Below are 167,066 nucleotides of genomic sequence, written 5' to 3'. Positions count from 1 at the left end.
GCTGTCTGCAGAGAAAGCATTCAACTGAGCGGTGTCCAGGCCTGCCAGCTGCTTGTTGCTAAGAGCATGAACCTGATCTGTCGTCAGCGCGGTCAGTGTATCGGATGCAACGGCTTGCAGCTGTTTCGAGGTGAGAGCAGCAATCTGGTTGGTTCCCAGCAGTGCAAACTGGTCCTTGTTGATGTTTTTGATCTGTTCAGTACCGAGCGAAGCCACCTGTGCCGAGCTGAAGGCGCGAATTGTGGCCGTGTCGAGCCCGTTGAGCGCTTCGCTCGTCAGGCCGGTCAATGCTTTCGTGCTGATGGCAGCAATTTCATCCGAAGTGAATTTCTTAAGATCTTCTGCATCGAAAGTTCCGACCTGCGCTGCGGTCAACGCACGGGTCTGCGCAGAAGAAAGTGCTCCAAGGCTGTCGGCAGACAATGCCGTAAATTGGTCGCTATCCAATTTTGCAATTTGACCGGTGGAAAGGCCGCTGATCTGGTTCGAGGTGATTGCCGTGAGCTGATCGACGCTGAGGCCAACAATGGCGTTGACGGTTATTGCGCCAATATCGTCGCTTTCAAATGCGCCGAATGCTTCTGGGGTAAACGCCTTAATCTGGGTTGAGCTAAGGGCGCCGATTTGCTTGCTGGTAAGAGCTGCAACATCGTCTGTCTTCAGGCTGGCGATGGTGGTGGTCGAAAGATTGGTAATCTGCTTGATGGAAAGCGAAGAGATAATAGAAGTCATGGACACGTGCCCCCGTTGATAACTGGCCAAAGCGCCACACACCCAACCAATTCCACGCGGCGCAGCCTCAGGGCCGCATCCGATACCCCGGATGCGCTCTTGCGCGAATTGGCAAAGTGTCTCCCCCGATCGACGTAACGTCGAACGACTGAGTGTCCGTTCTGGACAATAGCAAGATTAAGCAGAACATGGCTCGTGTGAGCCGGCGCATCGGAAGGGCATCATGCGTACAGAACTCTGATCTCGTTCTGATCCCTACGCCATTTGGACATTAGAGCTTCGTTTTTCAACTTGGCTTTCAGTAAACGTGTCGCACCAGAATACGGAGCGCCCACGCGGACTTCACATGACCGCCGTCAATATCGTCTACGATACGTAAAAAATTGGTTAACGCGTGTGGCCAGATCATGTGTTGTCAAAGTTAACCCTGAGTCTAAAACCGTTGCAAGTTCTTAAAGTGGATAAGTATCTGCCCCGATATGAAGGAAGTTCGAATCACTCTCTTCGACTATTAGTATGAGAAATTTCCTTTATTTGAAATCAAAATAAAAAACAGCGCCAATCGTAAAGGTGGTGACTTTTTTTGGCTTTTGCACGTTTTCGTCTGGATTCCTGAAATAAAAATCATCTGGGATTGTGAGTAATGGAAGTGTCTGTCGTGCATGTCGCGTATTGGTATATACAGGTAGAGTATATTTCACAAATATGACATATAAGCTACCTGAAAGATAAGTAACTGCCGGACGCTCGGAAATAAAAGTATCGGCGCGAAGTTAAGGCGCAAATAGACGATCAGCGCATGTAGAATGCACTGCAATTTTTAGGTGTAGATCTCGATATTGCTATAATAGTGGCCAGATCAACTCTGTGACTGGCTCTGAGATTGTTCCACTGTGACGGATACTGTCAGGCTTTCACCTGAAAGACCGACGCGCATGCCGGAGACGGGGGCGCAATCACGGTAGCTGAGGCCGCTGGCGATGCGGACGTAGCGTTCATCCGGGCAGAGCTTGTTGGCGGCATCGAAACCAACCCAGCCGAGGCCGGGAACATGGGCTTCGGCCCATGCGTGCGTGGCAATTTGTTCGGCGACGTCTTCCATCATCAGATAGCCGGAGACATAGCGGGCGGGCAGGCCCATGTGGCGGGCGGCAGAGATGAAGATGTGGGTGTGGTCCTGACAGACGCCTTTCCTGGCTTCCAGCGCCTGTTCCGCCGTGGTTTCCGTGCCGGTCGATCCGGTCTCATATTCCACTTCGAGATGGACGAGGGCCATCAACTCGTGCAGCCGTTCTAGCGGTGTGTCACCGGTTGCCTGCCGTGCCAGTTCGCGAATAAGCTTGCCTGGCTTGGTCAGCGGCGTTTCGCGCATGAAAAGCCAGAGCGGTGCGTTGCCGATGTGAGGGCCGAAGACGCCGGCCTTGTCGATGGTTTCGACTTCGCCGCGCGCGATGACCTTCACGGCGCTGCGCGGTCCTTCGGTTTCCACCAGTTCCACACGGTTGCCGAAGTGGTCGTCATAGCGCACTTCCAGCGTCGCGCCATCGACAGTGACGTCCCAGTTCATCACCGTCTGCGTCGGCCCGGTCGCAGGTGTCAGCCGCAAGCGTTGCAGGGAATAGGGAACCGGCTCATCGTAGAGATACTCGGTCGTGTGGTTGATCTTCAAACGCATTCCATGTCCCCGTCTTAACTCCGCTTACTGATAGAAGCGGTAGCCATCCGTGATTTCTTGTCCCAGCTGCGCGTTCCTGTTGACGAAAAGCTCGAGGAACTCGTGCAGGCCCTGGTCCATCACTCGGTTTATCGTGGTTTTCTGCAACGTCGCCTGAATGGCTTCCGCCGTATCATGCGCCTTGTGTCGCTCGTCGTAGTCCTCGGCCAGATAACCGAGATTGCTGACGATCTTTTCGTAACAATAGGCAAGAGAACGCGGCATTCTTCCGTTCAAGATCAAGAAGTCTGCAATATTCGCCGGCTTGTACTCCGCATCATAGACCCAGCCATAAGAACGGTGTGCCGAAACGGAGCGCAGAATGGATTCCCACTGCGCATTGTCCAGCGATGATCCCACCTGCGCGGCGGCTGGCAGAAGCACGTAATATTTCACATCCAGAATACGCGCGGTATTGTCCGCACGCTCGATAAACGTACCGATGCGCGAGAAGTTGTAGAGATCGTTACGCAGCATGGATCCATGAAACGCGCCGCGCACCAGCCCGGCTCTGTGTTTAATGACATCGATGACTTGCGGTAATTCTGCGGCTTTTACTTTGCGGCCAAGAAGATTCTTCAGTTCAATCCAGAATTCGTTCGTCGCTTCCCATGTTTCACGCGTCAGTGCGGTGCGGACCATGCGGGCATTGTTTCTACCGAATTCGATACAGGACATTACGCTGGAGGGGTTGGCCTTGTCGCGCAGCATGTAGTCGATAGCGTCGGCAGAGGTCACCTTCTCATGGGTCTGGAGGAACTCCTCCCGCGCGCCTGCACTTTGCAGCACGCCGTCCCAGTCTTCGTCGGCACTGCCGCTGCGGGTGAGTGAGACGCGCATGCCCGCATCCACCAGTCGGGCAATGTTTTCCGCACGTTCGATGTAGCGGAACATCCAGTAGAGTCCGTTCGCCGTTCTTCCCAGCATGGCTTAGTCCTCCAGTACCCAAGTGTCCTTGGTGCCGCCGCCCTGGCTGGAATTCACCACCAGTGAACCCTGCTTGAGCGCAACGCGCGTCAGCCCGCCGGGAATGATCTTTACCTTGTCCGAGACCAGAACATAGGGGCGAAGATCGACGTGGCGCGGCGCGATGCCGTTTTTCACCATGATAGGCACTGTGGAAAGCGAAAGCGTAGGCTGTGCAATATAGTTCGAGGGTCGCGAACGAAGCTTGTCCGCAAACAGAGCGCGCTCTTTCTTGGAGGCAGTCGGGCCGACCAGCATTCCGTAACCGCCAGAGCCGTGAACCTCCTTCACGACCAGATCGGCCAGATTGTCCAGAACATATTTCAGACTGTCCGGCTCGGAGCAGCGCCATGTCGGCACGTTTTCGAGAAGCGGTTTGCGGCCCGTATAGAATTCAACGATTTCAGGCATGTAGGAATAGATGGCCTTGTCGTCGGAAATACCCGTGCCCGGTGCATTGGCGATGGTAATGTTGCCAGCGCGGTAGACATCCATGATGCCGGGAACACCGAGTGCCGAGTCTGGCCGGAAGGTGAGGGGATCGAGGAAGTCGTCATCCACGCGGCGATACAGCACATCGATGGCTTCATAACCGCGCGTCGTGCGCATCTTGACCTTGCCGTCCATGACGCGCAGGTCCGAGCCTTCGACGAGCTCAACACCCATCATGTCGGCCAGATAGGAATGCTCATAATAGGCAGAATTGAAAATGCCAGGTGTCAGAACCGCGACGCGCGGCTTGCCCTTGCAGCCCGGAGGTGCCAGCGACGCTAGTGATTGACGCAGTTGATAAGGGTAATCTTCGACCCGCTGCACCTTGTTCTCATGGAACAGTTCCGGGAACATCTGCATCATGGTTTCGCGGTTTTCCAGCATGTAGCTGACACCGGAAGGTGTGCGGGCATTGTCCTCCAGCACATAGAACTGGTCTTCGCCTGTTCGAACGATATCCGTGCCGACGATGTGCGTATAGACGCCGCCCGGCGGCTTGAAGCCGATCATCTCCGGCAGGAAGGCCTCGTTGCGCTCGATCAGTTCGCGCGGAATGCGCCCGGCGCGGATGATTTCCTGCTTGTGGTAGATATCGTCCAGAAACGCGTTGAGTGCCAGCACGCGCTGTTCGATGCCTTGGGCCAGCTTGCGCCATTCACGACCGGATATGATGCGGGGAATGATATCGAAGGGGATCAGCTTTTCGGCGCTGTCGGCATGGCCATAAACGGCGAATGTAATACCGGTCTTTCGGAAGATATTTTCAGCGTCCCGAGATTTCTGGATCAGATGCGATCTGTCCTGACGGCTGTACCACTCATTATAGTTTTCGTATGGGCTTCGCGGCGATGAGTCCGCATTTATCATTTCGTCAAATGCCAACTTTAGGTTCCCCATTTTTGCCCATTTGAATACAACGCTGATCGCAATGCAAGAAGCATGCGCAGTCTCAATCCAGATTTTTTGGTCCCTTCGCCCCCGCTAAACATACATAAAATAAGCAGTTTCAGCTCCGGCAGCACGAAAATGCGGCAGAGGTGGAAAGGTTTCATCTCCGGCCCTGATCGGCTGGCGGATTTCCATAGGTTGCAAGAAAGAGTTTGCTTAAATTTTCGCCAAACTGTCAATGCTCGTTTGGAAAGCCTTGGCCGCCGCAATCGCAATACTTCGTTAATTGTGGCCGCGCGCGGTTAGAGGTTTGTTAACCATAAAATTCTACTCCTTGTTAACAGAGAGATTCATCGACCGGGGGTAATATGTCTATTTCGCGCCGTGGTGTCCTGTTCGGATTGCCGCTTCTTCTTGCTGGTTGCGCCAGCACTAATTTCGCCCAGCAACGACATAACTACGCAGCCATTCCGGATGAGAAGTTTCCGCTGAAGGCCATGCCGCTCGACAAGATTGATCCGGAACTCCGTCGCCAGCAGGTGGCATACACGACAACGCATCCAGCGGGCACTGTCATTGTCGATACGCCTGCTCGCCGTCTCTATTACATCCTGGGCAATGGTCAGGCCATGCGTTACGGCGTCGGCGTCGGTCGTCAGGGTCTGGCGTTGCGCGGCGATGCCTATGTTGGCCGCAAGGCCGAATGGCCAAGCTGGACGCCAACGCCAAATATGATTCGTCGCGAGCCACACAAGAACCTGAAATATGCCGGTGGCATGCCGGGAGGCCCGAACAATCCGCTGGGCGCTCGCGCCATGTATCTCTATCGCAACGGCAACGACACCATGTTCCGTCTGCACGGCACCAACCAGCCGCAGTCCATCGGTCATGCCATGTCCAGCGGCTGCATTCGCATGCTGAACCACGACATTGTCGATCTTTATGAACGCGTGCCGGTCGGTGCCCGCGTGGTGGTTCTGCAGGCATAATGATCTTAGAAACGCCTTGATCCGGCGCTTTGAGAGCCGGATCGCAACCTTGCCACGGTGCCAACATGTGTCGTTTCCTCGCCTATACTGGCTCTCCCGTCTGGCTCGACAGTCTTCTGATCGAGCCGGAAAGTTCGCTGATCAGCCAGTCGCTGGCGGCGAGGGAGGCAAAGACGGTGGTCAATGGCGATGGATGCGGCATTGGCTGGTATGGCGAGCGGGGCGAGCCCGGCATTTATCGCGGCATCCTGCCCGCATGGTCTGACCGCAATCTGACATCGCTTTGCCATCAGTTGCGGTCGGGGATGTTTCTGGCTCACGTGCGTTCCGCCACCACCGGCGGCGTATCCATGGCCAATTGCCATCCGTTCGGCTTTGGCAAGCACCTTTTCATGCACAATGGCCAGATTGGCGGTTATGAAAAGGTCAAGCGCGCCATCGAGGCCCATATTCCCGATGAAGTCTATTGTTCGCGCGCCGGCAATGGCGATAGCGAGGCGATCTTTCTGATTGCTGCCGGTTTCGGTCTCGACCGCGATCCTGTCGGTGCCCTAAAGAAAACCTTGCAGATGTGTCTGGACGTCGTGGAACGCTCCGGTGTCGATGAGCCCGTTCGTTTCAGTGCCATCCATGCCGATGGCGACACCTTGCACGCCTTCCGCTGGTCCAGCGATGCCCGCCCGCCGACACTTTATTGGCGCAACATGGGTGAGGGGATTGCCATTGCATCCGAACCTTTTGGCACGGGTGGAGAGAAGTGGGATATCATTCCGGCCAATACGGTCGCTACCGTAAAAGGCGTCGACATCACCTTTGAGCCATTCAATCCCGTAACGCAGCCTGCCGTGCTGATGACGGCCTGACGCTTCGATCATATCCAGCCAGACAACCACTGGTTTCTCGCGCTGTGGCCTGCTGCAAGCAGGCTCTACAGGCACCTTTTTGTTACCCCATATTTCGGGTATCGGACCTGCAAGCGCGCGAGTTGTTTTTGCCTCGGAAACGTGTAACCCAATATCGAATAGATGTATTTTTCAGTCGGGTTTTGGCAGCGATAGCGCGAACCTGCTTATGAGGATAAGACACATGGCATTTTTTGATAAACTGTCGCGATATCAGCCCCAGTTTCTGGCTGTTCTGCGAATCGTCGCTGCGCTGCTGTTCATCGAACACGGTACGCAGAAGCTGTTCGGCTTCCCCGCAGCGCAGATGGAAGGTTCGCTTCCACCGCTGTTGCTGGTTGCTGCACTGCTTGAACTGATTGGCGGCGTGCTCATTCTCATCGGTCTCTTCACACGCCCGGTCGCCTTCCTTCTGTCTGGACAGATGGCGGTTGCCTATTTCATGGCGCATGCACCGAAGAGCGTCTTCCCAGCGCTGAACGGTGGCGATGCCGCCATCCTGTTCTGCTTCATCTTCCTGTATCTGGTTGCTGCTGGCCCCGGTGCATTCTCGGTCGACAATAGCCGCCGTTAATCACTGCCGTATCTGATACGACAACATTTCGAAACGCCGCGTGGACATTCCATGCGGCGTTTTCAGTTGGACTTCAGCTCGCCGTGTTTTGCCGTCTGACGCATCAGCCATTTGTCGATTTTTGCCTGAAGCAGTTCCGGGCTGATGGGCTTTGACAGATAATCATCCATGCCCACGGCAAGGCAGAGATCGCGGTCGCTCTCCTGCGCATGAGCGGTCACGCCGATGATCGGAACGCGCGCGACGTTCATGGCATTGTCTTCCTCAGCGCGAATGGCCTGCGTGGCCTGATGCCCGTTCATGACAGGCATGGAGACATCCATCAAAATGATCGCCGGATTATCCGTGCGCCACGCCTGAACCGCCTGTTTTCCATTGTCCACGATCCGGAAGGTGAGGCCGGTCTGCTGGAGAATCTGGGTGAAAACGATCTGGTTGACGTCGTTGTCCTCGGCAATCAGCACATCCAGAGACGAAACGCGGCTTGCGGCAACCGGGGTGCTGACTTTCGCCACGGGCTTTTGGCTCTGTTCAGGACTGACCTGTCTCGGCGCGCTGGCCGCCTGTTGCTGTTGCCATCCGCGTTTTGCCCTTGATGTACGCACCACATCCGTCAGCGTCTTGCGAAGCAGACGTGCGCGCACAGGCTTCATCAAGTGGGCGTCGAAGTTGATGTCCGCCGACCCGCCCCGGTCATTGACCGCATCCATCGAGGTCAGGAAAATGATCGGCGTGGCACTGAGGCGCGGGTTGCCCCGCAACTGCCGTGCCACCTGCATACCGTCCATATCAGGCATGTGGTAATCAAGAATGACCGCATCGATGTCAAAGCCGATCTTCGCGGCTTCTTCCAGAACGGCAATGCCCGCCGGGCCGCTATCTGCGGCATAGCTGTCCACGCCCCAGCTTGTCAGCTGTTCGGTCAGTATCTGCCGGTTCACGGCATTGTCGTCGATGACGAGGACGCTCACTTTTCTGGTATCGATGGGGGAAACCGTCTGCTCGGAGCGGGTCCCAACAATGCGCAGAGGCAGGCTGACCGTGAACGCTGAGCCTTGACCGAGTGTGCTTTCCACATCCACCTTGCCGCCGAAAAGCCCGGCCAGCCCCACCGTAATCGCAAGGCCAAGGCCTGTGCCTTCGTGCCTGCGCGTGGAGGAGGTGTCTGCCTGACTGAATTTTTCGAAAATGCGGTCCAGCTGGTGCGGCGCGATGCCTATGCCGGTGTCTTCCACCCGCAATGTCAGAATGACTTCGCTGTCCTCTATGGCCTCGGCTGAAAGCTCAATGAGGACATGCCCCATTTCGGTAAACTTGATGGCGTTACCGATGAGGTTGGTTGCGATCTGCCGGAAACGACCGGCATCGCCGCTGACCAGATTGCGCAAGGTCGGATCGACGCGGACGATGAGTTCGATGTTCTTTTCCAGCGCCTGCGACGACAGAAGGGAGGCCACGTCTTCCACTGCTTCTACCGCATCGAAAGGCGTGGAGCGCAATGCCATCTGTCCAGCATCGATCTTGGAGAAATCCAGAATATCGTTGATGATCGTCAGCAGCGCATTGCCGGATTTGACGATGACGTCGGTAAATGTCCGCTGCCGCGTATCCAGACTGGATTTTGCTAGCAGTTCCGCCATGCCGAGAACACCATTCATTGGCGTTCTGATTTCGTGGCTCATATTGGCCAGAAACTCGGATTTTGCCCGGTCTGCGGCTTCCGCCCGCGCCAGCAGGCCTTCAAGCTCAGCCTCGCGCTGCTTCATTTCGGTAATATCGGTGACGATGACGAGCCAGTAATTGCCGGCACCGATCGTGGATTCCACATTGAGCCAGCGTTTGCCGTCCACATGGATCAGCCATGAGAACGGCTTGGCGGCGGCAACATTGTCCAGCCATTGCGTGCGGGTCGATATCGTCTGCTCTTCGGTTCCGAAATCGCCGCGGTCTGCACAATAGGCAAAGAATGGCAGCCAGCTGACACCTGCGACCAGCAATTGCGGCGGCACATCGAACATACGCGACAAGGCGTCATTGGACATGATGATCTTGCCGTCCTGCACCAGTGCGAGCCCCTGCGCCATGACGCGCGTCGCATCCTGCATATATTCGCCAACGCGCTGCAATTCCTGCCGGGCGGCGCTGATTTCCTCGTCGCGCACGCGCACCGCGGTGCTATCGGAGAAGGTGATGAGGATCTTGCCGCCAGCAATGCGGCGTTCTGACAGGATGATGAATCGGCCCGACTTGCTGGAAATCTCACGCGATGTGTTGCCATCGATCCGGTTTAGCCGCTCGACGCGATCGAGATAGGCCTCCTCGAGCGTCATGCCGCCAAATTCGTACTTGCCGCATTCGTAGCCCAGTTGCAGATAGGTGCGGTAGGACTTTCCGACGAGGTCGATCTTCTCGGTTACTTCCCACAGGTCGTAAAAGCGGCTGTTGGCATATTCAATCGTCAGATCCGGTCCCAGCAGCATCACGCCTACTGGCATGGATTGCAGGAGGGATTCGACTTCGGCGTGGAGTTTCTCCGCCTCATTGCGGGCTGCCAGCAGTTCCTGCTGTCCCTGCATCAACGTGGTCGTATCGGTAACAGAGCCGACCAGATAGGGTTCCTCAGCAGGGGTGACGATGCGGCCAATCCTGATGATGGTGGGCACGGTGGTGCCGTTGTTGAGGACGATCTCCTGCGTCTTTTGCAGCTCTTCGCCCGTTTCCAGAATGTGGACATTTTCCTGCCGGAAGCCTTCGCCTTCGTGCAGGAAGATTTCCTCTTCCGTCAGTCCGTAATATTTCTCCCGAGGCTCGCCCCACAATGTCTCATAAGAAGCGTTTGCGTAGGTGAGGCGGCGTTTGCTATCCAGCATGAAGACGGCAACCGGCAGGCGTTCCAGCGCTTCGCGGAACAGCCAGTTCTCGCGTGTGTGCTTCTCCACCAGCATTTCTTGCGTCTTGGCATCGGTCACGTCGATGCGAAGCGCAACGAGCAGGCCGTTTTCAAGTCGCTTGTTGATGAAGCGGATCCAGCGACCGTCGCTCATTTCCTGCATGAATTCGGAATAGGGCGTGCGGGTGGCCTGCAGCCTCTGCTCCACCCAATCCAGCCTGTTGGCAGCGCCTTCCTCTTGCAGCAGGCCCGATTTGACGTAGCGATCATGGAATGCCGTGACGATGGCGTTGAGTTCAAGCCCCGGCTTCCAGTCGAGGTTTAGTTCGCGATACAGATTTTCCAAACGGGCGTTGGAGTAGATCAGCCTGTCGTCCGGATCGTAAACCGCCACGCCGACATCCAGAAGATCGAGAAGGCTGCTGCCGATCAGCGGTTCATTCTGGGCGATGGCGCGTTCCATGTCGAAAGACGGCATCGTCTCGAATATTTCAAACAGAAACAGATCGCCGTTTTCCGATTCAAAACGTTCGCATTTGACGGCATGTGTCTGGCTGGCGTGCTGATCGGTGCTTGCAGTGACTTCTTCCGTTGCAAAGACGAGGCAGCGACGCTCCTTGTCTTCGCGCCCCACATCCTTGGCATTGCCGAAGAGTTCCTGCGTGGTTTTCTGGTAGAAATCTGCTGCGGGGCGACCGTTGAAGCGGGCATAGGCGGAGTTGACGCAGACATATCGCAACTGACTGTCTTTAATGCAGGCGGGCAGAGTAAGCGTTAATACGCCCTCACATGCTTTTTCAAGCAATCCGCCCCCACTAATCAAATCATTCTCCGTAGCCGTCCGTGACACCAATAGAATCAGCGCTCAACTGCGAGCGAACATGTCAGAGAATCTATTGTAGATTGATGAAGTTGGCTATCTGTCCCGCGCTATTATTAGAAGTTGTTAACTGTAGTTTTTCATCGATCGTTAAGATTTTCGCGATGCGTGGCATGTCGCTATAGCCGAATTGCCGCAGGGTCGGCGGCATGCTTTTTGAAACATTCGCTTGACTTTCCTTGATAAAAAGACCACATCCCACTCCAAGCTTTCACCCTCGGCAGCCGCGTGAGCTGCAGCGTCAACGAAAAAGACCCGACGCATGAAGGAAAAGCGCAGGATACAGGAGACGGCGTATTCGCCGCACTGAAGCGCAGAAAGTCATTCCAACCCACAAGTTCCCAATTCACGCGGGGTTCTTGACGCCAAGACAACCGGACAGCAGGGCTGATCCGGGTTCGAGCGTTTTGGCGCCCCGAAAGGTATACTATTGACCAGTTTTAGCGAACTCGGCCTCTCCGAAAAAATCGTGGCCGGCGTCACCCAGCTTGGTTACACCACGCCGACCCCTATTCAGGAAAAAGCGATCCCGCTTCTTCTGGAAGGCCGCGATATCATCGGTCTCGCACAGACCGGCACCGGCAAAACCGCCGCATTCGGCCTGCCGATCATCGAAATGCTTCTGAAGCAGCCCGACCGTCCGGCAAACCGCACCACCCGCACACTTATCCTTGCGCCAACGCGCGAGCTGGTAAACCAGATCGGCGAAAGCCTTCGTGGTTTTGTGCGCAAGACGCATCTCAAGATCAATCAGGTCGTTGGTGGCGCGTCCATCAACAAGCAGCAGCTTCAGCTGGAAAAAGGCACCGATATTCTGGTTGCCACGCCTGGCCGTCTGCTCGATCTGATTTCACGCAACGCGATTTCGCTGTCCAAGGTCACCTATCTGGTTCTCGATGAAGCAGACCAGATGCTGGATCTCGGCTTTATTCACGACCTGCGCAAGATTTCCAAAATGGTGCCTGCTGGTCGCCAGACGCTGCTGTTTTCGGCCACCATGCCGAAGGCAATTTCTGATCTCGCAGGCAGCTATCTGACCAACCCGGTCACCGTTCAGGTTACGCCTCCGGGCAAGGCCGCCGACAAGGTTGAGCAATATGTTCACTTCGTTGCTGGCAAGAACGACAAGACCGAGCTTCTCAAGAAGTCGCTCAACGACAACCCGGATGGCCGCGCAATCGTGTTCCTGCGCACCAAGCATGGCGCTGAAAAGCTGTCCAAGTATCTGGAGCATATCGGCTTCAAGGTTGCGTCGATCCACGGCAACAAGAGCCAGGGTCAGCGCGAGCGCGCTCTCAAGGGCTTTAAGGACGGCGAAGTCAAGGTTCTGGTGGCAACCGACGTTGCTGCCCGCGGCATCGACATTCCTGCCGTAACCCACGTCTTCAACTACGATCTGCCGGAAGTGGCCGACGCTTACGTGCACCGCATCGGTCGTACGGCGCGTGCGGGTCGTGATGGCATCGCCATCGCCTTCTGCGCACCGGACGAAACCCGTCTGCTGCACGACATCGAAAAGCTGATGAAGATCGAAATTCCGGTCCTCTCCGGCGAACGTCCTGAAGGTCTGGCAAGCCCATCGCGCGGCAACAACAACCGTGGCGGCAATGGTGGCAATCGCGGTAGCGCGAACGGCCCGCGTCGTCAGGGTGGCGAGCGTGCCCATGGCGACCGTCCGGCACGTGGCCCCCGTGAAGGTGGGCATCGCGAAGGTGGTCATCGTGATGGTGGACGTCGCAATGGCGATTTCCGTGGCCAGCGCGCTGGCGAATTCGCACCGGTTGAGCGCGACAACGATCTTGAAGTCACGTCCGACTTCAAGCGCCCGAAGGCAGATGCTGCACCGGGCAAGCCAGCTGGCAACCGCAATCATCGCGGCGGTCAGGGTCGTCCGGCTCGCAAGGCAGGCTCCTTTTCTCCTGCCGGTCAGGGTCGTCCTGCTGGCAAAGCCGGTGGTGGTCGCAAGCGCGGCTGATTTAGCCCAACTTTAATAGTGAGCGCCCGGATGAAAATCCGGGCGTTTTTCGTTTTGACTTAGAGAGCAGGTTTCTTACCGCAGAGCATTTCGCGCTTTCCGGCAAAACCCGGTCTGCGCTCTACGGTAAAGCCCGCGGCACCCAGATTGCGCCGCACGAAACCGGCCGCCGCAAATGTGCCGAAGGTTCCACCAGGAGCAGTCTTCTCAAACACCGCTGACATAATCTCCAGCGACCACATCTCGGGGTTCTTGGCTGGCGCAAAGCCATCGAGATACCAGGCGTCGAATATGTCAGTGCTTTGGCCGATCCCTCGCATGGCATCACCGCAAAAGACGGTCAGTCGCGTCTGCTCGTCCAGAGTGATGTCGATCCAGCCTTCCGGGTCTGACGGCCATTGTGCGACGAAGGCTTTGCGCTCGGCATCCAGTTGCGGCCAGTGGGACAGTGCACGGTCCAGCTCTTGGGCGGTCATCGGGTAAAGCTCGAAGGACACGAAATGCAGCTGCGCATCGGCGGGCCTTGAGAGCTTCCACTGCCGCCATGTCTCGCACAGGTTCAGCGCCGTGCCGAAGCCAAGCTCCCCAATGCGGAACGTTCCCTGGGCAGTTTCCCAGCGCTCCGGCAAGCCGTTGCCGGCGAGCGAAACGTGACTACATTCCTGTCGGCCATCGGTTTGGCAATAAAAATGGTCGCCAAAGGCCAGCGAATAGGGCATATCGCCCTCTCGCCAATCCAGCATGTTTGAACCGGCTCGTTGCGGCCCACTGTTATCGAGGTGTGTCATGGTCAAAGCCGATAGTCTTCCCGATCAGACAGGTCAATCATCTTTGCCATGCAGCGTGTCGTTGTTAATCATCGGCGGCGGTATCATGGGCCTTTGGGCTGCAGTGAAGGCGGAGCGCCTGGGCATCGACACGCTGCTGGTGGATGCGGGCAAAGTCGGTAGCGGCGCCAGCGGCGGGCTTATGGGCGCGCTGATGTCGCATATGCCGGATCGCTGGTCGGATAAAAAGCAGTTTCAGTTCGATGCCCTGCTGAGCCTCGAAGCCGAAATTGCAGCCGTGGAAGCCGAAACCGGCCTTTCGGCGGGTTATAGACGCTGTGGCCGTATCATTCCCCTGCCAAAGCCGCATTTGCGGACCATTGCGGAGCGCCATCAAAGCGACGCACTGTCCAACTGGAGCAGGAACGGTCATCAATTCCATTGGCATGTGCTGGATGCGCCACCCGTCGATGGCTGGGTGGATGCCGCAGCGGGCGAGGCGGGTTTCGTTTATGACACCTTTGCCGCCAAGGTCTCTCCGCGGGCTTTCGTGGCGACGCTGGAAGATTATTTGCGACGGTCCAGACATGTGCGCCTCATCGAGAACTGCGGCGTTACGGCTTTGGACCCCAATGGCACGGCCACTTTGGCCAATGGCAAGAGCATCCACTTCGGGCATGCCATGGTCTCTGCGGGACATGATTCTTTCCCACTGCTTGGAGACGCGTTTAAGTTGTCTTCAGGCGTAAGGTTGGGTCAGCCGGTGAAAGGGCAGGCGGCATTGCTGCAAGCCCATGTCGATCCGTCGATGCCGGTAGTGTTCTTGAATGGTCTCTACGTCGTGCCGCATGAGGACGGTACCGTTGCCATTGGCAGCACCAGCGAAGAGGAATTCGACGATGCCTTCACGACGGATGAGCGGCTGGAAACCTTGATTGCGCAGGCAAGGCAGATCGTGCCGTCGCTTGAAGATGCCGAGGTGATCGAGCGCTGGGCCGGGCTGCGCCCCAAGGCAATCGGTCGCGACCCGATGGTGGGCGCGCATCCAGAGCACCCGCGCGTCATTGCACATACGGGCGGTTTCAAGGTCAGTTTTGGCCTCGCGCATCGTCTGGCCGATGCCGCCTTGGATGCGGTGCTGGGCAAGCCCATGCAGGTGCCCACCAGTTTTACGTTTGAAGATCACATTCGTGTTTTCAACCAAAAGATTTGATTCGACAGCGTTTACGCGTCGTTAATCTGTCATGCAAATCACCTAACAGCTTGGCTTATGCATTATGGCTGATGAAATCCGTTCGAGGACGGCGAGGTGACGACGCATGCGGTATGCCATTCATTTTACGCCTTCCCCGAACGATCCGCTGACGCATGTCGCTGCGGCCTGGCTGGGTCGTGACGTCTATTCCGGCCAGAGCGTGGAGCCGCCTGCGGTGACCAGCCTCGGCATGCAGGAAATTTCCTACCACACCGCGCTGCCGCGCCGGTATGGTTTCCACGGCGCGATCAAGGCTCCGTTCCGCTTAATGGATGATGTCAGTGAGGCGGCACTGCTGCGTGCCCTGATGCATTTTGCAGGCACGCATCAGCCTTTCACTTTGCCACCGCTGGAAATCGCCAAACTCGGCAATGTCTACGGTCTGGTGCCGTCCTGGCAATCGGAAACGCTGAATTTTCTGGCCGCAAGTGTGGTGCAGGAGTTTGATCGTTACCGCGCGCCCCTGTCCGATGCGGATATCGACCGTGCCGACCCGGATCGTCTTTCGGCCACGCAACTGACCAATCTGCACCGGTGGGGCCACCCATATGTCATGGACGAGTTCCGTTTTCAGATGATGCTGACGGGCGGTGTGATGCCAGCAGATTGTCCGCGTGTGGAGCGGGCGGTGCGTGGCGTGTTCGAGCCTTTGCTGGAGCGTCAGGTCGATTTCTCCAACCTCGCGCTTTTCGTGGAAGATGAGCCGGGCGCTCCGTTCCGCGTCCATTCGCTGCACCCGATGGGGCGCGTCTCTGCCCGCAAGATTGCATAAGTATCGCCAAGAAAATGCTCTCGACTTTCCGGTCTGCGATGCTACCGTTCACGAAATTTGCGTGAAGGTGATTTGATGATTTCCGCTGACTATCCCCGCAACCTGATCGGTTACGGTCGCAATACCCCTGATCCGAAATGGCCTGGCGATGCCAGAATTGCGGTGCAATTCGTCATTAATTACGAAGAGGGCGGCGAAAGCAGCATTCTCGATAGCGACAAAGCGTCCGAGTCGCTGCTGTCGGAAATCGTCGGCGCGCAGCCCTGGCCGGGGCAGCGCAATCTCAATATGGAATCGATTTACGAATATGGCTCGCGAGCCGGTTTCTGGCGGCTGTGGCGCATGTTCACCGACCTTGGCGTGACAACGACTGTCTATGGCGTCACCGCCGCCATGGCCCGCAACCCGGACGCGGTGGCGGCGATGAAGGAAGCCGGTTGGGAAATCGCCAGCCACGGCTATCGCTGGCTGGAGTATAAGGATTTTTCAGAGGAAGAAGAGCGCAAGCATGTGCTGGAAGCCGTGCGCCTGCACACGGAACTCACCGGCGAGCGCCCCTACGGCATGTATCAGGGCAAGCCTTCTGACAATACATTGCGGCTCATCATGGAGGAAGGTGGTTTCCTCTATTCTTCGGATTCTTATGCCGATGATCTGCCGTATTGGGTGAAAGGCTTGAAAAACGATCCGTTCCTGATCATTCCCTACACGCTCGAAACCAACGACATGCGCTTTGCCACGCCGCAGGGCTTCAATTCCGGCGACCAGTTCTTCACCTATCTGAAAGACGCCTTCGACGTGCTGTATCAGGAAGGTGCCGAAGGTTCTGCCAAGATGATGAGCGTCGGCCTCCACTGCCGCCTCGTCGGGCGTCCCGGTCGCGCGGCGGCACTTCGCCGTTTCATCGAATACGTGCTCGGCCACGAAAAGGTCTGGATACCGCAACGCATTGAGATCGCTCGCCATTGGCATGAGCATCACAAGCCGGAGACGCTGTGATGGTGGACAGGTCGGATTTCATCAGCCGTTTTGGCGGGGTGTTCGAGCATTCCCCTTTTATTGCGGAACGTGCCTATGATGCTGGCGACGTGACTGAACCGTTGACGGCAGGCAATGTCCATGCGGCGCTCTGCACCCAGTTTCGCGCCGCCTCGCATGAGGAAAGGCTGGGCGTGCTGCGCGCTCACCCTGATCTTGCGGGCAAGCTTGCCATTGCCGGAGGCCTGACCGAAGACAGCCGCAAGGAGCAGGCAGGAGCAGGGCTAGACCGTCTTTCGCCGGAAGAGCATGCGCGGTTTACGCAACTCAATGCCGCCTATGTCGAGAAGAACGGCTTTCCCTTCATCATTGCCGTCAAAGGCCTGACCAAGGACGATATTCTGCGCGCCTTCGAGACCCGCATCGATAACAATGCGGAAGACGAATTCACTACTGCAACGGCGCAGGTGGAAAAGATTGCCGGGCTGCGACTATCCGCCTTGCTGCCGGAAAGCTGATGAAACGCATGCGCCAGCAATCTGCTTTCCACATCACGGGCAGCACTCTATATTGTGGTTCAGGAGACAAGCCATGAGACCATCAGAGGTGCTGGAAAAGAACAGGGAAGCGATCCGCGAAGCAACAAAACGCTTCAACGCGGCCAATCCCCGTGTGTTCGGCTCCGTGGCGCGCGGCGAGGATCGGCCCGATAGCGATCTGGATATTTTGGTCGATGCGCTGCCGGGCTCTACGCTTCTCAGCCTAGGCGGACTGCAAGACGCGCTTGAGCAGATGATGCTGGGCACAAGAATTCACCTTCTCACACCCGGTGATTTTCCTGAACGTGTAAAGGTGAGAGTCTTGTCAGAGGCTAAGCCAATATGAGTTTAGATCGCCGTCTGGATCACCTCGCGGACATGAAGCGAGCGGGCAATGCTGCTGTTGATTTCGTCGCAGGTATGCAGAAAGATGACTTTCTTTCAGATTTAAAAACCCAGCATGCAATTGGAATGTGCCTTATTGTCATCGGCGAAGCGACTGTTCGCTTGATGGAGTCCTATCCCGACTTTGTCACTGACCACCCTGATTTCCCATGGAATTCAATTCGAGGGCTCCGCAATCGTGTGGCGCACGGATACTTTGGGCTGGATCTCGAAATTATCTGGGAAACAACGCAAATTACTATCCCGGAACTTTTAGAGAGCCTGAATGCTCTTAAAAACTGGCGTGCCCAAGGTGAATGAATTTTGACTGAATTTCTTGAAATCCTGTCTTTGACCCAACAGGCATTCGCGCCCTTTGGCGATGTTCTCGAGGCAGATCCTGCCAGCATGCGGATCATCAATGGCGGCAATACCGAGCGGTATCATGCGCTTGGCTCACCGGATGTGACGGGTGAAGGCGCGCGTGTCGTGATGAACCTGTTTCGGGGCAGGGCGCGACAGTTCCCTTACACTGTTGATATGATGGAGCGCCACCCGCTGGGGAGCCAGAGCTTTACGCCGCTTTCCGGCAAGCCGTTTCTCGTCGTTGTATCAGAGGATGAGCAGGGCAGGCCGGGGAAGCCGAAGGTATTTCTGTCCCGCGCCGATCAGGGTGTGAATTATCACCGCAATGTCTGGCACCATCCCCTGATGGCCATCGGCTCCACCAGTGATTTTCTGGTTGTGGATCGGGATGGGCCGGGCAACAATCTGGAAGAGTTCTTCTTCGATCAGCCGTATTTCATTTCGGAGCCCACGCCATGACCGGTCTTACCACCCATGTTCTCGATGCAGCTCATGGCACGCCTGCGCAGGGATTGAAGATCGATCTTTACCGGCTTGAGGGCGACAGCCGTGAGAAGCTCAAGACGGTGGAAACCAACAGCGATGGTCGTGTCGATGGCGGGCCGTTGCTGATCGGCACGGATTTTCGGGCGGGGCAGTATGAGCTTGTGTTCCATGCGGGCGATTATCTGAGAACCAAAGGTCTGGTTCTGCCGGAACCTGCCTTTCTTGACATCATACCCATTCGTTTCGGCATAGCCGACGAGAGCGGACACTACCACGTTCCCCTGCTTCTCTCGCCCTATAGCTATTCTACTTACCGCGGAAGCTGACCCCGATGATCTTTGCTGCCATTGCCGATATCCATGGAAATTACGCGGCACTGGACGCCGTGCTCAAGGATATCGAGAGGCTGGGTATTCCTGATATCGTCAATCTCGGTGATTGTTTCAGCGGTCCGCTAGAGGCCGGTCGCACGGCTGATGTTCTGGTGGGGCGCAACATCCCCACCGTTCGCGGCAATCATGACCGCGCCCTGATCGACCGTCCGTTCGAAGTCATGGGTGATTGGGAAAAACCAGCACATATGCAGCTGTCCTCCGACCATTTCGATTGGTTGCAGAATCTGCCCTTCGATCTGGTGTTCAAGGATGTGGCCTATTGTTGCCACGGATCGCCCAAGGACGACCTGGAATATTGGCTGGAGAAGCTGTCTCCAGAAAGCGTTCTGCATCAACGACCTTTGGCGGAAATCGAGGCGCTCGCTGATGGTATTGAGCAACCGCTCAGGCTGTGCGGCCACACGCATATTGCCCGCACAGTCCAACTGTCGGACGGTCGATTGATCGTCAATCCCGGCAGTGTCGGTTGCCCGGGCTGGAAGGATGACGAACCTTTCTACCATAAGGTCGAAGCCGGTCATCCGCTTGCCAGCTACGCGGTTCTGGAAGAAACGCCACAGGGCTGGCAGGTCTATTTCCGGCAGGTGCGTTATGACAGCAGCGCAATGGGAGAACTCGCCCGTGCCAATGGCATGCCGGGTCTCGGCAAGGCCATCGCAACCGGTTGGCTGGGCTGATCCCGGCTTATCCTTCGCTCGACATGACCACGCAGGAATAGGACTGTGCCTTCAAATCCTTGCAGGCGGAGAGGGCGGCTGCCTGGCTGTCGAAACCGGTGAATCGCGCGCGGTAGAGCGTTGCGGCGCCGCTTCGAACCGCTTCGGTGTAGGGCGCGATGCTGGCGTAGCTGGATGAGATGGCGGGGCGCGCGTTTTTCAAAAGCGAAAGTGCTGCTGTCTGGCTGTCCGCTGCGGCGATCTGCACTTCCCATGCGCTGCGTTCGGAATTGGTGGCGGGAACAGCCGAGGTCTTGATCATATCCGGCATGACGTTGTGGGCGGAAGCGATCTGCATGGCGACGGGGTCTTTGCGCTCGGCAAACATGGGCAAAGGCACGCTGGCGGGGGCGACATCGAATGTGCGGCTGGTGCTGGCGCTGGCAATCAGCTGCTGGCTGCCGCGGCCTCTGGATGCCTTGGGCAGTGTCCTGTCCAGCAGAGCGACCATCTGATTGTCGCGACTGCGGGAGGTCTTGCCGCCCAGTACGACACCGACGACGCTGCGGCCATTGTGGTTGACGGCGCTGACGAGGTTGAAGCCGGAGGCGTTGGTGTAACCGGTCTTGATGCCATCCACGCCCTGATAGCGGCTGAGAAGCCTGTTGTGGCCGCTGATCGTCTTGCCACGGAACTTGAAGGACCTAGTAGCAAAGAGTTTGTATTCCTTGGGATAATCCCGTTGAAGGGCTAGGCCGAGCTTGGCCATGTCACGGGCCGTGGTGACCTGCGCCTTGTTAGGCAGGCCGGAGGCGTTGCGGAAAACGGTGCTCGTCATGCCCAACTGGCGGGCCTTGCGGGTCATCATCTGCGCAAACCCGGCCTGCGAGCCACCCAAATGATCGCCCATGCCCTCGGCCATGTCATTGGCGGATTTGACGATCATGCCATAGACGGCTTCGCGAACCGTGAAGGTGGTACCCGCTCTGACCCAAAGCTTGGAAGGAATGACCGCCGCACCACGCTTGGACATGGTGATGCGCTGGTTCCAGCTCAGGCGACCGTCATGTAGGGCTTCGAAAACGAGATAAAGCGTCATCATTTTTGTCAGCGAAGCCGGGTAGTTTTTCGTGTCGGCATTCTCGGAATCCAGCACTTTCCCCGTGTTGGCATCCATCACGAAATGCGCATAACCCGCCTGCGCCGGAGACGCGTGCAGGGAAAGGACCGCACAGAGGAAGGCCAAAGCAAATACCCACGCTCCGGCCATGCCCCGTCTGATCGTTCCCAACATGTTTTACCCCTTATCCGTCCATTTGCCGCTGCCAAGATGACTGAAACTTTCCGGCAACAAAACCATTCAAACTTTAAAGGCCGCTTTCATCCTTAATTAAGTATGAAAATCGACCCCCATTGGTGGCGGGTTATTTTCTTGAAAAGAAACCGACCGTCCGGTATGTATCTGATCATGGATATGTTGACCGAACGTAAAAAGCAGCCTGATGTCGTGCGCCGGAATTTGATGGATTGCACTGCCAGACTTGCGGCAGAGCAGGGGTTTTCGGCTGTCTCTGTTCAGGCCGTTGCCTCCGCTGCCGGTGTGACGAAGGGTGGGCTGTTTCACCATTTCGCGTCCAAGCAGGCTTTGCTTGAAGCCGTGCTTGGCGACCTTTTGGCCAAGCTGGATGAGGATATCGATGCCCTGATCTCACAGGATTGTGAGGACTATGGATGCTTCACGCGGGCCTATGTAAACGCATTTTTTGACGATCGGGGCCGTGAATCCTACGCGCAGTGGTCAGCCATATCAGTTGCGCTCATCAGCGAACCATCGTTGCGGCAGCTATGGGAAAGCTGGTTCAGCGTTCGCCTGACCCGCCACAAAAAGACGGATGATCACCTTAATCTCGAGCTTGTCCGGCTCGCAATCGACGGTCTCTGGCTTGCGGATCTGGTCAGCGAAAAGGGCCATGCCGGCGGCAACAGATCGGCACTTCACAAGCAGCTTCTCAAAGCTGCGCAAAAGGAACATGACACATGAACGGCGTCACCTTGACCTATGCGGCACTTGTCGCAGCCATTGTCTGCGAAGTCATCGGCACGTCATTCTTGCAGCAATCCCAACAATTTACCCGGTGGTTACCGACGCTTCTGATGGCCGTCTTTTACGGTGCGGCCTTTTATCTGCTGTCGATTACCCTGCGCACCATCCCCGTCGGCGTGGCCTACGCGATCTGGAGCGGACTTGGCATCGTGCTGATTTCAGCAGTGGGTTATATCTTCTTCCGCCAGACGCTGGACCTCGCCGCGATGATCGGCCTTGGGCTGATTATCGCGGGCGTCGTGGTCGTGAACCTGTTTTCGAAGACCGTGGGGCACTAGAGCGTTTCCATTTAACAAGGAAGCGCTCTAGAGGCCGCTTGGCCCTCAGCGCACCAGAATGCTGCGATCCACCTCGGTCAGCAAACGCTTGCCGCACAAGGCCATGGTGATGTCCATTTCCTTGCGGATGATTTCCAGCGCGGTGGTCACGCCCTGCTTGCCGCCCGCGCCGAGACCGTAGAGGAAAGGGCGGCCGATATAGGTGCCTTTGGCGCCGAGCGCGATGGCTTTCAGCACGTCCTGACCGGAACGAATACCGCCATCCAGGTGGATTTCGATCTTGTCGCCAACAGCATCGACAATCTTCGGCAGGATTTCGATGGAAGACAGCGCGCCGTCCAACTGGCGTCCACCATGGTTTGAAACGATGATGGCGTCCGCACCGGTACCGGCGGCGGCGATGGCATCTTCCTCATCCAGAATACCCTTGAGGATCAGCTTGCCGCCCCAGCGTTCCTTGATCCATTCCACGTCTTTCCATGAGAGGCGCGGATCAAACTGTTCCGCCGTCCATGAGGAAAGCGACGACAGGTCGGAGACGTTCTTGGCGTGGCCGACGATGTTGCCGAAGCTGCGGCGCTTCGTGCGCAACATATCGAGGCACCATTGCGGGCGCGTCGCCATCTGCCAGATATGCTTGGGCGTGAATTTCGGCGGGGCAGAAAGCCCATTGCGCAGATCCTTATGCCGTTGACCGAGAATCTGAAGGTCCAGCGTCAGCACCAGCGCCGAGCATTTCGCCGCTTTGGCGCGGTCGATCAGATTGTTGACGAAGTCACGGTCCTTCATCACGTAAAGCTGAAACCAGAAGGGGCGGGAAGTGACGGAGGCGACATCTTCAATGGAGCAAATGCTCATGGTCGATAGCGTAAAGGGAACGCCGAATTCTTCCGCTGCCTTGGCCGCCAGCATCTCGCCATCCGCATGCTGCATGCCGGTAAGACCGGTGGGGGAGAGCGCAACAGGCATCGACACCTTCTCACCGATCATCTCCGTCGCCAGCGAACGATTGGTCATATCCACCAGCACACGCTGCCGCAGCTTGATCTTGGCAAAATCATCCTCGTTGGCGCGATAGGTGCTTTCGGTCCATGCGCCACTGTCGGCGTAGTCGAAAAACATCTTCGGAACGCGGCGTTTCGCCTGTTTCTTGAGATCAGCAATGGTAAGCGTTTTGGCCATGAATTGATCTTTCACATCTGAATGTTCATCGCCAATATCATGATTTAGAAGCCGAGTGTTATTCAAAATTTCGGTCAACCCGGCCTTATTTTAGAAAAATCTTCGAGCAAGGCCGAGACAAAAAAAGACTGCGGGCGACAGAGCCACCCGCAGTCTTTGAACTTTACGATCTTAAGATCGATCAGAACTCTTCCCAGCTATCTTGTGCAACCGCTGCGGCGGAACCACCACCGAAGGCACCGGCGATCTTACGGCCCAGTGCACGAGCCGGAGATGGTGCCGGTCTGGATGCGGCAGAGGCCGAGCGGACGGGTGCGGACGCTGGGGCAGAGCGGCTTGCGCCTGCGCCATTGCCAAGATTGAAGCGCGATAGCAGCTGGTTGAGAGATGCCGCTTCCTTGGCAAGGCTGTGGCTGGCTGCTGTCGATTGCTCGACCATGGCGGCATTCTGCTGCGTGCCCTGATCCATCGTGTTGACGGCGGTGTTGATTTCCTGAAGGCCAACCGACTGCTCACGGGAGGATTCCACGATGGCATTGATGTGGCGGTTGATTTCCTGAACTTCCGTGACGATCACTTCCAGTGCACGACCGGTTTCACCGACCAGATTGACGCCCGAGCGCACATGTTCGCCGGAGGTGGTGATCAGCGCCTTGATTTCCTTTGCAGCCTTTGCCGAACGCTGTGCCAGTTCACGCACTTCCTGTGCGACAACCGCAAAGCCCTTACCGGCTTCACCGGCGCGGGCGGCTTCAACGCCTGCATTCAGGGCCAGAAGATTGGTCTGGAAGGCGATTTCATCGATGACGGAGATGATGTTGGTGATTTCGCCGGACGAGCGTTCGATCTCGTTCATGGCGGTCACGGCCTGACGCACGACTGCGCCTGACTTTTCTGCGCCATCACGGGCCTTGGCAACCAGATGGCCGACTTCTTCAGCGCGGTTGCTGCTGTCCTTCACCGTGGTGGTGATTTCTTCCAGAGCGGCGGCTGTTTCTTCAACAGATGCAGCCTGCTGCTCCGTGCGCTTGGACAGATCGTCAGCGGCGGAGCGGATTTCGTTGGCACCGGCATCGATACCACGGGCATTCTGGCCGACGGCATGCAGCGCGTCATTCAGATTGGCGACCGAGCCGTTGAAGTTGTTGCGCAGCGTATCGAGATGAGCAACGAAAGGCGTTTCGATGCGATAGGCGACGTCACCATCTGCAAGACGGTCGAGACCCTTGGCAAGCTGATCGACAGCGAACTGCGTGTCGGCAGCGTCTTTTGCCTTCTGGGCCTCACGCTCGACGCGTTCCTGTTCGGAAAGGCTGCGATTGGCGTCAGCTTCTTTTTCCATCCGAATTTTTTCAAGAGCATTGTCGCGGAAGACGGAAACGGCCTTTGCCATCTGGCCGACTTCGTCCTTACGATCCTGACCTTCAACAGGTGCAGCCGTCTGACCCTGGGCCAGCGAAATCATGCGTTCGCGCAAGGATGCGATAGGCGTCGTAATGCCCTTGGCAGCAACGATGAGAGAGGCGATGATGCCGAGGGCGAATGTGATGCCGACGACCATCAAGGAAGTGAAAATGGTGGAGTTCGTCTGGTCTGTCAGCTCGTCGCTTCTTGCCGCTACCGCTTTCAGTATCTGATCCAGAAACGTTGCATTATCTGTCGTCAAAGGCAGGATCAAAGTGTCTGCTTTTGCCAGAGCCGCTCTTGCAGGCTCGTCCTTGTCTGCCTGTCCCAACTGCACGGCCTGGTCGGTCAGTGCCACAACGTCCTTGCTTCTCTCGATGATTTTATCAATCGCAGCACTTTCGCGCGGAAGAAGTTCCTTCGTGTGCTGAAGGCGTTGGAAGAGCTTGCTTTTGCTATCGTTGTAAAAATCCACAGCCGTTTTCATGGCTGCATCTTCCTGGCGATATGTCAGGATTTGATAGGCCGCATAGGCTGTGGCCACGACATTTCGGTTGACACGCGACATCTCCACGCTTGCACCTGCGTCATTGGAGATGAAATCTGAGTAGCTCGTATCCGCTTCCTTGTACCGGTTTGATACGAAGGCTGTGGCACTCAAGCCCACCACGCAAAGGGGGAGGATTAAGGTAAGAATTTTCGTGCGAATGCTCGCATTTTTAAGAAATGACATATTTCCTCGCGGTTCGATTTTGAAGTCGCGAACACGAAGCAGGGAGCATGGCGACTGGGAACCAGTCGAGCGAAAAGACTCTGCTGCAGGGGATTCGGCGTAGATGTGAAGAATGACAGATGGTGCGCGCCATCATGGCAACCTGATCTATGCTCTGTCGCCTATATGCTTAGTTAGTTATAGTTTAAATATAATTAAATTTCATTTTCCGGGTTTTTTTGAAATAGTTTTCGCTATGTCGGCAACTTATAGTATGTTTTTCTTAGGTTCGCCGGCAATATAGGTTTCAACCACAGTGCGATCATCGCCCATGGTCAGCATAAGAAACAGCTCTTCCGTCAAGCTGTTCACTACTTCCATTTTGAGTGCCATTGCCGGTGTGGATGCTGCATTTAGCACAGTAATATCCGCATCCGTACCCGCATCCAGCGTGCCGATGCGGTCAACCATGGATAGAGCTTCGGCATTGCCGCGGGTCATCAGGTGCCAGCTTTCCAGCGGGTTTAAACGTTCTCCCAGCAGTTGCTGAATTTTGTAGGCTTCGTCCATGGTGCGCAGCATGGAGTAGCTCGATCCGCCGCCGATGTCGGTCGCCACGGCGATACGAACAGGCTTTTCACGCCGTTGTAGCTTTTTCATCGGGAACAGGCCGGAGCCGATGAAGAGGTTGGACGTGGGGCAGTGTACGGCCACTGCGCCGGTTTCCGAGAGAACATCGGCCTCACGATCCGACAGGTGGATGGCGTGGCCGAGCAGGGTCTTTTTGCCCATCAGGCCGTAACGGACATAGATATCCGTGTAATCGATGGCATCAGGATAGAGTTCGCAGGTGTATTTGATCTCGTCCAGATTTTCGGAGAGATGCGTCTGGATGAAGAGATCGGGAAATTCCTGCGCCAGAGCCTGCGCTGCTTCCATCTGCTTCGGTGTCGAGGTGATGGCGAAGCGGGGTGTAATGGCGGCGTGGTTGCGGCCTTTGCCGTGCCAGTCTGCAATGACTTGGCGGGTTTCATCGTAACCGAGTTCGGGCGTGTCCAGCAGGCCTTGCGGCGCGTTGCGGTCCATCATGACCTTGCCGCCCACCATCAGCATATTGCGCTTCATGGCTTCGGCAAAGAAAGCGTCGGCGGATGTTTTGTGCACGGAGCAATAGGCCGCAGCCGTCGTGGTGCCATGGCGGATCAGTTCGTCATAGAAATGGGTGGCGATGCGCTGGGCATGCGCGCTTTCCACGAAGCGGCATTCCTCCGGGAACGTATAGGTGTTCAACCATTCCAGCAGGTTCGCGGCGTAGGAGCCTATGACCTGCATCTGCGGGAAATGCATATGCAAATCGATCAGGCCCGGTACGATGAGGTGAGGGCGGTGATCCGTTTCCTCGACATCTTCGGGTGCTTGGGCACGGATATCCGCGTAGTCGCCGATGGCGCTGATCTTGCCGTTTTCCAGCAGCAGACCGCCGTCTTCGATATAGAGGTAACTGGCCGTATCATCGATGGAGTGCGGCGCGCGATTGAAGCTTAGAAGTCGTCCGCGCAGCAGAAGCATGCTCATTCCGTTTTTCCTTGGGACACGGCGCTCTCATACCATGCGGTCAGCACCTTGCGTTCTTGCGGCGTGATCGCCGTGATATTGCCGGGGGGCATCGCATGGCTGCGGCCTGCCTGTAAATAGATTTCCCGCGCATGGAAGGCAATTTGCGCATCCGTTTCCAGTTTGACCGATTTCGGCGTGAAGGGAACACCCTCCCAGACTGGCTCTACCGCATGGCACATGGAACAGCGGCTCTGCACCACGTCCCGCGCCGAGGCGAAATGCACGTCTGCTGCGAAAAGCTGCTGGGTGGGCGAAAGTTTGGCTGCTTTTTGTTCCTGCTCGCCGGTCAGCACTTTCGGCACGGTGGAAAGCCACATGATGACGATGAAGATCAGCGCTGTGACCAGCCACGTCCATGTGGGTCTGCCCTTGCGGGCGTGGGTGGTGTTGAACCAGTGGCGTATGGTGACGCCCATCAGGAATACGAGGGCTGCGATGAGCCAGTTGAACTGCGTCGCGAAGGCCAGCGGGTAATGGTTCGACAGCATGAAGAAGATGACGGGCAGCGTCAGGTAGTTGTTGTGCAGTGAGCGCTGCTTGGCGATGCGGCCATATTTCGGGTCCGGCGTGCGACCTGCGATAAGGTCTGCGACGACGATCTTCTGATTGGGGATGATGATCATGAAGACATTGGCCGACATGATGGTGGCGGTAAACGCGCCCAGATGCAGGAAGGCGGCGCGACCGGTGAAGATTTGCGTATAGCCCCATGCCATCGCCACCAGTGCAATGTAGAGCACGGCCATCAGGCCCCAGGTGTTGTTGCCGATGGGTGATTTGCACAGCAAATCGTAAAACACCCAGCCGATGGCGAGTGACGCCAGCGACAGACAGATGGCTTGAAACTGCGTCAGTTCCAGTACGGAATGATCGATGAGAAACAGATCCGCGCCGCCATAATAGACGACACACAGCATGGCGAAGCCGGAGAGCCAAGTGGCATAGCTTTCCCATTTGAACCATGTCAGATGGTCCGGCATCGAAGCTGGCGCGACCAGATATTTCTGCACATGGTAGAAACCGCCGCCATGCACCTGCCACTCTTCGCCATAAACACCCGGCGGCATGTTCGGGCGCTTCACCAGCCCTAGATCGAGCGCGATGAAATAGAAGGACGAGCCAATCCAGGCAATGGCGGTGATGACGTGCACCCAGCGGACGGCAAAGGCCATCCATTCCCACGCAATGGCATATTCGTACATTATGTTCCCCTGACGTTGCACCGCACTGTGCGAGAAATTCGACCGTCAGAAAAGAGGGAACCTGCGAAACCGACAGATTTGTTGAGGGTAAACAGTGGCCTTCACGTCTCCGTCGGAAACTCCTCCTCCATCCATTCACTGAAAGCTTTGATCTTTGCGACATTGCGGCGGCCCTCCTGATAGACGATCCAGTAGTCATGCCCGTCGTTGCAGACCAAGTCGAAGGGTTGAAGCAGGCGACCGGAGGCGATGTCTTCAGCGAAGTGCACGGGATTGACGATGGCGACGCCATGACCCGCAATCGCTGCCTGCGCTTCCAGATTCTGGATGCCGAAATCGCTACCGGTTCGGCTGTCGAGATCGGTTTCCGTCACGCCCGCTTCCGCAAACCAGTGTTTCCACCAGCGGTCATTGGGGCTGACAATGGGCAGTTTTAGAATATCGGCCGGATGCTTCAAACCGCCGATGGTCGCGGCCAGCTTCGGGCTGACGACGGGTGCGAAATCCAGTCGCATGATGCGCCGACCAATGACGCCCGGCCAGTTGCCTTTGCCCCAGCGAATGCCGATATCGACATTGGTATGGGCGAAATCCACGATCTCGTTGGACAGACACAGTTGCAACGAGATTTTGGGGTGGCGTGCCTGAAACACGCCCAGGCGTTTGGCCAGCCATTGATGGGCAAACGTCGTGGTACATGAGATGATGAGAACATCTGCCGTCCTGTTGCGCGCCTCTTCCAATGCCGTTGCCAGAATGCCAAAGGCTTGCGTCGCGCGGCCTGCAAGTAATTCACCCGTCTGGGTCAGCGCCACCTGCCGTGGCTTGCGCAGGAACAGCGGTGCGCCAACGAAGTCTTCCAGCAATTTGATCTGGTAGCTCACTGCCGTCTGCGTCATGCCAAGCTCTTCGCCCGCCTTTGTGAAACTGAGGTGACGGGCGGCACTTTCCAGCACGCGCATGGCATTCAAGGGAACGTTGCGGGATAGCTTCATGGATAAGTTCTCTTTATCCATTTGATCAGAAGTTTCATTGGTTTTTCCATGAAAACAGGAGCATTCCTTCTCCATAGCATCAAAAGAACTTTGGAGAAATGATATGCGTACAGCCGCTTTCAGCGTCTGGCCACGGCTATTTGCGCGCGCCTGGATTTTGGACTGGTTTTCCCGGAAATCGGTCCAACTGAGTCCGTCTCAGGAAGACGAAATGCAAGACCACATCAAGCGTGATCTTGGCCTGCTGGATGGTCGCGATCAGATCGGGCCGGGGCGAGAGCGGCAAAGCGATGAATTGCGTGAAGCACTTCGGATGCTACCAAGGTCGCTATGACGACGGGACGTTTGTCTTTGACGACATTGCCGCCGATGGGCAGCACCAGTCGCTCCAGCGCGGACGCTGGCACGCCTTCGCGCTCCAGCCAATGCGCGAAGGTGGCGCGTTTGGTTTTGGAGCCGATCATACCGACATAGGCCAGATCGTCGCGGGCGAGCGCTTCCCTGGCGATCAGGAAATCCAGCGCGTGATCGTGGGTGACTACGATGACCGTGCCACCGACTGGAACGGCTTTCAACATTGCTTCGGGCATGGCGGTGAGGTGGGATGACACGGTTTCAGGTAGGCCCGCCAGTTCCTCACGCCGCGTTTCGATGACGGTGATGGAGAGGGGGAGGAGGGCCAATGCCTGCGCCAGAGCCTTGCCCACATGACCAGCGCCGAAAATGAAGACGGCGGGTTGGGATTGGTGCTCTTGCGCCAGTCGCTGCTTCAGCCCTTCGGCGATTGCGGGCGTGACCTTGGTGAATGTCAGCAATGTGCGCCCGCCGCAGCATTGGCCGATTTCCGGGCCGAGTGGGATGTCCATGGTGTCGATGACTGTCTTGCACGCCAGCATGGCGCGGGCGTGGTCGATGGCCATATATTCAAACTGCCCGCCGCCGATGGTTTGCCAGATGTCGGTGTTTGACACGAGCATGAAAGTTCCGGCTTCGCGCGGGGCGGAGCCTTTGACGGAGCTGATTTCGATGAGGATGGAGGGCATTGATTCGTCGAGAAAAGCGGAGATGGGGGTGTCAGGCATGGGCGTTGGCCTCGGAGCCCGCGAGCCCCCTCTGGCCTGCCGGCCTTCTCCCCCACAAGGGGGGAGAAGATATGCCGCGCTGTCTCCATCCCTCAAGCGCTTGGTGATTGAGAGGAAGACCTCGCCCCACGGTTTCTCCCCCCTTGTGGGGGAGATGGCCGGCAGGCCAGAGGGGGTTTTGCCGCAAACTCAAGGCTTGCCTCATCACCTCACACCTTCCTCAACCGCTCCACCGCCATCAACACCCTCTCAGGCGTCGCTGGCGCGTCCAGCCTTGGGCAGACCTTGTAATCCGCAACGCTGGCCACGGCCATCGATAGCGCTTCCAGGACCGAAATCGCCAGCATGAACGGCGGCTCACCTACGGCCTTGGAGCGGCCAATGGTGGGCTCGGCATTTTCAGCCCATTCCGCCAGCTTCACGTCAAAGATTTTCGGGCGGTCGGAGGCCAGCGGGATTTTGTAGGTTGAGGGGGCGTGGGTGCGAAGGCGGCCCTTCGCATCCCACCACAATTCTTCTGTCGTCAGCCAGCCCATGCCCTGAATGAAGCCGCCTTCGACCTGGCCGATATCGATGGCCGGGTTCAACGATTTGCCGACATCGTGGAGAATGTCGGTGCGCTCCATCATATATTCGCCGGTCAGTGTATCGATGGAGACCTCCGAGACGGATGCGCCATAGGCGAAGTAATAGAACGGCGTACCTTTGCCTGCGGCCCGGTCCCAGTGGATTTTCGGCGTCTTGTAAAAGCCTGCGGCGGAAAGCTGGACGCGGGCGAAATAGGCCTGTTTGATGAAGTCGTTAAAGCCGATTTCTTCCGTTCCCACGCGAATGCGGTTTGGTAGAAACGTGACTTCGTCCTCGCCTACATTCCATTTTTCCATCGCGAATTTGACCAGCCGCTCCTTGATCTGGCGGGCAGCATCATAGGCGGCCATGCCGTTCAAGTCCGTGCCGGAAGAGGCAGCGGTGGCGGATGTGTTGGGCACCTTGCCCGTGGTGGTCGCGGTGATCTTGACGCGGTCGATATCCACCTGAAACGCATCGGCGATGACCTGCGCGACCTTGGTGTAAAGGCCCTGGCCCATCTCCGTGCCGCCATGGTTGAGGTGAATGGAGCCATCATTATAGACATGCACCAGCGCGCCGGCCTGATTGAAGGCGGTCATGGTGAAGGAGATGCCGAACTTCACCGGCGTCAGCGCAATACCTTTGCGGATGATAGGGCTGGTACTGTTGAACTCGATGATCGCCTGTCGCCGCGCCTGATAGTCGCTGGAGGTTTCCAGTTCTTCGACGATGCGGGCGATGATGTTTTCTTCGACTTCCTGATGGTAGGGGGTGGTCGTGCGGCCCGAGCCCTCCTGGCCGTAAAAGTTCAGCTTGCGGATTTCCAGCGGGTCTTTGCCCACCGCATAGGCGATTTCCTCGATAAAGCGTTCCGCCCCCAGCATGCCCTGCGGGCCGCCGAAGCCACGGAAGGCAGTGTTGGAAACCGTGTGCGTTTTCAAGGGCTTCGATTGCAGTTTTACATGCGGATAGAAATAGCTGGAATCCGCATGGAACAGCGCGCGGTCGGTGACTGGGCCTGAAAGGTCTGAGGAGAAACCGCAGCGGGCGGCATAGGTGGCGTCCACCGCGTGAATGCGGCCTTCGTCATCGAAACCCACCTCATAATCGACGCGGAAATCGTGGCGCTTGCCGGTGGCGGTCATGTCCTCATCGCGGTCGGGGCGGATTTTGACGGCGCGTTTCAGCTTCTTGGCGGCGATGGCGCAAAGCGCCGCAAACTGGTTGCCCTGCGTTTCCTTGCCGCCGAAGCCACCACCCATGCGCCGCACCTGCACGGTGACGGCATTAGATGGCACCTGCAGAATGTGACTGACGATATGCTGGATTTCGCTGGGGTGCTGGGTGGAACTCCACACCGTCACGTCATCGTCTTCGCCCGGCACCGCCATGGCGATGTGGCCTTCGAGATAGAAATGTTCCTGCCCGCCAATGCGCATCGTGCCGGTCAGGCGGCGCGGGGCGACGTCCATTTCCAGCTCGGCTTCGCCACGCTGAAGCGTCATGCCGGGGGTGACGAGCGGTTCGCCGTTTTCCGTGGCGCCGTCGATATCGCTCCAATGCGGCAGGTCGTTGTAGGTGATCTTCGCCTTGCGCGCTGCCTTGCGGGCAATGTCGCGGGTTTCGGCAAACACGGCAAAGATCGGCTGACCGTGAAACTCCACCAGCTTTTCCGCCAGCAGCGGCTCGTCGTGACGACCGCCGGATGAGACATCGTTTTCGCCGGGCACATCTTTGCCCGTCATCACCCAGAGAACGCCGGACGTTGCCTCGACCTCAGACAAGTCCATAGCGATGATTTCGGCGTGGGCGCGATCCGCCATGCCGATGGCACCGTGGATCATACCCGCCGGTTCGGGAATATCATCGATATATTCGGCACTTCCGGTGACATGCTTGTGCGCTGAATCATGCCGCAACGATGCGTGCATCTTGCCATCGACAGCGGTTTTGGTGCGCTCGAATGTGTTGGTGTCCATGGCTCAGGCCTCCCTTTCTGTTTGAAAGGTAGAACAAACCTCTCCCTCATTCCTGTGCTCGTCACAGGAATCCAGCCACGGCGCGTCTGCGCCGTGAATGACTCTTTCTCGCCCAAAGACTTGGGCGAACTGGATTCCTGTGACAAGCACAGGAATGAGGGGGAGAGCGGATTGGCCGTTTTTCATCATCACGCCATCTCCTCGAACCGCTGCAATTCCTGGCGCTCGCCGGATGTCTCAAGAAAGAACCGTGTCAGCAGGTTCTTCGCCGTCAGTATCCGGTACTCCGCCGTCGCGCGCCAGTCCGTCAGCGGCTGGAAATCCTCATCGATTGCATCGCGGGCCGCTTCGATGGTTTCCATGGTCCATGGCTGGCCCATCAGAACCTGTTCCAGCTTTGCAGCACGCTTCGGCGTTGCCGCCATGCCGCCGAAGGCGATGCAGATATCCTCCACATTGCCTGCCCCATCCAGCTTCAAATGATAGGCGGCGCAGAGTGCGGAGATGTCCTCATCGCGGCGTTTGGAAATCTTGTAGACCGCGTAATGCACATCGTCAGCCGGGATCGGCACGAAAATCTTCTCCACAAACTCGCCGGAGAAACGGTCTTGTTTGCCATAGTCGATGAAGTATTTTTCGAGCGGCATGGTGCGGCTGCCGGATGCGGAGCGAAGGGTCAGCGTTGCGCCGAGTGCGATTAGAGAGGGTGGCGTATCGCCGATGGGAGAGCCGTTGGCGATGTTGCCGCCGATGGTGCCCATATTTCGCACCTGCTGGCCGCCGATTCGGTCGATCAGGCGGGCGAAGGGCGGAATGTGCTTTGCGAGAACGGTGAAGGCGTGGCTGTAAGTTACGCCAGCGCCTATCGAAATTCCGTTGTTTTCGACGGAGATGGATTGCAGCTCGCTCAGGTGATTGATGAAGATGACCGGGTTCAGCGCCCGCATCTGCTTTGTCACCCACAGGCCGACATCGGTGGAGCCAGCAACGATGGTCGCCTTTGGCTCGGCAGCGTAGGCGGCTGCGAATTCCGGCAGGTTGCCCGGAATGATCGAGCGACAGTCATCCTTGGTGACGGTAATCGTCTCGTTGAGCGGGATGGCCCAGAGGCGGGACATGATGCTGGCGCGGTCGCGCTCTATCGGGTCAAACAGGGTGCTGGGCTTGGCAGCCGTCACGCTTTCAGCCGCGCGGATGATCGGCTCGTAACCGGTGCAGCGACAGAGATTGCCCTGCAGGGCTTTTTCGATATCGGCGCGCGATGGCTTGTTGCTCGTCAGCCAGAGGCCATAAAGCGACATGACAAAGCCGGGCGTGCAGAAGCCGCATTGCGAGCCGTGATAATCCACCATCGCCTGTTGAACCGGATGCAGCACGCCATCCTTGCCAGCCAGATGCTCGATGGTGACGATGTGGGTGCCGTGCAGTGAGCCCATGAAGCGGATGCAAGCATTGACGGTTTCATAGCGCAGCGAGCCATCCATCAGCCGCCCGACCAGTACGGTGCAGGCGCCGCAGTCGCCTTCGGCGCAGCCTTCCTTGGTGCCGGTCAATCGTTTTTGCAGCCTTAGATAATCGAGCAGCGTTTCCGTTGGGCCGAAATCCCTAAGAGAAACGGTCTCGTTATTGAGGATGAAGCTGATTGCGTCTTTCATGCCGTGCCTTCGTATGCGTTTTGATTATTGGGCGGTCCAGCCACCATCGATGGAAATATGCGTGCCGGTGATCTGCTTGGCCGCATCACTGGCCAGGAAGATCGCGGTTGCCGCGATGTCCTCGACCTTTACGAATTCCTTCGTTGCTTGCAGCCGCAGGAGAACATCGTTCTTCACCTCGTCCTCGCTGATGCCGCGTGCCTTGGCCGTATCGGGTATCTGTTTTTCCACCAGAGAGGTCAGCACATAGCCGGGGCAGATGGCGTTGACGGTAATTCCGGTTTCGGCAAGCTCCAGCGCTGCGGATTTCGTCAGGCCGATAATACCATGTTTTGCCGCCACATAGGCAGATTTAAACGGCGAGGCGACCAGCCCGTGGGCCGAGGCGATGTTGATGATGCGACCTTTTCCCGCCGCCTTCATCAGCGGAATGACAGCTCGCATGGTGTGGAAAGAACTGGTCAGATTGATGGCGATGATCTGGTCCCATTTCTCCGGCGGAAACTCCTCCACCGGGGCGACATGCTGCACACCGGCATTGTTGACCAGAATATCCACCGCACCCATTTTCTCGTGGGTGGTTTTGACCAGATCGGCAATCTCATCCGGCTTGGTCATATCCGCCGGGTGGTAGAGAACACGCGTGCCGCTTTCGGCCTCCATCAAAAGGCGTGTGTCCTCGATTTCGTGCTCGTCGCCGAAACCGTTCAGCATGACGTTGCAGCCATCATTCGCGAATGCCTGCGCGATGGCCAGACCAATACCGCTGGTAGAGCCGGTTACTATAACAGTCCGATGCATGCGTCCCCCTTTTTACCCAACGTTGCAACGCTTTACATCAGGTTATGCTTAAACCGGGGGAACTGGCAATCGGATTTCACAACAGCGCGCACTTGCCGTGGCTTGACTTTACGGGCTGCTCATATTGTGTTGCGCGACATTGAATTCCGGGAGGCATGAATGGGCGGCTATATTCTCGCCATCGACCAAGGCACGACATCGACGCGTGCCATTGTTTTCGATGGCTCCATGCAGGTGGCAGGAACGGGACAAAAGGAGTTCCGCCAGATTTTTCCAGACTCAGGCTGGGTGGAGCATGACCCTGAAGAAATCTGGGAAAGCGTCATCTGGTCCATCAAGCAGGCCTTGGAAAAAGCCAAGCTGAAAGCCTCCGACATCTCGGCCATCGGCATTACCAACCAGCGCGAAACCACGCTGTTGTGGGAACGCGACACCGGCAAGCCGCTGCACAATGCCATTGTCTGGCAGGACCGGCGCACCGCCAAGCTGTGCGAAAAGCTGAAAAAAGACGGTCACGAAAAAGCCTTCGTCAAGAAAACCGGCCTTCTGCTCGACCCGTATTTTTCCGGCACCAAGCTGTCCTGGCTTCTCTCCAAGATCAAGGGTGCACGCAAGCGTGCCGAAAAGGGTGAACTTTGCTTCGGCACGGTCGATACGTTCCTGATCTGGCGGCTGACGGGCGGCAAGTCATTTGTAACTGACGCCACGAATGCGTCTCGCACGCTGATGTTCAACATCGAAAAGAATGTCTGGGACAAGCAGCTTCTCGAAATTCTCGACGTGCCAGCGTCGGTTCTTCCCGAGGTGCTGGATTGCGCTGCCGAATTCGGCGTTGCGGATGAAGAACTGTTCGGCGCGCCGATCCCCATTCTCGGCGTCGCGGGAGATCAGCACGCTGCCGTCATCGGGCAAGCCTGTTTCGAACCCGGCATGCTGAAGTCCACCTACGGCACCGGCTGCTTTGCGCTTCTCAACACCGGCGAAGACATGGTTCGTTCCAAAAACCGGCTGTTGACGACCATTGCCTACCGGCTGGATGGCAAGACGATCTATGCGCTCGAAGGCTCCATCTTCGTCGCGGGTGCTGCCGTGCAGTGGCTGCGCGACGGGCTGAAGGTCATCGGTTCGGCATCGGAAACCGGCGCGCTGGCCGAAAAGGCAGATCCTACGCAGGATGTTTATCTGGTACCGGCTTTCGTTGGCCTCGGCGCGCCCTTTTGGGACGCGGATGCACGCGGGGCGATGTTCGGGCTGACGCGCGGCACAGGTCCGGCGGAGTTTGCGCGCGCGGCACTCGAAGCCGTCTGCTACCAGACGGGCGACCTGCTGGACGCCATGCACAAGGACTGGAAAAACGCCAATGGCGACACGGTTCTGCGTGTGGATGGCGGCATGGTGGCGTCTGACTGGACGATGCAGCGCCTGTCCGACCTCATTGATGCGCCGGTGGACCGCCCGGTCATTCTGGAAACCACGGCTCTGGGCGCGGCATGGCTTGCGGGCAGTAAGGCGGGCGTGTGGCCGGATATGAAGGCGTTTTCGCAGGCATGGTCGCGCGACCAGCGCTTCGAGCCGCAGATGGACGATGAAACCCGCGAACGCAAGATCAAGGGTTGGAAGAACGCTGTGCAGCGAACGCTGAGCAAAGTCTGATATCCGCACCACCAAGGCTGCGTGTCGGTCCCGGCGCGCAGCGGTGCAACACCATTTCTTAATGAGTTAAGTCGTAAATTCGGCAATTGAATAAAATCGACAGGAGTGTCGTTTCGGTCCCGATTGAGGCTCACCCGGTGTGAGGATGGTCGGCTGGTATTCGCGAAATCGCGTTCAGGCAACGCTGAAGACAAAAGGCTGGTAACCAGGCGATGTTGGGTAGATTTGCTGCGCTGGTGACGGATCGTCTTTCTCATTTTCCGCTAATGCACAGACGTGATGTCACACCGTCGCGCACCACTTTCAGCGCTGTCTAGATGTCGAGAGCAGCCGAAAACAGCCCCGTCTATGATCAGCCCGCTTATAGCGGCTTGATAGGGCTTGCCGATGTCGCAGCAGCCCTGTGGCGCAGAAAACTGCTGATTTTCCTCGTCACCTTGCTCTGCGCTGGCTTGCCTTACGCATCTTCATTTCTCATGCCCAACTACTACTTCATCTACACGCAGATTCTGCTCGACCCGGATGGTCAGCGCATTTTCGCCACCGATCTGCAAAAGCCGGAGCAGCAGCGCTCTGTCGACTGGTATGTGGTCAGCCAACAGGGCGTCATCGCCTCCGATCTCGTGCTGGGACAGGTGGTGGAGAGTGAAAAGCTTTACGATGACCCGGATTTCGGTGCGGCCTCGCCTTATTATCCCGACAAAGCGCGCAAAACCCAGCTAGCGGTCGAAAAGCTGCGTGATGCCGTTAAGCTCAAGCGTATCGGCGACAGCTACATCATCGAAGTCAAGGTCACCGATACGCAGCCGGAACGGGCCATGCGCATCGCCAACCGGATACCCGATATCTACTTTAGAGAGCGCCAGCAAAGCTCCGCGGATGTCTTTCGACGCACGGGCAACAGTCTGGCCGAGCAGTTGCAGAGCCTCAAGGCCGCCGTCGAAGCCGCCGACCGCGCGGTCAATGATTATCGTACGAAACACAACATTGCTTTGATCGATGGACAGTCCGATATTGCCGGGCAGGTCACCGAACTCAACAATCAGATATCCGATCTGGCAGGCCAGATTGCCGAGCAGCAGGCCATTGCAGCCGAGCTGGATAAGGCGCGGAAAAACCCTGATTATCGGCCATCCATACCGGATACCAGTCTCAGCCAGGCAATCGTCCAGCTACGGACCCGCTATGAGCAGAGCAGGGCGGAGCTGAACGTGCTGGCGGCCTCTGTCGGCAGGCGCCATCCAGATTACCAGCAGGCGCAGGAACGCAGCCGCGCCATTGCTGAAATCCTCGATGGCGAGCTGCGCAACCACGCCAATGCCGCCGTGCAGAATGTTCGCACACTGAGAAACCAGAATACCTTGCTGAGCGCGCAGCTGGACAAGCTGAAGGGACAGCTGAACGAGAATGACACCACGATGGTGACGTTGCGCGAGCTGGAGCGAACGCTTGCCTCCAACCGTGCCGTCTACGAAGAGTTCCTATTGAGAACCCGCCAGCTTTCCGAGCAGGCCGGTTCGGCGCAGGAGCAGCCGCGCGTGATCGACGCCGCCGCTTATCCCCTGCGCAGAGCGGGCCCGCCTCACAACACCATCGCTTTCGTGGGTGGTCTCTCCGGCTTCATACTGATGATGGCTGGCGTGCTTTTGAGAGCCGATCTCCTTTCTGTATCGGCAAGAAAGGGTCTGGCGGCATGAGCAATATCGCGCAATCATCGCCGCATTACGCCCCGCCGCTGGTGGCCGCAAAGGCTGGTTTCAACGGTGCGGTGCCTTGGGCCGCCTTCGTTTTGATCCTGACGCTGCCCTTCATGCAGCTGTTTACGGTCAATTTCGTATTCCCTCTGAAAATCTTCGAAATCGCCATCATCGTCTGGGGTTTGACCGCTGTTCTCATGTTGCGCATCCACGTCTTCGACGTGCCGGTGCTGATTTTCGGAATTTTGCTGACATTTTATTGCGTGATCGCGCTCACCATCAATCTCAGAATTCTGGACAATGTCGGCAACTTCTCGCATCTGGCGCGCTGGTCGCCCGAGATCGACGGGCTGACGAAAGCCGCCTATCTGCTGATCTGTGTGCTGGGCCTGAACCTCGTGGCCTATGCCGCCTATTTCAAGCCGAAGCTTGCTGTCGATCTATGGATTATTGGGGCGCTTCTTGCCGCCAGTGTGCATTTCGCACTGTTCCTGATGACGTTGGCTGGAATGTCTCTGCCAAATCTACCCGGCATGCCCGACAACCCGCAAATGATCGACCTCGCGGGCATGCGCCTTTATCGCGCTGCGACCTTTCTGGAAGGCAATTATGCAGGTCCGTTTTTCATTCTGTCCTTTCTGCTGGCGTGCTACAGGCACTACAGATTGCGGGCCTGCCTGCTGCTGACGGCGGCGCTCTTGACCTTCTCGACCACGGCATTGCTGGGTCTGGCGGTGGCCGGTCTGTACTGGATGCTGACCAGCAAAAATGCCATGTCGAAGATCAAGGTCCTGTTGTTGGCCTTACCGCTACTGCTCGTCGGGGCACCGTTGCTCGACACCTTCGTTCTGGACAAGATTTCCGACGATAGCGAAAACTCTTCCATCAGTGACCGCACCGCGACCGCGCTGGAAGCCTTGGGCATGTTTCAGAACAATGTCGTCATCGGGGTGGGTATCTCGCAATATGGTTTTGGTGTGCCGGGTCGCACGCGCTGGGATTTCACCCGCAACGATTTTGCGGTGGAAAAGGACAAGGGAATTCCCAACAATGTCTATGCCGAGACATTGTCGGAACTGGGCCTCATGGGATTGCTGTTTCTCGGTGCCTTCCTCCTCGCCATTTTCCGCATTATCTGGCGCTGCCCACATCCGCTTTTGCGAGCTGGCGCCTACGCCGTCTTTCTGTTCTGGATATCGTCGCCGACGATTACGCTGATGTATTATTGGGCCTATCTTGGTCTTGTCTGCGGCATTGCGCGATACGAAATGCGTTTGGCCTCGCGCCAGCCAGTCGGCGGTCCACGCTCGGCGGTTGTGGTCAAATAAACCGACTTCAAACGCCAAAAGTGCGTTGTTTTCCGGCTCTTATCGAACATGCTTAAATATTGTATGGTGTCCGCGCTTCATGGGGAGAGGGACAGCCGATGCCGAAGATCGCAGAGCATGAATTGTCGCTAAGCCGCATTATAAACGCCCCGCCGGAAAAGGTTTTCCGGGTCTGGGCCGATCCTGAATTGCTGATCCAGTGGTGGGCGCCGCTGCCCTACCAGACCTCGCAGGCCGTCATAGATCTGCGGCCCGGCGGAGCCTTCAACACCACCATGCATGCGCCGACGGGCGAGATCTACGAGAACCTCGGCGTGTTTCTGGATGTCGTCAACAACAGGCGTCTGGTGTTTACCGATGCGTTTCGCGAAGGCTGGGTCCCGGGCGACCGGCCATTCATGACCGGCTATGTGACCTTCGAGGATGCCGGAAACGGTGCAACCAAATATGTAGCCCGCGCCCTGCACTGGACTGCCGACGACAAGCAGACCCATGAGGACATGGGTTTTGAAGAAGGGTGGAATGCGGCGGCGGAGCAGATGGATGCGTTGCTGCAACGGCTTTGATCCTGCGTGGTCACGAGCCGGATGCTGGATGACAGCCCTCATGTCATCCCATCTATTTTCTAGAAGCGTTTCTTCCAGATTTTGGGTTTGCCACGGCCCTGTTGCATCCCTATCTCTCAACTAACACCATTGAGGGCTTGGCATGGAACTTGGTCTATACACATTTGCGGATGTCGATCCGAACGCACCAAATGGCAAGGGGCCGGAAGGCGCGCGTCGGCTGAAAGACCTGCTGGAAGAAATCGAGCTAGCCGATCAGGTGGGGCTGGATGTGTTCGGCCTTGGCGAGCACCATCGCCCAGATTACGCGGTATCGTCACCCTCCACCGTTCTGGCCGCCGCTGCCGTGAAAACCAAAAACATCCGGTTGACGAGCGCGGTTTCCGTACTGAGTTCGGATGACCCCATCCGTGTGTTCCAGCAGTTTGCGACGGTCGATCTTTTGTCCAATGGTCGTGCGGAAATCATGGCCGGGCGCGGCTCCTTCATCGAATCCTATCCGCTGTTTGGCTATAATCTCGAAGATTACGATGAGCTTTTCAGCGAGAAGCTGGACCTGCTGCTGGCGCTTCGCGAGAAAGAAATCGTCACGTGGTCGGGCACCAAACATCCACCGATCAATGGTCGCGGCGTTTACCCTCGCCCCTTGCAGGAGCATATGCCGGTCTGGATTGCTGTTGGCGGCACGCCGCAATCCGTCGCGCGCGCCGGTGCCATGGGCCTGCCCGTTGCGCTGGCCATCATCGGTGGTGAATATCGCCGTTTTGCGCCGCTGTTTGATCTCTATCGCGAGGCCGCGCGCCGTGCAGGGCAGGATGTGACGAAGCAGAAAACCAGCATCAATGTTCACGGCTTCATTGCCGATACGACGGACAAGGCTGCCGACCAGTTCTACGGTCCGCAGGCGGACGTCATGAACCGCATCGGCCGCGAGCGCGGCTGGGGTCCCACCAACCGCGCTCATTATGATGTGGCGCGCAGTGCCGAAGGTAATCTCTTCCTTGGCGAGCCGGAACTGGTGGCGGAAAAGATCATCAAGGCGCATGGCGTTTTCAGGAATGATCGCTTCTTGTTGCAGATGGCCATCGGCCTGATGCCGCATGAGCAGATCATGCGCGGCATCGAGCTTTACGGCACCAAAGTCGCGCCGATCGTCAGAAAAGAATTGACTGGCAATGCCGATAGGGCGAAAGCCACGGCCTGAACGAACAGGCGGCACTCCTCGCTCTGTGGTGCCGCGAGCATGGAACGACAATGGTTATCTCCACCGAAGAAGAACTCGCAAAGCTCAAGGATATCGGTCGCATCTGCGCATTGGCGATGCAGACCATGGGCGATGCGCTGGAACCGGGCATCACCACGCTGGAACTGGACGGCATTGGCCGAAAGGTGCTGGAAGACAATGGCGCGCAATCTGCGCCGGAATTCTGCTATCAGTTTCCGGGCGCAACCTGCATCAGCGTCAATGAAGAGGTCGCCCACGGCATTCCCGGCCCCCGCATCATCAAGGCGGGCGATCTCGTCAATATCGACGTGTCGGCGGTCAAGGATGGGTTCTTTGGCGACACCGGCTCGTCTTTCGCCGTTCCGCCCGTCAAAAAAGAGATCGAGCGCCTGTGCCGCGATGGCAAGCGCGCAATGTGGACTGGCCTTCAGCAGATCAAGTCCGGTCGTCCGCTGGCCGATATCGGTAATGCCATCGGCGCATTTGCCAAGAAGAACCGCTATACGCTGATCACCAACCTCGCCAGCCACGGCATAGGCCGTTCCTTGCACGAGGAGCCGACCGAGCTTGCCACATGGCCGGATAAGGACGAAACCCGCATCATGACCGAAGGCATGGTGTTTACCGTCGAGCCGTTCCTCTCCATGGGTGCCTATTGGGCGGAAGATGGTGACGATGATCCGTGGACGCTGTTCAGCGACCCCAGCGCGCCGACCGTGCAGTTCGAACATACGGTGGTGGCAACCAAGAACGGCCCCCTAATCCTTACACTTGCCGATTGATCGATCAGGCCCAGTTATCGCTGCGATCAAAATTAGTCGATTGTCGCGCCTGCGGCAGACTGGAATAAGCAGATCATGAACTCCAGTCAACACATGTCTGCCAGCCATGCCCTTGCGCTTGGCCTTGGTGGTGCGCTTGCCATGGCATCTGCCATGGGCTTCGGGCGTTTTTCCTTTACGCCGATCCTGCCCGGCATGATGGCGGATGTGCCGTTGACGGCGGGGCAGGCGGGCATCATCGCAGCGGGAAACTTCGCCGGTTATCTGGCCGGTGCCATTCTGGCAGCCTATTCCTGGGGCGCGGGGCGGGAGCGTCTGATTGCGCTGTCCGGCCTTTTCTCTACGGCTATCCTGCTGTTTGCCATGGCGGCGTTCAGTTCTGTCGAGGCCTTCACGGTCATTCGTTTCCTCTCAGGTGTCGTCAGTGCACTGACGATGATCTTCACCTCGCAGATCATCATCGGTCATGCGGCAAAGGCGGGAAAAGACCATGTGCAATCCCTGCATTTCGGTGGCGTCGGTGCCGGTATCGCTCTTTCCTCTCTTCTGGTGTTTTTGATCGGGGTCGTCTTCGAGGCTGGCAGCGCATCGTGGCGGGAAGAGTGGATCGCAGGCGGCGTCTTTACCCTGCTGTCCTTCGTCTTCGTCTGGCGGGTGCTGCCCGATGGACCGCCACGCACCGCTGAAACAAAAGCCGAGCCGCCCATTCGTTGGCACATGAAGCTGGCGTTGGTGACACTCGCTTACGGCTTGTTCGGTTTCGGCTATGTCATTACCGCGACGTTTATCGTGACCATTGCCCGCATGGCTGCGGCGGGCGCGGTTGTCGAGTTTCTCGCGTGGTTCGTCACAGGCTGCGCCGCCGCCGTTTCGCTCTTCGTCTGGAAGCCCGTTTTGCGCAGCATCGGCCTGAAACGTGCCTTTGTGTTTGCGCTTGCCATCGAAGCAATCGGCGTACTGGCCTCGGTCACATTGCCGCCTGTGATCGGCGTTCTCGTCGGCGGCCTGCTTCTGGGCCTTACCTTCATGGTCATCACCGCTTACGGGCTCCAGCTGGGGCGGGAGTTTTCCGCCGAAAGCCCGCGCCGCGCCTTCGCCTTCATGACCGCCGCTTTCGGTACAGGGCAGATCATCGGGCCGCTTGTGGCTGGCTGGGTGGCGCAGGCAACCGGCAACTTTACCGCACCGACGCTTCTTGCGGTCATGGTTCTCATCTGCAGTATTGTGCTGATGCTGCCGGTGCTACGACGCCCGCATTGACGAAATATCTGAGGGTTAAGCGAGTGCGCTGTCTTACATCTTGGTAAGTTAGCGTTTGTCTCATTGCTGCGCACAAATTTCTGGCCTAGTTTCCCATAAAACTGCTTTGCCAATAATGGCTGACCTCCCAACTCGCGAGAGTTCGAAACGTGTTTCATTCCTTCTTCCCAAAACCCAAACTGTTTTTCACGTCGGCCGTAATCTGGACATTGCTCATGATAGGCCTGTGGTACTCCGGCGCACGAGACTGGGGGAATTCCATAGGATTGCCAGCGTTGCCGCAGGGAGAGCAGCCTGTCATTGGGGTGTCCGTTTTCTGGTCACCGCCATTCTTGTGGTTTTATATATACTACACTGTTGCCGTTGCCTTGTTTTCAGCTTTCTGGTTCGTATACAGCCCGCACAGATGGAAGAACTGGTCTATTCTGGGTTCTGCGCTGATCGTCTTTGCAACCTACTTTTCCGTTCAGGTCAGTGTGGCCATGAATGCTTGGTACGGTCCTTATTACGACCTTGTTCAACAGGCTTTGGCTAAGACTGCCCCGGTTACAGCAGAACAACTCTATATGGGACTTGTCGGGGTAACGGGCATTCTGTTCTTCGCCATTACCGTCGGCGTGCTGAACCTCTTTTTCGTCAGCCACTATATCTTCCGCTGGCGTACAGCGATGAACGAATTTTACATGGCCAACTGGGATCGCTTGCGCCACATCGAAGGTGCCTCCCAGCGTGTTCAGGAAGATACTATGCGGTTTTCCAGTACGGTCGAAGGCTTGGGCGTCGGTTTGGTGCGGGCCATCATGACGCTCATCGCGTTCTTGCCCGTCCTGTTCACCTTCTCTGAAACCATTACCGAACTTCCGATCGTTGGTGAAATCCCCCACGCTCTGGTGTGGGCGGCCATTGTCTGGTCGCTGTTCGGTACCGGCTTTCTTGCCCTTGTCGGCATCAAGCTTCCGGGCTTGGAGTTCCGTAACCAGCGCGTCGAGGCGGCCTATCGAAAAGAACTGGTTTACGGCGAAGACCATGAGGAACGCGCCCGGCCTGTAACGGTAGCTGAGCTTTTTTCAAACGTCCGGAAGAACTACTTCCGTCTTTACTTCCACTATATGTACTTCAACGTCGCACGTATTTTCTATCTTCAGGCGGACAATCTCTACAGCCTCATCGTGCTGATCCCTTCCATTGCGGCCGGTAAGGTCACACTCGGTGTCTTCACGCAGATCGGCAACGTCTTCGATCAGGTGCGCGGGTCGTTCCAGTACCTCATCAACTCATGGACGACCATCGTTGAGCTGCTCTCGATCTACAAACGTTTGAAAGCCTTCGAAGCCGCTATCGATGACAAGCCGCTGCCGGAGATCGACCAGCGCTATCTTAAGCGCGAAGCCGAAAGCGGCGAGATGGCTGCCAACAAGCCGACGTGACACAAAAAAGGGTGGCCAAGTGCCACCCTTTTTCTTTTGAGATTGGATGAGGCCATTACCCTTCGGACTTCTGCACCCGACGCGCCTCTATCATCGGCATAGCCTGCGCATACGTCACGCAAGCCACATCCTCTTTCTTGCAGACTTCACGCAGCAGTCGCTCAAATGCGTTCCAATAAGCACCACCGTTCATTTTGACGAAGTGGAAGCCGAGCTGGAGGGGAACGCGTTCGCCGTCATATTGCTTGTCGAAGGCGGCGCGGAAAGCTTGGTAAGCGCGCTCTTCGAATTCGGCTGATTTTTCCCTGTTTTCGATGGCCATGGAATGGCGCACGAAGAGGTTATAATCCATCGCGATGATGGCTTTGTTGTTGGGGCCTTCGGGAATGAGCGGCAGGCCGAAATGCTCGATGCCGTCTCTCTTGATGGGCCAGGCCGGGCCCTTGGTTATGCTGGTCGCATCATAGACGAAGCCGTGTTTCTTCTGCGCCGCGGTCAGCGCATCGCCCTGAGAAAGATAGGGTGCGCGAAAGCCGTTGATGCCCTTGACCATGTCGCGCCAGCCCTGCGGTTCCTCATCCTTCTTGCCGATCATCTGCCAGGCATTTTCCAGCGTGCTGGTGAAGGTGGTGAATTCGGCGTCCCATTGCTCCGCCGTCCAGCTGCCGCCATCAAAATGACCGCAGGTGTGGTTGGCGATTTCGTTGCCTTCCTGCTTGGCAGCCCAGATGTTGCGAAGGCGCGCTTCCACTTCCTCGATGGACTGGCCGAAGCCGACATTGGAGCGACCAGCCTTCTGGCCCGGACCCTGATAGCTTTTGGCGCTGGTCTTGCGATCCATAACCAAAGTGCAGGCAAGGAAATAGGTGAAATGCGCGCCCACTTCCTTGGCGGTGGCACGGCTGCGCTCCCACAACGAGTTGTCGCCCGCACCGTCGAAGGAGACCATCACCAATTGTTTTGGCTTTTCGGCTGTCTGCGCAAAAGCAGGCAGGGCAACGGAAAGGGATAAACTCAAAACAGCAAAAGAACGAAGCATTATTGACCACATATGTTTGGAAGGCAGGGCTCTTTTGAAGCGGCAATAAGGCGAAGCTTTGATTTGTCTGGCAATTTTGGTTCATTGGCCATAATTCAGTAGCATCTCATTTCCGCATTCGCACAAGGGGCCATCCATGCTGCTGCTTTTGATCTGTCTTCTGCTGTTCTTCGTGACCCATTCGCTTCGGTTCATCGCGCCGGGTTTCCGCGCCGGTATGATTTCGCGGCTGGGTGAAGGGCCTTTCAAGGGCGTCTATTCGGTGGTCAGCATCATCGTCATCCTGCTTGTGGCCTATGCCTTTGGTCAGGCGCGGCAGGTCACGGGCATGCTGTATTATCCGCCCATCTGGATGAGCCATATTGCGGTGACCTTGATGCTGTTTGCCATGATCTGTCTTGTGGCAAGCTGCTTGCCCGCTGGACACATCGTTGCAAAAACCAAACATCCTTTGATCCTTGCCCTGAAAATCTGGGCGTTTTCGCATCTTCTGGCCAATGGAGAGACGTCTTCGGTCATTCTATTCGCCTCGTTTCTCGCATGGGGCGTTGTCATGCGCATTCTGCTGAAGCGGCGGGCGCGGGCAGGCGAGGTGGTGACGCGTCCCTTCGTCTCGGCGCGTTACGATATCATTTCCGTCGTGCTGGGCGTCGTGTTGTGGGCCGCTTTCATCTGGAAGCTGCACGAATGGTTGATCGGTGTTCAGCCTATCGCAATGTAAGAAAGTGACTTTTCCCCTTACATATAAGGGAAAATAGGCTAGAAGGCCGACCAATGATCGTGGTTGGCCTTTTTGCTGGTCGCGACAAAGGGCTTTGGCGTGTCCGCAGACCGAACGAGTAGCAATAGTTCGGTGCGGGTATATGGAGAATTCGATGGCGAACGAGAATGATACCTTCATCCGCGAAGTAAACGAGCAGATCCGCTCGGAGCAGATGAGCAATTTCTGGGGACGGTACGGCATTGTCGTCATCGGAGCCGCTGTGCTGATCGTGCTGAGTGCTGCGGGTGCCGGTATCTATGAATACTGGAACACCACCCGCGCTTCCGCTTCCGGCGACCAGTTTGCGAGCGCGCTGAAGCTCGCGCAGGAAGGCAAGAACGATGAAGCGCTGAAGGCGTTTTCCGATCTGGAAACGGCGGGTCATGGCTCTTATCCGGTTCTGGCCAAGTTCCGCTCTGCCACGCTTCTGGCGCAGAAGGGTGACGCCGCTGGCGCCATTGCTGCCTTCACCGCCATCGGTAACGACACCAGCGCGCCGCAGGTCTTCCGCGATACTGCCAAAGTCCGCGCTGCATGGCTGCTGGTGGATAACGGCACTTACGAGCAGGTGTCCGCGCAGGCAGAAGTGCTGACAGGCGAAGGTCAGGCCATGCGCAATTCTGCGCGCGAGGCTCTTGGTCTTTCCGCTTACAAGGCAGGTGATTTCGTCAAGGCCAAGCAGTGGTTCGAGCAGATCACCGCTGATGTGCAGGCACCGCGCAACGTCACCAGCCGCGCACAGATCATGCTCGATAATATTGCCGCATCCGGCAAGGCAGCATAAGAGTCTGAGGCTCTGAGTTCGCGCCATAGTTCAGGTTAGGGTTTTCCATGAGTTTCACCGTCGCCATAGTCGGGCGTCCCAATGTCGGCAAGTCCACGCTGTTCAACCGTCTGGTTGGCAAGAAGCTGGCGCTTGTGGACGATACGCCGGGCGTGACCCGCGACCGCCGCCCCGGCGACGCGAAGCTGGTGGATTTGCGCTTTACCATCATCGACACAGCCGGTCTGGAGCAATCCGGGCCGGACACGCTTCAAGGCCGCATGTGGGCGCAGACGGAGGAGGCCATCGAAGAGGCCGATCTGACCCTGTTCGTGGTGGATGCCAAATTCGGCCTTACGCCTGCTGACCAGACGCTGGGCGAAATGCTGCGCCGTCGTGGCAAGCCTGTGGTGCTGGTGGCCAACAAATCGGAAGCGCGTGGCTCCGATGGCGGCTTTTACGATGCCTATACGCTGGGCCTCGGTGAACCGTGCCCGATTTCTGCCGAGCACGGCCAGGGCATGATCGACCTTCGCGATGCCATCGTTGCCGCCATTGGCGAAGATGTGGCGTTTCCGCCAGAAGACGATTTCGACGAGGCTGAAACCGATGTCGTGCTGCGCCACGGCGACCTCGATGGCGAGGAAGACGAGGACGAAGAAGAGCCGGTTTACGATGAGACCAAGCCGCTGCGCGTTGCGATCATCGGTCGCCCGAATGCTGGCAAATCCACGCTCATCAACCGCTATCTCGGCGAAGAACGCCTGCTGACCGGCCCGGAAGCAGGCATTACCCGAGACAGTATCTCGGTCGAATGGGACTGGCGTGGCCGCACCATCAAGATGTTCGATACGGCAGGCATGCGGCGCAAGGCCCGCGTGACGGAGAAGCTGGAAAAGCTCTCGGTCGCGGATTCGCTGCGCTCCATCCGCTTTGCCGAAACCGTGGTCATCGTGTTCGATTCGACCATTCCGTTCGAAAAGCAGGATTTGCAGCTGGTCGATCTCGTCATTCGTGAAGGCCGCGCCGCAGTGCTGGCCTTCAACAAGTGGGATCTGGTCGAAGACCCGCAGGCGTTTCTGGCCGATCTGCGTGAAAAGACCGAGCGGCTGTTGCCACAGGCGCGCGGTATTCGCGCCGTGCCCATGTCTGGCCACACAGGCTACGGCCTCGACCGGTTGATGCAGAATATCATCGATACGGACAAGATCTGGAACCGCCGCATTTCCACCGCCAAGCTCAACAAATGGCTGGATGCGCAGGTCACCCAGCATCCGCCACCGGCTGTCTCCGGTCGTCGTTTGCGCCTGAAATACATGACGCAGGTCAAGGCCCGCCCACCTGCCTTCATGATTTCCTGCACGCGTCCGGAAGCTATTCCGGAATCCTACACGCGCTATCTGGTCAACAATCTGCGCAAGGATTTCGACATGCCGGGCGTTCCGATCCGCGTGCATTATCGTGGCTCGGATAATCCGTTTGAGCACAAGGCCAAGAAGAAGCGGTGATTTTGGCCGTTTCTAAGTGACTTGTCGCCACACTCAACGTCATCCTCGGGCTTGACCCGAGGATCTAACCACATTGGGTGTTGGGGTTCGTTAGATGCTCGGGCCACGCCCGAGAGGGATTGCTCTCAATGGTAACATGGTCGCACCGACCCATTTTTTCGACAGATGTCGCATTGAACCGTTACATTCTCAGGTAAAACACTATGCTGATCAAGCAGACCGATTATCATCGCATCTACCGCGTCATCAACAGCCTGCTGATCAACGAGAATGCCGACCCTACTACGGCCAGCATGTATTTCAGCACATTCGGTGCGTTCATTCTGGAGCATCATTACAAGGTGAAGGCGAAGCCCAAGGGTGGGCTTGCGGCCTATAATCTCGATGGCAAACGCATTCTGTTTGCGGATCATCGCGACGATGGGCACGTCACCGGTGCGGGTGAGAATTTTCACTGCTGGGTGGAGGCGGATGGATGGGCCATCGACTTCATGGCGCCTGCCTTTTCGCAGGCCGCGGCTGAACTTGCCGTTCCCGCAAAGATGTTTCAGCGACCGCTGTCATCGATGGCGCCGTCCATCAACGATTTGAACCAATCCGGTGATTTCTTTTATAAATCCGAGCCGGAAGCGACCGCCCGCCGCTTTGCCGATTGGCGCAAGCAGGCCATGATCGGCGATCTGGCCTCGATTGCGGCTGGCTGGTTCCGCAAGTCGCCGAAGCAGATGCAGAGTTCGATTTCCGTTTCGGATCAGTCGAAAGAATCCAGAATCATTCCGCTGTCTGGCAATGCCCTGACAGGCGCGTGGTGATGTGACGGTGATGAAAAAGGACGGCCAGCGTAATCTCGCGGCAGCCGCCTGACGTCAATCAGCAGCCCGACCCCGCTCTATAGATAGCGGCAGTCGCATCCCGACGCGTCTTGTGACAGCCTTGCCCGCTTTCGTCCACAGGCCTATCTCCAAAAAGCATTGAAATTCGCGATATTTCCATCACCCGTTCTCCGAGGATGGGCAAATTCCGGCAATCCACTGCTGGCCGCGGACGTGACATTGTCCAGAAACTGGCGTGATGCCTTTTCCCAGGAATAGGTGCGGGACAGCGCAAGAGCGGCATCCGGTGAGCAATGCAGCGCATTGAGGCAGGCCGTTTGCAGGTCGGAGTTCAGCTGCCCTGCATTGGGATGCGCGCCCAGAATGTCGAGAGGGCCGGTCACGGGAAAAGCCGCAACGGGAACGCCGCTTGCCAGCGCTTCGAGGATAGTGTTGCCGAAGGTGTCGGTCTTGGACGGGAACACGAAGACATCGGCCTGCGCATAGGCGGCGGCCAGTTCCTCGCCGGTTTTGACGCCGGTGAAGAGAACGTCGGGGTATTTTTCCTGAAGCTCGGCGCGGGCAGGGCCATCGCCGACCACGACTTTCGAGCCCGGCAGATCGAGGTCGAGAAATTCCGGCAGGTTCTTTTCGACGGAAACGCGACCGACCGTCATGAAAATCGGGCGCGGCAGGTCGAAGGGTTCCGCCAGTTTCTCGCGTGGGTGAAACAGGCCGGCATCGATGCCACGGCTCCAGCGTCTGAGGTTCTTGACGCCGCGTGCATCGAGCTCCGTCTCAAGGCTCGGCGTTGCCACCATGCAGGCGCTGCCGCCATTGTGGAACCAGCGCACGAAGGCATAGAGCCAGCTCTCGGGAATGGGAAAGCGCGCCGCCACATATTCCGGAAAACGGGTGTGATAGCTGGTGGAAAAGCGCATGCCGTGCTTGATACACCAGCGCCGTGCCATGAAGCCGAGTGGGCCTTCCGTGGCAATATGCACATAGGATGGTTGGCTTTTTTCGATGGCGCGCGACACGCGGCGATAACCGGCAACGGAGAGGCGGATTTCCGGGTAGGTCGGGCAGGGGACAGAGTGGAAGTTCTGCGGCGTGACCATGCAAACTTCGACGCCCATGCGCTCCAGTTCTGCATTGGTGTTTTCGATGGACCGCACGACACCGTTGACCTGCGGATGCCATGCATCTGTGACGATGGTTATTCTGGTCATGCCGTGCCGACCCCCGCGCTTGCGAATCCCGGTTGTTGCCGGGCCTTCGCGTGTATGCGACAGGCGTGTTACAGCTTCATGTCAGCGACGGTTTCAGCTCTTGGGCAAAAGCTCCGGCTTTATCAACGCGCCATGGTGGCCGATGACGGTAGCGGCAGCCTTGGCTGCGAAAATGGCGGCGTCCTGCGGCGTGCTGCCCGTGACGAGTCTGGAGAGGAATGCACCGTTGAAACTGTCGCCTGCGCTGGTCGTATCGACTACCGACACGGCCTGAACGGCGGGCGCATGGCTGCGCTGGCCTTCGAAATCCAGCGTCGCACCCTTCGCGCCGTCTTTCACGACGACATTGGCAACGCCCAGCCCGCGGTAGCGCGCAATGGTGGCCTCGACATCCGCATCGCCGAAATTACCGGCCTCGTCATCGAAGCTTGGCATGACCAGCGTTGCCGCGCGCGCACCATCTGAAATTGTGTTCAGCATGGTCTGCTTGTCAGCCCACAGGCGCGGGCGGATGTTGGGATCGAACACGACCTGTTTTCCAGACGCTTTCGCGCGGCGCAGTTCGGACAGAAATGTATTGACCGCATGAGGCGTCGCCAGAATGGCGAGGGTGATGCCGGAGAAATAGATAAGGTCCGCGGCCTCTATCGTGCCGCGCAGATGATCTGCATCAGTGGCAAGCTGGCGGGCGGCGGATGTGCTGCGCCAGTAGCTGAATGTGCGCTCGCCGTCCTTGAGGTTGATGAGATAAAGGCCGGGTGTGCCGCCCTTGATGCGCGCTACATTGGCGGTTTCGATGCCCGATTCACCGATGAAGGCCAGCATTTCGGCGGAGAGCGGATCGTCTCCCAGTGCGGTGAAGTAGTCCACCGTCCACTCGGCGGGCAGGCAGGCGCGGGCGTACCATGCGGTGTTCAGCGTATCTCCGGCAAAGCCTTTGCGCAGCAGGCCATCTCCCGCCTGCGAGAGTTCCACCATGCATTCGCCGATAGAAAGAAACCGTCCGCCCACTGCAATTGCCTCCCGAAAATTGACGTTCCGGCATTACGATGCTTGGCGCGTGCTGGCAAGTGCAAGTCATCATATGAGTGTCGCGGTTACGAAATGGAACGTGATTGCCGTTTACGAATTGAGATGGGCTTTATATGCTCTGCACAAAATCACTGGAGATTGCCCATGTCGGACCCCAACGCCTCCACCCCGAACGTCGTAGAACATGGAGACTGGTGGAGGGGGGCGGTAATCTATCAGGTCTATCCTCGCTCGTTTCAGGATACGACGGGCGATGGTTATGGCGATCTGCCCGGCATCACGAAACGCTTGCCCTATATTTCCTCGCTTGGCGTCGATGGCATCTGGCTTTCGCCATTCTTCACCTCGCCCATGGCGGATATGGGTTATGATGTGTCCGATTATTGCAATGTCGATCCGCTGTTCGGCACGCTGGCGGATTTCGATGCGGTGATTGCCGAGGCCCACCGGCTGGGGCTGAAGATCATCATCGATCAGGTTATCTCGCACACGTCAGACCAGCATCCCTGGTTCAAGGATAGCCGCGCCAGCCGCACCAATTCCAAGGCAGACTGGTATGTCTGGGCAGACCCGAAGCCGGACGGTACCGCACCGACCAACTGGCTCTCCGTCTTCGGCGGGCCTGCCTGGGAATGGGATGGCGTGCGCAAGCAATATTACATGCACAATTTCCTCGCCTCGCAGCCGGATTTGAACTTCCACAACACCGAGGTTCAGGATGCGCTGCTGGAAACGGTGCGCTTCTGGCTCGACCGTGGCGTCGATGGTTTCCGCCTCGATACGGTGAACTATTATTTCCATGACAAGCTGCTGCGCGATAACCCGCCGCATGAGCCAGACAGCGACGACGCGGGTCTGGATGCGCCTGACGTCAATCCCTACGGTATGCAGAGCCACATTCACGACAAGACGCAGGTGGAAAACATTGCCTTCCTCCAGCGTTTTCGCGGGCTGCTGGATGAATATCAGGGCCGCATGACGGTGGGCGAGGTGGGCGATGGAGCCCGCTCGCTAAAAACCGTCGCCGCCTATACGGCAGATGGTGACAAGCTCAACATGTGCTATACCTTCGACCTTCTGGGCGGGGATTTTTCCGCAGGCCATATTCGCGGTGCGGTGGCCGGGTTTCAGAAAGCCGTTACGGATGGCTGGGTCTGCTGGGCCTTTTCCAACCATGATGTGGTGCGTCATCTCAGCCGCTTTGCCGAAAACAGTGAAGAACAGACGCGCGTCGCCAAGCTTGCTTTCAGCGTGCTGGCCACGCTTCGCGGCTCCATCTGCCTTTATCAGGGCGAGGAACTGGCGCTGACGGAGGCTGAATTGGCCTTTGAGGATTTGCGCGATCCATACGGCATCCGCTTCTGGCCTGCCTTCAAGGGCCGCGATGGATGCCGCACGCCGATGGTGTGGGAAACCGGCAACTCCAATGCAGGATTCACCACCGCCGAAAAGCCCTGGCTGCCGGTGCCTTACGCCCACGCCATGCTGGCGGCAGACGGGCAGGAGCGCAAGCCGGACTCGGTGCTGAACCATTACAAGGCCGTGCTGGCCTTCCGCCGCAACCACGCAGCCCTGCGTGATGGCGACATGGTGTTTCTGGACACCCAGCAGGATTTGCTGGCCTTCACCCGCCACAAGGGCACCGAAACCCTGCTCTTCGTCTTCAATCTGACGCGAGAACCGGTGGATTTTCTGATCCCCAAGGATTTGAAGGTCAATGAAGTGCTGAGCATGCCGGGCTTCGCACCGCTGTTCGATGCCGGTACGGTAAAGCTGGATGCGCTGGATGTGTTCTGCGGGAAGCTTGCGTGAGCAAGCCCTGCGTTACAAAATCCCCTTCGTCATCTCAGGGTCTAGGCTCAGAATGAATTGCCAGAGCAGGGTTTTGTCGAACTGGTCTTCGCGGCACATCATCCAGCTCAGCGCCTGTTGTGACGACCAGCCCTTTTTGTAGGGTCGGGTGGAGGTCAGGGCGTCGAAGACGTCGCAGATGGTGCTCATCCGCACTTCGACGCTGATTTGCTCAGCGCCCAGCCTGTCGGGATATCCCTTGCCGTCCAGCCTTTCGTGGTGGGACCGACAGATATCGAGAACCAGTTTGGGCATGCTCAAATGCGTAGACAGCAACTCGTAACCCCGTTCGGGGTGCTGTTCGATGAGCTTGCGCTCTGCGGCATTCAACGGTCCCTGCTTTTGCAGAACCTGCTTTGGAATGGTCAGCTTGCCGATATCGTGCAGGATACCTGCCATGCAGAGGTGCTCGATGGTTTCGTCATCCATGTGCATGGACCGACCGAAGTGGAGCAAAAGGGCGGCAACGGCAAGGGAATGGACGAAGGTCGCGCTATCACGAAAGCGCAGACGCGACATGCCGATGTAAAGGGAAGGGTTTTCCTCCATCGTGCGCGCCACATCGCTGACCAGCGGCGTAAAGGCTTCCATCGTAATGGTTCGGCCCAGGCAGACATCTTCGATCAGCGAGCGGGCTTCCGCAGCGTGGCCGTGGATTTTCCGGGCCGTTTCGAATTTATCCTGCTTGGTTGCCGTGGTGATGTTGCGACAGCCGGACGGATGATAGGAGCTGGAAATATCACGGCCAAGCGCGGTATTGATGAAGACAGCGCTGATATTGCTGTTGAGGATGATGTCGATTTCCTGGCCGGACCTGACCGTAAAACGCCTGCCGAGTTTTGGATTGTCCTGCCAGGCGCCTTCGAGTGCCTCGACAAACATGCCAACCTTCAATTGCGACTTATCAATCCTCGTTACGACCACAAGATGCTCCGGCAGTGATACTGCGTCTCCCAGAACTAGTTGTTTAACGTAACTGTCTTAATTTAATATGAGTATGTTTTTATATTTGGAATGTCACTTAGAATGACGCCTGGGTCGAGCTGATCAGCGCAAAACGGTCCACATCCACCATGCCCATGTCTGAAATCTTCAGATGCGGGATGACCGGCAGCGGCAGGAAGGCCACCTGCAGGAAGGGTTCTTCCAGCGTGGTCCCGAGCGCATAGGCCGCCTTGCGTAGATCATGCAGCGTATCGCGCACGGTCTCATAGGGCTCAAGGCTCATCAGGCCTGCCACGGGCAGGGCGATTTCACCCGTCACCTTGCCGTCTTCCACGACCACGAACCCGCCTTTGATTTCGCCGAGCCGGTTTGCGGCCTGAGCCATGTCGTCTTCACTGACACCCACGACGCAGATATTGTGGCTATCATGCCCGACTGTGGAGGCAATCGCGCCCTTCTTCAGACCAAAGCCCTGCACGAAGCCGTTGGCGTGGTTGCCGTTCTTGCCGTGACGCTCGATGACGGCGACCTTGATGATGTCGTTGTCCAGATCGACGCTCGTCTGGTTGCCATCCGAGGGAAGTGTGTAACGCCGATGTTCGGTGATGATCTTGCCGGGCATGACACCGATGACAGGCGTTTCGCCTTCGGTAACGGGAACGCCGAAATGCGACGCCTGAACGGGACGCGCCTTGACGCTGTAGAGACCAACGGGTGCAACGGGTTTGCGGGTGGCGAACAGATCGTCTGTGACCCTGCGCCCGCCGGAAAACACCATGCTCGCCTTGCAGTTCTGCAAAGTGTCGATCACGACAAGATCGGCCCGCCAGCCGGGGGCGACGAGTCCGCGATCCCGCAGCCCGAAGGCTTTGGCAGCCGAAATGGAGGCGGCGCGGTAGATGGCCAGCGGCTCCACGCCATTGGCGATGGCCGTGCGGATCATGTAATCAAGGTGCCCCTGTTCGGCGATGTCTAGCGGGTTGCGGTCATCGGTACAGAGCGCAAGATAGGGCGACAGGCGCTCGGTGATGATCGGCATCAGCGAATGCAGGTCTTTGGACACAGAGCCTTCGCGCACCAGAATGTGCATGCCCTTGCGGATTTTCTCCAGCGCTTCCCTGGCGGTCGTGCATTCATGCTCGGTGCGAATACCGGCGGAGAGATAACCATTCAGCGCCGTGCCGGACAGCAACGGTGCGTGGCCATCGATATGCTGGCCCTGAAACGCTTCGAGCTTGGCCATGCAGATCGGGTCTTTGTGGATAACGCCAGGGAAATTCATGAACTCGGCAAGGCCGATGACCTTGGGATGATTGCGAAACGGCAGCAGCTTTTCGATGGGCAGATCGGCACCTGACGTTTCCAGATGCGTGGCTGGTACGCAGGAGGACAACTGCACGCGAATGTCCATGATGGTTTCCAGCGAGGAATCCAGAAAGAACTGAATACCTTCCGTGCCGAGCACGTTGGCAATCTCATGCGGATCGCAGATCGCCGTTGTTACGCCATAGGGTAGAACGCAGCGGTCGAACTCATGCGGCGTGACAAGCGAGGATTCGATGTGCAGATGCGTATCGATGAAACCGGGAACGACGATCTTGCCGGTGATGTCGATGACCTCGACGCCCTCATAATCCTCGCAAGTGCCGATGATGGTATCGCCGCAGATCGCGATGTCGGATGCGACAAGTTCGCCTGTAACGAGGTCGAAAAAGCGACCGCCCTTCAGCACGATGTCGGCCTTCTCGCGGCCCGTTCCCTGGTCGATCCTGCGCTCGAGTGCCGATACCATGCTTCACCTCATTGCGATTCTGCCGTTGCGGCAGAGTAAGCCAGACCAGCGGAGGGCTTGTCCAGCTTGTAAAAATAAAACCGGGCGCGAAGGTCGCACCCGGTCATCTCAATTCTATCCGTGGTGGATTACTCGGCAGAAACGATCTTGCCGTCTTCCCACTTGTAAAGTGCGAATGCCTGCGATGTCAGATCGCCTGTTTCGCCGTAGGTCAGCTTGCCAATGGCAGTTGCAACCGGCTCGCCGGACTTGAGGGCCTTTGCAACGGCTTCGGAGTCTTCTGCGCTGCCAGCCTTTTCGATACCGGCTTTCAGCACTTCAACGGCTGCATAGGCGTTCAGCGTGAAGGCTTCTGCGGGAATGTTGGCGGCCTTCAGCGCGTCTGCTGCGGCTTTGGAGTCGGCGCTCTTGGTGGCGTCGGCAGCGTTGGTGAAGATGGTACCCGCTGCTGCATTGCCGCCGATGCTCCAGAATTCAGAGTTGGACAGGCCGTCGCCGCCGATAACCGTTGCCTTGGCACCGGCGTCTTTCAACTGGCGAACCAGCAGACCGGCTTCAGGGTGGTAGCCGCCGAAATAAACAACGTCGACATTTTCTGACTTCAGACGGGTCGTCAGCGCGCTCAGATCTTTTTCACCCGGCGTCAGGGCATCGTAGAACACTTCGGTCACGCCGCCATCGTTGAGCGTCTTCTTGAAGGAATCCGCCAGGCCTTTGCCATAGGCACCCTTGTCGTGAATGACAGCGATGCGGCGGTCCTTGAGCTGCGCCAGAACCAGCTTGGCAGCCACTTCGGCCTGCTGGTCGTCACGACCGCAGGTGCGCAGCACGTTCCACAGTTCGCGGTTCGTGAGGTCAGGCGCGGTCGCCGTTGGGGTGACCATCAGGATGCCGTTTTCGGCGAAAACGTCAGACGCAGGAATTGCAACGCCCGAGGTGACGGGGCCGACCACGAAACGAATGCCTTCGGCAACCAGCTGGTTGGCGGCGGAAACGCCCTGCTTGGGCTCGCCACCATCATCAGCAAGCTTCAAAACGACCTGCTCGCCCAGAATGCCGCCATTCTTGTTGATGACGTCAACGGCGGTCTGTGCGCCGTTCTTGACCTGATCGCCATAGGCGGCAACCGGACCTGTCAGCGGCGCGATGAGGCCGATGACGATCTCTGCATGGGCCAGCGGTGCGAAAGCAACGGAAGCGGCGAGCGTCAGGCCCGATAAAATCTTGAATTTCATTGCAGTCTCTCCTTGGGTTGGGTCGTCCCCGGTATTTCGGCGGGAGGCCGGGCGCTCGATGCGGCGCAGATCAACCGTTCCTCCGGACGACGAGGTGTCGTTTCATATTTGATTTCCGACATCCTGTTCCCGTCATACCCGCCAGACGCGATTCCGCAAGCCATGTTTGATCCAAAACGGGTGGAATGGCGTAAATCCTCTGTGAGGGCGGGCGCAAAGGCCTCAACTCACCGTCAATCCATATGGCATCTGGCTTTTCGTCGTGTTGAGGAGGATAGTGCCGTCATGACATCGACTGACGACGAATTTCTGAAAGAACTGCCGGTCTTCCTGCATTTTGAGGATGTTGCGGACCCGACGCTCTATCGTGCCCTGCCGGATGGCTGGGCGCTGGCCCTGGCTGACATCATCGATTCCACCGGTGCCATCGATGCTGGGCGATACAAGGCCGTCAACATGGCCGGGGCCGGTGTCATTTCCGGCATTCTCAACGCGTTGGGTCGCCATGATCTGCCCTTCATCTTTGGCGGCGATGGTGCAGCCGTTGCCATTCCACCGTCGCAGGTCGAGGCGGCGCGGGAGGCTTTGTCGAAGGTACAAAGCTGGGTGGCCGACGACATTGGTCTGAAGCTGCGGGCAGCCATCGTGCCGCTTTCCGCCATTCGCGAAAATGGGCTGGATGTGAGCGTGGCGCGGTTTCAAGCCAGCGACGACGTGTCTTACGCCATGTTTTCCGGTGGTGGCAACCACTGGGCCGATGAGCAGATGAAGCAGGGGCTCTATCTGGTCGAAGCCGCTGGTCGCGGCGAGCGCCCCGATCTGACCGGGCTGTCCTGCCGCTGGAACCCGATCGAGACGACCCACGGCAAAGTGGTTTCGATCATCGCCTTGCCCGGCCCGGCGGGCGATGCGCTGGCCTTTCGCGAGATCGTCTCGGAGATCGTGGCACTTGCCAGTGAGGACGGGCGCGGCGGGCATCCGATTCCCGTCGATGGGCCACCGCTTGGCTTCATCCGCGAGGGGCTGGTGCTCGAAGCGCGCGCGCTTTCCGCCTACCGTGACAGAATTTCGCAATTGCGGAAGGCTGCGTGGGTGCTGTTTCAGACCGCGCTGATTGCGGTGCTCTACGGCTTGCGCAAGCCGGTCGGGCGGTTCGATCCGGTGCAATACAAACGCTCGGTCGCCAGCAATACGGACTTCCGCAAATTCGATGACGGGCTGAAAATGACCATTGATGTTGACCCTGAGCGTCTGAAACGGATCAAATCCCGGCTGGAAGGCGCTGCCCGCGAAGGCATCTGCTATTACGGCCTGCATGAGCAGGATACGGCGCTGGTCACCTGCATCGTACCGTCACCGCTGTCCAAGGATCATATGCACTTCGTTGATGGCGGGGAGGGCGGTTACGCGAGGGCTGCCACCAATCTCAAGGCGCAGATGCTACCCGCCGCATGACGGCAGCAAAAAGCGCCACGCGTTCGATGGAACTCATGGCGCTCAACAGATTTCAACGGGCGTCGGAAGCTTTAATGAAACTTCCGATCTTTGATGTCATACGGCTGCTTAAGCAGCGGTCTTTTCGGCATTGGCGGTTGCGGGAGCGCAGTAAATCGCTTCCAGCGTCGCCAGGATTTTTTTGACCGATTCCGAGGTGCTGGAATAGTAGATTGTCTGCGCGTCGCGGCGTGTCTTGACCAGTCGCTGTGCACGCAGTTTGGACAGGTGCTGGGAGAGAGCGGACTGGCTGAGGCCGACCTGCGTTGCGAGAACGCCAACTGGCACTTCACCTTCAACGAGACTGCAAAGGATCATCAACCGCTTTGGGTTTGCCATTGCGGAAAGAAGCCCTGCGGCTGCGTTGGACTGTTCTGAAAGAGATTCTTTATTCATATTCTCACTTCTCCTGAGTGAAGCCCGCCCCGGACTGTCTCAATCGCAAAACTAAATGTTATATGGCCTAAGTGTATCAATTCGGTAAGATCGTTGTATATACCTAAATCTAAGGTACAGCCTACTCTTTATTAGCAATGTATGAAATTCGTGTGTTTCCGTGTGTGTGTGCACAAAAATAGTCGAATGTTCTTTCTTTAGAGTTCGTCGCGAATTTCCGTAAACGAATATTCCCGGTTGTGTGGAAATGAAGGTAATTCATTTTCTTTTTGCTAAAATGATTATGTCCGTGAATTATTTTCACTTTTTCCGTCCAAGCTCCTAAATTTCGCACTTCGGCAATTAGCAAGTTGGAATGCAGTCTGACAGATTCTGTCGACCTCGAGCGCTCGCGGACAATTTTTCGTTGTGGTCGATTGCTGTTTTTGGACCGCGGCCGAGTCTAGCGGATTAATCTGCGGCGCTGCCGGGCAACGCCGCAGATGAGACTTATCGTCTTCTGTGCCGCGTCAGTCCGCGAACGATATCGTCCGCAGACACGGTGCCTACAACCGCACCATTATCGACAATGCCGATGGCGCCGGGCTGCTTTGCCATGGCGTCGAGAATATCGACCAGCGGGGCGGTTGGTCGTGCTGTGCCGGATACGGAAAGACCGGCATTCTGCGCGGTTACGCCCGGCTGCATTACGTCGGCCGCCGTCAGCATGGAAATCGGGTTCATGTTTTGCACGAAGTCCGCGACATACTGGTTGGACGGGGCTTTGACGATTTCCTGCGGTGTGCCGCACTGGATGATGTGGCCGCCATCCATCATGGCAATGCGGTTGCCGATGCGGAAGGCCTCGTCCAGATCATGGCTGACGAACAGGATGGTCTTCTTTAACCGGCTTTGGAACTCCAGCAACTCATCCTGAAGGCGGCTGCGGATCAGTGGGTCCAGTGCTGAGAAGGGCTCGTCCATCAACAGGATGGGTGCGCCGGTTGCAAAGGCGCGGGCCAGACCCACACGCTGCTGCATGCCGCCGGAGAGTTCGCCCACCTTGCGGGTGGCCCAATCCGACAGATTGACGAGTTCCAGCTGTTCCGCCACGCGCTTCTTGCGCTCGGCTTCCCGCATGCCGGACAGTTCCAGACCGAAGCCGACATTGTCGGCCACATTGCGCCATGGCAGCAGGCCGAACTGCTGGAAGACCATGGATACCGTGTGGGTGCGCAAATCCCGCAGCGCCTTGGTTGATGTCTTGTACGGGTCTATATAGCCCGATGACGTCTTGACGCTGACATTGCCGCGCACAACGGGTGCCAGACGGTTGACCGCGCGCAGAAGCGTGGATTTGCCCGAGCCGGACAGGCCCATCAGAACGAGGATTTCGCCTTCTTTCACCGTCAGCGAAGCATTGGCCACACCCAGCACAAGGCCGGTCTGCTTGTTGATCTCGGCTCTGGTTCTGCCCGCATCCAGCAGCGGCAGGGCCTGAGAGGGGTTATCGCCGAAGATGATATCGACATTTTCAAATATGATCGCGTCACTCATGCCTCATCCTCCGAACCGGGCAGGCGGAACAGACGGTCGAGTATGATCGCCACAATCACGATGCACAGCCCAGCCTCGAAGCCCATGGCGATATTGACGGTGTTGAGCGCACGCACAACAGGCACGCCAAGGCCGTTGGCACCGACCAGTGCGGAAATGACGACCATCGACAGCGACAGCATGATGGTCTGGGTCAACCCCGCCATGATCTGCGGTGTGGCGAAAGGAAGTTCCACCTTACGCAGCACCTGACCGGGTGTTGCACCAAAGGCAACGGCGGCTTCCACCAGCGCAGGCGGGGTGGAGATAATGCCCAGCCGCGTCAGGCGGATCGGCGCGGGTAGGGCGAAGATGACCGTTGCAATCAGCCCCGGCACCATGCCAAGCCCGAAAAGCACAAGCGCTGGAATGAGATAGACGAATGTCGGGATGGTCTGCATGAGGTCGAGCGCGGGGCGCATGAAGGCATAGACCCATTTGCGCCGTGCCGCCAGAATGCCGAGCGGAACGCCGACGATCATGCAAACGGCACTGGCGGCAATGACCAGCGCCAGCGTTTCGGTGGTCGCTTTCCAGTATCCCAGATTGATGATGAGCAGCAATCCGAGTGCTGTAAACAGCGGCATGCCAATGGAGCGACGCATCCATGCGGAAAGCGCAGTCAGGATGGCAACGATGATAAGCGGATGGGGTGCCTGTAGAACATAGAGAAAAGCGTCGATGACGCTTTCGAAAATGAAGGATAACCAATCAAAGAAAAAAGAAAGATTTCCGGTCAACCAATCGACTGCCTCCTTGGCATATCGACCGATCGGCAAACGATTTTGAGAAGCGCTGAGCCATTCCACGGTAAGAGCAAACCTTTCGTGAACGGTGTCGTGATCGTCTTCCGACCGCGTTTGGGCCGGAAGACGGGTTCAATGCACTGAGATGCGACGGCTAGAGACCGATATTCTTCTTGGCAGCGGCGAGAGCGTCTTCGCTGCCGTCCTTGGTCTTCACGCCTGCAAGCCATGGCTCGATGACGGAAGGGTTGGCCTTCAGCCAATCCGTTGCCGCAGCTTCGCCTTCCATGCCGTCATTGAGGATTTTACCCATGATTTCGTTTTCCATGGGCAGGGTGAATTGTAGGTTTTTCAGGAAGGTGCCGACATTGGCGCATTCCTGCAAATAACCGGCGCGGACATTGGTGTAGATCGTCGCGCCGCCAAGGTTCGGGCCGAAAACGTCATCGCCGCCGGTCAAATAGGTCAGCTTGAAGTTGGAGTTCATCGGGTGGGGTTCCCAGCCGAGGAAGACGATGGGATCGCCGGATTTTTCGGCGCGGGCCACCTGTGCCAGCATGCCTTGTTCGGAAGATTCGACCACTTCGAAGCTCTTGAGGCCGAACGTGTCCTTGTCCACCATGCCCAGAATGAGGCGGTTGCCGTCATTGCCGGGCTCGATGCCATAAATCTTGCCGCCCAGCTTATCGCTGTGGGCTGCGATGTCCTTGAAATCCTTGATGCCGAGTTCGGCACCCTTGCTGTTGGTGGCCAGCGTATATTTCGCGCCCGTCAGGTTCTCGCGCACCGTTTCCACGGATTTATCGTCGCGGTAGGCTTTGATATCGCCTTCCATGGTCGGCATCCAGTTGCCGAGGAAAACGTCGATATCCTTGTTTTTCAGGGAGGTGTAGGTGACCGGAACGGAGAGAATTTTGACGTCCGTCTGGTAGCCGAGGCTTTTGAGAATGACGGAAGCGGTTGCCGTGGTGGCTGTGATATCGGTCCAGCCGACATCCGAGAAGCGGACCGTTCCGCAGCTGGCGGGTTCTGCGGCAGAAGCGGCAGTGGTGAAGAGTGCCATTGCAGAAACTGCTGCGGCGAGGGCCAGACAGCGGTGATTTTTTGCAAGCATTGCTTACTCCCTGTTTTTTTAAGTTCCCTAACCATTATCAATATCTTCGCCGCACAATCAACTCATGTGCATTTGCGTGGATTGCGGTGCAGTTTGCGACACTATGCAGAAAATTGTGCAGTGCACTTAAAATGCGCCGGTCGTGAAAGCTGTGGTTTTTGCCATCCCGCTCTTGCCCTTGGCACGGTCAAGCCTGCAAAAGGCCTGCAACACACGACCCGGAGGACATGATGGCCAAGCTCTATTTCAATTATTCGACAATGAATGCTGGCAAATCCACCATGCTGCTGCAGGCGTCCTATAACTATCAGGAACGCGGCATGCGCACCCTGATTTTTACTGCGGCCTTCGATAATCGTGCCGGTGTCGGCAAGGTGGCCTCGCGCATCGGCCTGTCCTCGGATGCACTGGTGTTTGACGACACCACAGACATTTTCTCCGAAGTACAGCGGCTGCACGGCGAAGAGCCGGTCGCCTGCGTCTTTATCGATGAGGCCAACTTCCTGTCGGAGCATCACGTCTGGCAACTGGCCAGCATTGCCGACACGCTTGGTATTCCCGTCATGACCTATGGCCTGCGCACCGATTTTCAGGGCAAGCTGTTTCCCGCGTCCAAGGAGCTTCTGGCCATTGCCGATGAGTTGCGGGAAATCCGCACCATCTGCCACTGCGGACGCAAGGCCTCCATGGTGGCGCGTTTCGATCATGACGGAAAGGTCGTTACGGAAGGCGCGCAAATCGATGTCGGCGGCAATGAGAAATACGTCTCCTACTGCCGTCGCCATTGGATGGAAACCATCAAAGGGCAATAAGGGGAAACGACTGCTCTTGCAGCTATCTGCGACAGCTTGGCACATTTGATTTTGGTCAAAGAAGCCAGCGGCATGACGCTGTAGGACCTGATGCGGAAAGACCGCCATTGCGGTTTCGCTCAGGAGTAAGTCTCATGATGAACAATAACGTCCTTCGCCTTTTGACCGGCGCTGCGGTGGCCGGCTTCTTCACCTTCCCGGCGCTGGCCGCAGACATCGAAATCAAGATGCTGAACAAGGGCTCGGACGGGCAGGCCATGGTGTTTGAGCCTGCCGCGGTCAAAGCCAATGTGGGCGATGTCATCACCTTCGTTCCGGTGGATAAGGGCCATGATGCCGCTGCCGTCAAAGGCCTCATTCCCGATGGCGTGGAAGAATACAAAGGCAAGATGAATGAGCCTTTGAAGGTGACGGTGGAAAAAGAAGGCGCCTATGTCTTCAAATGCACCCCGCATGTTGGCATGGGCATGGTGGCGCTGGTCGTGGTGGGTGAGGCGCCGGCCAATCTAGAAGCGGTGAAAACCGGCAAGCTGGCGAAAAAGGCGCGCGACAAGCTGGACGCCGAGATCGCCAAGCTCAATCTTTAAACGCGCCTGTTTTTCCACTCCCGCATTGAGAAAAGGCTGCGCATATTTATATGAGCGGCCTTTTTGCCGATCAGCGATTCGGGAGACGATCCTTCATGGCACGATTGCCATCTTTTGACAGTCAAATCGAAACGGCGAAAGCCGATGCGCGAAAGGTGCAGGAGCTGTCGGCGCAGCTTGCCGCATCCATTGCCGTGCTGCCCGATACCGCGTCCGAAGCGACTTTTGAGATGGAAACCGCGCAACTGGCAGAGCTTCGCAGCGCCAAGACCGCGCTTGAGGCTGAGCTTTTGACATTGATCAAAGGCTTTGCAGCACGAACCGACGCCGCCTATGCGGATTTCGATAGGGTGGATGACGTCACGCGCCGCGAGAAGATCACCGCATTTTTCACAAGGCGCGCTGCAGGCTCATTCAAAGCCGTGCGCTTGAAGAAGCTGGCAATCGCGGAGCGGCTGAAAGTCATTCTGCTGGAGGCCGCCGCCGTTCACGCCGTACTTCAGACGCGTAAGGACGATGCCGCCCCTTTGGTGTCCGCCTGCGAGCCGAAGCTGGAGGCCAGCATGGAAGCGCGCCGTAAGGTCGTCTCACTCATGGATGACGCCCGTCAGCGTGACAAGGCACTCGCTGCTTCGCTTGCCACCTTGCAGCGGAAAATCACCGATGCGAGCGATGAGACCCGACTGAGCCAGTTGAAGGCGGATGAGGCAGAAGCGACGACGCAACGCGATGTCGTGTTGGCGGAGCGCAAAAAGCTGGGGCAGCAACATGACATTCTCGACCGTCAGGCCGTTCTCTTTGGCGATCTCATCGACCTGCTGAATGACGAGATTTCGCTCCACACCCTGCTACTCAATGCGCTGAACATCGAGGCTGAACGCTGCCTTCAGCTTTATGATGCGGTTTTCGGCGCGCTGGAGCCGCTTCTGGCTGAGGCCGAGCCGCGTCGAGCGATTGTTGACGGTGAAGAAACTCCATTGCCTCTGAGCGCATTCCGGGAATTGCTGCTGCTGCATGCGCAGGGTGCCGTGACCATGCAGGACATCGAAAAACGCAAGAAACGTGTCGATGAGGCCCTTCTGCGGCGCGGCGGGCGACCTGCTGCAAATGGTGCCTGACGAAACCCTTGCGGGAAAAACATCACGCCCTCCGTTGTATCGTGCAACACGGCACCATATGTGAGTGACAGCCGATCCCGCAGTTCGGATCGCAATATTGGTCGCACTGGAGCGTCGCTTGTCGTTAGGATACGCAATAGTCGCTCCGGCTTGGTGAAGTCAGGCATTGTGCTTTTTGAAAATCTTTGAGGATTTTCAGGCCGATGCGCTCAGGAGAGTTGAACGATGCTCGATCCGGTAATCGCGTTTTTCAAGCGCATTTTCGCAGCGCTTGGAAGAGGTGCCTCTCTCGTGATCGCATGGCTGTTCTGGCCCTTCCGCGCCGCCCACGGCTGGTATGGAAACCGCAACGGCGTGATCAAGATACCGATTGCTGCCGCACTCGTCCTCCTCGTCGGGCTTTATGGCTATTTCGTTTGGCAAACGCAGGTCTGGACGAATTTCAATCCTGACTACGTCAACACTTACAAATTCTCGGAGCGCACATTGGGCGCGGGCCAGGAACTGCCGGCCCAGACACCGGCAGCGACCTCCACGCAGGCCACGCCCGCCGTTGTCGCTGCCAAAAGCTGCCAGAGCTCAGCCATCGTCGATGTTGCCGCTGGCCTGATCGATTTCAATGTCGACCAGAACGCCTGGATATCGTCCATGCTGCTTTACCGGCTTGGGCTGTTCGGAATGGATTGGGACAACACGCCGTTTCTGGATAACAAGGCGTCCTTCCAGCGTGGCGTCAATCAGGCCGTGCGTCGTACCTCCGTCGAACTGGTCGATTCGCTCGGTCGCGTTCGCGGCACATCCGGCGTCGATAACAACCTGCAAAGCGCCCGTGGCAATCTGCAGTTCGATGAATATTCCTGGTATTTCGGCCTGAACCCGTTTGGCCCCAAAACGCCGAGCCCCAGCTATTATCGCTCAGCGGCGGAAAGCCTGCGCAAGTTCAACACCAGCCTGTCGCAGTGCAACTCCGTCTTTGACGGGCGCGCCGACAACCTCATTCAGTTTGTCGATCGTATCGCCAACGACATCGGCGGCACCTCTGCCATTCTTCGCGAGCGTTCGGAAAACTACAATGGCGGCTGGTTCGATACGCGTGCCGACGACCGTTTCTGGTTCGCCTACGGCCAGCTCTATGGCTATTACGGCATTCTCTCTGCTGCCGGTGCCGATTTCTCACAGGTCATTCGCGAGCGTAACCTGACCAGCCTGTGGAACGACACGCTGTTACAGACGCGTGCAGCGCTGCGCATTCAGCCCTTCGTCATCTCCAATGGTGATGAGAGCGGATGGATCATGCCATCGCATCTGGCGACAATGGGCTTTTATGTGCTGAGAGTGCGCTCGAACCTTGTCGAGCTGCGATCCGTGCTGGATCGGTAATCTTGCTTCGGCTGGCGCTTCGTGGAGCGAAGCGTCAGCTGATCAGCTTTAGACGAATGGACTTGGCAACCAGCTGCGTGCGGTTGACGCAGTCCAGCTTGCGGATCGCATTGTTCAGATAGGCGTTGATCGTGTGGTCTGACAGAGACAGGATCTGGCCGATCTCTGCGGATGTCTTGCCCTGGGAGGTCCAGCGTATGACTTCGAGTTCGCGCTTTGTCAGCGCCCGCGGGGTAACCATCTCGGCCCGGCGCATGCGCTCATAAACATCGAAAGCGTGCAGGGCGATCATGCCGAGTTCGTTGAGGATAACCTGGGATGGATGATCGCAATGACCATCGAACCGCATCACATGTCGGTCGCCATTCAGCGAATTCGTGGGAATGAGCAGCCCGTTGTGAATGCCGAACTGTTTCAGCACGGTGACGATAGAGTCCATGCCGGTCTGTTCCGCATCGAGTTCTTTCAAAGACCACCGTTGCGGCATCAGCGAATGTTCGAACTTCGGCAGAAGGGGACAATGTCGCATCAGGCGCATCTGATCGAATTCGCGAATGAAACGGATCGGCAGTGTCGTTTCCACCAGCGTGGATGACAAAAGGTCTTCCTCTGGCCGAGGAAGTCGCATCAGACTGACATGCGCGTAGCCGAACTCCTTCGCAACACCCTGCAAGACGTGCAGCCACCGAGGACGGCTTTCCGCTGCCGAAATGTCCTTACTCAGTAGCGACTGCCGTTCGAGTGTGATCATGAGCGTTTTCGTTCGAGAAACGTTGATATGTTAACGGTAACAAATATACGAATTGTCTTGAAAATCCACTTTTAATTTCAGGCGTGGTTCCCGTTTTATAACTTTGGCTTTAACTGTTTTAATTCAAATGCTTGTGAAGGTAACCCGTCACCGCGACTTTTGGACAGTTTTTTACTTGGGCATGCGCGGCAGGCAATTTTGCCGATACCGCGATGGAATCAGCCTTAGATATCGGAGGTATCCGCCGCAGCCTTTGGCTTTGCCATCAGCTTCTCCAGAAAGCCCAGCATGACGGCAGAAACGACGAAGGCCAGATGGATAATGGTGAACCACATCAGCTGACTATCGCTGTACTGGCTGGCATTAAGGAAGATTTGCAGCAGGTGAATGGACGAGATGGCGACAATGGAGGACGCCACCTTGATCTTCAGGCTGCCGGAATCGAGCTTGCCCAAAAACGAAACCTTGTCCTCTCCCTCATCGAACCGGCTGACGAAATTCTCGTAACCGGAAATCATAACCATAACGATCAAACTCGCCACCAGCGCGGCATCGATCAGCGCCAACATGGCCAAAATCATCTCGGCATCTGTATAAACGAAGACGTTTTCGGCGATTTTCAAGAATTTGAACCCGAAGGACAATGCATAAACCGCCAGTGCCGCAACAAGACCAAGATAAAACACCACCAGAAGCCAGCGGCTGGACAGGATGATTCTCTCTACGAGCAACTCAAGGGATTTCATGGCGTTTTCCGGATCAATGTGGCCGCGATTTTTTAACGTTTCGGGGTTGATCTAGTCGGTGGAGCCTGACGCTTCAAGTGTTTGGCCCGACCTTTCCCTGCGAATTAATAGATTAGAAAAATATGATTTTCGGCAGCCCGTAACTCGCGCGAGAGCGGTCGTTCTATGTGACGATCAATATGTTGCTGCAATGCAGCATTTTGGCTGAATTCGGCTTGTCACATTTCCGCAACATATCGGGTGACTGCAAAATATGAATGATAGAATCATGTTTTATTAGTTGACACAGAAACTCATGTTTCCTAATTCTCGGCTCACGGTGGGACCGTAAAAATTCAGGGCAGTTATCGAGCCATATCGCGACGGCAACGCAAGTTGCCGCCCGCTTTCGTGCGCTCGAATTCAGGGGGTAATGATGACTATTGGGCGTTCCAAATCCGCTTTGCTTGTCTGCACGGCAATGACGCTTCTTGCCGCGAATTCAGTGACATACGCGCAGGACGCAAACCAGTCTGGTGATGGCGCTAACGGTACTACGGTGTTGGAGCGGATCGTCGTTAAGGGCAAGCGTATCAAGGCAGGTGGTGCAGTCTCCGATACTCCGCTTGCAACCCAAACAACAGCCGAAGAAATTCGGAAAAAGGAAATTTCCAACCTCGGCGACCTCGGAAATACGACAGAACCGGGCGTGGATTATGTCGATCCGAAGCCAGGCAAGGCTGGCGGGCTATTCGTTCGTGGCTTGGGCGGTTCTCGTGTCGTCACCTTGGTGGATGACATTCCCGTGCCATTCTTTGAGAACTTTGCCCGGGCGGGCCAAGCGACATCAACAATGAGCAGTGGCGCGTCGAGCTTTGATTTCTCCGCGCTTTCGACTGTCGATGTCGTTCGCGGTGCCGATTCTAGCCGTCTTGGCTCAGGTGCGTTGGCTGGCGCTCTGGTCCTCAGGACTTTGGAGCCGGAGGATTTGATTGGCGAAGGTCGTGATTGGGGTGGCGTTGCCAAACTGACCTATGACAGCGAAGACAAAAGCGTCGGCGGTGCGGTTGCTGTCTCACGCAAGATCGAAAACACCTCTGTGTTGTTTCAGGGTGCTTACAAGCGCGGACATGAGACAGACAACAAGGGATCGGCTGACGTCCTGGGCGTCAATCGCACAACACCTAATCCGGGTGACTATGACCAGAACAACCTGATGTTCAAAATCCGTCAGGACCTTGAAGGTGGTCATCGCATCGGCATCACCGCTGAACGGTTCCAGCTGAACAGCGATACCGATCTCAAGACGTTGCATGGAACATACTTGCCGGGCGCCTATTCCGGCTACGACGATACATTGCGCGAAAGAGTGTCGCTCGATTACCAATTCGAAGCACCATCTGCGGACACGCTCATCGATTCAGCCCGCTTAACGGCTTATTGGCAGGCCTTGTCGAAGGAATCCGGTTCTGGCGGCTTGCAGCTGTCCAACGCACCTATCGCCCGTGACGACTCGATGCGGGAAAGCACTTTCGGTCTAACGGGTGGGCTCGTATCGACATTCGAGACATCCAACCTCAATCATACAGTGCGTATCGGTGGTGACGTCTCCACCTTTGACTTCAAGGAATGGTTCATGTCCGTCACGGGTGCATCCTCCGCTGCATCGTCTGCCGATATTCCAGAGGTCGATGGTCGTCGCTTGGGACTTTATGCAGAGGATGAAATCGCATTCGGTGCCACGGGCTTCCGCCTCACACCCGGCATTCGCTTCGACTATTTCGACTATGAACCTTCTGGAGACCTTACAACGCATTCATCCTATGCGACGTTGGGTCTTCCTTCTGATCGAGATGGTTCCCGTTTCTCACCAAAGCTGATGGCCAGCTATGATTTGACGCCGGAAGTTCAGCTCTTCGCTCAGTGGTCAATGGCCTATCGCGCGCCAACGGTGAACGAACTTTACCTAAGCTTCCCAAGTATTTCGCGCGGATACGCGGTCGTCGGTAACCCTGATCTGGAAGCAGAGACCAGCAACGGCTTCGAAATCGGTGCAAACTACGACAACGTCGACCTGACTGGCCGAATTGCGGTGTTTCATAACAAATACAAGAACTTTATCGAGCAGTATCAGACGACCACCAGTCTGTTCCCAACACCTCCAACTCCGGGCGTTCCCGGCTCGGGAAGCCCATTTGGAAGCTTGTTCACGTACCGCAACCGGGCCAATGTCGAGATATCAGGTGTCGAAGCCAAGGTCCGCAAGGAATTTGCTAATGGTTTCTTTGCGCACGGTTCGCTTGCTTATGCTTACGGTAAAGACACGGACAACAATGAGCTGATCCGCACCGTGGCGCCATTCAAGTCTATTGTTGGTTTCGGCTACGCCGCCGAGGCTTGGGGCACGGAGCTGACCGGCATCTTTTCTTCCGGAATGCGTGATGACCATAAGTCTACAACTTTCGATGCACCTGGCTATGGCATCGCAAATCTGACGGCATGGTGGGAGCCTGAACAGACCAAGGGCCTGCGTATTCAAGCGGGTGTCTACAACATCTTTGATCGTAAATACTGGAACGCCGTAGGTGTCCGCGATGTAAATCCGACATCTGTTTCAACCGCAAACCAACCCGTTGATTTCTACTCAGAGCCCGGCCGTAGCTTTAAGATCTCTTTGACGCAGAGGTTCTGATTGTCAAATCGACCAACACAAAAGGCGGGGCTCACGCTCCGCCTTTTGCATTTACCGACAATACAAATACCCACCCTTCCTCTCCAGCACATCCAGATGCAGATGGTCCTGGTGGGTGGCGTCGCTGCCGGGGGAGAGGACGGTGCGGAAGAAGAAGCAGGCGGCGGTGGTGATGGTGCGTTGGAAGGCGCCTTCCATGGTGCCGTCTTCGGTGCGCGGCTTCATGACCAGTGGTTCGCCCCTGTCGAAGGTGAGTGTGGCGATATCGACTGCGCTGCCTTTGGCGTGTTCGGAAATCTTGCCGGTTTCGGCGCTGTTGCGGTTGCGGCAGACATAGGTTGAGGCGTTGCCGAAGGCGGTGACGTTTTTGTCGGGCAGGGCGATTTTGGCGGTCGGCACGACCACATTTTTTGCCCAGTGCGCCAACGCTAGAGCCGCTTCACAGCGCATCGTACCCTCGGGTTCCAGCTTGATGCCGGGAATGACGGTGGTGAGCTCGAGAGGTGAGGCGATGCCGCAGCCTTCTTCCTCGCCGGGGATTGGCGGTAGTTCCTTGAACTCAGCGCCCAGTTCCTTCAGCTCTGTAAGGCAGGCTTTCAGTTCTTCCGGGTTTTCCGCCTTTACGGGCTCCCGTGGCGGCTCCTCGGGTTTCTGTTCTTCTTCTTTCTTCGGCTCATCCGGCTTCTTGGCCGGTTCCGGTTTTTCCTCCGGCTTGGGCACGGTGTTTTCAGCGGGGGGGTGGGCCGGTTTCTCGTCCTTTTTCTTTTCCTCAGGCGCAGGTGTGGGCGCGGCATCCTCCTGCTGCGGTTTGGGTTGTGGAACGGGGACATCCTGTGGTGGTTGGGCAGCGGCGATCAGCAGCGCGCTGGCTGCGAGGATGATAAGACGTTGAAGCATGTGACCGGTCGCTCCCCTGTTGCGGCAGAGCCAGAACGTCTCAGCCCGCTTTCGGTTCAAACCTCCATGCAAATCCGCTTGCCATCGCACGCCGTTGGAGCTAACAATTTGCGCCATGAACAACATGGCTAAGAACATTGTTATCTGGTGGTGGGGCAGCTTTACGCGGCCTTGAGCACCCATGTCCTTAGACTAAGTCCAAGCCGCCCGAAATCTCAGGCGGCTTTTTTGTTATTATGCCGCCTGTCATCGGGCAGAATGTTATCAGGCAGAAACGGGAAGTGCGAAGAAATGGTAACGATCATTCAGGATGACGGGGCGGAAATTTACGAGACCAAGGGCGGCATCAAAGTGTCGCGCCAGCGCCGTGCCGCCGATTATGCCAGCGCCATCGACAGCTATGTCGAAGGGTTGGATGAGCGCCGTGGCGCGGTCTTTTCGTCTAATTACGAATATCCCGGTCGCTACACCCGGTGGGACACGGCCATCATCGATCCACCGCTCGGCATTTCCTGTTTTGGCCGCACCATGTGGATCGAAGCCTACAATGGCCGTGGCGAAGTGCTGCTGGATTTCATCACCGAAAAGCTGAAAGCCACGCCGGATCTGACGCTGGGCGAAAGCACGGCCCGCCGTCTGGACCTCATCGTCAACGAGCCAGATCGCGTCTTTACCGAGGAAGAACGCTCGAAAATCCCGACGGTGTTTACGGCACTGCGCGCCATCGTTGATCTGTTCTATTCCAGCGCCGATGCGGCCATCGGTCTGTTCGGTGCTTTCGGATATGATCTGGCCTTCCAGTTCGATGCCATCAAGCTGTCGCTTCAGCGTCCGGAAGATCAGCGCGATATGGTTCTCTTTCTGCCGGATGAAATTCTGGTGGTGGACCATTACTCCGCAAAAGCGTGGATCGACCGCTACGATTTCGAAAAGGACGGCGTAACCACCCATGGCAAGGCGGAAGAGATTGCGCCGGAACCCTTCAAGACGACCGATACCATTCCGCCGCGCGGTGATCATCACCCCGGCGAATATTCGGAGCTGGTGACCAAGGCCAAGGAAAGCTTCCGCCGTGGCGATTTGTTCGAAGTCGTGCCCGGCCAGAAATTCATGGAGCGTTGCGACAGCAATCCATCGGCCATTTCGCGCCGCCTAAAGGCCATCAACCCGTCGCCCTATTCCTTCTTCATCAATCTTGGCCATCAGGAATATCTGGTCGGCGCATCGCCGGAAATGTTTGTGCGCGTCTCCGGTCGCCGCATCGAGACCTGCCCGATATCAGGCACCATCAAGCGTGGCGATGACCCGATTGCCGATAGCGAACAGATTCTCAAGCTACTGAATTCCAAGAAGGACGAGTCCGAACTGACCATGTGTTCGGATGTGGACCGCAACGACAAGAGCCGCGTTTGCGAACCCGGCTCGGTCAAGGTCATCGGCCGCCGCCAGATCGAAATGTATTCGCGCCTCATTCACACGGTGGACCATATCGAAGGCCGTCTGCGTGACGATATGGATGCGTTTGATGGCTTCCTGTCCCACGCATGGGCTGTGACGGTAACAGGTGCGCCGAAGCTGTGGGCCATGCGCTTCATCGAAGGCCATGAGAAGAGCCCGCGTGCATGGTATGGCGGCGCCATCGGCATGGTTGGCTTCAACGGCGATATGAATACGGGTCTGACACTGCGCACTATCCGGATCAAGGATGGCATTGCCGAGGTGCGGGCAGGGGCAACCTTGCTCAATGATTCCAACCCGCAGGAAGAAGAAGCCGAAACCGAATTGAAGGCATCCGCCATGATTTCCGCCATTCGCGATGCAAAGTCCCAAAACTCCGCCGCTACCAAGCGTGATGCGGCGAAGGTGGGGGCCGGCGTCAAAATCCTGCTGGTGGACCACGAAGATAGCTTCGTGCACACGCTGGCCAACTACTTCCGTCAGACCGGGGCGACCGTGTCCACCGTGCGTTCGCCGGTTGCCGCCGAGATATTCGACCGCTTCCAGCCGGACCTCGTCGTTCTGTCTCCCGGCCCCGGCAACCCCAGTGACTTCGATTGCAAGGCAACGATCAAGGCCGCCCGGTCGCGCGATCTGCCGATCTTCGGCGTCTGCCTCGGCCTTCAGGCACTGGCGGAAGCCTATGGTGGCGAGCTTCGCCAGCTTGCCATTCCCATGCACGGCAAACCATCGCGCATCCGCGTGCTGGAACCCGGCCTCGTCTTCTCCGGTCTCGGCAAGGAAGTCACGGTCGGTCGTTACCACTCCATCTTCGCCGATCCGGCCACGCTTCCCCGCGAATTCATCATCACGGCGGAAAGCGAAGACGGCACGATCATGGGTATCGAGCACAGCAAGGAACCTGTCGCCGCCGTGCAATTCCACCCGGAATCGATCATGACGCTGGGTGGCGATGCCGGTATGCGGATGATCGAAAATGTGGTCACGCATCTGGTGCGCAAGGCAAAGGTCAAGGCCGCCTGAGCGGATAAGCACGACCGGCGGCGTTATGAAACGCCGCCGCCTCCCTTCAGCCGCGCGGGTGATGCAGAGTGAAGTTCTTCAAACATCTATGCATTCTGCTGGCGCTGGTCTTAGTCTGCGTCGCTGCGGGTACCTTGCTGCCAAGACCGATCTTCGGCGAAAAATCCGGCGTCGCTGACACCACGCCTCATAGCGTTCTCATCCTCAGCAACCCCATCCACACCGATATCGCCCTGCCTGTCGATGCAGAGCTTTTGGCGCGGTTTGGCTTTCTGCGCGAAGGCAGTCTGGAAATCGATAATCCCGGTGTCCGTTATCTTATTTTCGGCTGGGGTGGACGCGCGTTTTACACGCAGACACCGACATGGGCCGATCTGAAGCCGCTTCCGCTGTTCAAGGGCGTCACGCTCGACCAGTCGGTCATGCATGTCGCGCTTGCCGGGGATATTCCGCTTGTGGATGCGGGTGTCACCGCGCTCAACCTCTCCGACGCGGATCATGAAAAACTGCTGGCGTTCATTCTCGGCAGCTTTGCCCAGCCACAGGGCAAACCAGTCCCGCTGCTCGGCCAGTCCTATGGCAGGGATGATGCGTTTTTCGAAGGCGTCGGATATTTCAATGCGCTTCTTGGCTGCAACACATGGACGGCTGCGGCCCTGCGACATGCGGGCCTGCGCACTGGGTGGTGGACGCCATTGCCACCGCTTTTGACAGCGTCGTTGCGTCTGCATAACGATATGCCAAATCCCTGATCTGCTTGCGTGGTCCGGGAATTGACAAAGCCATTCAAGCGGCTGCAAGTATCTGATGGGTTTGACAATGGTATTTTAGGGCTTGGCTCCGATGATCGATTTCCATCAGCTTCTACTGGTTTACGTCGCCTACATTATCGCGGTGGCTAGCCCCGGTCCCAGCAACATGACCATCATGGGTATAGCCATGCGCCAGGGCAGGGCGCCTGCCATCATTCTCGCGCTCGGTGTCATGACAGGCTCGCTCTGCTGGGCTGCTGTCGCGGCGACGGGCTTGTCTGCCGTGCTTGCGACATTTGCCAACGCCCTTTTCATTATCAAGATCGCCGGCGGTCTCTACCTGCTCTATCTGGCCTACAAATCCGCTCGCTCGGCCTTTGCCAAGGCACCGCAGGCGCAAGCCGGCGACGTCGTAAATAGCAGGCCGGATTACCCAAAGCTGTATCGCCGTGGTCTGCTGCTTCACCTCACCAATCCCAAGGCCGTTCTCGGCTGGCTCGCCATCATGTCGCTCGGGCTCAAGCCCGGTGCGGGCCCTGCCACTCTCGCAGCCATTATCGGCGGCTGCGCCATGCTGGGTCTCATCATCTTCTGCGGCTACGCGCTGCTGTTTTCCACCGCACCAGCCATCCGTATCTATCAAAAGGCCAAGCGGTCTATCGAAGTAACGCTTGCGATGTTCTTCGGCTTTGCGGGTATCAAGCTGCTGTTGAGCAGGGTCTAACTTAATAGTCCACGGGAACTAAATATGTCGAACCAGCCCCACTTCACCCGCGTGTGTCCCATCCTGCGTATCTTCGATGAGGCCAAGGCGCGAGAGTTCTATGTCGAGTTCCTCGGCTTCTCTGTGGATTGGGAGCATCGGTTTGGTGAGAACTTTCCGCTCTACATGCAGGTATCACGTGCCGGACTGGTCATTCATCTCAGCGGGCATCATGGCGATGCGACGCCCGGTTCGAACACTTTCGTCAATACAGCGAATGTTGAATCCTTTCAGCGTGAACTTGCAGTCAAGGACTACACATTCATGAAGCCGGGCGTCGAAAAACTGCCTTGGGGGCTTCAGATGGAGGTCACAGATCCATTTGGAAACCGCATCCGTTTCTGCGAGCAGAACGGGGCGGAAAACCCTTGACCTCACGCCCACTTTAAATCATAGAAGCCGCACATATGAACCGCCCGCACGGAACCTCCGTGCGGGCGGTTCATGCGTTTTGGGGTCCATTTCTGCAATTCATTCTCAACCGCACGGGGCAGGTCATGAACAGTCAGGGTAACGCTCTCGTCAGAAAGCTCGCTTTCTGGGGCATCCCTTTTTCCATCACGGTGCTGGGGCTCAAGTTGCTGGCTTGGTGGGTCACGGGCTCGGTCGCGCTGCTGTCCGATGGTCTGGAATCCACCGTCAATGTTGTCGCAGCCTTCATTGCCTATTTCGTCATTCGTTATGCGCAAAAGCCTGCCGATGACGATCACCAGTTCGGCCACCATAAGGCGGAATATCTCTCTGCCGTGGTGGAGGGCGTGCTGATCGTCGTTGCCGCGTTGCTGATCGTCAAGGAAGCGTGGGGTGGCCTTATGGCGCCGCATCTGCCGGAAGCGCCAGCGCTTGGTCTTGCCATCAATGCGTTCGCGGGCATTCTCAACGGTATCTGGGCGACGGTGCTGATCCGCGTCGGAAAGAAGCAGTCGTCGCCAGCACTTTTGGCGGATGGGCAACACATCATGTCGGATGTTGTCACATCGGGCGGCGTTTTGATCGGCCTCGTGCTGGCAATTGTCACCGGTTATGCGATCCTCGACCCCATTCTCGCCATCGTCGTTGCTATCAACATCCTGTTTCAGGGCTCGAAAGTCATCATGCACTCGCTCGGAGGCCTTATGGACCGTGCCGTGGAGCCGGAAGAGGACGAGGCGATCAGACAAGCGATTGCGGAGAATTCCGCCGGAATTCTTGGCGTGCATGATCTGAAGACCCGCAGGGCAGGGGCGGTCGCCTTTATCGATTTCCATGTGGTTGTTCCCGCAGCTTTGTCCGTGGGGGCGGCACATGATATTTGCGACCGGCTGGAAGATGCCATAAGAGAGGCCATACCCGGTGCCGTGCTTGCCATTCATGTGGAGCCTGAAAGTGAACAGGCGCATGGCGTTCGGGTCGAGTTTCAAGAAACAGGAGTTTGAACCATGTCAGTCACGGATGTTTCCGGCCTGTCGCAACTGGGCGCGCAAGTCGCAGCCCCCGAAAGCCCGGAAAAGGCTGTTCTGGAAAAAGTGCCGAACGGCAATGCCGGTACGGATTATGTCGTGCGCTTCACCGCACCGGAATTCACGTCGCTATGCCCCATGACCGGCCAGCCGGATTTCGCCCATATCGTTATCGACTATATTCCCGGTGAGTTTCTGGTGGAATCCAAGTCGCTGAAGCTGTTCCTGCATGCCTTCCGCAACCACGGTGCGTTTCACGAGGATTGCTCGGTCTATATCGCCAAGCGTCTGGTCGATTTGCTCCAGCCAAAATGGCTCCGCATCGGTGCATACTGGTATCCGCGCGGCGGCATTCCCATCGATGTATTCTGGCAGACTGGCGCACCACCCGAGGGTGTATGGTTGCCGGAACAGGGCGTCGCGACCTATCGTGGCCGCGGCTGACCCCCATCACACATCAATTCAGGCGACGCTGTCGCCATCGCCTGAATCGAAATCCGCATCGTCATTGCTGTCGTCATAATCTGCCTGCTGCAGATTGTCGTTGTTGTCGGTGGCATCCTGCTGCGGCTTGTCGTCATCGCCATAGTAATTGTTGATGACAGTCTCCTCTACAGGCGCGTTAGCGCCGCCCGCACCGCCAAACGGGGAACCCCAGCCAGTCGAAGCGACGTGGTTGGAGAAAATGCCGCTTAGCGAATTGGCCAGCAACATGCCGCCCGCCACACCCGCCGCAGCCCCAAGTGCGCCTTGCAAAAAGCCGCCGCTACCGCTTGGGCGTCCGAACGCCGATGGTTGCTGGTTGTTCCAAGGTCCACTGGCTTGCGGCGCATCGGGTGCGCGGCCCCATGGCCCCTGTGTTTGGCCCGATGTATCATTGCGATAGGTTGGAGCGGGGGCGGGAGCTGGTGCCTGCTGCTGGCTGCCGCCGAAAATCGAGCTCAGGAAGCCGCCTTGCTGCGCCTGTTGCGGGGCGGTGTTACCGCTTTCGAGCTGGTGAATGCGTTCTTCCAGCTGGCGGATATGCGCCGCTGCCGCTTCCAGCCCCTTTTCCTGCACGATAACGGCTTGAGCGAGGTAATAGGGTGAGGCGGGCTGATCACGCACGGCCTGGGTGATGAGCGTTTCCGCTTCCGCATCGCGCGGCGTGGAGGATGCGGATTTGACCCTGTCGAACAGGGATTTGAGCAGTTGGGTTTCTTCTGGTGACATCGGTAGCCTCCTTGGCGTGTCGAGAAACGCACACCAAGGAGTTAGGGTTCAATTCCGGCTTTTGAAAGCCGGAATTTTCTTACATTTTTGTAAGGTTAAAAGCCTGTCTTTAACCGCCGAAAACCAGCGAAAGACCGGCCAGCGCCGTCAGCCCGCCGACGACGCGGGCAGCGAAAGTTCCCAGCTTTGCAATACCCAGTCCCAGCGCAATACCAGCGACATGCAGAAGCGCCGTTGCAATCACGAAGCCGACGCCGAACTGAAGCGCGCCCGCGCTGCCCAACTCGCCACCATGGGCATGGCCATGAAACAGTGCGAAGACGCCAACGATGGCGGCAGCGACGCTCACCGGAACGCGCGTTGCCATGGCCACCAGCAAGCCGAGTGCGATGACGGAGGCCAGAATGGCCGGTTCCACGAAGGGCAGCTCGATGCCGCCAAGCGCCAGCAGGAAGCCAACGGCCATCGTGGCGACGAAAGCAGCGGGAACGATGAACAGCGCGTTCTTATTATCCTTCGACGCTGCAATCTGCGCGGCCCAGATGCCGACCGCGACCATAACGAGGATGTGGTCTGCGCCGAACAGCGGATGCGAAAAACCCGCCATGAAGGAGCCGTGTTCTTCCGGGTTCAGGTGGGCAAAGGCAGGCAGTGCGGTGAGGCCAAGCGTTGCTGCGGCGAGTGAAAGTCTTTTGAACATCGTTCCCTCTCGAAATTTTTACATGTGCGGCTCAGGAGCGCTTGGGTCGCCCGCTGGGCCGCGCAGTTATCGATATCGTAGTCATGAAGAGCCTGTCCATGCGTCATTTGCCGGTGCCCTGTTTATTAAGCAGTTCCGTGCCTTGCCTTTTTCACTCATTGTTTTACGAAACAAATCACACTATGTCCGGTAGGTAATGAATTACGTTGGAGACCGCCAAATGAACGAAGACGAAGACGACAAGAGCAAGGAACTGCCGATCGGCAAGGAAACGGAAGCGAATCTTTTCAAGTCGCGTTCGATCTTCATCTATGGCGGCATCACGCAGGAACTGGCGCAGAAGGTTTGCACGCAGCTCGTGGCACTTGCCGCTGCCAGCGATGAAGACATTCGCGTCTACGTCAATTCGCCCGGCGGTCACGTCGAATCCGGCGACAGCATCCATGACATGATCAAGTTCATCAAGCCGAAGGTATGGATCATCGGCACGGGCTGGGTCGCTTCCGCTGGCGCGCTGATCTACGTATCTGTGCCTAGGGAACGTCGTATCTGCCTGCCAAACACCCGCTTCCTGTTGCATCAACCATCCGGCGGCACCCGCGGCATGGCGTCCGACATCGAAATCCAGGCACGCGAAATCATCAAGATGAACAAGCGCCTGATCAAGATCTTCTCGGTTGCCACTGGCCAGTCGGAAGAAAAGATCGCCAAGGACATCGACCGCGATTACTGGTTGGGTGCCGAAGAAGCTGTGGCCTATGGCCTTGCTTCGCGCGTCATCACATCGCAAGCCGAAATCTAAGCGAATATAGCTCATTGGAAAAACCGCGCCGGCGAAGGTCAGCGCGGTTTTTTGATTTTACTGCGTGCCGACGTGCATCTTCTTCGTTGCCGCTTCAACAACAGGGCCGCCAATATGCGTGTCATGCGCGCCCATTGCAGGCTTTGGTGAAACTGGCACCTTGCCGAACCACTCAGCCAGCGACATCCGGCCTCTCTTGGGTGGCGGCTGGCGGATGAATTCCGCAATCTCCGCCCGCCAGACGCGGAAGCTGAAACGGAAGCTCCAGCGCATATGTTTGCGCAGTTCCCGGTCACGATGAAACAGGATGCGCAACAGCGCGCGTGGCCGACAGTGCACCGCAACTTCCAGCAACTTTACCATGGCAAAGATCATGCCCGGTGACAGGTGGCGGGATGACAGCAACTGGTGTCGGTAGTCCCATTTGCTGCGGTCCGTCTCGATAACGCGACGCTCACCATTTTCTGCCGTCCAGTCGGACCAGCTGTGCGGGGTCAGATACATGGCGTTCAGCAAATCCGGGTCGTAGAGGCTGATCTGACGCAGCGCTCTGATGTAATCGACAAGCCGCTCTTCCTCGAAGCCGACGATATGCCCAAGCATGGACAAAATACCATGTTGGCGTAGCAACGTGACCGCTTGCTGGTCTTCACGGGTGGTAGATCCTTTGCGGATGGCCGCAAGCGTGGTCGGGTCGGTCGTCTCGATGCCCATTAGCACGCAGATCATGCCAGCCTTTTTCATCAAGGGCAGCAGATCGGCATCCCGCACGATATCGGTTGCGCGGATCGTCGCAAACAGCCGAACGGGCACGTTTTCTTCGACCAGCGCTTCCAGGAACTCTCGCCACAAGCGCTTGGAGGAGGTGGGGTTTTCGTCGGCCAGATCAACGAAACAAACGCCGTGGGTGCGATGCAGCCAGGCAATTTCGGCAGCGACCGCCGAGGGTGAGCGATATCGCCAGCGGCTCCAGAACTGATACTGGCCGCAATAATTGCACCGGTGCGGACAGCCACGCGAAAACTGAACGATGGCTGCGCGACCAAGGCCGAAGCATTGATAGAGGTCCCAGTCTTCGATCAACTCCCAGCCGATCCGCCATTCGTTCAGGTCCTTGATTGTGGCGGCGGTTCTGGTTTCAACAGCGGCGCCATCAATGCGGTGGAAAATACCCGGGACGGTGCTGAGTGACTGGCCTTGCACCAAGGCCTGTGCCAGCACCAGTGCGGTGGCTTCGCCTTCACCCTTGATGATGATGTCCACCGATGGCTCATCCGCCATGATGGCGGCGGCGTGATAGGTTGGGTAAACGCCGCCATAGACAGTGAGCGCCCGGGGGCAGACACGTTTGGCGGCATTGAGAACCAGAATACAGGCGGGGTGGGCAGGGGTGGAACCGGCATGGCCTGTCATCACCATGTCCGGTTTGAAGGCTGCAATGGCTGCCTCGATCTCATCAGCCTTCATGTGGTGGCGTTCCGCATCGATCAGGCGGCACTCATGACCAGCATCGATCAACGGACCGGCAACACAGAGAAGACCGAAGGGTATCTGGTGGCCAACGCCGCGGGATGTGAGCGAGATATAGGGTGGATTGACGAAGAGTATACGCACGAAGTCTCCTTTTCACCGCCAGCCTGATGGGGCCAAGGTGCCGCGATGGCTTCTGCAACCTAATTCAATTTTTTCTATCTAGCGTTTATGTCTTGGTGGTCAGTGAGCGTCAAACGAAAAACCGCATTGGCGGAGACCAATGCGGTTTTGGTGGTGGTGGCTAGGATCATTCGCCTCAAGGTATGAGGCGGTTCTTTCGTAGCGTCTCGAATAACGCAAAGAACGCGTCATCCGTCGGCTGGTACTCCTTGAAACCCAGACGGCGGCTTTTGCTCATGTCGGTGACGACTTCGATGGGGCGACCCAGATCTGCATCGGTGTGCCATGGGGAGGCGAGGCGGGTAAGGTCTGGCTCGGCCAGATTTTCGCGCGCTGCGATCTTGCTCCAGATATCAGCATCATCTTCCATCTGCTGTTCAAGCGGAATGACGGTTCCGTCGAAGGGTGCGGCCTCAATGCCGAACCAGTCCGCGATGCGGCTCCACATCCAGCTCCAGCGGAAGACATCGCCATTGACGACGTTGAAGGCTTCGTTCTTTGCATCCGGCGCTTCCGCTGCCCAGAGCAATTGCTTGGCCAAGAGATTGGCATCCGTCATGTCTGTCAAACCGTTCCACTGCGCGGCAGAGCCGGGGAAGCGGAAGGGGCGACCTGTCTCGCGGCAGATGGTGGCGTAGACCGCCAGCGTCGTGCCCATGTTCATGGCATTGCCGACAGCCTGACCGATGACGGTGTGCGGGCGGTGGACGCTCCACGAGAAGCCATCCCGCTTGGCGGCGGCAAAAACTTCGTCTTCCTGCGCGTAATAGAAGTTCTCGATATCGAGACGGCCTTGCTCTTCGCGGAACGGCGTCTGCGGCAGCTTGCCCTTGCCATAGGCCTCGAAGGGGCCGAGGTAGTGCTTGAGGCCGGTGACCAGCGCCACATGGCGGGTGGATTTGCCAAGGCTGAGGCCATCCAGCAGATTGCGGACCATGGCGGAATTGACGCGGATGTTTTCCGCCTCGCTGTCCTGTCGCGCCCATGTGGTGATGAACACGGCGTCGGGGCGAACATCCGTCAGCGCCTTTGCCGTTTCAGCCGCATTCTGCAAATCGGCGGCGACAGGAATGATGCTTTCCTGCTGGCCCGGTTTGCGGGAGAGGCCATAGACCTGCCAACCTTTTTCCAACAAAAGATTTGCCGTCGCGCTGCCGACGATCCCGCTTGCGCCCACCACCAATGCCGTTTTAACCATGCTCAAACTCCATTTTGTAAGAGCTATAATTAGGCATCCTGCGCGCCATCGTGTAGACGGCACGGATTGGGGACATGGATACCAAAGGGTGACCACGATGAAACCGGGAAGCAATGAGGCCGAATGGCGTGAGGACTGTGCGCCAAGACGGGTGCTCGAATTGTTCTCGACCAAATGGACGAGCATGATCCTGCATGCGCTGCATAAGCTGCATGATGGCGCCGCCCGCACCGGCGTGCTGGAACGCAGCCTGCCGGGCATTTCCAAGAAAATGCTGACGCAAACCTTGAAGGAAATGGAGCGGACAGGGCTGATAACACGCCACGTGCATGCGACCAGACCGCCCGCTGTGGAATACAGGCTGACGCCGCTGGGAGAACGATTCATCGAACCGGTCGAAATGCTTTATGCCTGGGGCAGGGATAATGCCGATGCGCTGGATGCTCTTGGGGAGCGCTCTACGTCGCGGCGTTAAGCTTTGGCTGCTAGCCAAAGCGTATGGCGCGCGCCGCCGCGCTTGCCATTGGCGCGGACACTGACCTCGTCTGTCGCAAAACCGGCCTGCCGCAAACGACGGGTGAAGGCGGCATCCGGGCCTGAAGACCAGACTGCGAGGACGCCTTTCGGGCGCAAGGCTGCTCTGGCGGCTTCGAGACCTTCTCGATCATAAAGACTGTCATTGGAAGGCCGCGACAGGCCGTCCGGGCCATTATCGACATCCAGCAGAATGGCGTCATAGGCCGCTTTCTTCGAGCGGATGAGCGCACCGACATCGCCGACATGAATATCGACGCGGACATCGTCCAGCGTTCCCTTGTGCAGATCAGCCATTGGTCCGCGTGCCCATTCCACCACCGCTGGCACCAGTTCCGCCACCGTGACACGGGCATCCGAAGGCAGGGCGCCGAGAGCTGCGCGCAGAGTGAAACCCATGCCAAGTCCACCGATGAGCAGGCTCTGGTTTGCGCGGCCCGCAATGCGTTCGCAGGAGAGCGTCGCCAAGGCTTCTTCCGAGCCACTCAAGCGACTGTTCATCAACTCGTTTGAACCCAGCATGATGGAAAATTCCTGGCCGCGCTGCTTTAGGCGCAGTTCGGTGCCATCACCGGGAATGGCCGCACGGTCCAGTTCTATCCAAGGAAGCATCTGTTATCTCGCTGTTTTGATGCTGCGGGTTTACACGGGCGGGATGGCGAGAACAACAGGGCAGGGTGCGGACCGTGCACAAGTCAGGCGCGAGTACCTTCGCCGAAGAAAGCAACCTTGCCAGCGAGAGTGTTTTTTGATCTGGAGTGATGATTGCTATTTCTCTTTTCCAGAGCCCAGCCATGCTAAAAGAATTCTCCCTCCAAAGCCTGTTCATGGGCCTGCTGACGGCCTTCGTCGGCTTTGCCAGCTCCTTTGCCGTGGTGCTGCAAGGCTTGAAGGGCGTAGGTGCGACAGATTTCGAGGCGGCATCCGGGCTGATGGCACTGTCCGTTTCCGTCGGCCTTTGCGCCATCCTTCTCTCCGCCATGACGCGGCTCCCCATCAGTATTGCATGGTCTACGCCGGGTGGCGCGCTTTTGGCCGCGACAGGGGTGATCGAGGGTGGTTTTCCAGCAGCGGTGGGCGCGTTCATCATCTGCGCGGTGCTGATTATCATCGCAGGCCTGTTCAAACCGCTCGGGCGTGCGGTTGCCTCCATTCCCACGCCGCTGGCCAACGCCATGTTATCAGGCGTCATCATCGGCCTGTGTTTCGCACCCATCAAAGCCATAGGCTTCAACCCGTTGCTCGGCCTGCCGATCATTCTGGCATGGATCGTCGTTGGCGCGTTCAAGCGCTTGTTTGCCGTGCCCGCAGCGCTTGCCGCCTTTGTGCTGGTAATGATCTTCGGTGTCGATATTCCCGCAGGGGCTCTGGATAGCGTCGCGCAGTCGCTTGTTCCGCCGATGGAATTCGTCATGCCGGTGTTCAACCTGCAAGCGCTGATTTCCATCGCGCTGCCTCTGTTCATCGTCACCATGGCCTCGCAGAATATTCCCGGTATCGCCGTTCTCAAGGTCAATAATTACGATCCGCAGCCCGGGCAGTTGTTTGCCACGACCGGTCTGTTCTCGCTGCTCGCCGCGCCCTTCGGCGGCCATGCCGTCAACCTCGCCGCCATTACTGCCGCCATGTGCGCAGGCGAAGATGCCCATCCAGACCCCAAGCGCCGTTACTGGGCAGTCATCGTCAGTGGCGTAGGTTATGTGATTTTCGGACTCCTAGCCGGCGCGGTCACGGCCTTCGTGGCGCTCGCACCGCCTATTCTGATTCAGGCCGTTGCAGGTCTAGCTCTCGTCGGAGCGTTCTCCGGCTCAGCGGTCGCCGCCTTCAAAGACCCCGAAACCCGCGAAGCCGCCGCCATAACCTTCCTCATCACCGCATCGGGTCTGTCGTTTGGCGGTATTTCCGGAGCGTTCTGGGGGCTGGTTGGCGGAGGGCTGATGATGGCTTTGCAGCGTGTGGTCGCCAGCCGTATAAGCTCATGATTGGATAGAGGAGAAACAATGTAGTGAAATCTCCCAACAATGACGACAAATCACCTAGTGATGTGCCATCTCTTATTAGAGGCGCAGAATGGATCGGCGTCTTGAAGGCTTTCTGGACTATAATGTTTTCAACTTTTAGAAATAATGGCAAGAGCAAGAAAATTGACAACGAGTGAACGTCTTGGCTTGCAACGAAAAATTTCGCCGCTTATAAGATTCGCTATGACCATTCGCACCGCAACCATTTTTGGTATGACCGCGCAGATTTCTGCGAAGGCTTGCCCATGCGGCGCACTCTCGCTTCTTAGCCTCGACCTTACACGCGGTTGCCGGGTCCAGTGAGGAGCGCCCGGCGGCCGAAAGCCCGCTGGTGCCAATGCTCCTCAACTCGAAATCTCACTTTATACTGGATTTAAGGCCCGTCTGGGCGCGCATTAGCACGGGGCTTTTTCAGCCGCGATGCGTGGAAGGAGCAAGATTATGGACGCCAAGACCTCTCAGATTTCCAAGGGCATGCCGGACGCGAACGTGAAGTATCGCCCATACCCTGTCATCGACATCAAGGACCGCACCTGGCCATCGAAAACCATCGACAAGGCACCGATCTGGTGTTCGGTCGATTTGCGTGATGGCAACCAGTCTCTGGTCAACCCCATGGGGCATGACCGCAAGGCGCGCATGTTCAAGCTGTTGCTGGAAATGGGCTTCAAGGAAATAGAAATCGGTTTTCCTTCGGCTTCACAGACGGATTTCGACTTCGCACGTTGGTGTGTGGAGCAGGGCGGCGTGCCGGAAGACGTTTCCTTGCAGGTGCTGGTTCAGTGCCGTCCAGAACTGATCACGCGTACTTTCGAATCGCTGGAAGGCGCGAAGAACCCGATCATCCATTTCTACAATTCCACCTCTGAATTGCAGCGTCGCGTCGTGTTCGGCAAGGATGTGCCGGGCATCAAGCAGATTGCGGTCGATGCGGCCAAGATGATCACCGATATGGCGGCCAAGGCCGGTGGCGGTTATCGCTTCGAATATTCGCCGGAAAGCTTTACCGGCACGGAGCTGGAAGTGGCGCTGGAAATCTGCAACGCCGTGGTCGAGGTCGTGAAGCCGACGGCGGACAATAAGCTGATCCTCAACCTGCCTTCCACCGTTGAGATGGCAACGCCGAACATCTATGCCGACCAGATCGAATGGATGTGCCGCAACATCGACAACCGCGAAAACGTTATCATTTCGCTGCATCCGCACAATGACCGTGGCACCGGCATTGCGGCCACGGAGTTGGGCCTGATGGCGGGCGCGGACCGCGTGGAGGGCACGCTGTTCGGCAATGGCGAGCGCACGGGCAACGTCGATGTGGTGACGCTGGCGTTGAACATGTACACGCAGGGCGTCGATCCCGAACTCAACTGCCGCGATATTGAGCGCATCAAGTCGGTCTATGAATATTCCAACGAGATGACGATCCCCGAGCGCCACCCTTATGTGGGTGAACTGGTCTACACGGCCTTTTCCGGTTCACATCAGGATGCGATCAACAAGGGCATGAAGGCGATTAAGGTCGCTAACCATCCGGTGTGGGAAGTGCCTTATCTGCCCATCGACCCGAAGGATGTCGGTCGTTCCTACGAGGCGATCATTCGCATCAACTCGCAGTCCGGCAAGGGCGGCATCGCCTATATTCTCCAGCAGGATTACGGCTTGAACCTGCCGCGCAACTTGCAAGTCGAATTCCGCGAAGAAATCCAGCGCATTACCGATGAAGAAGGCGTGGAACTGCCCGCCAAGCGCATCCACGACCGCTTCATCGAGCAATATGTGACGCAGCCGAATGCCCGCATCAAATTCGTTGATCACCACACCTATCCGGCTGGTGACTTCAGGGGTGTGAGGGTGGTTGCGGCAGAAATTACCGACAAGGGCGAGATCAAGCGCATCGAAGGCAAGGGCACCGGCCCCATCGATGGCTTCATCAACGCGCTGTCCACCTATCTCGGCATCGATCTGTCGGTGAATGATTATTCCGAACACTCGCTGCAACACGGCTCCAACGCCTCGGCCATCGCCTATGTCGAGATGGAGCATCCCGGCGGAAAGCTGTTTGGTGCGGGTATCAATACCAACATCGTGGCTGCTTCGCTGGAAGCTATCGTGTCTGCAGCCAACCGGGTTTTGGACGAGCGGGCGGCGAAGTAACAATTGGATTGAAGCAGGGTGAGGATGGGGCAGAGTATGCTCCATCCTCACCTGGAATCATCTTGCTTATTCTCTTGATATCTGGAGCGTTTCCTTTGCAGTCGGGAATGGGAGTCGTCGCCGATTTGTCGGCAGGTGCCGCGTCGGGCTGGATCAATCTCGCTTCCGGCATGGAGGGTTGCGAGCGGATCGAGGCGTTTTTCTCAGGGCCAGCATACCAGCCGCACCGGCATGATACCTATGCCATCGGTCGCACCATTTCCGGTGTGCAGCGCTTCCATTATCGCGGCCAATCCAGCGTCGGTGTCCCCGGCACCGCCATCGTTCTGCATCCCGATGAATTGCATGACGGGCAGGCTGGCACGGAAGATGGCTTCCATTACAGGATGATCTATCTCAGCCCGCTGCTTGTTCAAAAAGCGCTGGGATATGGTCATGAACTGCCCTTCATTCCAGAGGGAGTTTCGAGCGACCCGCGGTTGCTCTCGGCAATCGACCGTATGATTGGCCGTATGTGCGAACCGATGGAAACCTTGCAATATGACGATGCGGTGTTCGACATTGCCGAAGCGCTGAAAGCTGCCGCCGCCAAAACGCGATGGCGCAAAATTTCAATGCCTGATTACCGGGCGGTCGATACGGCACGCGATTATCTTCGACATTCAGAAGGGAAGGTGACTTCACTCCAGCATCTGGAGGCGCTCACCGGTCGCGATCGTTGGAAGCTGTCTCGTGATTTCAGGATGGTATTTGGCACCAGCCCATACCGCTATTTGACGCTTCGCCGTCTAGACCACGCCAAGGCACTGATGGTTAAGGGGCAATCTCTCGTTCAAGTCGCGTTGGATGCTGGATTTGCCGATCAGGCGCACCTGACCCGGCATTTCCGCGACACATTCGGTATGACGCCCGCCCAATGGCGCAGAACGACGCTGAGGCAAAGCTAAGCTGCACGATCGTTCAATATTCCCGACGCGAAAACACTTAGATTGCTCCTATTCGACAATGGAGCATCAGACGATGGAAAAACAATATCAGCCAATCAATTTTTCAGACAAACTTTCAAAAATAACAGATTTCTGGCAGCCGCGTGTCATGGCCGAAATGAATGATTATCAGTTCAAGATCGTTCGCATCGAAGGGGATTTCATCTGGCACGATCACCCCGAAACGGATGAGACCTTCATTATCCAGAACGGCCAGCTACGTATCGATTTTCGCGATGGTTCGGTATTGATAGGGCAAGGCGAAATGTTCGTCGTTCCCAAGGGCGTGGAGCATAAACCCTCTGCGGAACGTGAGGTTCATCTCCTGTTGATAGAGCCACGCGGCGTTCTCAATACCGGCCGTGAAGGCGGGGATCGCACCGCACAGAACGACCTCTGGATTTAGGGTGATCTGCGGGCGATCGAAGCTTCACTCTTCCTCGCCTTGTTCCACAGGATTGCTGAAGCCGAGCGGGCGGCCGTTATTGTAAAAAACCCGCACGTCTTCCAGCTCAACGCCGGTGCCTTTTTCATTGAGGCTGAAGCGTTCGCAAGTCACGTTCCATGTGCCGGGGCCGCCGTCTATGTGGAACAAATTATACCCGGCGCGGGGCTTCTTGCCGCCGGGACCCTGGCTTGTCGAAGCGATACCGACCACTGGCGTGTGGTCACGCCCGCGATGGGTGTTCAACCAGTAGACGGTATTGAGGTGGGTATGGCCGTGGAGCACGAGTTCTGCGCCGCCCGTGCCGATGGCTGCGGCGAAGCGGCGAATGCCGATCATGCGTTTGTGGGTGGCAGCGGCACCCCTGATGGGGGGGTGGTGGATCATGACTACGCGAAACAACCCCTGTTCGCCCGCTTTCTTCAACAGCTCTGCCGTGGCGCGGGCCTGTCTGCGCCCGAAATAACCGGTTGCGGAAAAGGGCGGGGTTGCGATGGATGTGGAACAACCAATCATGGCCACCGGCCCGCGCACCCGCATATAGGGGAAAATCTTGCGGTCTTCGTCCCAGTTTTCCGGGTCGCCATCACCACGCACGAAGGGATACCAGGCGGCCATGGCCTTGTCATGCGCGCCGGGAACATAGGCATCGTGATTGCCGGGAACGACCGAAACCTTCAGCGGATCGCCAATTTCCTCCAGCCAGTCGGCGGCGGCACGAATCTCGATGCCTGTCGCAAGATTGACGAGATCGCCGGTGATGGCAACATGGTCGGGCGCTTTGCTTTCCATGTCGTCCACCACCTTTTCCAGCGTATCGCTGAAAAGATGCTTGCGGCGGTTGAGGCGCCAGTTCACAAAGCCAAGAATGCGCTTGGAGGCAAGTTCACGAAAGGTCAGCTTTGGCAGCGGGCCAAGGTGGATATCGGAAATATGGGCGAGTTTGAACATGCATCCAGCCATAACGTATGAAATCTTGAGCGTCCAACCCAAAACCCCTGTTTTTCAATGAGATAAAGGAGAGTTGAGCGTTGGGTGAAAACCATGTCAGCGGGCAACGGTTCCGGGATTTATTTCGGAATGTTGCAAAGCGCGTTCTCCATGTCTTTTTCTTTGTCCGCCGGGGGATGACGCTGGGCGTGCGTGCCGCCTGTTTTGATGCGCAGGGGCGGGTGTTTCTGGTGCGGCACACCTATGTTGCAGGCTGGCATATGCCGGGCGGCGGGGTAGAGCGCGGCGAGACCGGCTTGCAGGCCCTGCACAAGGAAATCCGCGAGGAGGGCAACCTTGTCGCCACGTCTACGCCACAGCTTCTCCATGTCTATTTCAACAACCGCACCAGTGACCGCGACCATGTGCTGTTCTACCGGCTTGACGTAACGCAGACCGCGACGAAGGTGCCCGACCGCGAAATCAGCGAAAGCGGCTTCTTTCCGCTGGATGCTCTGCCCGAGAGGACGACGGGTGCCACCCGCCGCCGCCTCGCAGAACTGGCGGGCGAAACGCCGCCGGATGATTACTGGTAGGCCTTAGCCCAGCCTTTCGCGGTCATGCGCCCTGTCCAGCTCAAGCTCCGGGCCGATGGGCACGATGCCGGTGGGGTTGATGGTCTTGTGGCTGCGGTAATAATGGTCCTTGATGTGGCGCATATCGACCGTCTCGGGAATGCCTGATGTTTGGTACAGATCGCGCAGATAGCCGGTCAGGTTCGGATAGTCATGAATGCGCCGAATGTTGCATTTGAAATGGCCGACATACACAGGGTCGAACCTGACAAGCGTAGTGAACAGCCGCCAGTCCGCCTCCGTCTGTTGGGCGCCCAACAGAAAGCGTTTGTCTTCAAGACGTGCTTCCAGCAGGTCCAAAGTTTCGAAAACCTTGGTAGCGGCTTCCGCATAGGCTTCCTGCGTGGTGGCAAAGCCGGCCTTGTAGACGCCGTTATTGACGGTGTCGTAGATGAGATCATTGAGCTCATCGATCTCGGCACGCAGCGGCTCTGGGTAATAATCATCCTGCGATCCCGTCAGCGCATTAAAGGCGCTGTTGAACATGCGGATGATCTCTGCGGATTCATTCGAGACGATGGTGTTCTGCTGCTTGTCCCACAGCACAGGCACGGTCACGCGGCCGGAATAGGTTGGATCTGCCTTGGTATAGACCTGCCACATTGCCGAGGAGCCGAAGAGATGGTCTTCCGTGGCACCTGGGGTACGCTCATCCGCCGGTTTGAACTCCCAGCCATTTTCCAGCATCAGCGGATCGACCACCGAAACGGAAATAAGGTCTTCCAACTTCTTCAGCTTGCGGAAGATCAGCGTGCGATGCGCCCAGGGACAGGCCAATGAAACATAGAGATGGTAGCGGTCTCTCTCGGCCTTGAAACCAGCCTTGCCAGAGGGACCGGCTTGCCCATCTGCGGTGATCCAGTTGCGGAACTGCGAGGCGCTGCGTTTGAAATGGCCTTTGGTTTCCTTGGTGTCGTACCAGACGTCTTTCCAGACACCCTCAACCAGCATACCCATCGCGCGTTCTCCTTCATGTTGCTGCGCACACTGTAAGCCATGGCTTTGCGGGAAGTGAACCCAAAAGGCAGTGAACAGTGCGTTCGTATCACACTCACATTATTGAATGGCCAAGCTCTGGATTTGTTCTGGACGGGTCGGAATTTTCCTGATATCCGCGTTTATCACAATTCTGAGGGAATTCTGCTTTATGACCGCAACACGGATGCTCCGACGACGCTGACGCTTCGAACGCCTTAACCGGCGCAGCCGTCACATCGCCCTATCCGTATTTAACGTTCCGGTCTCTCCATGTCCAAGCACGAACTGGTCTACCTCACCGAAGACGCGTCTCATGACGCCGTTATCGAACTCATCAATGCAGAAGCTTTCGGCCCCGGTCGGCACACCCGCGCCGCCGCCCGCATCCGCGAGCAGGGACCGCACGACCGTTCGATTTCCTATATCTGTGCCGACGACGGCGAGACGATTGCTTCCGTTCGCATGACACCGGTTCTGGCGGGCGACGTGAAGGGCCACATGCTCGGCCCTCTGGCCGTGCGGCCATCGCATAAGAACATGGGCATCGGCCGTGAACTGGTCCGCATCGCCATCGCCGCCGCCAAACGCAAGGGCTCCGAAGCCGTCATTCTGATCGGTGACCCGCCATATTACATGCCGCTGGGTTTCGAGAAGGTGGCCTATGCGGCGCTGGATTTCCCCGGTCCTGTCGATATGAACCGCGTGCTTGTCGTGCCGCTGGCGGCTGATACGCATGAGCGGCTGAAGGGCAAGATCGGCTGGCGGCAGTGTGAGGCTCCTACATGTCTGAGTGCGGTTGAATACGGCGTCTACGACGAGCCACTCAAAGCAAGCGCGTAGAAATTTCGCCTCTGATTTGACTGTTGGCGTTCCGGCGGTACTTGCGCTATAATCTTTCCAGTTCTTTGGAAGGTTTATCTATGTTGCTCGCCATCGGAGAAAGTCTTAGCGCAAGCGAAGCCTCGTCAGTGACGGGTGTTCCGCTTAAGCACGTCAACAGAATTATCGACGCTGGATTGTTGCGCAATTATGCGAAATCCAAGGGACGAACGCGTTCCATATCTATGGCTGGTCTTATAGGGTTGCGGTTGGCCTATCTCACAGCTTCAACGCTTACACCGGCGGCGCGGCAACGCATCATCGCTAAAGCCTTGTCTGACAAAAACCAAGCGATCGTGGAAGATGCACCGCTTCAGGTCGATATTCGCCCAATTCTGGCAGATGTCGAAGCAGGTCTAAACAGGCTGGAACGTGCGAGGGACGCCGTGTCGATCCAATTTGATGTTATGGGTGGCCAGCCTGTGTTCGTGGGCACGCGCATACCCATTTACGACGTCACGGAAATGTTGACGAGCGGTGACACGCGTGAGGCAATCATTGCGGCGTTTCCCCAACTCTCGCTCGAGAAATTGAACGCAGCTGCGGATTATGCTCTCGCCTACCCAAAACGCGGACGCCCCGTTGCCAAGCCGGAGTGGCGGAATGGTGAGGCTAAAACTGTTCGAACCCTCAAGCTCGACATACCCCCGGTCAAATCGTGAAGTTTCTGATCGATGAATGTCTGAGCCCTGAACTGGTGAAGATTGCTCATGGTTCGGGTTTTCATCAATCGACGTGTGTTTTATGGCTCGGTATGTCCGGTGCCAAAGACCACGTCGTTGGACGGATTGCTGTTGATCAGGGATATATTCTCGTCACGCATAATACGGTAGATTTTCTGCCGCTTTACAATCGAGAAGATATTCACGTCGGGCTCGTTGCGTTCAATACCTCTGCTGGAATTATGAGCCTCGAACTGCAAAAGGCACTGATGTCACTTGTTATCGAGGAATTGAATGGAAGCGAACTCTGGAATCAGGTTCTGGTGATATCCGTGAACCAAGATTTCAATGTCTCGATCTCGCGTTACGATCTGCCAAGGCGGTAGATTTTTGCGTTTTATTTAAGTGACTTCTTCAAATATGTCAGCGACTCTGCACCGCTGAAATTCTCGATCTGGCCGAAGATTTCATATCCACATTTCTGGTAGAGCGCCAGCGCATCCGGGTTCATCGTATCGATGTATGCGCCGATGCAGCCGCGTTTGCGGGCTTCCTCTTCCGCCATGGAAAGCAGCTTGGGGCCGAGGCCTTGGCCGCGCAGAGTTTCGGGGATGAAGAGCAGCCGCGTGTAGAGCCAGCCGCGCGCAGTGTGGCCGCAGAGGCCGCCGGTGACGGTGCCCTCGTCATCACGCAGGGAGATAACGAGTTCCTGCCAGTCGCTGGGGCCGAAGCGGTTGATGTTGTAGTCTTTGAGAGCCGACAGAATGGCTGCTTCGCTGTCCTTGTCGCCTTCCTGGCTGATGGTAATGCGCTGCTCCATTACCGTCCTTCACGCCACCAGAGCGCAGAAAATGCCATCAGCAGGGCGGCGAGACCCGCGAAGCCTGCGAAGAGCGGTAGGGTGTTGACGCCCTTCAATACGGTTTCATCCGTCAGGCGAATGAGCATGCGGTCATTATCGGCCACGCGCACATCGCCGCGCACGGGAAGGATATCCGGCAGCACGACTCTGCCATTGTCGTTGACGACGCGGTGAATGCTGCCCTTCGTGGCATCGACAATCGGCTTCAAAGCCTCTGTGGTGGAGATCATCGCCTTGAATTCGGGGGCATCGACGGCACCGACATGGACCAGCGTGGTGAAATCGCCATTGGTAATTTCGTAAAGGCCGGTTTCATCCATGCGGCGTTCGATCTTGTAAAGACCGGGCTCGGTTTGCGTAAAGGCCATCGTCTCGGTCTTGCCGGTGGGGAATTTCACCGTGGCATTGCCGGGATTGTCGCCGATGGTCTGGCGGGTGATTTCCAGCGTGCGGCCATTAGCGCGGGCGGTCAGCGCCTCTTCTTCAAGCTCGGGCTCTTTCATCAGCCAATGGGCGATGCGGCGGTATAGGCCGACATGCGGGCCGCCGCCTTCAAAGCCGCGTGCCCAGAGCCAACCCTGATCGGACAGCAGCATGGCGACGCGACCTTCGCCCTGGCGGTTCAGCACCAGCAGCGGGTCCTGACCATCGCCCAGCATCACGGTCTGGCCCTGCGGTTGTTCCACACCGACCGTGCGGAACCAGCGGCCCCACTGCGGCGGCTCTTCGCCGGAGCCTTCCAGACCGCGTGTGACCGGGTGCTTCTTGCCCGCTTCCGACAGGCGAGGGTAGAAGGCCGACTGATGCATTTCGCCGGTGGGCTGCGCTGGCAGCACCGAGGCAAGCGGCGTCATGGCGATGGAATCCTGCCCTGCATGTTCGGGACCGGCAGCGATCAGAAGCGCGCCACCCTTTTCGACATATTGGGCGATGTAATCATAATAGAGGATCGGTAGCACGCCGCGATGCTGGTAGCGGTCGAAGATGATGAGGTCGAAATCCTCGATCTTCTCGACAAACAGTTCACGCGTCGGGAAAGCAATCAACGATAACTCGTTGATCGGTGTACCGTCCTGCTTTTCCGGCGGGCGCAGAATGGTGAAGTGGACGAGATCGACCGAGGTGTCGGATTTCAGCAGGTTGCGCCAGGCGCGCTCACCGGCATGTGGCTCGCCTGAGACAAGAAGTACACGCAGGTTCTGGCGGATGCCTTCGATGACGTGGACGGCGCGGTTGTTGCTGGTGGTGACTTCACCGGGAAGCTCGGCCACCGAAAATTCCATGACATTGTTGCCGCCGCGCGGAACCTTGAAGCTGAAGGGCAGGGGCTGGCCGGGCGTGGCTTCGAGCGTGGCGATCTCTTCGCCATTCATCTTCACCGTGACTTCCGCTTGACCACCTTGGGCGCGACCGTCATCGAAGACGCGGAGCGTCAGCTCCTGCTGCTCGTTGACGATGCCGAAGCGCGGCGCGCGCACCACTTCAATGCGCCGGTCGAATTCTTCCGCCCGCCCGGTGATCAGGCCATGGATTGGGGCCTTGAAGCCAAGCGTCTGTTCGATGTTCGGCGTAACATTAGGGATGTCATGGATCTGGCCATCACTGAGGAAAATCGCACTGCCAACGCGTGACGGAGATACATCAGACACAGCTGCGACCAGCGAAGAGAAGAGATTAGTGGCTGGAGCATCGCTGTTGGGGTCGTTCTGGACTTCCACGATGCGTGGTTCGATGCGCGGGAAGCGGGCGAGGCGTTCACGAAGGGTGGCCAGTGCCTGATCCGTCTGTTCCGGGCGCTGCTGCACATCCTGGCTCTGCGAGCGGTCAACGATAACAGGGACGATGGTGGAAAGCGGATCGCGCTCCTCATTGGTCAGAAGCGGGTTGGAAATGGCCAGCAGAAGTGCTGCCAGCGCCAAACCACGCAGCCATGCACCGCGCACGCCGCGCCACAGGCCGATGATGGCCAGTACGAAGGCGGCGGTGGCGAGAATGCCGATCACGATCCACGGCAGGAAGGGCGCAAAGGTCAGTGTCATGTCATTGCCCCAACCGCTGGAGGATATCGGGCACATGCACTTGATCGGCCTTGTAGTTGCCGGTGAGCATATACATCATGATGTTGACGCCGGTGCGGAAGGCATGTTCGCGCTGCACCTCATCCGGCGGCACGGTTGGCAGCACGGGTGCGCCATTGGCATCGATGGCCCAGGCGCCCGCGAAGTCGTTGCCGGTGATCAGGATGGGCGACACGCCATCGCCGGAGGACGAGATGCCCGAGGTGGTCTTTGCAGCATCCTGCCGCGATTCAACCCAGAGCGGGCTGCCATTGTAGCGACCGGGAAAGTTGTTTAGCAAATAGAAGGAGCGCGTGATGACGTGGTCCTTCGGCACGGGCTCCAGCGGCGGAATATCGACATTGGCGAGGATTTCCTGAAGGCGCTGACCGTTGGGGCTGGTGTTGCCGCCACCATCCAGCGAGGAAAACTGGTCGCGCGTATCGAACAGCACCGTACCGCCCGCGCGCATATAGGCATCGATGCGGGAGATGGCGGCTGTCGACGGCATGGGGGCGGTGGCGGAAATCGGCCAGTAGATGATGGGGTAGAAAGACAACTCATCCTTGGAGATATCCAACGCCACCGGTTGGCCGGGTTCCAGCGTTGTGCGCCATGTCAGAAATTCTGAAAGTCCCTGCAAACCCTGTTCGGAAATACGGTCAACATCGTCTTCGCCGGTGCGGACATAGGCCAGATGGGTCGTGTCCAGTCGCTCGAAAATGGCCTCGTCGCCCGGTTTCGGGTCGTCGGCGCGCGCGGCATCAGGCGAGAAGACCGTGAGACCCGCCGCGAATGCCAGCAGGATGGCGGCGGCGGATGAGCGGGCGCGGGGCAGGCGCGAGAAGACGCCGTGCATGAAGAGAACGATGAGCGTATCGGCAAAGAGCATCAAAAGAGCCGCAATGAAGAGGGCTGGGCGCAACGATTTGGCAGCTTCGCCAACCAGACCTTCACGGGTGGTCGCCGTTCCAGCGAGGGAGGCGTCGATGGGGCGCAACGTCGCGTCCGGCGGCAGCAGGTTGAGTGCGACGAAACCGGATTCCGTGCCGTAAAGGCCGGGCGGATTATCGAAGCTGGCGCGGGGCTGCTGGCCGGGCTTGACCTCCAGCGGGCGCGCGGTGCCGATTTCTGGCGATAGCGAACCGGTGGCGGTGAGCAGACGGTAGGGCGGCAGCGCTGCGGCGGGCGCATTGGCAGAAGCCGAGGAACCGCCGACCTGCGACAGCTGAACGATACGGCGCAGCATTTCCACAAAGTGGCCCGAGATCGGCAAATCCGACCAACTGGCTTCGGCGCTCACATGGAAGAGAACGATGCGGCCCGCATCCACATTGCGGGTGGTGACCAGCGGTGTGCCATCGGCAAGGCTTGCCCATGTGCGCTCGGCCAGATCAGGCGTCGGCTCGGCCAGAACCTGCCGTTTGATGTGGATGCCATCTGCCTTCGGCATGCCAGCGAAAGGGCCAAAATTCGGGAAATCGGCCAACGGTTGAGGCTCCGCCCATGACAGCGCACCGCCCAGCGCGCGCTCGCCCTGACGCAGGGTCACAGGCACAAGCGGGTCATCGGCAGGCGCAGCGGCAAGGCGTGGCCCGGCGAAACGGATGAGCGTGCCGCCGCGCGACAGCCAGCGCTCGATAGGCGCATAGGTCTCCTGCGGCAGACGCCCGATATCGGCCATGACGATGACGGACGGGTTGGATTGCAGCAGTTCGGGGATGGCGACGGCGAGGTCTGCTTGACGCTGCGGCACCAGATCGACGTAGGGCTGAAGCGCACGGCTGATATAGAACAGCGGCTGCAGCAGCGGCTGGAAATCATTGCCGGTTTCGCCTGCCAGCAGCGCCACGCGACGACGGCGGAAACCGTCATCCAGTAGATGAACGGAGCCTGCGGTGGACAGCCGGTCTATGGACAGGCGGGCAAAGTCGTTGCGAAGTTCGAAAGGCGCGCTCAACACGGCGGTGGTTTCGGCAGCACCCGGCGCGAATGTGGCGCTATCGCTGGCCAGCACGCGTCCCTGGCTGTCCTGTGCATTGATGGTGAGATTGGCGGGGCCGCCGGTCTCCAGCCGCGACAGTTTCACCGTCATGGTTTCGGCACCGTTTTCAGCGCCGGTAATGGCGGCAATGGCCTGTCCATCGCCTTCCACCACACGAAACTCGGCAGCCTGCATGGTGGCGAGGTTGCTCAGCGCGGCGCGGTCATCCGGTGTGGCAACACCGTCGGTAATATAGGCGAGCGTGCCGGGTGCTGCGCCGTTCATGGCTTCGATGACGGCTTCTGCGGTGCGCACGCGGTCCGGCACCAGAGGCTGCGGCTTGGCGGCGGCGAGCTTTTCCAGCGCTGCCGCCGTCGTGCCGGGCTCTGCATCGTGGTCGCGGTCTGCGGTGAAGGCGATCGCCACAGGGCGTTCAGCCCGCTCGGCATCACCAATGAGGGCCTCGGCGGTGCGCACGCGGCGGTCCCAATCCGGTGCTGCGGCCCAGCCATTGTCCACGATCAGCACCAGCGGGCCGCTGCCTGCCAGCGTGTTGTTGCGCGGGTTGATGACGGGATCGGCCAGCGCGAAAATAACGGCGGCGGCCAGCAGCATGCGCAGCAGCGTCAGCCACCAAGGGCTTTTGGAGGGCGTTTCTTCGCGCTTCAGTACCGTTGCCAGAATGCGAAGTGGCGGAAACACTTCCGCTTTCGGGCGCGGCGGTGTCAGCCGCAGCAGCCACCAGATGGCGGGCAGCGCCAGAAGGCCGAACAGAATAAAGGGGCTGGTGAAAACGAAGGGCAGGGCGCTCATGTCCTGCCTCCGTTCTTGCCACCCACCGGCGCGCCGGAGAGATACATATGCATGGTAACCAGCGCTTCGGATGCCAGATAGTCGGTGCGATGGAAGACGAAATTCCAGCCCAGACGACGCAGCGATGAGGACATGGCATCCCGCCGTGCCAGATAGGCGCGGGTGTAATCATCGCGAATGGTTTCGGCGCGGCCAGACGTCAGCTTTTCACCGGTCTCCGGGTCGGAAAACTCGGTGCGACCACTGTAAGGAAAGACCTCTTCGGCGGGGTCTGCAATTTCCACCACATGGCCACGCAGGCCGCGGCGGGCCAGCGGAGACAGACGCTCCATCACGGTCGTCGCGTCATCCAAGAAATCGCCGATCAGCACGATATCGCTGGAGCCACGGATCATCGACGTATCCGGCAGGCCGGTGGTAGCAGGCGCGTGCATGATGGCGGTGGCCAGTCGCTCGGCGGCGTTGCGGGCGGACACGGGTTCCATGATGCCGGGGCAGCCGATGCGTTCGCCGGAGCGGGCGAGAATTTCCGCCAGCGCCAGCATCAGCACCAGCGCACGGCTTTCCTTGGAAACGGAACCGAGCGTGGATTTGAACATCATCGAGGGCGAGAGATCGGCCCAGAGCCAGATGGTGTGGGCGGCTTCCCATTCCCGGTCGCGGACGTAGGTATGATCATCGCGGGCAGAGCGGCGCCAGTCGATGCGCGACAGGCTTTCGCCATCCGCGTAGGGGCGGAACTGCCAGAAATTTTCGCCGATGCCGCGTTTGCGGCGGCCATGCCAGCCTGCTGTCACGGTGTTGGCAATGCGCTTTGCCTCGACCATGCAATCTGGCACCAGAGCGGCACGCTGGCGCGCACGTGCAAGCACGTCACTGCCGGGCGTCTGCTCTACGATCTGGCCGATGGATGCCACATGCACTCCTTAAAATCCGACCCCTGAACGGTCAGTTCCTGGCCTGCTCCACAAGGCCCGCAATAACGTCGCGAACCGACATGCCTTCCGCACGCGCTGCAAATGTCAGCGCCATGCGGTGTTCCAGAACAGGCTCTGCCAGCGCGTAGATATCGTCCAGCGATGGTGCGAGACGGCCTTCGTATAGTGCGCGCGCACGGGCCGTCAGCATCAGAGACTGGCCGGCACGCGGTCCTGGTCCCCATGCAACGTTCTTGTCGGTCAGTTTGTTGCCATGGCCGGGGCGGGCGGAGCGTACCAGCGCCAGAATGGCATCCACCACCTTGTCGCTGACCGGCATCTGGCGAATAAGCGTCTGGATTTCAACGAGGCGGTCGCCTTCGATCATGCGGCGGGCCTCGCCTGATGCCGTACCTGTCGTGTCGAGCAGGATTTGACGTTCTGCAGCAAGGTCGGGGTAATCGACATCGACCTGAAGCAGGAAGCGGTCGAGCTGTGCTTCCGGCAGCGGATAGGTGCCTTCCTGCTCCAGCGGGTTCTGGGTGGCCAGAACGTGGAAGGGCTTCGGTAGGTCGAAACGCTGGCCAGCGACGGTAATGTGATATTCCTGCATGGCCTGCAAAAGGGCGGACTGGGTACGTGGGGAAGCACGGTTGATTTCATCCGCCATCAGCAGCTGGCCGAAAATCGGTCCCTTGATGAAGCGGAACGAGCGGCGACCGCTTTCATCCTGATCCATGACTTCGGAGCCGAGAATATCGGATGGCATCAGGTCCGGCGTAAACTGGATGCGGTTGGCATCGAGCCCGAGGACTGTGCCGAGCGTGGTGACGAGCTTTGTCTTGGCAAGACCGGGAACACCGATCAGCAGCGCATGGCCGCCGGACAGAATGGCGAGAAGCGTGTTCTGCACCACCTTTTCCTGCCCGAAGATGACCTTGGAAACTTCCGCCCTGACAGCCGCGATATCCGACAGCGCCTTTTCGGCAGCGGCAATGATCGCCTTTTCGTCGAGGGTTTCGCTGGTATTCATCATGCCCATATCGCTCTCCTCAAACTAAAGACGCGCATCGTCTCGTTACCGGTCATCACTCGCATACAGGACGCATTTGGCGCTGCCTATAGCTTATTGCCATCTGGCCCGCTGACAAGCATCCTTTGAATGACTATCTCGTTACCCATGTCAGAGACTTCAATAGGTGACAAAGCAGGGCTCGAATATGGCGGTTGAGACGATAAATTCGGCGAAAGATGCAGCAGGGCTTGCCGCGATGATTTCCCACGCAGCCGAGCAGACGGGCGATAAAAGCCGTGGGCCGGCCCCCGTCGAGCGCTGGAACCCGCCCTTTTGCGGCGATCTGGATATGGAAATCCGAGCCGATGGCACATGGTTCTACATGGGCACGCCCATCGGCCGCGCCCCGCTTGTGCGGCTGTTTTCCACCGTTTTGCGAAGGGATGAGGACGGCAAGACCTACCTCGTAACACCTGTGGAAAAAGTCGGCATCCGCGTGGTGGACGCGCCTTTCATTGCTGTGGAGATGAATGTGGGCGAAAAAGACGACGCACCGCTTCTGACCTTCCGCACGAATGTGGGTGATGTGGTGGAAGTCGGTGCAGAGCATCCGCTGCGTTTCGAAATCAGGGGAGAAAACAAGGAGTTGAAGCCCTATCTTCTGGTGCGCGGACGGCTTGAGGCCCTTGTCTCGCGGGCGGTGATGTATGATCTGGTGGAACTGGGTGAAGTGATAGAAATCGATGGAAAAGACATGTTTGCTGTGCGCTCTGGCGGCGAGATTTTTCCTGTGATGCCTGCCGATGAACTGGATGCGCTTTCCCGATGACTTCTGATGTAATGACGTTTTCCGCCGTCGATTTCCGGCGTCGCGTGCTTTCGGATGGCGAGGGCGTGGCCGAGCGGGAGGACGCTGATCATGGCGACCATGTTCTCAACCCCGGTGTGCGGCTGACGGGCGAGGGCGTTCGCCTGAAAGATGCCGCCGTGCTGGTGCCGGTTGTGGATTATGGCGATGAGGCGCGGGTCATTTTCACACAGCGCACGTCGACACTTCGCAAGCATTCCGGCCAGATTTCCTTTCCCGGCGGCGGTATCGACAAGGAAGATCGCTCGCCTGAGGATGCGGCTCTTCGTGAGACGGAAGAGGAAATCGGCCTATCCCGTTCTTATGTCGAGACGGTGGGGCGCTTGCCGGATTATATTTCCGGCACGGGCTTCCGTATCAAATCGGTGCTGTCAGTGGTCAAACCCGGCTTCGATCTTACCCTCAACCCGACTGAAGTGGACGAGGTCTTCGAGGTGCCGCTGTCATTTCTGATGAACCCGAAAAATCACAAGCGCGGTAGCCGCATCTTTCAGGGGAAGGAGCGGTTTTTCTACGAAATGCCCTATGGCGAGCGTTACATTTGGGGCATTACGGCGGGCATCATGCGCAGCATTTACGAAAGGTTCTATTCATGAGCAACATTGCCGGACAGGACTGGTTTTCAAAACCTAGTCTTCAGCGGATTTTGGCGCTTTTGAATGCCGATGGCGGTGAAGGCCGCATCGTGGGCGGTGCCGTACGCAACGCGCTGATGGGTATGCCCGTGGGCGATATCGACATGGCAACCACGCTGCCGCCGCAGGATGTGGTTGAGCGCGCCAAGGATGCTGGTATCAAGGCCGTACCAACGGGCATCGAACACGGCACGGTAACGCTGGTGCTGGATGGTGAAGGCTTCGAGGTCACCACGCTGCGTCGCGACGTGGAAACCGACGGCCGCCATGCGCAAGTGGCTTTCGGCACTGACTGGACAGAAGATGCGCAGCGGCGTGACCTGACCATCAACGCTCTCTACGCCGATGCTTCTGGCGATGTGATCGACTTGATCGGCGGCCTGCCGGATATCGAGAAGCGCAATGTCCGTTTCATCGGTGATGCAGACCAGCGCATATCAGAGGACTACCTTCGCATTCTGCGCTTCTTCCGCTTTTTCGCCTATTACGGTTCGGGTCGGCCCGATGCCGATGGGCTGCGCGCGAGTGCACGCGCCAAGGACAAGATTTCGACGCTCTCGGCAGAGCGCGTCTGGAGCGAAATGAAGAAGCTGCTGGCCGCAGACGATCCCTCACGAGCGCTTTTATGGATGCGCCAGTCCGGCGTCCTCACGCAGGTTCTGCCGGAAACGGAGAAGTGGGGCATCGATGCTATCCATGGTCTGGTGGCGGCAGAGCAGGCACTGGGCTGGAAGCCGGATGCGTTGGTGCGGCTTGCCGCCATTGTGCCGACGGATGCGGAGCGGGTGGATGCGATGACGTCCCGGCTGCGTATGTCGAACGCGGAAGGCAAACGCCTGAAGCAATGGGCAACTTCACCTAACGTCGATCCAACGATGACTGATGCGGCTTTTGACCGTCTGCTGTATCGGCAGGGTGTGGAAGGCGTTGTCTTGCGGCTGAAGCTGGCGCTTGCGGCGGCTCGGGCCGACGTCTCTGCAGGCGAGGCGGCGATGCAGAAGATTGCGCGCTTCTCGACCTTGCTGGAGCGCGCTCAGAAATTCCAGCGCCCTAGCTTTCCGCTGACCGGTGCCGACGTGCTGGCAGCCGGTGTTGCACCTGGTCCGAGGGTGGGTGTGATTTTAAGCGAGCTTGAGGAGAAGTGGATCGAGTTCAACTTCTCACTCGACCGGGCAGCTTTGACCGCCCGGCTGGAAAAGGCCCTCAACAATCAGGCCTGAATGGTGCTTTCATCGCGAATGCGGGTCTTGATGTTCTCGACCATGTTTTCGCGGATGACGGTTTCGCCGTGTTCCTGACGAAGATGATCCACCGTGCGGCGCACGACTTCTGCGTCCTCGTCAGCACGTGTGTGCCATTCACAACCCGGCACCAGGGTTCCACATTCAAACAGTCTCATCATATGCCTCCCTCTGTGAAATGCCGGGGCAGACCTTTCGATTGAAAGGCTTTGCCCCTGCTCACCAACAAACGGGTAGGAGAGATAGAAGGTTCCGTTTCAGACCTTTTCAGGCATTGCCCAGCAATGGAAAACGGAAGATGTGGCGGCAGCTGGTACATTCGTCAGCTCCACCCGGTCGTCATTGGCGGCAGCTTCATTGGCAAGCTTACGCTTGACCTGCTCGACGTAAAAGGAATGGGGCAATTCGCGATCTCCCGTCGCGCGCATTTCCGCTGCCAGACGATCGATCAATTCAGGTGTGGGTATGGCGCGGGATGGATCATTACCAACCGCAGATATGGGCATGCTGTTCGAAGTAATCATGACGATAGCTCCTCCAGTCATCAACGGAATGGAGCCTATCACCAGAGATGTCTTTTCATAAGAGCTAATTTTCTAAAATCTGCTCCGAAAAGACTAACAAAGATCAAACTTTTCGTGATTTTTTAGAGCCCGTGCTTCAACTCGAAAAATTGAAGCGAGGCCAGCCGCCCAAATCTTACGGCCAGCGCACCACCGGCGGAAGTGATGACAGAATCGAATCCACATTGCCGCCCGTCTTCAAGCCGAAAATCGTGCCGCGGTCATAGAGCAGGTTGAACTCCACGTAGCGTCCGCGGCGGATCAGCTGTTCGTCGCGATCCTCTTCCGTCCAGGGCTGGTTGAAGTTGCTGCGCACGATCTTCGGATAGACCAGATTGAAGGCGCGCCCGACATCCTGCACGAAGGCGAAATTGGCGTTCCAGTCGCCTTTTTCCTCATCCGGGTGCAGCCAGTCGAAAAAGATGCCGCCGATGCCGCGCGATTCATTGCGGTGCTTAAGATGAAAATATTCGTCGCACCATTGCTTGTAGCGCGGATAATCGGCCACCGCGTGGCGATTGCAGGTAATTTCAAAGACGCGGTGGAAGATGAGGCTGTCATTGTCATCCTGCGTGCGGCGTCGGTCGAGAACCGGCGTCAGGTCCGCCCCGCCGCCAAACCAGTGGCTGGAGGTGACGACCATGCGCGTGTTCATATGCACGGCAGGAACATTGGGGTTCACAGGGTGGGCAATCAGCGAAATGCCGGATGCCCAGAAGCGCGGGTCTTCTTCCGCGCCGGGAATCTGGCCGCGAAATTCCGGCGAAAATTCGCCATGGACGGTGGATGTGTGGACGCCGACCTTTTCGAAGACGCGGCCTTCCATCATCGACATCTTGCCGCCACCGCCTTCGCCGCCGTCACGCTGCCAGTCCTTTTGTATGAAACGGCCGGGCGGCTGGTCGGAAAGCGGACCCTGCAACTCGTCTTCGATGGCTTCGAAGGCGCTGACGATAGTGTCGCGCAGGCTTTCGAACCATGCCTTGGCCAGCGCCTTCTTGTCCTCGATGTCGTCGGGCAAGCCTTTCGGCAAATCTGGCCGTTCCATATCCGATGTCCTTCAAGTCGAATCGTTGCGTCCCGCCCGGTTTATCAGCCACGCGGCAGAGACACAAAACTGAATTGCGCCGGGGTGGCGATGTTGACACAAAGGTGTTGCGGCACGATAGTCGGGTATTACCTTTTTATACCTGAGGATCTCTCATGCCTGGACCCCATCCCGTTGCGGTAAAGCTCGACCCGGATGTCCACGCCCGGATGCGAAAGCTGGCCGAAACACAGCATCGTTCCACCCATTATCTGATGCGCGAAGCAATCGCTCAATATGTCGAGCGGGAAGAAAAGCGTGAGTCGTTCCGGCAAGAGGCTTTGGCCGCATGGTCTGCCTATCAGGAAAATGGCCTGCATATAAAGCAAGGTGAGGCGGATGACTGGCTTGCTGAGCTTGAAGCCGGGAAGGATGTGGAACCGCCTGAATGCCACAACTGATATGGACGCCGGAGGCGCTGCGTGCCGTTCAGCGCTGCTATCGTTTTCTTGCGCCCAAGAACCCGGATGCGGCATCCCGCGCCCTTAAAACCATCCGGGAGCAGACGCGGATTTTGGCGGCTCACCCCGCCATAGGGCGACCTGCCGATAAAATGTCACCGGAATTTCGAGAGTTACTGATCCCGTTCGGTGAAAGCGGCTATGTCGCTCTCTACCGTTTCGATGGGGATATGGTCGTGGTCCTGACCGTGCGGCATCAGAGTGAGGCAGGATATTCCTAAGCGAAGGATGAGCCCGTCAAATCCGTTTGTCCGCCGCGCGCAGGCGACTTTCTCCCAGCACGCCGCCCTGATCGAGAATGGGGTGGGCGACGGAAACGATGTGGGCGTTGATGCGCTTGAGGTCGCGCAGCATATCAAGATGCAAAGAGCTGGTTTGCAGGCTCTGCATCAGGCCATCGCGCAGGCGCTCCAGATGTCGGCCTGACGACTGTTTTTCCAGCCGTCTGATATCGATCTTGATTTCCATCAGGCGGCGGGCGAGGTCGAAATCGCCGGTGACGAAAATGCTCTGGGCGGCGCGCAGATTTTCGATGGTCATATCGAACAGCGTCTTCAGCTCGTCATAGCCTTCATCGGAGAATTTGAAGCCGTTGGAAATCTTCTTGCGGATTTGTTCGGCCAGTCCCTTCTCAACGATATCGCCGATATGCTCAAGATTGATGGCGTAATCGATGATGGTGATGGATCGGCGAGCATCATGCTCATCCAGTCCCTTGCGGCCCAGCTGGGAGAGATAAATCTTCACATCCTGCTGGCGCGTATCGACCTTCTTTTCGAGCGCGATGATTTCGGCAAGCGGAGCGAGATCATTGTGCTTGAAGGCGTTTTCGGCGCGGATCAGCATGCGCTCGATGGTATCGCCAACGACAAGAACTTCGCGTGTCGCATTGGCCAGCGCCACGACCGGCGTGTCGAGCGCATCGGCATCGAGAAAATGCGGGCCTTCGTCTGGTTGCGGATCATCAGGCACGATCTTTGCCATCATGTCCGAAATCAGGGCAGAGAAGGGCCATGCGATGGTGGCGAGAGCCAGATTGAAGATGAGATGCGCATCCACCGGCAGCATGGCCTGCGACAACGGAAGCATCTGGAGCAACTCTGTTCCGTAACCGACAAGCGGCAGGGCAATAGCGCAGCCCACCGTCCTCACCACGAGATTGCCGATAGTGATGCGGCGAGCCGATGCAGGTGATGAGAGAGTTGCAACCACCGGCGGGATCGCGCCGCCGAGATTGGCGCCCAGAATCAGCACGATGATGAGACCGGTGGACAGAATGTCGGCTGATGCCAGCGACAGGATGAGGACTACGACAGCCAAGCTGGAAGATGAGATGAAGGCCAACGCTGCCGAAAGAAGCAGGGCGACGGGCCATGCGTCATCCAGCAAGCCGATAAACGCGCCGAGTGCCGGAGAATCGCGCATTGGCTCCGTCGCGGCGCTGAGCAGATGCAGAGACAGCAGCATAAGGCCGACACCGACCAATGCCGTGCCGCTGCCCTGACGCGCGCTGGAGGTGCCTTTGCGCACAATCAGGCCGGTAAGGATGAGCAGGGGAGACAGCCACGCGACGCCGGTTGCAAAAATCCAGGCGGTGACGGCAGTGCCGATATTGGCGCCGAGCAGCACGACCTGCGCCATCCTAGGGCGGATGAGATCACGCTCTGCGAAGGAAGCGACGGTCAATGCCGTCGCAGTCGAACTTTGCAGGGCGATGGTGGCGAGAAAGCCTGATAGCAGTGAGCGCGGGCCGCTCTTGGTGCCGGTGGCCAGCACTGTTCTGAGTTTGACGCCGAAGGCGCGCGTGACGCCATCCTTCACCTGTGCGAGGCCGAACAGCAGCAGCGCCACAGCGCCCAGCAGATTGACGATAATGATGGTGGATTGCATGCTTGATCGCCCTCCTTCCGTCAGTATTTTTATTGTGTTCCCATTGCCTTGCCCGAAACCGTTTCGCTTTCGGACGACATGCTGCGCGGAAAGTTTTCGGGGGCAAGAATCTTTAGTTGGCTAATAAATATAGGCCTGAAATACCGCGTCGTACAGGGCTGATTACGACATTTTGAAGCGCAATGGCGATGGCCGGCTTTACGCCCACGCCGTCTGGCGCAAGGCCTCTCCGGCAACCATCGCCGCCGACATGGCGACATTGATGGAGCGTTGGCCCTCCATCATCGGAATGATCAGCCGCTCATCGGCCTTGTCATGCACATGGTCAGGCACCCCAGCGCTTTCGCGCCCGAAAAGCAGAATGTCATCGGCACGGTAGGCGACATCCACATAGGGCAGGGCGGCCTTGGTGGAGGCAAGAATCAGCCTGCGTCCGGTGGAGGCGCGCCATTCCTCGAACCGCTCCCAGTTAACGTGGCGGGTGAGCGAGGCGGTGGTGAGATAATCCATTCCGGCCCGTTTCAGATTGCGGTCGGAAATGTCGAACCCAGCCGGTTCGATGATGTCAACGCCGATGCCGAGGCAGGCGGCGAGGCGCAGAATGGTGCCGGTATTGCCGGGAATATCCGGTTGGTAGAGAGCGATCCTGATATCGGGCATGGCATGGTCTTTCGCGTGGCACTGCGCCGGGACTTATCACGACGGAGAATGTGGAAACAAGCAAGCTGCACAACCGGGGCTGTTGTCACGCAGACACACTCGCGTGTTACGGCCTGTTTTGCGAGGTTTGAGGCGGTTTGGTGCTGGTCAATGCATATTTTTTGAGCTACAAGGGCGCATCTTTCAACACCAGCCACGGAGGTTCAGATGAATAAGCTCGTTCTATATCGCCTCCCGGCCATTGTAGTGCCTTTACAGGCCTAGGTGTTTCTCGCGGTTCACCCGCAATTTCCTTGTTTTAGATTCGTCATGTGGCTGTTGTGGCCATATTCCATTTTCTTCCCGTGCTGGCTTTGGGAGCTTTTTTTGCCCCGCGCCGTTTTTTCGGGATATGTCTGTCCGGAGCTAGGCCATGTTCGGCTGGTTTGAAAAACGTCTCGATCCATTTCCCGCATCCACGCCCGTCGTGCCGCCAGCCAAGCTGCTGCCGTTCATGTGGCATTATATCCGGCCTGCGGCACCCTGGTTGCTGCTGCTGGGCCTGATGTCCATGGGCATCGCGGTTGCCGAAGTGATGCTCTATCAGTTCCTTGGCAATATCGTGGACTGGCTGTCGTCTGCCAACCGGGAAACCTTCCTGCAGGACGAGGGCTGGCGTCTTGTCGTCATGGCCTCCATCGTGCTGGTTGCCCTGCCGTTGATGGGCTCCATCCACACCATGACCATGCACCAGACGTTGGCTGGAAACTTCGGCATGATTGCCCGCTGGCACATGCACCGCTTCCTGCTGCGCCATTCCATGACGTTTTTCGCCAACGAGTTCGCAGGCCGCGTCTCCACCAAGGTCATGCAGACCGCGTTGTCCATCCGCGAAGTGGCGCTGAAGGTCATCGACGTTTTCGTCTACGCCATCAGTTTCGTCGGCTCCATGCTGTTCATGGTGGCTGCGGCGGACTGGCGCTTGGCCCTGCCACTCGTCTTCTGGCTGGTGGTTTATATCGCGATCCTGACCTATTTCGTGCCCAAGCTCGGTCGTCTGGCCAGTGAGCAGGCAGATGCGCGCTCGCTGATGACGGGCCGGATCGTGGACAGCTACACCAACATCGCTACCATCAAGCTGTTTTCCCATGCGGGCCGCGAAGAAGTCTATGCGCGCGAAGGCATGAATGTGTTTCTGAACACCGTTCACCGGCAGATGCGCCGCATCTCGGCCTTCAACATCGCCATCGATATCAACAATGCGCTGGTGATGTTCTCGACCACATCACTCGGTCTGTATTTCTGGATGATGGGGTCGGTCTCGGTTGGTTCCGTGGCGGTGGCTATTGGCCTGTCCATGCGCGTCAATGGCATGTCGCAGTGGATCATGTGGGAAGTCACGTCGCTGTTTGAAAACATCGGCACGGTCTATGACGGTATGAACATGATGTCCAAACCGCACGACATCGTGGATGCCGCCAACGCACCTGCACTTTCCGCGCATAAGGGCGAAATCCGTTTCGACGACATTCGCTTCCACTATGGCAAGAACAAGGGTGTGATCGAAGGCCTGTCGCTGGATATCAAGCCGGGCGAAAAGGTCGGTCTGGTCGGTCGCTCGGGCGCGGGCAAGACGACGTTGATGAACCTCTTGCTGCGTTTCTACGATCTGGAGTCCGGCAAGATTCTCATCGACGGACAGGACATTTCCAACGTGTCGCAGGATAGCCTGCGCTCGCTGATCGGCGTTGTTACGCAGGATACCTCGCTGCTGCACCGGACCATTCGCGAAAACATCGCCTATGGCCATCCCGGCGCATCCGACGAAGAGATCATCGCGGCGGCAAAACGTGCCAATGCCTGGGACTTCATCGAAACACTTGTCGATATGCACGGCCGCCAGGGTCTGGATGCGCAAGTGGGCGAACGCGGCGTGAAGCTTTCCGGCGGCCAGCGCCAGCGTATCGCGATTGCGCGCGTGTTCCTGAAGGACGCGCCGATCCTAATCCTCGATGAGGCGACCTCGGCGCTCGACTCCGAAGTGGAAGCGGCCATTCAGGAAAACCTGTTTGCGCTGATGGAAGGTAAAACCGTCATCGCGATTGCTCACCGTCTCTCCACCCTGACGGAAATGGACCGCCTGATCATTCTCGACATGGGCAAGATCGTCGAGGCTGGCACGCATCAGGAGTTGGTGGAGGAGGGCGGTATCTATGCCGACCTGTGGCTGCGCCAGTCAGGTGGGTTCATTGCGGATGAGGAGCAGGGTATGAAGGCGGCGGGAGAGTAGGCTTCGGCCTCTCGGTAGATGTTTTTTTGTCATGCTCGGGCTTGTCCCGAGCATCTGCTACGTCGCAATTTTGGATACGTGAGTGGATCCTCGGGACAAGCCCGAGGATGACGAAAGAGTATGTCGCGGCGTCAGCGATCCATTTGAGCGAGCGACGGTTTCAGGCGCATTATCCCACCTCATTACCAAAATATAATCTCACTCCCGCTTTGCCCATGCCCCGATTCCGCCTATATCAAAACCATGGTCATCACCCGTATTTTTCGCTTTTTCGAGAACTGGATCAAGCCCTTCGCCCGCAAGGACGATCTGCGTCCGCCGGAAGATACTTTTGCTTTCATCTGGTTCTATCTTAGGCAGGCCAAGACGCCGTTTTTTGCCATGCTCATTCTGGGTGGCCTGACAGCGGCCATTGAGGCGGCGTTGTTCTGGTTTGTCGGGCGGTTGGTTGATATTCTGTCCACCGTCAAACCGGGCGAGGGCTGGGCGGGGCTGATTGCCGGGCACGGTTATGAACTGATCGGCATGCTGTTCCTCATCGCGGTCGTGCGCTTTCTCGTGACCATGGTCACGGCGCTGGTCGATCAGCAGATCATTACGCCCGGCTTTTACAATCTCGTGCGCTGGCAATCCTATATGCATGTGGCGCGGCAATCGTTGACCTTTTTCCAGAACGATTTTTCCGGTCGCATCGTCACCAAGGTCTGGTCGGGCGGGCAGGCGGCGGGTGATCTGGTGACGTCGCTGATGGAAAGCGTGTGGTTTGTCGGCATCTATTCTGTCTCGATGCTGCTTTTGATCGGTGGGCTGGACTGGCGTCTGGCCATGGTCGTACTTGTCTGGGTCGGCATATTCTCCATGTTGGCGCGTTATTTCGTGCCGCGCATCCGCAAACATTCGCGCGAAACGGCGGAAGCCGCCTCCATGTTGTCGGGCCGTATGGTGGATGCCTACAGCAACATTCAGACGCTGAGACTGTTTGGGCGTGACGACGCCAATGACCGTTACATGCGCCAGGGCTTCGATATTTTCCAGAACACCACCATGATGTTCACACGCTTCATTACCGGCGTGCGCGCGTCCATGGCGCTCCTGTCTGGCATCATGATCACCTCGATGGCGGCGCTCTGCATCGATCTCTGGCTCTCTGGCAAGATCAGCTCCGGCGCGGTGGCCTTTACGCTGGCCTTGGTGCTGCGGCTGAATTTTCTGCTGGGCCGCCTGATGACGCAGTTCAACGGCATCATGCGCAATTTCGGCACGGTGCAGAACGCAGCCGAGCTGATTTCGCAGCCCGTCGGTCTTGTCGATGTTCCGAATGCGCCGGATTTAGTCGTGGCCAAACCAAGCATTCGCTACGAGAATGTCAGCTTCCATTATGGCCGCAGCAAAGGCGTCATCGACAGTCTCAGCCTCGATATCGCGCCGGGAGAAAAGGTCGGTATCGTAGGCCGGTCGGGGGCCGGCAAGTCCACGCTCGTCAATCTGCTGCTGCGTTTCTACGATGTCGAGCAGGGCCGTATTCTGATCGATGGGCAGGATATCGCCCGGGTCAGTCAGGAAACCTTGCGCGCCCATATCGGCATGGTGACGCAGGATACCTCGCTGCTGCACCGGTCCATTCGCGATAACATCATGTTCGGGCGGATGGATGCCAGCGAAGAGCAGTTGCTCGCCGCCATACGCCGCGCCAAGGCGGATGATTTCATCGAACGTCTTGAAGACCAGCGTGGGCGCAAAGGCTTGGAAGCCCATGTGGGCGAGCGTGGCGTCAAGCTTTCCGGCGGTCAGCGCCAGCGCATCGCCATTGCCCGTGTCATGCTGAAGGATGCACCGATATTGGTGCTGGATGAAGCGACCTCGGCTCTCGATTCCGAGGTGGAAGCGGCCATCCAGAGCAATCTGGATGAGTTGATGCACGGCAAGACCGTTCTGGCCATCGCGCATCGCCTGTCCACCATCGCCGCGCTGGACCGGCTTATCATCATGGATGCAGGGCGCATCGTGGAGCAGGGCACCCACACGCAGCTTGTGAATAGCGGCGGGCTTTATTCCGAACTCTGGGCGCGTCAATCGGGCGGTTTTCTCGATGCCGACGAGACGGTTCCTACGGTTTAAGACCCAGCAATAGCGAAATCCGCCACCAGTCCGTAATGGTTGGAGCCGTGATTGTCCGGCAGGCGCTCCAGTTTCATCAGGGTTGCCGGTTTGCGGGCGAAGATGTGGTCGATGGCGATGCCGAACGGCCCGGCGTCGATGGGCCATGTGGCCGGTTCCCACTGCGCCTTCTTCAGATCCGTCGCCAGCAGGAATTCCCTCATGTCAGGCGCAATGCTGGCAGAATTGAAATCACCACCGAGAATGAGCGGGCCTGTGACCGAGGAGATCGCGGAGCGGATGCGGCTCAGCTCGTTGCGGTGATAGTCATCGAAATAGGGTTTTGCCAGATGCGCTGCCGCCAACGTGAGCTTGATGCCATCAATGTCGATCATCGCCATGGCGAAGCGCTCGCGGCTGACATAGCTCAAACTGCCGTTGCGGGCGTTCTCCAACGGGCGTTTGGAAAGAATCAGCAGGTCGCAGTTTTGCGTGCCCACGCCGCAGCCGATGCGGTAGGGGTAGGTCTGGCTTAAACGGGGCAGGGCGGTCGCTACTGCGTCGGCCTCCATCACATAGGCCACGTCGGCATTGGATGCCAAAATCGTATCGGCAATTGATTCGGCGTTGCCCGGGTTCTCCCTCAGTACGTTGAAGGACAAAAGCCGGAAAGATTTTGCGCCTGCGGGCGCATAGGCGTCCGTCACGAACTCCTGGTGCATATACAGCGCATGCGCGCCCAGCATGAAAGCCCAGGCCAGAAGCACGATGAAGATGCGGGATCGAAGGACCAGAAGGCATAAAAGCGCGCCAAATGCCGCGAGAACGGCAATATGCAGCTGAAAGCTGTTGACGAAGGCCAGCAGCCAGAAATCACCGACATATCGGATACTTATAAGAAGAAGCGCAAGTGCGAGCGCAAAGGACCCGCCACAGGTGAGCCTAGCTTTCAAAATCAAAACCCCGCTGATCGGCTCTCCCTGATTCTGATTAGCATGCGCGATTTGGGTGCACAATGTTGCAGGATGGACAGCAGAGCCGGAAAAGGCGGAGAAAAATAGCCCGGCAAGTCAGAATTACGGCAGCTTTGTGTGCTTTCCTCTTGCCAAGGTCCGCCATATTTTGCGATCAAGCAGAATAGGCGCGATTTATCGTCGCGCACTGACCAGGGCAAGGGGGATCGAGTTTGTCCTGGATCAAAACATAGCTGGAGGACTCATGCGACTTTCAACAAAATTAGCGCAGAGGATGGTGTAGCGGTGAGCGAGCACGTAAATGACCATGACGCCTCGGGTGAACCGACCCGTCGCGATTTTCTTTATCTTGTGACTGGTATGGCGGGTGCTGTCGGCGCTGCTGCCGTGGCCTGGCCCTTCATCGACCAGATGCGTCCCGATGCGTCCACCCTGGCGCTTGCATCCATTGAAGTGAATGTCGCCAGCGTCGAGCCGGGCATGTCCCTGACTGTCAAATGGCGCGGCAAGCCGATCTTCATTCGTAACCGCACGCAAAAAGAGATCGACGAAGCCAACGCTGTTGCGCTGACCGATCTGAAAGATCCCGTCGCGCGCAACGCCAACCTCGATGCCGCCGCACAGGCGACCGATGTTGATCGTTCCGCAGGGCAGGGCAAGGAAAACTGGATCGTCATGATCGGTTCCTGCACGCATCTTGGTTGTGTTCCGCTGGGTCAAGCCGGCGATTTCGGCGGGTGGTTCTGTCCCTGCCATGGCTCGCACTACGATACGGCGGGCCGCATTCGCAAAGGCCCGGCGCCGGAAAACCTGCATATTCCGACCTTCGCATTCACATCCGATACCGTGATCAAGATCGGATAAGGGGACATTTGAAATGAGTGGTCATTCCAGTTACCAGCCCTCGACCGGTATCGAAAGATGGGTCGACTCCCGCCTGCCGCTGCCGCGCATGGTCTATGACAGTTTCATAGCCTATCCGGTGCCGCGCAACCTGAACTATGCCTACACCTTCGGCGCCATGCTCGCCGTCATGCTGATCGTGCAGATCCTGACCGGCGTCGTGCTGGCCATGCATTATGCCGCTGAAACGACGGTTGCCTTCAACTCCGTTGAAAAGATCATGCGCGATGTGAACCACGGCTGGCTGCTGCGCTACATGCATGCCAACGGTGCGTCCTTCTTCTTCATCGCCGTCTACCTGCACATTGCCCGTGGTCTCTATTACGGCTCCTACAAGGCACCGCGTGAAATCCTCTGGATTCTCGGCTGCGTCATCTTCCTTCTGATGATGGCTACCGGTTTCATGGGTTACGTTTTGCCCTGGGGTCAGATGTCCTTCTGGGGTGCGACGGTTATTACCGGCTTCTTCACCGCCTTTCCGGGCGTGGGTGAGTGGATCCAGCAGTTCCTGCTCGGTGGCTTTGCCGTTGATCAGCCAACGCTGAACCGCTTCTTTGCGCTGCATTACCTTCTGCCCTTCATGATCGCAGGGGTCGTTATTCTGCACATCTGGGCGCTGCACGTAACAGGCCAGACCAACCCGACCGGGGTTGAAGTCAAGACGAAGACGGACACGGTTCCGTTTACGCCTTACGCAACGTTGAAGGATGCGCTCGGCGTTTCCGTCTTCCTGCTCGGCTATGCCTGGTTCGTCTTCTACATGCCGAACTTCCTCGGCCACCCAGACAACTACATCATGGCGGACCCGCTGAAGACACCGGCGCATATCGTGCCGGAATGGTACTTCCTGCCATTCTACGCCATGCTGCGTGCCATCACCTTCAACATCGGCCCAATCGACTCCAAGCTGGGCGGCGTTCTGGTGATGTTCGGTGCCATTGTTGTGCTGTTCTTCCTGCCATGGCTGGACACATCCAAGGTTCGCTCGGCTGTCTATCGTCCCTGGTACAAGCTGTTCTTCTGGATCTTCGTGGTCGACTGCATCATGCTCGGCTGGCTGGGTTCGCGTCAGCCTTCGGACCTCTACACGCAGATGGCTCTGTTCGGCACGATCTACTACTTCGGCTTTTTCATTATCATCATGCCACTTCTCGGCCTGTTTGAAACGCCAAGGCGTATTCCGAATTCGATCACCGAGGCCGTTCTGGAAAAGAACGGCAAGACCGCTGCCGCCCCCGCGGCTGCCGTCAAGATATAAGTGCGAGAGAAGGACGCTTACAATGAAAAAGCTTGTAACGAGCATCGCGCTTATCGCTGCCATGAGTGGTTTTTCTTCTGCGGGTTTCGCCGCAGAAGAGGGGCATGACCTCAAGGAACTGACCGAACATGCAATTGCGGGCGGGCACTTCCCCATCCTCAAGCCGCATGAAGAAAAATGGTCCTTTGCAGGGCCCTTCGGAAAATACGACAAGGGCCAGCTTCAGCGTGGATTGAAAGTCTACAAGGAAGTCTGTTCCGCCTGCCACTCGATGAGCCTCGTATCGTTCCGTACGCTGGAAGATCTGGGTTACTCGGAAGATCAGGTCAAAGCCTTCGCTGCCGAATATGAAGTGCAGGATGGTCCGAATGCGGATGGCGAGATGTACACCCGCAAGGCTGTGCCCTCAGACCATTTCCCATCGCCCTACCCGAACCATGAAGCAGCGGCTGCCTCCAACGGCGGTGCGGCACCACCTGATATGTCGCTGCTGGCGAAAGCCCGTGGCGTCGAACGCGGCTTCCCGACATTCCTCGTCGACATGATCCCGATCGTCGGTGGATATCAGGAAGGCGGGCCGGATTACATCCACGCGCTGCTCAACGGTTATCAGGACGCACCCGAGGGCGTTGAAGTTGCCGAAGGTACACACTTCAACCCATACTTCGCCAGCGCCTCCGCCCTCAAAATGGCCCCGCCCATCAGCGCCGATCAGGTGACCTATGATGACGGTGCGCCACAGACCGTGGAGCAATATTCCCATGACATCGCGGCCTTCCTCATGTGGGCGGCAGAACCGCACATGGAAGAACGCAAGCGCACTGGCTTCATGGTCATCGTGTTTCTTTTGATCTTCACGGCACTGATCTATCTGACGAAGAAGTCCGTATATTCCAGAAAAGAACACTGAACTTTGAGACGAAACTAAAGGCGGCCGAAAGGCCGCCTTTTTGCTTTATAGAAGAATTTTCGCCAGTTCGCGCTCACAGGCCATTTGATCGAGTGAGCCGAGTGTTCCCAGCCTCCTCAGAATGAGTTCATTGGGAATGGTTGCGAAGCGCCATCTCACGAGGCATGTCTGGGGCAAGCCTGCTGCATCGAGATCGCCAAGAACAACGTCACTCGGCCACGATGATGCTTTCGCCGTCGTAATCATGGCCACAAGGGTGGAAGCGTTCTCTCTGTTAAAATTTTGACCTGATATCACCACCGTCGGGCGACGCTTGATGACGGGAACATCGGCGAAGGGAAAGGGCACGACAATCGTCGTATAGCGCTCACAGATCACGAAATGCTTCCTCGTCTTCCTTGCTCTCCCACTCTGGGAAAAGGCTGGAAATGTTGACGAGGTAATCGTCTTCAAGCTTGACCTCACGCAGCGGAATACGTTCTCCTTTGCGCTTTCGGTACCAGTTGCTCCATACCGTCTTCATCTGCCCTTCCGGGCGAATTGCTTCGGTAGGACGACCATCACGACCCGTTTTCATCCGCACCCACCCACCGACGACGCCATCGGCTTCGAGATTGATATGCTCGTTGTCGCTCAGCCCACGAAGGCGGTCTCGAAGCTTGTCGCCGTCTATGTGCTTGAACCAGATAGCGACATCTGTGATCTGAACCTGAAATGCCATCGTTCTTCTCCTGCAGGCAGCCAAATTCTACAGGGGGTGTAGGGGGGGTGTCAATCATGGAGGCCGCGGGCGTTTTCGTTCTCTTTAAATGGTCTTTTCTGTTTGTCCGGACGAGCCAAGTTGATAGTGTGCGGCGAAATTATTCTGTCACTTTCTAAATCGGAAATTCCATGACCGTTATCGCTTCGGAGCTTGCTGCCGCCATTCGTTCCATTCCCGACTATCCGAAGCCGGGGATTATCTTTCGTGATATCACCACGCTGCTGGGCAATCCGCGTGCCTTTCGCCGGGCGGTGGATGAGTTGGTGCAGCCCTATGCTGGTACGAAAATCGACAAGATTGCTGGCATGGAAGCGCGTGGCTTTATTCTAGGCGGCGCTGTCGCGCACCAGCTTTCCGCCGGTTTCGTGCCAATCCGCAAGAAGGGCAAGCTGCCGCACACCACTGTGCGCGTGGCTTACAGCCTGGAATACGGTGTCGATGAGATGGAAATGCATGTGGACGCCGTGCAGCCAGGCGAGAAGGTCATTCTGGTGGATGATTTGATCGCAACCGGTGGAACCGCGGAAGGTGCGGTGAAACTGCTGCGCCAGATGGGGGCAGACATCGTCTCAGCCTGCTTCGTCATCGATCTCCCGGATTTGGGCGGGCGCAAGAAGCTGGAGGATCTGGGTGTGGAAGTGCGCACGCTGGTCGAGTTTTCCGGGCACTGATTGTTGCATCTGGCAGGGGTCTTTTCATTGCAAAAGCTCATGGAATTCAAAACATGGCTGTTTCGATTTTTGAAATATGCCTGGTTGCGTCCAAGAGCCTGGAGCGATGACACCATCAACGGCCGCAATGTCGTGGTCGTTGGCTCAGCCCCTGTCTCGTCCAAGCCCTTTGATTTTGATGAAAGCTACCTCGTCATATCCGTGAATGCCTCGCAGATCGTTGCGAAGGGTTGGGGCGTTGAAAAGCCCGACATCACGCTGATGATGTTTCACCAGATCGAGGGGAAGTACAAGAACGCACAGGAAGTGCGCCGCGTGCTGAATGGCGAGAGCACCGGCAGCCTTTATCTGCTGCTTTGGCGGCACGATCTTGCGCGGCTGAAAGCGGGGCTGACCCGTATCAATTACGGCTATGATAGATTGTCGATCGTCGATCGCTTCAGCCGTGTCGCACTCGTCCGCGCCATGACCGGCAAGTTGAATTTCGAGGTCAGCCCGGAATCGAAATATTCAAACGGTGTCATCGCGGTCATGCTTGCGCTGCAAAGCGGAGCGAAGCGCGTCGTCATCGCTGGTATCAACCCAGCCTCGACCGGACATATCTATAATGCCGAAAACCTGCACCGCAAACATAGCGGCCCCGATCTGGAGGCGCTGAAACACATGCAGCAGGCGGGGCTACCCGTCTATACGGCGGATGCCGCAGTGGCAGACGCTACCGGGTTGCCTTTGTGGAAGCCAGAGATTGCGGGCAGTTGATCTGCCCGTTACTCAAACTCCAGCACATTGCTCTCAAATCGCACCACCATCTCGCCGTGTTGATTGACGCCTTCGTTGAGCGTGGTGTTCATCAGCATGCCAGGGCGTGAGGCCAGCGGTCGGGATGCGGTCAGCGTGGTGAAATAGGTGACGTCGTCGCCGGCATAGACCGGGCGCAGCCATTTGAGATTGCGGATACCGGGCGAGGGGCCGAGTTTGGGTGGCTCTATGCCTTCGGATATCAGGCGTTTTGCCTCGGTGGTCCAATAGCTCAGAAAACACTTCATCCATGAGGCGCTGGTTTGCCAGCCGGAGGCGCAGAGGCCTTCGAAGACCGAGTTCTTCGCCGCTTCCGCATCCAGATGAAAGGGTTGCGGATCGAATTTTTCCGCGTAGCGAATGATGGATTCTGCGGAAAAATGCACGGTGCCGAGTTCGAGCCGGACGTTACTTGGATAAAGCTCGATGAACTTCATGCGCTCGCTCCTGCCGTTGCGGTGGCCAGCATGGCGTTTAGCTCGACCACGCAGACGAGGTCGCCGCGCTGGTTTTGCAATTCATGGCGCAGCTTGACCACGCCCATGCCGGGCCGCGTTTTCGATACGCGCTGCTCGATAACCGTCGTTGTGCCGCTTAGTGTATCGCCGGCGAGAACCGGCTTCTTCCACTCCACGACATCCACACCCAGCCCCGCCTGAGAGGGCGAGCCACTGATATAGCTGTCCACCGTCATACGCATCAGCATGCCGCATGTGTGCCAGCCGGAGGCGGCGAGGCCGCCGAGAATGCTGGCCTTGCCTGCTTCTTCGGAAAGATGCATCGGCTGGGGGTCGAATTCGGAGGCAAATCCGATGATTTCTTCCGCCGTCACCAGTTTCGGCCCCAGCGGGAACTGACGCCCGGGCGTGAAATCCTCAAAAGCATATGTCACCGGCGAACTCCTCCTCCGCAGTTTTATAAGCAAAACCTACCGTAACTTTGCCTTTTACGTAAAGGTAAAATTATTGATGACCCGCGCAAAAATCGTGATGAAAACAAAAGGCCCGCGACAAGGTGCGGGCCGGTTTTGTCGCTGGGCTGGCTTAGAGCATTCCCATCCAAAGAGGAAACGCTTCAGGTGTTGAAGCGGAAGTGAATGACGTCGCCGTCATGCACGACATATTCCTTGCCTTCGTCACGGCCCTTGCCCGCTTCCTTGGCGCCGACTTCACCCTTGAAGGTGACGTAGTCGTCATAGGCGATGGTGAAGGCGCGGATGAAGCCGCGTTCAAAATCCGTGTGGATCACGCCGGCAGCGCCCGGAGCCTTTGTGCCGCGCACGATGGTCCATGCGCGCGTTTCCTTAGGGCCAACGGTGAAGTAGGTGATGAGGTCGAGCAGGTGGTAACCGGCGCGGATCAGGCGGTCGAGACCGGCTTCTTCAAGACCGAGAGCCGACAGGAATTCCTTGGATTCTTCCTCAGGAAGCTGCGCGACTTCGGATTCGATGGCGGCGGAGATGATGACGCATTCCGCGCCCTGCGTCTTTGCCATTTCGGCAACGGCCTTGGTGTGCTCATTGCCATCGACAGCGTCGGCTTCCGCCACGTTGCAGACGTAAAGAACCGGATGCGAGGTCAGAAGGTTGAGGCCCTTCAGCACTTCGATCTCGTCAGCAGCCAGCGTCTTCAGCAGCAGGCGGGCAGGCTTGCCCTCGTTCAGCAGCTTGATCACCGCTTCCATGACGGGAAGCTGCGCCAGCGAATCCTTGTCCTTGGACGAGGCGCGCTTGCGGGTCTGCTCAACGCGACGCTCAAGGCTTTCGAGGTCGGCCAGCATCAGTTCCGTTTCAATCGTATCGGCATCGCCGACCGGGTTGATGCGACCTTCGACATGGGTGATGTCATCATCTTCAAAGCAGCGAAGGACGTGCACGACGGCATCGACTTCGCGAATGTTGGCGAGGAACTTGTTGCCCAGACCTTCACCCTTGGAGGCTCCGCGTACCAGACCGGCGATATCCACGAAGGAGATGCGGGTGGGGATGATTTCCTTGGAACCGGCAATATCGGCCAGCCCTTTCATGCGCGGGTCGGGCACGGCCACTTCGCCGGTGTTGGGCTCAATGGTGCAGAAGGGATAGTTTGCCGCCTGCGCCGCTGCCGTTTTCGTCAGCGCGTTGAAAAGTGTGGACTTGCCGACATTGGGCAGACCGACGATACCGCATTTGAAGCCCATGGCTCGAACCTGTCTCTATCTCAAAAATTCCGTTGCCAGCCTTTTGCGGAATGGGCAGGGCAAGGTCAAGCCTTGTTGCCGGAAACGACAAGGATTCCCGCAAAAGACATGGCTCATATGGCCGGTTGGTCCCAGCCGAACCAGCCGGAGATTAGCGCCCAGCCGCCATAGATGATGGCGCCGCTGGTGAGAACGGAGAGTACGGCAAGTCCAAGCCCGGTCAGCACTGCCATATCATCCTTCTGAGCCAGCCCAAGCGCGATGGCCAGAACGGCGAGGCCCGGAAGCATGTTGCCGAAGGGAATAGGCAGCGCGATCAAAACCGCCATCAGGAAAATAACGATGCCAATGCTGATGGGGCCGAGATGTTCCGCCAGAACATGGCCGCGTGGCCGCAACAAGCCCTCCAGCTTCGCCAGCCGCGGCGCAGCCTTCTCAGCCGTAATTTCGATCAGTGAACGAGAGACGGATAGGCGACCGAGAAAACCCGGTAGCATCAGCTTCCGGGAACCAAACATGATCTGGAGCGACAAAATGGCCAGTGCCGTTCCAAAGATCATGCCTGCAGGAATGCCGGGCGTGGGAATGATTGCGGGGATGGCAAACACCAACAGAACGAAGGCAATCGCCTTATCGCCCAGCTTTTCCAGCAGGCCCGCCAGCGTCACCTTTTCAGGCAAGTCTTCGGCCAGCCGCTTCAGCGCCGCTGCCATGGTGTGATGCTGCGCGGTTTCATCCATGTGCAAGGGTTTTCTGCTGCTCGGATGCGGATCGGGAAGGGGCGTCGGATGTTTTCATCAGCGTGAAATGGGGATGCGGCGCAAAGTTTCAAGCCGCATCGAGACTGCTGGCGGAATTGTCAGTCCTTCTTGCCGAACATGCGTTTCAGCATTTCCGCCATCGGGCCGGTTTCCGGCAACTTTTTGGGCTGAGCGGAATTGCGGGCTTGGTGGATGTGCGACTTCGCTGCCGGTTTGGCGGGCTTTGCCTCTTTTTCTATTTCGCTTTTCACGCCAACGGCTAGCGCCAGCTTGTTCATCAGCTGCGAGTCTTCGCCTTTGACCAGCATGTCGGCATTGTCAGCGATGGCATCGAGCAGCGGCTCCAGCCAGACCTTGTCGGACTTGGCGAAATCGCCCAGCACATGGCCGTGTACACGTTCCTTGTCGCCGGGGTGACCAATGCCGAGCCGCAGGCGGCGATAGTCCTTGCCGCAATGGGCGTCGATGGATTTGAGGCCGTTATGTCCGCCATGGCCGCCGCCTATCTTGATGCGGGCGCGGCCGGGCGCGAGATCGAGTTCATCGTGAATGGCGATGACATCGCTGGTTTTCACCTGGTAGAAGCGCATGGCCTCACCGACGGATTCGCCGGACAGGTTCATGAAGGTCAAAGGCTTCATCAGAAGCACCTTTTCGCCCGCGATCTCGCCCTCGGAAATCTCGGCCTTAAACTTTTTCGACCACGGCGAAAAGGAGGGCAGGCGTTGCAGGGCATCCACCGCCATGAAGCCGATATTGTGCCGGTTAGCGGCATATTGCGTGCCGGGATTGCCAAGGCCTGCAATGATGATCATGGACGTGTCCGCTTGGGTTCGATTTGACAATTGTCCTTCACCACCGAAAAAACCGGCGGGTGTCAACGTTTTTGTCACCGGCAAGGCAGCTATTGGTGGATGACGAGGCCGTATTTTTCATAGATGCGCCGCTGGGTACCATCCTTGATCAAGTCGTCCAGTGCAGCTTGCATCTTCCCGATCAGGCTGTCGGGAACGGAAAGATTGCAGGCCATGCCGAGGTTCTGCCACGCCAGAACCATCACTTCCACGAATTGACCCGGCACCAGGTTTTTCAAAACGCTTTCCGACATCGGCATCATGTCTATGCGTCCAGCCGCCAGTTTTGAAAGCGTCTTGTCGAAATCGGCGCTCAGATCAACGCGCGGAAATCCCTTCGACTTCAAAAGCGCTTCCGTATAGTCGTTTCGCTGCGTTCCAATCGTATAGGCTTTGGCATCATCAATGTTTTTGATGTCCAGATGCCGCTCCTTCAGCGCAACGAGGATGTTGCGGTCGGTGTGGACGGGCGAGACCCATTTGAAGAGATTTTCACGCTGCGGTGTGCGGGCGGCGGCAACGACGCAATGCATCGGCTCGGTTTCCGCCAATGCTATGGCGCGCGCCCAAGGCAGGATGGTGGCGTCGTAGTCCACGCCCGTGCGTTCGAATATGATTTTTAGCTGGTCCATATAGACGCCAGTCGGCTGCCCATCGGCGCCACGGGAATTATAGGGCGGGTATTCCTCGGTAGAAATGGTCAGATGTTCGGCGGAGGCCGGTAGAGCGATGGAAAAGACCATCCATGTCAAAATGTTTCGCCACATTGACTTCATCCTCCCCGATGCAGTTATGTCCCAACCTTCGCAACGATCTGACTGTTCTGCTGCTCGAAAGCGGCGATGTAGGCGCTGATCGGCTGCGGTCTGGCGAAGAGATAGCCCTGGCCGCAATCGACGCCGATCTCTTTGAGCATGGATTCCTGCTCGCGGGACTCAATGCCTTCGGCAATCACCACGCAGTTCATCTTGTGAGAGATCGCGCTGATCCCCTCCACCAGCATGCGGCTTCTCTGGCTGATTTCCGTGATGTTATCACCGATCGAGCGCGTAAAGGACTGGTCGATCTTGACGATATCGACCGGGAAACGGTTGAGATAGCTGAGCGACGAATAGCCGGTGCCGAAATCATCCAGTGCAATGCGGCAACCCAGATGCCGGATGGCGTCGAGGACGGCGCGAATTTGCGGGTCGTCGTGCATCAGCACGGCCTCGGTTATCTCGATCACCAGTCGGCTGGGCACGATGTCGTGGCGGTATAGGAGCCCGGCAATCCGGGTCGGCAGGCCAGGTTCGAACTGCATGGCGGAGAAATTCACCGCGACATAGGCGTTTTCCAGTCCCGGCAGCTTGGAGAGGGTGGCCAGATTCTGGACAGAACGTTCCAGAATAGTGTTGCCGATGCGGCCAATCGTGCCGTTTTCTTCCGCAACCGCGATAATGGCGGCGGGCGGGAGAATGCCTTTGCGCGGGTGGTTGAGGCGCATCAGGGCCTCGAAACCAACCGTCTCGCCGCTGGCCAATTTCTTGATCGGCTGGAAATGGGCTTCCAGCCAGTTTCCATCCAGAGCCTGCTCGATATCCTGTTCGATCTCCGCACGCTCGCGCGCCTCGTTCATGATGGCGGGGTCGAACATCTGCGCGCCGTTCTTGCCAGCGCGCTTCCTGCTATACATCGCCATATCGGAGTTTTGCAGAAGTTCGGCAGCCGTCTTGGCGTGGGTCGGGTAGAGCGCCAGACCGATACTTGCGCTGAGGCGTACGCTGTGGCCGAAAGCGTTGAACGGTGTATCGAAGATCGCGCAAATTTCGTCGCAAATGCGGGTTGCCCGCTGTTGTGTCATCGGGCCGGTGAGCAATACTGCGAATTCATCACCGCCAAGGCGCGATGCGCTGTCCTGCGGCGACAGCAAAGTCTCCAACCGCTCGACGAAGGCCTTGAGAACGGCGTCACCGGCGGCGTGACCGAGATTGTCGTTGATGATCTTGAAGCGGTCCAGATCGATGAAAAGGCATGCCAGTTCCGTGCGGTTGTCGTCTGCTTCCAGAATTTTCTCGTCCAGAATGGCTTCGAAACCCTGGCGATTGAACAGGCCGGTCAGATGGTCGGAGATGGCTTGCAGACGGTTGAGCTGTTCGGAGCGGCGAAGCTCCGTCACATCGGTCATGACGCTCAGACCTTCGGAGCGGCGCTGGCCATCACCGACGCTCAAGGCCTTTTCCGCAATCAGAACGTCCATCAGACGGCCATCACCGCATTGAAAACGGATTGTCAGTTCCGAGCTTCCGGCCATGCCATGCGTGGTGGATTCATTGTGTCTGCGCAGCACGAAGCGGGCGCGGTCCTCAGCATAAATGAGATCGGCGAAACCGAGCCCCAGAACTTCGGCGCGCTGATAACCCGTGGCTTCTACCCAGTAATCGCTGACGGCGGCGATACGGTCTGTCGGATCGAGCGAGAAGAGCATGGCTGGCGTGCGGTTATAGATTTCCGTGGTGCGTTGATGCGCTTTCTTGATTTCCTGCTCTTCGTTATCCAGCTGGATTTGCATCTCGTTGAAGCTCTGCGCCAGACGGCCCATCTCGTCTTTCGAGCGCCAGTCTACATGGTGGCGAGAGCCCAGCCGTCGTGTCGCCTCGATGGCCGCAGTCAGCCGCAGCAGAGGCTTCATGATCATCAGGCGATTGCCGATGATGGCGGCGGCGAAGATGGTCAGAATAGCCAGAACGAAAATCGAAATGAAGGCCAGTTCGAGATTGCTGAGCGAGGTGAAGAGGCCGACATTCTGGAAGAACACTGTAATGGTGCCAACCTTCGTCTCGCCATCGAGGTTCTTGTAGGTGATGTCACGGGTGATGGATGACGTGTCGTCGGAGGCACTAGCACCTGCCGTCTGAGTCACATCCAGATGGCCGAACGTATCGCGCACCTTGACCATATAGACGGCGGGGTCTGCAACCAGCGTGCCGGTGATCTGGTTGATGCTCTCGTCGTCCAGATCCCAAAGCGGGCGACCGAGCGCCTGCGAGTTGGCGACGAGCAGAATTTCAAGGCGGTCTCGCTGGTTGGCAACGGATTCATGGTGGGAGAGCATCAGGAGAATGGTGAAGAGCGGTGCGACCAACGCGAAAAGTGCGCCGGAAACGATCGCAACGAAGCGACTTTCTACGGAATGGGTCATATGCCTTTACTACCGCCCCTTGCCCTTCAAACCCTTGCCGCGCAATCTCAGTCTGCGCGATAAAAAGTCTCGTTCTCAAATACTTACGAGATTTAGATTTTCGGTGGGATCATGCGTAACCCCGAACGTGCTAATGTGTGATTTATAAACCTAAAGTTTTGATTGAACGTTTCCGGAAATGCTTAATCGTTGCTGAAGAATTTCATTGGCGAACAATACAATTTCTCAACATTGTAATAAGGCATAAAAAAATGCCCCGCATCTTGCGATGCGAGGCATTGAATAAAAAGAAGAATACAGCGCCGTAGCGCCGGTATTATTCTTCGGAAGCGTCTTCTGCCGGAGCTTCTGCTTCGTCAACAACCGCGACCGTTGGTGGCACGATGGTTGCAATTGTGAAGTCGCGGTCAGTGATGACTGGCGATACGTTCTTTGGCAGCTTCACATTCGAGATGTGGATGCTGTCGCCGATCTTGACGCCGTCGAGGTCAACGGTGATCGCTTCAGGAATGTCGTTTGCAGGAACGTGAGCTTCGACAGTGTGACGAACGATGTTGAGAACGCCACCCTTCTTGATCTCGGACTTGTCTTCATTGATGAAGTGGACCGGGATTTCGACCGTAACCTGCGAATTGCCGGATACGCGCAGGAAGTCTACGTGTACCATGAAATCGCGGACTGGATCGCGCTGGTAGTCCTTTGGCAGAACCTTGTACTTCTTGCCATCGACGTCGATCGTCGCGACAGTGGTCATGAAACCGCCAGCCTGGACGCGCTTGGTGACTTCGTTGGTCGAAATCGCGATAGAAATTGGGGCTTGCTTGTCACCATAGATGACAGCAGGAATCAAACCGTTGCGACGAAGTTCACGAGAGGACCCCTTACCAACTCGTTCGCGCGCCTCGGCCTTGAGCTCATACGATTCTTTGCTCATGGCATAATCCTTTTAGGTTGTCTGGAGAGTTCATTCCGGCGTACCGGAGCAAACTGGAGAAGGCGTTTGACAGCCGTCTCGCCCGCGTTGCCTCCAAGGGTGTCTACACGGATGCGGGCGCTATAGTATAAAGAGGGGGCAAAGGCAAGCCTTCGTCATCCGCATGACACAAAGCTCTCCCGCTCATCTCCTACTTTAACTGCGTGGAGGCGGCACCATTTTGAGGAGAGCATTTTAATCTTTGCTTATCTATATCGATAAACGCAGTAAAAACCCATCATCATTATGCTCTGCAACAATTCAACAGATTCGTGATGTTAATGTATCAAATTCTGACCTGCCTCGCTGTAGACCACGACGTTCGCTATACATTAGCCGCAGTCACCATCTGCGTTCTGGGCAGCTTCCTGACCATGCGCCTGTTTTCCCGTGCGCGGCAGTCAACTTCCATCCAGCGCGTCAACTGGCTGTTTCTGGCGGGCATGATTGGTGGCACCACCATCTGGACCACGCATTTCGTGGCGATGCTGGGATATCAGGCACCCGGCAATGTTGGCTTCCTGCCAGCCTTCACCGGTCTGTCCTTCATCATTGCCGTCATCGCGACCATGGCCGGACTGGCCATTTCCACTTATGGCGGCCAAACGGCGCTGGCGGAGGGCGGCGGTCTGGTCGTCGGTCTTGGCATTGCCAGCATGCATTACACCGGCATGGCAGCCTATGCTGTTCAGGGCTCACTGGTCTGGGATCAATATTACGTCGTTGCGTCCATGGTCTTTGGCGCTGTTTTTGGCATGCTGGCCACAAACCGCATCGTACGGCCGGTCAACTGGTTCTGCAAATATAGCGGCATGACCTTTCTGGTGCTGGCCATTGCTTCCACGCATTACACTGCAATGGCCGCCTTTTCGGTCGCCTTCGATCCGTCCTTCGTGATTGCCCCGTCCTTGATGTCGCCAGCTCTTATGGGTGGTAGCGCAATCATCATCACTTTCGTGCTTCTGGCCTTCGGCTTCTCCACCTATGTCATTGATTCTGAAACCAGTTTGCAGGCCGTTGCGCGCTATCGCCATTTGTCGCTGCATGATGCCCTGACCGGCATTCCCAACCGTGCCGCGTTTCAGGAGCATTTACAGGCTTTATTGAAGCGCAGCGCTGACCCTACGGCGCGCATTGCGCTTCTCTCTTTCGATCTCGACCGTTTCAAGGAAATCAACGACGTCCACGGCCACGGGGCAGGGGATGCGGTTCTGCGCTCTCTGGCAGACCGCATGAGTTCCGTTCTACAGCCGGGCGAATTCGTGGCGCGCGTGGGTGGCGATGAATTTGTGGCGGTGCTGCACCGTTATTATTCGCGTGCGGATGGCCTGGCATTCGCCAACCGTCTTCTGGCCGAAGTTTTGAAGCCCATCGAGTGGAAAGAAACGGTTCTGTCGGTCGGCGCCAGCATCGGCATTGCCATCGGCAACTCGCACACGAAGAATGTCGATACGCTGATCTCTCAGGCGGATGTGGCCATGTACCGCGCCAAGAGCGACGTGACCGGCACGATCTGCTTTTACGACAAGTCCATGGATGAAGCCTCGCGCGCTCGCAACGCCCTTGCGGTCAGCATGCGCTCCGGGCTGAGCAATGGTGCATTCGAGCTTTATTTCCAGCAGCAGAACGATACCAGCAGCGGCGCAATCGTAGGCTTCGAGGTGTTGCTGCGCTGGAACCACCCGGAACGTGGCATGATTTCGCCTGTCGAATTTATTCCGATTGCAGAACAGACCGGCTTTATCATCGAAATGGGTGAATGGGTGCTGCGCGAGGCATGCTTGCACGCCGTGCGCTGGAGAAACCCGCTGAGCGTTGCCGTCAACGTCGCGCCCTTGCAGCTGTCTGATTCCGATTTCGTACAGAAGGTGCAGCGCATTCTTAAGGAAAGCGGTCTGGAACCCAGCCGGTTGGAACTGGAAATCACCGAAAGCGGCATCATCGCCGACCACCGCCATGCGCTGGTGACGATCCGCCGGCTGAAGTCGCTCGGCGTGCGCATCGCCATGGATGACTACGGCACGGGCTACTCGTCGCTATCGACTTTGCAGAGCTTCCCCTTTGACAAGATCAAGATCGACCGGGGCTTCGTGGAAGGCCTGGGAACCAGCATCCAGTCTCAGGCCATCGTCCGCTCTACGCTCATCCTTGCCAACAGTCTCGACATTCCGGTTTTGGCGGAAGGCGTGGAAACGCAGGCACATATGGAGTTTCTGCGCCGCGAAGGCTGCCAGCATGTGCAGGGATATTATTTCGGTCGTCCGGGGCCAGCGGCCACCATCGATGCTATCGTGAATTTTGTGCCTGACATCGACAAAATCGTCGAAAAAGCGGGCCTTCCACTGGCAAGCTGAGCGAGATCCGCACGCATAACGCTTTTTTTCATTGAAAGAGCGGCACTTCCGGCGCACCATCCCGAAAAAATCGGGAGGAGTATATGTCCATCGGCACGGCACATGCGGAGCATGTGTATCAAAGCGCCAGTCAGCCCTCGGCTGCGGCCAGCTCGCCTATCATTGCGTCCTGGCGGCGCTGCATGACGATGCACCATCTGGCACCGGAAAAAAGCAGCAAGCCGATCTTTCTGGCCGATGCCGAATTTCGGCGTGCGCGGGAAATCTCTGCCGGGCTGATTGCGGAAAGCGCTGATGAGTTGGACCGGATTTTCACAGCAGTTGGCAAGGCCGGGTGCTGCCTGCTTTTGACGGACGCCGATGGCGTGGCGTTGGAACGGCGCGGTGCTGCGACCGACGATCAGGATTTCCGCCAGCTTGGCCTGTGGTCCGGTGCGGTGTGGAGCGAGGCGAGCGTGGGCACCAACGGCATCGGCACGGCTCTCGCCGATGAGCGTTCCGTTACCATCTACCGCGACCAGCACTTCTTCTCATCCAATATCAGCCTGTGCTGCACCACCGCTCCCATTCGTGATCATAGGGGCCAAGTGACGGGGGCGCTGGACATCTCCACCTGCCGCGATGACGTCAACGAGTTTACCTTCTCCATGCTGACGCAGGCGGTACGCGATGCCGCGCAGCGCATCGAGGGCAATCTTTTCCGGCGGGCTTTCCCCGGCGCACGCATTCTCATGCTGCCATCCGGCAACGCGACCGCCCTTTCACTTTTAGCAGTGGATCAGGACGATATCATCTTAGGAGCGACACGCGCGGCAAGGCTTGCGTTGCGGCTGGATGATGCGAATCTGGCTGCTGGCATTCCTGCATCGGACGCGCTGAGGGAAGATCGCCATGACCGGGGTGCCGAGCTTGCCGAGGCAGAACGGGCAGCCCTTCGCCGCGTTCTTTCCCGTGCCAATGGCAATATCACCCAGGCCGCCTCCCTGCTCGGCATCAGCCGCGCGACTCTGCATCGCAAGATGAAGAAGCTTGCGGTTCACTGATCGCGTTTATGGTGCATTGATGGATTGCGCTGTCGCAGAAGTGAAACACTGTGCAGTGCGGAATATCCCCTCGACCCTATGAAACGCGCAATTCTGCGCCCACCTTCCTCTCACGCGGTCAGATAAGGGCCGCCTGTCATCAGGGAGGATGAACTCATGAACATTCAGGTCCAGCACAAGGCCGGTGAAACGCCGTTCAAGCTGAAATATGGAAACTACATTGGCGGCCAGTGGGTGGAGCCGAAGTCTGGTCGCTATATGGACAACCTGTCTCCGGTGACGGGTCACAAGATTTGCGAAGTGCCGCGTTCCGACGCCAGCGACATTGAATTCGCTCTGGATGCCGCCCACAAGGCGCGCGCCGCATGGGGCCGCACAAGTGCGACAGAACGCTCCAACATTCTGCTCAAAATCGCCCAGCGTATCGAAGACAATCTCGAGCTGATCGCACGCGCTGAGACATGGGACAATGGCAAGCCGCTACGCGAAACCACCAATGCCGATATCCCGCTCGCCATCGATCACTTCCGCTATTTTGCCGGTTGCATTCGTGCGCAGGAAGGCTCGATTGCCCAGATCGACAATGACACGGTCGCCTATCACTTCCATGAGCCGCTGGGCGTCGTCGGCCAGATCATTCCCTGGAACTTCCCTATCCTTATGGCGACATGGAAGCTGGCTCCGGCGCTGGCCGCAGGCAACTGCGTGGTGCTGAAGCCTGCGGAACAGACGCCCGCATCCATTCTTCTGGTCATGGAGCTGATCGAAGATCTGCTGCCGCCCGGCGTGGTCAACATCGTCAATGGTCTGGGCACCGAAGCGGGCAAGCCGCTGGCGCAGAGCAACCGCATCGCCAAGATCGCCTTTACCGGCTCCACATCGGTCGGCAAGGAAATCATGCGTTATGCTGCCGATAACGTCACCAACATCACGCTGGAACTGGGCGGCAAGTCGCCGAACATCTTCTTTGCCGACGTGATGAACGAGGATGACGCTTTCCTCGACAAGGCGCTCGAAGGCTTTGCGATGTTCGCGCTCAATCAGGGCGAAGTCTGCACATGCCCATCCCGCGCGCTGGTGCATGAATCCATCTATGACCGCTTCATGGAAAAAGCCATCAAGCGCGTTGAGGCCATCAGCCAGGACGATCCACTGAACGCCGGAACCATGATCGGCGCTCAGGCCTCACAGGAACAGTTCGACAAGATCATGAGCTATCTTGAAATCGGCAAAAAGGAAGGCGCGAAAGTGCTGACCGGCGGCGACAAGAAATCGCTCTCCGGCAATCTGAAGGACGGTTTCTACATCCAGCCGACGGTGTTCGAAGGCAACAACAAGATGCGGGTGTTCCAGGAGGAAATCTTCGGCCCCGTTGTCTCCGTTACCACCTTCAAGACAGTGGAAGAGGCAATCGAAATCGCCAATGACACAGTCTACGGCCTCGGTGCCGGTGTGTGGAGCCGCGATACCAACACGGCTTACCGGGCAGGGCGCGGCATCGAAGCCGGTCGCGTTTGGACCAATTGCTATCATGCCTATCCAGCCGGTGCCGCTTTCGGCGGTTACAAGCAGTCGGGTATCGGTCGCGAGACCCACAAGATGATGCTCGACCACTATCAGCAGACGAAGAACCTGCTGGTCTCCTACAGCCCCAACAAGCTTGGCTTCTTCTAAGGGCTGTCACTTTTCTCCCCGGAGCCGGCGGTACCTGCCGCCGGTCTACTCCCGGAGGTTCTCATGAGCTTCCGGGAGGCCCTGAAAATCCCTCACAGTGGATCACGCGATCCGACTTAAAACTGTAACCTGTTTGGCGCATATCGTTACCGTTCATCAAGCGGTGGGGCGATATGCGCCACTTTATTTATAGTATTTTACGCGACCAGCGGGGGCAGGTTGCCTTCATGACATATTGCGAAGCCGAATTTTCAAAAGCGAAGAGCCACGACCTGCCAACTCATTGCGATGCGGGTCGTTCTCTCCTCCATCTTACCATCGAGGCAGGGCGCGTTATGGCCCGTCGTTCAATCGCGCGGATCGTTTCGCGGGCGCAGCGCAATATTGGCTTTGGGCTAAAGCAACCCTTCAGCGCTTGCTGGTTAAACGCATAGGAATTCCGACAATGCAACCTGATCTCCTTCACATGCGCATAACCGTCTGGCTGATGATCGTCACATTGTGCGCCGTCATCTTCTTTGCTGTGTTCCCGTTCGTAGACCTCTACGTCGCCGAATTTTTCTTCAAGAACGGCCATGGTGCCTGGATCGGGGTGGAGAAACCTTTTCCAATGTGGCGGAACATCTTGCGCCATGCCACCGGAACGATCGTCGTCATCACCTTCCTTGTTTTCGTTGGCAATCTGATACTGGCTTCAGAACAGAAAACAGGGTGGCGTGTCTGGGCGTTTCTCTGGTCGCCCATGTTTCTGTGCGCCGGAATTTTGGTGAACATGACGCTGAAGACGCATCTGGGACGGGCGCGGCCCAATGGCGTCATGGAGTTCGGCGGTTCCCAGACATTCACGCCGCCCTTCCAATGGTCGGATCAATGCGTTTCGAATTGTTCCTTTTCCTCCGGCGAGGCCGCGATGATGGCGTGTTTCGTGTTGCCGCTCTGCGTGTTGATCTGGCCGCAGCTTTCACGTCTCCGAAAGATCATCTGCGCCAGCACCGCAAGCTTTCTCATCGTCAACATGGGTCTGTTGAGAATGGCGGCGGGCCGTCACTTCCTAAGCGACGTCGTGATGTCCGTTCTTTTTGCAGCGCTGACGACGCTGTTTCTCTATCGCCTGCTCGGCATCGGTCAGCATCGGGAGGTCTTCACGCTCTCAGCGGTCTGTCACGACTGTCACAGGCTTTTGCGGGATGCTTTTATGTGGGGACGCAAGGCAACGGTGCGCGGCCGTAAAGCTGTGGCGGTTGCCAGAGGTCTCATTGCGAATGATAACGGTCGCCGCTCCACCGAAAATAGCGTGGGCACATCGAATTCGAGCGGTACCGTGTAAACGGTACCGCCCCAAATTCATAAGACCTGCGTCAGTGCCGGTTGCCTTAGTCGAACAGGCCTGAAACCGACTGTTCCATCGATGTACGGTTGATTGCTTCGCCGAGCAGGGTGGCCGTGGTGATGACGCGGATGTTGTGCGCGGATTGCACGGCTGTTGTTGGCTGAATGCTGTCGGTGATGACGAGTTCGCGCAGCTTGGATGAGGCCACGCGGGCGACGGCTCCACCGGAGAGAACACCGTGGGTGATATAGGCGGTGACGCTGGTTGCGCCGTTTTTGAGCAATGCTTCAGCCGCATTGCAGAGCGTGCCTCCGGAATCGACGATGTCGTCGATCAGCAGGCAGTCCTTGCCGGTCACGTCACCGATGACGTTCATGACTTCGGATTCACCGGGACGGTCGCGACGTTTGTCGACGATGGCCAGCAGACAGTCCAGACGCTTGGCGAGCGAACGGGCGCGCACCACGCCGCCAACGTCAGGCGAAACGACCATGACATTTTTGGTGTCGTAATGTTCCTTCACGTCGCGCGCCAGAATGGGCGCTGCAAAGAGGTTGTCGGTTGGAATATCGAAAAAGCCTTGAATCTGGCCCGCATGCAGGTCGAGCGTCAGAACGCGATCGGCACCGGCTTCGGTGATGAGATTGGCGACGAGCTTTGCGGAAATCGGTGTGCGGGGGCCGGCCTTACGGTCCTGGCGGGCGTAGCCGAAATAGGGAAGAACCGCTGTGATGCGCTTTGCCGATGAGCGACGCATGGCGTCGATCATGATCAGCAGTTCCATCAGGTGGTCGTTTGCCGGGAAAGACGTGGACTGAACGACGAAAACGTCTTCGCCGCGCACGTTTTCAGAAATTTCGACGAATATTTCCTGGTCCGCAAACCGCTTTACAGTGGCATTTCCAAGAGGGACATTCAGATACTTGCAGATCGCTTCGGCCAGATGCCGGTTCGAATTGCCTGCGAAAACCTTCATTGTTGCCGCCTGTTTCCATGCCATCGCTTGAGACCCGACAGAGAACATTCCCTGGGGTCTGTGCGTCGTTCAACGGGGAGGAATACCCGACCCAAAGGGTGTCGGACACGCCGTTTTGCCATGGGCGCCTTAATAGCGGTGTTGCCCGTGAATGCAAGAGGTCAGAGGGAGTTACCCGTGATTTTCGTGAAAACTTTGTGACTTGGCCACTGCTAAAAAAGTTTCCCACTATTTAAAGTTGATTATCCATGTCCGGCCTGTCGCCATGACTGATAATCGTTCAGAGTCTTCGCGGCGATTTTCTGCATAGTGGTATCAGTGACCGCCGCCCATGGATCGCTACCACGGGCAGGCACGGTTTCTTGCCCCTGAAGACGATGCAGCCGCGCGCCATTGGCGTCCAGAACATCCCACACATAGACCACGGTCACGTTACCGCCATCGGCAAAGGCGGAAAGATAGCCCTTCAGAATGTTCTCAGCCGATGTGTCCGTGGAGGGCCGGATGGTCAGGCCTTTCGCCCGCGCTTCCGCACCCAGCTGGCGCGATAAAGGCGTCACGGCCTGAACGGGTGCACCGATGATGGGTAGAAACCGGATGGTGCCAGCGGCGGAAGCAGAGGGCAGGGATGCCGTCTGGGTCTGATGCTGTGCAGGCGCTGTCTGCTGCGGGGCGACAGGCTGGCCGTATTGTGCGCCGCTTGTCAGTGCTTGCGCCTGAGCCTGCCGGGTGTTTTGCGGTGCGTAGGCCGGGACCTGCGAGGACACGCCTGATGGAGACCGATCAGCTGCTGCGGCCATCTGGTCAAGATCGCCCTGATTGACCGGCGTCGATTGCGTGTTGCCATGGCCGACATCGACCAGCGGCGTCAGCGTATCCGTCGTGTTGCAGGCCGATAGGGTGAGGGCAAGGCTTGGGATTGCAATAACCAACCCTAGCCGCCGCATGCCAGATGTCCCTTCATGATGTCTCCCGCCGAACCGTCATTTTGGCGCAATGTACGGTTCGACTTCGCTGGGAGTCAAATCGAGATTAAACCGTCAGCAAATCCAGGCTGTGGCGCGAGAGCGATTCCGGGGCGCCTTCGGTGGTCAGATAGGTCTGGCCCAGCGTCATGGCGATGCCTGAGTCACTGTCCATGATGATCATGTGGACGAAGAGCGTCATATTCGGCAGGATTTCCTGCGTATTGCTCGCATAGAACATCTGATGCTCCATCCAGGACGGCGAGAAGCGCGCGCCGAGCGAATAACCGCAGGCATTGAGACGGTGACGCGTCAGGCCGCGCTCATCCATGATGCGGGCGTGAACGTCGAAGACGTCTCCAAACGTGTTGCCGGGGCGAAGAACCTCTTCGATGGCGCGGATGTTTTCTGCACAGGCATTATAAAGTTCTTTCTGTCGAAACTCCGGCTCGCCAATGACGATGGTCCGCATCATGGCGGCATGATAGTGCGCGCTGACGCCAGCCCATTCAAGCGTGAGCTGATCCTTTGCATCCAGCTTGCGGCGACCGGCCTTGTAACGGCAGAGCAGCGCATCCGGGCCGGAGCCGATTATGAATTCATTGGCGGGATAGTCACCGCCGCCTGCAAAGACAGCGCCCTGCATGGCAGCGAGGATGTTCGCCTCATCGGCACCGGGTGCCACGATCTTCAGCGCTGCATCCAATGCGTCATCCGCCAGTTCACCCGCACGCTTGGCATAGGCCACTTCGGCAGGGCTTTTGACGAGGCGCAGCGTGCTGACGAGGCTGGATGCGTCGATGATCTGGCCGAAGCTAGCCAATTGGTTGTCGAGAAGACGAGCGACGCGCCCGGTCATGCCATGAGTGTCGAATTCGATACCGATGCGGCAGCCCAGCAGGTCCATCTCGCTCAAAAGGTTCTTGAGATCGAGGGTCGGGTCGGCATTCAGTCGGTCCACCCAGATGACGATGTCTTCGATGATGGAGGTCTGGCGGGCCTGACGCAGATCGGCAGAGCGCGTCAGAAGCGTCATGGTGCCATCGGCCTTAACGATCAGCGTCTGGAAAAAGCAGTAGCCGAACGTGTCATAGCCCGTCAGCCAGTACATGCTCTCCTGCGCAAACAGCAGCATGGCATCCAGCTTTTCTTCCGCCATCTTGTCCATCAGGCGGATGCGGCGTGCCTCGAATTCGGCAGTGTCGAAGTGCAAGGCCATATTAGTTCTCCAGAATTGCTATTGCTGAAATCTGCCGCCCGTAATCCGGTTCCGAACGATGTGTCGTCCGACGGAAAGAATAAAAGCGGTCATCATCGGGATAGGTGCAGAGCCCGAGGTTTTCTGCCTGCACGCCAGCGGCGATCAGGCGGTCCACGGTCAGTTGCTTGAGGTCGAAAAAGGCATGACCCGCATTCGGCGATGGCGAGAAATAATCCGCATGGGCGGGGTTCATGTCTTTGAGGCTTTCCACGCGCTCCGGCCCGACCTCGTAATTTTCCTGGCAGATGGACGGGCCGAGCGCTGCGACGATCCGCTCGCGCTTTGCACCGAGTGCGATCATGGCTTCGATGGTGTTTTCCAGAACGCCGGAGACTGCACCCTTCCAGCCTGCATGGGCAGCACCCACCACGCCCGCCTGCGCATCCGCAAACAGGATTGGCCCGCAATCGGCGCTCAGCACGCCGATGACGACGCCCGGCGTTGCCGTCACCATGGCATCGGCCTGCGGGCGGTCGCCTTCATAGGTGCCATCCACCACGACGACGTCGGGTGAATGGACTTGATGGACGGTTGCGAGTTTTTCCAACGGCAAATCAAACCATTGCGCCACGCGTTTTCTGTTTTCGAGAACCGCGTCGCGCTCATCCTGAGAGCCCAGACCAACATTGAGCCCACGATAAATGCCTTCCGAGACACCGCCATGACGCGTGAAGAAACCGTGGCGGATATGTTTGCCGGTGGCGGAGGCGAGTAGCGGGCTTTGAAGGGGAAGCGGCAGAGTTTCGTCCTGCATTACGGTGTCAATCCTTGGCGATGTCGCTGATTTGAAACAAATATTCGCGAGCGAGTGTTTCCGGTGAAGCGCATCACATGGGATGCAGGCGGCAGTTTGTTACTGCTTCGAATTGGCGCGATGTTGGCCTAAGGCCGGTGTCGCTGTCAATCCAGTGCGCGGAACGGCAGCAGATGCACGGGCGCGCTGGAGACGGCCAGCACCTTGAAAAGCTCGCCCATCTTGCCCACGCCTTCACCCGCCAGCCGGTTGACGGCTTCGGCAATCTCCAGCGTCTGGTCCGGCGTTGCGTTCGCGGCCAGTGCTTGTGCGCGTTCCCTCAAGCCCAAGCCATACAAAAAGTCGCCCTGCGGCAGGCAGCCGTTGATGTGAATGCCGTTGCTTTCAGCGGTTTTGACGAGGCTTTCGAAATCCACATGGCTGGTCAAATCCGCTTCGCCGGGATGCGCCAGAACCGGGTCGAACTCGTGCATGCGCAGCGCCTGCAACGTATCGCCGAAGCCGGAAACGATGTGGCCATAATCGATGATGAGAGCCGTACCTCCCTGAATTTTCAGTTTCTGCGCAATCGCCGCCATCACGGCTTCGCGGGCAGGGGAATATTCGAAGATCGCACCGATTGGTTGACGCTCGGGGAAAGGCGGCAGAAGGTCGGGATCGACGCTGGCTAGGCCCGTAGTGAAGACGAGTTCGTCCTCCGCATCCAGCGCCACGACGCGTTCGCGAAAACCCTGTGGTGTCTTGACGAACTGGCGGATGGGAATGGCGTCGAAGAGTTCATTGGCAGCAATCAGCAGGAAGCCGGGCGGAACATCCTCGAAGCTTTCATGCCAGGAAATTTTGGTCCCATGGCTGGCAAGCGTCTTTTGCTGTGTCTCGGTCAGTCGCGGGCTGGTTTCCACCAGATGTACGCTCATAGTCTCGTAGAGCGGCGGGGCGATGCGCTGGATCACCCGCAACATATCCGCCATCATCGTGCCGCGACCGGGGCCGATCTCCACCAGACGGGCATTGGCGAGTGTACCGTGGCGCTGCCACGCGTGAACGATGAAGACGCCAAGCATTTCACCGAACAGCTGGCTGACTTCCGGCGCGGTCACGAAGTCGCCCGTGCGGCCAAAGGGCTGACGGGTCTTGTAATAGCCGTGCTCCGGGTCTGCCAGGCACAGCGAGAAGAAGTCGGTCACGCTCATCGGGCCGTTGAGACGGATCAGCGATTTGATGCGGCGTGCGAGCGGTGTCGGCATGATGTGTTATCCGGTTGTCTCTGTTGCCACTGCGCGGCGCGCGCGTAGAACGGCCCAAACGCCGAGAAGGAACATGGGCGTCGAGAGTACCATGCCCATGGTCAGCCAATTTCCTGCAAGATAGCCGATCTGCGCATCCGGCTCGCGGAAGAACTCCACGAAGATTCTGGAAAGCGCATAGCCGCACACAAAAACGCCCGTCACGGTGCCGGGACTTTTCAGCGCCTTGTACCCATAGATAAGAATGGCAAGCACGATCAGCAATACGATGCCTTCGAGACCTGCCTCATAAAGCTGGCTGGGATGGCGCGCAAAAGGACCGCCCGTCGGGAAAACCACCGCCCAAGGCACATCTGTCAAGCGGCCCCACAATTCACCATTGATGAAATTGGCGATGCGGCCGAAGAACAGGCCGAGCGGGGCAACGGCGGCGATGATGTCGAACATGCTCCAGACCGGAATGCCGTTGCGGCGGGCAAACAGGATCATCGCCAGCGTCGTGCCGATCAGTCCGCCATGGAACGACATGCCGCCATTCCAGATCTGCAAGGCGCGGATCGGGTTTTCGACCACGGCACCCATATCGTAAAACAGGATATAGCCAATGCGCCCGCCCAGCACGATGCCTGCGGCTGCCCAGACGATGAAATCATCGAGATGCACGGGTGTTACGGGCGATTTCTCATGTGGCCATAAGCGGTCGGCAAGGCTCAACGTGCGGGCATAATACCAGCCCAGCATGATGCCGAAGACATAGGCGATGCCGTACCAATGGATGGGCAGCGGGCCCAGGTTGAATGCCACCGGATCGATGTTCGGGAACGGCATGATCGAAAACTGGGCGAGGGGTCCAAACAAATCGCGTATTCCATTGTCATTGCGTTGAGGGCAAGGAACTTCAGAGGGCTCACTTCAAGAAACGGATATCTCAATCATTCTTTTCCCGGAGCGGGAAAATGGCGACTGAAAAGGGTGCGGTCAAGGCGATTCTTCGGCACCATCGTGACAGCGTTAAACTGAGTGGCTGTGAGGGGTGGTTCCTTATTTTGCTTGCAACGTCGCAAGCGAGTGCCTACCTGAAAGATATGGACCGGAAGGGCGAGCGGCCTTTCCAGATACTGACGAGGACATCGCCCCATGAGTACGACAGGAACCAACCGTATTTTCGATGAATTCGCAAAGCTGATGACGGATGCGGCGGGCGCAGCCCAAGGCATGCGCAAGGAAGTGGAGCAGGCATTTCACGCGCAGGCGGAGCGGTGGCTGAACAGCCTCGATCTGGTCAAGCGCGAGGAATTCGAAGCCGTGCGCGAAATGGCCATTCAGGCCCGCGATGAAAACGATGCGCTGCGTGCGCGCCTCGATGCGCTGGAAGCAAAGCTCTCCGCGACCGCTTCGTAAAGCGCAAACAACCCCTTTGATTCTGATGCCGGGCCTTCCCCAAGGTCCGGCATTTTTCATTTCTGTGTCATTTCGAAGCAGTTTGCGCCGCAGTGGGGATTCGGCAGGGGTAAGCAAGCGATTTCATTCAGTTTTTTTTAACGTCTGTGGAAACACGCGAAAAACGCAATTGGCAGAGTCAGTTATGACTCACAACTGAGGTTTTGTACGAGGAGATATACACAGTTCTGATTGCAAAATCCCCAAGCTGGGGGTGGCGCGCGGACTCGCTCGTTATACACTGATTTTAAATGATGATTCGTAACGAACTCGGTAAGCTCCAGACAGGTTAACTGCGTTATTCTGGCGGCGTCGGGCATCATCCCAAACTGTTGTAACCCGGCATTTGTGTGTGCGTTTTTGTGCCTTTTGCGTGCGAGACAAAGCATTCATTTCCGGCTGAGAAGGTGCCGTATGAGCCTAATGGAATTTGAAGTCGAGCGTCACTCCAACCCGGTCGATATGATCGAGTTCGTTGCCGCGTCCAACGACTGGTCGTTCGAACGCTCCGGCGAAGATGAAATTGCCATGACGGTCGAAGGCCGTTGGGCGGATTATCATGTTTCGTTTTCATGGATGGAACAGTTCGAGGCGCTGCATCTTGCCTGCGCTTTCGATATCAAGATTGCCGATCACAGGGTCAACGAAGTCATCCGTCTGCTGGCGCAGGTCAATGGCCAGACACTGATGGGTCACTTCGATCTGTGGCGTCAGGAAGACGTCATCATCTTCCGCCAGTCTCTGTTGCTGGCGGGCGGTGCAGAACCAACGAACCAGCAGGTCGAGGTTCTTCTGTCCAGTGCGCTCGAAGCCTGCGAGCAGTATTTCCAGGCATTCCAGTTCGTCGTCTGGTCCGGTATGGAAGCCAAGGCTGCCATGGAAGCCGCCTTGTTCGAAACGGTTGGAGAAGCCTAAAGTCATGGTATCGCTCGCATCGGGTCCACTCGTTCTCATCGGCGCCGGCAATATGGGCGGCGCTCTGCTTTCGGGCTGGTTGAAAAAGGGTGTCACGGGATCTTCGATCATCGTTGTCGATCCCGGCCCCTCCGATGCGATGATGGGCCTGATCCGCGAATCCGGTGCGACGCATCTGACGCAAGCGCCGACGGATAAGACAGCCGGCATCCTGTTTCTGGCCATCAAGCCACAAATGATGGATGCCGTGCTGCCGCCGTTAAAGCCCATAGTTGGGCCGCGGACCGTGGTCGTTTCGATTGCGGCGGGCAAAACGCTCTCCGGCATCGAGGCCCTTCTCGGCAAATCCGCTGCCATTCGTGCCATGCCGAATACGCCCGCCATGGTTGGGCGCGGCGTGACGGGTGCTTATGCGAACGAAGCCGTCACCGAGCAGCAGCGCTTGCTGGTGGAAACCCTCTTGAAAGTCAGCGGCCCGGTGGAATGGGTGGCAACGGAAGCGGATATCGATGCCGTGACCGCCGTTTCCGGCAGCGGTCCGGCTTACGTGTTTTATCTCGTGGAGTGCATGGCGGAGGCAGGCCGTAAAGCCGGTCTGCCGGCGGACCTCGCCATGCGTCTTGCTCGGGAAACCGTCGCGGGGGCTGGTGAATTGCTTCACCAGTCCCCCGAAGAGGCCTCGCGCCTCCGCAAGAACGTGACCTCGCCCGGCGGCACCACCGCAGCGGCGTTATCCGTTCTGATGGCAGACGAGGGCATGCAGCCGCTGTTCGACAAGGCGATAGCCGCCGCGAAAAAGCGTGCGGAAGAACTGGCTGTCTAAGAAGAGTGCCGACCCGTGAGGGTGTGGCCGTCCGATGCTGTGCGTAAGGAGACTGGATGATGAGCGAAGAAATCAGCTACGCCGATTTCGAAAAGGTCGATATTCGTGTCGGCACCATCATCGAGGCCGAACCTTTTCCAGAAGCGCGAAAGCCCGCATTCAAGATCAAGATCGATTTTGGCCCCGAGATCGGTATCAAAAAATCCTCCGCCCAGATCACCGTGCATTATACGCTGGAAACGCTGGTCGGACGGCAGGTGCTTGCTGTCGTCAACTTTCCGCCCCGCCAGATCGGTCCGTTCCGCTCAGAAGTCCTAACGCTCGGCTTTGCCGACAAGGACGGTGCCATCGTTCTCGCCTCCGTTGAACAGGCCGTTCCCAACGGCGAGAAGATGTGCTGACGCGAATTGTCTAAGCGCACTGCCGCCCGTTATGCCGGGATTTTCACGACCACACGCAAGCCGCCCAACGGGCTGTCATCCAGCGTCACATCGCCGCCGTGGCTTCGGGCAATATCGCGGACAATGGAGAGACCTAGCCCGGTGCCGGAGGCGTTGAGGTTGCGTGCTTCGTCCAGACGGTAGAACGGTTTGAACACGTCTTCGCGCGATTGCTCGGGTATGCCCGGGCCATCGTCATCGAATGTCAGCATGATCGAGCGTGGCGCCTGATGTGCTTCCACATTGAGTGTGTTGGCATAGCGATGGGCATTGGCGGCCAGATTGCCGATCAGGCGTGCGAAAGCGTTGGGCCGTACCGAAAGCTCAGTGACGCCGTTCAGCTTGTAACTGAAGCTTTTGCCGCACATTTGGAAATCGCTGGAGAAGCGGTCGAACAGCGGGGTGAGTTCCAGCGTTCCGACGCTTTCTTCGGCATCATCACGCGCAAAGGCGAGATAGGCCTCCAGCATGGACTGCATGTCGTCCACGTCCTTGTCCAGCCCTTCCAGATCCGGATTGTCGCCCGCTAGCGCCAGTTGAAGCTTGAAGCGGGTGAGGATGGTGCGAAGATCGTGGCTGACACCGTTCAGCATGGCAGTGCGCTGTTCCATCTGCCGCTCTATGCGTTCCCGCATCAGAATGAAGGCGAGACCGGCACGGCGGACCTCATCGGCTCCTCGCGGCGAATAGGCGGTTATCTTCTGGCCGCGCCCGAAGCTTTCCGCCGCCTTCGCCAGCGCCAGAATGGGTCTGATCTGACCGCGCAAAAAGAGAATGGATATCCCAAGCAGCACCAGCGACGCGCCGCCCATCCAGACCAGGAAGATATGGGTGTTGGAGGCATAGGCCTGGCTGCGACGGGTGAAAACGCGTAGCGTCTTGTCGGCCAGTTGGATGCGGATTTCCACCAGCGCGCCATTGCCGAACGTATCCAGCCAGAATGGCTTGCCGATCTGCTGCTGAATCTGGTCGGACAAAATGGTGTCGAGGATGGAGAACAACGGCTGGGCGCGGGGCTCCGGCAACGGCGTTTTCGGCTCTATATAGATGCTGAGGTCAAGACGCTCGCGGGCGATGCGGATGACGCGCTGATAATCGTCCTCTTCCGGGTCGGTTTCCAGCAATTGGATGACGGCTGCGATATCGCGGGTCACGGCTGCGGAAAGCCGCTCCGTTACCATCTGCCAGTGGCGTTCCATGAAGACGGCGGCAACGACGACCTGCAGCAGCACCATCGGCAGAATGATGATGAGCAGCGAGCGCGTGTAGAGGCCAGTCGGCAGCCAGTGGCGAAGCCAGCGCATGGAAAAGCGCCAGGCGCGGGCAGGCCCGCTGTTTCTTGCGGCGTTGAGGAAATCAAGGCTAGCCATTTTTCCGCCTATTCCAATCCGCGTGCGCTGCGCGCACGCTTTAGTCGACGCTCAGACGGTATCCGATGCCACGCACGGTCTGCAAGTAAACCGGATTTGCCGGGTCGTCTTCGATCTTGCGACGCAGCCGGTTGATCTGCACGTCGATGGTCCGTTCACCCACATCGGCGTCCGCATCCACCAGTTCGTGGCGCGGAATGGTTTCACCGGCGCGCAGGGCAAAGAGCAGCATGATATCCTGCTCGCGGTCCGTCAGGCGAATGACCTCCGCACCGCGCCGCAACTCCTTGCGCGGAACCGAGAAATTATACGGCCCGAAAATGATCTGTTCGATCTTCGGCGTATCAGGCGATGCGTTGCGTCGCAGTATGTTGTTGATGCGCAGCACCAGTTCCCGCGGGTCGAAAGGCTTGGGCAGATAATCATCCGCACCTGCCTCCAGTCCTGCAATGCGGGCGTCCGCTTCCGAGCGGGCGGTGAGAAGGATGACCGGTACGGATTTGTTTTCATTCAGCGAACGCGTCAGCGACAGGCCGTTTTCGCCAGGCATCATCACATCGAGAATGAGGAGGTCGAAACGGATGCCCAGCATCTTGCGGCGCGCTTCTGCCGCATCGGCAGCGGCAGTGATGCGATAACCCTTGTCGCCGAGAAAGCGTTGGAGCAGATCGCGGATACGCGCGTCATCATCAACGATCAGCAGGTGAGGGGCGTCGTCTTCCGCCAGTGGCTGTTTCGGTGCACCGCTTGGCATGGTCACTCCTTCCCCTCAATCGAGGGCGTGTCCGTTTTTTGGCCGTCCGTGATCGGGTCACGCATGCGGGCCAGAAATTCCCGCACGCAGGCGCGGGCTTCCGGCTGCATGGCCTCCAGCGCCCGGTCGATACGTCGCGATTGCGGATCGCTCAGCGCCAGCGCCAGTTCACGGCCTGTCAATGTCGGGTAGAGCCTGCGCTGGCGGCGATCTTCCGGCCCGGCCATCTGGCGAATATAGCCGTCATCGATCAGCTGCTTCAACACCCGCGCAAGGCTCTGCTTGGTGATCTGCAACGTGTCCAGCAGATCGGCGACCGTCATGCCCGGTTGACGGCAGACGAAATAGACCACGCGGTGGTGTGCCCGGCCATAATCTAACTTGGAGAGAATGACGTCAGGGTCTGACACGAAATCCCGATAGGCGAAGAAGAATGCCTCGATCGTATCGAAGTCGATCTTGCCATCATCGACATGCGGAAGCGCTGGGGTTTGTTTGACGGCGGCCTTTTTCATCGACTGGGCAGGCACTGTCGTTCCTTCTTATCGTTATCAACCGCCACCGCGCCGCCTTGTATTGAACCGGCTACAAACGGTGGATCTCCTCGTTTTTCGAACGTCTTGGCGTCAAAACCGGACCCGGTCTTGAGCGACGCTGTGCAGACTATCCGAAAATCCGCGATGCCGGGAGGATGCCCGCAATCATTTTCTGTTGCGTTCGATAATATGCCGCTGGTTGAACATCAACGATATTATGCGGTTTTCATGGTCGTAAACGCAAAAAGAGCGCGGACTGGCCGCGCTCTTCTCATGTCGATTCTATCTGTCTGGTTTATTCGTAAACGTAGACGATGCGGCGTGTGCTTGGTTCTACCAGAACGCGGCGGTCGTTAACGCGCACATAGCTGTATTCATAGTCAGGGATCGTCACCAGTTCCGCGCTTTCGGGAAGGGTCTCACCGATGGCGACATCACCTTCGACGCGAACGACTTGTGCCGGGTGCTTGTCGATATAGGTGATAACGTTTTCTGGTGGGTTCACCTCACCGACACGGCCAAGGTTCGGGTCGCCTGGGTTAGGCTCAGCCTGAACACTAGACGTCTTTTCATAAGTGACGACGGGTACGTTGATGTCCGCGCGGCGTTCATGCAGAATTACTGGCGCACCTTCATACATGACATTCAGGTAATCGGCATTTGCCCAGCCACGAAGGCCGTTCACCTCAATGCGGCACCATGCGCTCCCGTCCAGACATCCATCCAGAACCGCGTCACTGCCGCGTGTTGCCAGACCGACTTCCGGGTAATCTTCGCCTGGACCCGACCGCACGGAGATATCGGAGGCCGTGGTGGCAACCATTGCCGCATTCGCATATCCAGCAAGCAGCGTAAGTGCGCCACCAGCGATCATAAGTTTCAGCTTCTTGTTCATTGTCTCGCTCCTTTGAAGACTGGTCCAAGAACGCACGAGTTACAGGTCTGTTCCCGTTTTCGTGATTGCTAAAGTTTAAGCCGCACTGTTCCAGCAGCCAAAGCTCTGGCCTTTCAACGACTTTAAGGCGGTCGATAATCCTTGGAGTTTTATTGTGCGGCCCGATCTGCCGGTCTATAGAAAGGCCCTGTTTTTGTGAAAAGGAGAGACCATGGGCAAGTTACAGGCAGGCATCATTCCAGTGACGCCATTTCAGCAGAACTGCACCATTCTCTTCGATGAAGACACCGAGGAAGGCGTGATTGTCGATCCCGGCGGGGATGTGGATGTTATTGTCCAGACCGTTACCGAAAACGGCATTACGCTGAAGGAAATCTGGCTGACACACGGGCATCTCGACCATGCGGGCGGCGCCAAGGAGCTGAAGGAAAAACTTTCACTGCCGATCATCGGCCCGCATGAGGATGACAAGCCGCTGCTAGAGCGCATTGAAACGCAGGCGCAGAAATACGGCATTACCGGCCTGCAAAACGTGCTGCCGGATCGCTGGTTGAACGATGGCGACACGGTCTCCTTCGGCGAGCACCGCTTCGAAGTCTACCATTGCCCCGGCCATGCGCCTGGCCATGTCATCTATTACAACCGCGAGCAGGCTTTCGCCCATGTCGGCGACGTGCTGTTTTCCGGCTCCATCGGTCGCACCGATCTTCCCGGCGGCAACCATGCACAGCTTCTAGCCTCCATCCGTGACAAGGTTCTGCCACTGGGTGATGAGATCGGCTTCATTTGCGGCCATGGTCCCGGCGGCCGCATCGGCGAAGAGCGCCGGACCAACCCGTATTTGCAGGGAATTTATGCGGACCAGACTGGCGCAGCGGCGGGTGAGCAGGCCAAGCCTGCAGAATAGGGCGGCTTTGGCGAAGTTCAGCCGTGTCGGTGAACTGAGACGGCTGTTTTGTTAGGTCCACAAACCAAAAAAACCCGGCATTCCTGCCGGGCTTCAACTAGAAGAGAAAGTCGTTAGGGTTCAGCCATCAATCTGAAGATTGACTGCCTTCGGCCCTTTGCCGCGACGATCCGGTTCAGTGTCGAAGCTCACTTTCTGGTTTTCTGAGAGTGCGGACAGGCCGGAGGCCTGTACGGCAGAGATGTGAACAAAAATATCGGCGCCACCATTGTCTGGCTTGATGAAGCCGAAGCCCTTGTCGGTATTGAAGAATTTAACGGTGCCAGTCTCGGCCATGCATCAGGTCCTTTTCGCTCTGCCCGTGTTCAGCTCCAGGCAGCATTACAGTTTTGCCCGTGAGGGCGTACGGCAGGCAGTTTTTGATAATTGAGAAAATGGACCTTCGCGTGGAAAGCTTTTGACGTTCTGATCAACGTTATTTTGTCCCCGCTGCCCGGAGTTTTATATCCCCGGAGCACTTGTTTTATAGGCCTTCCCATGCTCGCAACTTGCCCGAACCGCAACAGATTGCTGTGTTTATTTAAAATTGGCAAGCGAAAGTTTTTAGACATGCAGAAAGCCCGCCAGCCGCTGTAAATGCGGCTTACGTCAGGACTGGCAGAATTTTTCGTCTGTTTTCGCAGTTGTGAAACGAAAACATCGCTGGCGATGAAATTTCGCGCTCATTTTCGCGCGAAAAGAGTAAATTTTCACTCAATATAGAAAAGCGCAGAAATGCTTATGTGTCTGCCATCATACGGCTATTTCGTCGTTTCGATAGCTCCGGGATCAGCTCGACCAGCAAAATCGCGGCAAAAATGATCGCGCAACCGACATATCCGGCAGTCGGAATTGTTTCATGTAGAAAGATCGCAGCAAAAAGAGCCCCGAATAAGGCTTCCGACGACAGGAAGATCGCCGCCTGCGGCGCAGTGGTGTAACGCTGCCCGATAACCTGCAACACGAATGCCAGCCCCGATGACACCAGCCCGACATAGAGAATCTCGGTGATCGAGGAGGCGATAGCGGTGTAATTGATCGGTTCTACGAAAACGCCGATCAGCATGCTGAGCCCGGCGCAAACCGCAAACTGCGTGCAGGAGAGCGTCAGCGGCCTGTTGCTTTGCATGACGAAGCGGCCGGCAAGCGTGATCTGGATGGCCCAGAAAACGGCGCAAGTGATGCTCAGCATATCGCCCGTCGTCAGGCGGGAAATCGCTCCGCCCGAGAGAAGGAAGATACCGGTCAGCATCATCAGCGCGCCGGGCCAGACAATCCAGTGCGGATTGCGACGATAAATGATGACTGCGATGACAGGGACGAAGATGACGTAGAGCGCAGTTAGAAAGCTGGAATTGGTGACACTCGTCGTCAGCAGGCCCACCTGCTGTGTGGTTGCGCCCAGAAACAGCGCAAGGCCGACAAGAACGAAAGCCTTCATTTCTCCGCCGCTAGGGGCGGCCTTCATCTTGCGGCTTTCCATCATGGCGAAGGGCAGCACGGCCAGCGCGGCAATGGCAAAGCGAAGACCGACGAACCAGAAGGGGCCAATCGTATCCATCGCCGTCGACTGCGCAACAAAGCCACCGCCCCAGATCGCGGCGGCGAGCAGAAGAACAAGATTGGCCTGTATGCGCGTCATGAATCACCAAATGCAAAGACCGCGCAGAACGCAGCTTCTTGAACGTCGATGTACTGGATTTGGCAATGTGCCTGAATGGACGCTGCTCTAACAGCAAAGCACAAACCCGGCAAGGAGGAGTTCCGTTCGAATCTCCGCGATCTCAACGGAGGCAATATCTCGCTAAGCGCTATTGAATGAAGTATTATTATTCTAAAAAATTAGAATATACTTTTTTCTTCAATAAATCCCGAGAAATATGCAATTTTTTGAATGGTTTTATTAAGATGTTGTTTAGCGACGCAATCCAAGATTTTATCCATATTTATTGCACGTATTTGGATTTTCTAAATGACAAGCATTCTTACCAATTTATCGGCGACAGCAGCCCTTTCTACACTGCGAAACATCAACGCCGACCTTGAGAAAACACAGTCTAACGTTTCGACGGGTTACCGCGTCCAAAAGGCGTCCGACGGTGCAGCTTACTGGTCGGTTGCCACGACGATGCGCTCCGACGACAGGGCGCTTTCAGCGGTCGAGGATGCAATCGGGGTTGGAGCGGCGAAAACAGACACGGCTTATGCTGGAATGGAGACCGCTATCGAACTCGTCTCCGAGTTTAAGGCTAAACTTGTGCTGGCGACTGAACCAAACGCAGACAAACTGAAGATTAACGACGAACTGTCACAGCTCAAGGATCAGCTTCGCGCAGTTGCCAGTGGCTCCAGCTTCAATGGAGAGAACTGGCTTTATTACAACGAAGACGATGATCCCATGGCGATAGGCAATCCACAGGTCGTGGGTTCCTTCGTGCGGGGCGCGGATAATTCTGTTTCGGTGCAGACCATGACGCTTGATCTGGTCACCTATCCGGAATCATGGCCGTTCTCTGGAGCGCTGATCGATAATTCACTGCTGACCCACGGCGAATTCGGCATCTTGACCACGGATGGTTATGCCTACGATCTGGGTCTTTCAACGGGTTATATGCTGATCCAGGGCAGTGGAAACGGCACCACCTATATGGGCCCTCAAGTTCTGCCACAGGTTGAGATCGCTCTGTCTGAAACAACAACTCAAAATGAAATTGCTGACATGGTCTCGGTCGTTGATTACGTGCACCGTGATATGGTGAACAGCGCGGCGAAAATCGGCAGCTTCAGCATGCGCATCGGCCTTCAGGAGGATTTCGTCAGCACATTGCGGGACTCGGTGCAGAGTGGCGTAAGCCGTCTGGTAGACGCGGATATGGAAGAGGAATCGAGTCGACTGAGCGCTCTGCAGTCTCAGCGACAGCTTGGTGTTCAAGCGCTTTCAATTGCAAATACCAGTGCTGAGACCCTGCTTAGCCTCTTCCGTTAAAGCGGCGTCCTTGGACGCACCATATAAGTCACTTTGGACGCAACAAGCTTAGTCGATGCGATGTCTTGTCGTGCTTTCACGGATGCTGTTCAGCGTCAGGATGACGCCGCCGATGGCCATGGTGACGAAGCCTGCGACCACGAGGCCGATGACGAAGATGCGGTCTGACGCTTTCGAGATGGGGGCGGATGCGATGGCTGAGGTGTGGATCTGATCCACCATATCAACCGCAGCGGGGGAGGCGACCTGCGCGGCGTGGGCGGAGGTGGTCAGCCCTGCGGCCATGGTGATGACGACGGCCAGTGCGGCCACTGCCATCCACAGCGAAAAAAGCATTCTTTGCGTTCTCAGCCGGTCTGCCGAATTCCGATCATTGAGAAACATTGTTCCGGTCCCTTGTGCACATTTTTGCGCGTCTACTTCGCTCGCATGTCGGCATTGCAACGCACCGCTGAAATTTGCGCGACATGCTTTAAAATTGGCTTCGAAGTGGACGGCTTGTGGACCGAATTCGGACAGTCCGGCGTATTTATTGTGGCGATATCAAGGCAGCGGTTAACAGCTGTTAAACAGTCGTCAAATTCCGCGTTTTCCAAAGGTTCGCACGGGCTTTGGGCCGCGCGGTTCAGGTCCCGCATTAGGGCGTGGAGGGTGGGGCGGGGGCGCGCTGAAAAGGGCGGGGCGGGTGGTGCCCAGCAGCTCGGGAAAGCGCTCGTTGAAGGTGGTGGGCGCCAGCTCCGGTCGTGCCAGCGCATAGCCCTGCATCAGGGAGACACCGAGGTCGAGGCAGAGTTCGATCTCGCGCTCATCCTCCAGCGCTTCGAATATTGGCTCGATGCCTTCGCTGGCGAATTGCTGGACGATGACGCGCAACAGGGCGGCACCGGCGGAATTGCGCATGAAATGGCGTGCCCATGCGGCTTCGAACTTGACGTAATCAGGCTTGATCAGCTTCACGCGCTCTATATCGGAATCGCCCGCGCCATAATCGGCAATGGCGACGCGAAAGCCCATGGCACGCATATGCTCGGCAAAGTCGGCGACGAGGCGTGTTTCGGAGCCCTGATTGTCTGCGACTTCGCAGACGATGCGATCCGGTGACATGCCTGCCTCATGTGCAGACAGGCGCATGCGCTCCACCTCCTGCCGCATCTTGGCCGGTGTGCGAAACAGACCGGGGTGGAAGTTAACGAAGATGCGGGCGCGGGAGCGTTCCAGCGCGCCGGTATTGAGAATGTGGATGGTGCGCAAAATGCTGTCGATGGCCTCGATATCATCGGGATGCACCTGCGCGAAGAGCTGCGCCGGCGGCACTAGGTCCGCGCCCTGATAGGGTCGTACGAGACCTTCGAAGGAATCGATATCGAAACGCCCATCCGACACGCGTCGGAAAATCGGCTGAAGTGCGGATTTGAGGGTGAAGGGCGCATAGGTCGTGGACCAGGAACCGTCGGTTTCGCGCGCAAGATTTGAGAAAATGCTTTTCGGTGCCACGGCGTCTTATCCGGAAAATCATTTCAACCGTGCAATCATAGCATGGAAAGAGTTACGCGCCAGTTAAGCAAAAGTTAAAATAGCCTGAAGCCCCGCCGTTTCCCGCCTATCGGTGCTCAAAAGGGGATAGTTTGGCGGTAATTGCTGCGGGGGTAACGTTTTGCCGGCTTTTGCTCTTGAAACAGCGGGCGTCTTTCGACATACCACTTGCCGCAGAGGGCGACCGTCGCAAACTTCTGCCGATGTCAACTTCAATAGGACCGATAAAAATGGCCTTCCTTGCCGACATTCTCTCCCGCGTAAAGCCGTCCGCCACCATCGCCGTTTCCCAGAAAGCCCGTGAATTGCAGGCTCAGGGTCGCGATGTGATTGGCCTTGGCGCAGGCGAGCCGGATTTCGATACTCCTGACAATATCAAGGAAGCAGCCATTGCCGCGATTAACGCCGGCAAAACGAAATACACGCCCATTTCCGGCATTCCCGAACTTCGCAAGGCGATTGCTGAAAAGCTCAAGCGCGAAAACGGTCTGGACTACAAGCCGGAGCAGACGATTGTCGGCACCGGTGGAAAGCAGATTCTTTTCAACGCCTTCATGGCGACGCTTAACCCCGGCGATGAAGTGGTTATTCCAACACCTTACTGGGTCAGCTACCCGGAAATGGTGTCGATCTGCGGCGGCACACCGGTGTTCGTCCACACCACGCTGGAAGGCAATTTCAAGCTGACGGCAGAAGCGCTGGAAAAGGCGATCACGCCGAAGACCAAGTGGTTCCTGTTTAACTCGCCGTCCAACCCATCGGGCGCTGCTTACAGCCATGATGAGTTGAAGGCGCTGACGGACGTTCTGGTCAAGCATCCGCATGTCTGGGTTCTGACCGACGACATGTATGAGCACCTGACCTATGGCGACTTCAAGTTCGTGACGCCTGTGGAAGTGGAGCCTTCGCTCTACGACCGCACGCTGACCATGAACGGCGTTTCCAAGGCCTATGCCATGACCGGCTGGCGTATCGGCTACGCAGCTGGCCCGCTCTCGCTCATCAAGGCCATGGACATGATCCAGGGTCAGCAGACCTCCGGCGCGACATCCATCGCGCAGTGGGCAGCTGTGGAGGCGCTGAACGGCACACAGGACTTCATTCCTGAAAACAAGAAAATCTTTGAAGGCCGTCGTGATCTCGTCGTGTCTATGCTGAACCAGGCCAAGGGCATCAATTGCCCGACGCCGGAAGGCGCCTTCTATGTTTATCCATCCTGCGCAGGCTTGATCGGCAAGACCGCACCTTCGGGCAAGGTCATTGAAACCGATGAGGACTTCGTGACCGAGCTTCTGGAAACGGAAGGCGTGGCCGTCGTCCATGGTTCGGCCTTCGGCCTCGGCCCCAATTTCCGCATCTCCTACGCGACGTCGGAAAAACTGCTGGAAGAAGCGTGCAATCGTATTCAGCGTTTCTGCGCCAATTGCCGCTAAGCATCGAATGTTCTGTGAAAAAGCCCGGCAGCGATGCCGGGCTTTTTTTGTTTCATAGCCCCAGAAACAGCAGCATGACGAATGTCGCGAACAGGATGAAATGCGTCATGCCCTCGATGGCATTCGTTTCACCATCATTCAGGTTGATCGCTGCTGCGAAGAGTGTGATGAAGACCATCACCGTCTGCACCGGTGTCATGGCCATGATGAAGGGCTGGCCGGTGTAGAGCGCGATGGCTTCCATGACCGGGACAGTGAGAATGACGGTGGAGAGCGACGCGCCCATGGCGATGTTGACCACCGACTGCATGCGGTTGCGCAGAGCCGAGCGCATGGCGGTCATGATTTCAGGTGCGGCGGAGATGGTGGCGACAACGACGGCCATCAGCGCAACGGGCGCGCCGCTGCCTTCCAGCCCGTGGCTGAGAAATGCCGACATGAATTCTGCCAGCGCGCCAATGATGACGACGCCGATGAGAATGATAGCGATGGAATAGGATGCCGGGCCTTCATCCTCTTCTTCCGCCGCTTCGGCCTGCTGCTCGGCGGCGCTCTTCTTGCGCTCCGTGCGCGGGTAGCGGTAGCTGAAAAAGTAGCTGTGCGGCCCAACCTGCATTTTCAGAAACAGGGCATAGAGAGCAATCATGGCGCCGATGGTGAAAATGGAATAATAGTGCCATTTAGCTTCCGGAATGAATTCCGGCACGATCATGGATATGCCCATGGCGGTCAGGATCATCACCACATAAGTGCGGGCAGAATCGTCATTATAGGGCTGTTCGCCATGGCGAAGCCCGCCCAGCAGGGCGGCGATGCCGAGAATGCCGTTGATGTCGATCATCACGGCGGAGTAGATGGTGTCACGTACAAGGGTTGGCGAGGTGGATTCCTGCATGATGATTGCGAGGATAAGCACTTCCACGGCAACGGCGGAAAGTGTGAGGATCATCGTGCCGTAGGGATCGCCGACCTTGGCCGCCAGAATTTCCGCGTGATGCGCCACCCGCATAGACACCAGAATGATCACGCCGATCAGCGCTGCCGCAACCACGAAGGACAGCACCTTGCCCTGTTCCATGACAGCATGTTCGGCAAGATAGGCCGCAACGGCGCAGGGCACCGCGGCAAGCAACATGCGCTCCTGTTTCAGCGTGGTCGCAATTGACATATTCGCCCTTCCGTCATCGTGAGCTTTGTATTGACTGAGGTTGCGACAACATGCGGGATTTGCACATTGGGCATTTTGGTAGGATAGTAGCGTCCAAGGACATGGCGACAATGCCGCAATCTAGTCCTTCAAATGCGCGTTTGCGGCAAAGGTTGCCACGCTCCTTCACTCTATAGGAGGAAGTGTGCATGACCAAAGTGGTGTATGAGATTGTGGAGCATGATGGCGGCTGGGCCTACCGTATGAACGGCGCCTATTCCGAAGCATTCCCCACCCATTCCGACGCCGTCCAGGCCGCTCGAATCGCCGCTGCGGAACAACAGGTTGGCGACGAAGACACGGAAATCAACTACCAGGATGAAGCAGGCCGCTGGCATGAGGAACACAGCCAGGGCGGTGACAGGCCGGAGGCTGAGGTGTTGGATCAATCCGATTTTTCTCGTGGCGCAGGCCTTCCTAAATAACTTTAGATTGAACGCCCGATATTTGAAGTATAGATGACGCATCGTAAAGTGCGAGGCGTGCATGCAGATTTCTGGTTTTCAAAAGGCATTCAGGTCGATTGCCGACGTTTATATCGTAACAATCATAGACAATAATTTTGCAGAACTCGCCGGAGTCATGCTGCGAAGTTTGGTTATGAATGGTGAAGTAGAAGAAGCAAAAATTGCAGTTATTTGCGATGGCGTAACTGAGAAATCTAAAAAAAAAATTGCCTCCTGTGTATCTCCATCCGAGGTTAAATTTATAGATTTAACAGCGGACATTATTGCGAAAATTGACAATTTTCCAACGAATAGTAATTGGAGTAGGACTATCTATGCTCGACTTCTGTTGCCAGAGTTGTTGGATGTAGCGAGCGGTCGTATATTATATCTCGACGCTGATATCGTCGTTTTGAACAGCCTTTTGCCTCTATTTACCATCGATATGCAAGATTTTCCTTTGGCTGCAAGGGGAGGCTTGGAGCCAAAGGTTTCTACGCGTCTAAATTTAGCTGCTGATACGCGTACGTTGAATTCCGGTGTGTTGCTTGTAGATGTAGAAATGTGGAGAATAAAAGATTTATCCCATAAGTGCATGGCGGTTATTAAGGAGCGCTCTAATTTACTGAGATTTTTTGATCAAGATGCCTTGAACATAGCTACAGAGGGAAACTTCCTGCTACTTGATACTAAATGGAATGATTACGGTAAGGGTGATTTGACGGGAGTGGCAATTCTCCATTTTATTCACGCCAAACCCAATTCAGTCCGATGCCGCCATCCTGCCCAAAGTGTTTATTTACACTATCGCCAGCTTACGCCTTGGGCAAACAAGCCCTTACAATCTATTTGGCATAAGCGATTTAGGCGGGTCAAACACTCGGTTCTAAGTAAGCTTAAGCTTTTTAGAAGTTAAGCAGTAAGCTGTGTATTAAGAGTCTCCGCACGGCTCCGTCGCTTTCAAAAACCCTTTCAACCCATCAACCAGTGCGTTGAAGACGGCGCGGCAGCGGGGCGAGGTTCGCAGGTTTTCGTGCATGGCGACCCATGTATGCAGCGGTATTTCTAGTTCCGGCAAAAGATGGGTGAGGGTCGCGTCGCGGCTGGCGAGGCCGACTTGGCATAGGCCGACACCTGCACCGGCCCGTATCATGGACAGCTGTGCGAGGTTGCTGTCGGCGCGGATGGCGAAGGGGATGTTTTCGGCGTCGGGAATGCTGGGATTGTCTTTTCGCATCCGCTGCAAGATGGCCCTTATGAAGGGGGTCTTTCGGTCAAAGCCGATGAGGCGGTGGTTGATGAGGTCGTCTTTGGACAGTGGAGTGCCCATTTTCTGGAGGTAGTCGCTGTTGGCATAAAAGCCCACGCGGAAATTACCGATGTAGCGCATGACGATGGCGTCCTGAACCGGCTCGGTCATGCGGATGGCGATATCGGCTTCCCGGCGCAACAAATCCTCCAGCGTATCGGAAAGCGACAACTCGATTTCCAGATTTGGATGCAGTTCCTGAAGCGAGGCGATGATTGGCGGAAGGATTTCCACGCCGATGACGTCGGACGCGCTGATGCGCACGGCTCCTTCGATCTTGCCAACTTCACCCGAAGCCGCGCGCATGAGGGCAGAGGCGGTGGCGGCAAGGTTTTCTGCATAGGGTTTCAGGGCAATTGCTGCATCCGTCGGCACCAGTCCGTGGGGCGAGCGGATGAAGAGCTGAAACCCCATGCTTTCCTCCAGCGCGCCAATATGGCGGCCTACCGTCGGCTGGGTAATGCCAAGTTCGCGGGCGGCGGCGGAGAGCGATCCGTCTCGCAGCACGTTGAGAAAGGTGCGATAATAATCCCAGCTGATCTCACGCTCTCTGATCATTGATTTCCGTATAGCTGCTCAACAGTTTTAGACAATTTCGTATAGCTTATATCGTGCCCATACTCCAGCCATCAATTCAGATTGGAGTTTTAGCAGTGACCAGCAATAGAGAGACGATCAACCCATTGGCACTGGTTCTCGGCGCGCGCGGCGGCATTGGCGGACATGTCATGGATATGCTGCTGCGCCGGGGCTGGCGTGTGCGTGCACTGGTGCGGGGAAATATGCCGACCTCAGCCAATCCCTCGCAGGAGTGGGTGCGCGGTGATGTGATGAACGCAGCTGATGTGGCGAAGGCAGCAGAGGGCGCTTCTCTCATCGTGCACGCGGTTAATCCGGCAGGTTACAAAAACTGGGAGACACTGGTTCTTCCTATGCTGGATAGCACCATTGCCGCTGCAAAGGCGGTGGGAGCCCGGATTTTTCTGCCGGGAACAGTCTATAATTTCGGGCCGGATGCGTTTACCGCTCCAACCGAGGACAGTCCGCAACATGCCGTAACCCGCAAGGGCGGCATCCGCGTGGAGATGGAGCGCCGTCTGCGTGCCGCCGCGACACCGGAAACGCCGGTGCTGATCGTTCGCGCCGGTGACTTCTTTGGGCCGGATGCGAACAACAACTGGTTCAGCCAGGGCCTTGTCACACCGGGCAAAAAGATCACCAAGGTTTCCAACCCCGGATCGCCGGGCATCGGCCATCAATGGGCCTATTTGCCTGACGTTGCTGAAACCATGGGTCAGTTGCTGGATCGTGCTGACGAACTTGAAACGTTCGCCACCTATCACATGGACGGATTTTGGGATGCCGATGGAAGCGGCATGTCGTCTGCGATAGAGCGGGTTGTCGGGCATAAGATTTCGGTCACGCAGACGCCATGGTGGCTGTTGAAGCTGGCTTCGCCCTTCGTGCCGATGTTTCGGGAAGTCATGGAAATGCGCTATCTTTGGAAGACGCCGATCAGGATGAGCAATAAAAAACTCACCCGCTTTCTGGGCGCAGAACCCCAAACACCCATCGATGAGGCCGTGCGTGCCACGCTCATTTCGCTGAAATGCCTGGAGCCGGAAGCGACCCGGGAAATTCCGAGAGCCGTATCGCACGTGTGATCACGATAAGAAAAGCCGCGCACCCGGAGGGGTGCGCGGCCTTTTTGTCTTTATGCCAGAGCAGGATAGTCCGTGTAACCTTCAGCGCCGCCACCATAGAAGGTTGGCTGGTTCGGTTCGTTCAGCGTGGCATTCTCCTTCAGACGACGGACAAGGTCCGGGTTGGAGATGAAGGCCTTACCGAAGGCGATGGCATCGGCCTTGCCGCTTTCGGTCGCGGCAATTGCGCTGTCACGGTCGTAACCGTTGTTGGCGATCCACAGGCCCTTGCCACCGGCATTGGTGTAGGCGGCCTTGAGAGCATCGTAATCGAACGGTTTGTCGCCCTGCTTGAAATCACGCGGGCCGCCCGTAGCGCCTTCGATGACGTGGATGAAGGCAAGGCCCCGGCTGCCGAGTTCGCGCACGACATATTCGAACAAAGGCTGTGGGTCTGCTTCGAAAATATCGTTGGCAGGCGTAACCGGGGAAAGACGAATGCCGGTGCGGCCTGCGCCGATTTCCTTCGTCACGGTATCAACGATTTCCAGCAGGAAGCGGGCGCGGTTTTCGATGGAGCCGCCGTAATCATCCGTGCGCTTGTTGGTGCCTGATTTCAGGAACTGGTCAATCAGATAGCCATTGGCCGCATGAATTTCCACGCCGTCGAAACCGGCATCGATGGCAGCGCGAGCGCCAGTGCGGTAATCTTCCAGAACGACCGGGATTTCGCCCAAGCCCAGTTCGCGCGGCTCGGATGTTTCGGCAAAACCGCCGGTGCCATCGTCATTGATGATGTAGGTCTTGGAATTGGCTTTGATGGGCGATGGCGCAACCGGCTGGCCGCCATGCGGCTGAAGCGAGGTGTGCGAGATACGGCCAACATGCCAGATCTGTGCGACGATCTTGCCGCCTGCCTTGTGAACGCCTTCCGTCACGGCCTTCCAGCCATCAATGGCTTCCTGCTTGTAAAGGCCGGGAACATCCGCATAACCCTGTCCCTGCTGGGAAACCGGCGTGCCCTCGGTCACGATGAGGCCGGCACTTGCGCGCTGTTCGTAATAGGTGGCGTTGAGGTTATTGGGAATGGCGCCTGGCGAACGGTTGCGGGTCAGCGGTGCCATGACAATGCGGTTTGCCAGCGAAATTTCGCCTGCCTGAGCGGGTTCGAACAGTTTGGTCATGAGATGGCTTTCTCTTCTGGTTGATAGAGAGCGCCTGAGGCGCGCTTAAAGCTTCTGGTTCAGATAGGTGAGGAACGCGGCAATATTCTCCTCGTCACGCTCGTAAAAATTCCATTGCCCGACCTTTCGCGATCTCACCAGGCCCGCGGTCTGCAAGGCGGCGAGGTGGGAGGAGACGGTGGATTGCGAAAGACCGCTGATCTCGAACTGATGCGCACAGACACCCATGGAAAACGGGTGTGCCTGGTTGAAATGCTGCTCCGGCTGTTTCAGCCATTCCAGAAATTTCAAGCGCACGGGATGAGCAATGGCCTTCAGGGCGTCTTCGTGGTTCATGTCGCTTCCGTATATCTATCCATACCGATATTTATATCGGCAATCATCGATATCAAGGGCAAGGCGCGGATTTATTCGACCGGGCTTAAAGCAAAAAAAAGGCCGCTAGATTTCTCCGCGGCCTGACAGTTTTGAAGGTCAAACCTCCAGAGGGGAACAGCTGTCTGATGCGCTAGGCATCGGTGACAACCAGTTTCAATATGGAAATGTCAGCGGCTGAGAACAAGGGTGTTTCGTTTAATTAACTTGCGGTAGCGGGAAAATTATTGCGGGTAAAAAAAGAGGGCCACCGGATTGCTCCAGGGCCCTTATAAGTGTGAAGGTCAAAAAACCTCCAGAGGGGAACAGCTGACGCGGCGGAACTGGGAGGAAAAGCCGCCGTGTGCATCAGCTGTGTGCGATATGATGCTTTCTTGGGCAGCATTCAACTCTTTTTTGTGCAGGCCAGCCCTGCGTGTGGCGCATCACTGCTATTCACTGTCATATTTATTTCGCAAATCTGCGGCGATGATGATTCTGGGTGAAGCGCGGAATATGCTTCTAACCTATTGTTAAGTCGGTATATTTTTAAGTTTTCTCGGCGCGGGTTGTTGTCGTTTGCTGTGCCAAAGATTCGGACTTCGGTTGTCATAACAGCCGAGATGCGATGTGCTATTACGCTGCCCTAGCAACGTGTCGAAGGTGGTGCTGTGACAATAGAAATCAGACTTGCTCAACAGTCCGATGTGCCGGCGCTATTTCACGTTAGAACGTCTGTCCGCGAGAACCACATTTCCGTCGAGCGACTTGCCCAGATGGGGATCACAGAGGCCTCCATCGGCCAGATGATCGCGCGCTCGCCGTGTGCATGGGTAGCCCTGATGGGCGGCGAGGTGGTCGCGTTTTCAATGATAGATATTGCGGACGCTTCGCTTTTTGCAGCCTTTGTGCTTCCTGCATACGAAGGCAAGGGCATTGGAAGAAAGCTCGTTCTTGCTGCCGAAGAAGAACTCTTCCAGCACCATTCGGAAATATGGTTGGAGACGGATGAGGAGAGTCGCGCAGCCGGTTTTTATCGGCATCTCGGCTGGGGCAATCAGCTCGAGGCAAAGGGAAGGCAAATCCGGTTGACGAAAATGCGACCTTGATGCCTCACGGATAACAACTACGAACGGCAAGAAGCCGCGTGAATGCAGCAACTTGCCATGTCGCAACACCAATCAGAAATTCCAGTTACGCGCCTTGGCCACAATGAAGTCTCTGAACACTTTCAGCTTGGCGGCATTCTTCAATTCATCCGGATAACAGAAGTAGGTATCGAATGAGGGAATATCTGCGGGCAGCGAAAGCTGGATGAGGCCGGGGTCGCGACCGACAATATAGTCCGGCAGGCAGGCGATACCGATTCCCAAAAGGCAGGCACGCTTGATTGAGGTCTGGCTATTGATCTGCAAATGCGCCAGCCGCGTGTTGTCCGACGAGCGTCCGGCATTTTCCAGCCAGTTTACGTCCAGGAGATAGTTTGGGGCAGGCTCGCCAAAGGAAATGACCTTGTGGTTATCCAGATCCTCGATCGACTGCGGCTCTCCATATCGGTTGATATAGGAAGGGGCGGCATAGACGTGCATGTGCACCGTGAACAGCTTGCGCTGAATAAGGTCCGATTGCTGCGGCTGGCGCAGGCGGATGGCGCAATCCGCGTGGCGCATGTTCACATCAAGCTCTTCATTGTCGAGAATGAGCTGAATGGCCATTTCCGGATAAAGCTGAAGGAACTCCTGAACCTTGTCCGTCAGCCAGCCTTGGCCAAGGCCAACGGTGGTGGTGACGCGCAGCTTGCCGCTCGGCTTTTCCGTCGTTTCCGTCAGTTGCATTTTGACGGTTTCGAGCTTCAGCAGCACATCATGCGCGGTGCGATACAGCAACTCGCCCTGTTCCGTCAGGATCAGGCCGCGCGCGTGGCGGTGAAAAAGCTTGACGCCGACATCCTGTTCCAGCGCGCTGACCTGGCGGCTGATGGCCGACTGGGACAAATGAAGCTTGTCTGCTGCATGGGTGAACGAGCCAGCTTCGGCGGCCGCATGAAATATGCGCAGTTTGTCCCAGTCCAATGGCATAGGCATGCGGTGTTTAGCCTTTCTTATTCAGCGGCAACGGCAAGCGGCGCTTGCGCTGCGAGAAAACGTTCCGCCTCGAGCGCGGCCATACAGCCCATGCCCGCCGCGGTAATGGCCTGGCGGTAGTTATCGTCTGTCACATCGCCTGCTGCAAAGATGCCCTCTACGTTGGTCGCAGTCGAATCCGGTGCCGTCCACATGTAGCCATTCGGCTTCAGCTTCAGCTTGTCCTTGAACAGTTCCACCGCTGGCGCATGACCAATGGCCACGAACACGCCGTGGATCGGCATCTCGGTGATTTCACCTGTCTTCGTGTTGCGAATCTTCGCGCCGGTGACGGAAGGCGGCATTGGCGGCTTGGCAGGCGTGCCGGTGATTTCCGCGATCTCGCTGTTCCAGAGAATGTTCACATTCTCCTTCGCGAAAATGCGCTCCTGAAGGATTTTTTCCGAACGGAAGCTTTCGCGGCGATGCACAACCGTGACCGACTTGGCAATGTTGGAGAGATAAAGCGCCTCTTCCACGGCGGAGTTGCCGCCGCCGACTACGATGACATCGCGGTTGCGATAGAAGAAGCCATCGCAAGTGGCGCAGGCGGACACGCCGAAGCCCTGAAAATGCTGCTCGCTCTCGATGCCCAGCCACTTGGCTTTCGCACCGGTGGCGATGATCAGCGTATCAGCCGTCCACACAGCACCGGAATCCGTCTTGACGGTAAAGGGGCGGGTTGTGGTTTCGACTTCGGTCACCAGATCATTGACGAGTTCGGCGCCGACATGTGTCGCCTGCTTCATCATCTGGTCCATCAGCCATGGTCCCTGAATGGGATCGGCATAGCCGGGATAGTTTTCCACATCGGTGGTGATCATCAACTGACCGCCCTGTTCCATGCCGGCAATCAGAACCGGCTCGAGCATTGCGCGCGCTGCATAAATCGCGGCGGTGTAGCCTGCTGGGCCGGAGCCGATGATCAAAACCTTTGCGTGGCGGGCGGACATGGGACGTTCCTTTCAAAACAAGGGTGTCAGATATTGCAGCCACTATATCAGCGCAATCACGATACACCCCTTCGATGCCCGGTATTTAAGAGTGTCCAGTGCCGTTATTCAAGGGCAGCCTTGCGTTACCAACAGGGCAGAAGGGCATCTACACGTAATTTTGTGTCGCTGTCGCGTAGGATTATTGCGAATCCCGTCGTGTAGAGTAGAAGGAAGCATTCAAGCTCAATCAAGGAAGAGCATAGTGGCCAGCGTCGAACTCGATGCCATCGATCTGAAAATACTGCGCGAATTGCAACGCGACGGGCGAATGACCAATGTCGATCTCGCCGACCGCGTCGGTATCTCCGCGCCACCCTGCCTGCGACGCGTGCGCAAGCTGGAAGAAGCCGGCATCATCGAAGGCTATCACGCCATGCTGAATGCCCCCAAACTCGGCTTCGACCTAGTGGCCTTTTGCATGGTGGGCCTAAAGCGCCAGTCCGAAACCAACCTAAAAGCCTTCGCCGCCGCCACAGACCGCTGGCCGCTGGTGCGCCAAGCCTGGATGGTCTCCGGCGACAGCGACTTCCTGCTCCACTGCGTGGCCGAAAACCTGACCCAGTTCCAGGACTTCGTTATCGAAGTGCTGACCGCTGACGAGCATGTGGATACGGTGCGCACCATGCTGACGATCCGGCAGGTCAAGCGGGCAGGGCTGGTTGGGGTGTGAGTGTCTTCGCCCCTTATTCCCAATCGACTGGCGTTATGAAGCCCAAATCAACGAGTTGTTTTGAGCCCTTGAATTTGATCGAGACGTGTTCATCGTAAAAGTCGAGAGAGCCGCTTTTTTGAATTTCTTCGAGTAATTTTACGTAGTGAGATGATTCGCCGTAATGCTGTTTGTTTTGAACAGCTTCGGAGATTTTCTCTTTGTAGTTCACAAAAAATTTCAGATGCAGAAGTGCACCCCAGATTTTGGGAAAATTGCGACCATAGGGTAGCGGACGATGGATGCTACTGCCGAAGAAACATTCTTCGTCCCAATATATCAGAGGGTATTTCACCAATTCATTTCGCTCGTTGAACTTCCGTCCACGGGGGCCACCTTTAATGCTGATGCCCCGCTTGTCCAAGGCCATCTCATAACCGTCTCGATCAAAATGGTCCGAAAATTTCCATGGTAGAACGTTCGCGCCGCTCTCTTCTGTCAAAGGTGTGCGATACATATCCAGCATCGGCGCAGCAAGACGCTTGTCACCTGCCGCTTCCAGAACAGCGATCAAATCACGGACTGTGTGAGATTCACTGTCCGAGAAAAAAAGAAACTCATCGGAGTCAAGGTTAAGATACCACCGATTTTTACCATATATATCAAACAGTTGCTCTCGCCACTGTCGCCCCCGTCGCGCTTCGGCAAAACGAACCGGCGATGTCCAAAGGTCGACATCTGGATTGCTCGTCAAGAATTCGCGGGTTCCGTCTGTCGATACGTCATCAACGAATATAAAACGTGTCACTCCGAGTCTGCGATAGTGCGCCAGAAAGCTCGATAAAATGTTGATTTCATTATGACTAACCACCACGAGTGGTACGTCTTCTTTTGTCAGTGCCGAAACCGGTGTTTGGGCTGTTAGTTCGATCCGCTTTTGATCGCGTCTTTCCCGCCGTGAAACACGCACGCTTTCCATCCATGTCATTAAGCGATGTGAAAATGTGCGGTTGTATTGCTTTTGCCCAACGTCACTTGGGAACTTTGCGAGAAGCTTTTTTGAGATCATGAGATGAGGTCTCTATTATATCATCAACGTGCGGCGCTTCGTACAGTCACTACAGCTGAAAATGAATAGCTTGGAATGACATTTGTTCTTGAACAATGGTTTCACTGAAAATCAACGGTGATCCTCTCCATCCTCTTCCTGTTTAGGAGATAGGATAACTGGGGAAGCGAATGGTCGTAAAAATAGAATATTTTCTTCAATAAAGGACGTTTCAATTCTCGGAATATTTTATGAATAAGCCCCTTTTGGTCGCTCTTTACATGCCTTTCTTTCACAATAATGGTGCTCTCAAAATCATCTTTTTTGTTTTCATAAAATTGCTTTTGTATGCAAATCGCAGGCACCATTTGGTAAACCACGTGTTTCTGCATGGGCTCTGCTCTTGGATCGAACAAAAAAATATCGACTTGGCAGTATAGTTTTTTTGATATCGAGAGAAGATATCCTGCGTAATCTCGTGAGATGATGTACCCACAAGTACCATTATGTTGGCCCATTAAAACCCGCAGGTCGTGCTCATTGTCGATTTTCTGTTGTTCGCGCCCTGTTAAAATCGGAAACATTTCCGTTTCGATTTTGATGATATTGGTGTCTTCCGGAATCCAACTTATGTCATCGAGAATTTTTTTCGCCTTTGGCGAGAGGATGACGTCATCTTCAAATATTGCCACATAATCGTCCGTGCCATCGATGATCAATTGCCAGCATTTTCTATGGCTGAGAAAGCAAGCGATGGCAGGATAAGTAAGTTTTTTGAATTTGACGGACCGTTTGGTAAGCTCATCCAAATTGACCTCTTTAAGGTCATGCCAATCAACAGCACTCACACGCTCGAACGCGAGGTCATTTTTTTCAAACTCCCGCACCACATGTGGGAGACGATCGACAGAACGATCAAGGTTCACAACCAAACACTTCATAGCACTATACGATCTGTTTCTTATTCAAGGGGTGGGTAACCGAAATGACTGCCCATGGCAGCTATCTGAGTGTCATTCTGTGAGTCAACCACATTTATCTTGTATAGGGTTGACGACTGCGAGCCGCGCCATGCAATCAGCAAATCCCTGGTTCCGAGATTGTAAATCTCCGTCTCTGCTAGGCGCGCCATCCAATATAACCATACGTCGTCGGCATGGGGTGCTAGTCGGAGAAAGTCATCAATGTTGCTCGTTTTATCGCTCAAACTGCGTGGAGGGTAGAGCGCACCCGCACCAGATGTAGGAAAGTAAGATTTTGAGTTGCCCGCTAACGGCGAATTTTTTGGCCAGTGTTCATAGGTCTTCCACTTCATCTCTTCCGATTGCTGTATCTTATGAACTCGGTGGCAAATGATGTGTCCCGGATGTTGGTGCTGGGCGTTGACCATCTGTTCAAGCCAGTCGCGGCGATAATACAAATCATCATCCGCAGTAACGATAAAGGCGTCTGGGTAGTCGGTCAGGGCAGGTATGATCTTCTTGTAGGACCTGAGATCCCGTGTGGGTTTTATTTGAAAATCCTGCGACTGCAATTCAAGCACGGATCGAGGCAGCAACGCCATGTCTGCTTCTGCTATCCATAAAACGACGGTATCGGATTTTACTGACTGAGTGAGAAGAGATTTTAGCGTGAGGTGCAGTTTCTCGAAACGCGGTGGGTATGACGTCAAAGAAATAAGTAGTTGGTTGGGTAGATTATGTTGTTTCAGATGCGTGGGGAAGATTTTGCGGTGTAGCCATCTTGCCCTTGTTATCAAAGGCGCGCAGACAGAGTGCAATTGGCGACCAATTCTAGATATTTCTCGCTGTAAGCTACTCATATTCCTAACATGCCTAGTTCCTGATTTCGCAATTGGCCCATGCCGTCCAGGCCTTGATCTAGCTGCTCCGCGTCCGCGAGATCGTTCTAACTAGCTTCGGTCTCGTTGATCAAGTGGTGTGGAAAACAAGTGAGCGCTTGGCCTGTTTCAGAGGGATTACATTATCAGTGATTTGTCTGGAATCTCTTTTACCCGGTTTATTTTCCCTTTAAAGAACTCACAGTCAGTGGCTTCAACTTAGTAGGAAAGAAAACTTAGTGATTATAACACGCATCCTCGGTGGCCTCGGAAATCAGATGTTTCAATACGCTGTGGCTCGGTCGCTATCGCTAGCGAGTGGCCAGCCGTTGAAGCTCGACCTTACGCATATGCGCGAATATAAATTGCATTCCTTTCAGCTCGATCAATTTAGAATCGCGGATGAGGTCGCTTCGGATAAAGAGATCCCGTTTAAAAAAGGGAAAGGCGCATTAGGAAAGATAATAACATCAATAAAAAACAGAAATAAAGCGTCTCCGATTGTAGAAAAAAATCTTTTATTTGATCCAAATATACTGGAGATAAAAAATGCCGTACACCTTTCAGGCTATTGGCAGACAGAAAAATATTTTTCCAGATATTCCGATATCATCCGTCAAGATTTCGCTTTGAAGCTACCTTTCACTGCTGAAAGGCAGATCACGTTAGCAAACATCCGCGAAGCAAAGCATCCAGTCTCCGTCCATGTACGGAGAGGTGACTATGTCACTGACGCTACGGCCAATGCGGTTCACGGAACCTGTGCACCCGAATGGTATGAAGCCGTGATGCCAAAGATGGCGGCGATGGTCGACGGAGCAACGTTCTTTATTTTTTCTGACGACCCAGCATGGGCCCGGCTTAATTTGCCGGTCTTAGGAGAAATGGTTTTCGTAGAGCCACAAGCAGATGGGCGGGATGGAGAGGATATGCATCTAATGGCAGCCTGCCATTCGCATATCATTGCCAACAGCACATTCAGTTGGTGGGGTGCGTGGCTTAATCCTCGTGAAGATAAACATGTTATCGCGCCAGCGCAGTGGTTTCGTTCCGATAAACGTGATGATAGAGACTTGGTGCCAGAAGGTTGGCACAGGATCGCCTAGTGCTAATGCGTGAAAGAGGATAAATTTAATGCGCCAGTCTCTTGAGAACCCTCGTAAGAATTTACTTTCGAGAACATATTCAAAAGTCAAGAAGACGGTGCGTTTATATTATAAGGCTTGGATTTTAGACGACGTTTTTCCTCTCGAAGTCAAACGCTGGTTCCGCGACAAAGGCGATGAAACGCTTCGGCTGGATTATGATTTAAACGCCAATTCTATAGTGTTTGATGTGGGCGGCTATG

The 167,066-nt window shown here is 57.1% G+C and carries 159 protein-coding genes and 1 pseudogene; 80 read left to right on the top strand and 80 right to left on the bottom strand.

Annotated elements, in window-relative coordinates; genetic code table 11:
• From AC27VJ_RS20405 to AC27VJ_RS20390, 4 genes and pseudogenes are all read right to left on the bottom strand, one after another.
• Nucleotides 1–732, bottom strand: a pseudogene (locus tag AC27VJ_RS20405) (beta strand repeat-containing protein); the annotation flags it as partial.
• Between the two features lie 859 nt (nt 733–1,591).
• Nucleotides 1,592–2,407 carry a transglutaminase family protein gene (locus AC27VJ_RS20400; protein WP_488685532.1) on the bottom strand — a complete coding sequence of 272 codons (816 nt, stop codon included), beginning with the start codon at nt 2,405–2,407 and terminating at the stop codon, nt 1,592–1,594.
• Between the two features lie 24 nt (nt 2,408–2,431).
• On the bottom strand, nt 2,432–3,373 hold the full coding sequence (locus AC27VJ_RS20395; RefSeq protein WP_113088432.1) for an alpha-E domain-containing protein: 942 nt from the start codon (nt 3,371–3,373) through the stop codon (nt 2,432–2,434).
• Nucleotides 3,374–3,376: 3 nt separating this feature from the next.
• Nucleotides 3,377–4,786, bottom strand: a complete 1,410-nt coding sequence (locus AC27VJ_RS20390; protein ID WP_488685531.1) for a circularly permuted type 2 ATP-grasp protein — start codon at nt 4,784–4,786, stop codon at nt 3,377–3,379.
• 374 nt (nt 4,787–5,160) lie between these two features.
• On the opposite strand from AC27VJ_RS20390, the gene AC27VJ_RS20385 reads away from it, so the two are divergent.
• The 3 genes from AC27VJ_RS20385 (at nt 5,161) to AC27VJ_RS20375 (ending at nt 7,257) form a co-directional block, all read left to right on the top strand.
• Nucleotides 5,161–5,781, top strand: coding sequence for a L,D-transpeptidase (locus tag AC27VJ_RS20385; protein ID WP_353577407.1), 621 nt, complete (start codon nt 5,161–5,163; stop codon nt 5,779–5,781).
• Nucleotides 5,782–5,846: 65 nt separating this feature from the next.
• Nucleotides 5,847–6,644 (top strand): class II glutamine amidotransferase, encoded by a 798-nt coding sequence (locus AC27VJ_RS20380; protein ID WP_113088435.1) that lies wholly within the window; start codon nt 5,847–5,849, stop codon nt 6,642–6,644.
• 223 nt (nt 6,645–6,867) lie between these two features.
• Nucleotides 6,868–7,257: a DoxX family protein gene (locus AC27VJ_RS20375; protein WP_488685530.1), complete on the top strand. Its 390-nt coding sequence runs from the start codon at nt 6,868–6,870 to the stop codon at nt 7,255–7,257.
• A gap of 62 nt (nt 7,258–7,319) precedes the next feature.
• On the opposite strand, the gene AC27VJ_RS20370 is transcribed toward AC27VJ_RS20375, so the two are convergent.
• The gene (locus AC27VJ_RS20370; RefSeq protein WP_488685529.1) at nt 7,320–10,952 is read right to left on the bottom strand and encodes a response regulator; all 3,633 of its coding nucleotides are present in this window, start codon (nt 10,950–10,952) and stop codon (nt 7,320–7,322) included.
• A gap of 505 nt (nt 10,953–11,457) precedes the next feature.
• On the opposite strand from AC27VJ_RS20370, the gene AC27VJ_RS20365 reads away from it, so the two are divergent.
• Nucleotides 11,458–13,002: a DEAD/DEAH box helicase gene (locus AC27VJ_RS20365; RefSeq protein WP_488685528.1), complete on the top strand. Its 1,545-nt coding sequence runs from the start codon at nt 11,458–11,460 to the stop codon at nt 13,000–13,002.
• Between the two features lie 59 nt (nt 13,003–13,061).
• Here AC27VJ_RS20365 and mnmC2 read toward each other — a convergent pair whose 3' ends face one another.
• Complete coding sequence (gene mnmC2, locus AC27VJ_RS20360) at nt 13,062–13,790, bottom strand: tRNA (5-methylaminomethyl-2-thiouridine)(34)-methyltransferase MnmC2 (protein WP_488685527.1); 729 nt, start codon at nt 13,788–13,790, stop codon at nt 13,062–13,064.
• Here mnmC2 and AC27VJ_RS20355 point away from each other — a divergent pair.
• The 9 genes from AC27VJ_RS20355 (at nt 13,789) to AC27VJ_RS20315 (ending at nt 19,621) form a co-directional block, all read left to right on the top strand.
• The gene (locus tag AC27VJ_RS20355) at nt 13,789–14,982 is read left to right on the top strand and encodes an NAD(P)/FAD-dependent oxidoreductase (protein WP_488685526.1); all 1,194 of its coding nucleotides are present in this window, start codon (nt 13,789–13,791) and stop codon (nt 14,980–14,982) included. The two genes, mnmC2 and AC27VJ_RS20355, sit on opposite strands and share 2 nt — an antisense overlap.
• 106 nt (nt 14,983–15,088) lie before the next feature.
• Nucleotides 15,089–15,796 carry a DUF1045 domain-containing protein gene (locus AC27VJ_RS20350; protein WP_062448714.1) on the top strand — a complete coding sequence of 236 codons (708 nt, stop codon included), beginning with the start codon at nt 15,089–15,091 and terminating at the stop codon, nt 15,794–15,796.
• A gap of 75 nt (nt 15,797–15,871) precedes the next feature.
• Nucleotides 15,872–16,795 carry an allantoinase PuuE gene (gene puuE / locus AC27VJ_RS20345; protein WP_488685525.1) on the top strand — a complete coding sequence of 308 codons (924 nt, stop codon included), beginning with the start codon at nt 15,872–15,874 and terminating at the stop codon, nt 16,793–16,795.
• Nucleotides 16,795–17,292 (top strand): 2-oxo-4-hydroxy-4-carboxy-5-ureidoimidazoline decarboxylase, encoded by a 498-nt coding sequence (gene uraD / locus AC27VJ_RS20340; RefSeq protein WP_488685524.1) that lies wholly within the window; start codon nt 16,795–16,797, stop codon nt 17,290–17,292. The genes puuE and uraD overlap by 1 nt, the downstream gene beginning before the upstream one ends.
• A gap of 73 nt (nt 17,293–17,365) precedes the next feature.
• A complete protein-coding gene (locus AC27VJ_RS20335) occupies nt 17,366–17,659 on the top strand; it encodes a nucleotidyltransferase family protein (RefSeq protein WP_077117807.1) in 294 nt (97 codons plus the stop codon).
• Nucleotides 17,656–18,018: a HepT-like ribonuclease domain-containing protein gene (locus AC27VJ_RS20330; protein ID WP_488685523.1), complete on the top strand. Its 363-nt coding sequence runs from the start codon at nt 17,656–17,658 to the stop codon at nt 18,016–18,018. The genes AC27VJ_RS20335 and AC27VJ_RS20330 overlap by 4 nt, the downstream gene beginning before the upstream one ends.
• Nucleotides 18,019–18,021: 3 nt before the next feature.
• On the top strand, nt 18,022–18,522 hold the full coding sequence (locus AC27VJ_RS20325) for an ureidoglycolate lyase (RefSeq protein WP_488685522.1): 501 nt from the start codon (nt 18,022–18,024) through the stop codon (nt 18,520–18,522).
• Nucleotides 18,519–18,875, top strand: coding sequence for a hydroxyisourate hydrolase (gene uraH, locus AC27VJ_RS20320; protein ID WP_488685521.1), 357 nt, complete (start codon nt 18,519–18,521; stop codon nt 18,873–18,875). The genes AC27VJ_RS20325 and uraH overlap by 4 nt, the downstream gene beginning before the upstream one ends.
• A gap of 5 nt (nt 18,876–18,880) precedes the next feature.
• Nucleotides 18,881–19,621 carry a metallophosphoesterase family protein gene (locus AC27VJ_RS20315; protein WP_488685520.1) on the top strand — a complete coding sequence of 247 codons (741 nt, stop codon included), beginning with the start codon at nt 18,881–18,883 and terminating at the stop codon, nt 19,619–19,621.
• 7 nt (nt 19,622–19,628) lie between these two features.
• Here the strand turns inward: AC27VJ_RS20315 and AC27VJ_RS20310 are convergent, their stop codons facing one another.
• Nucleotides 19,629–20,870 carry a serine hydrolase gene (locus AC27VJ_RS20310; RefSeq protein WP_488685539.1) on the bottom strand — a complete coding sequence of 414 codons (1,242 nt, stop codon included), beginning with the start codon at nt 20,868–20,870 and terminating at the stop codon, nt 19,629–19,631.
• A gap of 186 nt (nt 20,871–21,056) precedes the next feature.
• Between AC27VJ_RS20310 and AC27VJ_RS20305 the strand changes: the two genes are divergently transcribed.
• Nucleotides 21,057–21,641, top strand: a complete 585-nt coding sequence (locus tag AC27VJ_RS20305; protein WP_488685538.1) for a TetR/AcrR family transcriptional regulator — start codon at nt 21,057–21,059, stop codon at nt 21,639–21,641.
• Nucleotides 21,638–21,982, top strand: a complete 345-nt coding sequence (locus AC27VJ_RS20300; protein ID WP_113088450.1) for a DMT family transporter — start codon at nt 21,638–21,640, stop codon at nt 21,980–21,982. The genes AC27VJ_RS20305 and AC27VJ_RS20300 overlap by 4 nt, the downstream gene beginning before the upstream one ends.
• Before the next feature lie 45 nt (nt 21,983–22,027).
• On the opposite strand, the gene AC27VJ_RS20295 is transcribed toward AC27VJ_RS20300, so the two are convergent.
• The 9 genes from AC27VJ_RS20295 to AC27VJ_RS20255 all read right to left on the bottom strand — a co-directional run bounded on the left by AC27VJ_RS20295 (nt 22,028) and on the right by AC27VJ_RS20255 (nt 35,181).
• Nucleotides 22,028–23,164, bottom strand: a complete 1,137-nt coding sequence (locus AC27VJ_RS20295) for an alpha-hydroxy acid oxidase (protein WP_488685519.1) — start codon at nt 23,162–23,164, stop codon at nt 22,028–22,030.
• A gap of 181 nt (nt 23,165–23,345) precedes the next feature.
• Nucleotides 23,346–25,301 carry a methyl-accepting chemotaxis protein gene (locus tag AC27VJ_RS20290; protein ID WP_488685518.1) on the bottom strand — a complete coding sequence of 652 codons (1,956 nt, stop codon included), beginning with the start codon at nt 25,299–25,301 and terminating at the stop codon, nt 23,346–23,348.
• A 246-nt stretch (nt 25,302–25,547) separates the two neighbouring features.
• Nucleotides 25,548–26,855, bottom strand: a complete 1,308-nt coding sequence (guaD, locus tag AC27VJ_RS20285; RefSeq protein ID WP_488685517.1) for a guanine deaminase — start codon at nt 26,853–26,855, stop codon at nt 25,548–25,550.
• Nucleotides 26,852–28,099: a urate hydroxylase PuuD gene (puuD, locus tag AC27VJ_RS20280; RefSeq protein WP_488685516.1), complete on the bottom strand. Its 1,248-nt coding sequence runs from the start codon at nt 28,097–28,099 to the stop codon at nt 26,852–26,854. Before puuD ends, guaD begins: the two co-directional genes overlap by 4 nt.
• A 101-nt stretch (nt 28,100–28,200) precedes the next feature.
• Nucleotides 28,201–29,094 carry a LysR substrate-binding domain-containing protein gene (locus tag AC27VJ_RS20275; protein ID WP_488685515.1) on the bottom strand — a complete coding sequence of 298 codons (894 nt, stop codon included), beginning with the start codon at nt 29,092–29,094 and terminating at the stop codon, nt 28,201–28,203.
• Nucleotides 29,095–29,318: 224 nt separating this feature from the next.
• Nucleotides 29,319–30,176, bottom strand: coding sequence for a xanthine dehydrogenase accessory protein XdhC (xdhC, locus tag AC27VJ_RS20270; RefSeq protein WP_488685514.1), 858 nt, complete (start codon nt 30,174–30,176; stop codon nt 29,319–29,321).
• 209 nt (nt 30,177–30,385) lie between these two features.
• Nucleotides 30,386–32,725, bottom strand: coding sequence for a xanthine dehydrogenase molybdopterin binding subunit (xdhB, locus tag AC27VJ_RS20265; RefSeq protein ID WP_488685513.1), 2,340 nt, complete (start codon nt 32,723–32,725; stop codon nt 30,386–30,388).
• Nucleotides 32,726–32,913: 188 nt separating this feature from the next.
• On the bottom strand, nt 32,914–34,380 hold the full coding sequence (gene xdhA, locus AC27VJ_RS20260; RefSeq protein WP_488685512.1) for a xanthine dehydrogenase small subunit: 1,467 nt from the start codon (nt 34,378–34,380) through the stop codon (nt 32,914–32,916).
• 24 nt (nt 34,381–34,404) lie between these two features.
• Nucleotides 34,405–35,181: a 3-hydroxybutyrate dehydrogenase gene (locus AC27VJ_RS20255; protein ID WP_488685511.1), complete on the bottom strand. Its 777-nt coding sequence runs from the start codon at nt 35,179–35,181 to the stop codon at nt 34,405–34,407.
• A 159-nt stretch (nt 35,182–35,340) separates the two neighbouring features.
• Here AC27VJ_RS20255 and glpK point away from each other — a divergent pair, with 159 nt between their 5' ends.
• The 8 genes from glpK to bacA all read left to right on the top strand — a co-directional run bounded on the left by glpK (nt 35,341) and on the right by bacA (nt 45,119).
• Entirely contained in the window at nt 35,341–36,834 is a 1,494-nt protein-coding gene (gene glpK, locus AC27VJ_RS20250; RefSeq protein ID WP_488685510.1) for a glycerol kinase GlpK, read from the top strand.
• A gap of 317 nt (nt 36,835–37,151) precedes the next feature.
• Nucleotides 37,152–38,531 carry a GumC family protein gene (locus AC27VJ_RS20245; protein WP_488685509.1) on the top strand — a complete coding sequence of 460 codons (1,380 nt, stop codon included), beginning with the start codon at nt 37,152–37,154 and terminating at the stop codon, nt 38,529–38,531.
• A complete protein-coding gene (locus tag AC27VJ_RS20240) occupies nt 38,528–39,859 on the top strand; it encodes an O-antigen ligase family protein (RefSeq protein ID WP_488685508.1) in 1,332 nt (443 codons plus the stop codon). Before AC27VJ_RS20245 ends, AC27VJ_RS20240 begins: the two co-directional genes overlap by 4 nt.
• A gap of 98 nt (nt 39,860–39,957) precedes the next feature.
• On the top strand, nt 39,958–40,425 hold the full coding sequence (locus AC27VJ_RS20235) for an SRPBCC family protein (RefSeq protein ID WP_113088460.1): 468 nt from the start codon (nt 39,958–39,960) through the stop codon (nt 40,423–40,425).
• Nucleotides 40,426–40,567: 142 nt separating this feature from the next.
• Complete coding sequence (locus AC27VJ_RS20230; protein ID WP_488685507.1) at nt 40,568–41,629, top strand: LLM class flavin-dependent oxidoreductase; 1,062 nt, start codon at nt 40,568–40,570, stop codon at nt 41,627–41,629.
• Between the two features lie 50 nt (nt 41,630–41,679).
• On the top strand, nt 41,680–42,432 hold the full coding sequence (gene map / locus AC27VJ_RS20225) for a type I methionyl aminopeptidase (protein WP_488685506.1): 753 nt from the start codon (nt 41,680–41,682) through the stop codon (nt 42,430–42,432).
• A 75-nt stretch (nt 42,433–42,507) separates the two neighbouring features.
• A complete protein-coding gene (locus tag AC27VJ_RS20220) occupies nt 42,508–43,692 on the top strand; it encodes an MFS transporter (protein WP_488685505.1) in 1,185 nt (394 codons plus the stop codon).
• Nucleotides 43,693–43,841: 149 nt separating this feature from the next.
• A complete protein-coding gene (bacA, locus tag AC27VJ_RS20215; RefSeq protein WP_488685504.1) occupies nt 43,842–45,119 on the top strand; it encodes a bacteroid development protein BacA in 1,278 nt (425 codons plus the stop codon).
• 55 nt (nt 45,120–45,174) lie between these two features.
• Here the strand turns inward: bacA and AC27VJ_RS20210 are convergent, their stop codons facing one another.
• The gene (locus AC27VJ_RS20210; RefSeq protein WP_488685503.1) at nt 45,175–46,158 is read right to left on the bottom strand and encodes a polysaccharide deacetylase family protein; all 984 of its coding nucleotides are present in this window, start codon (nt 46,156–46,158) and stop codon (nt 45,175–45,177) included.
• 136 nt (nt 46,159–46,294) lie between these two features.
• Here AC27VJ_RS20210 and AC27VJ_RS20205 point away from each other — a divergent pair, with 136 nt between their 5' ends.
• From AC27VJ_RS20205 to AC27VJ_RS20190, 4 genes are all read left to right on the top strand, one after another.
• Entirely contained in the window at nt 46,295–46,879 is a 585-nt protein-coding gene (locus tag AC27VJ_RS20205) for an NnrU family protein (protein WP_488685502.1), read from the top strand.
• Between the two features lie 154 nt (nt 46,880–47,033).
• The gene (locus AC27VJ_RS20200; protein WP_113088467.1) at nt 47,034–47,705 is read left to right on the top strand and encodes a tetratricopeptide repeat protein; all 672 of its coding nucleotides are present in this window, start codon (nt 47,034–47,036) and stop codon (nt 47,703–47,705) included.
• A 47-nt stretch (nt 47,706–47,752) separates the two neighbouring features.
• Nucleotides 47,753–49,192, top strand: a complete 1,440-nt coding sequence (gene der, locus AC27VJ_RS20195) for a ribosome biogenesis GTPase Der (protein WP_062448760.1) — start codon at nt 47,753–47,755, stop codon at nt 49,190–49,192.
• Between the two features lie 203 nt (nt 49,193–49,395).
• A complete protein-coding gene (locus AC27VJ_RS20190; protein ID WP_113088469.1) occupies nt 49,396–50,004 on the top strand; it encodes a DUF2026 family protein in 609 nt (202 codons plus the stop codon).
• A 143-nt stretch (nt 50,005–50,147) separates the two neighbouring features.
• On the opposite strand, the gene AC27VJ_RS20185 is transcribed toward AC27VJ_RS20190, so the two are convergent.
• On the bottom strand, nt 50,148–51,236 hold the full coding sequence (locus AC27VJ_RS20185; protein WP_488685501.1) for a bifunctional monoglucosyl/glucuronosyl diacylglycerol synthase: 1,089 nt from the start codon (nt 51,234–51,236) through the stop codon (nt 50,148–50,150).
• Between the two features lie 93 nt (nt 51,237–51,329).
• A complete protein-coding gene (locus AC27VJ_RS20180) occupies nt 51,330–52,247 on the bottom strand; it encodes a sugar kinase (RefSeq protein WP_488685500.1) in 918 nt (305 codons plus the stop codon).
• A 165-nt stretch (nt 52,248–52,412) separates the two neighbouring features.
• Here AC27VJ_RS20180 and bglA point away from each other — a divergent pair, with 165 nt between their 5' ends.
• The gene (gene bglA, locus AC27VJ_RS20175; protein ID WP_488685499.1) at nt 52,413–54,080 is read left to right on the top strand and encodes a beta-galactosidase BglA; all 1,668 of its coding nucleotides are present in this window, start codon (nt 52,413–52,415) and stop codon (nt 54,078–54,080) included.
• A 12-nt stretch (nt 54,081–54,092) separates the two neighbouring features.
• Here bglA and AC27VJ_RS20170 read toward each other — a convergent pair whose 3' ends face one another.
• The 3 genes from AC27VJ_RS20170 to AC27VJ_RS20160 form a co-directional block, all read right to left on the bottom strand.
• On the bottom strand, nt 54,093–55,043 hold the full coding sequence (locus AC27VJ_RS20170; protein WP_488685498.1) for a cyclic di-GMP phosphodiesterase: 951 nt from the start codon (nt 55,041–55,043) through the stop codon (nt 54,093–54,095).
• A gap of 97 nt (nt 55,044–55,140) precedes the next feature.
• Nucleotides 55,141–56,856 carry an adenine deaminase gene (gene ade, locus AC27VJ_RS20165; RefSeq protein WP_488685497.1) on the bottom strand — a complete coding sequence of 572 codons (1,716 nt, stop codon included), beginning with the start codon at nt 56,854–56,856 and terminating at the stop codon, nt 55,141–55,143.
• A gap of 128 nt (nt 56,857–56,984) precedes the next feature.
• Nucleotides 56,985–58,091 carry a branched-chain amino acid ABC transporter substrate-binding protein gene (locus AC27VJ_RS20160; protein WP_113088475.1) on the bottom strand — a complete coding sequence of 369 codons (1,107 nt, stop codon included), beginning with the start codon at nt 58,089–58,091 and terminating at the stop codon, nt 56,985–56,987.
• Nucleotides 58,092–58,376: 285 nt separating this feature from the next.
• Between AC27VJ_RS20160 and AC27VJ_RS20155 the strand changes: the two genes are divergently transcribed.
• On the top strand, nt 58,377–59,546 hold the full coding sequence (locus tag AC27VJ_RS20155; RefSeq protein ID WP_488685496.1) for a DUF3095 domain-containing protein: 1,170 nt from the start codon (nt 58,377–58,379) through the stop codon (nt 59,544–59,546).
• 108 nt (nt 59,547–59,654) lie between these two features.
• Here AC27VJ_RS20155 and AC27VJ_RS20150 read toward each other — a convergent pair whose 3' ends face one another.
• From AC27VJ_RS20150 to AC27VJ_RS20135, 4 genes are all read right to left on the bottom strand, one after another.
• Entirely contained in the window at nt 59,655–59,981 is a 327-nt protein-coding gene (locus AC27VJ_RS20150) for an ArsR/SmtB family transcription factor (protein ID WP_488685495.1), read from the bottom strand.
• Between the two features lie 489 nt (nt 59,982–60,470).
• Entirely contained in the window at nt 60,471–61,517 is a 1,047-nt protein-coding gene (gene choV / locus AC27VJ_RS20145) for a choline ABC transporter ATP-binding protein (RefSeq protein ID WP_113088478.1), read from the bottom strand.
• Nucleotides 61,514–62,365 (bottom strand): choline ABC transporter permease subunit, encoded by an 852-nt coding sequence (gene choW, locus AC27VJ_RS20140; protein ID WP_353577370.1) that lies wholly within the window; start codon nt 62,363–62,365, stop codon nt 61,514–61,516. Before choW ends, choV begins: the two co-directional genes overlap by 4 nt.
• A 91-nt stretch (nt 62,366–62,456) precedes the next feature.
• Nucleotides 62,457–63,416, bottom strand: a complete 960-nt coding sequence (locus AC27VJ_RS20135) for a choline ABC transporter substrate-binding protein (RefSeq protein ID WP_454892358.1) — start codon at nt 63,414–63,416, stop codon at nt 62,457–62,459.
• Between the two features lie 230 nt (nt 63,417–63,646).
• Here AC27VJ_RS20135 and AC27VJ_RS20130 point away from each other — a divergent pair, with 230 nt between their 5' ends.
• The 4 genes from AC27VJ_RS20130 (at nt 63,647) to AC27VJ_RS20115 (ending at nt 67,313) form a co-directional block, all read left to right on the top strand.
• Complete coding sequence (locus tag AC27VJ_RS20130) at nt 63,647–64,228, top strand: thymidine kinase (protein WP_488685494.1); 582 nt, start codon at nt 63,647–63,649, stop codon at nt 64,226–64,228.
• Between the two features lie 137 nt (nt 64,229–64,365).
• Entirely contained in the window at nt 64,366–64,815 is a 450-nt protein-coding gene (locus AC27VJ_RS20125; protein WP_488685537.1) for a pseudoazurin, read from the top strand.
• A 95-nt stretch (nt 64,816–64,910) separates the two neighbouring features.
• Nucleotides 64,911–65,933: a hypothetical protein gene (locus AC27VJ_RS20120; protein ID WP_488685493.1), complete on the top strand. Its 1,023-nt coding sequence runs from the start codon at nt 64,911–64,913 to the stop codon at nt 65,931–65,933.
• Nucleotides 65,934–66,158: 225 nt separating this feature from the next.
• Nucleotides 66,159–67,313, top strand: a complete 1,155-nt coding sequence (locus AC27VJ_RS20115; RefSeq protein WP_488685492.1) for a DUF2333 family protein — start codon at nt 66,159–66,161, stop codon at nt 67,311–67,313.
• A gap of 34 nt (nt 67,314–67,347) precedes the next feature.
• Here AC27VJ_RS20115 and AC27VJ_RS20110 read toward each other — a convergent pair whose 3' ends face one another.
• Together AC27VJ_RS20110 and AC27VJ_RS20105 are read right to left on the bottom strand one after the other, a co-directional pair.
• Nucleotides 67,348–68,064: a helix-turn-helix transcriptional regulator gene (locus tag AC27VJ_RS20110; protein ID WP_113088484.1), complete on the bottom strand. Its 717-nt coding sequence runs from the start codon at nt 68,062–68,064 to the stop codon at nt 67,348–67,350.
• 224 nt (nt 68,065–68,288) lie between these two features.
• Nucleotides 68,289–68,810: a TIGR00645 family protein gene (locus tag AC27VJ_RS20105; protein ID WP_113088485.1), complete on the bottom strand. Its 522-nt coding sequence runs from the start codon at nt 68,808–68,810 to the stop codon at nt 68,289–68,291.
• A 415-nt stretch (nt 68,811–69,225) separates the two neighbouring features.
• On the opposite strand from AC27VJ_RS20105, the gene AC27VJ_RS20100 reads away from it, so the two are divergent.
• Nucleotides 69,226–71,481 carry a TonB-dependent hemoglobin/transferrin/lactoferrin family receptor gene (locus tag AC27VJ_RS20100; protein WP_488685491.1) on the top strand — a complete coding sequence of 752 codons (2,256 nt, stop codon included), beginning with the start codon at nt 69,226–69,228 and terminating at the stop codon, nt 71,479–71,481.
• 51 nt (nt 71,482–71,532) lie between these two features.
• Here AC27VJ_RS20100 and AC27VJ_RS20095 read toward each other — a convergent pair whose 3' ends face one another.
• Nucleotides 71,533–72,378, bottom strand: coding sequence for an extensin-like domain-containing protein (locus AC27VJ_RS20095; RefSeq protein WP_488685489.1), 846 nt, complete (start codon nt 72,376–72,378; stop codon nt 71,533–71,535).
• A 291-nt stretch (nt 72,379–72,669) separates the two neighbouring features.
• Between AC27VJ_RS20095 and AC27VJ_RS20090 the strand changes: the two genes are divergently transcribed.
• From AC27VJ_RS20090 to queF, 6 genes are all read left to right on the top strand, one after another.
• The gene (locus AC27VJ_RS20090) at nt 72,670–74,859 is read left to right on the top strand and encodes an anthranilate synthase (RefSeq protein WP_488685488.1); all 2,190 of its coding nucleotides are present in this window, start codon (nt 72,670–72,672) and stop codon (nt 74,857–74,859) included.
• Nucleotides 74,860–74,927: 68 nt separating this feature from the next.
• Nucleotides 74,928–75,611 (top strand): TIGR02117 family protein, encoded by a 684-nt coding sequence (locus AC27VJ_RS20085; RefSeq protein WP_488685487.1) that lies wholly within the window; start codon nt 74,928–74,930, stop codon nt 75,609–75,611.
• A 91-nt stretch (nt 75,612–75,702) separates the two neighbouring features.
• Nucleotides 75,703–76,335 (top strand): LysE family translocator, encoded by a 633-nt coding sequence (locus AC27VJ_RS20080; protein ID WP_488685486.1) that lies wholly within the window; start codon nt 75,703–75,705, stop codon nt 76,333–76,335.
• Nucleotides 76,336–76,359: 24 nt separating this feature from the next.
• Nucleotides 76,360–76,746: a glyoxalase superfamily protein gene (locus AC27VJ_RS20075; RefSeq protein WP_488685485.1), complete on the top strand. Its 387-nt coding sequence runs from the start codon at nt 76,360–76,362 to the stop codon at nt 76,744–76,746.
• A gap of 125 nt (nt 76,747–76,871) precedes the next feature.
• Nucleotides 76,872–77,789, top strand: coding sequence for a cation diffusion facilitator family transporter (locus tag AC27VJ_RS20070; RefSeq protein ID WP_488685536.1), 918 nt, complete (start codon nt 76,872–76,874; stop codon nt 77,787–77,789).
• Between the two features lie 3 nt (nt 77,790–77,792).
• Entirely contained in the window at nt 77,793–78,257 is a 465-nt protein-coding gene (gene queF, locus AC27VJ_RS20065; protein ID WP_488685484.1) for a preQ(1) synthase, read from the top strand.
• A gap of 18 nt (nt 78,258–78,275) precedes the next feature.
• On the opposite strand, the gene AC27VJ_RS20060 is transcribed toward queF, so the two are convergent.
• Nucleotides 78,276–79,025: a DUF2076 domain-containing protein gene (locus tag AC27VJ_RS20060; protein WP_488685483.1), complete on the bottom strand. Its 750-nt coding sequence runs from the start codon at nt 79,023–79,025 to the stop codon at nt 78,276–78,278.
• 109 nt (nt 79,026–79,134) lie between these two features.
• Nucleotides 79,135–79,725 carry a HupE/UreJ family protein gene (locus AC27VJ_RS20055; RefSeq protein WP_488685482.1) on the bottom strand — a complete coding sequence of 197 codons (591 nt, stop codon included), beginning with the start codon at nt 79,723–79,725 and terminating at the stop codon, nt 79,135–79,137.
• A gap of 220 nt (nt 79,726–79,945) precedes the next feature.
• Here AC27VJ_RS20055 and AC27VJ_RS20050 point away from each other — a divergent pair, with 220 nt between their 5' ends.
• Entirely contained in the window at nt 79,946–80,527 is a 582-nt protein-coding gene (locus tag AC27VJ_RS20050; RefSeq protein ID WP_488685481.1) for an ATP-dependent Clp protease proteolytic subunit, read from the top strand.
• Nucleotides 80,528–80,584: 57 nt separating this feature from the next.
• On the opposite strand, the gene AC27VJ_RS20045 is transcribed toward AC27VJ_RS20050, so the two are convergent.
• Nucleotides 80,585–82,141, bottom strand: a complete 1,557-nt coding sequence (locus AC27VJ_RS20045) for a B12-binding domain-containing radical SAM protein (protein ID WP_488685480.1) — start codon at nt 82,139–82,141, stop codon at nt 80,585–80,587.
• Between the two features lie 175 nt (nt 82,142–82,316).
• Nucleotides 82,317–83,378, bottom strand: coding sequence for an SDR family oxidoreductase (locus AC27VJ_RS20040; RefSeq protein ID WP_488685479.1), 1,062 nt, complete (start codon nt 83,376–83,378; stop codon nt 82,317–82,319).
• Between the two features lie 97 nt (nt 83,379–83,475).
• Between AC27VJ_RS20040 and AC27VJ_RS20035 the strand changes: the two genes are divergently transcribed.
• Nucleotides 83,476–83,853: a winged helix-turn-helix transcriptional regulator gene (locus AC27VJ_RS20035; RefSeq protein ID WP_062448821.1), complete on the top strand. Its 378-nt coding sequence runs from the start codon at nt 83,476–83,478 to the stop codon at nt 83,851–83,853.
• Here the strand turns inward: AC27VJ_RS20035 and AC27VJ_RS20030 are convergent.
• Nucleotides 83,850–84,524, bottom strand: a complete 675-nt coding sequence (locus AC27VJ_RS20030) for a spermidine synthase (protein ID WP_488685478.1) — start codon at nt 84,522–84,524, stop codon at nt 83,850–83,852. The genes AC27VJ_RS20035 and AC27VJ_RS20030 overlap by 4 nt on opposite strands.
• 182 nt (nt 84,525–84,706) lie before the next feature.
• Here AC27VJ_RS20030 and AC27VJ_RS20025 point away from each other — a divergent pair, with 182 nt between their 5' ends.
• From AC27VJ_RS20025 to AC27VJ_RS20010, 4 genes are all read left to right on the top strand, one after another.
• Nucleotides 84,707–85,894 (top strand): benzoate/H(+) symporter BenE family transporter, encoded by a 1,188-nt coding sequence (locus tag AC27VJ_RS20025; RefSeq protein WP_488685477.1) that lies wholly within the window; start codon nt 84,707–84,709, stop codon nt 85,892–85,894.
• A gap of 480 nt (nt 85,895–86,374) precedes the next feature.
• The gene (gene leuA / locus AC27VJ_RS20020) at nt 86,375–88,087 is read left to right on the top strand and encodes a 2-isopropylmalate synthase (RefSeq protein WP_488685476.1); all 1,713 of its coding nucleotides are present in this window, start codon (nt 86,375–86,377) and stop codon (nt 88,085–88,087) included.
• A gap of 107 nt (nt 88,088–88,194) precedes the next feature.
• Nucleotides 88,195–89,034, top strand: coding sequence for an AraC family transcriptional regulator (locus tag AC27VJ_RS20015; protein ID WP_488685474.1), 840 nt, complete (start codon nt 88,195–88,197; stop codon nt 89,032–89,034).
• A gap of 73 nt (nt 89,035–89,107) precedes the next feature.
• Nucleotides 89,108–89,479: a cupin domain-containing protein gene (locus AC27VJ_RS20010; protein WP_488685473.1), complete on the top strand. Its 372-nt coding sequence runs from the start codon at nt 89,108–89,110 to the stop codon at nt 89,477–89,479.
• A gap of 24 nt (nt 89,480–89,503) precedes the next feature.
• Here the strand turns inward: AC27VJ_RS20010 and AC27VJ_RS20005 are convergent, their stop codons facing one another.
• Nucleotides 89,504–90,469: a metallophosphoesterase family protein gene (locus tag AC27VJ_RS20005; RefSeq protein ID WP_488685472.1), complete on the bottom strand. Its 966-nt coding sequence runs from the start codon at nt 90,467–90,469 to the stop codon at nt 89,504–89,506.
• A gap of 176 nt (nt 90,470–90,645) precedes the next feature.
• Here AC27VJ_RS20005 and AC27VJ_RS20000 point away from each other — a divergent pair, with 176 nt between their 5' ends.
• Nucleotides 90,646–91,044, top strand: a complete 399-nt coding sequence (locus AC27VJ_RS20000; protein ID WP_488685535.1) for an NUDIX domain-containing protein — start codon at nt 90,646–90,648, stop codon at nt 91,042–91,044.
• 3 nt (nt 91,045–91,047) lie between these two features.
• Here AC27VJ_RS20000 and AC27VJ_RS19995 read toward each other — a convergent pair whose 3' ends face one another.
• A complete protein-coding gene (locus AC27VJ_RS19995) occupies nt 91,048–92,040 on the bottom strand; it encodes a glutathione S-transferase family protein (protein WP_488685471.1) in 993 nt (330 codons plus the stop codon).
• Between the two features lie 291 nt (nt 92,041–92,331).
• Here AC27VJ_RS19995 and AC27VJ_RS19990 point away from each other — a divergent pair, with 291 nt between their 5' ends.
• Genes AC27VJ_RS19990 through AC27VJ_RS19980 form a run of 3 tightly spaced genes read left to right on the top strand, consistent with a single transcriptional unit; the run spans nt 92,332 to nt 93,988 of the window.
• A complete protein-coding gene (locus AC27VJ_RS19990; protein WP_113088501.1) occupies nt 92,332–92,901 on the top strand; it encodes a GNAT family N-acetyltransferase in 570 nt (189 codons plus the stop codon).
• A 41-nt stretch (nt 92,902–92,942) separates the two neighbouring features.
• Nucleotides 92,943–93,602, top strand: a complete 660-nt coding sequence (locus AC27VJ_RS19985) for a DUF433 domain-containing protein (protein ID WP_488685470.1) — start codon at nt 92,943–92,945, stop codon at nt 93,600–93,602.
• Nucleotides 93,599–93,988: a DUF5615 family PIN-like protein gene (locus tag AC27VJ_RS19980; RefSeq protein WP_488685469.1), complete on the top strand. Its 390-nt coding sequence runs from the start codon at nt 93,599–93,601 to the stop codon at nt 93,986–93,988. Before AC27VJ_RS19985 ends, AC27VJ_RS19980 begins: the two co-directional genes overlap by 4 nt.
• A gap of 11 nt (nt 93,989–93,999) precedes the next feature.
• On the opposite strand, the gene AC27VJ_RS19975 is transcribed toward AC27VJ_RS19980, so the two are convergent.
• Genes AC27VJ_RS19975 through AC27VJ_RS19955 form a run of 5 tightly spaced genes read right to left on the bottom strand, consistent with a single transcriptional unit; the run spans nt 94,000 to nt 101,277 of the window.
• Nucleotides 94,000–94,422 (bottom strand): GNAT family N-acetyltransferase, encoded by a 423-nt coding sequence (locus tag AC27VJ_RS19975; protein ID WP_488685468.1) that lies wholly within the window; start codon nt 94,420–94,422, stop codon nt 94,000–94,002.
• Nucleotides 94,422–96,503 (bottom strand): hypothetical protein, encoded by a 2,082-nt coding sequence (locus AC27VJ_RS19970; protein ID WP_488685467.1) that lies wholly within the window; start codon nt 96,501–96,503, stop codon nt 94,422–94,424. Before AC27VJ_RS19970 ends, AC27VJ_RS19975 begins: the two co-directional genes overlap by 1 nt.
• A 1-nt stretch (nt 96,504) precedes the next feature.
• Complete coding sequence (locus AC27VJ_RS19965) at nt 96,505–99,318, bottom strand: DUF4159 domain-containing protein (RefSeq protein ID WP_488685466.1); 2,814 nt, start codon at nt 99,316–99,318, stop codon at nt 96,505–96,507.
• A complete protein-coding gene (locus AC27VJ_RS19960; protein ID WP_488685465.1) occupies nt 99,315–100,235 on the bottom strand; it encodes a DUF58 domain-containing protein in 921 nt (306 codons plus the stop codon). The genes AC27VJ_RS19965 and AC27VJ_RS19960 overlap by 4 nt, the downstream gene beginning before the upstream one ends.
• A 31-nt stretch (nt 100,236–100,266) precedes the next feature.
• Nucleotides 100,267–101,277 (bottom strand): AAA family ATPase, encoded by a 1,011-nt coding sequence (locus AC27VJ_RS19955; RefSeq protein ID WP_062448843.1) that lies wholly within the window; start codon nt 101,275–101,277, stop codon nt 100,267–100,269.
• A 178-nt stretch (nt 101,278–101,455) separates the two neighbouring features.
• Here AC27VJ_RS19955 and AC27VJ_RS19950 point away from each other — a divergent pair, with 178 nt between their 5' ends.
• The 3 genes from AC27VJ_RS19950 to AC27VJ_RS19940 are packed head-to-tail and all read left to right on the top strand — an operon-like array spanning nt 101,456 to nt 103,973.
• Nucleotides 101,456–102,079: a DUF1285 domain-containing protein gene (locus AC27VJ_RS19950; protein WP_488685464.1), complete on the top strand. Its 624-nt coding sequence runs from the start codon at nt 101,456–101,458 to the stop codon at nt 102,077–102,079.
• Entirely contained in the window at nt 102,076–102,714 is a 639-nt protein-coding gene (locus AC27VJ_RS19945; RefSeq protein WP_488685463.1) for an NUDIX hydrolase, read from the top strand. The genes AC27VJ_RS19950 and AC27VJ_RS19945 overlap by 4 nt, the downstream gene beginning before the upstream one ends.
• Entirely contained in the window at nt 102,711–103,973 is a 1,263-nt protein-coding gene (locus AC27VJ_RS19940; RefSeq protein WP_488685462.1) for a CCA tRNA nucleotidyltransferase, read from the top strand. Before AC27VJ_RS19945 ends, AC27VJ_RS19940 begins: the two co-directional genes overlap by 4 nt.
• On the opposite strand, the gene AC27VJ_RS19935 is transcribed toward AC27VJ_RS19940, so the two are convergent.
• From AC27VJ_RS19935 to hemF, 3 genes are all read right to left on the bottom strand, one after another.
• The gene (locus AC27VJ_RS19935; protein ID WP_113088511.1) at nt 103,964–104,152 is read right to left on the bottom strand and encodes a DUF1059 domain-containing protein; all 189 of its coding nucleotides are present in this window, start codon (nt 104,150–104,152) and stop codon (nt 103,964–103,966) included. The two genes, AC27VJ_RS19940 and AC27VJ_RS19935, sit on opposite strands and share 10 nt — an antisense overlap.
• Before the next feature lie 99 nt (nt 104,153–104,251).
• Nucleotides 104,252–104,518, bottom strand: coding sequence for a hypothetical protein (locus tag AC27VJ_RS19930; RefSeq protein WP_488685461.1), 267 nt, complete (start codon nt 104,516–104,518; stop codon nt 104,252–104,254).
• 175 nt (nt 104,519–104,693) lie between these two features.
• The gene (gene hemF / locus AC27VJ_RS19925) at nt 104,694–105,605 is read right to left on the bottom strand and encodes an oxygen-dependent coproporphyrinogen oxidase (protein WP_488685460.1); all 912 of its coding nucleotides are present in this window, start codon (nt 105,603–105,605) and stop codon (nt 104,694–104,696) included.
• A 155-nt stretch (nt 105,606–105,760) separates the two neighbouring features.
• On the opposite strand from hemF, the gene AC27VJ_RS19920 reads away from it, so the two are divergent.
• Nucleotides 105,761–106,045, top strand: coding sequence for a CopG family ribbon-helix-helix protein (locus tag AC27VJ_RS19920; protein WP_488685459.1), 285 nt, complete (start codon nt 105,761–105,763; stop codon nt 106,043–106,045).
• On the top strand, nt 106,033–106,326 hold the full coding sequence (locus AC27VJ_RS19915; protein ID WP_488685458.1) for a type II toxin-antitoxin system RelE/ParE family toxin: 294 nt from the start codon (nt 106,033–106,035) through the stop codon (nt 106,324–106,326). The genes AC27VJ_RS19920 and AC27VJ_RS19915 overlap by 13 nt, the downstream gene beginning before the upstream one ends.
• 16 nt (nt 106,327–106,342) lie before the next feature.
• On the opposite strand, the gene AC27VJ_RS19910 is transcribed toward AC27VJ_RS19915, so the two are convergent.
• Entirely contained in the window at nt 106,343–107,995 is a 1,653-nt protein-coding gene (locus AC27VJ_RS19910) for a Na/Pi cotransporter family protein (RefSeq protein ID WP_488685457.1), read from the bottom strand.
• 198 nt (nt 107,996–108,193) lie between these two features.
• Nucleotides 108,194–108,655, bottom strand: coding sequence for a tRNA (cytidine(34)-2'-O)-methyltransferase (locus AC27VJ_RS19905; RefSeq protein WP_488685456.1), 462 nt, complete (start codon nt 108,653–108,655; stop codon nt 108,194–108,196).
• Nucleotides 108,656–109,067: 412 nt separating this feature from the next.
• Between AC27VJ_RS19905 and AC27VJ_RS19900 the strand changes: the two genes are divergently transcribed.
• Complete coding sequence (locus AC27VJ_RS19900; RefSeq protein ID WP_488685455.1) at nt 109,068–110,924, top strand: ABC transporter ATP-binding protein; 1,857 nt, start codon at nt 109,068–109,070, stop codon at nt 110,922–110,924.
• A gap of 243 nt (nt 110,925–111,167) precedes the next feature.
• The gene (locus tag AC27VJ_RS19895) at nt 111,168–113,042 is read left to right on the top strand and encodes an ABC transporter ATP-binding protein (RefSeq protein WP_488685454.1); all 1,875 of its coding nucleotides are present in this window, start codon (nt 111,168–111,170) and stop codon (nt 113,040–113,042) included.
• Here AC27VJ_RS19895 and AC27VJ_RS19890 read toward each other — a convergent pair.
• Entirely contained in the window at nt 113,039–113,974 is a 936-nt protein-coding gene (locus tag AC27VJ_RS19890; RefSeq protein ID WP_488685453.1) for an endonuclease/exonuclease/phosphatase family protein, read from the bottom strand. The genes AC27VJ_RS19895 and AC27VJ_RS19890 overlap by 4 nt on opposite strands.
• Before the next feature lie 306 nt (nt 113,975–114,280).
• On the opposite strand from AC27VJ_RS19890, the gene petA reads away from it, so the two are divergent.
• From petA to AC27VJ_RS19875, 3 genes are read left to right on the top strand one after another with little or no spacing between them, the layout of a single operon-like run.
• On the top strand, nt 114,281–114,859 hold the full coding sequence (gene petA, locus AC27VJ_RS19885; RefSeq protein WP_113088521.1) for a ubiquinol-cytochrome c reductase iron-sulfur subunit: 579 nt from the start codon (nt 114,281–114,283) through the stop codon (nt 114,857–114,859).
• Between the two features lie 13 nt (nt 114,860–114,872).
• Nucleotides 114,873–116,156 carry a cytochrome b N-terminal domain-containing protein gene (locus tag AC27VJ_RS19880; RefSeq protein WP_113088522.1) on the top strand — a complete coding sequence of 428 codons (1,284 nt, stop codon included), beginning with the start codon at nt 114,873–114,875 and terminating at the stop codon, nt 116,154–116,156.
• 22 nt (nt 116,157–116,178) lie between these two features.
• A complete protein-coding gene (locus tag AC27VJ_RS19875; protein ID WP_488685452.1) occupies nt 116,179–117,066 on the top strand; it encodes a cytochrome c1 in 888 nt (295 codons plus the stop codon).
• 45 nt (nt 117,067–117,111) lie between these two features.
• Here the strand turns inward: AC27VJ_RS19875 and AC27VJ_RS19870 are convergent, their stop codons facing one another.
• Together AC27VJ_RS19870 and AC27VJ_RS19865 are read right to left on the bottom strand one after the other, a co-directional pair.
• Nucleotides 117,112–117,444: a type II toxin-antitoxin system PemK/MazF family toxin gene (locus tag AC27VJ_RS19870; RefSeq protein ID WP_353577335.1), complete on the bottom strand. Its 333-nt coding sequence runs from the start codon at nt 117,442–117,444 to the stop codon at nt 117,112–117,114.
• Nucleotides 117,434–117,787, bottom strand: coding sequence for a hypothetical protein (locus tag AC27VJ_RS19865; protein WP_488685451.1), 354 nt, complete (start codon nt 117,785–117,787; stop codon nt 117,434–117,436). Before AC27VJ_RS19865 ends, AC27VJ_RS19870 begins: the two co-directional genes overlap by 11 nt.
• 170 nt (nt 117,788–117,957) lie before the next feature.
• Between AC27VJ_RS19865 and AC27VJ_RS19860 the strand changes: the two genes are divergently transcribed.
• Nucleotides 117,958–118,500, top strand: a complete 543-nt coding sequence (locus AC27VJ_RS19860) for an adenine phosphoribosyltransferase (protein WP_077106284.1) — start codon at nt 117,958–117,960, stop codon at nt 118,498–118,500.
• 39 nt (nt 118,501–118,539) lie between these two features.
• Complete coding sequence (locus tag AC27VJ_RS19855) at nt 118,540–119,259, top strand: membrane-anchored protein (RefSeq protein WP_488685450.1); 720 nt, start codon at nt 118,540–118,542, stop codon at nt 119,257–119,259.
• Nucleotides 119,260–119,267: 8 nt separating this feature from the next.
• On the opposite strand, the gene AC27VJ_RS19850 is transcribed toward AC27VJ_RS19855, so the two are convergent.
• The 8 genes from AC27VJ_RS19850 to AC27VJ_RS19815 all read right to left on the bottom strand — a co-directional run bounded on the left by AC27VJ_RS19850 (nt 119,268) and on the right by AC27VJ_RS19815 (nt 127,206).
• Entirely contained in the window at nt 119,268–119,735 is a 468-nt protein-coding gene (locus AC27VJ_RS19850; protein ID WP_488685448.1) for a MaoC family dehydratase, read from the bottom strand.
• Nucleotides 119,732–120,190: a MaoC family dehydratase gene (locus AC27VJ_RS19845; RefSeq protein ID WP_488685447.1), complete on the bottom strand. Its 459-nt coding sequence runs from the start codon at nt 120,188–120,190 to the stop codon at nt 119,732–119,734. The genes AC27VJ_RS19850 and AC27VJ_RS19845 overlap by 4 nt, the downstream gene beginning before the upstream one ends.
• Before the next feature lie 182 nt (nt 120,191–120,372).
• A complete protein-coding gene (gene ychF, locus AC27VJ_RS19840) occupies nt 120,373–121,476 on the bottom strand; it encodes a redox-regulated ATPase YchF (RefSeq protein WP_488685446.1) in 1,104 nt (367 codons plus the stop codon).
• 113 nt (nt 121,477–121,589) lie between these two features.
• Nucleotides 121,590–122,216 (bottom strand): exopolysaccharide biosynthesis protein, encoded by a 627-nt coding sequence (locus tag AC27VJ_RS19835; protein ID WP_488685445.1) that lies wholly within the window; start codon nt 122,214–122,216, stop codon nt 121,590–121,592.
• Between the two features lie 119 nt (nt 122,217–122,335).
• The gene (gene pth, locus AC27VJ_RS19830) at nt 122,336–123,052 is read right to left on the bottom strand and encodes an aminoacyl-tRNA hydrolase (protein ID WP_488685444.1); all 717 of its coding nucleotides are present in this window, start codon (nt 123,050–123,052) and stop codon (nt 122,336–122,338) included.
• Between the two features lie 89 nt (nt 123,053–123,141).
• The gene (locus tag AC27VJ_RS19825) at nt 123,142–123,858 is read right to left on the bottom strand and encodes a substrate-binding periplasmic protein (RefSeq protein WP_488685443.1); all 717 of its coding nucleotides are present in this window, start codon (nt 123,856–123,858) and stop codon (nt 123,142–123,144) included.
• A 23-nt stretch (nt 123,859–123,881) separates the two neighbouring features.
• Entirely contained in the window at nt 123,882–126,272 is a 2,391-nt protein-coding gene (locus tag AC27VJ_RS19820; RefSeq protein WP_488685442.1) for an EAL domain-containing protein, read from the bottom strand.
• Between the two features lie 316 nt (nt 126,273–126,588).
• Nucleotides 126,589–127,206: a 50S ribosomal protein L25/general stress protein Ctc gene (locus AC27VJ_RS19815; RefSeq protein WP_488685441.1), complete on the bottom strand. Its 618-nt coding sequence runs from the start codon at nt 127,204–127,206 to the stop codon at nt 126,589–126,591.
• Nucleotides 127,207–127,526: 320 nt separating this feature from the next.
• Between AC27VJ_RS19815 and AC27VJ_RS19810 the strand changes: the two genes are divergently transcribed.
• The 4 genes from AC27VJ_RS19810 (at nt 127,527) to AC27VJ_RS19795 (ending at nt 133,643) form a co-directional block, all read left to right on the top strand.
• Entirely contained in the window at nt 127,527–129,599 is a 2,073-nt protein-coding gene (locus tag AC27VJ_RS19810) for a putative bifunctional diguanylate cyclase/phosphodiesterase (protein WP_488685440.1), read from the top strand.
• Nucleotides 129,600–129,682: 83 nt separating this feature from the next.
• Nucleotides 129,683–130,642 carry a helix-turn-helix domain-containing protein gene (locus tag AC27VJ_RS19805; protein WP_488685439.1) on the top strand — a complete coding sequence of 320 codons (960 nt, stop codon included), beginning with the start codon at nt 129,683–129,685 and terminating at the stop codon, nt 130,640–130,642.
• 156 nt (nt 130,643–130,798) lie between these two features.
• A complete protein-coding gene (adh, locus tag AC27VJ_RS19800) occupies nt 130,799–132,316 on the top strand; it encodes an aldehyde dehydrogenase (protein ID WP_113088534.1) in 1,518 nt (505 codons plus the stop codon).
• A 445-nt stretch (nt 132,317–132,761) separates the two neighbouring features.
• Entirely contained in the window at nt 132,762–133,643 is an 882-nt protein-coding gene (locus AC27VJ_RS19795; RefSeq protein WP_488685438.1) for a phosphatase PAP2 family protein, read from the top strand.
• A 46-nt stretch (nt 133,644–133,689) separates the two neighbouring features.
• Here the strand turns inward: AC27VJ_RS19795 and AC27VJ_RS19790 are convergent, their stop codons facing one another.
• From AC27VJ_RS19790 to lgt, 6 genes are all read right to left on the bottom strand, one after another.
• Nucleotides 133,690–134,622, bottom strand: a complete 933-nt coding sequence (locus AC27VJ_RS19790; RefSeq protein ID WP_113088535.1) for a ribose-phosphate pyrophosphokinase — start codon at nt 134,620–134,622, stop codon at nt 133,690–133,692.
• A 242-nt stretch (nt 134,623–134,864) separates the two neighbouring features.
• A complete protein-coding gene (locus AC27VJ_RS19785) occupies nt 134,865–135,569 on the bottom strand; it encodes a hypothetical protein (protein ID WP_488685437.1) in 705 nt (234 codons plus the stop codon).
• An 85-nt stretch (nt 135,570–135,654) separates the two neighbouring features.
• Entirely contained in the window at nt 135,655–136,806 is a 1,152-nt protein-coding gene (locus tag AC27VJ_RS19780) for a M24 family metallopeptidase (RefSeq protein WP_488685436.1), read from the bottom strand.
• 1 nt (nt 136,807) lies between these two features.
• Nucleotides 136,808–137,602: a peptidoglycan editing factor PgeF gene (gene pgeF, locus AC27VJ_RS19775; RefSeq protein WP_488685435.1), complete on the bottom strand. Its 795-nt coding sequence runs from the start codon at nt 137,600–137,602 to the stop codon at nt 136,808–136,810.
• A gap of 146 nt (nt 137,603–137,748) precedes the next feature.
• Nucleotides 137,749–138,849 (bottom strand): class I SAM-dependent methyltransferase, encoded by a 1,101-nt coding sequence (locus AC27VJ_RS19770; RefSeq protein WP_488685434.1) that lies wholly within the window; start codon nt 138,847–138,849, stop codon nt 137,749–137,751.
• A gap of 6 nt (nt 138,850–138,855) precedes the next feature.
• Complete coding sequence (gene lgt / locus AC27VJ_RS19765) at nt 138,856–139,677, bottom strand: prolipoprotein diacylglyceryl transferase (protein WP_488685534.1); 822 nt, start codon at nt 139,675–139,677, stop codon at nt 138,856–138,858.
• Between the two features lie 309 nt (nt 139,678–139,986).
• Here lgt and AC27VJ_RS19760 point away from each other — a divergent pair, with 309 nt between their 5' ends.
• The 4 genes from AC27VJ_RS19760 (at nt 139,987) to AC27VJ_RS19745 (ending at nt 142,428) form a co-directional block, all read left to right on the top strand.
• Complete coding sequence (locus AC27VJ_RS19760; protein ID WP_062585174.1) at nt 139,987–140,250, top strand: accessory factor UbiK family protein; 264 nt, start codon at nt 139,987–139,989, stop codon at nt 140,248–140,250.
• 453 nt (nt 140,251–140,703) lie between these two features.
• The gene (locus tag AC27VJ_RS19755; RefSeq protein WP_353577318.1) at nt 140,704–141,204 is read left to right on the top strand and encodes a type III secretion system chaperone family protein; all 501 of its coding nucleotides are present in this window, start codon (nt 140,704–140,706) and stop codon (nt 141,202–141,204) included.
• Between the two features lie 4 nt (nt 141,205–141,208).
• On the top strand, nt 141,209–142,027 hold the full coding sequence (proC, locus tag AC27VJ_RS19750) for a pyrroline-5-carboxylate reductase (RefSeq protein WP_488685433.1): 819 nt from the start codon (nt 141,209–141,211) through the stop codon (nt 142,025–142,027).
• A gap of 59 nt (nt 142,028–142,086) precedes the next feature.
• Nucleotides 142,087–142,428, top strand: a complete 342-nt coding sequence (locus AC27VJ_RS19745; RefSeq protein ID WP_488685432.1) for a tRNA-binding protein — start codon at nt 142,087–142,089, stop codon at nt 142,426–142,428.
• Nucleotides 142,429–142,457: 29 nt separating this feature from the next.
• Here the strand turns inward: AC27VJ_RS19745 and AC27VJ_RS19740 are convergent, their stop codons facing one another.
• From AC27VJ_RS19740 to AC27VJ_RS19725, 4 genes are all read right to left on the bottom strand, one after another.
• Nucleotides 142,458–143,837 carry an ATP-binding protein gene (locus AC27VJ_RS19740; protein ID WP_488685431.1) on the bottom strand — a complete coding sequence of 460 codons (1,380 nt, stop codon included), beginning with the start codon at nt 143,835–143,837 and terminating at the stop codon, nt 142,458–142,460.
• Nucleotides 143,838–143,877: 40 nt separating this feature from the next.
• The gene (locus AC27VJ_RS19735; protein WP_113088544.1) at nt 143,878–144,591 is read right to left on the bottom strand and encodes a response regulator; all 714 of its coding nucleotides are present in this window, start codon (nt 144,589–144,591) and stop codon (nt 143,878–143,880) included.
• Nucleotides 144,592–144,593: 2 nt separating this feature from the next.
• Nucleotides 144,594–145,121: a MarR family winged helix-turn-helix transcriptional regulator gene (locus AC27VJ_RS19730; RefSeq protein WP_113088545.1), complete on the bottom strand. Its 528-nt coding sequence runs from the start codon at nt 145,119–145,121 to the stop codon at nt 144,594–144,596.
• Nucleotides 145,122–145,422: 301 nt separating this feature from the next.
• On the bottom strand, nt 145,423–146,022 hold the full coding sequence (locus AC27VJ_RS19725; protein ID WP_488685430.1) for a DUF1236 domain-containing protein: 600 nt from the start codon (nt 146,020–146,022) through the stop codon (nt 145,423–145,425).
• 211 nt (nt 146,023–146,233) lie between these two features.
• Here AC27VJ_RS19725 and AC27VJ_RS19720 point away from each other — a divergent pair, with 211 nt between their 5' ends.
• A complete protein-coding gene (locus AC27VJ_RS19720) occupies nt 146,234–146,929 on the top strand; it encodes an MBL fold metallo-hydrolase (RefSeq protein ID WP_488685429.1) in 696 nt (231 codons plus the stop codon).
• 120 nt (nt 146,930–147,049) lie between these two features.
• Here AC27VJ_RS19720 and AC27VJ_RS19715 read toward each other — a convergent pair whose 3' ends face one another.
• Together AC27VJ_RS19715 and AC27VJ_RS19710 are read right to left on the bottom strand one after the other, a co-directional pair.
• Entirely contained in the window at nt 147,050–147,265 is a 216-nt protein-coding gene (locus tag AC27VJ_RS19715; RefSeq protein WP_042617292.1) for a cold-shock protein, read from the bottom strand.
• 442 nt (nt 147,266–147,707) lie between these two features.
• Nucleotides 147,708–148,610 (bottom strand): DMT family transporter, encoded by a 903-nt coding sequence (locus AC27VJ_RS19710; protein ID WP_488685428.1) that lies wholly within the window; start codon nt 148,608–148,610, stop codon nt 147,708–147,710.
• Nucleotides 148,611–148,940: 330 nt separating this feature from the next.
• Between AC27VJ_RS19710 and AC27VJ_RS19705 the strand changes: the two genes are divergently transcribed.
• A complete protein-coding gene (locus AC27VJ_RS19705) occupies nt 148,941–149,954 on the top strand; it encodes a flagellin N-terminal helical domain-containing protein (RefSeq protein WP_488685427.1) in 1,014 nt (337 codons plus the stop codon).
• A gap of 48 nt (nt 149,955–150,002) precedes the next feature.
• Here AC27VJ_RS19705 and AC27VJ_RS19700 read toward each other — a convergent pair whose 3' ends face one another.
• Both AC27VJ_RS19700 and AC27VJ_RS19695 read right to left on the bottom strand, forming a co-directional pair.
• Nucleotides 150,003–150,290: a hypothetical protein gene (locus AC27VJ_RS19700; RefSeq protein ID WP_488685426.1), complete on the bottom strand. Its 288-nt coding sequence runs from the start codon at nt 150,288–150,290 to the stop codon at nt 150,003–150,005.
• 240 nt (nt 150,291–150,530) lie between these two features.
• Nucleotides 150,531–151,448, bottom strand: coding sequence for an EAL domain-containing protein (locus AC27VJ_RS19695; protein WP_488685425.1), 918 nt, complete (start codon nt 151,446–151,448; stop codon nt 150,531–150,533).
• A 269-nt stretch (nt 151,449–151,717) separates the two neighbouring features.
• On the opposite strand from AC27VJ_RS19695, the gene AC27VJ_RS19690 reads away from it, so the two are divergent.
• Nucleotides 151,718–152,920 carry a pyridoxal phosphate-dependent aminotransferase gene (locus AC27VJ_RS19690; RefSeq protein ID WP_488685424.1) on the top strand — a complete coding sequence of 401 codons (1,203 nt, stop codon included), beginning with the start codon at nt 151,718–151,720 and terminating at the stop codon, nt 152,918–152,920.
• A gap of 52 nt (nt 152,921–152,972) precedes the next feature.
• Here the strand turns inward: AC27VJ_RS19690 and AC27VJ_RS19685 are convergent, their stop codons facing one another.
• Nucleotides 152,973–154,088: a calcium:cation antiporter gene (locus tag AC27VJ_RS19685; RefSeq protein ID WP_488685423.1), complete on the bottom strand. Its 1,116-nt coding sequence runs from the start codon at nt 154,086–154,088 to the stop codon at nt 152,973–152,975.
• A gap of 188 nt (nt 154,089–154,276) precedes the next feature.
• Here AC27VJ_RS19685 and AC27VJ_RS19680 point away from each other — a divergent pair, with 188 nt between their 5' ends.
• Nucleotides 154,277–154,552 carry a DUF2188 domain-containing protein gene (locus tag AC27VJ_RS19680; protein ID WP_488685422.1) on the top strand — a complete coding sequence of 92 codons (276 nt, stop codon included), beginning with the start codon at nt 154,277–154,279 and terminating at the stop codon, nt 154,550–154,552.
• Between the two features lie 61 nt (nt 154,553–154,613).
• Nucleotides 154,614–155,489 (top strand): glycosyltransferase family 8 protein, encoded by an 876-nt coding sequence (locus AC27VJ_RS19675; RefSeq protein WP_488685421.1) that lies wholly within the window; start codon nt 154,614–154,616, stop codon nt 155,487–155,489.
• Nucleotides 155,490–155,504: 15 nt separating this feature from the next.
• Here AC27VJ_RS19675 and AC27VJ_RS19670 read toward each other — a convergent pair whose 3' ends face one another.
• Entirely contained in the window at nt 155,505–156,440 is a 936-nt protein-coding gene (locus tag AC27VJ_RS19670; protein ID WP_488685420.1) for a LysR family transcriptional regulator, read from the bottom strand.
• A gap of 95 nt (nt 156,441–156,535) precedes the next feature.
• Between AC27VJ_RS19670 and AC27VJ_RS19665 the strand changes: the two genes are divergently transcribed.
• Nucleotides 156,536–157,546 carry an NAD(P)H-binding protein gene (locus AC27VJ_RS19665; protein ID WP_488685419.1) on the top strand — a complete coding sequence of 337 codons (1,011 nt, stop codon included), beginning with the start codon at nt 156,536–156,538 and terminating at the stop codon, nt 157,544–157,546.
• A gap of 50 nt (nt 157,547–157,596) precedes the next feature.
• On the opposite strand, the gene AC27VJ_RS19660 is transcribed toward AC27VJ_RS19665, so the two are convergent.
• Both AC27VJ_RS19660 and AC27VJ_RS19655 read right to left on the bottom strand, forming a co-directional pair.
• Nucleotides 157,597–158,709, bottom strand: coding sequence for an alkene reductase (locus AC27VJ_RS19660; RefSeq protein ID WP_488685418.1), 1,113 nt, complete (start codon nt 158,707–158,709; stop codon nt 157,597–157,599).
• 45 nt (nt 158,710–158,754) lie between these two features.
• A complete protein-coding gene (locus AC27VJ_RS19655) occupies nt 158,755–159,045 on the bottom strand; it encodes an ArsR/SmtB family transcription factor (protein ID WP_488685417.1) in 291 nt (96 codons plus the stop codon).
• Between the two features lie 689 nt (nt 159,046–159,734).
• Between AC27VJ_RS19655 and AC27VJ_RS19650 the strand changes: the two genes are divergently transcribed.
• Nucleotides 159,735–160,172 carry a GNAT family N-acetyltransferase gene (locus AC27VJ_RS19650; protein ID WP_488685416.1) on the top strand — a complete coding sequence of 146 codons (438 nt, stop codon included), beginning with the start codon at nt 159,735–159,737 and terminating at the stop codon, nt 160,170–160,172.
• A 72-nt stretch (nt 160,173–160,244) separates the two neighbouring features.
• On the opposite strand, the gene AC27VJ_RS19645 is transcribed toward AC27VJ_RS19650, so the two are convergent.
• On the bottom strand, nt 160,245–161,141 hold the full coding sequence (locus tag AC27VJ_RS19645; RefSeq protein ID WP_062448936.1) for a LysR family transcriptional regulator VtlR: 897 nt from the start codon (nt 161,139–161,141) through the stop codon (nt 160,245–160,247).
• A gap of 23 nt (nt 161,142–161,164) precedes the next feature.
• Nucleotides 161,165–162,139, bottom strand: coding sequence for a thioredoxin-disulfide reductase (trxB, locus tag AC27VJ_RS19640; protein WP_113088561.1), 975 nt, complete (start codon nt 162,137–162,139; stop codon nt 161,165–161,167).
• Nucleotides 162,140–162,383: 244 nt separating this feature from the next.
• Here trxB and AC27VJ_RS19635 point away from each other — a divergent pair, with 244 nt between their 5' ends.
• Entirely contained in the window at nt 162,384–162,851 is a 468-nt protein-coding gene (locus AC27VJ_RS19635; RefSeq protein WP_062448939.1) for an Lrp/AsnC family transcriptional regulator, read from the top strand.
• A gap of 13 nt (nt 162,852–162,864) precedes the next feature.
• Here AC27VJ_RS19635 and AC27VJ_RS19630 read toward each other — a convergent pair whose 3' ends face one another.
• From AC27VJ_RS19630 to AC27VJ_RS19620, 3 genes are all read right to left on the bottom strand, one after another.
• Nucleotides 162,865–163,818: a glycosyltransferase family 2 protein gene (locus AC27VJ_RS19630; RefSeq protein WP_488685533.1), complete on the bottom strand. Its 954-nt coding sequence runs from the start codon at nt 163,816–163,818 to the stop codon at nt 162,865–162,867.
• 182 nt (nt 163,819–164,000) lie between these two features.
• Complete coding sequence (locus AC27VJ_RS19625) at nt 164,001–164,804, bottom strand: glycosyltransferase family 25 protein (RefSeq protein WP_488685415.1); 804 nt, start codon at nt 164,802–164,804, stop codon at nt 164,001–164,003.
• A 35-nt stretch (nt 164,805–164,839) separates the two neighbouring features.
• Nucleotides 164,840–165,442, bottom strand: a complete 603-nt coding sequence (locus AC27VJ_RS19620; protein WP_488685413.1) for a glycosyltransferase — start codon at nt 165,440–165,442, stop codon at nt 164,840–164,842.
• Between the two features lie 605 nt (nt 165,443–166,047).
• Between AC27VJ_RS19620 and AC27VJ_RS19615 the strand changes: the two genes are divergently transcribed.
• Both AC27VJ_RS19615 and AC27VJ_RS19610 read left to right on the top strand, forming a co-directional pair.
• Nucleotides 166,048–166,824: an alpha-1,2-fucosyltransferase gene (locus AC27VJ_RS19615; protein ID WP_488685412.1), complete on the top strand. Its 777-nt coding sequence runs from the start codon at nt 166,048–166,050 to the stop codon at nt 166,822–166,824.
• Between the two features lie 28 nt (nt 166,825–166,852).
• Nucleotides 166,853–167,066: hypothetical protein (locus AC27VJ_RS19610; protein ID WP_488685411.1), on the top strand; the 214-nt coding region annotated here is incomplete at its 3' end.

The organism is Agrobacterium sp. 20P9.1.2, assembly GCF_057799395.1.
The sequence above is the reverse complement of the archived record's forward strand: the minus strand, read 5'-3'. Positions and strand labels throughout refer to the sequence as shown.

Bases quoted from the DNA above. Each gene is read 5' to 3' on its own strand.
- AC27VJ_RS19865 (WP_488685451.1), bottom strand. From the start codon at position 117,787: ATGGCATTTCAGGTTCAGATCACAGATGTCGCTATCTGGTTCAAGCAC.
- AC27VJ_RS19825 (WP_488685443.1), bottom strand. From the start codon at position 123,858: ATGTGGCGAAACATTTTGACATGGATGGTCTTTTCCATCGCTCTACCG.
- AC27VJ_RS20295 (WP_488685519.1), bottom strand. From the start codon at position 23,164: ATGGCCAAAACGCTTACCATTGCTGATCTCAAGAAACAGGCGAAACGC.
- AC27VJ_RS19965 (WP_488685466.1), bottom strand. From the start codon at position 99,318: ATGAGCGCCCTGCCCTTCGTTTTCACCAGCCCCTTTATTCTGTTCGGC.
- AC27VJ_RS19715 (WP_042617292.1), bottom strand. From the start codon at position 147,265: ATGGCCGAGACTGGCACCGTTAAATTCTTCAATACCGACAAGGGCTTC.
- AC27VJ_RS19795 (WP_488685438.1), top strand. From the start codon at position 132,762: ATGCAACCTGATCTCCTTCACATGCGCATAACCGTCTGGCTGATGATC.
- glpK (WP_488685510.1), top strand. From the start codon at position 35,341: ATGGGCGGCTATATTCTCGCCATCGACCAAGGCACGACATCGACGCGT.
- AC27VJ_RS20130 (WP_488685494.1), top strand. From the start codon at position 63,647: ATGGCCAAGCTCTATTTCAATTATTCGACAATGAATGCTGGCAAATCC.
- leuA (WP_488685476.1), top strand. From the start codon at position 86,375: ATGGACGCCAAGACCTCTCAGATTTCCAAGGGCATGCCGGACGCGAAC.
- map (WP_488685506.1), top strand. From the start codon at position 41,680: ATGGTTATCTCCACCGAAGAAGAACTCGCAAAGCTCAAGGATATCGGT.
- AC27VJ_RS20315 (WP_488685520.1), top strand. From the start codon at position 18,881: ATGATCTTTGCTGCCATTGCCGATATCCATGGAAATTACGCGGCACTG.
- AC27VJ_RS20190 (WP_113088469.1), top strand. From the start codon at position 49,396: ATGCTGATCAAGCAGACCGATTATCATCGCATCTACCGCGTCATCAAC.
- AC27VJ_RS19975 (WP_488685468.1), bottom strand. From the start codon at position 94,422: ATGGAGCAGCGCATTACCATCAGCCAGGAAGGCGACAAGGACAGCGAA.
- AC27VJ_RS20050 (WP_488685481.1), top strand. From the start codon at position 79,946: ATGAACGAAGACGAAGACGACAAGAGCAAGGAACTGCCGATCGGCAAG.
- AC27VJ_RS20110 (WP_113088484.1), bottom strand. From the start codon at position 68,064: ATGATCACACTCGAACGGCAGTCGCTACTGAGTAAGGACATTTCGGCA.
- AC27VJ_RS20005 (WP_488685472.1), bottom strand. From the start codon at position 90,469: ATGTTCAAACTCGCCCATATTTCCGATATCCACCTTGGCCCGCTGCCA.
- AC27VJ_RS19940 (WP_488685462.1), top strand. From the start codon at position 102,711: ATGAGCAACATTGCCGGACAGGACTGGTTTTCAAAACCTAGTCTTCAG.
- uraH (WP_488685521.1), top strand. From the start codon at position 18,519: ATGACCGGTCTTACCACCCATGTTCTCGATGCAGCTCATGGCACGCCT.
- AC27VJ_RS20080 (WP_488685486.1), top strand. From the start codon at position 75,703: ATGATCGATTTCCATCAGCTTCTACTGGTTTACGTCGCCTACATTATC.
- AC27VJ_RS19820 (WP_488685442.1), bottom strand. From the start codon at position 126,272: ATGACCCATTCCGTAGAAAGTCGCTTCGTTGCGATCGTTTCCGGCGCA.
- xdhC (WP_488685514.1), bottom strand. From the start codon at position 30,176: ATGCCTGACACCCCCATCTCCGCTTTTCTCGACGAATCAATGCCCTCC.
- AC27VJ_RS19920 (WP_488685459.1), top strand. From the start codon at position 105,761: ATGCCTGGACCCCATCCCGTTGCGGTAAAGCTCGACCCGGATGTCCAC.
- AC27VJ_RS19780 (WP_488685436.1), bottom strand. From the start codon at position 136,806: ATGGCCTTGCACTTCGACACTGCCGAATTCGAGGCACGCCGCATCCGC.
- puuE (WP_488685525.1), top strand. From the start codon at position 15,872: ATGATTTCCGCTGACTATCCCCGCAACCTGATCGGTTACGGTCGCAAT.
- lgt (WP_488685534.1), bottom strand. From the start codon at position 139,677: ATGCCGTTCCCGAACATCGATCCGGTGGCATTCAACCTGGGCCCGCTG.
- AC27VJ_RS20310 (WP_488685539.1), bottom strand. From the start codon at position 20,870: ATGGCCGGAGCGTGGGTATTTGCTTTGGCCTTCCTCTGTGCGGTCCTT.
- AC27VJ_RS19735 (WP_113088544.1), bottom strand. From the start codon at position 144,591: ATGCCAAGCGGTGCACCGAAACAGCCACTGGCGGAAGACGACGCCCCT.
- mnmC2 (WP_488685527.1), bottom strand. From the start codon at position 13,790: ATGACACACCTCGATAACAGTGGGCCGCAACGAGCCGGTTCAAACATG.
- AC27VJ_RS19855 (WP_488685450.1), top strand. From the start codon at position 118,540: ATGGAATTCAAAACATGGCTGTTTCGATTTTTGAAATATGCCTGGTTG.
- queF (WP_488685484.1), top strand. From the start codon at position 77,793: ATGTCAGTCACGGATGTTTCCGGCCTGTCGCAACTGGGCGCGCAAGTC.
- AC27VJ_RS20305 (WP_488685538.1), top strand. From the start codon at position 21,057: ATGTATCTGATCATGGATATGTTGACCGAACGTAAAAAGCAGCCTGAT.
- AC27VJ_RS20240 (WP_488685508.1), top strand. From the start codon at position 38,528: ATGAGCAATATCGCGCAATCATCGCCGCATTACGCCCCGCCGCTGGTG.
- hemF (WP_488685460.1), bottom strand. From the start codon at position 105,605: ATGGAACGGCCAGATTTGCCGAAAGGCTTGCCCGACGACATCGAGGAC.
- AC27VJ_RS19720 (WP_488685429.1), top strand. From the start codon at position 146,234: ATGGGCAAGTTACAGGCAGGCATCATTCCAGTGACGCCATTTCAGCAG.
- AC27VJ_RS20105 (WP_113088485.1), bottom strand. From the start codon at position 68,810: ATGAAATCCCTTGAGTTGCTCGTAGAGAGAATCATCCTGTCCAGCCGC.
- AC27VJ_RS20150 (WP_488685495.1), bottom strand. From the start codon at position 59,981: ATGAATAAAGAATCTCTTTCAGAACAGTCCAACGCAGCCGCAGGGCTT.
- adh (WP_113088534.1), top strand. From the start codon at position 130,799: ATGAACATTCAGGTCCAGCACAAGGCCGGTGAAACGCCGTTCAAGCTG.
- AC27VJ_RS19875 (WP_488685452.1), top strand. From the start codon at position 116,179: ATGAAAAAGCTTGTAACGAGCATCGCGCTTATCGCTGCCATGAGTGGT.
- AC27VJ_RS20185 (WP_488685501.1), bottom strand. From the start codon at position 51,236: ATGACCAGAATAACCATCGTCACAGATGCATGGCATCCGCAGGTCAAC.
- AC27VJ_RS20030 (WP_488685478.1), bottom strand. From the start codon at position 84,524: ATGCTTCCTTGGATAGAACTGGACCGTGCGGCCATTCCCGGTGATGGC.
- xdhB (WP_488685513.1), bottom strand. From the start codon at position 32,725: ATGGACACCAACACATTCGAGCGCACCAAAACCGCTGTCGATGGCAAG.
- AC27VJ_RS19755 (WP_353577318.1), top strand. From the start codon at position 140,704: ATGAGCCTAATGGAATTTGAAGTCGAGCGTCACTCCAACCCGGTCGAT.
- AC27VJ_RS19655 (WP_488685417.1), bottom strand. From the start codon at position 159,045: ATGAACCACGAAGACGCCCTGAAGGCCATTGCTCATCCCGTGCGCTTG.
- AC27VJ_RS20035 (WP_062448821.1), top strand. From the start codon at position 83,476: ATGAAACCGGGAAGCAATGAGGCCGAATGGCGTGAGGACTGTGCGCCA.
- AC27VJ_RS20375 (WP_488685530.1), top strand. From the start codon at position 6,868: ATGGCATTTTTTGATAAACTGTCGCGATATCAGCCCCAGTTTCTGGCT.
- AC27VJ_RS19710 (WP_488685428.1), bottom strand. From the start codon at position 148,610: ATGACGCGCATACAGGCCAATCTTGTTCTTCTGCTCGCCGCCGCGATC.
- AC27VJ_RS19900 (WP_488685455.1), top strand. From the start codon at position 109,068: ATGTTCGGCTGGTTTGAAAAACGTCTCGATCCATTTCCCGCATCCACG.
- AC27VJ_RS20125 (WP_488685537.1), top strand. From the start codon at position 64,366: ATGAACAATAACGTCCTTCGCCTTTTGACCGGCGCTGCGGTGGCCGGC.
- pgeF (WP_488685435.1), bottom strand. From the start codon at position 137,602: ATGCAGGACGAAACTCTGCCGCTTCCCCTTCAAAGCCCGCTACTCGCC.
- AC27VJ_RS20160 (WP_113088475.1), bottom strand. From the start codon at position 58,091: ATGAAATTCAAGATTTTATCGGGCCTGACGCTCGCCGCTTCCGTTGCT.
- AC27VJ_RS19945 (WP_488685463.1), top strand. From the start codon at position 102,076: ATGACTTCTGATGTAATGACGTTTTCCGCCGTCGATTTCCGGCGTCGC.
- AC27VJ_RS19645 (WP_062448936.1), bottom strand. From the start codon at position 161,141: ATGCCATTGGACTGGGACAAACTGCGCATATTTCATGCGGCCGCCGAA.
- AC27VJ_RS20290 (WP_488685518.1), bottom strand. From the start codon at position 25,301: ATGTCATTTCTTAAAAATGCGAGCATTCGCACGAAAATTCTTACCTTA.
- AC27VJ_RS20395 (WP_113088432.1), bottom strand. From the start codon at position 3,373: ATGCTGGGAAGAACGGCGAACGGACTCTACTGGATGTTCCGCTACATC.
- bglA (WP_488685499.1), top strand. From the start codon at position 52,413: ATGTCGGACCCCAACGCCTCCACCCCGAACGTCGTAGAACATGGAGAC.
- AC27VJ_RS20350 (WP_062448714.1), top strand. From the start codon at position 15,089: ATGCGGTATGCCATTCATTTTACGCCTTCCCCGAACGATCCGCTGACG.
- AC27VJ_RS19895 (WP_488685454.1), top strand. From the start codon at position 111,168: ATGGTCATCACCCGTATTTTTCGCTTTTTCGAGAACTGGATCAAGCCC.
- AC27VJ_RS19745 (WP_488685432.1), top strand. From the start codon at position 142,087: ATGAGCGAAGAAATCAGCTACGCCGATTTCGAAAAGGTCGATATTCGT.
- AC27VJ_RS19990 (WP_113088501.1), top strand. From the start codon at position 92,332: ATGTCCAAGCACGAACTGGTCTACCTCACCGAAGACGCGTCTCATGAC.
- AC27VJ_RS20010 (WP_488685473.1), top strand. From the start codon at position 89,108: ATGGAAAAACAATATCAGCCAATCAATTTTTCAGACAAACTTTCAAAA.
- AC27VJ_RS19955 (WP_062448843.1), bottom strand. From the start codon at position 101,277: ATGGGCATGATGAATACCAGCGAAACCCTCGACGAAAAGGCGATCATT.
- AC27VJ_RS20100 (WP_488685491.1), top strand. From the start codon at position 69,226: ATGACTATTGGGCGTTCCAAATCCGCTTTGCTTGTCTGCACGGCAATG.
- AC27VJ_RS19675 (WP_488685421.1), top strand. From the start codon at position 154,614: ATGCAGATTTCTGGTTTTCAAAAGGCATTCAGGTCGATTGCCGACGTT.
- proC (WP_488685433.1), top strand. From the start codon at position 141,209: ATGGTATCGCTCGCATCGGGTCCACTCGTTCTCATCGGCGCCGGCAAT.
- AC27VJ_RS20135 (WP_454892358.1), bottom strand. From the start codon at position 63,416: ATGCTTGCAAAAAATCACCGCTGTCTGGCCCTCGCCGCAGCAGTTTCT.
- AC27VJ_RS20090 (WP_488685488.1), top strand. From the start codon at position 72,670: ATGGTAACGATCATTCAGGATGACGGGGCGGAAATTTACGAGACCAAG.
- AC27VJ_RS19835 (WP_488685445.1), bottom strand. From the start codon at position 122,216: ATGGATGAAACCGCGCAGCATCACACCATGGCAGCGGCGCTGAAGCGG.
- AC27VJ_RS19915 (WP_488685458.1), top strand. From the start codon at position 106,033: ATGCCACAACTGATATGGACGCCGGAGGCGCTGCGTGCCGTTCAGCGC.
- AC27VJ_RS19790 (WP_113088535.1), bottom strand. From the start codon at position 134,622: ATGAAGGTTTTCGCAGGCAATTCGAACCGGCATCTGGCCGAAGCGATC.
- der (WP_062448760.1), top strand. From the start codon at position 47,753: ATGAGTTTCACCGTCGCCATAGTCGGGCGTCCCAATGTCGGCAAGTCC.
- AC27VJ_RS19760 (WP_062585174.1), top strand. From the start codon at position 139,987: ATGAGTACGACAGGAACCAACCGTATTTTCGATGAATTCGCAAAGCTG.
- AC27VJ_RS20245 (WP_488685509.1), top strand. From the start codon at position 37,152: ATGTCGAGAGCAGCCGAAAACAGCCCCGTCTATGATCAGCCCGCTTAT.
- AC27VJ_RS19970 (WP_488685467.1), bottom strand. From the start codon at position 96,503: ATGACACTGACCTTTGCGCCCTTCCTGCCGTGGATCGTGATCGGCATT.
- AC27VJ_RS20205 (WP_488685502.1), top strand. From the start codon at position 46,295: ATGCTGCTGCTTTTGATCTGTCTTCTGCTGTTCTTCGTGACCCATTCG.
- AC27VJ_RS19805 (WP_488685439.1), top strand. From the start codon at position 129,683: ATGTCCATCGGCACGGCACATGCGGAGCATGTGTATCAAAGCGCCAGT.
- AC27VJ_RS19930 (WP_488685461.1), bottom strand. From the start codon at position 104,518: ATGATTACTTCGAACAGCATGCCCATATCTGCGGTTGGTAATGATCCA.
- AC27VJ_RS19770 (WP_488685434.1), bottom strand. From the start codon at position 138,849: ATGCCGACACCGCTCGCACGCCGCATCAAATCGCTGATCCGTCTCAAC.
- AC27VJ_RS20220 (WP_488685505.1), top strand. From the start codon at position 42,508: ATGAACTCCAGTCAACACATGTCTGCCAGCCATGCCCTTGCGCTTGGC.
- AC27VJ_RS19680 (WP_488685422.1), top strand. From the start codon at position 154,277: ATGACCAAAGTGGTGTATGAGATTGTGGAGCATGATGGCGGCTGGGCC.
- AC27VJ_RS20380 (WP_113088435.1), top strand. From the start codon at position 5,847: ATGTGTCGTTTCCTCGCCTATACTGGCTCTCCCGTCTGGCTCGACAGT.
- AC27VJ_RS19880 (WP_113088522.1), top strand. From the start codon at position 114,873: ATGAGTGGTCATTCCAGTTACCAGCCCTCGACCGGTATCGAAAGATGG.
- AC27VJ_RS20095 (WP_488685489.1), bottom strand. From the start codon at position 72,378: ATGCTTCAACGTCTTATCATCCTCGCAGCCAGCGCGCTGCTGATCGCC.
- AC27VJ_RS19860 (WP_077106284.1), top strand. From the start codon at position 117,958: ATGACCGTTATCGCTTCGGAGCTTGCTGCCGCCATTCGTTCCATTCCC.
- uraD (WP_488685524.1), top strand. From the start codon at position 16,795: ATGGTGGACAGGTCGGATTTCATCAGCCGTTTTGGCGGGGTGTTCGAG.
- AC27VJ_RS19905 (WP_488685456.1), bottom strand. From the start codon at position 108,655: ATGCCCGATATCAGGATCGCTCTCTACCAACCGGATATTCCCGGCAAT.
- AC27VJ_RS20385 (WP_353577407.1), top strand. From the start codon at position 5,161: ATGTCTATTTCGCGCCGTGGTGTCCTGTTCGGATTGCCGCTTCTTCTT.
- AC27VJ_RS20275 (WP_488685515.1), bottom strand. From the start codon at position 29,094: ATGAAGCTATCCCGCAACGTTCCCTTGAATGCCATGCGCGTGCTGGAA.
- AC27VJ_RS20070 (WP_488685536.1), top strand. From the start codon at position 76,872: ATGAACAGTCAGGGTAACGCTCTCGTCAGAAAGCTCGCTTTCTGGGGC.
- AC27VJ_RS20230 (WP_488685507.1), top strand. From the start codon at position 40,568: ATGGAACTTGGTCTATACACATTTGCGGATGTCGATCCGAACGCACCA.
- pth (WP_488685444.1), bottom strand. From the start codon at position 123,052: ATGATCATCATTGCAGGCCTTGGCAATCCCGGCACGCAATATGCCGCT.
- AC27VJ_RS20000 (WP_488685535.1), top strand. From the start codon at position 90,646: ATGACGCTGGGCGTGCGTGCCGCCTGTTTTGATGCGCAGGGGCGGGTG.
- AC27VJ_RS20335 (WP_077117807.1), top strand. From the start codon at position 17,366: ATGAGACCATCAGAGGTGCTGGAAAAGAACAGGGAAGCGATCCGCGAA.
- AC27VJ_RS19910 (WP_488685457.1), bottom strand. From the start codon at position 107,995: ATGCAATCCACCATCATTATCGTCAATCTGCTGGGCGCTGTGGCGCTG.
- AC27VJ_RS20055 (WP_488685482.1), bottom strand. From the start codon at position 79,725: ATGTTCAAAAGACTTTCACTCGCCGCAGCAACGCTTGGCCTCACCGCA.
- AC27VJ_RS20330 (WP_488685523.1), top strand. From the start codon at position 17,656: ATGAGTTTAGATCGCCGTCTGGATCACCTCGCGGACATGAAGCGAGCG.
- AC27VJ_RS19660 (WP_488685418.1), bottom strand. From the start codon at position 158,709: ATGACCAAACTGTTCGAACCCGCTCAGGCAGGCGAAATTTCGCTGGCA.
- AC27VJ_RS20210 (WP_488685503.1), bottom strand. From the start codon at position 46,158: ATGCTTCGTTCTTTTGCTGTTTTGAGTTTATCCCTTTCCGTTGCCCTG.
- AC27VJ_RS19815 (WP_488685441.1), bottom strand. From the start codon at position 127,206: ATGAGCAAAGAATCGTATGAGCTCAAGGCCGAGGCGCGCGAACGAGTT.
- trxB (WP_113088561.1), bottom strand. From the start codon at position 162,139: ATGTCCGCCCGCCACGCAAAGGTTTTGATCATCGGCTCCGGCCCAGCA.
- AC27VJ_RS19725 (WP_488685430.1), bottom strand. From the start codon at position 146,022: ATGAACAAGAAGCTGAAACTTATGATCGCTGGTGGCGCACTTACGCTG.
- AC27VJ_RS19670 (WP_488685420.1), bottom strand. From the start codon at position 156,440: ATGATCAGAGAGCGTGAGATCAGCTGGGATTATTATCGCACCTTTCTC.
- AC27VJ_RS19935 (WP_113088511.1), bottom strand. From the start codon at position 104,152: ATGAGACTGTTTGAATGTGGAACCCTGGTGCCGGGTTGTGAATGGCAC.
- AC27VJ_RS20200 (WP_113088467.1), top strand. From the start codon at position 47,034: ATGGCGAACGAGAATGATACCTTCATCCGCGAAGTAAACGAGCAGATC.
- AC27VJ_RS20400 (WP_488685532.1), bottom strand. From the start codon at position 2,407: ATGCGTTTGAAGATCAACCACACGACCGAGTATCTCTACGATGAGCCG.
- AC27VJ_RS20025 (WP_488685477.1), top strand. From the start codon at position 84,707: ATGCTAAAAGAATTCTCCCTCCAAAGCCTGTTCATGGGCCTGCTGACG.
- AC27VJ_RS19705 (WP_488685427.1), top strand. From the start codon at position 148,941: ATGACAAGCATTCTTACCAATTTATCGGCGACAGCAGCCCTTTCTACA.
- AC27VJ_RS20355 (WP_488685526.1), top strand. From the start codon at position 13,789: ATGGTCAAAGCCGATAGTCTTCCCGATCAGACAGGTCAATCATCTTTG.
- AC27VJ_RS20040 (WP_488685479.1), bottom strand. From the start codon at position 83,378: ATGGTTAAAACGGCATTGGTGGTGGGCGCAAGCGGGATCGTCGGCAGC.
- xdhA (WP_488685512.1), bottom strand. From the start codon at position 34,380: ATGAAAGACGCAATCAGCTTCATCCTCAATAACGAGACCGTTTCTCTT.
- guaD (WP_488685517.1), bottom strand. From the start codon at position 26,855: ATGAGCATGCTTCTGCTGCGCGGACGACTTCTAAGCTTCAATCGCGCG.
- AC27VJ_RS19700 (WP_488685426.1), bottom strand. From the start codon at position 150,290: ATGCTTTTTTCGCTGTGGATGGCAGTGGCCGCACTGGCCGTCGTCATC.
- AC27VJ_RS19850 (WP_488685448.1), bottom strand. From the start codon at position 119,735: ATGAAGTTCATCGAGCTTTATCCAAGTAACGTCCGGCTCGAACTCGGC.
- AC27VJ_RS20235 (WP_113088460.1), top strand. From the start codon at position 39,958: ATGCCGAAGATCGCAGAGCATGAATTGTCGCTAAGCCGCATTATAAAC.
- AC27VJ_RS20015 (WP_488685474.1), top strand. From the start codon at position 88,195: ATGGGAGTCGTCGCCGATTTGTCGGCAGGTGCCGCGTCGGGCTGGATC.
- AC27VJ_RS19810 (WP_488685440.1), top strand. From the start codon at position 127,527: ATGTATCAAATTCTGACCTGCCTCGCTGTAGACCACGACGTTCGCTAT.
- AC27VJ_RS19950 (WP_488685464.1), top strand. From the start codon at position 101,456: ATGGCGGTTGAGACGATAAATTCGGCGAAAGATGCAGCAGGGCTTGCC.
- AC27VJ_RS19785 (WP_488685437.1), bottom strand. From the start codon at position 135,569: ATGCGGCGGCTAGGGTTGGTTATTGCAATCCCAAGCCTTGCCCTCACC.
- puuD (WP_488685516.1), bottom strand. From the start codon at position 28,099: ATGTACGAATATGCCATTGCGTGGGAATGGATGGCCTTTGCCGTCCGC.
- AC27VJ_RS19685 (WP_488685423.1), bottom strand. From the start codon at position 154,088: ATGTCAATTGCGACCACGCTGAAACAGGAGCGCATGTTGCTTGCCGCG.
- AC27VJ_RS20155 (WP_488685496.1), top strand. From the start codon at position 58,377: ATGACATCGACTGACGACGAATTTCTGAAAGAACTGCCGGTCTTCCTG.
- ychF (WP_488685446.1), bottom strand. From the start codon at position 121,476: ATGGGCTTCAAATGCGGTATCGTCGGTCTGCCCAATGTCGGCAAGTCC.
- AC27VJ_RS20255 (WP_488685511.1), bottom strand. From the start codon at position 35,181: ATGCATCGGACTGTTATAGTAACCGGCTCTACCAGCGGTATTGGTCTG.
- AC27VJ_RS19690 (WP_488685424.1), top strand. From the start codon at position 151,718: ATGGCCTTCCTTGCCGACATTCTCTCCCGCGTAAAGCCGTCCGCCACC.
- choV (WP_113088478.1), bottom strand. From the start codon at position 61,517: ATGAGTGACGCGATCATATTTGAAAATGTCGATATCATCTTCGGCGAT.
- AC27VJ_RS20120 (WP_488685493.1), top strand. From the start codon at position 64,911: ATGGCACGATTGCCATCTTTTGACAGTCAAATCGAAACGGCGAAAGCC.
- AC27VJ_RS19620 (WP_488685413.1), bottom strand. From the start codon at position 165,442: ATGGCGTTGCTGCCTCGATCCGTGCTTGAATTGCAGTCGCAGGATTTT.
- AC27VJ_RS19630 (WP_488685533.1), bottom strand. From the start codon at position 163,818: ATGACATGGATGGAAAGCGTGCGTGTTTCACGGCGGGAAAGACGCGAT.
- ade (WP_488685497.1), bottom strand. From the start codon at position 56,856: ATGGTATCGGCACTCGAGCGCAGGATCGACCAGGGAACGGGCCGCGAG.
- AC27VJ_RS20300 (WP_113088450.1), top strand. From the start codon at position 21,638: ATGAACGGCGTCACCTTGACCTATGCGGCACTTGTCGCAGCCATTGTC.
- AC27VJ_RS19740 (WP_488685431.1), bottom strand. From the start codon at position 143,837: ATGGCTAGCCTTGATTTCCTCAACGCCGCAAGAAACAGCGGGCCTGCC.
- AC27VJ_RS19995 (WP_488685471.1), bottom strand. From the start codon at position 92,040: ATGGGTATGCTGGTTGAGGGTGTCTGGAAAGACGTCTGGTACGACACC.
- AC27VJ_RS20075 (WP_488685485.1), top strand. From the start codon at position 76,360: ATGTCGAACCAGCCCCACTTCACCCGCGTGTGTCCCATCCTGCGTATC.
- AC27VJ_RS20060 (WP_488685483.1), bottom strand. From the start codon at position 79,025: ATGTCACCAGAAGAAACCCAACTGCTCAAATCCCTGTTCGACAGGGTC.
- AC27VJ_RS20115 (WP_488685492.1), top strand. From the start codon at position 66,159: ATGCTCGATCCGGTAATCGCGTTTTTCAAGCGCATTTTCGCAGCGCTT.